This window comes from Aquimarina pacifica, assembly GCF_000520955.1.
In the GTDB taxonomy this organism is placed as follows: Bacteria; Bacteroidota; Bacteroidia; order Flavobacteriales; family Flavobacteriaceae; genus Aquimarina; species Aquimarina pacifica.
Map to the genome: position 1 here is coordinate 57,672 of NZ_JACC01000003.1, position 220,833 is coordinate 278,504.

Here is a 220,833-nt window from a genome sequence, read left to right on the forward strand (position 1 = left end):
TAGGTAGTGCAGCTTCGCATATTTTCTTGAATTCAAAAGAATTTTATATACGCGGAATCGAAATTTCGGCGAATCATGTAAAAAGTGTTCGAGATGGATATGTATATGCGAGAGCAGAAATTTTACATAAAGGACGTACTACCCAGCTTTGGGATATAAAAATACGAAATGAAGAACAACAACTAATTTCCATAGTAAAATTAACAACTATAGCATTGACAAAATCTATATAGATGAATAAAGAGAATGTTTATGTTTTACTTCAAAAACATTTAGAGAAGGAATTACCTTTTGTCATTTATAGAAAGCCATCTACGGATATATTACAGGTTTTTCTTCAACAAGATGATCAACTATATGAAGTCAAGGATTATTCTGATTCAGGGTTTATTTTTGCTCCTTTTGACCATGATAAAAAAGCAGTTATTATCCCCAGAGACAAAAGTGTATTTCACTCTATTTTAATTTCTAATTTAGACCAGGAATATAATAAAGAAGTTAAGAAAAGTACTAATGGTACATCCGATATAGCAAAGAAGCATCATATTAAGCTTATAAGAGAGGGCATAAATGCAGTAAATTCAGGTAATTTTGAGAAAGTAGTTTTGTCTCGCAGAGAAGAAGTCTCTGGTATAGAAACCTCTAATAAATTGACTCTTTTTCAGAGATTGGTAAGGATGTATAAGGATGCTTTTGTATACTGTTGGTACCACCCCAAAGTAGGGACATGGTTAGGAGCGACACCAGAAACATTATTAAGTAGTGCTAAAAATACATACAATACGATGGCTCTGGCAGGTACACAACCTTTTTATGGTACAGAGGACGTAGACTGGGGAGTCAAGGAAGTTGTTGAACAAAAAATGGTAACTGAGTTTATCGTTAAGCAATTATCATCTGTATCAAGCGAGGTAGAATCATCAAAACCATATACTCATAGGGCAGGATCCTTATTACATATACGAACCGATTTAATGGCAACATTAGACACTAAAAAATTTGGGCTGGGTGATGTAATTGGTATGTTGCATCCAACTCCTGCTGTATGTGGTCTACCCAAAATGAACGCCAAAATTTTTATTGATACTAATGAAGGGTATGATAGAGAATTTTACACGGGTTTTTTAGGAGAACTTAATATGCAACTTAGTAATGAGACTGTGTCTAATTTTTTTGTAAATCTTCGCTGTATGCAATTAGTATCTAATAATGCTATTCTTTATGTTGGTGGGGGTATAACCAAGGATTCTGACCCCGATAAGGAATGGGAAGAGACGGTTAGAAAAACTGAGACAATGAAAAGAATTTTGTTTTAAATTCTTTAAAAAATCATATAAAATTAGTTTGATATTGTAATTTAGCTTTTCGAATGAAGAAACGCTTATATTCAAATATTCCTCTAGCGCAGACTATTGTTGCTCTATGTGAGGCCAAGGAGATTAGTCAAATAGTAATTTCGCCAGGTTCGCGCAATGCCCCATTAACTATTGGTTTTAGCGAGCATCCTGATATGAATTGTTACAGTGTTGTAGATGAGCGATGTGCGGCTTTTTTTGCATTAGGTATTGCTCAACAAACTCAAAAGCCAGTAGCTCTTGTTTGCACCTCAGGGAGTGCATTGCTAAATTATTACCCTGCAATATCAGAGGCGTTTTATAGTGATATACCGTTAGTTGTTTTAAGTGCCGACCGTCCTATCGAAAGAATTGATATTGGTGACGGGCAGACAATCAGGCAAAAAAACATTTTCGAAAATCATATTTTATATTCTGCAAATTTGTATTCTGAAATTGTTTCCGAAACAAGAATTGATGATGCTAAGATATTACAAAAACAGCATGAGGCTCAGAAGCATAATGAGCGTGAAATTAATTTAGCACTTAATAGGGCAATAGAGCAAAAGGGTCCCGTTCATATTAATATACCCTTTTATGAACCTTTGTATGGTAAAGTTGATTATCCTGTTATTATCCCGAAAAATATTCCGCTAGAAAATTCATATAGTCAATTTCCTGAACAACTGAGATTACAAATGATTCAGGAATGGAGTCAGGCAAAACGTAAAATGGTACTTATAGGTGTTAATCCACCTAATACATTAGATCAACATTGGATAGATACGCTGGCAAAGGATCCATCGGTTTTGGTTCTAACAGAAACAACTTCTAATATTCATCATGCCTCACATATTAATTGTATTGATCAATTAATTTCTACGCTTTCAGAATCACAATTTGATCAGTTACAACCAGATATATTATTAACTATAGGAGGGATGGTCGTTTCTAAAAGGATTAAACAATTTTTACGACAGTACCAGCCTACATCTCATTGGCATATAGATTCGAAAAAAGCATTTGACACCTATTTCTGCTTAACAGAACACATAAAATTAAAACCTAATTTATTTTTTAAATCTTTTTTAGGCGATGTCATACCGGTGGTAAAAAGTAATTATAAAAGTTTCTGGATATCAATAAGAGATATTAGAAGGATAAAACATCGAGAATATTTAGACAAAATTTCATTTACAGATTTGAAGGTTTTCGAAATTCTGTTTGATTTAATTCCTGATGGACAGATGGTTCAGTTGAGTAATAGTTCAACAGTACGATATGCACAATTATTCTCTTTAAAAAATTCTTTTACAGTATATTGTAATAGAGGTACAAGTGGTATTGATGGGAGTACATCTACAGCAATAGGGGCATCATTAGTTTCTGATAAGCCTACCACTCTTATAACAGGGGATTTAAGCTTTTTATATGATAGTAATGGGTTATGGAATGCGTATATTCCCTCTAATTTTAAAATTATCATTATCAATAATGGAGGTGGAGGTATTTTTAGGATTTTACCAGGCAAGGAAGAAGGGATTAATTTTGAAACATATTTTGAAACGGTACATGATCTAAATGCAATTCATTTATGTAAAATGTTTGGTTTAGAGTATCGTGCTGCGAGTACTATTGAGGATGTTGTTAAAGGAGTTCGATATGTTTATGAAAATGATCATTCACCTCAAGTACTCGAAATTTTTACCCCAAGAGTAGAAAATGATAGTACTTTAATCGATTATTTTAAGCATTTCGGCTAAAATTTATATTTAAACACACTTTATAAGTGAATAATTCATTCTTAAGTGGTCTATATTTGATATATTAATAAAAATTAACTAAAAACCTAAAAATTCAAACATCTAATGAGTAAAAGAGACGAATTAATTACTAAGTATGCTGCCGATATTAAAGATAAAATTGGTCAAACACCAGATATGGATTTCTTGACTAAAGTAACAATCGGTTGCGGTCCTTCAATTTATAATGCCGATGCTGCTACAGTATCTGGTAGTGATAAAAGTGAGTTAGAGACAGTTAAGAAAAATTTTCTAATAAAGAAATTAGGATTATCTGATGGTCCAAAATTAGATGAGGCTATAGCGTCTGTTATGGAACAGTACGGAAAATCAAACCGTAATAAATACAGAGCAGTAGTGTATTACCTTCTTGCTAAGCATTTTGGTAAAGAATCTATATACAAATAGAATAAGCGTATTTTATTTCTATTTAATTAATAAAAAAAGGTGCATGTTATCATGCACCTTTTTTTATTGTTTTTATGTCTTGTCCTGAAATAGCGTTACAATTAAATGTTATTTTTTGTAGCCTCTCTATTTTTATTAAAAGTTTTGCTGATTTTTCTTCTCTACAACAGGTAATTAACTTCGTTACTGTTCCTTTTTTCTAACTCCAAAAATTACTAATAAGGGGGAGTTTGATTCTATTTTTTAGTCTAATATTCTACTATTATCAATAGTATTAAGAATGGTTTTTTTTTAATTTTTCTTCAATACCATATTCACCAAAGTTTTTAAGTATTGATTAATAATCTGGTTATAGGTTTATTTCTTTTTTTCAGTAATATCAATAATATCTTTTATATCTACCTCCATATAATCGGCTATTTTTTTTAGTCGTTCAAAGTCTTTTACAAGATTTTTTCTTTTTACCACGTAATCTCCTGCCTGAGGGCTAACTCCCAGAGCCTTAGATATTCCATAAACCGTTTTGCTCCCTTTACTTCGTTTAAGGAGCCTTTTTAATTTCTTATTAACCATAATTCAAACCTACAAACATTTTTTTAATATTCAAATAAATTTTTATTAAAAAAATGTTTGAATATTAAAAAAATGTTTGTATATTCGATTTGTAGAAATTAAAACCACAGAATTATGAAACTCTTATTTGCCGTTGCAGTGTTTTGCGTAACTTTAGGAAATGCTGCTACAATCACAACAGAAATAACAACTTCAAAAGAGAAGGGAAAAAAAGAAGCGAAAGCAGAGAAAAAGTCTGATGAAGAAAAAGCTTCTAAGAATAAGAATATGCATTCTATAAAAAAATGGAATATGATTATTGAATATAAAAATGGAGGAAAAATATCCAAAACCATTATAGTCAATAAAGATTCTGAACTAAGTGCTTTAGAAACAGCTTTTGAAGAAGCCGAGAAATACTTAAAGAAGGCTAAGAATATCAAAAATTATAATATATCTCCTGCTACTAATTCTTACGTAGTGTTGGCTGGAGAATAAAATTTAATCAATACCCTGAACTAACCTAGTTAATTTAAGAAAGGCCTTATGATTTTGGCCTTTCTTTTTTTTATAATATTTTGGTGTTATCCGTTAAAGTAAAATTAAAGGCTGCTTGTCAATACCCCATAGTATGGTCCTGATACTTGTAAGCATAAAAGGTGTGATTAATTTTGTGTATACACACTAGTTATTTTATAATAACTTTTACAAGGGGTTTATATCCCATTTTTATATAGGTATTTCCCTATAAAATAGTATTAAATTCTTATTGTGTATTGTGTTGTAATAACGACACGTTTTGATATAATACTCCTGCGCTATTTTTTTTATATTACTGTATATCAATTTTTTATGTTTATTTTATTCTGTTATTAATAAAATGTATTGTAGTAGAATCACTACATTAAATTTTAGAAATTGACAAATAAGTATTACTTTTAAAAAGATGGATACCATATACTACTCCCCAAATTTTTGATCCATTACCTAGTGATATTTTCTAATGTTACTAAGCATCTTTTAATTTTAATTTACGACATATGAAACTCTCTAGAAGACCTCATTTTCTGAGGAAATTGATAGTTGTAATAGTATTCTTTTTGTGCTCCTCTTGTTATTCTGTAAGATTGGTGAGCACTCATGGTGCTCCAATGACTTGTCAAAGCGGTATTGATGAAGAGTGTCCTGATACTATGGGGAATTACTATCGTGATAAGCGTGTTATCGTTTTGGATACTGTAATCAAATCTGGAATTATGATACAAGATATTGGTATGAGAACCCAGCGATTGGGTTGCGAATCAGGTAAATTATTTTCTGTAGAGTATAAAAATACTTTTGGAGGTGCATTACTTTACTTGGTTACTTTTGGAAATAAGCGCAAAGTGAAAATTAAATATATCTGCATGAAACCTGAAAACTAATATATTATGGCAAATACTACTTCTCATCTTGTGTCCAAATGGGATACATTACATAATAATGGTCCATTTGATTTAAAGTTATTACAAAAAACAAAGTTGCAAGGAAAGTCCAATATGCCATCAGAAATTGATCGGTATAATGATAGTGCGAACGAGATACGTCGTCTTTTACAAGAGGCATTAGATCATAATGATGGTTTTCGGGCATATGGAGCAAGATGGTCTATGTCTAGTATTGCTCATCAAAAAGATCGTATGCACTATAATGTTTTTATGAACTTAGATTTACAAATTTTATCAGATGATATACATAAAGAATCTGTATACAAAAGAGAAAACTTGTTCTTTTTTCAATGTGGAAATACAATCAAAGAAATTTCTCAAAAATTAGATTCACACGGTAAATCGTTAAAAACAAGTGGCGCTAGTAATGGTCAAACTATTGCTGGTTGTATTTCTACGGGGGTTCATGGAGCCGCTTTTGGGGTAGGAGCAATACAGGACTATATTGTAGGGCTTAATCTGATTATTGGGCCAAATCCAGAAGATATAGTATATATAGAAAGAAAAACCAAAGCAGCTCTGAATAGTGCTTTTGCTGCAAAGATTAAATCTAGAGTGATTAGGGATGATGATATGTTCAATGCCGCTTTGGTAAGTCTTGGCTCTTTTGGTTTTATTCATGGGGTTGTTCTTGAAGCTGAAGATCGTTTTTTGTTAAAGCGCTATGTTCGTAAGATTGATAAGAATATTGCGCTTACTTTGGCAAAAACATTAGATTTTAAGAATTCAGATTTTAAAATTAATGGAGAAACAGATGCAAACGGAAAAGGAAATACTCCTTATCATTATAAAGTGTTTATAAATCCTTATACCAATGAGAAAGAATATGTTATTGAGGTAATGTATAAAAAACCATTCATAGATAATTATCCAGATCCATTTCATACTATTGATAAATCTATATATAAAGATTTGATATATTTATTAATAAAGATAAGTGAACGGTTTCCTAAACGTATTCCTTGGTTTATTAAGCAGTTGCAAAAGCAAATTTTACCAGATGTAAATGAAGAATCTCTGGGGACGCTTTATGAAACCTTTTGGGACGCTCCGTATCAAGGGCCGGCATTTGCGTGCTCATTTGGTGTAGATAGTAGTGATTCAGAAAGAGCTCTGAATGCGCTAATGAATCTCACTAAAAAAGAAGGGCCTATTCCTGGGATTTATGCTATGAGATTTGTGAAGAAGTCAGAAGCAACGCTAGGATTTACTAAGTTTCCTGTTACTTGTGTGATAGAAATAGATGGTGTTATATGGAAGAAAAGTAGAAACTTAATGAGTTTACAGGAGTTTTCAAAAAGAATGATAGAGGTATTACAGCAACATAATATAGAATTTACTATTCATTGGGGAAAAAATGCGGATTGGGGGTTTTCTGGATTACTTGACGATATGTACGGTAGCAAAGCTTTAGAGTGGAAAAAATGTAGAAACCTCTTACTATCCGATAAAATGAAGGAGGTGTTTTCTAATGATTTTTTGCGAACAGTTGGATTGTCTGAAAATGTGGTACATTTTGATAATGAACCAGAAGATTTAATTGTATCTAATTAAAGGTGAAAGCCTTATATTTTACATATTTACAGCAGTGATGAGCTTGTTCCAATCAAAGGCTTCGCCAATATCCCATTTTCCTGAATTTCTGTAGTTTACGTGAGATAGTATGCCGTTAAAGTTTTCTACTTCATTTTTTGACAAGGTGTCATATCTCTTATCTTCAGGCATAAATTGCATAGGAATATTGTAGGTATGTGTTAAGTATTTTAATAATAAAGCTAGGCTATCATATTGTTTTTGTGTAAATGAGGCAAAATATTCTTCTCCTCTATAGGGTGTAGTTAGTTTTTCATACAACAAGGTTTCATTAAGGCCGCAATAAATATCAGTTTCTGAGTATGAAGACACAAGGTTACTACCTTTTTTTCTAAGATACCCGATATTAGATAATTCAATACCGATCGTTTGCTTGCTCATTGTGGTATTACCACCAATGGCCCCTCTACCTAAATGGTAGGACCAATACTGAGATGACCATAGTTTTATAACGGTTCCGTTACGAGCAATAACAAAAGGAACAGAAACATGGTTAGATGGGATCGTCAATTGTGCAAGATCACCTTTTAAATAGCCTGCAGTAAAATGTAATACGATTTTAGTTTTAGGTATTGTTTCTTTATAATAAAAAGAATCATCTTTATTTACTCTTTCACAATACATATAATCTAGCAATGTTCCGTCACCTATATTAATAGACTCTGGAATAATATTGAATTGTTTTCCTAAAGAGTCCTTGCCATTTTTAAAAAAAGACTTTTCATGAGATGGTATGCTCGATGCTTTCATAAAAGTTTTTCTAACTAAAGTTTATAAAGTAAAATGTATGGGTTAAAAATGATTCAGGGTATCTAAATATACTAAAAAATACAATGAAGTGATTTAAAATAATACTCTTTTCTAATCATCTTCATTTTCCATTATTTCTGTCCAGGCAGAATTTTCTTTACTCATTATGTTTTCGATTCTACTCACAAATTCTTCAAACTTTTTATTACCTTCTTTATAAAATCCAGAACCTGTTAGATACATAAATTTTTCATTTTTTAGTAAGGAAGAAGTAGCACGGTATTTTATCCATTTTTCTTGAAACTTTACTAGCGAAGAAACCCCTGTTAATAGAGCGACAAGCATACCTAGAACTCCTACTATGTAGCCAAGATAAACTGGGCCAGTTTCTAGAAATCCAGATAAAAAAGGTATAATAGCAGAAAAAATAATAACTAACCCCCGTGTCCAATAATGCAGATTTTTATTTGCAGAACTTTTCTTAGAATACCAATCTATTTGTCCCTCGACACGTTCATCTATATATTGTTCTTCGTTCATTTATGTATTAATTAATAGAATTTCAGTTAAATTTAGTAATCTTAATTGGTATAGTATATTTTCTGTATATATTTTTATATGTAGAATTTCGATATGAGAGCTATTTTTCGTTTATTTCATTAAGATTTAATTTATTTGAACTATTACAGCCACAATGGAAAGAAACGGAGTTTTTATTAGTTACAGTAAGAAAGATGCAAAGTGGTTAGATTATTTAAGAGTTCATTTGTCTTATCTTGAACGAGAATATAAGTTTACTATTTGGGAAGATTCTAAAATAGAAGTAGGGGCAGAGTGGCGAAAAGAAATACATAAAGCCTTAAGCTCAACAAAGGTTGCTATTTTATTAGTAAGTGCCAATTTTATCTCCTCTGATTTTATCAATAATGAAGAATTACCTGCTTTATTAAGTGCAGCAGAAGATGAAGGAGCATATATTTTTCCGATTATTGTTAGCTATTGTATGTTTCATGATATAAGTGCGTTATCAAAATTTCAAACGATTAACAGACCTTCAGAACCATTAACTATAATGAATGAAGGACAAAGAGATGCGCTCTTTACAAAGGTTACCAAAGAAATTAAACGTGTACTATCTTTAGATACTAGTATAGTAAACTCTGCTGATAGAGAACATTTACTTACCACAAAAGAACTCAGATTATCTTTTATACGTGTTGAGATAATGACTATTTTTCATTCTAATGGCAGTGTGTCTGATGTTGGTTTATCTATAAAGGATGTGTGTGATAAATCAATATTTAAGAAAAGAAAAGAGGTAGTTAGCATAATTCACGACCTAGAAGCTTTAAAATTTTTAGATAAAACCAAAGTAAACAAAGTAGGTTATTATTCGCTTACAAAATTAGGACACAAATTTATTAAAGAACATCATTACAATGTATAACATTAGTTTTTGTTTGTAAGTTGTTGGTTTACCTTATTACTCCTGTTTTACGTCTTGAGCGAGACGGTATAAAGCAAACCAGTACAGATATTACAAACTTGACTACCAATACCTCTTAAACTTTTTCCTGTAACATTTGATAACTGCGTATATTTTATGTCAAAAGAAATGGTATCCCTTGTGACATAACAAGCAGTATTTGTTAAAGGTTCAATCAAAGGTTGGTCTACCGCTAGTAATCCCAAATGGTTACCAAGTCGTAAATGTATATTTGGTTTGAACATGATTAAAATATTTATTAATTCATTACTATTAAACTTATTAAAAGAAATATCAAGTTTTGTACCAAAATGAATTTAATTAAATTATTTTTTTACTTGCAAAAAATATAGTGTAATTCTAAAAATACGCCATATAAAACATAAAAAATATTCTAATATATTTTTTACTAATTTCTATTAACAAAGAGTGCTTAACTTTTTCTATTCGTTCCCTGTTCAGGAACCTAATATTTAGAACCTGAGAAGAGAATCGAACAAACCAATATGCGAGATTATATGTATCATTCTTAGTTTATTATTTCTAATGCAAATTTACGAATAAGTATTGAGCTGTACAATGTGGTAAAACCGTAAATTTCAATTGATTAAACAAACAAAATAGTACAGTTATTTCATGTTATCAGCACTAGTATAAAATGTATTGATTTTTAATACACTTTATGTAATAGAAATCTATTACAACCTAAAACTACTTCAATCACTGGCGCTTCTGTATATTTTTATAATTACTATAACGGTGCTATGAAGAAAACAAGAAAATGTCAATGTGTATTGCAGTTTTAAATCTCTTTACTAAGTTCTATTGCATAAATCAGGTTTAATGAATACCTAGGTAAATGTTTTCAAATTTGTAACATACTCTCTGATTAATTGTATGTTATGTTATCAAATTTTCATACTTTTGTTTAATTATGAAGTTTTTTTTACATAAAATAGTAGCTGTTTTTATGTCATTGATAGTATTTCTGTCAGTGTTGCCTTTTTCTATTGGCATGCACTATTGTGGAGATACATTAGTAGATACTGCTATTTTTAGTAAAGTCAAAACTTGCGGTATTGAAAAAGCCGTTTCTAGTACTTCAGGGTGTTCTGTGACCAAAAAAAGTTGTTGTTCTGATAAAGAACTTATGTTTGAAGGTCAGGATGAATTAAACACTCCTTTTAATCAAATAACAATAGAACACCGATTTTTTATTGATTCTTTTTATTACGTATACATTAGATCCTTTGAGGATGTAAATAATAATGTAATTCCTACAGAAGAGTACCCACCACCTTTACTTTATAAGGAATATTATATCCTTAATCAAACCTTCTTGATTTGATTTATTAAATAATTTGTTACTACCAATTGAGACTTCTTCGAAGTTTTTTATTGCGTCTAAAATTAGACACGATAAGGTTTAAAAATTATTTAATACATATGATATATGCTAAATAGAAGCATTAAATTTATTTTAGAACATAAGATAATTGCTGTACTGATTTTACTTGTCTCAGTTGGGGTTGGTATTAGCACAGCACCTTTTGATTGGCGATCAGGTATCTTGCCTAGTGCTCCGGTGGCTGTAGATGCAATACCTGATATTGGCGAAAATCAACAAATTATTTTTACCAAGTGGCCAGGACATTCTCCACAAGATATTGAGGACCAAATTACCTATCCATTATCTACGGCTTTATCAGGAATTGCCGGTGTAAAAACAATCAGGAGTTCATCTATGTTTGGTTTTTCTAGTATTTATATCATTTTTGAGGATACCATAGAGTTTTATTGGAGTAGAAGTCGTATTCTAGAAAAACTGAACGCACTTCCTGATGAATTGCTGCCAAAAGGGATACGCCCATCTTTGGGACCCGATGCTACAGGACTTGGACAAATATTTTGGTATACCATTGAGGGACGTGATGAGAATGGTAATGTCACTGGTGGATGGGATTTACACGAATTACGTACCATACAAGAATATTATGTCAAAAAATCTTTGTCGTCTGCCTCGGGGGTTGCAGAAGTAGCATCTATTGGAGGATATGTAAAAGAATATCAGATTGATATTGATCCAGAATTAATACGACAATACGGTATTGATCTTAATCAAATAGTTGTAGCTGTTAAACAATCAAATAGAGATGTGGGGGCACAAACAATTGAGGTTAATCAAGTAGAATATATAGTTCGCGGATTAGGCTATATTAATTCTATTGAGGATATCGAAAATACAGTAATAACATCTCATGAATATACTTCAATACGTATTAAAGATATAGCCAAAGTTAGTATAGGGCCCGCAGCCAGAAGAGGAATATTAGATAAAGAAGGGGCAGAAGTTGTTGGAGGAGTTGCAGTGGCTCGCTATGGTGCTAACCCATTAGAAGTTATTGATAATGTCAAAAGTAAAATAAGAGAATTGAGTTTAGGGCTTCCTTCAAAAAAACTAAGAGACGGTAGGACTTCAAAATTAACAATTGTGCCCTTCTATGATAGATCAGAGCTTATAAAAGAAACTTTAGGAACACTTAATGAAGCGCTTACATTAGAAATTTTGATTACAATCCTTGTAATTATCTTAATGGTATTTAATTTGAGAGCGTCAATTCTTATTTCGGGGCTCCTACCAGTAGTTGTTTTAGTAGTTTTTATTTTTATGAAACTTTTGGATATCGATGCCAATATAGTTGCACTCTCGGGTATCGCCATCGCTATAGGTACAATCGTTGACGTAGGGATTATACTTTTAGAAAATATCATTTCTAACCTAAATAATAATAAGGAAAATATATCTACAGATGTTGTTGTTTATAATGCAACCACAGAAGTTTCGGGAGCAATTCTTACTGCAGTAGTAACAACAATTATTAGTTTTATACCTGTTTTTTTATTGATTGGTTCTGAAGGAAAATTATTTAGACCCTTAGCGTATACCAAAACAATTGCTTTAATAGCATCGTTAGTGGTAGGGTTATTTATTATCCCACCATTTTCAGCATTTTTATTTAAGAAGAAAAATATAAAAAAATGGATGCAATATGTTATTAATCTATTCATTTTTGTAGTTGGCTGTATTACCCTTTTAAAGGGAATGTGGTTAGGAATTGCGCTTCTAATATTTGCGATAACTTCCATTCTTTGGTTATTAAAGATTTGTTCTAAAAAAAGAGTAAATCAGGTATATATGATTGTCTCTGTAGGTGTGGTACTTGTTTTGCTTTCTGAGTATTGGCATCCTTTGGGAGTGCATAAACCTATACTATTTAATTTTACCTTCGTTACTGTTATTTTTTGTGGTATTCTAGGGATTTTTATTTTATTCAAAAGGTTTTACCAGCAAATCTTAGAGTGGGCATTAAAACATAAATTGACCTTTTTAAGTATTCCTTTTTGTTTTCTTCTTATTAGTTTTTTGATTTTTAAGAATACAGGAAGAGAATTTATGCCATCTCTAGATGAAGGGTCTTTTCTCTTAATGCCTACAAGTGTAGCTCATGCAGGCATTGCTGAAAATAAACGAATTTTACAACAATTAGATATGGCTGTGGCTCATATTCCAGAGATACGCACAGTTGTAGGTAAGGCAGGTAGGGTAGAATCTGCTCTTGACCCGGCACCACTATCAATGTACGAGAATGTAATTCATTATAAACCAGAATATATGTGTAATGATGATGGCGAACGAGAACGATACAAGGTTACTAAAGATGGATTATTTGTATGTCAAGATGGTAGTCTAGTTAATAACAAAAATATTCAGGTAGACTCTGATGTAAAAATAAAGAAACCTTTAAAGGAATTCTTTTTAATAGAAAGAAAAGATCTTATAGTAGATAAAAATGGAGAGTTTTATCGTAACTGGAGACCAGAAATACGTAACTCGAATGATATTTGGAATGAAATTATTAAAGTTACAAAACTACCAGGAATTACCTCTGCTCCAAAATTACAACCTATAGAGACCCGTTTATTGATGTTACAAACGGGTATGAGATCACCAATGGGAGTAAAGGTTAAGGGGCAAAATCTGGAAGAAATTGAGGCATTTAGTACACAACTAGAACAAATTATAAAGGAAGTGCCTGGTGTTAAATCTGAAGCAGTTTTTGCCGATAAGATGATAGGAAAACCCTATTTACATATTGATATTAATAGAGAGAAGCTGGTACGTTATGGTATTGCGATAGAAACGATACAGCAAATAATAGAAGTTGCCATAGGAGGAAAAACACTTACTCAGACTATCGAAGGAAGAGAACGTTATAATGTTCGAATACGGTACCCAAGAGATGCCAGAGATACACCAAATGACTTGTCCAAAATTTCTATTCCAATAGGAAATAAGAATAACGTTACATTAAGTGAATTAGCCACAATCAGATATCACAAGGGACCACAAGTAATTAAAAGTGAGGATGCATTTTTGGTTGGATATGTTTTGTTTGATAAAGAGTCAGATGCGTCTACATTAGATATTATTAAAATAAGTAAAGAAATCATTAAAAGTAGAATTGAAAATGGTCAGATTAGTATACCAGAAGGAGTGAGCTACCAATTCACAGGAACCTATGAAAATCAAGTACGTGCAGAAAAAACATTGTCCTTTGTTATCCCATTAGTTTTATTGACTATTTTTTTGATTCTATATTTTCAATTTCGTTCTATAACTACTTCTATAATTATTTTTATAGGAATTGCAGTTGCTTTTTCTGGTGGATTTCTGATGATCTGGTTATATGGTCAGGATTGGTTTATGAATGTGCATATAGGAAGTAATAATTTGCGTGAGCTTTTTCAAATACATCCTATTAATTTAAGTGTCGCTGTATGGGTAGGTTTTATAGCACTTTTTGGGATAGCAACTGATGATGGGGTCGTAATGGCAACGTACCTTAGCAATATTTTTGATAAGAATAATCCTAAATCTATTATCGAAATAAGAAAATCTATAATAGAAGCCGGAGTAAAGAGGATTCGCCCCTGTTTAATGACTACAGCAACTACTATTTTGGCATTACTACCAATACTTACATCGACAGGACGAGGAAGTGATATTATGATTCCGATGGCTATCCCAATTTTTGGAGGGATGACAATTGCTTTATTAACACTTTTTGTAGTGCCTGTGCTTTTTTGTCTAAAAGAAGAGATACAACTTAAAAATCTAAATAAAATAAACTTGTAATGGCTGATGTATATGATTATTAATGTTTTAAAATATAAAATACCGGACACAACAAATTACTTTATAGTATTTGATAAATCGATTTCTTTTTTGCCACGTATTTTAAAAATTTTGAGTGCGGTTCTATTTTTTATAGTTCCAAATATATATGCACAACAGCTGCAAATGTACATTCAAGAGGCTGAACAAAATAATCCAAAAATACAGGCCTTTGAGTTGCGTTATGAAGTAGCAAAGGAAAAAATAGAAGAAATAAGCTTGCCAAATACTCAGTTTGGTGTTGGATATTTTGTGAGTAAACCAGAAACCAGAACAGGTGCGCAAGAAGCAAGGTTTTCTGTTAAGCAAATGTTGCCTTGGTTCGGGACTATAAACGCAAGAGAAAAATATGCAGGTTCACTTGCCGAAACAGAGTATATAAACATAGAAATTGTAAAAAGAAAAGTAACTCTTGCCGTTTCAGAATCTTACTATAAACTTTTTGCAATTACATCTAAATTAAGTCTATTAGATGAAAATATTACTCTTTTAGAAATCCATGAGCAAATGTTGCTAAAATCGATAGAAGTTGGTAAATCATCTTTGGTTGATGTACTAAAACTACAGATATATAAAAATGATTTGCTCGAACGTAAAGAAATTCTTGAACAGAATTTTTTATCAGAACAGGGTATTTTTAATGCACATCTTAATCGTGTCTCAAGTAGTAAAATTATTGTGCCTGAGACTATGATTATACCAGTAGCAAATAACGTCATTGAGTTAGAGAGCGATAGCATACAGTTTAATCCTGAACTACTTAAATATGATGCATTGTATGAGAGCATTGTAAAATCAGATTTGGTTAATCAAAAAGAAGGATCTGCGCAAATTGGTTTTGGAGTCGATTATATTCCTGTATCAGAGCGAACAGATATGTTCATAGTAGACAATGGTAAGGATATAATCATGCCCATGGTATCTATTTCTATACCATTATTTGGTAAGAAATATGATTCTAAAATTCGTCAGAATCAATTTAGAAAAGAGGAAATTAAAGCACAGAAAAAAGAAAAAGAAAATGTAATGAAAGTACTTCTTGGCAAGGCTATTTCAGGAAGAAATTCTGCAATAATCAAAAATAATACTCAAAAGAATAATTTGAAACAATTAAAAAAAGTAGAAGGGATTTTATTAAAAAATTATGAAACGGGAATAATTGATATTGAAAATATTATCGATATTAATGCTGCCCAACTCAAGTCTAGAAATATTCAAATAGAAAGTATACAAAATTATTATATTCAAACATCAATTATTAATTATCTAACAAATTAAAACCTAAATTCATTTTAAAAACTATAAACAATGAAAAGAACAGATGTAATTCTTAAAACTGTAATAGCCTTATTTATGGTAGTTGCTTTTTTAAATTGTAAAAACCAAGATACTTCAAAAAATCAAAATGATGAGAGTCACCAGCACAATCAAGAACACAATCATGCAAATGATGGAGATCATGATCACAAACATCCTCATGACAATTCTGCTAGTGAAAAACAAATGGTACAAATCGAATTTAAAGATGAGGAAACGAAAAAATTATTTCAATCCTATATAGAAATAAAAGAAGCTTTGGTTGCAGGGGATAGCAAAAAAGTAACTTCGGGAGCTTTAATTTTGGGTGAACAAACTAAAAATGAGATACTAGTAGAGGCATTAGGAGCTATTATAAAGACGGATAATATTGAAACTCAAAGAAACTCTTTTGCCAAAGTAACTGAACAAGTTGAAGGCATGGTAAAAGGAGCGCTAGTATCAGGAGAAATTTATAAGCAATACTGTCCAATGGCCTTTAATAATGAAGGAGGATCTTGGTTATCGATAGAAAAAGAAATCAAAAACCCATATTTTGGAGATCGTATGTTAAAATGTGGAAAAGTCACAGAGACCATTAAATAGGATGAAAAACATATATGAAATATCAGGAATGACTTGTCAGGGATGTCGCAAAAGTGTTGAGGATACTTTGAGTAAAGTTACGGGGGTTGATAGTGTAAAAGTCGATTTAGAATCGAAGACAGCTCATATCGATATGCAGGCTCCATTGTCCTTAGAAGCACTGCAAGAAGTATTATCACCTAAATATATAATTTCATTTCAGAATCAAGATATTCCTGATGTTTTATATAGCGAGGACGATATAAAACCTGTAAAGAGTAAATTATTAGCACTAAAACCATTACTAATCATTTTTGCATATTTATTTACTTCTAGTATTTTATTGAATCATGACAATTGGCGAGTAGATCAGGCAATGTTTGACTTTATGGGATTATTTTATATCGTTTTTGGTTTTTTTAAGATTATTGATTTATCCGGTTTTTCAAATTCTTTTAGGATGTATGATCCATTCGCAAAATTAGTACCGGCCTATGGTTATATATACCCTTTTATAGAAACTGTTCTTGGTGTACTTTTTTTGATGAGGCTCCTACTACCTGCAGCACTGATAACTACACTGATAATACTAGGAGTTACGACATTGGGAGTAATGAAGGTTTTATTGAATAAGAATCCTATAAAATGCGCTTGCCTAGGATCAGTATTTAAGTTACCCATGACAGAGGCAACACTTATTGAGAATATAATTATGATTGGTATGGCAATTATCATGTTAATTAAAAGTTTTTAAGAATTTTAGAAAATGAAGAATAAGAACATTTTATATATAGGATTAGCACTGGTTCTCGGGTTGGTAATCGGATACTTTATTTTCTATCCAGATCCTTCTACCATAAATAACAAAGAAGCAGTAGACTTAGATAAACAAGAGTGGACTTGTTCGATGCATCCAGAAGTTATTCGTTCTAATTCAGGTGATTGCCCAATTTGTGGGATGGATTTGATACCCTTAGTAATCAATACAAATAATTTGTCTCCTGATCAATTTAGAATGACTGAAAATGCAATTGCATTAGCCAATATAGAAACTACCATTGTTAGTAATAAAGGAAAAACTGGTGGGGGCATAAAGGTTTCTGGAAAAATAAGAGAAAGAGAAGAAAATAATACCATACAAAGTAGTTATTTTACAGGAAGAATAGAGAAACTAAATGTCACTTATGCTGGACAAGAGGTTAAAAAGGGGCAAAGATTAGCAATGTTGTATTCTCCTGATTTAATAACTGCTCAAAAAGAATTCTTAACAGCTTCTGATCTCAAAGAATCTCAACCTGAATTATATAACGCGGTTTATAATAAATTAAAATTGCTGAAACTATCAGATAAACAAATTAAGGCTATAGAGTCTTTGGGATCAATTATTGAAAATTTTCCTATTTATGCTAATGTCAGTGGGGTTGTATCAGAAGTGCTGAGTACCGAAGGTGCTTATATAAAAGAGGGAGAGGCTATCCTAAGAGTTAGTAACCTTTCTAGTGTATGGGCAGAATTTGATGTTTATGAGAATCAAATTGGTGTTTTTAAAGAAGGACAACAAATTAAAATTGAAGTGCCTTCATCTCCAGAGAAAAATTTTGATGCTATTATTTCTTTTATAGATCCAATTCTCGATATGCAAAAGAGAACTTTTGTTATAAGAGCAACACTTGATAATCCTGATAAATTTTTTAAACCAGGAATGTTTGTTAATGGACAAGTTTTTGATGAATTTCAAAATGATCAAAAATATATTAGCGTACCTTCAAGTGCGGTATTATGGACAGGAAAACGTTCTATTATATACATCAAAACTGATGGTCCGGTGTTCGAAATGAGAGAAGTTGTATTAGGAGATAAGAACGACGAAACCTATAGGATTATTGAAGGGCTTAGTCTAGGAGAAGAAATTGTAACCAATGGCGCTTTTACAGTGGATGCAGCGGCACAATTACAAGGAAAAAAGTCTATGATGAAGAGATAGAATAATAAATTAAGCGCTTTTTAAGTGGTTGATTTTTAGTGTTTTTATTTCAGATTAAATCATTATTGTTTAGTTGCTTTTGGTTTGAATTTGTAGAGAATAATTTTTAGACTTTGTTTTAGTACTTTTAATTGAATAATTCTTGCTTAACTAATTCATAATAAGTTACACTAACTGGTATTTTGATAGTTGAAAGAGATAGATCCTTTCCTTTGAGTGCTGTAACCTTTTCTTTATTTATAATAAATGATCTATGTACACGCATAAATATCTCTTCAGGTAATGTTTTTTCTAGTGATTTTAAGGACTGATAGCTCATTATTTTTTTATTTTCGGTATGAAAAACTACATATTCACTATCGCTTTCTACATACAGGATATCACTATATTTTAGTTTGTGTAAGTCATAACCTGATTTTATTGTTATTGTACTTTCTTCGGGTTTAGGTACATTTTTAGAATCCTTTTTAACTTTATTTACAGCTGTTAGAAAGCGTTCAAAAGTAACAGGCTTAAGTAAGTAATCCAGCGCATTTAGTTCAAAACCATCTAGAGCATATTCAGAATACGCTGTTGTAAAAATAACATTGGTATTTGGACCTATCATTTTTGCAAAATCAGTACCTTTTAAATCAGGCATTTGAATATCTAAGAAAATAACGTCTACGGGAGTTTCTTTAATTTTTTGAAGCGCTTCTATTGGGTTTTCAAAATCACCAATTAACTCTAAAGAATCTACTTTGCTTATATATGTTTTAAGTAAAACTCTAGCTAATTCTTCATCATCAACGACTATACATTTAATATTCTGCATCGATTCTTAGGTTTAATTCAACATTGAAGATACCATTATTTTTTTGTATGTGTAGCAGATGTTTTTCGGGATAAACAATGGCTAGCCTTTTTTTTACATTTTCTAATCCTATACCACCAACCTCATCTTTACTAACTTCTTCTGTAGGAATGCTGTTTTGTATTTTGAAAACAACTTCTTCTGTGCTACTTTTTATTTCTAACTTTATGTAGGAACCATTTAACTTTTCAATATTGCTATGTTTTATGGCATTTTCTATAAAAGGAATAAAAATCATTGGAGCAATAAGTACGTTTGGGTTTTCTATATCGAATACTAATGAAATAGGGTATGGTGAGCTTTTTTTCATAGAAAATAAGCGAATGTAATTCTTTACATATGTAATTTCTTTTTCTAGGGGCACAAAGGGTCTTTCGCATTCATATAGTACGTACCTAAGCATATTAGACAAATAACTTATACTTTGTTGTGTTTTATCAGAGTTGATTACTGATAAAGCATAAATGTTATTAAGGCAGTTAAATAAAAAATGAGGGTTGATTTGTGATTTGAGTAGTTTAAGTTCTGTCTGCAAATTTTCACTTTTACGACGAATAGTCTCTTCTTCTTTTCTTTGAGCAAATAAGAAAATTTCTATACTGGTTGCCAACATAGAAGAAAACGATAAGAACAAAAGGTTTATTAAAAATTTAGAAGGAGGTTTTCTGTGTGGCGACTCTAATGGCATCCTCATACCAGGAGCATGATTAGGAGGTATCGGAGGTGTTGGAGAAAAAAAATAGGAAGATAAAAACGTACAGATACAAATGGTAGTAATACAAATTATAGCAAATAGAAAGTATTCTTTTTTAAATAAAAATGTCTCTGCCAGATAAAAAATAATGATAGAAATTAGAAAAATCTGACACAAAAATGGAATAGAATTTTCTTCAATAAATCCTCTTAGAGTACCAGTACTGATCCATAAAATAAACCACACGATTATCCATAGTAATATTTGAAAATAAAACCTTTTAGCTTTGCTCATACTGCAAATTAAATAAAAATTAAATCATTGACTCTTACAAAATCAAGCTTTAAATAAGCTAAAAATGTGGGCTCGCGGGTTAAAAAACAGTATTTACTTAAAAGTATTTGGTATTCGTAGAAAAGTGTTTAACTACCTCTCAAATTTTGCCTAATTTTAGCAGAAATACAAAAAATAAAATAAGTCTTATGAAAAAAAACGCATTAAAATTAGGGTCTATGTTAGCATTTGCTACCATTTTAATATCTTGTAAATCAAATGCTCAGTCTGATTCAGAGAGAAAAGGAGGTAAGGAACGTCCTAGTATCGAGGAACTTTTTACCAAAATGGATTCAAATGAAGACGGAAAATTAGCAAAGGACGAAGTAAAAGGTCCTATGAGTAAAGATTTCGCCAAGATAGATACTGATGAAGATGGTTTTATTACCATGGAAGAATTAGAAAAAGCACCAAAACCAGATAGACAAGGTCGACCACCACAAAGAAATTAATAAGGAATAGACTTTAGTTTTTTTAAATACCCCGAAATATGAAGAAAGAAAAAAAGAAAAAAAGTACAAAACATTTATTCTTAATATGTTTTTTACTTATTGTAGTAAGCGCATGTAGTAATGATGATAGCTCATCTTCTGATACTGTTGATGACTCATCCTCAGATACTGTCGATGATGATAGTGTTGATAATGATAATGGTTCTGTTACCACCGATGGATTACACGCTGCATTTGCAGAATTTGATACGGATGAGACAGATATTTATTTAGATGGAGATAATGTAGTTATAGAAACTACAGGATACCCAAATCATACCAGTTATTACTGGGGAGAAGATCATGAGCTATATTTAGACGAAGATATAGGGGCCAATGCAACACCTAGTACAATTCCTGGACGTGATGCATCGGCAACACTTACGGTATCCGCGAATCCCGAATTGGCTACATCAAGTACAAGTACTCAATTAGGAACCATTGGCATATCTGTAAGTGGTGCAGCCATTTTTAATGATCAAGAAGGTAATGGAGCATTAACAGATGGAGTAGCAAAAGGACTGGATTATTCTGGTGGTCATATTGGCCCATCAGTATACCATTATCATCTTGAGCCCAAAGCTTTTACCGATGATGATGAGAACCTAGTAGGTATTCTAGCAGATGGATTTTTTATCTATGGTAGAAAATGTAATTCTACAGGAACATATCCTACTGATCTAGACGATTCAGGAGGGCATACTCATACAACACAGCATTCAGATACCGAAGAGTATCATTATCATATTATTAATGAACTGTATTTAGATCAATATTACATTATTTTTGCCGGAGATTATAAAGGTAATCCAGGTAATATTAATTGATGATATGTATGTTTAAAAAACCTTTCAAAAATTACTACATATTAATAGTTCCTTTTTTGGTTTTTTGTGTGCTTGGTTGCACAAAAACTAAAAAAGCAAGTAATAGTGTTGTCAATGATGATAAGGAAATTATCATCATTGATGATATTATGGTGCCTAAAGATTTATTGGTTCTGAAACCAAACGAAGGTAAGTGGTATTATCAAGGTACTCCGTTTACAGGATTCGCTGTTTATTATCATGATAATAAACAGATTGCCCAGAAAATAGGATATTATAAGGGTAAGAAAGAGGGATTAGCTCAAAAATGGTTTCCAAATGGGGATATAAGTAAAACATCTTATTATAAACAAAATCGTTTGGATGGTATCGTAAGAGTTTGGTGGCCAAATAAGACAATAAGTTCAGAATCAAATTATATTAATGGAGTTAAAGACGGAGTTCAGAAAAAATGGTATTCTAATGGTCAATTAGGAAGGAAAACAACAATAAACAAAGGTAAAGAAGAGGGATTACAACAAGCATGGCTTCAAAATGGTAAATTATATGTAAATTACGAAGCCAGAAATGGTAGAGTATTTGGATTAAAGAGGGCTAACCTTTGTTATAAATTAAAGGAAGAGCAAGTAGTATTTAGTGAAAAATAAGATATTTTGAAATACAGCATAAGTATAGTAGCAGTAATAATTCTTTTAATTTTGGGTTGTGGTAAAAAAAATACCTCACCAGACTCCAAGAATATTGTAAAATCTGAAAAAGAAAGCAGGGTAGAATATTTACCTTTTTTTAAAGATCCTTCATTTACACCACATTGGTTAGTGCCTAAAAGTAAGGAGGTTGCAGAGTTTCATAAGATACCAGATTTTACTTTAATAAATCAAAATGGTGATACGTTAACTCAAAAATCATTTGATGGAAAAATATATATAACGGATTTCTTTTTTACCACTTGTCCAGGTATATGCCCTAAAATGACAGACAATATGTCTATTCTGCAAAAAGAGTTTATTGATGATCAGGATATTCTATTACTATCTCACTCCGTTACGCCCGGTATTGATTCTGTGTCTGTGCTAAAGGAATATGCATCTTACAGAGATATTCAAGATGATAAATGGCATTTGGTAACTGGTAAACGAGAAGAAATATATTCTCTCGGACGAAATTATTACTTTGTAGAAGAAGATCTTGGAGTAGAGAAGGATACGAATGATTTCTTACATACTGAGAATTTTTTGTTAATTGATAAGAATAAGCACATTAGAGGAATTTATAACGGACTTAATAAGACTTCTATTAATCAATTAATTGCAGACGTTAAAACGCTAAAAAAAGAGGGATAAAGTATAGATATACTTCATCAAAGAATTAGTTAATTGAGTCACGAATATTGTGTTCTTAAGTTTAACTATTTACTACTAGTATTTCTTCATTTATCCCCAATTCGTTTACCGAATATTCTTCACTATTCGTTTAAAACCTATTATCGTTTACTTAAACACTAAATTTTCAAATATTAATTTGACTTTATTGGAGTTATTTTTATATGGTAAATGTAAAAATTTAACATTTTACGTAATAAATCTTAAAACCTAATTAATTATGAAAAAAGTAACATTGTATTCGATTGCGTTAAAACATCGTATTCGAAATTTGAAAACAGAATTAATAGTATTGCTAGTACTATCATTTATTTTGACCAATTGCTCGAATGAAGATTTTGAAGAACAGGGTACTGCGAATCTAGATTCAAAGGCAACATATACACCAGAACGTCATGAAGATCTGGTAGGGCAAACGCTTAGAATAGAGAATGCAGGATCAGGCTTGTGGGCTAGAATAAGCGGGTCAAGTAATTATTCTGATTTACAAGTAGCAAATCAATCACATACATGGAGTTGGACTAAATGGATTATCGAAGAGGTTGAAGTCGATGGAGCGTATTACTATCGCTTCAAAAATGAATCAAACAGTAAAAGGTTTCGTCCTTATAGCGCTACAAACACTTCTGTCTATATGGCTCCTAGTGGATGGACAGGATCATGGACTCAATGGATGATTGTTAGTCAAGGAAACAATGAGTTCTTAATAGTTAATCGAGCTACCAATACAATATTAAGTGCAAGTACTAATACGGATTATACTTCTGCACAACACGTTTCTCAAACCGATGGAGAGGCTACCTTATGGTCTTTTAGAGATATGGATGGTAATTTATATGAAGAAGAAGAGGAGGAGCCGGGATTACATGCCGCATTTGCAGAATTTGATGAAGACGAAACTGATATTTATTTAGATGGAGATAATGTAGTTATAGAAACTACAGGATACCCAAATCATACTAGTTATTACTGGGGAGAGGGGCATGAATTATATTTAGACGAAGATATAGGAGCTAATGCAACACCTAGTACAATCCCTGGGCGTGATGCATCAGCAATACTTACAGTATCGGCGGATCCTCAATTAGCAACGTCAAGTACGAGTACTCAATTGGGAACCATTGGTATATCTGTAAGTGGTGCAGCCATTTTTAATGATCAAGAAGGTAATGGCCCCTTAAATACAGGAGTTGCCAGAGGGTTAGACTATTCTGGAGGACATATTGGTCCATCAGTGTATCACTATCATCTTGAACCCAAGGCTTTTACCGATGATGATGAGAACTTAGTAGGTGTTCTAGCAGATGGATTTTTTATCTATGGTAGAAAATGTAATTCAACAGGAACATATCCTACGGATCTTGATGTATCAGGAGGACACACTCATACAACACAACATAGTGATGGACCAGAATATCATTATCATATAAAAAATGAATTATACCTTGATCAGTACTACCTCATTTTTGCAGGAGATTATCAAGGGACTCCAAGCAATGTTATGTAAAGGTTATAATTTTTGTGATTTATAATTTACAAGCCCAAATTATTTATATAATTTGGGCTTTTTTGTTGATTAATAGATTCTTATGTTTTGTTATTGTCCAAAATGGAGTATTTATAGGATTATGGAGGTTTTAATAATTAATTTGGTACATTTAACTTCTGGCATTATATTTGAAACTAGTAAAGTAATTATTAAATTTTTATAACAATGAATAAAGGAACAGTAAAATTCTTCAATGACGCTAAAGGTTTTGGTTTTATAGTTGAAGAAGGTTCAAGTAAAGAGCATTTTGTACACATCTCAGGATTAATTGATGAAATTCGTGAAGGTGATGAGGTCGAATTTGATCTTAAAGAAGGTAAAAAAGGATTAAACGCAGTAAACGTAAAAGTTATCTAATATATATATTTAAAAATTTTATACCTGAGATCCCGCATAATGATAAATTATGCGGGATTTTTTTTGGAATTACCCTATAATTGTCCAGTTTTAAGCAAATTAATATATTATTTGGATGTTTATTTTTTTTAAAAAATGGTTTTATAATGAGTAATAACGAAGCAAAATGGTTCTTTTTGAAAAGATTTTTGTTTTTTAATGATAAAAATTTTCCAAAAACCCCTGAAAGGCAGTAATTTTACATCCCTTTAAAAAAGTAAAGATTATGTCGGAGATTACTATTCAATCAGAAGAAAAAACAGGAAAGGATTTATATAGCTATCAAAAAGGAGCTATAAACAAAATTTTTAAGAGCTTCGAGGATGCTCCTGCAGATTATCACTTACTATATCAATTACCAACAGGAGGTGGTAAGACAGTTATATTTTCTGAAATAGTTAGACAATACCTGAAACACCACAAGAAAAAAGTATTAGTACTTACACATCGTATTGAATTGTGTAAACAAACTTCTAAAATGCTCACTGGCTTTGGTGTTATTAATAAGGTTGTTGATAGCAAAGCCAATCTAGAGGATCAAAATGAATATAGCTGCTTCGTAGCTATGGTCGAAACATTAAACAATAGATTAAACGAAAATAAGTTAGATATTTCAGATATCGGTTTAGTGATTATTGATGAAGCACATTATAATTCTTTCACTAAATTATTTAAGTTTTTTGACAAGTCTTTCATTTTAGGTGTTACTGCAACTCCATTGAGTTCTAATATGAAATTGCCTATGAAGGATAATTATGATGACCTCATTGTAGGAGAGTCTATAGAATCCTTAATCCAAAATGAGTTTTTGGCAAGAGCAGAAGTGTTTGCCTATAATATGGGATTAACTTCATTAGAAGTAGGCTCTAATGGTGATTATACAGTAAAATCATCAGAAGACCTTTATACCAATAGTGATATGCTTAGTAAACTGCTAGAAGCATATAAGAAGCATTCTTTAGGAAAGAAAACCTTAATTTTTAATAATGGTATTAATACTTCTTTGCATGTGTATGAGTCGTTTAGAGCAGCGGGATATCAAATAGCTCACCTTGATAATACAGCTACTAAAAACCAAAGACGTCAAATATTAAAATGGTTTAAAGAAACCCCCAATGCTATTTTGACTTCTGTAAGTATATTAACTACCGGGTTTGATGAACCTACCGTAGATACCATTATCTTAAATAGGGCTACTAAGTCCTTAACATTATATTATCAGATGATTGGTCGTGGTTCTCGAATTCTTAAAAATAAATCTAAGTTTTCCGTAATAGATTTAGGAAATAATCATCATCGTTTTGGACCTTGGGGAGCAGACTTAGACTGGCAAAAAATATTTAATTCTCCTAATTATTATATGGATAAGCTCTTGAGCGATGAAGAGCTCGAAGGGAAGTTTAAACATGAAATGCCAGAAGAATTGAGAGCAGAGTTTGCGAATTCTGAAGAGGTGTATTTTGATATTAAAGAAACGTATATTGATTCTGTAAAAAAGGGAGAGTCTTCTAAGGTGGTTTTAGAAAGATCTATAATTCAACATGCAAAAATTTGTATCGAGAATAGCGAGGATATTTATGATGCTCTCGGTTTAGCAAAAATGCTAGGTGGAGATATTGATAATCGAATTCAAAGTTATGCGAAGTGTATAAGTAAAAGCACACATAACTTTTTGACTTGGCTAAAAGATGATTACAAGAAAAAATTGAATGCCTATCTCCGTGATAATTTTGATACAGTATTTGAAGAGATTCATGGAAGACCACCAGAGGAGTAGTAAACCAAGAGTATGATATTGACGTAGTAATTATTTTATAAGTGATTCAGGGTAATATCAATCATATATAATTTACAAAAGCTTTGCATTAATATGCAAGGCTTTTTAGTTACAAGCATCCCACACCGGATCCGAAGGTGTAGGGGCAGTGATGTATAATGGTTCTTTTTTTACAGGATGTACAAAGGTTAATTTTCTTGCATGAAGATGTATACTACCGTTTTTATTACCTCTGTCTGCGCCGTATTTTAGATCTCCTTTGATAACAGAGCCTATACTCGAAAGTTGAGAGCGTATCTGATGGTGTCGTCCTGTATGAAGGTCAATCTCTAGGAGAGAATATCTGTTGAGTTTCTTAATTAGTCTATATTCTAAAATAGCTTTTTTACTGTCAGGAACTTCATTTTTATTAGCATACGATTTATTTTGTTTGGGATTTCTTTTTAACCAATGAATAAGGGTATCTGTGTTTTTGGGAGGTTGGTTTTTTACGATTGCCCAATATGTCTTTTTTGCTTCTTTATTAGCAAACAATAAATTAAGCCGTGTTAATGCCTTACTGGTTCTTGCAAACACGACGATACCACTTGTGGGGCGATCTAGACGATGTACTACTCCTAGATATACCTTGCCAGGTTTATTGTATTTTTCTGCAATATATTCTTTAACAATCTCACTAAGAGGTTTATCTCCAGTTTTATCACCTTGTACAATATCACCTGGGCGTTTATTGATTATGATGATATGATTATCTTCATATAATACTTGTAAATTATTTTTGTTTGAAACTGTTTTGCACATTATTGCTGCGCTTTCGAATTTAGATTAGTAATCGATTTTTCATGTTGTTTATTCTCAATTTGTTCAATATAACAACAGAATTTTATAAACAATATTTTTATAAATTAATATTGCTCATTTTCATTCGGAAAATCAAGGGCTTTTACATCTTTTACATACTTTTCGAAAGCATTCGTCATATCAGTATATAGGTCCAAATAGCGACGTAAGAATCTAGGGTTAAATTCGTGAGTCATACCTAACATGTCATGAGTTACCAAAACCTGACCATCAACACCATTTCCGGCTCCTATACCAATAATAGGAATTGCAAGACTTTCTGCAACTTCTTGAGCAAGTTTTGCAGGAACTTTTTCTAACACAATGGCAAAACATCCTGCTTTTTGCAACATGAGAGCGTCTTCCTTTAATTTTTCTGCTTCTTCTTGTTCTTTAGCACGAACTGTATATGTTCCGAATTTATATATAGATTGAGGAGTTAGCCCTAGATGTCCCATAACAGGGATTCCTGCATTAAGAATTCTTTTAATTGATTCTTTTACTTCTTTTCCTCCTTCAAGCTTTACAGAATGACCACCAGATTCTTTCATTATACGAATTGCCGATCGTAATGCTTCTTTAGGATCACTTTGATAGCTTCCGAAAGGTAAATCAACCACAACCAATGCTCTTTCTATCGCTCTAATTACAGATGAGGCATGATAAATCATTTGGTCCAAAGTTATAGGAAGTGTAGTTTCATGACCAGCCATTACATTCGAAGCAGAATCACCTACAAGGATAACATCTACTCCTGCGCCATCTACGATTTTGGCCATAGTATAATCATAAGCAGTTAGCATAGAGATCTTTTCTTTGTTAGCTTTCATCTCAACTAGAGATTTTACGGTAACTCGCTTATAATCTTTTTTTGCAGTAGACATCTTAATGTTGTTTTTAAAGGTTTGTAAAAGTAATGATTTACAAATATGCTAACAAGCGTAATTGATTTTACTATGTATACTCTTTAGGATATTTACTTAATTTTAATTAAAAAATTAATTTCAGCCTTTTTTAAAAAAACATATTATTTTTTGAATCATAGTTTTTCTCTTCTTGATTAGACAGTATAAAGGACTAGGGTTAATCGATTCTCTAATTACTTCGTGTTCTTATAGAGAATGAAGAAAAGAATTTAATTTTGATCTATATATATCTTATTTTTATACATAAAAAATAGTATGTATAAGCTCTTATTATTTGTAATGCTACTTTTCTGTAGTAGTGTTTTCTCACAAAAGGAAACTTCTAAAAATGAAATAGATCGATATAAAAGAGAAGTAAAAGAAACTATTCTTGATTTTTTTGAGGGATTTCATTCTGGTGATACTTCGAAACTAAACAAAGTAATGAGTCCGCAACTAGTTTTACAGACCATTATAAGAGATAAAGATAGTTTGGTAAAAGTAAGAAGTACCAGTGCAGATAAACTTATAAAAGCTATTGCCAATAAGCCTTCTGATCAAAAATGGGAAGAAAAGCTATTGTCATTTACTATTTCTGCTAATAAAGATATAGCCAATGCATGGACACCCTATGAGTTTTATTTAAACAATAGTTTTAGTCATTGCGGGGTTAATATTTTTCAATTATACAATGATGGGAAAGGATGGAAAATTATAGCATTGGCAGATACACGACATAAACAAAATTGCGACTAATGTAATTGTGTACTTATTAGGAACCCTATGATTACAAATAAAGGAAAAGGACACTTTTGATTATTGATATGCAAAGGGTCTTTTACGACAAAAACACCTTGTTTTGATTCTGGTTGAGTAATCAAAAGAATAAATATATGGGCACAAGATTTTAGAGAAAAGGAGTTTCCTCTTAAGTTTTATCCAGCAGGATAGAACAGAAACCGGTGAGTTTAATCATTACACCAAAGACTGTGAAATATTAGATCAAATAAATGTTGAACCTGATGATGTCTTTCATTATTAAGTATGTAAAAGACATTTTTTATAATTCTTTATTACAATCCGAATACATAAATAGAGAAATAGATTCACTTGTTATTATAGGTTGTATCATTAACTTTTGTGTTGGTGCTTCGAGACAATTTGCTTTGTCAAAATATTATAATTGAGGGAGTATAAATATAATTACTGCCATAGGAATGATCGAGGGCGTTGTTTTTGACAGATTTTGTGAGAACTGGTTTGGGGCTGAAATTTATATATTATGATCTAATGACATCCTGTCATATTGATGCTAATGGCATAATGATTGACATAAGAGAACTAAAATTAGTTAAGAACACTTATATAATAATTAAATATAAAGATGAGTAAAATAATAGGAATAGACTTAGGGACCACCAACTCTTGTGTTTCTGTAATGGAAGGTAATGAGCCTGTAGTAATCCCTAATGCCGAAGGTAAAAGAACAACTCCTTCTGTGATTGCATTTGTAGAAGGAGGAGAAATTAAAGTTGGAGATCCTGCAAAACGTCAGGCTGTTACGAATCCGACAAAAACAATTTCGTCTATTAAAAGATTTATGGGAAATAAATTCTCAGAATCTGCGAAAGAAGCAAAGAGAGCTGCTTATAAAGTAGTAAAAGGAGATAATGATACACCACGTGTAGATATAGATGGACGTTTATATACACCGCAGGAATTATCTGCTATGACACTTCAAAAAATGAAGAAAACGGCAGAAGATTACTTAGGTCAGGATGTAAGTAGAGCCGTAATTACTGTACCAGCATATTTTAATGATGCGCAACGTCAAGCGACTAAAGAGGCAGGAGAAATTGCAGGTCTTAAAGTTGAGCGTATTATCAATGAGCCTACAGCTGCGGCATTGGCATATGGTCTTGATAAGAAAGGTACAGACCAAAAAATTGTAGTGTTTGATTTTGGAGGAGGTACTCATGATGTATCAATTCTAGAATTAGGAGATGGTGTATTTGAAGTATTATCTACAGACGGTGATACACACTTAGGAGGAGATGATGTAGATCAAAAAATTATAGATTGGTTGGCAGAAGAGTTTAAAGCCGATGAGAATATGGATCTTCGTGAAGACCCTATGGCATTACAACGTCTTAAAGAAGCTGCTGAAAAAGCTAAAATAGAATTATCATCTTCTGCTCAAACAGAAATTAATTTACCATATGTTACTGCTACTGCTAGCGGGCCTAAGCACTTGGTAAGAACTTTATCAAAAGCTAAGTTTGATCAATTGATAGACGATTTAGTAAAACGTACTGTTGAACCTTGTCGTACAGCGCTTAAAGCAGCAGGATTGTCAACAAGTGATATTGATGAAATTATATTAGTAGGTGGTTCTACACGTATTCCTGCAGTACAGGAAGCTGTAGAGAAGTTTTTTGGAAAAGCACCAAGTAAAGGAGTGAATCCTGATGAAGTTGTAGCTGTAGGAGCTGCTATACAAGGAGGCGTTCTAACAGGAGATGTAAAAGATGTATTGTTATTAGATGTTACTCCACTTTCTTTAGGTATTGAAACAATGGGTAATGTAATGACTAAGCTTATCGAGGCAAACACTACCATTCCTACCAAAAAATCACAAGTATTCTCAACAGCGGCAGATAATCAGCCATCAGTAGAGATCCATGTATTGCAAGGAGAGCGTCCTATGGCGGCAGATAATAAAACAATAGGTCGTTTTCATTTAGATGGTATTCCACCAGCACAAAGAGGAACTCCGCAAATCGAAGTTACTTTTGATATCGATGCTAATGGTATTATTAAGGTTTCTGCAACCGACAAAGCAACTAACAAATCTCAGGATATTCGTATCGAAGCTTCTTCAGGATTAACAGAAGAAGAAATAGAGAAAATGAAGCAAGAAGCTGAAGCAAATGCAGATGCTGATAAGGCAGCAAAAGAAACTGCAGATAAGCTAAATGAAGCTGATGGAATGATCTTTCAGACAGAAAAACAGCTTGCAGAATTCGGAGATAAAATATCTGAGGATAAGAAAAAGCCAGTAGAGGAAGCTTTAGAAGAATTAAAGAAAGCTTATGAAACCAAAGACCTTGCTGTAATTCAACCAGCTCTTGATAAGATCAATGAAGCATGGAAAGTCGCAAGTGAAGAAATGTATAAAGCACAAGCCGAAGCACAACAGAATGGACAACCTGATCCTACAGGTGGAGCAGGTCAGTCTTCTGGAGACGATGGAGCAGAAGGAAGTGATGTAGAAGATGTTGATTTTGAAGAAGTAAAATAAATTCTTTTACAACATAAATTATGGATAAAAATGCACGGCTTTTGCCGTGCATTTTTTTTAACTTTTATTAACAGGAATAAAAAGAATTTGTTTTAAATTTAACTCATATTTAAGATACCCAATTTGAAGTAATTAATTTTTACACCAAATCTATTACTTGTATGTAGTGATCAAATTGATCAGGGGAAACTACATCATAGTGATAGCAAGCACTAATGAGCCTATTGCAAATTTTAAGAAGAAGTATCTTTTGGATATTCGATACCCTTAAGGGAAGTGGTATTAGAAAAAATTTTAAAGATATAAGGGAAAGTATAGAGGATTATGGCTCGGTTTCTACCAAAGTCAAAAAAGAAAAATTGCTTACGCAACTACTTCAGTATGCCCAAAAAAACACTGAATTTTATAAAAAACATTCGCATTTAACTTCTTTAGATACATTTCCAGTTATAAATAAAAATCTTATCCGCGATAATTTTGAAGCTTTTAAATCCTCAAAATTTAGTAAAAATCAATATGAGTTGGTTTCGACAAGTGGATCTACAGGAGCACCATTTTCAGTAGTACATAATATGACTAAAAGGCTTAGAAATAGATCAGATAGTTTGTATTTTTCTAAGCGATCAGGGTATAGCGTAGGACAAAAATTAGTATACATAAAGATTTGGCCCGATACATTTGATTTTAAGACGTTGTTTACGATCTGGAAAAAGAATATTTTACCACAAAGTGTTTTTGAATTAACAGATTCTGATATAGAAAACCTACTTAAAAAACTTGTGAAAGACCCTTGCGAAAAGAGTTTCTTAGGGTATTCTTCGGCTTTCGAAAAAATATGTTTGTATCTTGATAAAATAGATTCTGGTCCTATAGATTGTAATGCTCGATCAATAATAGCAATGTCAGAATCACTAAATCAATATACCAGAGATTCTCTTAAAAAATACTTCGGTGTTACACCGGTTTCAAGATATTCAAATAACGAAAATGGAATCCTAGCCCAACAAGATCGTAACGATCCGGTAAAGTTTGTGATCAATTCTGCGAGTTATCATATAGAGATATTTAATCTTGAAAAAGATATTCCCGCATCACCAGGAGAATTAGGGAGAATTATAGTTACAGATTTATATAACTATGCCATGCCATTAATACGTTATGATACCGGTGATGTCGGTGTCATTGAATACAAAGACAATATGGAATTTCTTACGTCAATAGAAGGTAGAAAGCTCGATCTTATTTATAATACAAAAGGAGAAATTATACCTTCTCATATTTCTTATAGGCTATGCAAGTATGGTGATTACAAACAGTTTCAATTGATTCAATACGGAAAAAAGGAGTATCTAATAAAGCTTAATACTGATACCAAAGTAGATGAAGCTTCTATGCTTTTTGAATACAAAAACTATTTTGGTGAAGATGCTGATATTACTATAGAGTATGTTGATGAAATTCCTTTATTATCTTCTGGGAAAAGGAGAGAAGTGTATAATACATATTATCAGAATTTGTAATTTCATAAGCAACATTTCTTATACCTTTTATTTGTAACTAAGTCCAAAGTACAATTGGTTAACAAATCAATTGGGTCTATATTATAAGTTACTTTAAGTAAAAGAATTACTATTCATTACTGCGTTTTTTGTTATCTACATAACTAGGAGATTGTATGTAGAGCCTTTTGTTATTTTCTAGTTTATTTTATGGATAGAACAAAATTTAGGTTCAATTTTTAACGAATACTAGATTTATTAAGACGAATACTAAAATTTTGATTGTTCGTGTGTTAAGGTTTTTGTATTTTTTTTAATGAATTGGTCAACCAATTTTTTCATAATAAGCTTTTTAATAATATTATTAAAAAGCTTATTAAATTAAAACCTAAAAACCAAACTTCATGAGAACAATCACTACAAATTCATCAAATAAATTATCTCGTTATTTTTTGAAAATCAAAACAATAGTACCTTTATTTTTATTAATGTGTACGCTAGGTATTGCGCAGACAACAGTAAATTCTTTGACCGCATTATTACCTTATCTAGATGATAATAATGTGAATGTTAAATTGGCTCCCGGAACTTATTCAATCAACACTTCTGATATAGGCGATTTTAATGAAAGAGTTACTATATCAGGAAAAACAAGTGCATCTATTTTGCATTTTGCGGGTAATAATAGTACATATGATTTTACCGGAGTGACAATTAACTTTGATACTGCTATATTTCCTGCTTACGATGACTTAGAAGTTTTTGAAGTGCATACTACTGGAAATTACAATGTAATAAAAAACCTAACTATGGTAGATGTTGGTTCTGTGCATGATAACCCAGAAGAAGGAGCTAACAGTATTGTTATGGATGGTCAGGGTAATAGGATAGAAGGCTTTAATGTTACCACCAAAGGTTCTGTACCTTATGGATATGGAGATGCCTTTGGTAAAGGAGGTACAAATACAATTATTTTTCATTATAAGCATAGTGCATGTTTGGTGCGTGGAGAATCGAATCACGTAAAAGACTGTAATTTTACCCATAGGGCATATGGTCATTGTATTTATATGCAGGCAGCAAATAATCCTATTATTGAAGGTTGTTATATCGAAGGAGAAATGAGAAGTACAGATGATATGTTATTAGAAGAGGGTACAGGTAGCAAGGCTGATAATGTAGATTTTATGACAACTTGGGGATATAGATTGCCAGCAGGATATATGATGAGTTTAGCTGAAGAAGGAATTCGTGCATATAACGGTGGGAATACTGTAATTAATGGAGTTGAGTATAGTAGAGGTACATCAAATCCAACAATACTTAATTGTACTATAAAGAATATGAGAGCTGGTGTCACTCTTACGCATGCCACCGGAACCAAATATGTAGAAGGTTGTGTGGCCATTGGTTGCGAGAGAGGATTTGCTATTGGCTCTGGGGATATTGTAAACTGTAGTGCTGATGCTCAATATGGACCTGTTTTTGGTGTAGATTATGAGAGTAATCGCAACATTAATGCTGATATAACAGTATTACCTTATAGCGGTAACTCATACAATGGTAGTAACCATTTGGCAATTGTTATTGGTAGTGGGCATAATTTAACTTTTAGGAGTTCTATAGCAAATCCTGATCAATCTTTGAAGTTAAACATAGGTGGAGATAATACTACAATCGGACTACTTGCTAATGATGAGAATTATTCTGCTAGCAACATAGAGATTAACAACCTTACTAATTATCCTCTTGTTCTTGATGCTGATAGTTCAGGGATGACAGGTGAATCTTGTGGACCAATAATAAATAATGGGTCGGGTAATAGTGTTTCATCGTCTGATGATTGTGATAGTGGTACTTGTTCTAGTTACATTTCTAATGTAAATGTGCCTTCAAATTTAATTTCAGGAATTAACTATAGTTACTACGAAGGTTCTTGGGATGCATTACCCAACTTTAGTGCATTATCTCCGGTAGATTCAGGAACGACCTCTGGTATTAATCTTAATAATGCTATAGAGAGTGATTATTTTGGGTTGACTTTTGAAGGTTATATAAATGTAGCACAGAATGGATCTTATACTTTTTATACTACATCTGATGATGGTTCTAAATTAAGTATTGATGGAAATGTGGTAGTTAATAATGACGGTTTACACGGAACAAAAGAAGAGTCAGGTGCGGTTTGTTTAGAAGCAGGGTATCACGAAATTGAAGTTCAATATTTTGAAAAAACAGGAGGGACATCTTTATCTGTGGCTTATGCAGGGCCCGATTTTTCAAAAACAACATTGTCCACACTTTTTATTCAAGATGATACTGTTTCTGGATTTGTACCAGACCCTTCAAAAAAATATTATATAGATGCGCCAATTCATAATCTAAGATTAGCTGCTAGTGGCGAAAGTGAAGACCCTTATACAACGACTACAGGAGTTACAGGAGAAGATGTAGAATGGCAATTTGTAGCTAAAGGAAATGGCTCTTGGCATATTCAACGTGCTGCTGGTGGCACTTTACCTAGATTACGCACCGATAATACTGCAAACGCTGATATGCAACCTACAGGATGGAGCGGAACGTATACATATTATGATTTTGATGAAGGATTTATAGATGGAACTTATTTTATTACACTTGCCGATGGTCCTACTAATTACAAAAGACTTCAGGTTGATAATAGCGGATCAGTCAATATGGTATCAACAGATAGTAATAGGACTTGGGAGTCATTCACAATTACAGAGGTAGAAACAACAGCTGTTTTTTCGAGAATTGAAGCAGAGGATTTTAATGATATGTCAGGTATTCAGACCGAGATTAGTAGTGAGAGTGGCGAAAATGTAGGCTGGATTCATAATGGTGACTGGACCCGCTATAATGATATTAATTTAACAGGTGCTCAGAGCATAGAGGTTAGAGTTGCATGTAATTTTACAGGAGGAACTATAGAGGTAAGAATAGGTAGTCCTACAGGAACATTATTAGGTTCTATACCAGTAGTAAATACAGGAGGAAACCAATCTTGGGTGACGCATACTACCAATATCAATAATGCGAGTGGAATACATGATGTATACTTAGTTTTTACAGGAGGAAGCGGTTATTTGTATAATATCAATTGGTTAGAGTTTTCGGGTGTAGCAAAAAGTGCATCAGAATTAACAGATATAAGTATAGCAAACCCTATTGTTTTGTACCCGAATCCAGCTTCAGAAATTATGTATCTCAAAAATGCAGATGGAGCAACGATTGATATGTATGATAGTTTTGGTAAAAAAGTACTAAGAACTAAGGTACAAAGTGATTCAGAACCTTTAGAAATTAGTGGATTGCAAAATGGAATGTATTTTGTAAAAATCATTAAAGAAGAAAATACGAGCTACCGACAAATGATTAAAAAGTAAAAGACTAAAAAGCTAATTAAAAATGCCAGTAGATTTTTTACTGGCATTTTTAATTTTATATTAAATCTCTAATTTATAAAAGTTGTTTTCGGTACTTAAAAACCAATAGCAGTATCATCACCTCGTCGGTCTGCGCCACCCTCGAGTGAACCATTTGGTAACTTAAGAATACCATCAACTTTGCCAATAATTATAGATTTTTTTTCATTGACATTGTATCCTTTTTGTTGTAGTTTTGATAGTAAGACTGTATCGAATGACTTTGGTTCAAAAACAATAGTATCAGGTAGCCATTGATGATGAAAACGCGGTTCATTTACTGCCTCTTGCATAGACATTCCGAATTCTGATACATTAAGTATCGTTTGCATCACAGAGGTAATTATTTTGGACCCTCCGGGCGTACCTACTGACATCCAAAATTCATTATTTTTTTCAATTATTGTAGGAGTCATTGAGCTTAACATCCTTTTTTCAGGAGCTACAGCATTTGCTTCGGCACCAATGAGTCCAAACATATTAGGAACTCCTGGTTTAGCGCTAAAATCATCCATTTCATTGTTAAGAAATGTTCCTATTTCGGGAACATATAGTTTTGACCCATATGCACCATTAAGTGTAATGGTTACTGCAATTGCATTACCGAATTGATCAACAATAGAATAATGTGTAGTTTCATCACTCTCATAACCTTGAATCATACCACGATTAATTTCAGAAGAGGGAGTTGCTTTTTCAAATGTGAAATCAGACATTCTATCTGTTAGATAAGATTCGCTAATTAGTGTGTCTATCGGAATTTTAACAAAATCAGGATCACCTAAATAGTAGCTGCGGTCGGCATATGCTCTGCGTTCTGCTTCTGTTATAAGTTGTATTGTTTTGAGTTGATTATGTCCGTATTCTGATAAGGGATAAGGTTCAAGCATTTTCATGATCTGTGCAAGACACACCCCGCCACTAGAGGGTGGTGACATAGAAATAATAGAAAGATCTTTATAATCAAACCTAATGGGTTTTCGCCATACAGCTTTGTAACGGGCCAAATCTTCTAGAGTAATAATACCACCATAGGATTGTATGCGTGCTACCAGTTTTTTTGCAGTTTCCCCTTTGTAAAATTCATCAGGTCCATTTTTTATAATACGTTTTAATGTCTTGGCTAATGGGATGTTTTTAATAGTATCTTTTTCTTTATAATTGTGCGTAAAAAGAATGTTGTCTATATTGGTTTTTAGCATTAACGCTTTATGTTTTGTAAGACGTTCTTTTTGCTTTTTGGTCACGACGAATCCATTTTCTGCCAATGCAACTACAGGATTCAAAATTTCTTCAATAGAAAGGCTTCCAAATTTTTTATGAACTTCAAATAGCCCAGCAATTGTTCCTGGAACTCCCACTGCCAATGCACCTACTTGACTTTTTTCGGGGACCACATTTCCGACAGTATCCAAGAACATATCCTTAGTAGCTGCTAGAGGTGCTTTTTCTCTATAATCAAGAGCCCCTGTCTGTCCATCAAATGAGCGATATACCATAAAACCGCCACCTCCCAAACTTCCTGCATATGGATATGTAACAGCTAAGGCCATTTCTGTAGCAATCATGGCATCAAATGCATTACCACCTTTTTGCATAATACCGGCACCAATTTTTGAAGCTTCTTCTCTAGCAGAAACTACCATAGCCTTTTGAGTAATAAGTCCATGAGTAGCTATTGTTTTTTTTGAGGTACTATTTTTACAGGATGATGTATATAGCACCAAGAGTACAGCAAAGAATGTATATTTTAGTACTTTTGATAAGGTAAAATTCATTTTTACTTTTTTTAAAATCGTATCTGTTTATCGTTTCATTAAATTGGAAAGAATAAAGTTAAAGTTTTTCTATTTCATTTTGGATATAGTCTTCAAGCTCATTAAAAAAAATAGAGAATTCTGTACCGAATTCTGTGTAAAACTTTTCTAGTTCTACAACAGCCATATTCATTTTTGAACGATTTCGGGTTCTTCTGTTCATACCCTCAAGTGACCTCTTAATTCCATCAATATTAGAATAATTATAAAGCCAGTTTTCTTGCATCATATATGGTAAAAAATCCTGAATAGGTTTGGGTAGTATTTCATGATTTTCTTGCAATAATTCATAAAAATTACTGGTGTATTCATCTAATGGGATACTAGAATATTTGTGCCAGTTTGAAGCCAAAAAATGGTCATATAAAATATCAACGATAACAGTACTATAGTGTCTGTATATCGGAAACAATCTTGAGACACTTTTTTTTACTATAGGATGTGTATCAGTGTACGAATCTATTTTTCGGTGGATAAGTATACCTTCTTGGATTCTTTTTGGGTACAAAAGGTACTTTTTTCCTTTGACAGAGTCTGCTATAAAATTTCCAATTTTAAGTTCAGGGTCTTCATTAGAGAGATAGATATGGGCTAAGAAATTCATTATGGTAATTTACAGTTTTTTATAAAATTAGTATTGTTTTTATGTAAACTTTAATAGGAAAGTTGTGGTAGTCTACTAATGCTTGTACATTTGTACACAAATCATACAATCAAATTATAAACATGACATTAATAAAATCAATTTCAGGAATTAGAGGAACGATTGGAGGAGCTGTTGGAGAAAATCTTACACCAGTAGATGCTGTGAAATTTGCTTCGGCATATGGTAGCTGGTTAAAGAGTGAAACGAGTAATGATCACCCTACCGTTGTTGTCGGAAGGGATGCTCGAATTTCTGGTGCCATGATTCAGCAACTTGTAATGAATAGCCTAGTCGGATTAGGAATTCATGTAGTTGATTTGGGACTTTCTACTACACCTACAGTAGAGATTGCTGTGACATTAGAAAAAGCAGATGGTGGAATAATACTTACGGCCAGTCATAATCCTAAACAATGGAATGCATTAAAATTACTAAATAATAAAGGGGAGTTTCTAAATGCAGAAAATGGAAAGAAAATTCTTGAAATTGCAGAAAAAGATGCATATATCTTTGCAGAAGTAGATGATCTAGGGAGCATTACTACTAATGATACGTATATCGATAAACACATAGAGGAAGTATTAAATTTATCTCTTGTTGATGCAGAATTGGTTAAAAAAGCAGGATTCAAAGTTGTAGTTGATGCTGTGAATTCTACAGGAGGTATTGCTATTCCTAAGTTATTACGTAAAATGGGTGTAGAAACTGTAGAATTGTATTGTGACCCAACAGGTCATTTTCCGCATAACCCAGAACCTTTAAAAGAACATTTGACTGATTTATCGGCTTTAGTCGTTAAGGAAAAGGCTGATTTGGGATTGACTGTGGATCCCGATGTAGATCGTCTTGCATTTATGAGTGAAAATGGAGAAATGTTTGGAGAGGAATACACTTTGGTTGCTTGTGCTGATTTTGTATTAGGAAAAACACCAGGCAACACGGTGTCTAATTTATCATCGAGTAGAGCTCTTAGAGAAGTTACAAGAAAGCACAATGGAGTGTATGAAGCAAGTGCTGTAGGAGAAGTTAATGTTGTTGAAAAAATGAAGGCTAATAATGCTATTATTGGTGGTGAAGGTAATGGAGGAATCATTTATCCAGAATCTCATTATGGTCGTGACTCTTTGGTAGGAGTGGCCTTGTTTTTAACTCATTTAGCAGATAAAAAATGCAGTGTAAGTGAATTGAGAGATAGTTATCCTTCTTATTTCATGAGTAAGAATAAAATTCAATTGACTCCAGATCTTGACGTAGATGGTATACTTAAGGGATTTCATGATACGCATATGTCTGAGGAGGTTTCGACCATTGATGGTGTAAAAGTAGATTTTTCTGATTCATGGGTACACCTACGTAAAAGTAATACCGAACCTATTATTAGAATATATACCGAAGCTTTGAGTCAGCAAAAAGCTGATCAATTGGCAGAAGATACTATTGAAACTCTAAAACAAATAGCAGGGATTTAGATTTAAATAGTACTAGTGGTTAGACTTAGATCTGAACCACAATAAAAAAAGCAGTAAGATAAACAACTCTTACTGCTTTTTTTAGGTTTTAACTTAAAGGAGATTGTAACGTATTGGTCAGCTATTAGTCGACAACAGCACCTTCAGGTATTGGGATGTTTCTGTGTTTCCATCGTTTATGTGTCCATAAATAATACTCTGGTTTTTCGCGTATTTGATTTTCTAGTAATTCAAGGTATTTTTTTACTACAAAATACTTTTCTTCTTCTTTACTGTTTTCGGTAATAGGTATAAATCGCACCTCATAAAAACCACGTTTTACTTTTTCAACATGAAGGTATAGTACAATTGTATCAAGACGTTGTGCTAAAAATTCACCACCTAAAAAAATAGGAACTTTAATCCCCATAAAATCCGTCCAATATTTCGCATTGTTAATTTTTGGAGACTGATCAGAGATCATACCATAGCCACATACTTTATTTTCTTGTTTGTCTTTGATAATTTGCCTCGCAACTTTACTACTTTCTAGAAGTCTTGAATCAAATCTTCCACGAATACGATGAGCTAACTGATCAAAATATTTATTTGCTATTTTTTTGTAAATACCAACACACGGATTTAAGGAAACAAGGTCGACAGCATTAGACCATTCAAAACTTCCGTAATGCCCCATCATGGTAATGATGGTTTTATTTTTTCTTTCGAATTCATGAAACTCGTCAAGATTTACTACTTTGTATCGTTTAATTAATTCTTCTTTAGAGATAGAAAGAGACCTCGTCATTTCGAGAAACATATCGCACATATGTTTATAAAAACCTCTACGAATGCGTTTAATTTCTTCTTTTGATTTTTCAGGAAAAACAAGTGTTAAGTTATCGGTAACCACTTTTCGTCTATACCTTATGATATAATATGTCAAAATATATATACATGAGGAAAAGGCATAGAATAATCGCCAAGGAAGTTTAGAAATACCTAAAATTATTGGGTAGGCAAGTCTATAAATTAGTAATTGCATGAATAGGGTATTAAAAGTTGACAAATATAAACTTATTTGTTCGCTTACTATGTGAAGATATTCTTAATCTACAGTTGCTCCTTCAGGAATTGTTGCATTGCGATGTTTCCATCTTTTATGAGACCATAAGTAGTATTGTGGATTTTTTCGAATCTGGTTTTCGATTTGTTTGAGGTATTCTTTTACAATCCAATTGGGATCTTTATTTTGGGCCTCTTCTGTTATTGTTTCTAGAGTAGCTTCATAATATCCTCTTTTCACTTTTTCTACACGCAAATAATAGGTGCTTAACCCTAGTCTACTAGATAGTACTGCTGCACCAATAAAAGCAGGAACTTTAATTCCCATAAAATCTGTCCAATACATAGCCTTGTTTATTTTGGGTGATTGATCAGCAGCAATACCATAAAGAAAGAGTCCGTCTCGGGTTTGGTCTTTCGTTATTTCTTCCATTGTTTCTTTTGTTGTAATCACACGTGATCCAAAACGAGCACGTATTCTAAGCACCAATCTATCAAAATATTTATTACCAATTGGTTTATAGATACCCACAGCTTGAAAACCTGTTTGGATATCGATTACATTAGCCCATTCATAACTGGCATAATGAGCCATTAGAATCATTATATTTCCTCCTTTGTCTTCTAGTTTATGAAATTTATCAAGATTAGTAACGCGAAAACGCTTTTTCATTTCATCATTAGAAATTGAAATCGATTTAATCATTTCTAAAAACATATCGCACATATGCTTGTAAAAATACTTTCTGATCTTTTTTATTTCGCCAGAAGATTTTTCGGGAAACACCAAGGTTAGGTTTTCTAACACTGTTTTTTTTCTATAACCAATACAATAATAAAGAAGGAGATATATTCCGGTAGAAAAAGCATAGAATAAAGGCCACGGTAACTTAGAGATCGTCCATAATAATGGATAAACGAGTCGATAAACAATCAATTGCATAGAAAAACACACATTAATTTGCGAAAATACAGGTTATTTTATCAAAAAGCATTCTATTACCTAATAAAAAAGATATGCAGCTAATTATCATCTACAATAGGTGTTACCATATCGTTTTTGAGTACTGATTTTTTACACATTTGTTTCTAGTTGATCTATGAGGTGATTTTTATGATATATGGTATATTTGAGTCAAAATTTTAATTAGATGGGGAAACTGGATATTATTATCATCGTTCTGATTGGTGCCAATATTGTAATATCATTAAAAGGGTTTAAGGATTTTTCTTTTGTAGAGAAATACAAGTTTAATATAGGAGGTATTCGCAGAGGTGAACAGATACGTATGCTCAGTTCTGGCTTTTTACATGCAGATATGGGGCATTTATTCTTTAATATGCTGACATTATACTTTTTTGCACCCGTAGTTCTTGGTTTTTTTGGGCCGATAAAATTTTTGGTTGTTTATTTTGGAAGTTTATTAGTGGGAAGTTTATTTTCCTTATATTTTCATAAAGATGAATACCATTACAGTGCACTAGGGGCGAGTGGGGCTGTTTCGGGGATTATATATGCGGCTATCCTTTTTAGACCTGAGATGAGTTTATATTTAATGTTTATCCCCATTCCTATTCCTGCATATGTATTTGGTATTGGATATTTGTTATATTCTATTTTTGGCATGAAGAACCGTATGGGAAACATTGGACATGATGCACATTTTGGTGGTGCAGTGGGAGGGTACGTGATAACATTAATTTTGGCTCCATGGTTATTTCAGCAAAATCTATTAATGATTATATTGTTAGCTATTCCTATTATTATTCTTTTTGTAATGCAAAAATTAGGAAAGCTTTAATATCAAGTTGGCCGTTTTCAAATGGATAAAAAAATGCTCTAAAGGCAACCATTGTTTTTTTATTTAGATAGCCAATAAATTATTTCTTGTTGGGGTACCATTCTAGTTGCACCACCTCTATAGTAGGGTCTTTGGCTACAAGTTTCTTAAATTTAGAAACATCACTGAGTCCTTCGGTACCACGATAGTGATAAGGAAATACTTGTTTGGGTTTAAAATCTAGTACGGCATCGGCAGCACGTTCTACCGTCATTGTGTAAGGCAAATTCATACATACAAAAGCCATATCTATGTTCTTTAAGGCTCTCATTTCAGAAATATCCTCGGTATCTCCAGAAAAATAGACTCTTTTCTGACCTAAATTAAGCACATAGCCATTTCCTCTGCCTTTACTGTGGTATTTTAATGCTTCTTCTCTAAGATTATACATTGGTATAGCTTCGATAGGTATTCCTTGAACCTCTTTGGTTTCACCATTATTAAGTATAACCAGTTTGTCTGTATAGCTTGCGGGGAGTTTTTCTGCCACAGCTTGAGGAACAATAATTTCTGCTTTTGCTAAGTCTAGGCTGTCTAAGGTATCAATATTCATATGATCTCCATGAATATCTGTGATAAGTACTATGTTGGCTGGTTTTTTGCCTTTGAAAGCTTTCATCCCACCGTTCGGATCTATATATATTATTTTCCCTTTCCATTCTAAAATAGTAGTAGCATGCTCTATAGGATCAATACTAATGTCTGTTTCAACTATATTTTTTTCTATTTCAGTTTCTATTGTTGCATTATCATTATTTCCGGTTTCCTCTTTTTTTTGAGATTTACAATTGATAAAAACAAAACATAGCAGAAGCGTATATAAGAAATAGTTTTTCATGAGAAAATAGTTTTTGTGATTAACAAGATCATAAGGTACGCATAATGGAGGAGAAATTTTATAACGAAATTCTAAAGACTAGATATATTACACACATGATAAGGTAAAAATAATAGTATAGTTACTGAAATTAACGGTTACGCTGGGCATTTTGAGATTTTATTTGGTCTTAGTTCGCAATCCATAACTTAATCGCCATTGCAATAACCATAATAACAAGGAAAACCTTTACCAATCCATCTCCTTTTTTTACCGACCATCTACTTGCGATCCAGCCACCGGTTGCATTTCCTAAAGCGAGAACAAGACCATATACATAGTCAATTTGTTGGTTATAAGCAAAAATGGCCAGTGCACCGATAGTGTATATTAGCACGACTAATACTTTTATAGCATTTGACTTAACAAGGCTCAAATAATTAATAGATGTAAGCGCTAGAAGAATAAATATACCTACACCGGCTTGAATAAATCCACCATAAATACCAATGAAGAAAAAAGTAACTATTGATATCCAAAGGTGCTTCTTTTTTGTTCTTTCTACGAGATCGGCTATATTAACTTTGGGTTTGAAAACCATAAAAAACACAACCAGTACCATTACGATAGCAAGAATTTTATTAAAAGTCTCACCTTTTATATCAACGGCAATAGAAGCACCTATCAAGGAACCGACTAAGGCAGATATTCCTAGATAAACTCCAAATCGACTGGGTTTGATTCCTTTACTTTTAAAACCAGCAACAGAGGTTATGCACTGAATAAAGATACCGATTCGATTTGTTCCATTGGCAACGGCAGGAGGTAATCCTAAAAAAATAAGCATAGGCAATGTTAATAGAGAACCACCACCAGCAATGGTATTGATTACACCAGCAATAAAACCAATAATAGCCAAAACAGGTATAAATATGCTTTCGTTCATTTTTTTGGAATAAAATATAATAAGAAAGAATAAAAGTAATAAATCTATAGGTTAGTATATCACATATTGATCTAATTAATGGATTAAAGTGATTTTTTGCTAAAGTTATGTGGCTATTTTTTTGAAATCATCATTTTTTCGGAGATAAAAATTCAATAATGTTATTAATTTTCACTTTTATGACTGTTTTTGTCTTAATTAAATGTGTTTTATATCGATAAAATGAGCGTTTGGTCGAAAAGTTTATTTTTTTAAAAAAAATTAATTAACTATGGTTTTACCATAATTAAAGTATGTGTAAAACTTAGTAAATACAAGGGGTTAGAGAATGTTTTGTTTGAGTGTTTTTTTGGGATAATTGTTGTAATAATCTAATAAACAAGGGGTTTAGGTTTAGTTATTCGTATTTTTTTAACAAAATTTTTGTTAATTTAGCATTGTAACTAAAAAACCCCAAAATCATGAAAACTACTACTACTATATTAAAATCATTATTTTTTTCCTGTATTATTGTTGCGTTTGTTGGATGTTCTAAAGATGAAATTTCTGATATTGATTCTACAGAGGATTTAACCAGTAAAACTACTTCTGGAGGTAGTTGTTCGTCAGCTGTTAATTTCAGTGACCTTGTAGTTGAAACTTCTTGGGATTCGGGAGATAAAGATGATAGAGATACATACGGTGCCTGCGGTGTAGATGGAGAGCCTTGGATGGATAGGTATTCTGACAACAGAGTTATGATGAAATGCTTAGTAGGTGATGGACACCGTACAGAGTTAAAAGAAGAAACAGGTGATGAAGCGAACTTAACAAAGTATAAGAAAATGGTATTTACGGCAAAATATACTAGTCTCCCTAGTCATGGTGTAACTATTGCACAGATTCATAACAGAGCAAATAACATTAAAAGACCTTGGTTAAGACTTTATATTGATAGCGATAGAAAATTTAAAATTAAGGAAACTGAAACAAATCCAACAGGAAGCAGCTCTGATTATGAAACATATACCGGTATGAAATATGCCTCTAATGGGGAGGTAACTATTACAATTTGGACGGGTCTTAGTGGCCAAGAAAAGGCAAAAATTAGAGTTGATTATGATGGAGATAGATTCGAAGAGACTATATACCCAACTAGTGCGTGGAACAATTATGATGATGACTTTTACTTAAAAGCTGGAGTATATACTGAAGGTGATGATAAGACAGCAACCGTAAAGTATAGTGCTTTTAGTATTAAGCATTAATAATCTTAGTAATAATTCTTAAAAATATTATAGCCTATTAATAGAAAATACTTGGTAGTTGTTTAAGGTGTATTGTTTAAGCCGTTATGTTATTGTTTATCAGTTTTTACATCTTAGATAGAATTGTTAAGCTCATTGTATGTACTCAATGAGCTTTTCTTTTATCGAAAGTATTTTAACGTTTTAAAAGCTATATTTTTTGTAAATACATTAATTAAGAATTCTTTCTGGTGTAAGCTCATAAAGTGTTGTAAATTTACAGAGCAAATCAAAATTAAAGTTAACGTTAAAACAATCTACAAAATAATTCCGTTTCTTAAGGTTTTTAAAAATAAGGAGTATAACGCTTCTGTTTTTAGATCTGATAGTATAGCAGGTATTACTGTGGGTGTAGTGCTTATACCACAGGCCATTGCATATGCTCTTTTAATGGGGGTTCCTCCAATTTATGGGTTATATGCCTGCTTGGCTCCATTGCTTCTATATTCTTTTTTTGGCACATCTAGACAATTAAGTATAGGCCCTGTAGCTGTAACTGCTATTTTAGTAATGAGTGGTGTAAGTCAACTTGCTACTCCGTTTACAGAAGAATTTACACAATTGGTTTTGTTTATGGGGTTTTTGATAGGTCTTGTTCAGATCTTAATGAGTGTGCTAAGAATGGGGTTTCTAGTAAATCTTATTTCTCAGCCTGTTATTTCTGGTTTTATCTCAGCGGCTGCGATTATTATTATCGTTTCTCAATTAAAAGGAGCATTAGGCATTGATATTCCGATTTTTGAGCATTCATATCAAACAGTGTGGTATGCGATTACTAATTTTTCTGAAGTAAATTGGATTACTTTGGGCATTTGTGTTGGGTCTATTATCGTAATAAATATTTTAAAAAGGTGGAAGCGATCTTTTCCTGGAGCATTGACCGTATTAGTAATTACCACATTAGTATCTTATTTTTTTAATCTTACCTCTAAAGGAGTTTCGGTTATTAGGGATGTTCCTAGCGGACTGCCTAAATTTAGTATTCCAGAAATGAGTTATGATACAATGGTCATTCTTATCCCCTCTGTAGTAACTGTTACATTTATTGGGTTTGTAGGAAGTATTGGTATTGCTAAATCAATGGAAATGAAAAACAGGGATCATACCATTCGACCAAATCAAGAATTATTTGCGCTAGGAATAGCCAAAGTTATAGGTTCCTTTTTTCTTGCTGTTCCTTCATCGGGAAGTTATAGTCGAACTGCAATTAATGATGAGGCGGGCGGTAAGACTACGGTGTCATCATTGGTAGCCGTAGTAATGGTTGTACTATCACTTTTATTTCTAACAAAATTTTTCTACCATATACCTAAATCAACACTTGCGGCGATTATATTGGTTTCGGTGTTTGGTTTAATTAATTATAGTGAAGCCAAATATCTTTTTAGTGTGAGAAGAAGAGATTTTGTGGTAATGATTATTACTTTTTTTGGCACACTGGTATTTGGGGTCGAGAATGGTATTTTTATTGGGGTATTACTTTCTTTTGTTTTTCTTCAGTATTATAGTGCACGTCCGCATATTGCTGAGCTGGTCAATATACCCGAAACAGAATACTACAGAAATATAAATAGATTCCCTGATGCGGTACAGTCAGAATTATATCTTATTATTAGATTTGACAACCAATTGTATTTTGGTAATTCAGGCTATTTTAAAGATGCAATTTTGGGATTTGTGTCGAAACGAGATAAGGTTCCAAAATTTTTGATTCTCGATAATACTAATATGCATGATATAGATAGTACAGGTTTACATGTATTAGAAGATATTCAGCAATATCTCGAAGGTTTAAATGTTCAACTTCTGATGGTAGGAACTATTGGTCCTGTTAGAGACTTTATGAAAAGATCAGGTTTTACAGATAAATTAGGTGTTGACCATTATTTCTTAACAATTACAGATGCTGTTGATTATGCAGATAACAAAAAGGTGGTAAAAGAAAGTCATAGTGCTGCAGTACAGTTTAATAAAAAGAGAAGATCATTTCTAGATTAATCATCTTCGTAAATGAAGAGCTTTAATCCCATTCCGTAATTCGTATTGTTATTTTTTATAAGATTATTACTTTTGCTATACTCGTTATCAAATCGTTGCCAATTTCTGTTTTTGTAAAATATTCTTCGAGTAAAAGTTCTATAGTTGCTAATTTTATCAGTAAAAGGAAGCAGTGGTCTAAAAGTAGTAGATACTTTTACGATACCTTTTCTTGTCTCAATTTGACTATATTTTTTCGTTTGTTGTAACTTCCCATCAGGATCTGTATATCCTAATACTTGGATAGATATAAAAATTCCTTCTTGAGGGATAAATACTTTATACTCTGAAATATCTAATTCAAAATTAGATTTATCTTTTTCTGTTACTTCAAAAATAATATCATCATATGATAAACGTTTTCCTGGGACGCCATTACTATTACTATAAAATTGCATTTTAAATAATGTAGAAAAGGATTGTATTTTCTTAGCGTTTTGATTAGAAGATTCTACTTTTATGGGTAAATAGACAGATGCAATTTTAGTAGATTTTTGGCTTGTTTTCGAAAAAAAAACCGCTATTTCTGACTCTACGGTAGGTAACCAACTTTTGAAATAGTCATTATGTACTTCTGAAGCTATTTTTTTGGTTTTATACTTTCTTTTCTTTTCTGCTGTAATGATTACTTCTTTAAGTTCTGCTACATTCTGAACCAATATTATTTTTTTGGGTAAAGAGGATGTAGCTAAAGCGAGTTCCTTATGTCCAACAGATGATACATATAATGAGTCAATATCGGGGTACCATTTTTTTGAAAACCTAAAAGTACCTTCTGCATCAGCAAAAGTTCCGTTTCCATTTCCAAATGAAATTGTAGCATATGAGATAGGGGTGTTCTCTATAGAATCATATACGGTATAAGTTTGAGAATAGATAATATGTGTAAAAAAAAGGAGTAATTTGGGAAACAGCCTTTTCATAGTTTTGGTTGTAGATTAAGTAACTAAAGTAATAAAATATATTAATATCATACCATTATCATGCCAAATGAGAGGATTGAAGAGGCTTTACTTTCTGTTTTAAAATATTTTCTATTTAGTTAATTGTCTTATTAATAGTTGTTTATTTGTTTTTTTTGAAAATCACCTCTTTCTTTTGGTGTCATATATTAATTAAGCTTTTCTATTTTATTAGATAGTTAGTATTAACAAGTACCTCCAATTTTTATTGTTTATGAAATGCTTAAATAACTAAAGAATATTAACAATAAAAAGGGGTATTCCTTTCGTGCAAACACCTTAAAGTGTATTGTTTTGACTACTTTTGCGACCTTAAAAGTATTTTGCACAAGAAATCAATTATTGAGTCTTATCAAATACGTGTTTTTTTGTGTTAAATAAGCATTGCCCTTAGGTTAAAAAGCAAAATGGTACTCGTATATGGCCATATTGTTAAAGTGAAATTGGCTATCAAGTTTTCAAATGTTCTCAATAGTACAGGACCTTGATAAGAGGAAGTAATTTTGAAATACTAAATAGTCACAAATTATATCAAGAGAATGAAAAAGGCTATATATTATATGCTGCTTAGCGCAGTATGCTTTACTGTAATGAATTTATTCATTAAATACCTGTCACATTTTGGAGGGGGAGAGTTAGTTTTTTTTAGAGCCATAGGATCTTTATTTTTTACTATGACTTACTTGATTTGGCATAAAATTCCAATCCTAGGAAATCAAAAAAAACTATTAGTATTTAGAGGGTTAGCGGGGCTTACCTCGATGGGTTTATTTTTTATGTCAGTTACTTATTTACCTATAGGATCGGCAGTTTCTCTACGCTATTTATCACCTATTTTTGCTACTATTCTGGCCGTTTTTTTTCTTAAAGAACGTGTAAAACCATTACAATGGATTTTCTTCTTAATGGCTTTCATAGGCGTATTGATGATAAAAGGATTTGATCCTAATATTAATTCTTTTGGTTTTTTATTAATTATGGGCTCTGCACTTACTAGTGGAGTAGTGTATGTGCTTATAAATAAAATTGGTCACGGAGATCATCCAGTTGTTATCGTAAATTATTTTATGTGGATTTCTTTGATAATAGGAGGTGTAATTTCGATTTTTCAATGGACAACACCCGTTGGAGTAGAGTGGTTATTATTACTAAGTCTTGGGATATTTGGGTATTTTGGACAGCTCTTTATGACTAAAGCTTTTCAGTCACAAGCCACAAACAAAATTGTGTCTCTTAAGTATGTAGAAGTAATTTTTACTATGATAGCAGGGGTATTCTGGTTTTCTGATGCATATCCATTTTTTAGTATTATTGGGACGCTGCTTGTAATAACAGGATTGATTCTTAATATATGGTATAAGAGTAAGTCTGCCTAGGTAAGGCAAATAAATGAGTTTTTATTTAAGTTGTTGTTCGTAAAATTAAGAGAAGTCTTCTCTCATATAGAACATAAGTTTGGCCTTATCGGTAAAGCTCTTAATCATTAAGATATCACCATTAATATTGTTATAGACAACCTCTACAAATAGTAAGTCGACAAAGAAAATACAATATTGAAAGTCACGGTTTCTATCAACTACCGTAAAAAGATGAATTCCTCGATTCCAAATATTTTTATATTTTACATCTAGTTCCTGTTCATTGAATTTTTTTGCAAGCGTTGAGTTGTTCATTATGTATATCTTTTAAATTGGGTTTTATAAACTTACGGAAAAACCGTAAAATATGCAAGTGAATTATGCTGTTATGTAATAAATGTCATAAAATACATGTAGAAACCTCTATTGTTTTAATTGTTTAAACAATAGAGTATAAGATCTATTTTGACGGATTATAATAAAACAATCAGAGATAAAATGTACGTGATTTAGAAATATTCAAACATGAATTCTAAAAGAATACAATAAAAAATAATTGTAACTTGGTAGCATATAAATACATCAACCTATTACATTATCTATGAATAAGTCTATTGTTATAATTTTTATTGTATTGTTATTTCAGTCATTAAATGCTCAAGAATATGTAGATCTTATTAAGGTTAATTATGGGACCCTTTTTAATGCAGGTTTCGAAGGTTCTGAGGAGAAGACTACTATTTCTTTATTTGATGCAGGCATAACATACCCGATTCCTATTTCTGATAAAACAACAGTCATCACTGGTGTTGATTATAGTCAACAAACTTTAGAATTGGCTCCAAATTCAGACAATTTCTCGCTCAATACAATTATTCTCAAAGCTGGTCTCAACATAAAACATAATGACCGTTGGTCTGGGACTTATTTATTATTACCTAAGATTGCCAGTTCTGATTTACATACAGATGGTGATCATTTCTTTTTTGGAGGTGTGGCATTACTAAAGTATCAAAAAAGCGAACGCATACAGTATCGTTTGGGAGCATATGCCAGTACTGAAGGTTTTGGGATACTGATGACACCTATACTAGGACTTTATTATTTGAGCGAAGATAATAACTGGGAAATTACGGCTAATTTACCTATTAACGCTGATGTAAATCGTCGTTTTAGTACTGCTCTCTCAGTAGGATTAGGATTTCAGGCCCCAGTACGATCATATAGTTTACCAAGAGAAGAAGGGGTATTGGGTTCCTATGTTCAAGCATCAAATATAGAATTGGGACCATATATTCAATATGGAATATTAGACAATAGTATATTGTTGCGATTACAAGGAGGTTATTCTACTGCGCCTTATGAAGTGTTTGCAGAAGATGACACGCTCCCAATTCGACTTTCGGCTTTTGAGTTTGGGGATGACCGTAATTTGATCAACCCAGAAATGAATGGTAATTTATTTTTAAGAATAGGAGCAATCTATCGTTTTCATATAACAGACAAGAACAATTAAAAGTTAGAAGTTTTAAGGCCTGATTTTGAAACCGCTCTTAAGAAATACAATTTATTGTTTTTGATTAAGTTAAAAACTTATTTTTTTTTCTGGTAAAATTTAATTCCTTTGCCATCGGAAAAAAAAGAAACTATTGGATATTCAGGAAAAAGAACAAATTAAAGTTTATACGCGTTATAATTTTTTTAATAAAACGTATTGTGTTTTCAGAGGAGCAAGTTTAAGAGAAATATCAAGAAGAAAACCGAACTACAGGAGTGAATCTGGAAGTACTTATTATTACACAAAATTAGGAGTGTATAGATTGTCAAATCACTGGGGAAGAGCGGCAAAATGCCAATGGCGTTTGGTTTCTGATTTTGCTGCAGAAATAGATGATTTACGATTAGGATATGCTGATTGGACTGATTTTAGAGAAAACCTAGATCCCGATGTGGATGCATATTACATTTCTGTCGATTTTGAGACCAAAAAAGTAAGTTATATGCACAAAGATAACCCTGGGTACAATCAAATAGCAGTAATACGATCTGCGGATGCCACACGTAGGCTAATCAAACAAATAAAAAATTTACTAGATACTCATAAATGGGCAAAGTATTATGACTACGAAGATCTAGAAGAATTTCGCGAAGAAGTAGTAACGCGATTGATCAATAGCGATATATCATTAAATGACTTAAGAAAAGAGTTGGCTGAGTGATACCAGTAAATTTTTATTAATAAGCAGTATACTCATTTGTAGTTGTTCATTTTGAGTCGGTTAGTGTGTGTAGTGTTGATTTAGGTTATAATAAAGTCTAAGGTTGGTATGATGAATACTTTTATCTTTAAAATAATTTAGTATCTTTTCGATACTGTTATTAACCAATATAATTTCAATCTTAGACCTATTAAATGGAAATTTTTTCATCCTACAATGTTATCATCGGTATTTCGCTTACGATCATTTTATCTTTTATTTTTAATGGTATTGCAAAAAGAACCAATATACCAGCTGTTTTACTTTTAATAGTATTGGGTATTGTTCTTCAATACATTCTTAAAGCTTTTGCTGGTGACTCTATTGATTTTTTTCCGATGCTAGAAGTGCTTGGGATCGTAGGTTTGATAATGATAGTACTAGAGGCTGCACTAGAGTTAAAACTTAAAAGTGATAAACTCTTACCTATTATGAAAGCATTAGCAATTGCATTAATAGGGTTGGTAGCGTCTACATTTATCGCCGCAGTTATTCTGAAAGCTCTTGTTTCGGGAATGACTATGCAGACAGCCTGGCTATATGCAACACCTTTATCAATTTTATCTAGCGCAATTATAATTCCTAGTGTTTCTTCACTTTCGGATATTAAAAAGGAATTTCATATATACGAAAGTACCTTTTCTGATATCTTAGGAATTATGCTTTTCTATTTTCTTACAGGCAGATTAAATCCGGCAGAAGATGCAGGGGTAGGAGGTTTTTTTATTAATTTGATAATAACTGTAATAATATCATTAATAGCTAGTTATGCAATTATTTTGATTTTTCAGAAAATTAAAAGTCAAGTAAAACTGTTTTTACTTATTGCGGTACTTTTATTATTATATGCATTAGGGAAAAAAATGCATTTGTCTTCTCTTATTATTATATTAATTTTTGGATTAGTGATTGCTAATATGAAATTGTTTTTTCAAGGCAAGCTAAAAGGATACCTTGATTTTGACAAAGCAAAATCAATTTATCATGAGTTACATGTTATTACGGCAGAAACTGCATTTGTTGTTCGAACTTTGTTTTTTGTAATTTTCGGAATTACTATTGTCTTATCCTCTTTGTTAAGTCTAAAAGTTACATTAATAAGCCTTTTGATATTAATTTCTATATATGGTATTAGATATGGATTACTTAGGGTTTTTATGGGAAAAGATATCTCGCCACAAGTTTTTATAGCTCCTCGAGGGTTAATTACTGTATTATTGTTCTATGCAATTCCTGAAGAAGCAATAGTAGAAGGTTTTGAACCTGGAATACTTTTATTTGTGATTATAGGAACAAGTTTAATTATGACAGGAGGTATGATTCGTGATAAAAAACTAAATCCTATTAAAAAGATTGAAGAATCTCCCGAAGACTCTATGCACGAAGCAGAATACTTTATTAATAATACTACTGATTTAAGTGAGATAGATGACTCATTATCAAATGATGATTCCTTACAGTAAGATATATTAATAGATATAGCGTTTAAATTATATCCCAAAATTAATGATTTCACTGTGTTTGTACTTTTTTTGATTAGTTTAATCATAAAATATGGGCATTAAAATTATAAATTATTAGATTTAAATCTCAAAAATTAATAAGGTTGTAAGTATTGATTTTTTTTTGATCTTTTTGTAATAAAACAGCCTCTTTTTATTCTGTTTTTTATAGTTTTAAGTAAATTTTTGAAAACAATAATAACACTAAAAATAAGAGGTGGCTTTTAAATGAATATTCTTCACATAAGTTTCGAATGCTATCCCATTGCAAAGGTTGGTGGGCTTGCTGATGTTGTTAGTGCGTTACCCAAATATCAAAATACGCACACTACAGACACTAGCGTTATTATTCCGTTCTACAAAAATGAATTTACCAAAGGTGCAATATACGAGTCAGTACATAAAAGTACCGTGTTCATGAGGGATACTGATTATTCTTATTCTGTTGAGAAGGTTAACAGTCCTGATTTGGGATTTACAACATATTTGGTGTATGTCGAAGGTCTTTTGGATCGGCCTAATGTCTATAATTATGAAGATGATGCAGAAAGGTCTATTATTTTTCAATTGGTAGTATTAGATTGGTTGAATACGAAGGCTGGTATTCCAGATATTATTCATTGTCACGATCACCATACGGGTTTGATCCCTTTTTTAATGGCGCATGGCGATCCATATACACAACTTAGAGATATTCCGACAGTGTTGACAATTCATAATGCACAATACCAAGGAAAGCTTTCATATGATAAATTAGGTTGTTTACCATCTTTTGATAAAAATAAAATTGGGTTATTGGATTGGGACCAGCTTATAAATCCTCTTGCATCTGCAATTAAATGTGCATCTAGAGTTACCGCGGTTTCTAAAAGTTATATGTTAGAGCTTCAAGAACGGGCTAATGGACTAGAAGGTTTATTAAGACAAGAGAAAGATAAGTGTGTAGGGATACTTAATGGTATTGATTTGGATACCTGGAATACCGAAACTGACCCTATGGTAATACAAAATTATAAAATATCTAATGTCGTTTCTGGAAGAAAAGAAAATAAGAAGTGGTTATGCGATAATTTTGGTTTTGATATTAATAAGCCCCTCTTTGGGTTTATAGGAAGATTGGTAGGAGAGAAAGGAGCAGATTTATTACCCGAAATAGTTCAGGAAGCATATGATGTCAATCATATCGATGCCAGTCTTTTAATTTTAGGTTCTGGAAATAAGGATACCGAAGAACGATTAACTTTATTGAAAGAAAAATATTCTGGACTATATAATACCTTCATAGGATACGATGAAAAATTGTCTCATATCGTTTATGCGGGTGCAGATTTTTTATTAATGCCATCTCGTGTAGAACCATGTGGTCTTAATCAAATGTACGCCTTAAGATACGGTTCTATACCTATAGTAAGAAGAACAGGAGGGCTAAGAGATACTGTAATTGATATTGGTGATAATGGTTTTGGAATTTGTCATGATCAAGCTTCTGTATGGGATGTATGTTACTCTATGAAGAGGGCAGTATCGTTATACGAAGATCAAGGAAAATATAGGGAAATACAGAAACAAATAATGGAAATAGATCATTCATGGGAACGATCAGCAAAGGAATACAAACGTATATATGAACTTCTAATACCAAACTAAATGATCAACAAAAAAGTTCTTGCCATTATTTTGGGCGGTGGTCAAGGAACAAGGTTATCCCCACTTACGGATCGGCGATCCAAACCAGCAGTATCAATTGCAGGAAAATATCGATTAGTTGATATTCCTATCTCTAATTGTATTCACTGTGATATTAAACGTATGTTTGTTCTTACGCAATTTAATTCTGCATCCTTAAACAGGCATATAAAAAACACCTATAGATTTAGTTCCTTTAGTAATGCTTTTGTTGATATATTGGCAGCAGAACAAACTCCCGATAATAAAACATGGTATCAAGGTACTGCAGATGCTGTGAGACAATCAATGCATCATCTATTAAATCATGAATTCGAATATGCATTAATTCTCTCGGGGGATCAATTGTATCAAATGGATTTTAATGAAATGCTAGATGAGCATATCCAAAAAGGAGCAGATATATCTGTAGCAACCATTCCTGTTAAACCAAAAGAAGCAACACAGTTTGGTATTCTTAAAACAGATGAAAAAAGCTTTATCTCTTCTTTTACAGAAAAACCAAGCCTCGATCGATTACCAGGATGGGAATCTGAAGTGAGCGAAGAAATGAAAAAAGAAAATAGAGAGTATCTTGCCTCTATGGGGATTTATATATTTAATAAGCAGTTACTAATTGATATACTCTCAAATCCAGATACCATTGATTTTGGAAAAGAGATAATACCGCAATCAATTGAGCAGCATAATGTTCTTGCTTATCAATATGAAGGGTATTGGGAGGATATAGGAAATGTTGCAGCTTTTTTTGATGCAAATATTAGCTTAACAGATGATATTCCAAAATTTGACCTGTTTAATACCAGTAGTACGGTCCTAACGAGACCAAGGATTCTACCTCCTTCAAAAATATCAGGTACAGCTCTTGATAAATCTATGATAGCAGAAGGATGTATTATTAATGCTAAAGAGATATTTCGCTCCGTTATTGGTATACGTTCAAGAATTGGAACAGATACTGTAATAAAAAACACCTATATGATTGGTAGTAATTCATATCAGGATATAGATGAATTAGCAAATGATCAATCCAAGGGTATTCCATCTTTTGGTGTTGGAGATCGATGTTTTATAAATAATACGATCATTGACAAGGATGCCAGAATCGGAAATGATGTATATATTAATGGTGGTTCGGATCTTCAGGATTGTGACCATGATTCCTATGTTGTTAAAGAAGGAATTGTAGTAATCAAAAGAAATGCAATTATACCTGATGGTTTTAGATTAGATGCAGTTGCGTTAAATGTTGATTAAAATATTTAGTAAGAAGATAACATACTAGAGTTTTAAACTATATAGGGGATCAGACTGATTTTTTTGACTGTTATTAATGTAATATGGTCAACTCATTTCAGTCTGATTTTTTTGTTTTTAAAGATCTAATTTTAATGAATGAGCTTGTGATTTATTCGAACTTTGATATAATACATTCTAAATTTCCTTTGTGATGAGGATAAAAAAGTATCTTTGCACAAAAAACAGAATATGCTTAAGTTAGGTGTTTACAATACCTTAGAGGTTGTAAGAGAAAGAGAACAAGGTGTTTACCTTTGCGATGACGATGGAGATGAAGTATTACTGCCAAATAAATACGTTCCCGATGAATTTAAAATTAGGGATCTTATAAAGGTATTTGTTTATTTAGATAGTTCAGAACGTATTGTAGCAACCACCTTAGAACCTTATGCAGTCGTAAATTCTTTTGCCTATCTCAAGTGTACAAGTGTTTCGGGTATTGGGGCGTTTTTGGACTGGGGATTAGAAAAAGATCTTTTTGTTCCGTTCAAGGAGCAGGCATCAAAAATGAGAGTAGGTAGTTGGTATCTTGTCTATGTTTATCTAGATAAGGAGACTAATAGATTATTGGCATCAAGTAAGACCAATTCGTTTTTAGATAATTCATTAGTATTATTGTCATCTTATGATGAAGTAGATCTTATTGCATCGCATCCTTCACCTCAAGGGTGGAATATGATTGTGAATCAAAAACATTTGGGATTGGTATATGCAGATGAGATATTTCAAAAAATAAACCCAGGAGATCAGCTTAAAGGGTTTATTAAAAAAATTCGCCCTGATGGTAAAATTGATCTTACGTTACAGCGACATGGTTTTAGAGGGATAGAACCAAATGCTGATCAGGTTTTAAAAGAACTGGTTTCTAGCGGCGGTTTTATTAACCTTAATGATAAATCTGATCCAGAGGATATTAAGGAAGTTTTTCAACTTAGTAAAAAAAGTTTTAAAAAGGCAATAGGAGCTTTATATAAAGCAAGAAAAATAAGTATTGAAAGCGATGGTATTCGCCTTTTAGATTGATTTTTTTAAGTACATTTAAACGCAATATTCTTGAAATAGACGCATCAAAAAATAGATTTTTTTACAAATACTTTTCTAGAAGCGTCTTGTAGAATATCTGTTTCTGTTATTTTGATAGTATAAAAACTCTGTATACAAACTAGCATCTTTGTAGGCGGTGTTTTTTACAGAATAGTTACTTTTTCTATTTAAATTATAGTCATTCCCAGATATAGTAAAACCTGAAGCCTTCCTTGATTTTGATAAAGAAAGCGTATAGTTTTTTTGAATAGTGTGGTTGTTTGATGTTTCTATGTACATCGTATTCTTTTTTCTAAGAGAGGTTTGCCTAAGGTCAATGGCTAGATTCACTTCGAGTAGCTGATATTTTTCAGTGTCAAATTTTGTGCTTTTTGTCATTAAAGGCATATTCAATTCTTCAACATCAATAGCGAATATATGTAGCTCATTTTCTTGGCCGCATACCATGAAGCTAATACATACAAAACAGGCAAGTAAAACACGTTTCATCGCACAAATATATATGTATTGAACCGATAATTGTTGAATAGTAGTAAGAATGTCCAAACTTTTTGCTTTTCATCGATAAAAACAAGAACCATATAAATGTCATATGTAGCTTAATATGTATTAAAGTATTATTTTTGATTGTTCATAAAAAACTAAAAAATGAGTTCAATAGACTGGGTAACCGTAAAAGAATATCAAGATATAACTTACAAAAAATCAAACGGCATTGCTAGAATAGCATTTAATAGGCCTAATGTGCGTAACGCATTTAGACCGAATACGACGAGTGAGCTTTATGATGCTTTTTATGATGCTCAAGAAGATACTTCTATTGGCGTAGTTTTATTATCTGCAGAGGGACCATCAACAAAGGACGGTGTATTTAGTTTTTGTAGCGGCGGAGATCAAAAGGCGAGAGGACATCAAGGATATGTGGGTGATGATGGGAGACATAGATTAAATATCCTCGAGGTACAACGTCTTATTAGATTTATGCCAAAGGTAGTCATTGCAGTGGTTCCCGGATGGGCAGTAGGAGGAGGGCATAGTCTTCATGTTGTTTGTGATCTCACGTTGGCAAGTAAAGAACATGCTATTTTTAAACAAACAGATGCTGATGTAACTAGTTTTGATGGAGGATATGGATCAGCGTATCTGGCAAAAATGGTAGGACAAAAAAAAGCACGCGAAATTTTCTTTCTAGGAAGAAATTATTCTGCTCAAGAAGCATATGAAATGGGAATGGTTAATGCAGTAATTCCTCATAATGAATTAGAAGATACAGCGTACCAATGGGGACAAGAAATATTAGAAAAATCCCCCACTTCAATTAAGATGCTAAAGTTTGCAATGAACCTTACAGATGATGGTATGGTGGGTCAACAAGTATTTGCAGGAGAAGCAACAAGACTTGCATATATGACAGAAGAGGCAAAAGAAGGTAGGAACGCATTTCTTGAAAAACGAAAGCCAGATTTCAAAAATATTAAATGGATTCCATAATTTTTAGTATCTTAAAGCTAAGATAACAACGTATGAATAAAAAAGAAGAAGAACTTTTATCGATGCATTATCAGATGGAAAAGACTGATATAAAGCAGCAACGAATGGATGATCGCCTGATGTCAATGGCCGATGATTTGAGAAAAAGTAAAAGGATTCGTAATTTTTATTTCATTTTTATACTTATATTAATGTTGTTATTAACAGCAGGGACCTTGTATGTTACCCTAAACTGGCAAAAAGATTCTGGAGTAAGTAATCAGTCAGAACAACCGGATGATGTACAAAGGTTAATTCTTTTGAATGACTCATTACGTGCTCAAATTACTGAATTAAAAGGGTATGTATATGGTGGTATAGATACTTTAGGTCTGAAAAATGGTGATTCTACTCACTTTAACAATAGAATGGGACATCTTTTTTCTTCTGATTCTGTTGCTGATAATTCGAAGAAGAAAAAGTATGAAAAGACTTATTGCTATATTAATAAAGCCTACGAAAGTAATGATGTTATTTTTATAGAAGCAGATATTATTGAGTATTATGAAGGTAAAAAAGCGGTCAAAAAGGCTAGAGAATATGGTGAGGCAGAGTATGATGTAGACAAAAATGGTGATACATTGTATTTTCTGTATAATAATTATTATATTCATAACCAGAGTCCTAAGGGTGTAATACTTGAGCTTGATGATAGGGCTAGAGTGAAAACTGATAATATTAATCAGATTTCTAATAGTTTTTCTTTGAAAGCTTTTAAAAAGGTACTTATTGACAAACCCATCTTGGTTTTAGAAATCGATGACGGAATAGTATATAAAATTACAGAACAGAAACTGCCGTAATCACAAAGCCATTGTTTGGATGCGTTATATTTTTTAGAATAGAACACTTACCCCAAAAATAGCGAATAATGAAAGTCATTAAAGATGAGGACCTTCTATCATTGCATTATCAGATAGAAAAATCGGAAATCAAGCAGGTAAAACTTGAAAATCTTCTCAAGGATGAATCGAGTAAGCTTAAGACTGTTAAGAAGTCAAATAGACTTCTAGGGTCATTATTATTGTTTTTTTTCTTAATTACTGTTTTTTTAATCGCCAATGCTTTTTATTCTAGTAAATCTAGTGCTAATAAAGTAAATGATGGTATCATTGGTAAATTCAGCTTATTAGAAGATGAATTAGAGGATGTCAAAGAAAAATTTGAAACATTAAAAAATGAAAAGCAAGATATTCAGGAAATTAAAGATTTGTATCTCTACAGAAGTTTGATTAAAAAAGACACGGTATATTCTGTTCAACTAAGAACATTAGGGCAAAATGGTATATCGGCAATTTCAGAAAAATTCACTAATGCATTAATTTACAGTGATACAGCGTTTTATAAAATGAGTTTAGGGGTGTTTGAGACATTGCCAGAGGCCCAAGAGTTTAGAAAAGCATTAATCGCATCTGGTGGATTTAGTAAACGAATTTTTGTAATTTCATACCTTGACGGAAAACGTCTCAAGATTGAAAACTTTCAATAAAAGAATATAATTATCTTAATTTCGGATATTTTTCTGGATCTGATTCATGCATGATCTCATATGTCTTTTCAAAAATATCTTCTGCAGAAGGCTTACTAAAGTAATCTCCATCAGTTCCAAAAGCAGGTCTATGTGCTTGTGCTGATAATGTTTGCGGATTACTGTCTAAATATTGATATATATTCTGCTCATCAAGAACTTTGTGTAAAATATATCCAGTAGCACCACCTGGGACATCCTCATCAATTATTAGTAATCGATTGGTTTTTTTGACACTTTTTTTGATCTCATGATCAAGATCAAATGGGATTAATGATTGTATATCAATAACTTCTGCATGTATTCCTGAAGCTAATAATTCTTTCGCAGCTTGTTCTACTAATCGTAGGGTAGACCCATAGGATACTAGTGTTATATCTGATCCTTCTATAATAGTCTCTGCAATACCAATTGGTGTTCGAATCTCAGATAAATTAGAAGGCATTTTTTCCTTTAGTCTATAACCATTAAGACATTCGACGACAATTGCTGGTTCATCACTATCCATCAGACTATTATAAAACCCTGCGGCTTTGGTCATATTTCTTGGAACTAGTATATGAATACCTCTTAGTAAGTGAATAAGACCGCCCATTTGGGATCCTGAATGCCATATTCCTTCTAGTCGGTGTCCTCTCGTTCTTATAATTAGAGGAGCTTTTTGTCGCGCAAAGGTTCTATATCTTAAAGTGGCTAGGTCATCACTTAGACCTTGTATACAATATAATATATAGTCAAGATATTGAATTTCGGCAATAGGCCTAAGACCTCTTAAAGCCATACCAATCCCTTGTCCTATAATAGTTGCTTCACGAATACCCGTATCGCAAACTCTTATTTCTCCAAATTTTTCTTGTAATCCTTCGAGTCCTTGGTTAACGTCTCCGATTTTTCCGCTGTCCTCTCCAAATATTAGAGCTTCAGGAATCTTATCAAATAATTTTTCGAAATTATCTCTTAGAATCACTCGTGCATCAACCAATTCTGAATGCTCATCAAAAATAGGTTTCACTTCTTCAATATGAGTAACACCAGACTCGTACTCACTATATAAATGGTCACTATATTTAGGTTTGATAGATAAAGAGTATGTATTTACCCATTGCTGTAGTGCCAGTTTTTCTGGAAAATTCTCTTTAGTAATATATCTCAGTGCTTTTCTTGTGGATTCAAGAATATCCTTTCGGGTTGGTTCTTCTTTAGCTATTAGATTGGTAATTAAAGGAGCAATAAAATTCTTATTTTCACTTTTACGTTCAACTGCTCTTAATAAGGCGATTCCTTCTTTTTGTTCGGATATAATTTCTGATATAAAATCATTCCAAGCAATATTTTTACCTTTTCTTACTTCTTGTTTTGCATTTTTTTCGATAGCAAGAAGTTCTTCTGCTGTAGCTATATTATGATCTATAATCCATTCTTTGAATTTTTTATTACAATCATATTCACGCTCCCAGTTTAGCCGTTCTTCACTCTTATATCTTTCGTGAGATCCTGATGTCGAATGTCCTTGTGGTTGCGTTAATTCTTTAACATGAATAATTACAGGGATATGATTGATACGCGCAAGTTTTTCTGCAGTTTCATAGGCATCCATAAGGGCAGGATAATCCCATCCGTTTACTTTTATGAGTTCATATCCATCATGTTTCTCATCGCGGCGAAACCCTTCAAGAATTAGAGAAATATCTTCTTTTGTTGTTTGATGTTTTGCATGTACCGAGATACCATATTCATCATCCCATATGCTTATAACCATAGGTACTTGAAGAACACCGCCTGCATTTACAGTTTCCCAAAATAATCCTTCACTTGTACTTGCATTCCCTATAGTACCCCAAGCAACTTCGTTTCCTTTGATAGAAAAATTAGTGTTGTTTTGTACACTTTTTTCATTACGATATACTTTTGATGCTTGCGCCAGTCCTAATAGTCTAGCCATTTGACCCGCAGTAGGAGAAATATCTGAACTAGAATTTTTTTGTTGTGTTAGATTTTTCCAGGTGCCGTCCTCGTTTAAACTATGAGTAGAGAAGTGACCACCCATTTGTCTTCCTGCGGCATATGGTTCTTTATCGATATCTGTATGAGCATATAACCCTGCAAAAAATTGCTCGATAGAATACTCATCAATGGCCATCATAAATGTCTGATCACGATAATATCCAGATCTAAAGTCTCCATTACGAAAAACTCTAGCCATAGCTAGTTGTGGAAGCTCTTTTCCTCCTCCAAAAATTCCAAACTTCGACTTTCCTGTTAATACTTCACGTCTTCCTAATAGACTACATTCCCTACTTATTAATGCTATGGTATAGTCATTAAGTATTTGATCTCTATATTCTTCGAATGAAATATTAGATAAAGTGAGGGTATCAATCTGCATGTGAACTATGTTTATCGGTTTGCAAATTTAGTTAAAATACGTGTCATTTGCAAGTTAGAGTTTCTTGTTTTTTTTAAATATAATTCAGTTTTAAGGGCATTTTGTTATTAAATAACTTCTTTTGGAGATTTTTTTATGGATTGGTTAACAAATATTCAAAATTTTCACATTTAAAAAAAATAGATCATTTATTAATACCATTCTCGGGTAAAAAGACTAATTAATGTCTTGGGACTCAGCGTAATCATAAATCGTATTTGTTGCCCGTAATTTGGTTTACTCATCTCCCAACCATTATTAGAAACTACAGGAAAAAATAATTCAAAATAATCTGCAACAAGACTTAATCGTATTCCTGAATCATATACAAATTTGGCCGAAGTGCCTTTTGATTTTAATGCACCAATATCGCCATATACGTATACCCAATTCCAGATATTAGTATTTGCATTAAATGTGGTAATCCATTGATTTGCAAAAGGGTATTCGAGTTGAGACTTAAATCCTCCTTCTGCCAAAATGATCTGTTGACTTACTAAACCAGTATCTTCACTACGTCCTAGATAACTATAGTCAAATAGGTAATCTGTAGGTCTATCAAGAGCAAAACTGAAAAAATCACCGTCTTTTTGAGTGTTATTAAAAAGAAAAGTACCTGCAAATAGTCTAAGGTTTAGTTGACGATTATTAAGAAATAATTTTCGATAATTTATGGTAGTCGATATTTTACTAAAGTTTTGTGAGAGTTGATAATCCATACTATATCCGAGAAAATTAATCAAATTAAAATCTGAATATCTGTACCTGGCATTAAAGACATTATAATCTGGAGTCGCAAGAGGAATCTCGTCATCTTTGTCTCTAAAAACGTTAATGTTCCTAATAGTAAAATTTTGTCGTTGATTCGATCGCAGGTCACTGGGTCTAAAAAGAAAACTAACTGATGATGAAAAACGTCTAAATAATAATTCAGGAGCATAACTAAACATACTTCCATTGGTAATATATCGTATTTGATATAATCCATCATTAGCTACTTCATCTCTATAAATCAAGGAGTATGATCCTAATAATGTTTTAGATTTGAGTCCATAAGCTGGCGCAATTCGATACTCAAAATTCTTTTTTATAAAAGAGCTATTATAAAATTTTGACGCAATAGTAAAACCATCATAAACATTAAACTCAAACTCTGGAATAAAAAATATTTGATTTGATTTTGGATCTTCTACGTCCTGAAAAAACCTGAACTGAAAAGGCTTGTTAAAAATCCATTTTAGATTTTTATAATTATTTCGTCGATTTACTTCAGGGATATTTTGATCGTAGTCTAAAACTATTTTGGTAATGTCGTCATTCGAAATTTTTACTTTTTTGGTGCCATCAACTCCCATTACCCATGTCTTTGAGACGACATCTTTTTTTCTCAATCCATACAATGAAATAGGAACATTAGTATTGTTCTTATTTTTTATTTTTATTTCAAGTGAATCTTTTCGTTTCTTAACGGACTTAATTTTAAAATCTATATTCTTGTTGGTTTTGATATAGTCCTCAAAAAACCATGATACGTCTTTCTTTGATAGATTTGTGAGTATTTGTCGAAATTCTTCGGATCCTGTGTGTTGTAATACGTTTTGGCTATAAAATTCTTGAATACTTTGATTGACTATATTGTCGTCCCCCAAATAGTCTTCTAAATATTTAAGTCCAACACCGGCTTTGTATGCATTTGCAATATTTTGATTAAATTTTACTAATTCATCTTGTGGAGTATCTAATGATTGATCAAGAAATAATCTCATCATATTTTTATAAGCAAGATAGTACTGATCATTAAAATCTAATTTTGCCAAATGAAACCAACGTATACCTATAACTTTACTCAACTTACCGATAATTTTCATATCGGGATAATGTTGTTGGGTATAATCCATTATCAAATGAATGTGTATGGCATCTTTTATCCAAGCGTCATACCTTGGGTTAACCAATAGCGTCCTTCTTAGATACTTTTCTGTTATGGATTTTAATTGTTTTATTTCATATTGAAACCCATCAGGAAAAGGCCTTACAATATCGGGCAATTGATTTAGACCATATACAGGATTGTTTTTATAATCATTCTCAGAAACAACAATTTTATCAAAAGGATAAGGGCCTAAACGTTTCTGTAAAAAACTTAAAATTCGATCTATAGTCACAGATTTCATTTTAGGCATTAATTCATCATCATCAACGCTACTTACAAACTGAATCCCGTTAGACGGAAAATCATAAAAACTTGATTCTTTTTCTATATACAGCTTGACTTCATTTCTTTTATTGCCATATAATTGAATTGTTTTAGTAAGGTCATTTTCTGATAAGAGGAGTGATTCCTGTTGTAATTCACTCGTTACTTCATAATCTGTAGGTAGCGTTAGGTTTATTTGATAATTGCCTAAAGGAGCATAAAAATCATCAAGGTTTTTATGACTATATATGTTCCATGTGGTATCATATACCGCAGGGACTATATACCAATGTTTTAGGCTAAAATTTTTGTTATTATGATACCCGTATCGTGTAAATTTGGCATTTGGGATTTTTACTTTGTATGTTAATATAAAAGTCTGTTGTTGCCCGGGATAAATAGGAGAGGGACTATCTACCCATAAGATATCTTGTATACCCTCATGTCTTCCCCATGTTAGTGGCGCCGAATTTTGATCCGATATATTTTGTATGGTAGTGCTCCCACGATCAATTTCCTTTGCAAAATAAAATTTCTTTAAAAAGTCTTCAGAAAATCGTTTACCTAGTGGAGTCGTTTTGTCAGAAAAACCATTTGCCCAATCATGAAAAAATATTTTATTAAGTATATCATTTGATGAGTTTTTGAATACTATTTCTTGCTTTATGGTCAGTGTTTTTTGTTCACTATCCAAAACCGCATTAATAGTAATATCATGTTGAGCCGAAGTTTTTGTAAGTATAAAAAAAACAATTACAAAATGATATAGTTTTAAAGTCCTCAATTTTTATACAATGTTAAAATCACTTTTCAAATGGTTAAATATTTTATATATCCTTTCCAAACTAAGTAACTGATTTAATAATAAGATGTTTCAGAAATTAGGGCTTAAATTATATTCTCCATAGAATTTGTCCAAAATTTGAATCACTTCTTGCGGAGTGTCTACAACATGAATAAGATCTAAATCTTGAGGGCTTATATTTTCGAATTTTTCTAATAATATTGTTTTTACCCAGTCCATTAGTCCTCCCCAAAATTCAGTACTTACTAATATTATAGGAAATTTTGCTATTTTTTTTGTTTGTATGAGAGTCATTGCTTCAAACAACTCATCTAGAGTACCAAATCCACCAGGCATTACAACAAATCCTTGTGAGTATTTTACAAACATTACTTTGCGAACAAAGAAATAATCAAAATCCAGACTTTTATCACTATCTATATAAGGATTGTCATGTTGTTCAAACGGAAGGTCAATGTTTAATCCTACAGAAGTACCTCCGCCTAGATGTGCTCCTTTATTACCTGCTTCCATAATTCCTGGACCACCACCGGTAATAACTCCATAGCCATTGTTTACAATTTCATGAGCGATTTCTGTAGCTAATTTGTAATATTTATTATCTGTTTTGGTTCGTGCAGATCCGAATATCGATACACACGGTCCAATTTTACTCATTTTTTCAAATCCATTGACAAATTCTCCCATTATCTTGAAGATTGCCCATGAGTCGTTTGTTTTTATTTCATTCCAGCCTTTATGGTGTTGTTCTTTTCTCATAATAAATGACTAATTCTTTTTAATTATATGCTTAGTTCCTTTTTTAGAAACTTTGCTGTGTAACTTTTTTTATTTTTTATAATCTCTTCGGGGGTACCTTTGGCAACGATTTTACCACCATTTTTTCCCCCTTCATATCCAATATCAACAATATAATCTGCCATTTTTATGACATCCATATTGTGTTCGATAATTAATACAGTATTCCCTTTGTTAACAAGTGTGTTTAGTACGTCCATAAGAACACGAATATCCTCAAAATGTAATCCTGTTGTAGGTTCGTCTAATATATAAAATGTATTACCAGTATCTCTTTTTGACAATTCTGTTGCTAATTTGATGCGCTGTGCCTCTCCTCCTGATAATGTAGTTGATTGTTGACCTAGGGTAATATATCCCAAACCAACATTCTGAATGGTTTTGAGTTTTCTGAAAATTTTAGGTACGTGCTCAAAGAACATACAGGATTCATTTATTGTCATTTCTAAGACGTCTGCAATAGACTTTCCTTTGTATCTAATTTCTAGTGTTTCTCTGTTAAAACGTTTTCCTTGGCAGGTTTCACATTCTACGTATACGTCTGGTAAGAAATTCATTTCTATAACACGCAATCCACCACCTTTACATGTTTCACATCTACCACCCTGGACATTAAAACTAAAACGCCCCGGTTTATAGCCTCGTATCATTGCCTCTGGGGTTTTTGCAAATAGACTCCGAATTTCAGAAAAAACGCCTGTGTATGTAGCAGGGTTAGATCTAGGAGTACGCCCAATAGGAGACTGGTTGATATCAATTACTTTATCTAAATGTTCGAGCCCTTTGATACTTTTGTAGGGCATGGGTTTTTTTACACCATTAAAATAATATGCATTTAGAATTGGATATAAGGTTTCGTTAATAAGAGTTGATTTTCCACTGCCAGAGACACCCGTTATGGCTACCATTTTTCCTAAAGGAATGTCTATAGATACATTTTTTAAATTATTTCCAGTGGCTCCTTTTAATGAAATGGTTTTTCCGTTGCCTTCTCTTCTTTGTTCAGGAATCGCAATTTTCTTTTTTCCGCTCAAATAATCTGCGGTAAGTGTATTGTGCTTTTGTAATTCTTCAGGAGTTCCTTCGCTAATAATTTCTCCTCCATGTTTTCCTGCTAATGGACCAATATCAATAACATGATCAGCACGTTCTATCATGTCTTTATCATGTTCTACTACGATCACAGAGTTGCCAATATCTCGTAATTGTACTAGTGAGTTTATAAGTTTTTCATTATCTCTTTGATGTAATCCAATACTTGGTTCATCAAGAATATAAAGTACTCCTACTAATTGCGACCCAATCTGCGTTGCTAATCGGATTCTTTGTGCTTCTCCTCCCGATAAGGATTTACTACTTCTATTTAGTGATAAATAGGTGAGGCCTACATCAATCAAAAATTGCAGTCGCGTATTAATTTCTTTTATTACTTCGCTAGAAATTTTATTCTGACGCTCGGTTAATTGTTCTGGTAATATTTTACACCATTCGGATAGCTCGATAATATCCATTGCCGCTAATTCGGCTATATTTTTTTTATTAACCTTGAAGTATAATGACTCTTTTCGCAATCTTGATCCCTGACATTCTGTACATTGAATGTTATCCATGAATTCTAAAGCCCATCTTTTTAATGATGTAGAATCATTATTTTTGTATGTGCTATCTATGAATGTAGCAATTCCTTCAAAATCAATTTTGTACTCTCTAGTTACACCCAGTGTTTTACTGTTGATTTGAAATTTTTCTTTTCCTCCGTAAAGGATAATTTGCATTGCTTCTTGAGGGATGTTTTCAATGGGGTCACTAAGTTTAAAATCAAATCGTTGTGCAATGAGTTCTAATTGCTTAAAAATCCAATTATTCTTTTGTGGCCCTTGTGGCGCTAAACCACCATTTTTTATAGATTTAGAGGTGTCAGGAATTATTTTCTTTTCATTTACTTCATAAAGTGTTCCTATACCATTACAATTAGGGCATGCTCCCTTTGGCGAATTAAATGAAAAATTATTCGGTTCGGGGTTGGGATATGAAATTCCGCTTGACGGGCACATCAAATTTCGACTAAAAAAGCGCGCCTCTTTTGATCCCTGCTCAATAACCATTAATACATCATCACCATGATACATAGCTGTATTAATCGTTTCCATTAAACGCTTTGAATTAATTTGATCTTGCGTTACTAATAATCTATCGATAACGATCTCAATATCATGAGTTTTATATCGATCAAGCTTCATACCCTTGGTAATATCTTTAATTTCTCCATTGGTACGAACTTTTACAAATCCTTGCTTAGCAATTTGCTCAAAAAGTTCTCTGTAATGTCCTTTTCGGGACCGTATTACAGGGGCTAGAATGTTTATTTTTTTTCCTTCGAAATCTTTTAGGATGAGATTTTGTATTTGCTCATCACTATAGCTTACCATTTTTTCTCCGGTATTATAGCTGTAGGCATCGCTACCTCTAGAATATAATAGTCTTAAAAAATCGTAAATCTCTGTTATTGTGCCTACTGTACTACGAGGGCTTTTACTGGTTGTTTTTTGCTCTATGGCAATCACAGGAGACAATCCATCAATTTTGTCAACATCGGGTCGTTCTAACCCTCCTAAGAACTGACGCGCATAGGCAGAAAATGTTTCTATATATCGTCTTTGCCCTTCGGCATAGATGGTGTCAAAAGCTAATGAAGATTTTCCCGAACCTGATAGTCCGGTTATAACTACGAGTTTTTCTCGGGGTATAGTTACATCAATATCTTTTAGATTGTGAACACGTGCTCCTAAAACTTCTATGTGGTCTTGTGATCCAGTCATATTTTTTTTGCCAAGATTGCAAATGTAGTTAATTGACCTCGTTTTGAGAAATAGAAGAGTTTCAGTTTTGTTAAGTGCATACTAATTTTGTAATATGTTTTCAAATAATAGGTATTGTTATTACATTAGATAAAAAAATTAAAGATATGATTTTAGGCATAGGTTCAAGAATAAAACATTCAGAATTTGGATTGGGTGTGGTAACCAATGTAACTTCAAAAATGTATTGGGTAACTTTTATTGATAATGGATTAGAGACTATTGATATTGAAGATGACTTTGAGGTTATTGATGGTGTAGAAGATGAAGTAGATACCGTTAGTTTTTATGAGGTAGAGAAGACGTTTAGAGAGCTTTTAAAGCGATATAGTGATGTCTCAGAAATTGTTCCTATAGCAGATAAATGGAAAGGAGGTGTACTTAGTATGCAACCAGCAGATCAGAACTTGACTTCAAAAGAAGTGCCTATCGATACTTTTTTTCATAAAATTGTAATGGTACGTGATCGTATTCGCGTAATGGAGCAAAAAATAAATAGTTCCTCTCTGGATGATCAAGATAAAATTGATTTGCAGCAATATATTACTCGCATTTATGGTAGTTTAACCACATTTAATGTCCTGTTTAAAAATAAGTCACAACAATTTACAGGAAGTAGTAGTAAAAAATAAAGATCATACTTATTTTATACACTAATATCTACTTTATCGTATAAACTACAAAAATATTAATTAGACCAGGTTTTTAAATTAGAAATTGGAATTCCGAAACCAAGAAGTTTGTGTTGCTGAGATATATAGGCGCCACTTTGTGTTGTTGTCCAATTTTCCCAAGTGGCTTCGATACCTCCGATAGGAATAATTGAGACCCACATTTTATAGGTTAAAGGAAGGTGATTTTTATTCACTTTCCAGAGATAACTATCACCTGGTGTAGTGCCACCAGAAGCATATTTTACTAACAGAGCTTTGGTGTTATCTTCTAGTGTTACTATTTCGCGAGTAACTCCTTTATCAAATAATTTATGTGGGGCAACTACCCAAAAAGAATCATTATTAAAAAAGGCTAATGCCTTGGTAAGAAGTTTTTCTTTTTTACTTTTACTGATGGTGTTATTTTTTAGCCTGCTTTTAGAACTATCAATTAGGTTAAGATATGCAGTATGTTCATCCCATTGTACCGTAACGAGTCCTTGTTTTTTATCCCAGATATAGTGATGTTTGTTTCTAAAAGTCCATTGTATATAATCGGTTTGTATGAATGCTTCATGGCGCACTGCTTTTTGTATTTTTAGGGCAAAATTATCAGCTTCTTGCCCTGATTTTCCTTTAGGAAGTTTCTCATTCAAAGAAAAATACAGTGTTGCTATCGTGATGGAAGCTAGCACAATTATACTTATTACAAGTATTTTGAGTAATTTTAAGAGCTTTTTTTTCAATAGATTATGGATTAATGATGCCTTTTTACTTTTAAAAAGCTTTTTTGAAAAAAATTAACGTAGGATTTTTTAGTACATTGTCAAAATCAAATTTATTAAAAACAATTTTGAAAACTACTTTTATACCCAAAATATTTAATCTTTTCATCCTATTCTGTTTGTTGTATTGCTCTGCATATAGTCAAAACAAGAGTTTGGTTGATAGTCTTACTACTCGATTAAAAGTAGCAGAAGAGAGTGAGCATACTGCTATTTTAATTAATCTAGCAAAAGCTCATATTAATAATGATTACAAAAAGGCAATAAAGTATGCTAAGCAATCTATTAAATTGAGTGAGAATTATAAGGATTCTATTCAAATAGGAGTTGCAAATATTATTATTGGAGAGGCTTATATGACTTCTGGTGAGTTTACTTTCTCTAAAGAGCATTTTACTATAGCGAATGAATTGTTTTCTACCATAAAAAGTGATGAAAATGAGGCATGGTTATATGGGAGTATGGGAGACTTATATCTAAAGTGTCAAGAGAATGGCAAGGCTAAAGAGTGTTTTCTTAAAAGTCTTGAGATAGGTAAAAAAATAGGGAATCTTACTACCGTTACCTGGGCAATGAATAATTTGGTTTCTATCTATGCGTATAATGGAGAAAAGAAATTAGCAAAAAAAACAGCTTTGAAAGCCTTAGAGGTAGCATACGAATTAGGGGATGATAATTTGAAAATTAATCTTCATGTAAAAATAGGTAATCTATTAAAGAATCAGAGGAATATAGATGAAGCTAACATGCACTTTGATAAAGCCTTGGCCTTATCCAAAAAAAAACGTAATAATAGGGCTATTACACATATTTTGGTTGAGAGAGGAGTACTGTTTAATATGCATGATATGCATGAGGAAGCTATAAAGCAATATTTAGAGGCGCTGAGAATATGTCAAGAGCAAGGGTATTTGTTTACAAGCACCTATGTGTATGTTAATTTGGGTTTAAGTCATTTTGAGAAAGGGGATTATGATGTTGCCTTACGTTATTTTGATAAAGGTATTAAAGTTGCTGAAGAAATAGAAAATAACGACCGAGTAGCATCTATAAACATCTATGTAGCTGGTGTTCATGTAGAAAGAGGAGACTATAAAAAAGGGATTGAATTGTTATATAATAGTTTAATGTATTATGAACAAAAAGATGATAAGTCCTCATTAGTAGATCTATACATAAGTATTGGTGATGCCTTTTATCAATTTAATGAACTGGTGGCTGCAGAAGACAATTTTCAAAATGCATTGAAATTATCAAAAGAAATAGATGATACATGGAGCATTTCGACAGTTCATCTTGGATTAGGAAAGATTGATAGTAAACAAAAAAAATATGATGAAGCTCTAGTACATTTGAATATTTCTTTTAGAGGCTTTACAGAAATTGAAAACTCTAAGGGCCTTTTTGATTACTACAATGAAATGGCCGAAATTATGATTCAACAAGGAGAAACAGGAAAGGCACTGTATTGGATGGAAAAGGTAATAGAGGATGAAGAAGAATTAACCGAATTTAATGAAATAGCTATAAAATCTTATACCAGACTTGGTAATATTTATATTGCCTTAGAGAATTATGAAAAAGCCATCGTATTTTTTCAGAAAAGTCTGACTTTATCACTTAAAACAAAATCGAGAAAAAAAACAAAAGATAATTATCACGGATTATCGCAATGTTATGAAAAATTAAATAAAAATAAGGAAGGGCTTGAATATTATAAAAAGTATTCTAGGATTAAGGATAGTCTTTTTAGTTTGGATAAAATTAAGGAGATCTCCAACATTCACATAAAGTATAATACTGAAAAAAAAGAACAAGCAATTGGTTTTTTACAAAAAGAGAAAAAATACCAAAGTATTCTATTACAAAATCAAAATGAGCAGTTAAATAGGATGCAACTTGAAAAAGATCTTGAAGCAGGACAGCGCAAGCTGGATATCATAAAACTGCAGATGATACGCAGAAAAAACAAAATTAGTCAATTGAACATGCAGGATAGTTTGCAAACTGCAGAAAAAGAGATTCAGAAAAATCAGATCAAAATTCAGAAATCATTATTAGCAAGAGAAGCGTTAGTGCGTAATATTGCAATAACGGGTAGTATTTTGGCATTGCTAATTTCGTTTTTTATATTCATGTATTATCGTCAGCGATTAAAAACTCAAAAGCTGATTACCAAAAAAGAAATTGAAGCAATTAATGCAGCTAACCAAGGGCGTGATAAAGAAAGAGAACGAATTGCAAAAGAATTGCATGACGGAATAGGAGGGAACCTCGCTGCTATCAAGTTGGATTTAAATAGAATAACAAATACATCAGATTCAGATTTACAGAATATTATACGAAATATTGATGGTACCTATAATGAGGTACGTGCACTTTCTCATCATCTAATACCTTCTAATATTTTAAAAAACACTTTTGAAAAGTTGATTACTGATTACCTTTTAGATTTGTCAAAAACATGTGATTTTGAGATTTATTATGACTTTTATCCTCCTTCGGGTTTTAATCAATTAAATGACCGAATCAAGATTGAACTGTATCGAATAACACAAGAATTAATAAGTAATATTATAAAACATGCACAGGCCGATAGGATCGATTTACAGTTTACAATTCTCGATGGTGATGTTAAACTTATTATCGAAGATAATGGTATTGGTTTTGATAAGGAAAAAACAAGTAAAGGTATTGGACTCAGAAATATAGTTTCTCGAGCAGAATCAATGGGAGGCACTATGTTTATTGATACAATGCTCAATAGAGGTACTATTATAGAAATTGCGGTACCTTTACTAGAAAAGAAAACATCCATTCGTAAAAGAAAACGGTTTAGAAAAGTGTTGACAAGTTTATTTGCGTATAATTAATAGAGGAGCTGTTATACTAGATATTATCAAAAACTTCAATATCTAAGGATAACTGGATTAATGATCAATCGATATATCTTTCCAAGTTTCTAAATTACATACGGGTAAAAGGATACCCCTTTACTTGATATCAAGTCATTTTTAGACACGAACAATGTTAGCTCATGATAGAGTTAAAGTCCTGCATAATAACTGAAGGACTTATGTATTAACGCATCAGGGACAATACAGTTAAAAGTAGCATCGCCAATAGAATTAAGTAGTACAAAGTATATATTTCCTTTTTCATTTTTCTTATCATGAATAAGCAAATCCATAATATCTTGATGATCTTTTGGGTCTATATCTATTTTCGGAAATGTTGCCAAAATTACCTCACTAATGTTTTGTAACTCATCAGAAGTAAGTGATAATAATTCTACAGAAATAAACGCTTCCATAATCATTCCTATAGCAATGGCCTCGCCATGAAGTAATACAGGTTTTTCAGGATTTGTAAGATAAAAAGATTCAATAGCATGGCCTAGTGTATGTCCAAAATTCAGATATTTTCTAATATTTTGCTCAGTTGGATCTTCAAAAACGATTTTGTTTTTTATAACGACAGAGTCATAAATCATTTCACTCAGATCATCAAATTTTAATTTGGATAGATCGCTTAATTTTTTCCAATATGATTGGTCCTGTATCAAACCATGTTTCAACATTTCTGCAAAACCACTACACATTTGGTTAACTGGCAATGTCTCTAAGTACTCTGTATCAACAAGTACCATTTCTGATTCACTGATTACACCTACCATGTTTTTCAAATTACCCAGGTCTACTCCAGTTTTTCCTCCTACAGATGCATCTACCATTGCAAGTAATGAAGTAGGAACATTGATATAACTAATTCCTCTTTTGTAAGTACATGCAATAAAACCTCCTAAATCCGTTACAACACCACCACCAAGATTGATTAGTAACCCTTTTCTATCAAAACCTAATTCAGAAAGGGCGTTCCATACACCAGTACAGGTCTCTATATTTTTATGAATTTCGCCAGGTTCAATTTCTATAACTTCTATATTATATTCTTTTTCAATCTTACTCATTAGTAAGGATAGGCAGTGTTCATGGGTATTGCTATCAACAAGAATACATATTTTTGAGTGATTTGCTTTTTCTAAATAGGTATTAAGGGCAGTATAACATTCCTGATCAAAATATACTACAGAATCTTTAGAAACTATTGGCGTCATATGGTGTGAATTATTGGCACGAAATTAAGTAGAATTTGTAATAAAATAAACCTACAAATTCTATATTTGCTGATATCGTAAAATATACGTGTCGATTTGATTAAAAACGAGATTGTTTGTAGTGTTATGTCTTAAATACTAAAGATTCTTTAATAAATTTTATAATGAACTTAAAAAAACTGTTTGATAATACAACCACCGCATTTGCTCTAAAGAGTGACTCTGAGCTAGAAAGAGCTTATTTTCTATTTAAAATGATTTCGAATGAACCCTTGGTGAGGATAGGTACCGCGGTTACAAATTTTGCTATTAAGGCGCATCTTCCTGTTCAGGGACTTATTCGTGCTACTGTTTTTGATCATTTCTGTGGTGGCGTAAATGAAGAAGATTGTATGCCTGTTGTTGATAAGATGTTTGCCAAAGGTGTATGCTCAGTATTAGATTACTCTGTTGAAGGAAAAGAGGAGGAGGAGCAGTTTGATGCCGTTTTGAATAAAACTATTGAATTGCTTGAGTTTGCAGATCAAAAAGATGCAATGCCCTTTGTAGTTTTTAAGCCATCTGGATTAGGACGATTTTTAATCTGGGAAAAGAAAACGGCAAATATTGAGTTGAACAAAGAAGAAGAAAAAGAGTGGACGCGCATTGAAAAACGTTTTGATATTGTTTGTAAAAAAGCACATGAGTGTGATGTTGCGGTGTTGATTGATGGAGAAGAAAGTTGGATGCAAGATGCTGCAGATGAATTGGTAACCAAAATGATGCGTCGATATAATAAAGAAAAGGCAATTGTATATAATACATTACAATTGTATAGACATGATAGGTTAGAATATTTATATCAGTTACATGAAGAAGCAAGAGTTCATAATTTTAAAATAGGAGTAAAGATTGTGCGCGGAGCCTATATGGAAAAGGAAAATGAACGTGCCAAAGAAAAAGGGTATCCTACTCCTATCTGTAAGGATAAAAAACAAACTGATCAAAATTTTAATGAAACCATGCATTATATTTTGAAGAATCTTGCAGATATTTCTGTGTTTATAGGAACACACAATGAAGAAAGTAGTTATTTGGCAATGAGTCTAATGCGAGAGTTGACTATTGCAAAAAATGATTTTAGGGTTTGGTTTGGTCAGTTGTATGGGATGAGTGATCATATTAGCTTTAATTTATCAGAAGAAGGGTATAATGTTGCTAAATATGTTCCTTTTGGCCCAGTAAGAGATGTAATGCCTTATCTGATTAGACGAGCAGAGGAAAATACATCTGTAGCGGGTCAAACAAGTAGAGAATTGAACTTATTATCTCAAGAAAAGGAGAGAAGGAAATTATAATAACCGCTTTATGAATCTTAATCAAATTACAGTTCCTTCGGTAAATGTAGCACAATCTATTGAATTTTATAAAAAGCTTGGTTTACGCCTTATTGTAGAAGCATTACCGAAGTATGCTCGTTTCGAATGTATTGAGGGAGATGCTACTTTTTCAATTCATCAAACAAATAACACACCTACAGGTGAAGGGATTTATATTTATTTCGAAGTTGATAAAATAGATGATGAAGTCGCACGTCTAATTCGGGAAGGAATTACGTTTGATCAATTGCCGATCGATCAACCTTGGTTATGGCGAGAGGCACGTCTTAAAGATCCAGATAATAATCAAATCATTTTATATTATGCCGGAGACAATAGAAAAAACCCTCCCTGGAGGTTAGATTAACCCGAAGTAATTTTAAAGGATGTTTTTTCTTAGGAGACTAATTACAAATAGTTAATCTTATAATTAAGAGGCCTGCGCTAGTGCAATTTCTGATGCTATTGGTAATAGTATTGAGAAGGTGCTACCAACGCCCAAAATACTCTGAACTCTTATTTTTCCTTTATTAAGGTTAATAAGTTCACTACAAATCCTCAGTCCTAAACCGGTACCAGTTTCTTGCTGTGTACCATTTGTGGTAAAGGTATCTTCGGCAAATAGTTTATCTATGTTAGCAGGATCAATACCAACACCTGTATCCTGAAAACTAATTTCATAATAGCCATTTTTCTCCCTAGAAGATAACGTAATAGAATCTCCGGGGTTACAAAACTTAATGGCATTGGCAATTAGGTTTTGCGTTACTATCGAAAACATATCTTTATCTGCGAAAACTTTCGTAGGGTTTAGTTTATTAATAAGTCTAATTTTCTTTTGTTGGGCTTTAGGCTCAAAGAAACTGAATTTGTTATGAATGATATCAGTAATGTCAAAAGGAACAGGTTTTGCATTTAATTCTTTCATTTGAGACTTAGACCAATTCAATAAATTATTTAATAATATAGAAGTTTGGTGTGTTCTGTTGGCAAGTAAGGGCACAATAGTTTTAAATTCTTCTTCTGTTATTGTGTTGTTTTTAAGTAAATTAAGACTTCCGTCAAGACCATGAATTTCATTTTTGAGATCATGAGAGATGATCGAAAACAGTTTATTTTTAACTTGATTCGATTCGGCTAATTGCTCAATATACCTTTTTCTTTCCCTTCTGGATTTAATAAAAAAGGTAAGAAAACATAGCACCAAAATAACTACTCCCAAACTTATAAAAGCAAATATTCTGTATTGAATTAATTGTTGAGCAGTTTTTTGTTCTCTTTTTTCTTGTTCGTCGATACGTTTTAGTTGTTCCATTTCCGCTTTAAAGCGATTTTCTGCCAGTTGTATTTTAAGTGCGGAGTCATCTAGTAAGCTTTGATCTGAAAGCTTTTGATATTTTTTTTGCCATACATAGGCGTTAGAAAAATTCCCTCTGGCAGAATCCAACATGGCACTATAGTGATAGTTTTTGAGGAGTAATCGAGACATAGGTGTTTTTTCCAAGTCATTTCTCGCGTCTACCAGATTTCTTTCTGCTTCTTGATAATTTTTGGTGTTTATGGCTATGAGCGCTAATTGTTGTTTGGCCGTAGTCACGACTCTATAGTATTTTGTTTTTTGAGCATCAATGAGAGCTGAGTCACTATATTTCTTCGATATTTGAAACTCTTTGGTCGTAAAGGTTAACTCCCCAAGAATACTGTAAGAGTTTGCAAGACTTCTATAATTTTTGTTCTTTTTACAGGTTTCAAGAGCTTCAAGAAGAATTGTCCTTGCTGTATCTAATTTTTTTTCTTTGATATATGCTAGTGCAAGGTTATTGAGGCTAGTACCCAACTTAGGAAGGTTCTTTTTTCGTTTAATAATAATGGTTTTGGAGAAGTATTTTTTTGCCGATTCAAAATCTCCAAGCCTACCATATACATTCCCTAGATTATTATAAACCTGTGACAGTCTAAAACTATCTTTTAATCGTTCATTATATAATTTAGCATCTAATAAATGGTTTGCACTTTTCTCAAGGTTCCCTCGTTCCTGTTCTATAATGGAGATATTATTATTAATAATGGCCAAACCTCTTAGGCAATTAACTTTTTTAAAGTAAATAATTGCTTTGTTATAATATTTGATTGCTTCTGAATGCTTCTCTGTTATATTATAAATGTTGCCTATCAAATTGTAAGCATATCCAATGCCTCGGTCATATTCATTGCGTTTTGCGATCTCCAAAAATAAGCGGGCATATACCATTGAGTTATCATATTCTTTTTTGGGTTCAATATTAACTCTGTATTTTTCTTTTGCTAATTCAAAACTAACAGAATCGGTTGCACTTTTTATTTGTTCTATAAGATTAGTATCCAGCTTCGTATTCTGGGAATATATTGCCGCATTTACTACTAAGAGTAATATAGTATATAGGTAGTATTTTTTCATGTATTCTATTTTTGGGGATAATAGATTAAATGCTTTTTATTTCTGCAAAATACATATTTTTAATCAATTAAAGGTTATTTTGTAGTCTAAATATTACAAAATATGTCAATATTTTATGGTTTTACCGTATTTTAAGTATGTTTTTTTGGTTGTAGTGACTATTGGTTTATCCTTTTAATGACGAAGTCAGTGCGTTATAATGAATATGTTCTGGTATAAAAACTAAAATCCATTCCTGTTATTACATATTGTAGGATGCTTCATATATTTGTTTTAATAATTCATATCAAATGAAAAGATATCTTACTGTATTATTTTTATTTATTTATCTGACTGGGTTTTCAAATGCAAAAGTTGCTAAAGACACTTTATCGTTTTGGAAAGTTTATGTTGCTGGTACGCTTATAAAGGAAGGTAATGTTTTTAGCGAAAATTCGAAGATCATTTTAAAGAAAGGAAAAATTAGAGCAAAGGATATATTAAATGTAAAATACTTTGATGATACACCTTGTATTGATTGTAACGGAAGCATACTAATCAAGACTAAAAATGAAGAGGAAATAAAAAAAATTGGAAATCTAAAAAGTAATTATGATTTTGATGTAAAAACCACTGATTTACAAGTTTTAGCATTTAAGAACAAAAGTTCTATTTTGAAATTTTATTATCGAGAGGACGATTCTCAAAAGGAAATTTTATTATTTCAAATACAAATAAAGTAGAACTATATCATATGCTTACATTCAAAAAAAAGTATTTTATTCTCTGTATTCTCCTATTTATTATTGAAGTTATCATAGCGCTATTTATAGATGATCATATCATACGTCCTTATATAGGAGATACTTTGGTTGTAATTCTTATATATTGCTTTATTAAAAGCTTTTTTGTTATAGATAGTTTATATGCCGCATTTGGTGTGCTGTTATTTTCTTTTGCAATAGAAATATTACAGTATTTTAATTTTGTTGAAGTAATAGGATTACAACATTCAAGACTTGCTTTGGTTATATTTGGAAACTCTTTCGCTTGGTTAGATTTAGCCGCTTATATATTGGGTTTTATTGTTATCCTGTGGATAGAAAGAATTCCATTATTTAATAGAATAAGATCTATGTTTTAACTGTTTTTATCAATACTATAAAAGACTTCTACTAGTTTTTCAATGACATTTTGTATTTCTTCTTCGTTCATTGTCGCGAATCCTATTCTTATGCCATTATGGCCAGAATTATCATTATCATACCTTTTCCAGTTAGGCGTAATTTCTAGGCTTTGTTCCAGGGCTATTTTGCTAATAGTATCCCAATCATATGGTTTTTTTAGTTTTACCCATACAGCCATACCACCTTTGGGAATCTCAAAATCAAAATAATCACCAAGCTTATTCTTCATAAGGGCACAAAACAAGTCCCTTCTTTGTTTATATATTTTTAGTACTTTATTACAATGACGTTGCACATCACCTGTTTTTATCATTTGTGCAAGTGTTTGTTCTAGTAACTGATCTCCCTGTCGATCGATTATTCGTCTTAAATCTGCGGCTTCATCAACAAAATCTTTTGGTCCTATAAGATATCCAATCCGCATGGCTGGAGCTATGATTTTTGTAAACCCTCCGATATAGATCACATTTCCGTTAATATCATTACTAGCCAAAGGAAGAATAGGTGAATTATTATAATGAAAATCATAATCATAATCATCCTCAATAACTGCAAAGTTGTATTTCTTGGCAAGTTGTAACAGATGCATACGTCTTTTTGCAGAGAGTGTTACCGTAGTAGGGTGGTGGTGGTGTGATGTAACATATACGGCATTAATTTCTTTAATTTTACACAGCTCTTCTAGTACTATTGTGTTTATACCATTTTGATCTACAGGAACTTGTTCTATAATACCTCCCGCATCAGTAAATGTATTATCAGCAGTCATATAATTCGTCGATCCTACAACGATTCTCTTTCTATTACGTAGTAATAATTGACTAGCTAGATAGATGCCCATTTGACTTCCTCGTGTTATCAAAATTTGGTCTATTGTAATACGTAAACCTCTAGTTTGATTAAGATAGGTTACCAAAGCCATTCTTAAGTCATAATTGCCATAGACAGAACCATAGGTTAGTAATTGTCTATGGTGATGCTTTTTTGTAATATTTCTATATACCTTCGCTATTTCATCAATAGGAGCCAATCGATGGTCGGGAACCCCATCTTCAATTCTTACATTTTTTTTTGACGTATTCTTATTTAATTCTCGTTTTAGGTGAGGACGAATGTCATATGAAAAACTACTTTTATTTTTAGTATTACGTATGGAGGTTTTTTTATCAAAATCTTTAGGGTTTATTATAGGTAATGTACTTGTTACAAAGGTGCCTTTGGCAGGTATCGTTTCTATCCATCCTTGAGAAATAAGCTCATCATATGCGGCTATAACCGTTTTACGATGAATCATAAGATCCTCTGCTAGTTTTCTGGATCCAGGTAATTTAGTAGCAGGAGGTAATTTACCAGATTTAATATACCTTATCAGCTGATCAGATAATTGAAGATATAGGGTACGATTAGCAGTTCGCGTTAGAATTATATTATTTTTAAAAGGAAACATTACTGGACTATTGTTTATTAGTAAACTGGATCATTAGGGTGTACCACAATATTAGTAGTTTTACATCATAAATCAGTAATCTAATGAAAGAATATTCAACATCTAAGCTTAATAAGGTTATACGTGGTTCTAAGAGAGCGTCTTATGATATTGCAACTATAAATCAAATACTAGATGATACTTTTTTGTGTCATATTGGATATGCATTCGAGGGGCATGCAGTTGTAATCCCAATGGCCTACGCTAGAAAGGAAAACAAAATTTTTCTTCATGGATCATTAAAGAATCGAATGTTTATGAATATTCTAAAAGCCGGTAAAGCCAGTGTTACTGTGACCCATTTAGACGGTTTAGTATTAGCCAGATCTGCTTTTCATCATTCTGCTAATTATAGATCAGTTACTGTGTTTGGTAGTGTGAAAATCGTAGATGAAATCGAACAAAAAAAGGAAGCGCTGGCTTATATGGTTAATCATATGATATCAGGACATTGGGAGCATATACGACAACCAAATGAAAAAGAATTAAATGCTACGTTAGTTATTGAATTGACAATAGAAACAGCATCTGCGAAAATAAGAGCCCAAGGTGCTGTAGATGAATCCAAAGACTATGAGTTACCTATATGGGCAGGTGTAATTCCTATAAAACAAGTTGCTGGTGAAGCAATTTCTGATGATAGGCTTCTTCCCGAAGTTGAGCTTCCTCATACAGTTAGTCGATATGTTACAGAAAATGGGTAGTTACTAAGTGCCTTTAAGAGAGCTTATTTCCTTTTTAGGATTAAAAAACTGGTAACTAGGACTGGTAATTTTTAGATATCAGTGGTAGTAAAAATGGTAAACAATAAGTATTAGTATATGTTAGAAATAAGACCGACATGCGAAAATTGTAACAAAAAATTACCTAATCATAGTGATGAAGCCATGATTTGTTCTTTTGAATGTACATTTTGCAATACCTGTGTAGAAGAAATACTAGAGAATGTATGTCCCAATTGTGGAGGAGGTTTCGAAAAAAGGCCTATACGCCCATTAAATGCCATTCATGGCAATTCTATAAAAAAATTTCCTCAAAGTAAAACGGTTGTTTATAAGCCTATTGATATAAGGTTTTTACAGGAGATTTTAGTACAATATAAAAACATTAAACCATCAAAAAGATAAATCATGATAGTGATACGTAATGCTAACTTAGGGGATATTGATCAGTTATCAATAATATTTAATAACTATAGAGTTTTTTATAAAAAAGAATCAGATCCAGTGGGTAGTAAAGAGTTTTTAATAGCTAGAATTAAAAATAATGAATCAACAATTTATGTCGCAGAAAAAAATCAAGATCTATTGGTTGGGTTTGTACAATTGTATCCAATTTTTTCGTCTACTAGAATGAAAAAACTTTGGTTGTTAAATGATTTGTTTGTGAATCCTGAGTTTAGAGGAAATAACATTTCAATCTCATTAATTGATAAAGCAAAGGAATTAGCAGTTTCTTCTAATTCTTGTGGGTTACTATTAGAAACAGAGAAGACCAATCTAATTGGTAATACATTATATCCAAGAACTGGTTTTGTTTGCAACCAAGAAAGTAACTTCTATTCTTGGGATATATAATTTCATTATATTATTATAAACTAGCGGGATATAAAGTCGAGCTATTTTTAATATACTTTCAAATAGAAAAAATAGGCTTTGATAGTTCTTTTTTCTGTAAAAGAAGATGTAAGGTGATAAGATTACTTTTTATAGCTATTTTGACAAAGTTATAGAGTCAATTTTTGCGATCGAATCACAATTTCTAACGATAATTGTTACCGGTTTCTGGTTCGCTAATCCTTCTAGATGATATACTTTGCAAGAATCAAGTTTGGTGTTACTTTTAGAAAAATCAACATCACCTTTTAGTAATAGCTCAGTAATATGCGATGTGTCAATTTTAAATTTTTGCATTAGGGTTAGTGCTTGCGAAGAGTATTCTTTCTTCTTTATTCGTATATTTTTAAGCACTCTTGCAGAAGGAGTATAATCACAAGACGCCTTTTTTCCTCCCAAAAAGAAAAATAAAAGAATTAGGCCAATAGCAAATCCACTTAAGTAATAAAAAAAACGTTGTCCTAAATTCATAATTTTTTTCGGAAAAGTAAATTAAGGCCCAAAAGTAAGTATTACCAAATAAATTATATAATTATGCTAAGAGAATTTGAATTAGTTTTTCTACTTATAAGATCAACAAATTAATATCTCTATAAGAAAGATCAAACCAATCAGCTATTGGTTTACTAGTAAGAATACCATGATAAAAGTACAGTCCGTTTTTTAAACCTCTGTCAAAACGTACGGCATTTTCGATTCCTCCTTCATCTCCTATTTGTAAAAGGTAGGGGGTGAAGATATTACTAATTGATAGGGACGACGTTCTTGCATATCTTGAAGGGATATTAGGTACACAATAATGTACCACACCATGTTTTTTAAAAGTTGGATGATCATGAGTTGTCACTTCACTTGTTTCTATACATCCTCCTGTGTCTATACTTACATCGATAATAACTGCTCCGGTTTTCATGCGTTCTACCATGCTTTCTGTAACAATTATTGGAGCTCTATTTTTTCCCCTTTTGGCACCAATGACTACATCACAGCGACGCAATGCTTTCAGAAGATTTTTTGGTTGAATCGTAGATGTGTATAAAGGACGCCCTACATTGGTTTGTATTCGACGTAACTTAGTAATCGAATTATCGAATACTTTTACTCCAGCTCCTAAACCTATGGCAGAACGAACTGCAAATTCACCAACGGTACCTGCTCCTATAATAACGACTTCTACAGGAGGAACACCACTGATATTTCCCATCATTAAACCTGATCCAAAAGGAGTCGCGCTGCTCATTAATTCTGATGCTATCAGTACTGATGCTGTACCAGCTATTTCACTTAATGCACGAACGGCAGGGTATGCTCCATCAGAATCTCTTATAAATTCAAAACCTAATGCTGTGATTCTCTTTTTTGCTAATTCCTGAAAATATTCTTTAGATTGTGTCTTAAGTTGTAATGCTGATATTAATACTGTTTGAGGATTTATTAGCCCCAATTCTTCAATAGAAGGTGGTTCTACTTTAAGAATTATCGGGCAACTAAAGACTTTTGATTTATCATTGGTAATTTCTGCACCTGCTTCACTATAATCACGATCTGTAAAACTAGCGCCGATACCCGCATTAGTTTCTAGCAATACCCTATGACCATGTGCAGTTAATGCAGCAACGGCATCAGGGGTAAGACAAATTCGTTTTTCTTGATAATGTGTTTCTTTAGGGATTCCTATAAAGAGTTTTCCTTTTTTACGCGCTACTTCTATCATTTCTTCCTGTGGTAGCAGCTGCTCTTTGGTAAAAGGATATGTCGGTTTACTCATTTGTGTGAAATTGTGTAACTCAAATTACGAATAAAAAAGCTAACAAAACAAATTAGATCATTGATTTGATATTATATTATTGGTAATCAGTGTTTAGGTGTAATGTGTTTAGACGTTTTGATTTTTATGAAATCTACCTCATTGAAGATGCCTTATGACAACTTTAATTTGAGTTTTTGATCTATGGGTACTAGATTTTTTGCATCTTTAAATAGATAGGACCCGTTTATCAGTATCTAATATATTGATCTTGATTTTTATACTATTATTAGGAAGTAAATTTTGTACTTTATCAGGCCATTCTATAAATACCCATTCTCCAGAATCGAGATATTCTTCGAAGCCGATGTGGTATGCTTCTTCTTCGTCCTCAATTCTATAAAAATCAAAATGATAAATGGTTGCTGTATCACCTTTGTACTCATTAACTAAAGAAAATGTAGGGCTAGAAATGACATCCTGAACGCCCAACTGTTTGCATATTTCTTTTATTAAAGTTGTTTTTCCTACCCCCATATCACCATCAAACAACACAATTTTATGTGATATTTTTGATAATAATTGCTTTGCTACATCAGGTAATTCCTGCAAATTATATTCAATAGTCATTTTAACGTAATAAATTTAATCCAAAAAAAAACTATAAATAGCGCTTTATTTTTGGATGTATTAAAGTTGAAAACAAATATAAAAAGTATTCAACTTTAATACATCCAAAAGGGTATCGATTTGTTAATATCAAATCTTTTTATTTAATGCTTATCTGGGGTTTAATACGACAAAAGGGATTACCATTTCTTCGAGTGAAACTCCACCATGTTGATAGGTGTTTCTGTAATATCCTACGTAATGATTGTAATTATTGGGATAAGCAAAAAAGTAATCACCTTTGGCAAAAATAAAAGAACTACTCATGTTAATTGATGGTAGGTGAATTTTTTTAGGATCAGTAGCTTCTAGGACTTCTTTTCTTTCATATGTCAGGCTTTTACCTGTTTTATATCTCAAGTTTAAGCTGGTGTTTTTGTCGCCAATAACTTTTGAAGGATTATTTACATTAATTGTCCCATGATCCGTAGTTATTAAAAGTTTGAAACCTAATTGTTGAGCTTGCTGAATCATTTCTAAAAGAGGAGAGTTTTTAAACCAACTTTGGGTTAATGATCTATAAGATTTATCATTAGATGCTAATTCTTTAATTACCTCCATTTCAGTTTTGCTATGCGAAAGCATATCTACAAAATTGTATACTACAACAGTTAAGTCATTGTCTTTTAATCCTTTAAAATTTGCTGCTAGCGTCTTTCCAGATCTTTCATTTGTAATTTTATAATACTCGTGTTTAATGTCTAGTCCGAGTCTTTGCAGTTGCGCAGTAAGAAATTCATTTTCATTCATGTTTTTTCCTCCCTCATCAGTGTCATCCAACCATAAGTCCGGATGTTTCTTTTTCATTTCAGAAGGCATTAGTCCAGAAAAGATTGCATTTCGTGCATATTGCGTTGCAGTAGGTAAAATGCTACAGTAAGAAGATTCTTGTTCTTTTTTGTAATAATTATTGACGATAGGCTCAAAAGCTTTCCATTGATCGTAACGTAAATTATCAATTACAACAAGGAGGGTAGGTTGGTTTTTGCTAATTTCGGGAACAATTTTTTCTTTAAAAAGAGTGTGGGACATTATAGGAGATTCTGCATGCCCATTAAACCAATCTGGATAATTATTATCAATGAATTTACAAAATTGCGAATTGGCTTCAACTTTCTGAGATTCTAAAATCTCAAACATACCCGTGTCTTCGATACCCTCAAGTTCTAACTCCCAGTAGATTAAACGTTGATACAACTCCGACCATTCTTCATACGAATTAACCATCGCCATATCCATAGCGATTTTTCTAAACTCTTGTTGGTAATTAGAGGTTGTTTTTTCTGATACTAAACGAGAATTGTCGAGATTCTTTTTGAGGCTTAATAGTATTTGATTAGGGTTAACTGGTTTAATTAGGTAATCCGCAATTTTACTCCCGATAGCCTCTTCCATAATGTATTCTTCCTCACTTTTGGTAATCATAACAACAGGAACACTATCTTTTTTCTCTTTAATTTCTGCTAATGTCTCAATACCAGAAAGGCCAGGCATATTTTCATCAAGAAAAATAATGTCATAGTTGTTTTCTTCTAATATTTCTAGAGCCTCGGTACCACTTTGACATTTAGTAACCTCATAATTTTTCTTTTCTAAAAATAATATATGTGGTTTAAGTAAATCAATCTCATCATCTACCCATAATATCTTTATTTTACTCATTATAATTTTAATTTTAATTACGTATTTACCTAAAATAATACTTAAGTCTTATTTAAATGTAAAAAGTTCATCAATTTTAATTCATTTTGAAATATCCATATATGTATATTTGCTCATGTAAAGGTAAAGTGAACTTGAAAAAGAGAAATAAGCTTAAAATATTAAACGACCCAATTTACGGTTTTATTACGATACCGAATGAACAAATTTTTGATCTTATAGAACATAAATATTTTCAAAGATTGCGTCGTATTTCACAGATGGGACTGTCATATTTGGTCTATCCGGGAGCACATCATACACGTTTTCATCATGCATTGGGGTGTATGCATCTAATGCAAAAATCAGTGAGAGTCCTTCGTTTTAAAGGAGTTAATATTTCTGAAGAAGAAGAAAACGCTTTGTATGTAGCTATTCTATTGCATGATATTGGGCATGGTCCATTTTCTCATGCTATGGAGCATAGTATCGTAAATGAAGTGAATCATGAGTCCATTTCATTGATGTTTATGGAACAAATTAATGAAGAATTTAACGGGAGTTTAACGTTGGCTATTCAAATTTTTAAAGGAGAGTATCATCGTAATTTTCTTCATCAATTGATTTCTAGTCAGCTTGATATGGATCGTTTGGACTATCTTAAGCGGGATAGCTTTTATACAGGTGTGGCAGAAGGAAACATCAATAGTGAACGATTAATTACAATGTTAACCGTTGTTAATGATGAATTAGTTATCGAAGATAAAGGAATTTATTCGGTAGAGAAGTTTCTATTATCAAGACGTTTGATGTATTGGCAGGTGTATCTACATAAAACGAGTTTAGTTGCAGAAAATATACTCATTAGAGTTTTACAAAGAGCAAAAGAACTTTCTAATCAAGGAGTATCCTTAAAAGCGAGTCAAGCTCTTACATTTTTTCTTCAAAATAAGATAATTGCCGAAAACTTTACACCAGAAGTATTGTCTATGTTTTCTAAGTTGGATGATTATGATATCATCTGGGCAATGAAGGAATGGACTAATTCTGATGATTTTATTTTAAGAAAATTATCTAAAATGATCATTGAGAGAGATTTACTAAAGGTGAAAATAAAAAACAAGCCATTTGGTTTAGATAAAAAAGAAAATCACATTAAAAAAATAAAAGAAAAATATAAAATTTCTGATCAGGAAGCTCATTATTTCGTTTTTGAAGGTTCTATCTCTAATCAGGCCTATCATCAGAATAAGCAGAATATCAATATTCTATACAAATCAGGTAAAATAGTAGATATTGTTAAGGCGACAGACCAATTTAATTTAGAAGCATTATCAAAACCTGTAACCAAATATTTTATGTGCCATCCCAAGTACAAACATTAATACATTTTTTATACTTTTGCTAGAATGATTTTTACAGCCACACAAATTGCGGGTATTTTAAACGGAGAAGTCGAGGGAGATGAAACCGTTGAAGTATCTAAACTTGCGAAAATAGAGGAAGGTACGGAAGGAACATTGACTTTTTTGTCGAATCCAAAATACACTCCGTATATTTATTCTACGAATGCTTCAATTACTATTGTTGATAAGAACTTTGAGGCAGAATCTCAAATTAAAACAACACTAATACGTGTTGATGATGCTTATAAAGCTTTTTCTAAGCTATTAGAATATTATAATATGGTTAAGCTCAATAAAACAGGAATTGAACAACCTTGTTTTATTGCGAAAACAGCAGCGTATAATGAGGATATTTATTTAGGAGCTTTCTCATATATTTCTGAAAATGTAAAAATTGGTAAAAATGTAAAGGTTTTTCCAAATGTATATATTGGAGACAATGTAATTATCGGTGACAATGTAGTAGTGTTTTCTGGAGCCAAAATATATTCAGAAACAATTATTGGTAATGATTGTGTCATTCATAGCGGCGTTATAATAGGAGCAGATGGTTTTGGTTTTACACCTAATGAAACTGGAGAATATAGTAAGGTGCCCCAGACAGGAAATGTGGTTATAGAAGATCATGTAGATGTAGGTGCAGGAACAACTATAGATAGAGCGACATTAGGGTCCACAGTAATTAGAAAAGGAGTCAAATTAGACAATCAAATACAAATAGCTCACAATGTTGAGATAGGTGAGCATACAGCAATTGCAGCACAAACAGGTATTGCAGGATCGACAAAAATAGGCAAATACTGCCTAATAGGAGGTCAGGTAGGTATCGCGGGACATTTGATCATTGGTGATAGAGTAAAAATCCAAGCACAGTCTGGGATAGGAAGAAATATCAAAGATGAAGAAGTGATTCAAGGATCACCTGCACTGGGATATTCTGATTATAATAAATCATATGTGCATTTCAAAAACCTTCCCAAAATAGTGGATAGATTATACAAACTAGAGAAAAAGATAAACAATAATGAGTGATGTTGTCCTAAGCAAACAAAGAACCATTAAAAAAGAGGTCAAACTTACGGGTGTTGGTTTGCACACGGGAAGAGAAGTAACCTTAATTTTTAAGCCAGCTCCAGAAAATCATGGATATGCATTTTGCCGAGTTGATTTAGAAGGAAACCCTATCATAGAAGCAGATGCGAATTATGTAGTTAATACACAGAGGGGGACAAATTTAGAGAAAAATGGTGTTAATATTCAGACGTCAGAGCATGTCCTTGCGGCATGTGTCGGGTTAGAAATTGATAACTTGTTGATAGAATTAGATGCTGCCGAACCTCCAATCATGGATGGCTCCAGTAAATTTTTTATTGAGGCATTAGAAAAAGCCGGGATACAAGAACAAGAAGCTGAAAGGCATGAGTATATTGTCAAAGATGTGATTTCTTATGTAGATGAAGAATCAGGGAGTGAGATCATTGTGATGCCATCAGATGAGTATCAGGTCACTACAATGGTGGACTTTGGGACAAAAGTTTTAGGTACTCAAAATGCATCATTAAAACACCTTTCTAATTTCAAAAAAGACATAGCAAATGCAAGAACTTTTAGCTTTTTGCATGAATTAGAAATGTTATTAGAGCATGGATTAATAAAAGGAGGAGATCTTAATAATGCAATCGTTTATGTAGACAAAGAGCTTAATGAGAGTACTATGGAACGATTAAAGGTTGCCTTTGGGAAAGAATCTATAGCTATAAAACCAAATGGAATACTGGACAACCTAACGCTGCACTATCCCAATGAGGCAGCCCGACACAAATTACTTGATGTAATCGGTGATTTAGCGTTGATAGGTACGAGAATACGAGGAAAAGTTATTGCAAACAAACCTGGACATTTCGTAAATACTCAGTTTGCTAAGAAGTTGGCAAAAATAATTAAAATAGAAAAGCGAAATAAGGTTCCTCAATTTGATCTTTTTGCACCTCCATTGATGGATATTAATAAGATCATGCAAATGTTACCACATAGAGCCCCATTTCTTCTGATAGATAGAATTTTGGAAATGTCTGATAAGCATGTGGTGGGTCTTAAAAATGTAACGATGAATGAACCGTTTTTTACTGGGCATTTTCCAGGAGCTCCAGTAATGCCAGGGGTACTACAGGTAGAAGCGATGGCACAGACAGGTGGGATATTAGCATTAAGCACAGTTCCCGACCCAGAAAACTATCTCACATATTTTATGAAGATAGATAAAGTTAAATTTAAACAACAAGTTTTACCAGGAGATACCCTTATATTTAAGCTAGAACTTATTACACCAATACGAAGAGGTATATGTCATATGCAAGCATTTGCTTATGCCAATGGAAAATTAGTAACAGAGGCTGAGCTTATGGCGCAAATTGTAAAAACAAAATAAAAAACAGATGAATCAACCTTTAGCATACGTTCATCCAGGAGCAAAAATAGCAAAGAATGTAGTAATTGAACCTTTTACTACAATCCATAATAATGTAGTAATAGGAGAAGGAACTTGGATAGGTTCTAACGTAACCATTATGGAAGGTGCTCGTATTGGAAAAAATTGTAGTATTTTCCCAGGAGCAGTTATTTCTGCAACCCCACAAGACAAAAAGTTTAATGATGAAGACACGATTACCGAAATAGGTGATAACACAACGATAAGAGAGTGTGTTACAATCAATAGAGGTACCACCGATAGAATGAAAACTAAAATAGGTAAGAATTGTTGGATTATGGCATATTGCCATATTGCTCATGACTGTATTGTTGGTGATAATTGTATTTTTTCTAATAATAGTACGTTAGCCGGGCATATTAATGTAGGTGATTATGTGGTACTAGCAGGTATGGCAGCTGTGCAACAATTTTGTAGTATTGGTAATCATGCATTTGTTACTGGTGGGTCTTTAGTACGAAAAGATGTACCACCTTATGTAAAAGCAGCAAGAGAACCATTATCTTATGTCGGAATTAACTCTATCGGATTAAGAAGAAGAGGGTTTACCACAGAAAAAATTAGAGAAGTACAGAATATATATAGAATTTTATATCAAAAAAATTACAATAATTCTCAAGCAGTAGCGATCATTGAAGCAGAAATGGAAGCAACACCAGAAAGAGATGAAGTTTTAGAATTCATAAAAAACTCTCAAAGAGGTATTATGAAAGGATATTTCTCTAATTAATATATTAGATTAAATAATTAATAAGAAATTAAAGAATCGTAGTAATGGCAAGTACAAGTGATATTAGAAATGGATTGTGTATTAAGTACAATCATGATATATATAAAATTATTGAATTTTTACATGTAAAACCAGGTAAAGGACCTGCTTTTGTACGTACAAAATTGAAAAGTGTAACTACAGGAAAAGTGATTGATAATACATTTTCTGCCGGACATAAAATCGATGATGTAAGAGTTGAGACGCATAAATTTCAATTTTTATATCCAGAAGGAGATACTTATCACTTTATGAACACCGAGGACTATAACCAGATTACTTTAGAAAAAACAAGTCTCGATGCTCCGGGATTATTAAAGGAAGGAGAGGTAGTTACCATAATTATTAACTCAGAAGATCAAATGCCACTCTCTGTAGAAATGCCTGCAAGTGTGATATTAGAGGTTACGGCGACAGAACCAGGAGTAAAAGGAAATACTGCTACCAACGCCACAAAGCCCGCTACAGTAGAGACCGGAGCAGAAGTAATGGTGCCACTTTTTATAAACGAAGGTGATAAAATAAAAGTTGAGACAGAAAAAGGTACGTACAAAGAAAGAATCAAAGAATAAATCCTTTTCTCAATTTTTATAATGAAGTTTCCACAAGCATATACATTACAACAAATAGCTACTATAATTTCTTCAGAATTTGTAGGAGATCCGGATTTTCAGGTTTTAGGAATGAATGAAATTCATGTGGTCCAGAATGGAGATATTGTTTTTGTTGATCATCCTAAATATTATGATAAGGCATTGCAAAGTGCGGCAACCGTTATTCTTATAAATAAAGAAGTAGAGTGTCCTAAAGGAAAGGCATTACTTATTTCTGATGATCCTTTTAGAGATTTTAATACACTTACTACATTTTTTAGACCTTTTGAGAAATCAACGTCTTTAATTTCTGATACAGCAAAAATTGGGAATGACACGGTAATTCAGCCTGGTGGTTTTATAGGTAATAATGTTACCATTGGTAATCATTGTAAAATACATGCCAACGTCAGTATTTATGATAACACTGTACTAGGAAATAATGTAACTATACATGCAGGAACTGTGTTAGGAGGAGATGCTTTTTATTATAAGAAAAGACCCGAAGGATTTGATAAATTAATTTCTGGAGGCAGGGTTGTTATCGAAGATAATGTTGACATTGGTGCAGCCTGTACAATAGATAAAGGAGTAACAGGAGATACTACTATTAAAGAAGGAGCCAAAATTGATAATCAAGTACATATAGGACATGATACCGTTATCGGAAGGCGATGTTTAATAGCTTCGCAGGTGGGGATCGCAGGCTGTGTAATTGTAGAAGATGAAGTTACAATTTGGGGACAAGTAGGTATTACAAGCGGCATCACTATTGGTACTAAAGCTATTATTTCGGCGCAATCAGGAGTTAGTAAATCATTGATCGGAAATAAAAGCTATTTTGGTACTCCGGCAGATGAATTTAGAAAAAAATATAAGGAAATAGCAGCATTCAGGCAAATTCCTGATTTAATAGAAAAAATGAAAAAGAATGAGTAAGACAGTAAAAGATATTGTAAGATCTTTTTATGAAACAGATTTTGTAAATAATATAGACGCTCTTTCTGAATATTTGCATCCTGATATTGAGTTACAATGGGTTAGTAGTTTTGGTTTTAGTAAAAAGAAATTTGATGAGATTCGCACTATATTTTCTGATATAGCGCAATCTTTTGAAACCCTTACGTGTGAAATTACACAACTTATATCAGAAAATAATAAGGTCTCTGTTCAGTATACCTATTACGGAAACCCGATAGAAGTCCCTAATAAAGAATTAACCATTGCCCATTTTATGGCCATTTGGGAAGTTAAAGATGAAAAATTATATAAAGGATATCAGATCAGTCAGCATGGAGATAATGCTCCTCAAAATGTATAGCTTTTATTTCAAAAAAAGTAAATTTTCATTTCAGATATAGTTTTCAAAAGCTTATTTTTGAGAATTAAAAATAAATTAATAAAGTCGCAACGTAATGAGTGTTTTAGTTAATAAGAATTCAAAAATAATTGTACAAGGTTTTACAGGTAGTGAAGGTACTTTTCATGCTAGTCAAATGATTGAGTATGGTACTAATGTAGTAGGTGGTGTAACTCCTGGTAAAGGAGGTCAAACTCACTTAGATAAACCAGTTTTTAATACGGTTGAAGATGCAGTTAAAGAAGTAGGTGCAGATACAACAATTATTTTTGTTCCGCCAGCTTTTGCAGCAGATGCGATTATGGAAGCAGCAGATGCGGGAATAAAAGTTATTATTACTATTACTGAAGGAATACCAGTAGCAGATATGATTAAAGCTTCAAACTATATCAGTGATAAGGGATCGAGACTTATAGGACCTAATTGCCCAGGTGTTATTACACCAGGAGAAGCAAAAGTAGGTATTATGCCAGGTTTTGTATTTAAAAAAGGAAACGTTGGTATTGTTTCAAAATCAGGAACACTTACTTATGAAGCTGCAGATCAGGTTGTAAAACAAGGATTAGGTATAACAACTGCGATAGGTATTGGAGGAGATCCAATCATAGGAACTACTACCAAAGAGGCTGTTGAGTTATTAATCAATGATCCAGAAACAGAATGTGTTGTGATGATTGGTGAGATAGGTGGACAATTAGAAGCAGATGCTGCTAAATGGATTCAAGAAAGTGGTACTAAAAAACCAGTTGTTGGATTTATTGCAGGTGAAACTGCACCAGCAGGTCGTACTATGGGACATGCAGGAGCAATTGTAGGAGGTAGTGAAGATACCGCGGCAGCAAAGAAAGCTATAATGAGAGAATGTGGTATACATGTTGTTGATTCGCCTGCCGAAATTGGTAAAAAAGTAGCAGAAGTATTAAAGGTACTAGCCTAATAGAAAAGCATAAAGCATAATTTTTTATAAAAGAACCTCTTGGATGTATTCAAGAGGTTTTTTGTTTGTTACGGAGAAATAATGTGTTAAATAAAACTTAAAAAACGTAACTATACTGGTAACAACGCGTATAATAGTAAGATTAACTAGAATTAGACTTTATTATTAGATAAATAAAATAAGTAATATTAGCTGCAATATAGTGTCAGTATATTATCCATTTTTATAAGTACAGTCGGTATTTTTATTTGATAAGAATCTGGTTCATCAAACGTGTGTTTAAAATAAAAAGTAATATGAAATTCGTTAAATTAATTCTTCTACTGATTGGTGTTAGTAGTCTTAGTAATTGTAAAAAAGCAATATCCAATGAAAATATATCTCAAGAGATAACTGTAGAAAAGCATACAGATAAATCAGGCTTTAGTTACGAAACGGTGAATAATGACCCAACAGGATTACGTCTTTATACCCTAGAAAATGGATTGAAAGTCTATTTAGCAAAAAATGAAGAAGAACCAAAAATTCAGACATTAATAGCAGTAAAGGCTGGTTCTACGTATGATCCTGCTGATAATACAGGGTTGGCTCATTATTTAGAACATATGGTATTTAAAGGAACGGATTCTATAGGTACTCTAGATTATGAAAAAGAAAAGGTATTGTTGCAAAAGATATCTGATTTGTATGAGGAGCATAAAGCAGAAAAAGATGAAGATAAAAAGAAAGATATCTATAACAAAATAGATGAAGTTTCTCTTGAAGCTTCTAAATTATCTATTGCTAACGAATATGATAAATTGGTTAATTCTCTTGGAGCAGAAGGAACAAATGCTTTTACATCAAATGAACAAACTGTTTATGTAAATAAAATCCCAACAAATGAATTAGAAAAATGGCTAGATATTGAGAGTGAACGATTTAGTAAATTAGTATTGCGATTATTTCATACAGAATTAGAAGCCGTTTATGAAGAGTTTAACCGATCACAAGATAGTGATAGAAGTAAGCAGTATCAAGCTACTTTAGAACTACTATATCCTAATCATCCTTATGGTAAACAAACGACCATTGGGGAGTCAGAGCATTTAAAAAACCCTTCTATGAGGGCTATTCAAGCGTATTATGATACATATTATGTTCCTAATAATATGGCTATCATTTTGGTAGGAGATATCGAATTCGAAGATACTATCAAAAAAGTAAACGATGCCTTTGGGTCTTATGAGTACAAAGAAGTGAACCATCCGGATTTTTCTGAAGAAGCAGAGATACAAACCCCCAGAAAAAAGGAAGTTTATGGCCCAACTGCAGAATCTATATATGTGGCATTTAGAACACCGGGATTTGGTACAAAAGAACACAATATGTTTTTTCTAATAGATTATTTATTAGCAAATTCTCAAGCGGGTCTAATTGATCTCAATCTTAATCAAAAACAAAAAGTGCAGTATGCGTCCTCTTTTACAAACTTTGATAATGATTATGGATTTCATCTATTATATGGTATGCCAAAAGAAAATCAAACTCTTGATGAAGTAAAAGAACTGTTGTTAAATGAAATCGAAAAGATAAAAAAAGGAGAATTTGATGATTGGCTAATTGGCGCAGTAATCAATGATCTTAAATTAACCCAAATAAGAAAATTTGAAAATGCTACCCCGATCGCTTACGAATATTTAAGTGCTTTTATACATTCAACAGAATGGAAAGATCGTTTAGCTATGTTGGATGATATGAATAAAATAACGAAGCAAGATGTAATAGATTTTGCAAATAAAAATTATAGTACTAATTATATAGAAGTCCATAAAATAAAAGGAGAAGATAAAAACATAGTAAAGGTAGAAAATCCGAAAATTACACCGATTGATCTTAATAGGGATAAAGAATCTCATTTTCTGCAAAACTTGATGAAGAAAGATTCTAAACCACTAGAACCAAAATTTGTAGATTATAAAAGTGCTATAAAAACAACCAAAACAAAAAGTGGTTTAGAAGTTTCGTATGTAGAAAATGAGACGAATGATTTATTTAATCTAAATCTGATTTTTGATTTAGGGATTGATAATGATAAAATGTTATCTATTGCCTCTGGGTATTTTGATTTTTTAGGAACTGATAAATATTCTCCAGAAGATCTCAAAAAAGAGTTTTATAAATTAGGAATCAATTACTCTATTAATTCTTCAGAGGATAAAACTCTTGTCGGTATCTCGGGGCTTAAAGAAAATCTGGATCAAGGCTTATTATTGTTAGAAGATTTATGGAAAAATGCGGTTCCTAACCAAGAAGCATATGATAAATATATTGATAGAATAGCAAAGGGGCGACAAGACGGGAAAACCCAAAAAGGAAATATTCTATGGGGAGGTCTTATGAGTTATGGTAAGTATGGAGAACACTCAGGATTACGTAATATCTATACTATAAAGGAAATGAAGACTATGAACCCTCAAGAATTAGTAGATAAAATTAAAGGGTTGTCTGAACTAAAACATCGCATATTTTATTACGGAAATGATATAAACGGAGCTATCTCATCACTAGATAAAACCCATGCTATAACTGAAGATTTAAAGGAGTATCCTGAAGCACTGACGTATGTAGAAAAAGAAACAGGAGGAAATGTCTATTTTGTGGATTATGATATGGTTCAAAGCGAAATGGTATTTCTAGCTAAAGGATCAGAATTAGATCCTAAAAAAATGGCCGCAGCAAGTGTATTTAACACCTATTTTGGAAGCGGGTTGTCTTCCATTGTTTTTCAGGAGATAAGAGAATCTAAATCTCTTGCTTATTCTGCATTTTCTAAATACGATATTGCAAGTAAAAAAGGGCAATCAGATTATGTATATGCCTACATAGGAACCCAAACCAATAAGATGTCCCAGGCAGTAGACGCAATGATGGATTTGATGACCAATATGCCTGAATCAGAACAACAATTTAAGCAGGCAAAAGAAGCTACCCTTAAAAAAATAGCGGCAAAGAGAATTACAAAAGATAATATCTTTTGGACATATGAACGATTAAAGAATAGGGGTATTGAAGTAGATCATCGAGAAGAAATTTATCATGCAATAAAGAACATGACAATGTCTGATCTTAAAGAATTTTTTGAGAAAAATATTAAAGGAGAAACCTATAATATTCTTGTTATTGGTAATAAAAAAGAAATAGATATGAAGGCGCTGTCAAAATTAGGAGTTGTTAAAGAATTTGACATTGATTATCTCTTTAATTATGAAAAGAAAAAAGAAGATATAAAACTATAAATTAGCTAAACCTAGTTATACAGTAATTTGTTTATAAACCCTGCGAGAAATCGTAGGGTTTATTGTTGATGAGCTATTTGTTATTCTTATATTTGAAACTACATTGAATCATAAAGGGCACTATTGTGTCGAAAAAATAGAATTAAAACTAATGAATCTTTTAGAAGGTAAAACAGCCATTATCACAGGTGCTACTCGTGGTATAGGTAAAGGAATAGCGCAGGTTTTTGCGCAACAAGGAGCAAATGTTGCTTTTACTTATAGTTCTTCAGTCGATGCAGCAACAGCATTAGAAAAAGAATTAAATGAATTAGGTGTTAAAGCAAAGGGATATCAAAGTAATGCAGCTAGTTATGAACAAGCGCAAGAACTTATTGCCAATGTTTTAGAAACTTTTGGCGGTATAGATATTTTGGTAAATAACGCAGGTATTACAAAAGATAACCTCTTAATGCGTATGAGTGAAGAGGATTTTGATGCTGTAATAGAAGTAAACTTAAAAAGTGTTTTTAATATGACCAAAGCTGTTCAAAGAACAATGCTTAAGCAGCGTAAAGGAAGTATTATTAATATGAGCTCTGTAGTAGGAGTAAAAGGAAATGCTGGTCAAGCAAATTATGCGGCATCTAAAGCAGGTATTATTGGTTTTTCGAAATCAGTAGCATTAGAACTAGGATCCAGAAATATTAGAAGTAATGTTGTCGCACCCGGTTTTATCGAAACAGAAATGACCGAAAAACTTGATGAAAAAGTAGTAGACGGATGGCGTAATGCTATTCCACTTAAAAGAGGAGGGACGCCAAAAGATATTGCAAACACATGTCTTTTTCTTGCTAGTGACTTAAGTGAATATACCACAGGACAAGTATTTAATGTAGATGGAGGAATGCTAACATAAGATATGAAAGACAATGGATATAGGTCGATAAATATATCATAGTATTTAATCGGCCTATTTCTATTGATCTCTTTCTAAGTTCAAAATATGCAAGCAGAAACAGTTTTATTGATTATTGCAGCGTTCATAATCGCACTAATAGTAGCGATATTTCAATATGGATATAAGGCAAAGACCACAACGAAAAAAAAGTTTTTCTTTTCTTTTATACGTTTCCTTAGTGTGTTCGCATTACTTTTGCTATTAATCAATCCTACTTTCAAACAGCATACCTATTATACCAAAAAACCTACATTGGTAATTGCTGTCGATAACTCTTCTTCGATAAAACACCTCGAAAAGGATCAAGAGGTAGTTCAGTTTGTTAGTCAAATACAAGATAATAAAGAGCTTGGTGAAAGGTTTGATTTAAAGTATTATTCATTTTCTGATGTTTTAAATGATTCTATATATACTTCGTTTGATCAGAAACAAACGAATATATCAAAAACCTTAGAAGAATTAGACCAAGTTTATAAAAATACTACCGCTCCGATACTTCTTATTACTGATGGTAATCAAACCTATGGTAAGGATTACCAGTTCAGTACCACCCGCTATAAACAAGCAGTATACCCTATAATTTCGGGAGATACAATGACTGTAGTTGATACTAAGATTCAACAACTTAATGTAAACCGATATGCATACCTGAAAAATAAATTTCCTATAGAGGCTATTTTGACATATTCGGGCTATAAAAATATAACAAGTACCTTTCAGATTACTTCTGGATCTGCAGTTATATATTCTGAACCTGTTTCATTTTCAGAAGAAAATAATTCAAGCGTTATTAATATTACATTACCCGCAAACAGTGCAGGTGTGCAAAAATACACTGCTAGACTTATTCCGCAGGATAATGAAAAAAATATAATAAATAATAAAAAGAACTTTGCGGTAGAAGTTATTGATCAAAAAACAAACATATTACTTGTAAGTGATATGGTACATCCGGATTTAGGAGCAATAAAAAAGAGTGTAGAAAGTAATGAACGCCGAAGCATTACTATCAATAGACCAAATGAAGTCAAAAATTTGGATGATTACCAATTGATTATTTTATATCAACCTAATACGAGGTTTAAAAAAGTATTTGAAAATCTATCAACCAACAAAAAAAATTATTTAACAATTACGGGGGCAAAAACAGATTGGGTTTTTCTAAACCGTATTCAAAATAAATATAGACAAGAAATAACGAGGCAAACCGAATACTACGAATCAAGATTTAACTCCAATTATAATACCTATCTTATTGATGATATAGGTTTCACGAATTATCCACCTTTATTGGGTACCTTTGGCGATATTACATTGAATACAAATCATGATATTGTTTTGTATCGCACAATTAGTAATATAGAAACCGAAGATCCATTATTAATTACGCTAGAGGATACAAATAAAGAAGCTCTGTTATTAGGAGAAGGAATATGGAGATGGAGAGCACAAAACTATTTAGATACTAAAAAATTTGAAGGTTTTGATGATTTTTTTGGAAAGTTGATTCAATATTTAGCATCTAATAAAAAGAAGAAAAGACTTTCAACTTCATCAGAATCATTTTATTACGGAAACTCAAATATTAAGATTACTGCGGAGTATTTTACAAAGAATTACGAGTTTGATAGTCGAGGAAATTTAAAAATTAATATTACCAATAAAGACACTAATACCAGTCAAACAATACCCATGTTACTAAAGAATACTTCTTACGAAGTCGATTTAAGTAACCTCGAAGCTGGGAATTATGAATATACGGTAGAAGTGTTGGGTGAAAATATAAAAAGTTCTGGTAGTTTTGCCATTCTCGAATATAATATAGAGCAACAATTTCTTACAGCAGATGTAACAAAACTAACCCAATTAGCTACTAATACTAAAGGAACAGCATATTATCTAGATCAACAAGAAGAATTGATAAATAATATATTGAAAGATCAAAGGTATCAAGCTATTCAGAAAAGCAAAGAAAATACAATGTCTCTAATTGATTGGAAATATCTTTTGATTATTGTGATTATCCTACTTTCTATAGAATGGTTTGCACGAAAATATAATGGACTAATTTAAAATTAAAAACTCAAGATTTATTATTATGGAAAAATTACCAAAAATAGGATTACCTATTCTTATTGCAATTGTATTAATGATTGTATTTATTTCTAAATCATCAGTTAATATAGGTTATGGTGAAGCAGGTGTTTTGTTCAAAACTTTCGGTGGAGGAGTTGTAACAGATGAACCAGCATTAGGAGAAGGGTTTCATATTATTGCTCCTTGGAACAAAGTATATGTTTATAATACCAAGCAGCAGGAAGTATTCGAAAAGAAAATGCAAGTATTATCATCGAATGGATTAGAAATATCATTAGATGTATCTGTTTTATATCAGCCTAAAATAGAAAAACTAGGTATGCTTCATCAAACCAAAGGAGAGGATTATCTTAATATTGTTATCGTGCCAGAGATTAGAGCTGTTGCGAGAAGTGTTGTAGGGCGTTACACACCAGAACAATTATACTCTACAAAGAGAGATGCAATTCAAAACGAAATTTTTGAAGAAACTAAAAAGAAAGTAGATGGGCAGCATGTTCAATTAAATGCGGTGCTCGTTAGAGATGTAACATTACCGATTGCTATAAAAGAAGCGATTGAACGTAAGCTAAAGCAAGAGCAAGAATCATTAGAATATGAATTTAGAATCGAAAAAGCAAAGAAAGAGGCAGAAAGACAGAGAATTGATGCAGAAGGTAAAGCAGCTGCTAATACAATTTTAAGCGCTTCTTTAACTGATAAAATTCTAAAAGAAAAAGGAATAGAAGCAACGTTAGAATTATCGAAATCTCCTAATGCAAAAGTAGTTGTGGTAGGATCAGGAAAAGATGGTATGCCATTAATTTTGGGTGATCAATAATAAATTTAATTGCTTTTTAAAAAACTGTCTATGATTTTTTCATAGACAGTTTTTTTTTATTTTTTTACCAAACTCTACTGTTGCCGCTATCAGTATTAAAATTCTGTAATTCTTCCCAGATAATATTTAGTGTACTTGTATAGTTTTCATGAACCAAAGCGTGTACTGTCTCAGGAATAGTAAAGTTCGCAGGTGGTTGCACTCCATACATCGCAGAATAGGTAATTAAGCTCGCCAAAAAATATAGTGTAGCTCTCCCATGAGGAGCACCGTCTTCATATAAATCAGTTACAGGTATCCCGCTCAGAGGTGTATCAGTAAATAACTTACTCATTATAGGGCCAACAGGAATCATTTTGACATTAATCTCAGGTCGGTTAGATATGATGGCATCATGATAATCCAACCACCAGTCATGAAATTCTCCCATCGTATGCTGGTTGTAAAAATCGAATTCTGAGTCAGTAGGAGGAAACGAATTAATGAGTCCATCCATATCAGGCCAATTTTCATAAATATATACGGTTACCTCAGGCTCTTCTTGTACCACCCAATCAACAATATCCAAAGTGGCTGAGATAGGAGTTACATTGTCTACATTGTTTTCGAAATCGTAAGGTACATCACTCCCTTGATATTGAACAAAATTCCCTGCTGTCAGTAAAATAGTATTAAAGTCAGCATTAGAAAAAGGTGTTCCCGCTTCAGAGTTCCATAGTCCTTGTACACCATCAACACCCCATTGTGCAGTTGGTGGAAGATTAGCGTGACCCGGTAAAAAACCATATTGTCCATCTCCAGCATAATTATATCCTGCCGATGTAGATAAAGCACCTAACCAATAGGGTACTGTTGTCTCATCAGAATCTGTCGCATGAAGAATTAAGCTATGTCCAAAAATATAGTTTCTTACATTGGTAAGCAACGGAGTTGTTCCGTCTACAGTATGTTCATTTCCTTGATTATCTTCTCCATCTTCATTTCCTTCTGAATCCTCATTTTCTTCTTCCTCTTCTTCAGAATTATTATTTTCTTCTTCACTTTCCTCAGGATCATTATTTTCTTCTAGTTGTTCTTCATCAATAATTTCTAGTTCTTCATCTAAATCGAAATTGTCCGTATTGGTGCAATTCACAAATATAATTGAAAATAAAAACGTTAGTAAAGCCAGAGATTGTCTTGTCATCATCTTTTTTGAGTATTAGTTATTATTTCTTTTGATCGACATTAAGTGAACGCGCATAGGACAAAGTACCCTACCCATTAATTTTTTTATTTGTCTTTTTTCGATACTTTCCTATGTAATTAGTAGATCAAAAAGTCTTATAAATGTCAAAATCTATATTTTTTTGATTAGTATTGCGAAGACTTTCTTTGTATCGATTTTATAAGAAAACATCAATAATCTTTAAGAATTTAATTGTTTATGATTAATAAGGAAATAGTAGCGCTAAATGATAAACTCGAAGGAGAAGTGTTTATTGATGAGTTAACAAAAGCGCTCTATGCAACAGACGCCTCAGTGTATCGAAGGATTCCATTGGCAGTTGTTTTTCCGAAGTCTGTTAATGATATACTACGAATAGTTGATTTTGCTTCAAAATATAAGATAGGTCTGATTCCGAGAACAGCAGGTACTTCGTTGGCGGGTCAATGTGTGGGAGATGGTATTGTGATTGACCTCTCTAAATATTTTACTCAAATAATATGTGTCGATAAAGAGAAAAAAACAGTAACTGTTCAACCAGGGGTTATACGAGATGATCTTAATCGTTTTCTAAAGGAGTATGGACTTTTTTTTGGACCCAATACTTCGACATCAAATCGATGTATGATCGGAGGAATGGTAGGAAACAATAGTAGTGGTACTACCTCAATACAATATGGAGTCACTAGAGATAAAGTTATTGAATTGCACGCTGTTTTATCCGATACTACTGAGGCGGTATTCTCAGAAATTTCTTTGACTGAATTTAATACAAAAAAGCAGTTAGATACATTAGAAGGAAAGATATATAATAAAATATATGAAGAATTATCTCCTTCGTCTGTCAAGGAGCAGATTCGATCCAATTTTCCTAAACCCGAAATTCATCGTCGTAATACTGGCTATGCAATTGATGAATTAATTAATACCGAAATTTTTTCGGATATAGATTCTCGTTTTAATATGTGTAAGTTGTTATCAGGTAGTGAAGGTACGCTTGCTATTACAACCCAAGTCACATTACAATTAGATAGTTTGCCTCCGAACAAATCGCTAATGATTGCTGCGCATTTCGCTAGTATCAATGATTGTATGAAAGCAGTAGCTCCTATTATGAGCCATTCATTGTTTACTTGTGAAATGATGGATAGAACTATTCTTGATTGTACCAAGAATAATAAAGAACAGCTTAAAAATCGCTTTTTTATTGAGGGAAACCCTGAAGCAATTCTTATGTTAGAATTAAAAGCTGATACTACAGAAGAATTAGAAAAACAGCAATCACAATTACTTAAGACACTTGAGGATTCGGGACTAAGTTATGCAAATCCCATACTATATGGTTCAGAAATTGACCAGGCCTTAGAGCTTAGAAAAGCTGGGCTTGGGCTTCTAGGAAATATTGTTGGTGATAAAAAAGCGGTTGCATGTATAGAGGATACTGCAGTCGCTATTCCTGATTTGGCAAAATATATAGCCGAGTTTACAGATTTAATGAGATCGTATAATCAAGATGCAGTTTATTATGCACATGCAGGAGCAGGAGAGATTCACCTTCGCCCTATTTTGGATCTTAAAAAGAAAACAGACGTTACCTTATTTAAAAAAATTACTGATGATGTAGCTGTACTTGTTAAAAAATATAAAGGGTCTATGAGTGGTGAACATGGTGATGGTATTGTTCGTGCTGGTTACATCCCGTTTATGATAGGTGATAAAAATTATCAGATTTTAAAAAGAATTAAAGGAGTTTTTGATCCTGATAACATCTTTAATCCAGGAAAAATAATTGATTCCTATCCCATGGATCAAAAGCTACGATATGAAATAGATCGAGAAGAGCCTCTAGTAGAGACACTACTTGATTTTAGTGATTCCTTAGGAATACTAAGGGCTACCGAAAAATGTAATGGTAGCGGAGATTGTAGAAAATCGGTAGAAGCAGGAGGTACCATGTGTCCTAGCTATAGGGTTACAAAAAATGAAAAAGACACAACACGAGGAAGAGCGAATGCACTGCGAGAATTTTTGACAAACAGTGAACAGGTTAATAGGCTTAATACCAAAGAGTTAAAAAATGTGTTTGATCTATGCCTTAGTTGTAAAGGTTGTGCTAGTGAATGTCCTTCGAATGTAGATGTGGCTGCATTAAAAGCAGAATTTGAATATCAGTACCAAAAGGAAAATGGAGTTTCGCTGAGAACAAAACTTTTTGCCTATAATAATCAATTAAATGCCTTCGGAAGTTTGAGCCCGATGATTACAAATTTTATTTTTAGAAATAAATTTACTTCTCATATCCTAAAAACTTCTTTTGGGATTGCCTCAAAAAGAAATTTACCCGAATTGAGTAATCAATCTTTACGTAGTTGGTGCAAACAAAATTTGTATAAAATACAACCTAATCAACCTATTAAAACAGTATGCTTTTTTATAGATGAGTTTACGAATTATCTAGATACATCTATAGGAATTGATGCTATTGTATTATTAACTAAGTTAAATTATAAGGTTGAAGTAGTAGATCATAAAGAAAGTGGAAGATCTTTTATCTCTAAAGGTTTATTAAAACAAGCAAAAAAACTGGCAGATTATAATATCGTAACTTTTAAGAATGTTTTGAACTCTGAAATACCATTAATAGGACTAGAGCCTTCGGCTATATTAACCATAAGAGATGAATATTTGAGATTGGCATCAGATAAAAATACCGCCGAAACTATAGCAAAACAAACCTTTCTTATTGATGAGTTTTTGGCTTCAGAAGTAGAAAATGGTTGGATAACAACAGATCAATTTAGTGAGGAACATAAAGTCATCAAATTGCACGGACATTGTCATCAAAAAGCCTTGTCAGGTATCCATAAAACTTTTACAATACTTAATACACCCAAAAACTTTACGGTTACAATAATACCTTCGGGATGCTGCGGTATGGCTGGGTCTTTTGGGTATGAAAAAGAACACTATGATATTAGTATGCAGATAGGAGAGCAAACCTTGTTTCCCGCTATTAGAAAATCAGAAAAAGAAATAATCATTGCTGCTGTTGGCACAAGTTGTAGGCATCAGATAAAAGATGGAACAGATCGGGTAGCGTTGCACCCTGTTACAATTCTTAGAAAAACATTGATTTAAAAATTAAAAGTTTCGCATAAAATAGTAATAATAAGAAAACGCATCGGTCTGTTTGTGAAAATGATCCAAAATGGTCATATTTTTGGTTCGTCTTTAAAAATGGGATTGCTTCTAAAATGTAGTGCATTGTAAAATGATGTAGAGGTATAATTGATATATTACATTTCTTGTCGCATACACCGTGCAGTATTAAGAGATTAAAATCCTGAATATTAATTTTTAAGAATCATATGGATAAATTTGCAAAGAGGTTACTAAAAAGAGAAACAGGGATTAGGGATTGGCTGAAAAGTAATAAATTGGAGTGGTTATTAGAAAAAGTTGACGAAGTAATTTATAATTTGCCTGCAGAAGATATTAAAAATAAATTTCAGAAAGAGATTAAACGTGGTTTACAACATTGTGTCAAGAAAAATGAAATCCGAGCTCTAGATTTTCAATGGTATTATGGAAGAGGAGAGATTGGTGGAGCATTAGCATATGGGTTTGATAGTTGTTTAACAAAAGGGAGTTTATCTAAGACCGATCTCGGTCCTCGCGATTTATCAGGGATTGAACTAAAACTGGAACACGGAAACATTATTGACCAATATTTTGCAGAAATTCCGGTTTCGATCGCAATCAATGAAATGATAAAAAAAATAAATCCTATAGTAGAACAATCTAAAGAAATAGGTAATTTACTTGGAGATGTAGAAGATGTGATAACTGATTACTTTCAAATTTGGAATTATAAAATTGGTGCAGAAGCTTGTGAACAGTTAAGAGGAACTCATTTAGAATTAGCATTAAAAAGTAAAGCTCCATTTTGGGTTACTATGACTAGGCATGAGAGGTGGTCTATTCCTATTATGTTAATAAGCTGATTAATAAATAAAGCATATTAATTACCCATGAATACTTTCTGAAGTACCGTAATTCTGAATAAGTTTTCCTTCAAACTCCAAGAGTTCTTCCCAACGTTTATCTACGTCAATATCCTGACCATATTTACGAGCAAAGCCAAGAAAGGTAGTGTAATGCCCCGCCTCACTAATCATCAGAACATGATAAAACTTTGATAATTCTGGATCTTTTATTTTTTTTGAAAGAAGTTTAAAACGTTCACAGCTTCTAGCCTCGATCATTGCAGAAAACAAAAGCCTATCGACCAAACTTTCTCTGCGACTTCCTCCTCGCATTCTAAATTTAAACAACTCATTAACATAACTATCCTTACGTTCTCGACCTAAAGTATATCCTCTTTTTTTAATAATATCATGTACCATTTGAAAATGCTGTAACTCCTCTTGCGCCAAAACTAGCAAATCTGTGACCAAATCAGTATGCTCAGAGTTGAGAGTAATAATGGTTATCGCATTTGTAGCCGCCTTTTGCTCACACCAAGCATGGTCAGTTAAGATTTCTTCAATATTTGATTCAGCAAGCTTTGCCCAACGAGGGTCGGTTGCCAATTTTAAACCTAACATAGTTATATGTTTATTAAATAAGTAAGTACAAAGATACGGTTAATACATACAGAATAATTTAAAAAATAAAAGTGTTTAAGTGTTTTGCTTTCAGTTATTTGTAAATAAAATATTTTTTTTTGAAAGAAAAGTGGGTAATGAATTTTCGTATTGATCTCTTAAGAGTAAAGACCTTCAGAGGCGGAAACCGAAAAGCCTAAATAGAGTAGGTGTATTAAAATTTAACACAATGAAAACGATAGTAACCAAATTCACAATTTTATTGGCAGTAGCAATTACTGTATTTTCTTGTTCTAAAGATGAACTTACCGAAAGTTCGATGGAGCACGAAGAAGCATCAGCAAAAATAGAAACATTTGCTAATAAAGGTAGCTTAGAATATTCTAAATTGGGATCAGAATACTCAAAAACAGAAGCAAGGGACATTCTGTCAAAAACTTTAGCACTTGCTATTTCTGGTAATGACGAAATTAAAGAGATTATTGTTAAAGAAGCCAGTAGAAAACCAAATGGTGATACCGAAGCTTTATACCTGTCAATTAAAGACACGAAAACCAGTGTTGGTACCTTGGCAGATCTTTTACAAAAAACGTATTATGAAAATTTCAGGGAAGACATCCCAAATGATTTTTTCTCTAATGAAATTGTAAAAGCAGATCCTTACGGTACAATCTATGTTAATGATCTCTATTTTGAATATCCAGAATTATTAGAGAACCCTGTTACCGTAGCATATGAAACTGCAGAAAAGGGTGATTCTGAAATAGAATTTTATACAGGATATAATGCTAGAGGAGAACAAGTAAAAGTGACCGAGTATACTAAGGAAGAAACTATTTTCGGAATTAAAGAGAACGAAAGAATAGTTTTGGTCGATGCAAAAAGTTTTATCTCTGTGAATGGTAATAAATTAGAAAAGTTTATTTATTTCCCAGTGGCAGATCCATGTGATTCTCTTTATGATGCTATTATGGCATTGTTTGCACAAGCGGTAATCAGTGGTAATGATTATCTAATTATACAGGTAATGCAACTTAACGAACTGTATCAGTGTATTTGTTTAGGAGATTGTGACCAACCAGAACCTGATACAGACGGAGATGGTATCCCTGATGCTGATGACGATTGTCCAGATGAAGCAGGACCAGCATCTAATAATGGATGCCCAGAAGAGCCTGATTGTGTTGCTCCCTCAGGATGTGATCGCACGAATTATACCGCAAAGGATAAAATAAAGCAATTTAAGTTTACAAGCTGTTCTGCGTTTTCATCTACAAGTAATTTATTTGAAGGAGATCGAGAAATGAGAGCCTCAGTTACATATGCATACCTTAATTCGATAACTGGTAATGCAGAAACCACAACTATTCTAAAAGCAGGTAGTTTCTCTAAAAGCTCGCTGAGAAATTCTAATTTCTGGGGAACCTGTACATCAACAAAATGGGTGACCTCTAATTGGGAAACTTTTACATGGGATTATTGTACACATGGTGAGCAAATACATGTACAATGGTATGAAGAAGATAGTCCTGATAATACAGGTTCTTTATCTATAGGTTTTACATTTACATTAGGACCAGTTAGTATTCCTATTTCTACAACGATTCCTTTTGCTAATGCTAATGATAACCTAGGAGGATCAGTTGTTCAGTATTGTGATGGAGCTTTAGGTTCAGGATCTTTGTATAATACAGGAAATATTTATTTCTATTACGGAATGTAATACCGGTTTAAAGTTATTTCATTTAAGAAATAAGGAAAAGTAAATTATAATCCATTTACTGGTTGCTTTGGGATGGGGGGAAATCTCTCAAAGTAACTAGTAAATGGGTTTTTTATTTTTTTTTGAATTATTTATGCGCCAAAAAAATAAACATATTATACATACCGCCAGAATACTATAAAACACCCAAAATAAATAGGTGTTAGATGTATTTGATGTTTCAATATTTCCATGAAGAATTAGTGGAGCCCAAAAATGAGGGGATTGTTCTGAGAGTTGATGTTCATTTAGGTATTTCAGTTTTGCTTTACGCAAAGCAGATGACTTGGATTCTCCATTTTTTAGAAAGGTATAAAAATCAAGTACAATCTTACTGCTAGATTTCTCATTTGTACTCCATAAGGATGAAATCACATTTTTTGCTCCTGCATGAAAAAAACCTCTGGATAAACTCATCATACCCTCTCCTGATTGTAGATATCCTGTTCCCGTTTTACAGGCATCTAAAAACACTAAATCTGCTTGATTTTTGATAAAGTATAGTTCGTTCAAAGTGAGTATACTATCATGAAAAGCTATCCAAGGTTCATCAACACTAATAGCATTTGCATGTGTAGATAAATGGATGATATTATACTCTTCAGCCATGGTGATAAAGTTAGACTTGGTTGCACTATGTTCTTCTAAGATAGTACTATGCCACATACTTTTTAGAGCTTCCATTTTACTTTTGCTTCTTAATAGACTCGGAAGTTTATTTGTAAAGTGGGTCGGCGCAAAAGCGAGTACTTGAGACCTCGGTGAACGTTCTTTTTGTTCAATTTTTTCTAATAATGATACAGAATAGGCATACGTCGTTTCGAGATTCTTTATTAGATACGATATTTCATTTTTAGTAGTATCAGGTTGAGTAACTAGTGCTTCAAATGGAAAAGAATTTAATATGAAATCAGGAACTATTAATAAGTTTTCTATAGAAGAGGTATCAATTTCTGTATAAAAAGGAAACAATTGTTGATAGAGAGAAAATGCTAAGTTATTATATGTATCTAATTCATTTTTAGAAATAAAAGGCGTATTGATTAAAGTATTAATTCTTCTTATTTCTCTATTTAGTTTTTTAGGATCTTTTATTTTAAAAAAATGAGTCTTGGTTGTTGTTACCAAAATTCCATATCCTTCATTTTCTTTAAGAATATATTGAATTAAACCAGTTGAGGGTGAAATAATTTTTGATTTGCAAGTCTCTAAAGAAGAAATAGTAATCTTCTTTTTGTAATGATAATAACCGGGGTATCTTTCTTCTAAAGAATTAATAAATCGTTCATATTTGTTTTTATGCTCAAAAATTATAGATTCTTTTTCAAGTCGAGTAAGAGTTGTGTCTTTGAGAAGTCTTTCTCTTTCTTTATGTATTGTATATTTTAAGCTATATTCTCGTTCTTTTATATTTTCGGGTAAATTGGCTTCATTTTTGGCTTCTTCATGAGTAATATCCTCTAATAGAGATAATGACTTGCTTTTTTCCATGAAGAAAAAAGCACGACTTATATCATTTAACTCATAACATATAGCTGTTCCTAACATATATAAATCTACTCCTTTTCTTCTCCAAAAATATTTTGATTGTTGCTCGACATTTTCTGAGCGAATTATATCAATACCTCGATCGGCCAAAATAATTGTAGATAATGCTTTTTTTAGTAATAATTTGTCCTTTGTGTTTTGATAAAAAATATACCAGGCATTTGCTTTATCTTTTAAGTCATTAACAAGTTGCGTTTTGTTATTTGATTGCGCAAGTTCTTCATAACTAAGTAGGCTATTGTAGTCGACATCTGTATATTGCCCAATAGTATATGAAATGGCTTTCTGATAATGTTGTAAAGCAGCGGTATATTCTTTTTTGTATAAAAAATAGTCTCCCAAATTGTCATACGTAGATGTTTTTAAAGGGTCATATTGTAATGCTTCTTGATAATATTGATATGCCAGTGGATATTGGTTTGTTTTTGCATAAATATATCCTAACGCATCATATGCTGTTGCTATATCCTTATTATTAGTAGGAAAATCATTAAGACCTATTTCTAAGGCTTTACTGTAATGATATATGGCATCCTCATATTCTTCTAATTCTTCATATATCCAACCATATCGAGCATATAGGATCATGCTTGTTTTTTGTCTTATTTTTTTTGGAAGGTGGACAATTGACTCTTCTACTTTTTTTAGATATAGAATTGCTTTTTTATAGTCTTCGGCCTTCATTGTTTTAGAATATACCCGCGAAAAACTTAAGTACACACGATATAATTCCTTTTTATGTTTGGGATCTTCTGATTTTATAATTTTATTCTCAATCTCTTGTAAATAATGGATTACTTTGTAATAATCTCCGCGACTTATGTATAAATCTGTAAGTCTTTTTGTATAGGCATGAATAGTATATTTGTCTACATATGGCTGACTAATTAGTTCATTAAATGTTTGTATAGCCATTGGTTCATTACCAGAAAACAGATGAAATAAAGCAATGTTATTATAACTTTTATTGATTATCGATGGTATAGAATCTGCATATAGTTTCTGTATATTCAATGCTTTTGTTGTATTAATAACCGCATTTTCGATATCATTATTTCTATAGTTTAATTTTCCAAAATCGTTATATAAATAGCTTAATTCAATACTATTGTTTGAGTTGAGAGTAAGTAGCCGATTCAATTCTTCATTTTTACATGAATACTCAAGGTTTGAATTTTTTATTTCATGATACCTAACATCTAAGTGCTGCATATAATCCTGCCCTTGGCTAATATTAGTAGAAAATAAACATGAAGTTAGTATAAAACTATAAATAATAGCAAATCGCATATAGGGGTGAAATCATACATTAGAAGTACTAAAATTATGGAATTTTTGTATGAAATGTTAAAAAAAACTGTTTGATAATTGCAAAAATTATCAAACAGCATAATGGTGTGTATATATTGCAAAAACTCATCTAGACCTTTTCTTTTGAGAGAAATAGTTTAGACGAGTTTGAAACGTATGTTATTTATTCAATAATAATATCAGAATATTTAACAGGAAGGAGAGTAGTACTTAATATAGTTCCATTGATTTCTAGCCTTTCTTCTACCTGTTCTGATTTACTATACCCTTCGGTAATGTATAGTGCGCTCTTACCCGTTACTATAGGTGTAGCAAAAGATGTTCCCGAAATTAATTCATTAACCCCATCTGTATTTTGGGTAGGTACTTGATCACCTAATGATAAAAAGTCAACACTAGTAGATCCATGATTAGAAAAAGATGCGATATGTATCTTTTTCTTATTAATACTGCCAATAGAGAACAAATTTTTGTGCGTGTATGATGACGGGTAATGTGGTAAGAAATCATTATTGTTAAACGTATTTCCAGATGAGGAAATATTTAATATTTTAGGATTTTCGGCAATCAATTGAGATAATATGACACTTTGATGACCATACCAACCAAAACTCATATTTATTATGGATATACCAGGTTTACTTACTGCATATGCGTATCCACAGAGTGTGGTGAAAGTAGTTCCTTTTCCTTCATCATCAAAAATTTTAACAGGTAAGATACTATAATTCTGTACCCCTTCATTGTGTAATTTATTTGCAAGGATTCCAGTAACAGCAGTACCATGACCATTATCATCGTAGGTATTAGAATCACTATTCATAAAATCCCATCCAGATATTTCTATATCTCCATTGTTTACACATAGATTAGATTCGTCATTCGTTTTGTATAATGTAGGACTATAACCTATTAATTTTCTTAGGTCAATTCCTGTATCCAGTATTGCGATGCTAACATCTGGCTCTTCGATACCAATAAATTCTTTAATCAAATACCTATTTTCTTCTTCTGATTGTATAGAAGGGTCATGAAAAGGAACCATATTTTGGTTAGGATAATTAAATTGAAAATCAACTCCTTCAATACCAACACCATCTTGTGTTATTTCATCTTTTCTTCCCTCAATATCCGTACCTACACTAAATTCCCATTGCTCAATATAAGTATTTGTGCAGTTACATTTTTTTGTGCCAATAACTTTAAATTGGTCTCTCAAGGCTTTTTTGTCACTTTCTTTTACCCCAATTCTATATCTAATTATGAGTGATGTTTCTATTAATGTGGGCATAGTAATCCCAATTTTGCTCGTTGTAGAATTGCTTGTTAATTTCGTTTGTTCTATTTCAAATTCATCTAATTCATTATAAGAACAACTTATAGTAAAAATGTAAATAGAAATAATATATAGTAAAGATGTAGAACTTTTCATTTGGTTATAATTTTAAATATTACTTTTATACTAAAGTGCATAGATGATTAAATCATTACCCATTTTTTTAAGATAAATAAAAAGAAATTGATTTTATGGAAGAAACAACAGTAGTAAAATTAGATGATAAGTATCTTAATGCATTATTAAAAAATGACAGTGCTGTGATTTCTGAAATTTATGAACAGTTTTTTCCTAAAACAATGCATTTTATTTTGAAAAATAGAGGAACGTTGGCACAGGCAAAAGATATTTTTCAAGAATCACTGCTTTATATTATCATTGGTGTTAAGGAGAGAAAGCTTACAATTTCTTGTTTTGAGGCTTATTTGTTTACTATTACTAAGAATATGTGGCGCCGCGAAATAGAAAAACAAAAAAAACGGGTAATAAAAGACAACTTACATACACTTGTAAGTAAAGAGACAGAATTTGCCAGGTTTATGATAGAACAAGAGCACTTAGAATTATATCAAAAAAAGTTTGATCTATTATCAGACAATTGCAAAGACATACTAACACTTTTTTTTAATGAGGTATCGTATGAGGATATAACAGAAGAGTTGTCGTATGCCAGTATTAATACGGTAAGACAGCGCGTGTTTAAGTGTAAAAGTAAATTAATTAAACTTATAAAATTTGATACCAGATTTAATTAAATAGTAACTACAATAATGGAATTTGATCAAGCAACATACGAAAAAATAGATGCTTATATTTTTGGTCGTCTAACGGGTAAAGAAAAAGAGCTTTTTGAAAAAGAGATAGAAGGTAATATAGAATTAAAGAAAGAAGTAATACTCAATAAAGCTGTAAAAGCTTCTATTGCTAACGAAGATTGGACTTTATTAGATCATGATTTAGAAAGTGACCAAGTTAAGCATATTGCAAGTTTGCGTAGAAGTGATGTATACACTAAGAAAGCTTTTGATTTAAAAAACATAGGAGATACATATTTTGAAACTCTTGATCAAAAACCTAAAAGAAGTAAACGACTCTTGTATATTGCCGTTACTGCAGCCGCGGCAGTATTGCTTATATTTTTTATTGGAAACTATAGTTCTAACCCATCTACAGAGGCACTATATGCCGAATATAACAATTGGGATGATTTACCCTCGCTAACACTTCAAGGAGATACCACTGCAAATTTAGCAAAAGGGGAGGAGTTATTTAATAAAGGAGCATATCAAGAGGTAATAGCTCTTTTTACGCAAAATATAGAAGAATCTCAAGTAGCGCATAAAGAAATAAATCCATATGTATTGTCTTATTTGGGAGCATCATATCTAGAGTCTGGCGCATATAATAAAGCATTAGAAACTTTCAATATTTTACTAAAAAATAATACTCTGGATAGTTCAAAAGGATATTGGTATAAGGCAATGGTTTATCTGAAACAAGGAAATCGCGAAAAAGCAATTGAAGAGTTAAAATTGCTTACAAATAATAAACAACACTTTAATTTTGACGTAGCGAAACGATTATTAAGAAAGCTTGAGTAAGTCTCGCATATTTGTGTTATTATATCTCTACCATGCATTCATAATTTGATTATAGCATTAGCTACGCTAAAATTAATAAAGCTCGAGTATTTTATATTTTAAAACGAAGTCGTAAAGTATAGTAAAGGGCAGAACTCATCCTCCATATGATTAAAAATATAGTTATAAGAATGATAATGATATTCGTTGTAAGTGTGTTTACATCGGTATTAAGTTTCGGACAAAAAACTAGTAAGTATGAAAAAACAGAATACAATATCGGATTCAATTATGAACAAGATGAGTTTTCTATTTTAAGTAAAGATATGATCGTATTAACCTTTAATTATTCTTTTTTGACAACGATAGAAGAGGCTAATATTCCCTTTATACATAATAAATTTGGACCTTATTATAAAAAGTATTGTCAATCACTGGTTCGTTCGTTAATAAGAGAAAATTTTGGTCAATATACGGTGGAAGAGATAGTGTACTCAAAAAGAGATTTAATAATAACTGATATATCTAATAAATTGAGTACTTCATTAGAAGAATACAAGATTATTTTTGAAAAGTTACTCATTGAATCTATTGAAATACCACCAGAACTTAAAGCCTCTATGGAAGAGGTTGTGATAGCCCAGCAGGAAGTTATTGCGAAAAGATATGAATTAGAGAAAGTGAAAATTGAACTAGAAATACAAGCAGCCAAAAATAAAAATTGAATTAAAATAAAACCACAAAACGTTTTGTTCTCTTGTGATATAGTATTTACACCAGACATTCAGGGTTTTCCTAAAATATGATTTATCATAAAAGTAGCTTGTAATCCTTCTGGAGTAATTGGTAGATTCTCGTTTTCTTCAATAGTCTCTTCAAATACATTCATTTTATCTTTTTCATAATGAACTAAATTCCATTTTTGTTCATGATATTCTAATGAGGTTAAGTTTTCGATCCAATCTCCAGAATTAAAATATATACAAGAACCATTTTTATCTGTATACTTTCTCATTTGAGGTTGATGAATATGGCCACAAACAACATAATGATACCCATTTTTTACTGCTAGTTCTGCAGCGACATTCTCAAAATCAGTTATATATTTTACAGCTTTTTTTACACTATTCTTTATTTTCTTTGATAAAGAGAATTTTTCTTTCCCCATTCGTATCAAAAACCAATTTATTAATTGATTCAATAAAATAAGGAGATCATATCCCCAACCACCTAACTTTGCTAACCATTTCGCATTTTGAATGGAAGCATCAAAAATATCTCCATGAAAAAACCAGGCCTTTTTTCCATCTAACTCTAGTACAAGTTTATCAACAAGCTTAAAGTTTCCCATTTCAGTATCACTAAACTTGCGTAACATCTCATCATGATTACCTGTAATATATATTACCTCTGTTCCTTTAGAGGCAAGAGAAATTATTTTTTTTAGTACTTTAAGATGTGCCTTAGGAAAGTATCGTTTTCTAAATTGCCAGATATCTATGATATCTCCGTTAAGAATCAATGTCTTTGGTTTAATACTATTGAGATAATTAAGAAATTCTTGCGCTTGACACCCATATGTACCCAAGTGAACATCAGATACTACAACAAGTTCTACAGTACGTTTTTTCATAAAAAAATATCGTTATACAAATTAAGCATACCTCTTTGATATTAGAATTACCTAATTATAAGTTTATCGTTATTAGAATGCTACGATTTTTTTTTGATATTAAAAAAAGGTTAAAGAACGATACACTGAATAAAAATAGTAAGTTCCATTTTTATGTATCTATTGATCTTTAATCAATGTGAATTGCAATAGTTTTTATAGCCCTTTATTCGTTAAAATGTACTAAATGTTATGTGAAGTAGTCTATATAGGTCATTTATAATACTCTGTAGTATAAGTAAACAGTAAGTACAGTACCATGCTTTTTTCGTATACCGCATAGTACATAATGCAATTACATTAAAATATGAAAAACTACTCATTATTATTTGTTATTATTTATTGCCTGATATCAGGTTGTAACCCTAAAGAATCCACAAATACTGCTATTAACGAAACGGAAGATGCTTTAGAATCTAGGATTGATAGTATTCTTTCGAAAATGACCTTAGAAGAAAAAATAGGTCAAACTGCTCAAAGAGGAAAATCGAGTAGGGTAAAGGAGCTGCCAGAAGAACTGAAGGATGCGGTAAGAAAGGGAGAGATCGGTTCATTTCTTAATATCATGAATAAAGAAGATGCCAAAGAACTTCAACGTATTGCGATAGAAGAAAGTCCCAATAATATTCCATTGATTTTTGCTCGAGATGTAATTCATGGATTCAAAACTATTTTTCCGATTCCTTTGGGGCAAGCCGGTACTTTTGATCCAGAACTTGTAGAGCTCGGTGCTAGAATATCAGCAATAGAAGCTTCTACTTACGGAATCCGTTGGACTTTTGCTCCTATGCTTGATATCTCAAGAGACCCTAGATGGGGCCGTATTGCTGAATCTGGTGGAGAAGATCCTTATCTCACAGCAGTAATGGGTACAGCTTATGTAAAAGGATTTCAAGGTGAAGACCTGTCATTGCCCACAAGTATGGCCGCCTGCGCTAAGCATTTTGTAGGATATGGGGCAGCCGAAGGAGGACGAGATTATAATACGGCAAATATTAATAATGTTTCATTACATAACACGTATTTAAAACCCTTCAAAAAAGCTGTTGAAACCAATGTAGCGACCTTTATGACAGGTTTTAATGATCTTAATGGGATACCTGCTTCTGGAAACACCTATTTACTAAAAGAGGTATTAAGAGATCAGTGGGGCTTTGATGGATTTGTTGTCAGTGATTGGAACTCGATTATAGAAATGATTCCTCATGGATTTGCAAAAAATGAATATCAGGCTGCAGAGAAATCAGCAAAGGCAATGCTTGATATGGAAATGACGAGTACAGCATATCAGAATAATCTAAAAACACTTATTGAAGAAGGAACTATTTCTGAAAATCAATTGAATAGTATGGTTCGTAATATACTCAGGATAAAATTAAGACTGGGGTTATTTGAGAACCCATATTTTGACCCTAATTCTGATATTTTATATGATCAAAAACATTTAGAAGCAGCAAAAGAAACGGCATTAAAAAGTATCGTGCTTTTAAAGAATGATAATAATATATTGCCATTAAAAAGAGAACAGCGTTTAGCAATAATAGGACCTCTAGCTGATGCACCACATGAACAATTAGGAACATGGACTTTTGATGGAGAAAAAGAACATACAATAACACCATTATTATCTTTTAAGAAGGATTCTATATACAATTTTAAATATAGTCAAGGATTATCATTTAGCCGGGATAAAAAAAATGCAGGTTTTGCAGAAGCGATACAAACCGCAAAAAATTCAGATATAATTCTATTTTTCGGAGGAGAAGAATCTATTCTGTCCGGAGAAGCTCATAGTAGAGCAAACTTAGACCTTCCGGGAGCACAAGAGCAGCTTATTACCGAACTTCACAAAATAGGCAAACCTATCGTATTAATACTAATGGCAGGAAGACCCATAACATTGACTAATATTCTAGACAAAGTTGATGCTGTCATATGCGCATGGCATCCAGGAACCATGGGAGGAGATGCAATTAAAGAAATTCTCTCCGGAAAAGTTTCTCCATCGGGACGGTTACCGGTTACATGGCCAAAAGAAGTAGGACAAATACCTATATATTATAATCATAAAAACACTGGACGTCCAGTGGTACCAGATGAATATGTTCATATGGATTCTATTCCTATCGGAGCATGGCAAAGCTCTCTTGGGAATACATCACATTATTTAGACCTTGGGTATTTACCACAATATCCTTTTGGATATGGACTTACCTATAGTAATTTTGAGTATTCTGATGTAAGCATATCTTCTAAAAGCATAAAAAAAGGAGATACTATTGTGGTCAAAGCTACTGTTACAAACACAGGAACTGTAAAAGCTTCAGAAGTTGTTCAACTTTATTTTAGAGACATGGTCGGAAGCATTACCAGACCTATAAAAGAGCTACTACGTTTTAAAAGAGTAGCACTTGATGCTGGAGCTTCTAAAGAAATAGAATTTACTTTTAATACAGATGACCTATCTTTTTATGGTGTAGATAAAAAATGGATAGTAGAGTCAGGGGATTTTATGTTGTGGGTTGGCAAAGATGCTCAGGATACAACACATGAGCTTACATTTGTTATAGAATAATTTATGGTTCCATCAATAATACACATCATTTTTGGAGTTGCCGGAAGTGGAAAAACAACCATAGGAAAATTACTGGCAAAAGAATTAAATATTCCATTTTATGATGCAGATGATTTTCATCCTGAAGCAAATATTCTAAAGATGTCTAATAGTATTCCTTTGGAAGATATTGATAGGATGCCATGGCTAGAAAAATTAGCAGAAAACATTACTAATTGGCAAAAAGGAAAAGGGGCAGTATTAGCATGTTCTGCTTTAAAACAAAAATATAGAGACATATTACAATCAGGAAGTATATCAAAAATTAATTGGATTTTTTTGGATACGGATGAAAGGATAATACAAAAACGTCTAGAAACCAGAGAAGGGCATTTTTTTAGAAAAGAGCTAATTTCCACTCAATTTGAGACTCTTGAAAAGCCTAAAAGTGGAATTTTTATTGATGCAACACAAGAGTTAGAACAAGTCATGTCACAAATAAAATCACAACTTATCACAAAAAAATCTCAATTGGGTCTTATTGGATTGGGAGTAATGGGTAAAAGTTTATCTAAAAATATAGTATCAAAGGGATTTGGTTTATCAGTATATAATAGACATGTAGAAAATCAGGAAGTAGATGTCGCAAAAACATTCGTAGAAGAGTTTGAAGAAAATACAAATGTTATTGGTTTTGATGACTTGTCTTCTTTTATGAATTCTCTAGAACAGCCTCGAACCATTGTGATCATGGTACATGCAGGAAAGGCAATTGATGAAGTTATCGAATCCATACTTCCGTTACTAGCAAAGGGAGATTGTGTGATTGATGGAGGCAATTCTCATTTTAAAAAGACAATAGAAAGAGAACAATTATTACTAAAACAAGGAGTAGGTTTTCTTGGTGTAGGGATTTCTGGGGGGGAAGAAGGAGCACTTAAAGGACCTTCTATTATGCCAGGTGGTACTAAAGAAGCGTACTTAAGGGCAGGTGTTTTTTTAGAAGCAATAGCGGCAAAGGATAAAAAAGATAAGCCCTGCTGTGCATATATAGGACCACAAGGTGCGGGTCATTTTGTAAAAATGATTCATAACGGAATTGAATATGCAGAAATGCAAACATTAGCAGAAATATATCATCTATTGCGATATCATTGTAATCAAGACCCCATTCAAATTAGTACTATTTTTGATTCATGGCGTAGAAATAAAAAAGATAGTTTCCTTTTAGAGATTACCATAGATATACTTCGTAAAAAAGAAGGGGATGTTTTTTTGATAGACAAGGTTTTAGATAAGGCTGGACAAAAAGGAACAGGAGGATGGTCAACAATTGCAGCATTAGAATTAGGAGTTCCGCTTAATACAATCTCAGAAGCAGTAATGGCTAGAAACCTGTCTGGGTTAAAATCAAGACGGGTCGAAACATCACTGTTATATAATATAGAAAAAACACCTGTAAAAGAGGAGATAAATACTTTTATTGACATTTTAGAAGATGCTTTTCTTGTAACAAATATTATTAATCATGCCATTGGTTTTGATGTTATAGCGAAAGCCTCAGATGAGTATAAATGGGATTTGAGAATGTCAGAAATTGCTCGTATATGGACCAATGGTTGCATTATTCGTAGTAATCTAATGGAAGAGATTTCAGAATTATTTATTGAGAATAATAATACACCATTGTTACTATTTCCTCAAATAGTCAAGTCGTTAAGTAGAGGGGTACCTGCCTTAAAAAAAGTAATATCCTCTGCTGTCATAGCAAATTGCGCCATGCCTGTTATGTCAAGTGCAATAAACTATTTTTTAACACACTCCTCTGCACAATCCTCTGCAAATATTATTCAAGCACAGCGTGATTATTTTGGAGCACATACTTATCAACGCGTAGATAGAGAAATAACAGAATTTTTTCATACCAACTGGAAAACTCAATAAAAGTCAAGTAACATGGATTATCAATTGCTAGTAGCTGTAGGCGTAGGTATTATAGCTTTATTATTTATGATTCTAAAGCTAAGAATGCAAGCATTTATTGCCCTATTAATAGTTTGTATACTTGTAGGTGTTATTGCTGGGTTATCACCCGATGTAATACTTAATAGTATCAAAAATGGGATGGGTGGGACCTTAGGTTTTGTAGCTACAGTAGTTGGTTTGGGAGCACTTTTCGGAGGGCTCCTAGAACATTCAGGAGGTGCCCAAGCTCTTGCAGGTTATGTGCTAAAATTAGCTGGAGAAAAAAATGCCTCTTGGGCAATGGTTATAACGGGTTTTATTATTGCGATCCCAGTATTTTTTGATGTAGCTTTTATTATTCTTGTTCCGGTACTATATGCAATCGCCCAAAAAACGAAAAAATCACTTTTGCTATATGCTATTCCTTTGCTTGCCGGTTTAGCAATTACGCATAGTTTTATTCCTCCGACCCCAGGACCAGTAGCCGTTGCCGATATACTTGGTGCAAACCTAGGTTGGGTTATTATGTTGGGTTTCATTGTTGGGATTCCCGCAGCAATAATTAGTGGACCATTATTTGCAAAATATATAGCTTCTAAGATTAATATAACTATACCCCAAACTCAAAAGATAGAAGAATCAAATACAGCAAAATTTCCGAATCCAATAACAATAATTGCAATTATAACAATCCCTATTTTACTAATTGTACTAAAAACAATTTTATTGGGAGATTGGATAAGTCAAAATAAATTACCAGATATACTAAAGTATAGCATTTCATTAGTAGGACACCCGTTTACAGCACTAATTATTGCAAATTTAATCGCATGGTATGTTCTAGGCATTAAAAGAGGAACGACTAATGATGCACTTTTAAAATTGTCTATGAAATCATTTCAACCTGCTGGTGCCATTATACTATTGACAGGAGCAGGAGGAGCTTTTAAACAAATTTTGGTTGACACAAAAGCAGGAGAAATGTTAGCAAATTCATTACATGATACTTCAATTCATCCATTATTATTTGCTTTTGTAGTAGCAGGTTTAATAAGAGTCTTACAAGGCTCGGCTACAACTGCAATGATTGCCGCAGCCGGAATTACATCACCTATTATTTTAGCGGGAGATTTCGGAAGTGAGCAAATAGCTCTATTTGTTCTTGCTATAGCCTCTGGAGCAACAATCGTATCTCATGTTAATGATAGTGGTTTTTGGTTAGTTGGGCAATACTTGGGACTTACAGAAAAAGAAACATTTCAATCTTGGACTATTATGACTACCCTAATCGGGTTCATCGGATTAATCATGTCTTTGCTATTGTGGTATGCCTTTTAACCAATTTCATCCATTGTTTTTTCAAAACAAAATCAGAAACCCTCTGAAATAGTATTCAAAAGATTTCTGATTTATTTTTGTTACTAGAAATCAAGTTGCTTCTAGCCTTATATCAATTTATTCTTATTCAGCATCAGCACAATGTGCAATTCCTGAAAATTCACTACAACCTGGATATCCTCCTCCGACAATGTTTGGCTGTTGTTGTTTATCTAAAACCTTAACGCCCTTTAATTTTACTAAGTTTTCTAACATTATTTATGAGTTTATGATTAATACTTCATTAAAAGTAAGACTATTGATACTACTAAAATTACCTGTTTTCAGTGAAAAATGGAGGTAATGAGTTATAGTTACCTATTTTTTGCTTTGATGTTTTAATAAAAAATAGTGCCAAACTAGTGTCTAATTTAATTTTTGTAATCAAAAACATATTTTTTCTATCATATTGTTATTTTAAAAGTAAATAGCTGCTACTAATCTATACAAATGCTACCTATTGTCACTAAATGGTATATACAGCTTTCGTATGTAAAGATTAAAAATTACTTTTGTGCAAAATTGTTTTTAATGGCAGGAAATACTTTTGGAAACCTATTTAAGGTAACCACTTTTGGAGAATCACATGGGATTGCAATTGGTGGAATCATTGACGGATGTCCTTCTGGGATCAAACTAGACATGGATGCAATACAGGCAGAGTTAGACAGGCGGAAACCAGGTCAATCAGCTATTGTTACGCAGCGTAAAGAACCCGATACAGTTGAGTTTTTCTCCGGTATTTTTGAAGGAGTTACCACAGGGACTCCTATCGGATTTGCAATTAGAAATGCAAATCAAAAGTCTAAAGACTATTCTCATATAAAAGATTCTTTTAGACCCTCTCATGCAGACTATACCTATACGCAAAAATATGGGGTACGAGATTATCGTGGAGGCGGTCGATCTTCTGCACGAGAAACTGCAAGCAGAGTAGTTGCTGGTGCAATTGCAAAACAAGTGTTAGGTGACCTAAAAATCAATGCCTACGTAAGTGGTGTAGGTCATATAAAATTAGAAAAGGGGCATACAGAATTAGACTTTTCTTTAACAGAATCGAATATTGTGAGGTGTCCTGATCCAACAATGGCTTCTGAAATGGAAACATATATCAAGCAAATTAGAAAAGAAGGTGATACCGTAGGGGGAATTGTAAGTTGTGCTATTTCTGGAGTGCCTATAGGTCTAGGAGAACCCGTATTTGATAAATTACATGCAGAATTAGGGAAAGCAATGCTTTCTATTAATGCTGTAAAAGGTTTTGAATACGGAAGTGGTTTTGCAGGTGCAGAATTAAAAGGAAGTCAGCATAATGATCTTTTTAATACCGATGGTACTACAAAAACAAATCTTTCTGGTGGTATTCAAGGAGGTATTTCTAATGGGATGGATATCTATTTTAATGTTGCGTTCAAACCTGTAGCAACGATTATGCAAGATCAGGAGACTATAGATAAAGATGGAAATTTAGTGAATATGCAAGGTAAAGGTAGACATGATCCTTGTGTTGTGCCAAGAGCAGTGCCAATTGTAGAAGCGATGGCAGCATTAGTGCTTGTGGATTATTGGTTGATGAATAGAACTATCAAAAAATAAACTCAAAAATAAAAGTTAATAAATAAGGGTAATCCAAAAGGGGTACCCTTTTTTTTGTTTTTAATTTATATCTTCGAAACTTTTGGGCTAATACACTAAACTATTTACATGAAGAAAATTGCATTGCACTGGCAAATCATGATCGGGATGCTTCTTGGTATCGTTTTCGGTTTTATAATGACCACGATCTCATGGGGTAAAGGATTTACCGGAGATTGGATCGCTCCTTTGGGAACTATTTTTGTAAACTTATTAAAGTTAATAGCGGTTCCCTTAATCTTAGCTTCATTGATTAAAGGAATTTCTGACCTTAAGGATATTTCAAAATTCAAAACTATAGGAGGAAGAACAATTGTTATTTATATTTTGACAACCGTAATTGCAATTACAATAGGATTGTTATTGGTGAATGCAATAAAGCCGGGAGATGGTATTACCGCTGAGACAATAACAAAGCTTACCGAAGAATATTCTGGTAATTCAAAAATTTCAGAACGAATTGCAGAGGCCGGAAGACAGAAAGAGAGTGGACCTTTACAATTTTTGATTGATATGGTTCCTCAAAATGCAGTCAAGGCAATGAGCGATAATAAAATGATGCTTCAGGTGATCTTTTTTGCAATCTTTCTAGGGATTAGTATGTTGTTGATAAAACCTTCGGAATCAGAGCCGTTAAAAAAATTCTTTGATAGTTTGAACGAGGTTGTACTCAAAATGGTAGATCTTATTATGCTTACGGCTCCATTCGCAGTTTTTGCATTATTAGCTAATGTAGTCGTTACTTCTGATGATCCTGATATTTTATTAGCATTATTGAGGTATGCAGGTGTTGTGGTTTTTGGATTAGTATTAATGATTGTATTCTATTGTATTCTAGTAACAATTTTGACCAAGAAATCTCCTTTATGGTTTCTCAAACAAATTAGCCCTGCACAATTATTAGCTTTTTCTACGAGTTCTAGTGCAGCGACTTTACCCGTCACTATGGAAAGGGTAGAGGAACATATAGGAGTAGATAAAGAAGTGTCAAGCTTTGTATTACCTGTAGGAGCAACAATTAATATGGATGGTACAAGCCTATATCAAGCAGTTGCATCAGTTTTTATTATGCAAGTATTGTGGCCAGAAGGATTAACATTTAGTAATCAAATAACTATTGTATTAACAGCACTATTGGCCTCGATAGGATCAGCCGCAGTACCTGGAGCAGGTATGGTAATGTTGGTTATTGTTCTTGAAGCAATAGGCTTCCCTTCGGATAAATTACCAATAGGTTTGGCATTAATATTTGCTGTAGATCGCCCTCTTGATATGTTACGAACAACAATTAATGTAACAGGAGATGCGACGGTAGCTATGATAGTTGCAAAATCTGTGGGTAAATTAGGAGATCCGAAGGTGAAAAACTGGGATGATAATTATGAGGAGTAATGACCGAAAATGGTTCTCAACATAGTATTATTTAAGTTTGACGCCTTTTTGATCGTATAGCTGACTCATACTGAATGATGTTGATGAAGGACCTAAATTATTAAGTAAATCTAGCTTTTCTTTTCCTTGAATTACAGAAGGATTTTCTCCAGCTGGGATCCACCATAATACAGCCTGATGTCCTTGCATTTTAGTACCCCATTTATTTCTGTTTTTGAGGAAATAACTATGAACGGTGTTATAACTGTAGGACTTCAAGGATTCATAATCAGTCCATGTAGATAAATTAACAAAAATCAGTTTATCTTCATATGGTGTGTCAACATGTGTTGCATTTTCTCCTTCATCATCTTTTAACCTCCATACAAATCCAGGGCTTTCTTCTGCCAATTGATTTACTGGAGCCAGAAAATCTCTAAATTCTTTTATAATTGGAGAATTAAGATCGTCTTTTAGTTTAATAATGTTGAATTGTGCTAGATGAAATATAGTTGTATTCATTACTAATTCGCTTTTATATTTTTTAATGTTATAAGTTATATTTTTTTTGAGGCTTCAAATGTTAGTTCTACCAATACGTCTGCTGATTCTACACCTAATATCTTGTCATATTTTTCTTTGAGGTCATACCAGCATTTTTCTAAATCAGGAAGTAGCATGGTTAAATCTTCTGTTGGTAGAAAGTGCATCATTTTTCCTTTTTTTTCTTTTGTGATCAAAGAACGTAAAATCATTTTATCAGCAAGTCGTGTAATAGTAGAGGGATCGAGATCTAATTGTTTACTTAATCCAGAGGGAGTTATTTTTGGGTTTTCATGGATTAGTAACAATAAGAAAGCATAAGAAGGGGATAACCCAATAGGAGTAAATGCTTGTTCCGCTAGTTTTGTCAATTTTCTGGCCAATGCATTAGATGTAAAATAAAGGCACTTAGACAAATATTTATCTGATTTTTTCAACAGTGTAATTTTTTAGTAAAAATATTATTATATGCTTGTACATGCAAGTATTAATGTTTGGTTTAACAATACATTAACGCAACCAAAAGAGGCATGCTTTCATCTATAGATACATCTACAAGTAATTTCCATGAAAAAGTATATTGCATTAGCGTTATGTATTTCACTAATATTAAGTTGCTCTAATGATGATGATCAATGTGATTGTCTCCCAATAGATGGTATTGGCCTTGATGGGCAATGGCATCTTACACATGTGTCAGGAGGTTTCTTAGGTATTGACGAAAGCATAGATAAAGGCATTATTATATGGGATTTTAATGAAGAAAATATGGATATTACAATTACTAATATGAATACAGATAATTCATTGCCCGATATTTTGGCTTCTGGTATTTATGACTATTCAATTATTACATTAGAAGATGACTACCAAGAATTGCGTATAAATGGAAGTAGTTTTGGTAATTTTGAACTAATCGACACCAAGTTCACTCTTAATGAACTATTTAAGGATGGGTATCTCTATACTTTTCAGCGCTAATACCCGTATTATTTTATAAATTAATGTGTTTTCCTTTTGTATATTTTACTTGGTATGAAAACTCCTTTTCATCCTTGCCTTGAGGTAAGATGTTTGCGGTCCACTTCATTATTCCGGTTTTGTTATTGTATTCGGTATTCCCTGTGTCTATATGATCTATTTTGATTTCTTTATTTTGTGAAACAGGAATACGATCATTCATAATTACCTTTACCGCACTTTGCTTGTTATTTTTGATACTAATTTTGTATTTATAATTTAAGATTTGGTTGTTTCCGATAAGAGACTTGCTTTTAAAACTATTTAACTGTTCTCTTTTTATAATTAGATTAGGATCAACACCTAATGAAATATCCAAACCATCGACGGCAATTATCGTAGGGTTTATAATAGTTTTTCCTGTAAAGTTTCCTTCAAAGTATATATATGCTTCACCGGCAAGTAAATTATATTTTTCCCAGTTATTTAATTTTGCTGTTAGAAATACATTTTCATTAAGTTCGGGTGCTGCAAAATATTGATAATCGGTTTTTACATTAAAATTGTCTATTTCAATGACCGTTGTGTCTGAATTTGAGTTAATTGTATATTTATTTTTTATTTGAAACTTAGTATTCGTAATCCCTTGCTTTTTGGATTATACTACCGTATTATAGTCTTCTTTTTGTTTAATTTCTTCAGCCTTTACCCTTGATTTTTTTACATTTTTTTTGGTACCATATCCTATTATTACAACCTCCTCTAATTCTGAGTCGTCTTGCATTAATGTTTCATTAATTTGAGTTGCATAAATAGGAGTTGTCTTATTTTTTAATCCAGCAAAAGAAAATTCAAGTTCTTTACCACCTTTTATATCAAGGAAATATAACCCGTCAAAATCTGTAACTGTTCCATTAGTGGTTCCTTTTTCTATTATACTTACTCCGGGTAGAGGATTTCCGTATTGATCAACAACCATCCCATTTACTTTTTTGACTGTAGGATTGAATTTGTATATAGATCGTTTGATCACGTTATTAGTTATATTTTGTTTATTAGAAAAGTAAAGATATTTTGTGTTTACCTCTGGTTTACTATTATTTGTATCCGGATCTCCTGTGGATAAGATGATATTTACATTTTTCCAATCAGTTCCAGTTTTTTGATATACGTTTGCCTTATACGATATGTTTAAGGGAGTTTCGATACTTTCTGTTTTTATGTCATACATAGGAAACCACCCAGCTTGAGTAACATTATATCGTATTTTTAATAGTAAGTTTGCTGCAACCTGTGCATCTATTTTTAATCTAATTTCTCCTCTTTCTGTTTTTACAAAGTCATCTATTTTATTTATTTCATGCTGAATATTGTCAATTTCCTGACTTATAATATGTTGTTTTTGAGTAAGTAAGTAGATTTCATTTTTTATTGCTATTGATCTTTTTCTATAATATGTAGAAATTTTTTGAATAGATTCTAACGAAAGCTCTTTGTCATAACCAATAGTTTGATTGCTATCAAATATTTTTTGTTCTTGTGATAATCCTGAAATCTCATTTACAATTTCATTTTTTGAAAGAAGTGCTTTTTTGAGTTTTATTTTTAGAGATTCTGATGCTTCAGAGTACTGTTTCTCTAAAAGATAATCCATCGTAAAATTTATAGAAAGGACAGATGTATTTTTTAATCCGGATATCTGAATGCTGTTTTCATCTATATTAGGAGATAAATCATATAAAATGATCTCATTAATACCTGATTTGACATCAACAGAGGCATTTCTTTTTATTTCTGCTCCTGTAAGATAAACAGTTACTTGGCTAATTGTTGATTCTGTTTTATTCTCTATTGTATTTATTGCAAATAATGATGATGAAAAGAATAATAGTAGTAGTGTATATGTCTTCATAGGATATTTTTTGATTAAAGATCAAATATATATTTGCGGTTCTATTCTAGAAACCCATATTGAGTGAAGTATAGTTTTTATTGAGGTAAGACGTTGTTTTATATGGTTTTGTGGTAATTCCGTATAACAAATAGGGGGAAAAGCCCCCTAGTAAATTTAGGTAAACTCCCCTTACATAGGATTGGTATATGACCTACTTTTGAAATGTACAATCAAACACACGATCTTATGAAGCCATTTTTACTACCTATTACACTTATCACGTTTGCGATTTTATGTCTTAGTATAGTGCACATAGATAATGTTAATAAGCTAGACGAAAAATCAGAAGAATTAAGAAAAAAACACCAAATTGAAAATGTTCTAGATGATCAAAAAGAAAATAGATCAGATTTGGTTTCAAGAATTAAATGAAGAATAGAAAACGATTCAATTATTATTGATCGAGAAATAACGCCTTAAGCTCAGGAGTAGGAATCATACAGCTATCTTTTTTGCCAAACCATTTGTATCTATTTTTGGCAATAATATCGTAAATCCAATCTCTAAAGAACTTAGGTAATAAGAGATTAACAGAGAGAAAGGGATAAATACCAGACAGCTGCCTTGCAATTTTTAGGGCGGCTGTTGATTTATAAGAATACACACCTTCACCTTCTATTAGTAATATAGAGTCTAGTTTAGACGTATCAATATTTCTTTCAGCTATTAATCGCATTCCGATATCACTCTGCAATGAGGCATAACGAAAAACACTATTTTTATCCCTTTTAATAATAAAATTAATAGAACTATTACACAGGTTACAAACACCGTCAAAAAGTATTATTTTTTTATCTCCTTCTAGCATAACACAAAGATACTATGAATTATTATATCTTCAATAAGATAGTGTTGTACGTTAAGAATCATTTAGCAATTACAGAATCAATAACCTGTCTTGTGGTTATTTGAAGGTTTTTTGGGAGTGTATTATCTTTTGGTAAAACAGCTAAATATCTATCGTTATTAGAGTCATAAACCTGTCTAAATATAGGTTCTTCTAATTGCAAAGCATCGCAAATTTCTTTGATAAGATCCAAATGATAAATTAAATCCGTACTGCCTAAATGAAAAATACCTTTTTTATTCCTGTTTATTATATAATGTATCTGGAGTGTTAATTTAGATATGGTGGTTGCATTAATAATTACGTTAGGAAATACCTCTATTGGGGCTTTAAGATCATAAAGTGTTTTTAATTCTTGAACTCTAGGCGTACTTGATCCAAAAACCATTGGGACACGTGCAATTAAATATTTACTCGTAGGTAATCGCATTAAAGCATTTTCGATTTTAATTTTGAACCTTCCAAAAACACTTTCGCTCAATGTTTTGTCATATTCGTAAGAAGGGTAATTACTAAATGAATCAAATACATTGGCACTAGACATGAATATCATTCTACATTTATGTTGTTTGACCCATGATATAATGCGCTGATGGGCATCTAACTGAGAATTAAAATTCCCTCTTAATGCAGTAATAATAACAGTAGGTTTTAGATTATTAAGTAAAATGGTTACATCTTCGGCATCCATATCATATTGAAAAAATTTTTGATTCTTTTCAAAAAATGAATTATCGGTATAATATGTACCATAGGTGTCAAAATAGGAATTAAGCTCTTTATACAAAGCATTACCTATAAAACCACTTGCTCCTATGATCAAAATTTTTTTCAAATTCTTCTTATAAAAAATTAAGTTTCAACTATTGATATAATATCGCAATAGTTGAAACTTAGTTATACTATTTTTATTATGCAACTATCCTTTATAAAAAGGTAGTTTAATTACAGTAGCCGGAATTGTTTTTTTACGTACCTGAATGTTAATTTTACTACCAGGTTTTGTGAAGATAATAGGAACATATCCTAATCCTATTCCTTTTCCCAAAGAAGGAGACATGGTACCAGAAGTAACTGTTCCGATTTTATTACCATTATTGTCTACAATATCATAACCATTACGCGGGATTCCTCGTTCATCAAGTTCAAAACCAATTAATTTCTGTTCTACGCCTTTTTCTTTTTCTTTGGCTAATGCTTCAGAATTAATAAATTCTTTCGTGAATTTGGTAACCCATCCTAAACCCGCTTCTATAGGAGAAGTAGTATCATTTATATCATTGCCATATAGACAATATCCCATTTCTAATCTTAATGTGTCTCTCGCAGCTAAGCCTATTGGTTTTATATCAAAATTAGCTCCAGCTTTTAGTACCTGATCCCAAATTTGTTGTACCTCAGAATTCTTACAGTAGATTTCAAAACCTCCACTGCCAGTATATCCCGTAGCAGAAATAATCACATTATCAATACCAGCAAAATCACCTATCTCAAACGTATAAAACTTCATCGATTGCAAATCAATGGTCGTTAATGATTGTATTGCTAATGCTGCTTTAGGCCCTTGTATAGCTAATAGAGCGTATTCTTCAGACAGATCGCGCATAGTTGCGTTCATCGTATTATGACGTGATATCCAGTCCCAATCCTTTTGTATATTCGAAGCATTAACTACCAGAAGATATTTCTGATCTTCTATTTTGTATACAATTAAATCATCAACAACACCTCCTGTATCATTGGGCAGGTAGCTATATTGTGCTTTTCCATCAGTCAATTTGGCAACATCATTAGAAGTAACTTTTTGTATTAAATCAAAGGCAAATGGACCTGTAATCAAAAATTCTCCCATATGTGATACATCAAAAACACCAACACCATTACGAACAGTTTCGTGTTCTATATTTACGCCCTCATAGGATACGGGCATATTAAATCCTGCAAATGGAACAATTTTGGCTCCCAAAGCCATATGTGTTTCAGTTAAAGCTGTATTTTGCATAGTGTAATAATTAGGTATAATTAGATCGAGGTCGAAAGTAAAAAACTTTATGTTTGTAAACAATGAAGTAGTTTAAACTTTTTTAAGTATTAATATTATATATCATTTAATTTAGACTGTAGATGAAAAAGGAAATAAATGTAGGGAAACCATCAAGTATGAACTATTCGATTCTTGAAGAAGAAATTGTGTACAAAGGTTTTTTTACAATTAAGAAGGCAAAAATTAGTCATGATAGTTTTGGTGAAGATACTACTGTTATATGTTCTCGCGAAGTATTAGACAAAGGAGATTGCGTTGCGATTTTATTATATGAGAAAGATACAGAACGCCTAATATTTATTAATCAGTTTAGGTATCCTACACGAAGAAATGGAAATGGTTGGCTAGAAGAAATCCCAGCAGGTGCCGTTGATGATGGAGAGGAACCCAAAATGTCGGTGGCAAGAGAAGTAAGAGAGGAAACGGGATATATAATTTCTGACCCAGAACATATAATTACATTTTATGCCACTCCCGGTTCTTCTTCCGAACGAACAATTTTATATTTCAGTGAAGTCTCAAGTCATGATAAAATTTTTGATGGGGGAGGACTATCACAAGAAGGAGAAGATATCCAACTATGTAAATACCCTATTTCTAAGATAGATACTTTACTTCAATCTTCTAATGATGCAAAATCAATAATTGCATTACAATGGTTTAAACTAAATAAAATGTAAATACAACATTCACTTATTCACACTCTGAGTCAATACTAACTTTTTTTAGTTTTTTCCATATTTGATGTTCTAGATCTTGTGGGGATACTTTGAAAAATAAAAGGTGATTATTCTGCTTACTACAAAAACTATAATCTAAAATAATATTTAGACTTAATGGTTTTTTTGCATGTATGGCATCAAATGTTAATACTTTTCCAACATACTTAGAATCATTTATTTTTTCAAAAAAAGCTTTTGATTTAGTTATTTTTGAAGGTAGACTATTACCTTTTTCTAGAGCATTTTCTAATAGTCCATCAAAATATGTTTCTAATTCTAATTCTATTTTTTTGGTAGATAAAGCTGGATTTTGATTAATTTCCCATAAAAAAACATAGGAAAAGTAGCTCGGAGTCCCTTGTTTATCATAATTTGGTAAAAAACTAGTAAATTCTCTACCTGAATATTGTATTGAAGGTGCGAATTCTAAAGGAAATTCAATAACTTTACTATTCCATTCCTTTGGGGATAATAAAATGTTTTTGCTTGTTTTATTGGTGCTACATTGGATAAAAAATAGTGCTGATAAAAAAAAAGGAATGGTTTTTGTTATTTTCATGTTAAAAATATTATTTATGGATAATAAAATTACAAAATTGTTTAATAATATATTTTTCTTAAATTAGTGTTAAGGAATAATATAAAAACCTACAAAGTAAATGGATTGTTATAAAAAGATTTTACTAATATTTATTTTAATAGCTCAAGTAGCCCCAGCCCAAACAGAAGCAGAGCGATTAGAAGCCGAGATTATTAATATTCAGAGAGGCATTGTTTCTAAATTAACAGGTCATGAGCCGATCAAAGGTAAAAAAATCTTAACTAGTAGGGCTAGTAATGGTGAAAGAAAAGCAGCAGCTGATTTTCTATTTAATTCTTTAAAAGAAGCTGGACTTAAAGCAGAAAGACAAACGTACAATGTAACGAATAAGAGTAAGCAAGAATTTAATGGAGCCAATATTTTTGCAGAAATTCCTTCTACAAATGGTAGTGATGAATATGTTGTAATATGTGCACATTACGATACCGTAGAAAATAGCCCAGGAGCAGTACACAATGCAACAGGGGTTGCAATTGCATTTTTTGTTGCCAAAAAAATCGCTCAATTAGAAGAACGAAATCGAAATTTTATTATTGTTTTCTTTGATCATTGGAAAAATAATATGATTGGTACTCGTTGGTTTAATAAAAAATTGAACGAAGAACGCAAAAAAATACATTCGATGCATAGATCTGATTATATGGGATGGGACAATGATGAAGATAGAGCAATTGAGCTTTTAGCATCTAATATAAGTTTAGAATCATTGTATAGGATAGAATCACCTGTTCCTATTTATAAAAGAACGGTTGCAACACCAGAAAGTAGATTTTTCTCTAATTTTGGATATGAAACTGTGACGCTTACTGCAGAACTTAAGAATGCTGACAATTCTCCATTCGTTCGTCAAAGTGAAGATAAGTTTTCTACAGTTAATTTTAAATACTTAGCATCAACAACGGATATAGTATATAAAGTAATGAAAGCCCTAGCAAAAGGAGACTAAGGCATAATATTTTATCCAAAAAATAAATAAAAATTAAAGGAGTATCTTATTTTAATAAGTACTCCTTTAATTTTTTATATGTATCGATCTTAATACTGTATTGTTTTTTGTTCATTACTTTTTCTATCTGAGCAGGAATTTTTATTGAAGTTTTTAAAGTCTCCTCGACCACAGGTAAAAACTTAACAGGATGTGCAGTTTCTAGAAATACACCATATTCATTAGAAGAAAGCGTATGTTCTTTAAGTCCTAAATATCCTACTGCGCCATGAGGGTCTGCAATATATCCAGTGGTATCAAATATTTCCATCATCGCTTTTTTAGTTTGATTATCATCAAAACTATAAGCAGAAAAGTAATTCTTTAACGATGCAAAGTTATTATCAAAAAGCTGTTGTATTCTAATGAAATTACTGGGATTACCAACATCCATTGCATTAGAAATTGTTGCTTTTGATGGTTTAGGGTTATAATTTTCAGTCTCTAAATACCTTACAACTGTATCATTAACGTTGGTAGATGCGACAAAATGTTTTACCGGTAATCCTAATTTGTACGCTACAATACCTGCGCAAATATTACCAAAGTTACCACTAGGTACAGAAAATACAATTTCCTTATTTTTCTTTTTTAATTGTTTGTAAGCAAAAATGAAATAAAATAACTGTGGTAACCATCGTGCAACATTAATAGAGTTCGCTGAAGTCAATTGTTTATGATCCGTGATACTCGTATCTAGAAATGCAGTTTTCACCATTTCTTGACAATCATCAAAAACACCGTCTACCTCTAAGGCAGTAATGTTTTGTCCCAATGTTGTTAGTTGCTTTTCTTGTATATCGCTTACTTTTCCGCTTGGATATAAGATAACAACATCTACACCCTTTACACCTAGAAAACCATTTGCTACTGCTCCTCCCGTATCTCCAGAGGTTGCTACCAGAACAGTAACATTGTTGTCGTTATCTTTGTTAAAATAACCTAAGCATCTTGCCATAAAACGAGCTCCAACATCTTTAAAAGCCATTGTAGGACCATGAAAAAGTTCTAATGTCCCAATAGTATCATTAATTTCGACAACTGGGAAATCAAAACTTAATACATCACTAAGAATATCTCGTAATTCATTTTCAGGGATTTCATCACCTACAAATTGCTGAATGGCTTGATACGCAATTTCTACATTATCTAAATCCTCAATATTTTCAAAAAACGAATCTGGTAATGGTGTTATGTTTTCTGGAAAATATAATCCTCGATCAGGAGCTAAACCTTTAATTACAGCTTCAGAAAAAGTAACATTTGGTGCTTCGTTGTGTAAACTATAGTATTGCATTATCCTATTCTTAACTTTTATTATACTACTGCCGAAAATTCTATTTCTACTAAAATTTCTGGAGCAATTAATTTTGAAACTTCTACCATGGCTGTTGCCGGTTTAATTGTCCCGAAAAATTCTCCATGAGCTTTTCCGATTTCTTCCCAATTTGCAATATTAGTACAGTATATTCTTGTTCTTATAATATTGCTTAAATCTGCATTAAATTCTTTAAGTACATTTTCTGCAGTTTTAATAATTGCTTTTGTTTGCTCATATTCATTAGCTCCTTCACCCGTAGTTCCAGAAATTTCTATTGTATCACCAATTTTAACGGCTCTAGAATAACCAACAATATCTTCCCAGGGAGAGCCCGTTGCTACCTTTTTTACTTCTTTCATCTTTATATTTATATATTTTCTAATATTCTAATTCCCTGTTCATTGATTTTGGACACATGGATATCAAAATCAAGTCCGGTATTGTTATAAACCTCTCTAATTGCATCTGCTACTTTGTTGGCTGTTTCTAATCCTTTACTCAATGCAAATATAGAAGGTCCAGATCCAGAAATTCCACACCCTAAGGCACCTTGATTTAAGGCTGCATTTTTTACATTGTTGAATTCTGGAATCAATATAGATCTTAATGGCTCAATAATTACATCCTCGAGACTGCGACCAATGAGATCATAATCTTCAGTAAATAATCCGGCTACCAAACCACCAACATTGCCCCATTGATGAATTGCCTGTTTTAAGTCTATTTTATGTTTAATAACAGATCTTGAATCTGATGTTTTTACTTCTATTTGAGGATGAATAACGGTCATTACCAAATCTTTTGGTGAATGAAGTCTAATTACATCTAATGGAGTATAGCTTCGAACCAATGTAAAACCACCGAGTAGGGCAGGAGCCACATTATCAGCATGTGCATTGCCACTAGCAAGTTTTTCGCCAGCCATAGCATATTTTACAAGATCTTTTCCGGTGAATGGACTACCCAAAAGATGATTAACAGCCCAAACAGCACCTGCACTGCTCGCCGCACTACTGCCGATACCACTTCCTGCTTTGATTTTCTTATATATTTCAATTTGAATTCCAACTTCTTTTTTGTAATCTTCTAAAAGAGCATTTACCGCTACACTGGCTACATTTTTATCAGAATCCATAGGGAGTTTTGCTCCTTCTATTTTGGTAATTTTTACTCCGGGTTCGTTAACTAAAGATATAACCATTTCGTCACCCACTGTATCCAAACAACATCCCAACACATCAAATCCACATGAAAGATTGGCAACAGTAGCTGGTGCAAATATTCTAATACTTTTCATATAAAAATTTCCATTTATTTTTTACCAATTCGTATAATATCTGCAAAAATTCCAGAAGCGGTAACATCAGCACCTGCACCTGCACCTTTTACTATCAATGGTTGCTGAGGATATCTATCTGTATAAAATAACACAATATTATCACTCCCTTCGAGATTATAAAAAGGATGGTCTACAGGAATAAATTGCAACCCAACTTTGGCCTTACCTTCTTCATACTGTGCAACATATTTTAATCGACACCCTTTGCTATTTGCTTCTGCAAGAATGCCTTTAAAATGATCCTCATTTTCTTTAAGAGATTCAAAGAAGTCATCTACTGTCTTTGTGTTCAAACTTGTTTGAGGAAGAAATGCTTCATTTTCAATATCCTCTAGTTCCATTACCTTTCCACTTTCTCTAGCTAAAATTAAAATTTTACGAGCTACATCAACTCCGCTAAGATCAATTTTGGGATCTGGTTCTGTATATCCTTCTTGTTGGGCTTGTTTTACAATATCATAAAAAGTAACCCCTTCCTTATAATTATTAAATACAAAATTAAGACTGCCTGATAATACGGCTTGTATTTTATGTACACTATCTCCCGATGCAATAAGATTATTAAGAGTATCTATGATAGGTAATCCTGCGCCGACATTAGTTTCATATAAAAAAGATGCATTGAACTTTCTAGATAATTCTTGTAACTCTTCATAATTAACGTACTCGTCTGCACAAGCAATTTTATTACAAGTAACAACTGCCATACTCTCAGCGAGATAATGCTTATAAACTTTTGAAATATCTGGATTTGCCGTATTGTCGACAAAAATAGAATTACGTAGGTTCATTTCTTTTGCTTGCTTAAAGAAAGCAACTGCATCAGCTGTTTCTCCTGTATCAAGCCTATCTTTCCATGAATCTAATTGTATGCCATGCTCATCAAACACCATTTTTCTAGAATTAGAGAGGGCAACTACTCGTATTTTTAAACGCAGCTTATCTTTAAGGTATTCCTTTTGTTTATCTAATTGTTCTAGCAATTTACTACCTACATTACCGACTCCTGTAATAAATAGATTGAGCTGTTTAGTTTTTACTTCAAAAAATTCTTCGTGAAGAATATTTAGTGCTTTTTTGATGTCTTTTTTCTCTATAACAACAGAAATATTTTTTTCTGAAGCTCCTTGAGCAATAGCTCGTATGTTTACATTGTTTTTACCCAATGTACTAAACATTTTTCCACTTAACCCTTGATGGTGATACATATTATCTCCAACTAAGGCGATAATAGCAACATCATTTTCAATTTTTACGGGCTCTAATTTATGTTTCGATATTTCGAATTCGAATGTTGCATCTAATACAGCCTTTGCTCTCTCTGCCTCTGTGGCTTCTACAGCAAGACAGATAGAATGCTCAGATGAGGCTTGTGTAATTAAAATGACATTAATGTTTTCTAAGAACAAGGTTTCAAAAAGACGCTTAGAAAAACCTGGGATTCCTACCATACCACTTCCTTCCAAAGAAATAACAGAAATACTATCGATATGACTAATACCTGTAACAGGTTTCTTCCTATGGTTATCGACACTTCGAGTTATAAGTGTTCCCTGATTATCTGGAGAAAACGTATTTTTTATTATTATCGGGATATTTTTTTCGAGGACTGGATGTATTGTAGGAGGATAGATCACTTTAGCTCCAAAATGAGAAAGCTCCATAGCCTCTAGGTATGAAATATGTTGAACAGGCTTGGCTTGTTTAACCAATTTTGGGTTTGCAGTATACATACCACTTACGTCTGTCCAAATCTGTAATTCTTTTGCATTAATTGCTGCTGCTAAAATTGCTGCGGTAAAATCTGATCCTCCACGACCCAAAGTAGTCGGTTCTCCGTCTTGTGTTTTTGCCACAAAACCAGGAAAAAGATATACACTGTGAGTTGCAGTCTTTACAAAATCTTCAATCCTACGATTTGTCTCCTTATAATCAATAGTAACCTTAGAATTGTTAGTTTTAATTATTAAATCACGAGAATCTTTTAATTCGATACTAAGTCCTTTTACTTTGGCCGCTTCTACTATAATATAAGAAGAAAGCATTTCTCCAAAACTTGCTATTACAGAAGCCGTTTTTTCAGATAATTCACTTAATAGATAAACTCCTTCAAGTAATGATTCTAAGGTATTCAGTTCAGATTTAACCTTACTTATTATTGCACTTTGAGAAACAACGGGTATTAAGGTTTTTACAGCCTCTAGATGTCTTTTCTCAATTTCGACTAACGTATTTTTGTACGTTTCTTTATTAGCAGAGGCTTCTTCACCTGCTTTTAAAAGTAAATCGGTAATACCACCCATTGCCGAAACAACTACAAATAAAGATTGATTTGCTGATTGTTGTTTTATGATATCAATTACGTTTTCAATAGTAGTTGAATTCGCAACAGAAGAACCTCCAAATTTTAGAACGTTCATATTATTTTTTGTTAAATTGAAATTATTAATAAAGCTAAATTTTATAGTTCTTTATTTCTATGAACTACATACGTTTCTGGCTGCGATACTTTATGACAATTAACCCCTAAGGGTAATCGTTAAAGTACGCGTATTAGAAGAAGTCCTAGAAACAATACTTGCTACCAAGAGAATTAATAAAGCCGAAATAGAAACGGTACTAAACATGTTAGATTGCTTTACTTTATTTATAACGTCAAATGTATTGCTTTTAGATTTTAAAGAAAATTAAATTAGTAACATCTATCAACTTTTATTAATTTAACAAAGAATAACTTATTTAATTATAGAATTAATAATAAATAAAGTAAAACCAATAGGATTAGGATCATATTAGTTCTATTTGAGATATTTGAAGCAATCTTATGAAGATTGGCCAATGGCTTGATATAATTTTATACCTAAAAAAGTAAAAGAATGAAAATACTATCTGCGCAACAAATGCGCATGGCAGATGAGGCTACTATTAAAAAGCAGCAAATCACATCATTAGATTTAATGGAACGTGCTGCAACACAAATTTTTAACTTAATTCACAGTCGACTACAAGGATCCCAAACCTTAATTCACGTTTTTTGCGGTATTGGTAATAATGGCGGTGATGGATTGGTTATTTCACGATTGTTGGTAGAGCATGGATATAATATAAAAACGTATATAGTTAATTTTAGCGATAAGAGGTCTAAAGATTTTCTTGTGAACTATGATCGGTTAAAAGAGGTGTCCAAAGAATGGCCAACACAGCTAAAGTCTAAAGAAGATGTGCCAAATATAAAAGGAGAGGACATGGTTATTGATGCCATATTCGGTATTGGTCTTAATCGGCCAATAATGCCATGGGTTGTCTTACTAATTAAACATATTAATTCTTCTAGAGGTTTTGTATTATCTGTAGATATCCCATCAGGATTATATGCTGATAGAGCACCAGATGATCCAGAAGGAGTAATTTTTTCGAATGTTACAGTCACTTTTCAATTTCCAAAATTAGCCTTCTTTTTGCCAGAAACTGGTATATACACACAGGATTTAGAAGTCATTGACATTGGACTTGATCATGAGTTCTTGACCACAACAAGAGGGATTGCATCTTTGATAGGAAAACGAGATGTACTTCCGCTATACAGATCAAGACATAAGTACAGTCATAAAGGCGATTATGGTCATAGCGTAGTAATTGGTGGAAGTTATGGGAAAATTGGAAGTGTAACTTTGGCTACAAAATCAGCACTCAAAACAGGAGCAGGTTTAGTAACTGCTTATGTTCCAGAATGTGGGTATGCCATTCTTCAGACTAATGTTCCTGAAGCTATGGTAATTACTGATGATGACGATGAATTAGCAGAAATTGATTTAGACTTTAAGCCTGACGCAATTGGTATCGGTATTGGATTGGGAACAAGTGAAAAAACAATAAAAGCTTTCGGAGAATTTTTAAAGAAAAATACCATTCCCTTGGTTATTGATGCAGATGCTATTAATATTTTGGGAAAACATCCTGACTTTCTGAGTCATTTGCCTGAAAAATCAGTTCTGACACCGCACCCCAAAGAATTACAAAGGTTAATTGGTGAGTGGGAGAATGATTATGATAAAATAGAGAAGACAAAAGTATTCTCGAAGCAATATAAATGTATTGTTGTTATCAAAGGTGCTAACTCAAAAATTATTGATGAGGAACAGGTTTATGTAAATACTTCTGGTAACCCAGGCATGGCAACTGCAGGAAGTGGTGATGTACTTACGGGTATGATCACAGGTTTAATGTCTCAGAAATACCCACCTTTGCATGCAGCTGTTTTTGGTGTTTATTTGCATGGAAGTGCAGGGGATCTTGCAGTTCAAAAAACGGGGTTTGAAGCGGTACTTGCAGGTGATATATGCTCACACATAGGGGCTGCTTTTTTAGAATTATTTAAAACACCAAATGTGGAGCAACAAGGACAATAGATTATAAATTCTGAATACAATATTTATAATAATTTAAAGTTTTTTTGATATACTATAAGTACATTTGAAATATAACTTAAAAGCAATATGATGAAAAATAATTTTTTAATAATAGTGTCTATTTTTATGGGGATACTTTTAGGTTCATGTTCTAGTGATGATGGGCCTGCTACTGCACCTGTAGAAATAAATATATTAAACCTAGAAGCCTTAGAGGGGTCATTACAATATAAAGCCTGGTTAAAGGTAGACGGTAATGATATTGCTATAGGTACTTTTCAAGATGTAAATTTCCCTAAAAGTTTTACAGCATTATCAGATGATCTTACTTCTGCTACTGAATTTTTTATAACTATTGAAGGTGTTGGTAGTAGTGATAATCCGTCTGATTCTAAAATTGCAAGTGCAACATTTAGCGGTACTAGTAATACAGCCCAAATAAGTTCTTCGCAGACTTTGGGAGATTTTACGGGTATTACGGGTAGTTTCGTGCTGCGTACTTTTACCGGAGATACACCAACAGAGGATGCTAATGGAGTTTGGTTTACCTCTAGTCTAAGTGGATCGGCTACTAATGCAGTAGCGGGCTTATCGCTTCCGATACCAGGTTCTGGATGGGAATACGAAGGTTGGGTAGTTTTAGAAGATAGAGATGGGAGTGATGTAGAGGTTTCAATTGGTAAATTCTCAGATATAAATGAAGGTGATAGTAGTGATATTTTTAGTGGTAATGGGACTGCACCCAGCTTACCTGGTGAAGATTTTCTAAATGAAGCAGCAGGGAATCTAATTAATGTTGAGATACCTGCAAATCTTGTGGGTAAGGAAGTGTATATAACGCTACAACCAACATCAAGTAGTATTACAAGCGAACCATTTTATATTACATTATTATCCGTAAGCAGTGCAATAGAAAATGGAGAAAATACTATGAATTCTAATAACTTCTTTATTACAGGAACAGTAGAACGATAGTTCGACTAATTTTTATAAGTTAAAAAAGATCATCATAAAGATGGTCTTTTTTTATTTATCTTCTAGGATGAAATGAATCCATAACCTCTCTCAAATGGCTACGATCTATATGCATATAAATCTCTGTCGTAGTAATGCTTTCATGACCAAGCATCATTTGAATAGCCCTTAAATCAGCCCCGTTTTCTAATAAATGAGTGGCAAATGAGTGTCTAAATGTATGCGGACTCACTTGTTTTTGAATATCTGTTTCTGCTACAAGACGCTTTACTATCGTGAAAATCATAGCTCTAGTAAGTTGTCTACCTCTTCTATTTAAAAACAAGGTGTCTTCGTATCCTTTTTTAATGTCTAAATGACTACGAATTTGGTCTTTATAAAAAGTAATGTATTTTTTAGTAGCCTCTCCAATAGGTACAAACCGTTCTTTATTGCCTTTACCTAAAACGAGTAGATATCCTTGATCAAAAAAAAGACTCGATATTTTTAAAGTTATAAGCTCACTAACGCGCAGACCGCACCCATATAGAGTTTCTATAATAGCACGATTACGTTCTCCTTCTGGTTTGCTAAGATCAATTTTGGATATTATAAGATCAATTTCTTCTACAGACAATGTATCAGGTAATTTTCTGCCAATTTTTGGAGATTCAATAAGATCCATAGGATTGTCCTCTCTATATCCTTCAAACACTAAATAATTAAAAAAACTTTTGAGACCAGAAATTAATCTGGATTGCGATCTTGGATTTACAATTTTAGCCGTTTCAAAAACAAACAGATGTAGATGTTCTTTCTCGATGTTGGTAGGAGAGTCTGTTATATGCTTTTCTTCTAGAAATTTTAATAAACGCTCTATATCTAAGGCATAACTTACAATTGAATTTTCAGATAATCCCCTTTCAATCCTAAGAAAATGTTTAAAATCTTTTAATGCATGGCTCCATTTCATATTACGAATATACTAAAGAATAATATCCTAAGTGTGAAGTTTATATTTATAAGTAGGTTGCGTTTTTTAACGGAATTTCATAAATAAACTGAATATAATATTATTTTTTTATTAAAATATTGACAAATGCATAATCAATGAATTATTGTTAATTTATACATGTGTTTTTTATTAAAAAATAAATAAAATCGAATAAAATTGATTTTTTTGATAAAAATACTAAATTAGCAGTACAATCAATAAACAATTATAATTATGAAAAAACTTTTATTATTTGTAGTCGTACTTTCTTTAAGCTTTGTGACAACCGCTCAAGAAGAGAGTATTAGATTTGGGGCAAAAGCCGGATTAAATTTATCTAATTTTACCGGAGATGATGCTGATGACCTTGATATGAGAACAAGCTTTCATATAGGTGCACTTGTAGAGATTCCGATCTCTGAAACTTTTGCTTTTCAGCCGGAATTATTATATTCTTCTCAAGGAGCACAATTTGAAGAAGAAGGAGTTGATTTTAAAAGTATTGTAAATTATATTAACATTCCATTAATACTAAAATACTATGTATCAGAAGGATTTAGTTTACAAGCAGGTCCACAAATTGGTATCTTAGCTTCGGCAAAAGCAAAAGCCGAAGGTAATGGTGCAGAAGTAGATGTAGATGCTAAGGATTTATATAAAGGGATTGATTTTGGTCTTAATCTTGGTTTAGGATATCAATTAGAGGCCGGAATTTTCTTTGATGCACGTTATAATATTGGTTTAGCAAATATTATTGATGAGGATGATGCAGATGCTAAAAATTCAGTAATACAAATCTCTGTTGGCTATAAATTCTAATTGAAAAAGCTTTAGAAAAAAACAGAAAAACCTCAAAAGACAATAGTTTTTTGAGGTTTTTCTGTTTTTTTTTAATTATTGTTTAATCTCTGCCACTCCTTATAAAGCCTAATTTTTTTAACATGTATTTTAGCTAATTTGTAGGAAATCATAATTTTTTACGATGTAAGTTATTAGTATTTGATAATAATTTTAGATATTTGCTGCGCAAACACTAAAATTTTAACACTAAAATTATTAATAACAAATCTAAATCACTACACAAATGAATACATTTAAGTTTAAATTACCCTATTGGGGAAATAGGGTGGTAAGACCTCTTTTCTCAACTTTAATTTTTATTCTAATTTCTTTATTAACAACAAACTGCTCTGATGAACAATTTTCTGAAGATGAATTGGGAGAAAGCAATGAAGTCATTACTTCAAAAGTAACTCCTACCGCTGGAAATACATATTTTATTAAAAGTGTAATGAGTGGTAAATATCTTGATGTTGCGGCTTTTAGTCATCAAAATGGAGGTAATATTCATCAATGGACTTATACAGGAGCAATAAACCAACAGTGGCAACTAATTTCCTTAGGGAATGACATTTATAGACTTAAAAGTGTCGAAAGTGGTAAATCTCTGGATGTAGAGGGAAAAAGTACATCTAATGGAGGTAATATTCAACAATGGGCATATGCTGGTGGAGATAATCAAGAATGGACACTTACTAACGTAGGAAATGATGAGTACATCATTAGAAGTGTTAGAAGTTCTAAGGTCATAGATGTTGAAGCTTTTAGTATGGTTAATGGTGGTAATATTCATCAATGGGATTACAAAGGAACAGATAACCAGAAATGGGTTTTTACACAAGTTGGCGATGATCCAGAACCTCCAACAGGAGGTAACCCATCAAGTGTTTTATCCCACTTAAATGAGTTTAAAATAACTTTCCCATTAGATGAAGATGGTCAAGATAGTACAAATGATAGTACCTCAGGAAGCGATTGTGATGATAGAAATAATGATGCTTATGAAATGAGAAGTATTACAGGAAGTATTCCTTCTCCATATTCAGATTATTTCTTTGTCAGTGGTGATGAAGTAGTATTCAAAGCACATTGCGGGGGAGCAACAACTGAAGGATCTTTTTATCCAAGAAGTGAATTAAGACAAACACCAGGAGGTGGAGATAATTATTGGAGTATGGAGGATCGCCAATATCTAGATGTACGTGTAAGAGCAACTAGCCTACCAGACATAAAACGTGAGGTATCTATGGTCCAGATTCATGGTCCGGATGATGAGCCATTGCGTGTAGAGTATAGAGAAGGGAGTCAAGGTTTGCATGTGGTGCAAAATGAAGACAACACGGCAGAATATGTGTTAGATTATTCTTTGGGACAGCAGTTACGTGTTACTGTAACAGTTGATAATGGTGACATTACATGTGTAATTAGGAACGAGGATACTGGTGACTCTTGGGAAGATACTTGGGAATCTGAAGATAGCACAGGATATTTCAAGGTTGGATGTTACACGCAGTCTACAATGTTCTTAGATGATTGTAAAGGAGATGAATTTGATGATGATGAGTCGCCTGGTGCTTATGGAGAGGTTAGAGTAAAAGATTTAACACTCGAAGTAAATTATTAATCGACGATAATCTTAATAGTTTAATTACTAAAAAGAAAAAGCATTCTGTATAACAGAATGCTTTTTCTTTTTTTTGCCTTAATGACGTTTCTTGAAAAAATAAAAGTATTTTTGATTGATATTATAATATTAGTAGTAAGCTTTATGAAAAATAATATATTAATACTTTTAGGCTTGTTGTTTATTTCTGGTACTTTTTATAGTCAAGATGAAAGTGAGCAATTGTATACCAGAGCTGGCTTTAAGACAGGGATAAACTATGCCACCATCACGGGTGATATTACTGATGTTGACCCAAGAGTAAGAATGCATTTGGGGGCCGTCATAGAGTTTCCTGTTACCTCACGGTTTTTTATACAAGCAGAACCTATGTATTCTGCTCAAGGCTACACAATCACAGAAGAAGGAGTAGAAAATAAAATTAGTCTTAATTACTTAGTCCTTCCGGTTATAGGTAAATATTATATGACAAATACCTTAAGTCTAGAAACAGGTATACAAGTTGGTACTCTTGCAAATGCATCACAATCACAAGAAGAAACCTCTGATGAGTTTTATAATTCTTTTTCTAATACTGACTATAGCTGGGTTTTTGGTACTGGTTACAAATTCGAAAGCGGCTTATTTTTTCAAGCACGCTATATTTTGGGGTTGACCAATATCAATGATTTAGACGCACTAGATATAGATTTTAAACATTCTATAATGCAAGTATCCATAGGGTATTTGTTTAAAACTAAAAACAATCGCAGACTGGATAACAAAATATGAAATTATTAATTATTAATGGTCCCAATCTTAATCTTCTGGGAAAAAGAGAACCAGGTATATATGGTAGTCAAACATTCGAAGAATTTTTTGCTCAGCTACAAAAAGATTTCTCTAGTATAACGCTTTCGTATTATCAATCAAATATTGAAGGTGAGTTGATTACAAAAATTCAAGAGGCAGATGAATTATTTGATGGAGTAATACTTAATGCCGGAGCCTATACGCATACTTCTATAGGAATTGGAGATGCTATTAAAGCCATTAAAACTCCGGTTATAGAAGTGCACATATCTAATACATTCGGTAGAGAAGAGTTTAGGCATCAATCGTATATATCACCTAATGCTAAAGGAGTAATTCTTGGATTTGGTCTACAGAGTTATATTTTGGCAATACAAAGTTTTCTGTTAAAATAATGTACAAAACATATTTTAATTGGAGTAGTGGAAAAGATTCATCTTTGGCTTTGCATAAGCTTTTAATAGAAAAAGAGTATAATATTTCAAAATTAGTTACTACCATAAATCAAGATTTTGGTCGTGTTTCTATGCATGGTTTGCGTGAGAGTTTATTAGACATGCAAGCGCATAGTATTGGTTTACCTTTATATAAAATACAATTACCAGCGCAGGTTTCTATGGATTTATACACGGAAACGATGAAAAAATCTATTATGGATTTAAAATCTGATGGATATACGCATTGTGTTTTTGGAGATATTTTTCTAGAGGACCTGAGATTATATCGAGAAAATCAGTTGGATCAAGTAAAAATAAAGGGAATTTTTCCTCTTTGGAAAAAAAACACAAAAGCGTTGTTATTAGAATTTATATCTCTAGGGTTTAAGGCAATTACTGTGTGTGTAAATGCTAAGGTTTTAGATAAGTCATTTTGCGGAAGAGTTTTGGATCATAATTTTATTAATGATTTACCACCAAATGTTGATCCATGTGGCGAAAATGGTGAGTTTCATACATTTGTATATGATGGTCCTATATACAAAAATCCAATAAACTTTAAATTAGGAGAGAAGGTTCTAAGGAGTTATGCTCCTTCTGGAGATAGTGTTGATAATGACTGTTTTATAAAAAGTGAAGACAACGTTAATAACTGGGATACATCATTTTGGTATTGCGACCTGATTCCAACATGATTTTATAACTCTAGATAAAAGTATAATAGATTTAATTTAGGACTAATCATTTTCAAAAAAACACCTTACTTAATCAAAAGTAAGGTGTTTTCTATATTAAGTATATAATTAATTTGCTTTCTATAAGTGAATTACTTCATCATAAGCATCCGCAACAGCTTCCATTACAGCCTCACTCATTGTAGGGTGCGGGTGAATTGCTTTAAGCACTTCGTGTCCCGTTGTTTCTAGTTTTCTACCTAGAACAGCTTCAGCAATCATATCAGTAACACCAGCACCAATCATATGACAACCTAACCACTCTCCGTATTTAGCATCAAATATTACTTTGACGAACCCATCTTTGGTTCCTGCGGCACTTGCTTTACCAGATGCAGAAAAAGGGAATTTACCTATTTTTAATTCATATCCGGCTTCTATAGCTTGTTTTTCGGTCATACCAACACTTGCTATTTCTGGAGAAGCGTAAGTACATCCTGGGATATTACCATAATCAATAGATTCTACATGCATTCCTGCAATTTTTTCTACACATGTAATTCCTTCTGCAGATGCAACATGGGCGAGGGCTGGTCCTGGTACTACATCGCCGATAGCGTAGATTCCAGGAATATTCGTTTGGTACCAATCATTTACTACAATTTTATCTCTATCAGTAGCAATACCTAATTCTTCTAGACCAATATTTTCTATGTTTGTTTTAATTCCGACAGCAGAAAGAACAATATCAGCTTCAAGGATTTCTTCTCCTTTTTTGGTCTTTACAGTTGCCTTTACTCCATCTCCACTTGTATCTACACTTTCTACAGACGAATTAGTCATTACTTTAATTCCCGCTTTTTTAAAGCTTCGTTCGAATTGTTTTGCTACTTCTTGATCTTCTAGAGGAACAAGGTTAGGAAGATATTCGACTATAGTTACTTCTGTTCCCATTGCATTATAAAAATGCGCGAACTCAACACCTATTGCACCAGATCCTACAACAATCATCTTTTTGGGTTGTGACTCTAATGTCATTGCTTGTCTGTATCCAATTACTTTTTTACCATCCTGTGGTAAATTAGGCAATTCTCTAGATCGAGCACCGGTAGCAACAATAATATGTTTTCCTTCGTAATCAGTAACTTTTCCTTCAGCATCTGTAACAGATACTTTTTTACCAGCTTTTAATTTACCAAATCCATTAATTACGTCGATCTTGTTCTTCTTCATTAAGAATTGAACTCCTTTGCTCATTCCATCAGCTACATTACGGCTACGTTTTACTACTGCATCAAAATCTTTATCATAACTATCGACTTTAAGTCCATAATCAGCTGCATGTTTAAGGTAATCAAATACCTGAGCACTTTTTAATAATGCTTTTGTGGGAATACATCCCCAGTTAAGGCATACTCCTCCTAAACTTTCTTTTTCTACTACTGCTGTTTTAAAACCTAATTGTGAAGCTCTAATTGCGGTTACATATCCCCCTGGACCGCTACCTAAAACAATGATATCATATGTCATAAATGTCAATTTTTTGAAGTGACGAATTTAAGGATAATTCGGCTAACGAAAAAGAGTTTTATACATTCACTAGCATATACGTATGATTTTTTTGATCTCTTAAAATAAAAACAGCACTAGGTATAAAATAGTGCTGTTTTTGTTATTTTTTCACATACTTACGTATGATCTTTCAATATAAATTTAAAATTGTAGTTGAAGTGATTCTTGTACTGCTTCAAAATTTGATAAATCTATAGAAGTCGTCTCGGCAAAAGTAGATGGTACAACCACTACTCTAAAAATTTGATCTTCTGTAAAAGTAGCATCTAAGGCAGCAAAATCATCTGATTCAAGAACGATTTGTATATCAAATATTCCTGAAGGATCATCGAATATAAAGTTATATCTGAATTGTGCAAAACCACCGTCGTCAAACAAAAAGGTTCTTGGTAATGGCTCCCATACATCTACTCCTTCATCAGCCGATAATTCTGGGTCAAGAATATATACTAATGCTACATCAGCTTCAAATACTTCAATAGAATTAGGAATAGGAAAGTCTATTGCTGCACTAAACCCATCAGAGGAAATGAAATCAATGTTATCCATTTCAAAAGTTTGTGCAAGAAAAACACCTCCATCTTCTCCGTCCAGACCATCAAACCCGTCAAGACCAGCTGGTCCTCTCTCTCCTTCACAAGAAGTAAATAATGCGGCAAATATGATTAGTAAAAAAAATGCTTTTTTCATAAATTTTAGAATTAATTATTATTTGTTTTTAGATTATTTTTTATTGAAGTTAATACTTACAGAATTGACACAATATCGTTGCCCTGATTCTGTAGGGCCGTCATCAAAAACATGACCAATATGACTTCCGCAACTGGCACAAAGTATCTCTGTTCGTATCATTCCGTGTGAGGTATCTCTAATATATTCTATACGCCCTTCTATTGATTCATCAAAACTTGGCCAACCACATCCCGAGTCAAACTTATTGTCACTCAAAAATAGAGGTGTACTGCATGCCATACACGTATACTGCCCATCATCTACATGAAGATTATACTTTCCGGTAAAGGGGCGTTCTGTTCCTTTTTGTCTTAAAACACGATATTCTTCTTCGGTAAGCTGTTCTTTCCATTCAGCTTCAGATTTTTGGATCGGGTATTTATTCATTGATTCTATTTTTTTGGAATAAAAATTAGTGCGTCTCCATTTATACAATGTCTCATTCCGGTTGTTTCTCTTGGTCCATCATTAAACACATGTCCTAAATGTCCTCCGCAGGTTGCACATACTAATTCTGTTCGTGCATATCCTAAGTTATAATCTACATCTTTTTCTACATTTCCTTCTACAGCTCGATCAAAACTGGGCCAACCAGTACCACTGTCAAATTTATGGTCACTTTCATACAGTGCCGAATTACATCCTGCGCAATGAAAAGCTCCCTCTGCATATACTTTATTTAAAGGACTGGAGAAAGGTCGCTCAGTTCCTGCTTGTCTAAGAATATAAAACTGTTTTGATGTTAATGCCTTTTTCCATTCAGCATTTGTTTTTGATATTGGATATACCTTATTATTAGTTTCTTGTGCTTTGCCCGTACAACCTAATGCTATAACGGAAATAAGTAGTAAAATAATACGTTTCATATTTTTTATTTAGTAATGTTATAACTTACTAGTCGTATAAATTGGCTTAAAATAACTTATCAATAACTATTCCAAAATAAAGCTCAGTATTTTTGAAATGACATTTTTATCTCCTAAAATTTTTCGGTGACCAAGTCCTTTTGTTATCAATAATTCACTAAACTCTAGATTATCAGAGATTTCGTATGCCGAATCGTAATGTACATCAACATCATTCTTATCATGTATTACCAAGGTTCGGGTTTTAACCCCTTTAGCAGAAACAGCCCCAGAGTAATTATCAAGGTTTTCTCCAAATTTTTTATCGAAATACGATTTGAGCAGGACTCCAAATTTGTTCTCAAATTGCATGTTTTGAGCAAAATCTTTGATAATCTGTGTGATACTATTGGCTGTACCTATAATGACTAATGATTTAAGCCGTAAACCATAATTTGAAGCCCTTAATAATGCCATGCCTCCTAGAGAATGTCCTATAGCAGTTTCAAAAGGACCATATTTTTGTTCTATTTCGTGTATGGTTTCTACAAAATGAGGGAGCATGGTTCTTTTTCCTGGTGATTTTCCATGTGCGGGTGCATCAAAGCTAACGGTGCTGTATCCATTGTTAATCAATGTTTCTGCAATTTTTGATAATTGAGTTCCGCTTCCCGACCAACCATGAACTAAAAGTACTTTTTTATTATTATCTGGGACACCATACGTATATACTATAATCTCACGATTGATTTTTGATATAAGCATTCGTTCCTTTTTACTTTTATCATACATGTCTTTCTCTCTCTTTGGCATTTTATAACCAAACGGAGTAAGAAATAGACCAGCAGCAAATCTCAAAGCAAGAGTAGGGGATATTTTACTAAGAATCTTTCCTATGTATATAATAGGTTTGGGAATTAATAATGATTGTACAGGGATTAAATCCTTATTTTTTTTATTCATTCAAATGAAATTATTATTTATAAATGCGATCCTTTGGTTTTTAATTCTAAATGAAAATACTCTTTTTGAATGTCTTTTTTATTAATCTACAGGTTTACTTTACGGTAATAAAAAGTACGATTTTTACCAGTAATCAAAAAAGTTAAAATCTGTTTTCAACTTAAAATTAAAATAACAAGAACTTTTGGATGAAACAATTATGATTAATTAACATTCATTCAAATATCAACCCCAAAAATATATAGGACTAATTCTTTTGTATAACTTAGAAAGTACTTAATTTAGTAGCTTATTTTTAATTAGAACTCAATGGGATTAAGGCCCACAGAAATATCAAAAAAACGACAAAAAGTATTATATGACTACCAAAAACGCGATATAGATAAAATCTTTTGCCGTCTAGAGGAGTTTCCAAAAAAATATAATTTGTTGTACCAATTACCTACGGGTGGTGGTAAAACTGTGATTTTTTCGGAAATTGTAAGACGGTATATTGCATCTACAAAGAAAAAAGTTGTAGTACTTACACATCGTATAGAACTTTGTGCACAAACTTCGCGAATGTTGACAGAGTTCGAAGTTAAAAATAAGATTATAAATAGTGCTGTAAAAGATCTGGATGATCAAAATGAGTATAGCTGCTTTGTGGCTATGGTAGAAACTCTAAATAATCGACTTAATGAAGATCATCTAGAACTGTATGATATAGGTTTAGTAATTATTGATGAGGCACACTATAACTCATTCAGGAAACTGTTTCGGTTTTTTAACAATTGCTTTATTTTAGGGGTTACTGCAACCCCTCTTAGTTCTAATATGAAACTTCCTATGAAGGATAATTATCATGAACTCATTGTAGGTGACACTATAAATTCATTAATCAAGAGTGGTTTTTTATCTAAACCAGTAACGTATACGTATGATGTAGGACTCGGTTCGCTTAAAATTGGTATGAATGGTGATTATACCGTAAAATCTTCTGAAGATTTATATACCAATATGCTTATGCAGGATAAGTTACTGCATGCATACGAGGAGCGATCTAAAGGGAAGAAAACCTTGATTTTTAATAATGGGATTAATACTTCTGTTTATGTCTATGAGACATTTAAGAAAGCAGGGTATCCTATTCGTCATTTAGATAATACTAATAGTAAACAAGAAAGAGAATCTATTTTACTATGGTTTAAAAATACTAAGGATGCAATTCTTACTTCGGTAAGTATTCTCACGACAGGATTTGATGAACCAACGGTAGAAACTATTATTTTGAACAGAGCTACGAAATCTTTGACATTATATTTTCAGATGATTGGTAGAGGTTCTAGAATCCTGCCGACAAAACCTGAATTTTTGATTTTAGATTTGGGGAATAACACCGCAAGGTTTGGGTTGTGGAATTCTAATGTAGATTGGCAATCAATATTTAGATCACCAGATTTTTATTATGACAATTTGGTAGGTGATGAAGAGATTGAACGAAATTTTAAATATGTATTACCAAAAGACTTACGTAAAGAGTTCTCTAAATCTGAGGATATTGAATTTGATATAGAAGCAGAGTACGCAAAAACAAAACGTTCGGGAATACGAAGTTTATCAGTATTAGAGAGTTCTATAGAGCAGCATGCACGTATGTGTGTACAGAATAGTGAGGATGTTTTTGATGCAAGAATACTCAGCAAATTGTTGGATCAGGATATAGAATATCGAGTACGTAGATATTCTTATTGTATTAGTAAAAGCACTAAAAATTATAGAGATTGGCTTGAAGAAGATTATAAAAGAAAACTAAGAACTAAAATTAATCAACTATTTATGGATTGAATGTTAAGTAATCCGTAAACAGTTGATTAATAGCAAAAAGCAGTTATTCTAACGCATAAATAACTGCACTTTCTGCATGTATTCTGGCTGTATCAAATAAGTGAATATCAACATCACTGGGTGTTATAAGTAATGGGATTTCTGTACATCCTAAAATAATACCTTGAGCTCCTTTTGATTCTAAATCTTTTATAATTCGTATAAGTTCTTTTCTTGAATCATTCTTGATAATACCAAGGACCAATTCATTAAATATGATATCATTGACAATCTTACGATCATCACTATTAGGAACTATTGTTTCTAAACCAAATTCTTTTAAATTTTTTATATAGAAATCTTTTTCCATGGTAAATTTGGTTCCTAACAACCCTATTTTTTTTAGTCCTACGGATTTAATTCTCTCTGCAGTAGCATTTGCAATGTGTAAAAATGGGATTGAGGTGTTTTTGACTATTTCTTTACTGCATAAATGCATAGTGTTTGTACATAGAATAATAAAATCTGCTCCGGCGTTTTCTAATTGTTTGGCTGATTGCACCATTAACTGGTTTAATGATTTCCAATCATTTATATTTTGTAGTCTGGCAATTTCAGAAAAATCTACCGAAGTCATAATACTTTTGGAAGAATGAAACCCGCCTAATTTTTTTTTTACCTCTTGATTAATTATTTCATAATACATAGCAGATGATTCCCAGCTCATACCACCAATGAGTCCAATAGTTTTCATAGTTAACTTATTTATAATGAAAGGTTTATTTATATTAGAATTTCTCCAATAAGATATGGGACAGCATATCCGCTTAGGAATACTCGATCTCCCTCTAGCTTACATGACAATTCTCCTTTACGCGCAGATAATTGTTTTGCTTGCAACTGAGTTTTTTTTAGTTGTTCTGCCCAAAAAGGAACTAAAGAAGTATGTGCTGAACCTGTTACAGGGTCCTCTAACGGAATTTCTGGATTCGCATCAAACACTCTAGAGACAAAATCTACTGATGTTCCTTTTGCTGTAATGATTGTGCATAAGTAGGGGAGTCCCTTTAATAAATTAAGGTTTGGGGTTTCATTTAGTATATCTTCTTCTGATTGAAATACAATTGTTAAATCTCTACCTGCCATTGCAGATATTGGCGTTCCTTTGAATGCTTTATATACTTGTTCAGGAATAGCTATTGGTTTTGGTGGATTAGAGGGAAAGTCTAATGTAATTGCTCCGTCATCTTCTAGAATAGCCTTTAATTCACCACTTTTTGAATAAAATGATATTTCCTTGATTTTAGGATCAATGTAATTGAATATTACATACGCAGAGGCTAAGGTTGCGTGACCACATAAATCTATCTCGGCATAAGGCATGAACCACCTAATTTCATAACCGTCATCTTTTTTAACAAAATATCCAGTTTCTGCAAGGTTATTCTCAATAGCAATGTTTTGTAAGGTTTGATCATCTAACCAATGTGGAAGGTGACAGATAGCTGCCGGATTGCCTCCAAATAAGGTTTTGGTAAAAGCATCAATTTGGTACATTTTAATTTTCATAACTAGAATATTTATATATTGGTATATCTAATTTTTTAGATATGTTTAATCAAATTTTTATAATCGTTTTGTTAGTGTTCTGATATATTCTTGAATTACCTCTTCGTTTCGTTTAAAATAGGTCCATTTCCCATGTCGTGTCGCGATTAATAGTCCAACTTTTTGCATACTATTAAGGTAATGAGATATTGTCGATTGTGATAAACCTGCCTTTTCCTGTATTAGCTGTCCACAAACTCCATCATTAAAATGACCTAGCTCTTTATGAGGAGGAAAATTAGACGCAGGGTTCTTTAACCAATCTAGTACTTCTAAACGAGTCACATTAGACAACGCTTTATTAATATCGAGTATTTGATCATTATCCATCGAACAAATATACATATTTAATTTTATAAATATGTATAGCGTTACTTTCTTTCTTTTTTATTGGTTATATTTTTTATTACTATAAATTATTAATCCTATTATATAATTTATTAGGTATAATTACTAATCTTTGCAGCAAATGAATATTATCAAACCAATACAAACGAAAACAGTTGCTGTAAAGCTTAGGCCATCTGCAGAAAAAATGGTTAAGAGGGGGCATCCTTGGGTTTTTGAAGACAGTATTATTAAACAAAATACACCAGGAAAAGCGGGTGATTTAGTAATCATTTATGATACTAAAAAAAACAATTTTCTAGCCTGTGGATTATATGATCCTTATTCACCTATTAGAATCAAACTTATTCAATTTAGAAAAACTGCTAAGATCAACGAAGATTGGTTTGTTTTAAAAATAGATCAGGCATACAAATTAAGACAAGAATTACTTCAAACAGACACGAATAGTTATAGACTCTTGTTTGGTGAAAATGATGGTCTTCCGGGGTTTATTGCTGATGTTTATGATAACGTATTGGTTATTAAGTTGTACTCTCAAATATGGTATCCTTACCTTAACTGGATTGTTAAACATCTCGTTTCTGTAACGGGGTGTATGACTATTGTATTGCGACTTAGTAGGTTGTTGCAGTCAAAAGGAGAAAGTTTTGATCTTAAAGATGGGCAAATTCTTTATGGGAAACTTAAGAATGATGTGGTTATTTTTCGGGAGCATGGCGTTTTATTTTCTGCCAATGTAATCAAAGGTCATAAGACCGGATATTTTTTGGATCACCGTCATAATAGAAAAAGAGTAGGGGAGTTAGCAAGAGGAAAAACTGTTTTGGATGTATTTTCTTATGCTGGTGGGTTTTCTGTACATGCACTTACGGGTGGAGCAAAAGAAGTGACTAGTCTTGATATTAGCAAGCAAGCACTTGATATGGCCAAAGAAAATGGTATTCTTAATAGTCATCATGGGATACACAAGATTATGGTTTCTGATGCTTTTGATGGATTACAAAAACTTATAGATCAACAAAAAACGTTTGATATTGTTGTCATAGATCCTCCTTCGTTTGCAAAACGTGAAAATGAAATCGGTAAAGCCATGAATAGTTATGCAAGATTAGCCATTTTAGGATCTCAATTGGTTACAAAAAAGGGAATCTTAGTACTAGCTTCTTGTTCTTCAAGAATATCTGCTCAAGATTTCTTTGACATTTCTGAAAAGAATATCCTCTCAACAAAAAGAACTTTTACATGTATAGAAAAAACATTGCATGATATTGATCACCCTATTAGTTTTCCTGAGGGAGCATATCTTAAATGTGGATATTATATATTAAATTGAAAGAGTTAAAAATAAGGAGCAAACGGTATATGTTGTTAGAATTAAAAACCTTAAAAACTACCTCAAAGACAGACAAATAAAAAAAGGGTGAATCAACAAGATTCACCCTTTTTCCTTTTCAATACTATATTGACACTTTCCTTAATACGCTCTCTAATTAATTAGCAGATAGCATTGCAAAGAATTTATCCATATTAGGTAATAATACGATTCTTGTACGTCTATTAATGGCCATATTTTCTTTAGTATCATTTTCTACAAGTGGCTTATAGCTACTTCTACCAGAGGCGATTAATTTTGCAGGATCTACATCGTATGATGATTGTAGTTTTCTAATAATCGAAGTAGCTCTTTTTACACTAAGGTCCCAGTTATCTTCTATTACTGGAGTGCTGATAGTTCTAGGATCTGTATGTCCTTCTACCATAACCTCTAAGCTAGGTTCTGAATTAATAACTTCTGCTAATTTCTTTAATACATCATCTGCTTTATTACTTACTCTGTAACTACCGCTGTTAAAAAGCATTTTGTCTGATATAGATATCATTACTACTGTATTATCAATATCAATAGAAATATCTTCATCTTCCTTTAAATTATCAGATAAAGAACTCTTTAGGTTATGAGAAACGGCTAAGTTCATAGAATCTTTTAAAGATGTAGCACCTTGTAGTTTTTGTTGATCTACATTTGCTAACGTTTGCTTCATCTTCTCTTTTGTATTGTTAGAGATTGCAGCAAAATCTTCTACCATTACCATTTTTTCGTCATTTGATGTTCTTAACGAGTTAATTTTGGCATTGTAGTCAGCCACTCTAGATTCGATTTTAGCAAATTTCTCCTCTAATTCCTCTTTCTCTACAGCTGTTCTTTGTAAGTTACTTTGTGTATCAGTAAGTTCTTGCTCTAAGGCTACATACTTTTTCTTAGACACACATGACGTCATAACTAATACTCCTGACAGTGCAATTAATGTGATTGATCTTTTCATGGTTATTTGATTAAATATTCGTTCTACTAAAACTATTAGTCCTTTCATTTATTGTTTTTCTTAATCTTAATATTTTCACATGAATTTCTTAAAAAATGTTAATTTTTTAAGATTTGAGCAATTAACCGTAATTATTTTGTGGAAGTTCAATATCCGTTAAAAAAATTAATACACTGATTTACAAAACGTTGTGTTTTAAAGTTTTTTGTATTCATATATTTTTTTAAAAAAAGTAAAAATTCAATATAATAAGGAGTTATTTTTTAAAGTTATATTGCAATCAAATTGAATGTAAGCCCCATATCTTTATTTAATTTAGTAAAATATATTAATAGTAATTGATGTTTTTAAATAGAAATAGGCTTTTATCTTATTTCTTGATTTGTATTTCATTTTCAATAATGTCAGCTCAGGAAGTATTAGATCAAAAAGTAAAAGTAATAGGATATAAAAAAATTGTAGTACAGGGTAACATTTTAGATCTACCGATATATCCTGATAATAATAACTTCTTTACTGATAAAAATGATGATATACATCATATAATACCAGAAGATTCTGAAGATTTTCTGGCATCATGGGACACCAAAAGATTCAATCCATATTCAAAAGGTTCTGTTGATTTTCCTATTAAATTAGTTTTTTCTGATAAGGAGTATTCATCTCCTGTTTCAAGAAAAATGGTAGTTACCTCAAGGTTTGGTTGGAGAAGAGGTAGGCCACATCAAGGGATTGATATAGATTTACAAATTGGTGATAGTGTGAAAACACTATTGGATGGAAAAGTAAGATTTGCACGTTATTATAGTAGTTATGGTAATGTAGTTGTTGTTAGGCATCATAATGGTTTAGAAACAGTATATGCACATTTATCAAAATTACTAGTTAAAGAGAATGATGTTGTTAGTAAAGGCGATATTCTAGGAAAAGGTGGTGTTACTGGTAATGCAAGAGGTAGTCATTTACATTTAGAGGTACGATATAGAGGTAAGAGTATAAATCCAGAATATTTGTTTGAGTTTGATAGCGATACAAAAATTAGATCAGAAGCTCTTTTTGTAACAAGAAAATGGGCTTCACCAAGAAGTCATAAATCCACAAGGCAGAGTAAGATAGTGGTTCATAAAACGATTGATCATATAAACGTTTCTGAAGAACTAAAGAAAAAAACATATGTAGTTCGAAAAGGCGATACTTTGCACAGAATAGCAAATGAACATGGATTAGCGGTATCAGAAATCTGTAAGAATAATTCTATCAACTATAACTCAGTTCTTAAAATAGGGCAGGAGATAATTATTAATTAATTCTGTAATAATTAGTTGTGAATTTTATATAGCCGAAGCTATATTAAGGTATTTATTAATCATTTCTAACAATGTGATTTTATTATAAGGTTTTAATAAATAATCGTTTAATCCGGCTTGTACAATTTGTCTGTTTAATTGAGTAATATCTACTCCTGTTAAAGCTATGATGGGAGTTTTAGTATCAAATTCACGAATTCTTTTTGTGGTACCTATACCATTTAGTTTTGGCATATTAATATCCATAAGAATAATATCATAGTCATTATCCTTGGCTAAATCTATTGCATCAAAACCATTATCTATTGTAGTACAATCAAAGTTTTCTTGAGACAACATTTTGTCAGCTACCAAAAGATTTAATTTGTTATCATCTACAATCAAGGCTTTCAAACGCGAAGTGCTAGAAGAGGGTACTTTATCAGATAAATTTGGATTGCCTTCTTTTACATCAGTTATTTCTTCGGCAGATTCTAAATCAACCAAAATAGTATATTGTGATCCTACTCGAGAATTATTTTCTACAATTATTTCTGCATTAATAGCTCTTGCTAAACGATTCACAATTTTAGAATTAATTCCTTTTCCTAAATATGACTTTTTAGCTTTTTCAATATTTATAAACTCTCTGTAGATAGATGACTCTGCTTCGTCAGAAATTTCGTCTCCGTCGTGGCTTATTTTAAAAGATATATTAGATATACCGTTTTGTTTTTTAACGAGCCCAACAGAAAAATAGATATTTCCATTTTTTGTAAAACGTAACGCATTATTAACCAAATTCATTAGAATTTGAGATAGTATTGCTGGATCTCCCTTAATATTATTTTCTATTTCTGGATCAAACTCAAAATGTAATTTGTTATCACTGCTTTCTGTAGCGTAGCTAAAAGAATTGAGAAGATTTTGTACAACTTCCTTTAGATCAAAAACTACACTTTTTGCAATAACTTCCTTATTATCAATAATATTAACATTTAGTACATTATTAATTAGTGTTAAGAGATAATCTCCAGAGAATTTTAAAGATTTTAATCGCTTATTATCTTTTAATTCAGGTTGTTCTTCTGCCAAAAGATTTGTGAGTCCCATAATACCATATAATGGTGTTCTTAGTTCCTGACTAAGCATGGTAATAAAATTTTGTTGTAATCGAAATTGCTTTTCTGTTTTTTGTTGTAGAAGTTCTAATTCTTCACTTTTTTGAGCAAGACTTTTTTTCACTTTTGAATAGCGAAACAACAAAAAAACTACTAAAGCTAGTAGTACCCCTCCGATACTATAATAGATCATAAAAAAATTTTTGACAAAGTAATAAATATATGGTCGATACTACAAATTTAGTTCAGTTTTTTATAGTATTCTATTTTTTAACGAAAAACTGAAATAGAGAATTCTGTAATTATAATAAAAATAGGGCGTCTATTAATATACATGAATGTTTTAAAAGGAATCGCTAGATATAAATTAAATAATTTAAGAACTGTATCTTTACACATAAATTAATAGGTAGTACATACTATATGAAAACTAAATTAATCCTTCTTTTTTTGTTAGCAATGGGATTAGTAGCGAGCGCCCAAATAGAAAATTCTTCTTCTATACGTATTGATTTGGAGAGTGACCAAAGTACGGATCAATATAGTTTATCAAAAGGCAAACTTTCTACTGATACTAATTTAAATAGTAATACAAGCCATGATTTAAGTAAATACGGTCGCCCTCAACAAAGTTTTGATATGACCGGAAATGATGGTTTTTATAAACCCAAAGCTCCAGAAATTAAACCTAAATGGTTTGAGGAAGAAAATAAAATAAAAGATGAATACAACAATGATCAATATTTTGGAAATTTTAAAAACAATGGAGAGGTTGTAAAATTAATCTATCGAGATCACAAAACAGTAGATGGTGATATCGTAAGAATTTTAGTAAATGATAAAGTTATTATTTCTAAGGTTTTTCTTTTTGGTCAGTTTAAAGGAATTGAAATTGACTTGATAAAAGGCTTTAATAAAATAGATATTCTTGCTCTTAATCAAGGTGATGCTGGTCCAAATACAGCTGAGTTTCATTTGTATGATGAGCAAGGAGTTTTAATAACGAATAATGAATGGAATCTTACAACGGGTAAAAAGGCGACTATGATTATTGTAAAAAATTAAATTTTATTATTAATAACGTTGTCACCATATAAAAAAATAAAAAGGACCGTACTAAACGGTCCTTTTTTTCTAATTACAATAAATCTCTGTTTTATGAGCTGCAACGCCCATTATTTGTCCATCTACCATTAGATTGAAGTGTATATAAATATCCATTATATGTTACTTGATCTCCTACAGAGTAGCTATTATATCTACTATAAGCAGATACACCAGCGCAAATATCAGAACTATCAGTAGTTTCTGTACATTCTGCAATTCGGTTCCATCGTGTATAATCTCTTTCATATAAGTAACCTCTATATGTAACTAGGTCTCCTACAGAATATCGTTGTCCATACACCCATTCTGCAATACCATCACAGGGGTTCGAAGGTTCTTCCTCTTCCTCTTCCTCTTCTTCCTCTTCCTCTTCCTCTTCTTCTTCTTCCTCATCCGAAGAAGGGTATACTATATTAGTTCCTTCTATATCTAAAGCAGAAAGAGCAGCCTGACGACTAGGCAATGTATTACCATTAAGATCTGTTATCGTAGGCTGTCCATTTTTACTAAATGTATAGCTACCATACATCATTGTAGAATTAATATCAAAATCTCGTGTTACCAAAACAGAAGAACTACTTGCATAAAACTGATCTTCGGCTCCATCTTGTATGTTTTCAAAATTAATAATGATATGATCATCTCTATCTGATCGGTTTTGCTCATGAATATACCCTAGAGTATGTCCGATCTCATGTATTATTACCACAGCCGTAGTACGTGTACCAAGCTGCATGTATCCTCTAGATCCATTCATTCCTAAAGTAGCGACACCACAATTACAAGCATTACCATTGCTACTAATAGTTACGTAATTGGATTCATTTGTTCTCTCCTTAAATCTTACATTAGTTTTGCTGCTCCATTCATCCATGGATACTTGAAGTTCACTTAATACAGAACTACTTAGCCCTTGGGTTACATAAACTACTGTGTTATCAGTCCATTTATTTACACTTCCCCATAGTCCTAATTTTGCTTCAATTTCATCACCAGGAGGTGTAGTATCATCAGCAACAGGAATAGCTGTGTCACTTAATTGTTCAGGAAAAACACGAACATCTGACCCCTGTAGACTATAAGTGCCATCATCTTCTAATTTTACAAGAACCTTTTCTCCTAAGAAATACTTTTCGATAAGTTCTTCTTGTACTTCGGTAATAGTATCAGAGACTTCCTCAAGTGGTTCATTTTGATTACATGAATAGAATGATAGTGTTACAGCCAAAAATCCCACCTTTAGCTGGTTAAATACATTTTTTGTTTTCATTAATATGGTTTTAAGAAATTACTTTTTTACAAGTATGTAACTATAAAATCAGGTATATTATTATTTTAATTATTGTTAAATAAAATGTTAACATTTGTTAAACCATTATATAACTTAGTGTATTACGTATAAAAAAATATGAAAACAAGAATTTTTTTGAGTAAAACGAAGAATAAAATAACAAGTTAAAAGAAGTATCTTGAAAAAAAGAAAAGGCAACAATTCTGGATTGCTGCCAAATTAATTTGAAATATACTTAGTAGAATGATTTACAATTTAGACTAAGAATTTTTGTCTAAATAATCACCCAAATTACTAAGAGAATTGTTCCAGAACTGCTCATAACCTTGCAGCCACTGATTTACTTCTTTTAAAGGGGTAGCGTTTGCATTACAAAAACGTTCTCTACCTTTGGTATCAATGACTACCAAACCAGCTTCCTCTAAGGTTTTAAGGTGTTTTGTGATTCCTTGTCTGCTGATATCAAATTGATTAGCAATCTGAGTAATGGGTAATGCAGTACTTGCAATCAACAGAACATGAAAAATTTCACGTCTTGTCGGATCTGCGATTGCTTTTAATACGGCAGTAATCTTATCCTGCATAAATAATTTCTTTAAGATACGTACCTAAACCTGAGATACAATTGTCCCAACCACCATCAAAGCTCGAAAACATTTTGACAGCAGTTTCTCCTTCGTAGTTTGAAATCCCAGAATGTTCTAAATAAAGTTTAGTGCCTTCGGTTGTTTCTTCTAATTTCCATTTTACGGTAGTTTCTACAGGTACTTCTGTTACAATCCATGTATAAACTAGGGTATAAGGATTTGCTTCTAAAACTTTACCTTTAATCGGGGAACAATCTTCGCCAGAGGAATTAAATGTGTATTCGTATCCTTTTTCGGCTTTAAAATCGGCTTGTAAAAACCAAGTAGAAATTTCTTTAGAATTTGTAATAGCATTCCATACTTTGTCTATCGAATGATTAAAAACGTGCTCTTTAACTATAACATCTTTCATTATTCTATAATTTTATGATTAATAATGCAACTATATGGTTGCAAATATAAGAAATAATCTCAAATACGCAACCATAAAGTTGCGTATTTGAGATTTCATTATATTGAGCATAAAACGAATAAGGGGAGTTAAGTAACGTTATTTCCAAAATATATAGGATGTAAATCTGCTAATTCTTTTGTCGTATACATTCTTGATTTAATAACAAATCTAATTCCCATGGGGATTTCAAGAGAAAAACTAGCCCCTCGTCCCTGAGTAATATCGAGAGTTAATTGAGTATGTCGCCAATATTCGAATTGGTCTGCCGACATATAAAAATTACAGCCATGAATGGTACCCAAACAAACATCAGTTTCATTAATAAATAGCTCTCCCTTAGGAAAACACATAGGGGATGATCCATCACAGCATCCTCCACTCTGATGGAACATCAATTCCCCATGCTCATTTCTAAGGGTATCGATTGTGACTTTTGCTGTCTCGGTTATCTTGATTCTTGATACCATGATATACTATTAAAAAAATCCTGCAGCTTTTTTGTCATACGATATTAACATGTTTTTGGTTTGGCGATAATGATTCAACATCATTTTATGGTTTTCTCTACCAATACCTGACTTTTTGTATCCACCGAATGGTGCATGAGCAGGGTAGGTATGGTAACAATTTACCCAAACACGTCCAGCTTTTACTGCCCTTGATATTTGATATGCCTGGTGCATATCTCGTGTCCAAACTCCTGCACCAAGTCCGTATAAAGTATCATTTGCAATTTCTATTGCTTCTTCCTCATTTTTGAAAGTAGTTACGCACGCAACGGGTCCAAAAATCTCTTCTTGAAATACGCGCATTTTATTATTTCCTTTAAGTAATGTAGGTTGTATATAATACCCTTTTTCGAGTCCTTCGATATATGCTTCGCCACCACCGGTTAAGACTTCACAACCTTCATCTTTTCCTATAGATAAATAATTAAGGATTTTTTCGAATTGATCGTTTGATGCTTGTGCTCCCATCATAGTTTCTGGATCTAATGGGTGGCCTAATTTAATTGCTTCTGTGCGTTCTATCACACGTTCTATAAATGCATCATAAATATTCTCTTGTATTAAAATTCTAGAAGGACAAGTGCATACTTCTCCTTGATTGAGAGCAAACATAACAGCACCTTCTATTGCTTTGTCAAAAAAAGCATCATCAGCTTCCATAATACTTTCAAAAAAGATATTTGGTGATTTACCTCCTAATTCAAGTGTCACAGGGGTGATATTTTTTGAAGCATATTGCATGATGAGTTGTCCTGTAGTAGTTTCGCCTGTAAAAGCAACTTTACTTATACGAGGGCTTGATGCTAATGGTTTTCCGGCTTCTACCCCAAAACCATTAATAACATTAAGAACACCTGCAGGTAGAATACCTTCGATAAGTTCCATCAGAATCATAATTCCGACAGGGGTTTGTTCTGCGGGTTTTAATACAATACAATTTCCTGCAGCCAATGCTGGTGCTATTTTCCAGGTTGCCATCAATAATGGAAAATTCCATGGGATAATTTGTCCTACAACTCCCAATGGTTCTTGAATACTTAAAGAAACTGTTTGAGAATCAAGTTCACTTGCGGATCCTTCTTCTGCCCGAATTACTCCGGCAAAATATCTAAAATGATCGATAGCAAGAGGGAGGTCGGCTGCCATAGTTTCTCGTAAGGCTTTTCCGTTATCCCAAGTCTCGGCACGCGCTAACATTTCTAGGTTTTCTTCTAGAACGGTTGCAATTTTCAATAAACAATTACTTCGATATGTCACCGAAGTATTGTTCCATTCTGGAGCGGCAGCCCAGGCTGCATCAATTGCTAATTCTACATCGGCACTTGTAGAACGTGCTATTTTTGTAAAACTGGTTCCATCTACAGGAGAAATATTATCAAAATATTCATTCTTAGATGGTTTTACCCATTTTCCGCCGATATAGTTGTCATATTTATCCTTAAAACTTGGTTTTTCGAATTTGCTTTTGGGGGATGCTTTTGAAATACTCATAATAATAATAGAATTAATGTTGTTAAGTAATGAAGTGTGTGTAATTGTCGTATGATGTAATGTGTTGACAAGAAGAGGTCTATGCTTCTAAATATACCAAATTTTAATTGTTTATATTTTATAAATGATGTTAATTTTTTGATGATATTGAGATAAATAATCTTCTGAAATCACATTTTGTTAGCGCTTCATTTTAAATACATATTTGATACTATGACTATACCCGTCATTTAACTCAAAAAGTGCAGGGGTAAACCTGCTGGGTTTTTAGTTATTTACCTCTTTCATTGATATGTTCACAACAGTAATTTTATAGAAGTACTAATCAAGGCCAGTTTAAACAAGATAACTGGTATAATACACATAACAACAATGGAAATTAATCAAACAAGGGGAGCGATTAAATTATCTATCCCAGCAAAAGTGGCGTACAATGCCGACGCCTTTAAAAAAAGCATTTTTGAATTATTAGATGAATTGGGATGTCCTAAATGTTTTTCTGGGGTAGACTGCTATTTCGAAACAATAAGGGATTATGTATTAGACCCAAGTGAAAACGTAGTTACAAGATCTGTACCTTCTAGTGAGCGGTTTTCGGCTATTCAGGGAAAACCATTAGCGACCAGAACACTTAATGTAGGAGTCTCGGCAGCAGTATCTTATGATATTGATAAAATAGACAAAGCAATAGCAACTATTTTTGAGGAGATAGGGTGCTTAGCTTGTTGTTCAGGAAATGATATTTTTTTCCAAAATCAATTTGATTTTAATTTTTAAAAACAAATTTTATGAGTGTACTGCAAAATACTCAAGAATTACAATGCCTACCATCACTAGGGGTAGGCATTATTTATTCGCCAACAATTGAGAAAATTAATTTCCCTGATGGCCTTATTGATACCTTAGAAATAGAACCACAAACCCTATGCATTAGGGATCAAAATGATTGTCTTAAGATCCCTGTTGATGTCTTTAATTCGATAAATACTTTACCTTTTAATAAACTTGTGCACAGTATTGGTGCTCCTGTAGGAGGAAGTACTTTGCCTCAAGAAGATCAATTAGAATTGATTGCATATTCTGCTCAATTGTTTGATAGCCCTTGGGTAACAGAACACCTTAGTTTTAATGCTACTACCGAATTTAATACTGGTTTTTTTCTTCCACCATGTCAAACATCAAAAGGGTTAGAATTGGCAATCCGAAACATAAAATATCTTCAAGAAAAAATACAGAAACCTATCGCAATAGAAACTGGTGTTAATTATTTAAAACCTAATAATTACGAAATGAGCGATGGTGCCTTCGTTGCGCAATTGTGTAAAGAGACTGGGTGTGGTATTTTGCTTGATATTCATAACTTATTTGCTAATCAGCTCAATGGTAGAGAGAGTATTACGGATTTTCTGAAAGAAATCCCTTTAAATAATGTGGTAGAAATGCACATTGCAGGGGGGACAGAATTAAATAGTTTATGGATGGATTCTCATTCGGGCCCAATTGATAAGAGGCTACTAGCAATTACAAGAGAAATTTTGCCAGATCTTAATAATCTAAAAGCAATCACTTACGAAATATTTGATTCTTATATTCCTGTAGTAGGAGATAACCTAATTATTTCAGAAATGGAAAATGTAAGAGAACTATGGGAACGTCGTAGGGAACCTTATTCTATAAAAGATAGTGAAAAACTACCCGAAACAGTACATGCAATTCAAAAACTTAATCAAGAATATGAGCCTATAGCTTGGGAGCATATTTTAGGAAATCAAGTTATCGGAAAAATTGCACTAGATGATAATTCTGAAAATAATGATAGAATAGAAATCTATCAAAAGCTTATCAAAGAGTTTAGAGCCTCTATGATTGCGCGAATTTTTAAGCTCACCACTCGATATATGATGTTGGTGTTAGGTAAAAAGGTTTTTGCAGTGATCTTAAACGATTTTTGGAAATTAAACCCTCCTGAGCAATTGAGTTATAAAGAGGCTCAGAATTTTGCAAAATATTTAAAACACAAAAACTACAAGTTACCTTGGCTCGATAGATTACTAAACTATGAATGCGCTATTTTGGATACCCTAATGGATGAGACACTTAGAGTCGTATCTTTTGATGCCGATCCGATGCCGATGTTTAATGCTTTATCACAGGGTAAACTACCAGAAAAAATAGGAGATTTGGGAGCATATCAAATAGAGATAACTCCAGAGAATACTAGTATCGAGTGGAGGGTGATACACTAAAAATTAGCGTCAATTTATAATAGAACAAAAGTTAATTCTAAAACTTAAATATTGATTTCATCTACGTGGTATACACTTTTATGATTCTATAGAAAAATAGTATTTTTTTGATCCATAAAGTGCTTTGTTGCACTTTATAATAACAGTACGAAGTAAGATTTCAATAATTAGAACTTCTAATTATGAAATAAAATGCCTTAAAAAATAGAATAAAGAATTCTTTGAGAGTATCTTAATTGATAATCGTTATAAGTTAAGGTTACAGTTGAATTTTGATGGTTTTTATAGTACCTTGTAAGGATAACAATATTAAAACATTATACTAACTCTACACTAATCACTCTTAAAACCATGAAAAAAAACCTTTTTGTAATGTTAATGATGTCTTGCATCATTAACCTTTCTGTTTTTGCTCAAAAAAGTAATACAGCACTTGCTAATGAATATCTAACCACAAAAGGAGAAGTTATTTTTAATTTTATAATTGAAAACACTTCCGAATTAAGCGAAATTACCAAGGAATTAGCCATTGTACATTATAATAATGATACAAAGACCGTTAAAGTAATGGCCAATGAGAATCAATTTGCTTTGTTTCTTCAGAAAAAAACTCCTTTTACTGTTTTTCCTGAAGATAATGTTATTGGTTACAAAACAATGACTACAGATCTAGCAGTAAAAGCTACAACATTTCCGCTTACTGCATATCCGACTTATGATGATTATGAAACAATCATGAATGAGTTTGTAACAAATCACCCATCAATATGTTCTTTAGAAAATATTGGAACTACAACCGAAGGTGATAAATCATTACTTTTTATAAAACTATCAGATAATGTTGCTAGTAACGAACAAGAACCTCGTATCATGTATACATCGTCAATGCATGGTGATGAGATTGCCGGGTATCCTATGATGTTAAACTTAATTAACTTCTTAGTAGAAGCATACACAGATACTGCTAACTCAAGACACGCTGAAATAAAAGACTTACTCGATAACAATGAAGTTTGGATCAATCCATTGGCGAATCCTGATGGTACATTTAACAATAGTCCAGATAATAGTTCTGTAGCCAATGCAACACGAGGGAATGCGAATAATGTAGATCTAAATAGAAATTACCCAGATCCTGATGATGGTGCTAATCCTGATGGCAATCCTTATCAAACAGAAACTATTGCATTTATGGACTTTACAGCGTCTAAACACTTTGTGTTATCCGCTAATTTTCATGGTGGGATAGAACTTATTAATTATCCTTGGGATACCTATGCAGGAGCACATCCTGATGAGGATTATTTTATTCAGGTGTGCGAAGAATATCGGGATCTCTGTCAAGCAAATAGTCCGAGCGGATATTTTGATGCATTGAATAACGGAATTACAAATGGTTATGACTGGTATGAGGTACAAGGTGGTAGACAAGATTATCAAATATATTTTGAAAAAGGACGTGAAGTAACAGTTGAGCTTTCAGATAATAAAACACCTAATTCTAGCTTGTTAGATGATTATTGGAATTATAATCAGGAAGCTCTTTTGGCTTTTCTAAAACAAATCAATTATGGTATTAGAGGCGTTGTTACCGATGCAGTAACCAATCAGGGAATAGCGGCCAAAATAACTATTGTTGGGCGAGAAAACTATGAATCTTGGACGCCAACAGAGTTACCAGAAGGAGATTATTACAGACCTATAGAAGCCGGAACTTATGATATTTTGTATGAGGCAGAATGTTATGAATCTGTAGTGGTAACTGATGTAAGTATTGCTAATTATAGTGCGGTTATACAAAATGTACAATTAACACCAATTACTGATTTACCTCCTACAGGTCTTGTTGCATCAAATATTCAAACTACAACAGCAACTCTTAATTGGGATAATGACAGTGATACTGATTATGATATCAGATATAGAATTGTTGATACCACCGATTGGACTGAAATAAGCATTGATACAGCAACCCTTAATCTGACCGGATTACTTTTTGACACACAGTACGAAGCTCAGGTTCGTAGTAATTGTATTGGTGGTGTGAGTTCTCCATATAGTGACTCAGTTATATTTACCACTTTAGAAAATGGTGTTTGCGCAGTTATTGGTAGTTTTCCGTATTATGAAAGTTTTGAATCTGATTTTGGTGTATGGACGAATGTAACATCAGATATTGATTGGACCCGTAATTCTGGAGGAACACCGTCTTCTGCTACCGGACCATCAAATGCGCAAGATGGTAGTTTTTATATTTATACAGAGGCATCCAGTAATGTAAGCCCACCAGGAAACCCCAACATGACTGCCATTTTAGAAAGTCCGTGTATTGATTTAAGTATCTCTAATCCTGCCATAACTTTTGGATACCACATGTATGGTAGCTCAATGGGAAGTTTAGAGCTTCTTGTAAGCACAGATGCATTTAATTATACAAGTATATGGTCTATTAGTGGAAACCTCGGTGATGAGTGGAATCAGAATACTGTAGATCTCTCCTCATATAGTGGTCAAGTTATATTTTTGCAATTTAGAGGAACTACAGGCACCAGTTGGCAGAGTGACATGGCAATCGATGATATTCGAATAGAATCATCGAATCCAGATACAGAAGCCCCATCAATACCAACAGGCTTGGCAATAACCTCAGTAACGGCTAATAGTATAGGCGTTTCTTGGGATGAATCAATAGATAATATTGGTGTTTCTGAATATGAAATATACCAGGATAATAATTTAATAGGAAGTGCTACAAGTACAAATTATAGTGCTATTGGATTAGAACCAAATACGAGCTATTCTTTTTCTATAATAGCAAAGGATACGAGTGGTAATAGCTCAGGATTTAGTAATACTATTAGTGCCACAACTTTAGAAAATACAATCTCATATTGTACGTCTCAAGGAAATAATGTGTCGTATGAATATATTGATTATGTAGAGTTAGGTGGGATATCCAATGAATCTGGAGCAAACTCAGGATATACGGATTTCACAAACTTGGTGGGCGCTATTAATTTTGGAGCCAATAATATAATCTTGCGTGTTGGATTTGCTAATGCAGCATATAATGAATATTGGGGTGTTTGGATTGATTATGATCAAAATGGAGTTTTTGATGCTTCAGAACAAATAGTATCAGCACTCACAAATACAAGTACTAATGAATCTTATAGTTTTGTGGTTCCAGAAACAGCCTTAAGTGGTATAACCAGAATGCGTGTGTCAATGAAATATAATACTGCACCAGATGCCTGTGAAACATTTACATACGGAGAAGTAGAAGATTATACCATCCAAATAGGAACGTCTTCTCTAGCTAAAACTAAAAATATAGTAGATACTGATGTAACTGATATCTTGTTGTATCCTAACCCTAATAAAGATGGAGTCTTATTTATAGAAGGGTTTTACTCAAAAAAAATGTCATTTACTATCATTAATGCTATGGGACAGAACATAACTAGTGATACTGTTACTAATAATCAAATTGACGTATCAGGATTACCAAATGGAGTGTATATGCTAAAAATAAATGCACAAAAGAGTATAACCAAGATGTTCGTTATTGATAAATAAAAGTAATCATTGTATTTTAGAATTGTTAAATACCATTTTTAAAAAGCCTTTGTGATTAGATATTTCTTTTTACAAAGGCCTTTTAAAATCATAATTATATTACCAATAAGATCAAAAAAAGAGTGATATTTTTAATATGTGAAAATTCTTCAGAAAACTTCTAAAGAAGTCTCTTACCTTTCAGAAATAAGTAATACCTTGGTATAGGTTCTATCCTAATAGAAACTTTTAAAATTAATCATTATAAATCAACGGAATAAAGAAAATCGTTCGTTTGATCTATAAGAAATTCATGTTAGCATTGGTGGTGTCGCAAAAAAGAATTTCGATAATTGTAACTAGCTAAAGCTAAAATATGAGTGACGTTATTGTACACAGTTTATTTTCAGAATTCGATATTAATCTTTTCAAGAGTGGTAAGCATTATCGCTTATATGAAAAGTTTGGGTCGCATATAACAACCGTTGATGGTATAAAAGGAACTTATTTTGCTGTTTGGGCGCCATCTGCAAAATCTGTTTCTGTGGTCGGAGATTTTAATTTTTGGACAGAAGGCGAATATGAACTCAATGTGCGCTGGGACGAATCAGGTATATGGGAAGGTTTTATTCCTGAAGTAGGAAAAGGAAATCTATACAAGTACAAAATCCATTCACACCATAATAACATTGTTACCGAAAAAGCAGACCCATACGCTAGACGATCAGAACATCCTCCTCAGACAGCTTCTGTTGTGTGGGATAGTACATATCAATGGAATGATAAAGAGTGGATGACAAATCGCAAAAAGAACAATGCTCTAGATGCGCCATATTCTGTCTACGAAGTACATTTGGGATCCTGGAAAAAAAGAGTAGATGAAAATAGGTCTTTATCTTATACAGAACTATCCGAGGAATTGGTTTCTTATGTTAAAGAAATGGAATTTACGCATGTAGAGCTAATGCCAATAATGGATTACCCATATGATCCATCATGGGGATATCAATTAACTGGTTATTTTGCACCAACAGCACGATTTGGTTATCCAGAAGAATTTCAGTTGTTAGTAGATACTCTACACCAAAATGATATAGGAATTATTCTAGACTGGGTACCTTCACATTTTCCTGAGGATGCGCATGGCTTAGGGCTTTTTGACGGAACCTCATTATATGAACATCCAGACAAAAGAAAAGGATATCATCCAGATTGGAAAAGCTTGATTTTTAATTATGGACGTAATGAAGTTAAAAGTTTTCTTATAAGCAATGCCATTTTCTGGTTAGATCAATATCATATTGATGGATTGCGAGTAGATGCCGTAGCATCAATGCTTTTTCTTGATTACTCTAGAGAAGAAGGGGAGTGGGAACCAAATATATATGGGGGACGAGAAAACCTTGAGGCAATTACCTTTTTAAAAGAATTAAATCATGAGGTCTATCAAAGCTTTCCTGATGTGCAGACTATAGCAGAAGAGTCGACATCATTTCCTATGGTCTCTAAACCTACGTATCTCGGTGGCTTAGGATTTGGTATGAAATGGATGATGGGTTGGATGCACGATACACTAGAATACTTCAAAAAAGAATCTATTTATCGTAAGCATCATCAAAATGATCTCACCTTTAGCATGACTTATGCTTTTACAGAAAATTTTATGTTACCACTATCACATGATGAAGTAGTGTATGGTAAGTCTAGTATTCTAGGAAGAATGCCTGGTGATGAATGGCAAAAATTTGCTAACCTTAGGCTATTATATAGCTATATGTTCACTCATCCGGGTGGAAATCTATTGTTTATGGGATCTGAGTTTGGACAACACGATGAATGGGATTTTCAAAAGAGTTTAGATTGGCACTTATTACAGTATGATTATCATAAAGGAATAAAGAACCTAATTACAGATTTAAATATTCTGTACAAAAAGAATACAGCGCTCTACGAACAGCAATTTAGTGCATCTGGTTTTGAATGGATTACACATGATGACCATGAGAATTCAGTTGTTTCTTACATCAGAAAAGGAAATAATAAAGAAGACGTCTTGATCATAGTATGCAATTTTACACCCATACCAAGAACTGACTATCAGATAGGTGTACCAAAAGAAGGAAAGCTGGTCGAAATATTTAATAGTGATGCCCAAAAGTACGGAGGTAGTAATATTACAAACCCTGATGCAATTGCTATAGAAAAAGTAGATTGGAATTATCGCCAACAATCAACAAAAATTACGATACCACCACTAGGAACCGTCGTATTTAAAATAACACCATAGATCTTTGACCTTTATTTTTCATAAATATCAAAATAAAAAAAATACAATGTCAAACAATTGTTAATAGATTTAACTTCAATCGTTTTCGTTGACTTTTATCTGTAAATAGTTGGACAAATGATTTAATAATTGATTTAGAAATCGTTTTTTTATATAACAAAACATAACGAAAAAGAAAGCTATATGATAACCAATACAGAATTAGAACATAAAGGGAATATGTTTCCCGGTAAAATTGTTTCTTTCTCACAAAATGTTGATAAGATAAATTTTACTACCGAAAATGGTGTCATACTTCAGGTTACTATTCTAAGAGGAAGCGTTATTCGTTTTAGATATGCAACTGATAGTAATTTCGAAAATGATTTTTCTTATGCCATAAGTGAAAATGGTGTTCGGGGATATAGTATGTTAGAAGTAGAAGAACATGATGATGAATATATTATAATTACTGCAAAAATCCGCATAATAATCTCTAAGGCCAATATTCATGTTAGTATTAGTGATAAGAAAGGAAATATAATCTGTAAAGATGATTGGGGGTTTCATTGGGAACAAAGCTATGAATTTGGAGGTAATATTGTAAAAATGAGTAAAGCTGCTCCCCAAGGTGAGTGTTACTATGGTCTTGGTGATAAGCCTATGCACCTTAACCTAAAAGGGAAAAGAGTAGAGAACTGGGCTACAGATCAATATGCTTTTGGAAAAGATCAGGATCCTTTATATAAAAGTGTTCCTTTCTATATCGCGATGTACGAAGAAAAATCTTATGGTATCTTTTTCGACAATACATTTAGAACATTTTTTGACTTTTGTCACGAACGTAGAAATGTAACTAGTTTTTGGGCACAGGGAGGAGAAATGAACTACTACTTCATTTATGGTCCTGATATGCAAGATGTTGTTGTTAGATACACAGACCTTACAGGAAAACCAGAGCTCCCGCCATTATGGGCATTAGGATATCATCAATGTAAATGGAGTTACTATCCAGAAAACAAGGTGAAAGAGGTTACGAGTAAATTTAGAGAACTTCAGATTCCTTGTGACGCAATTTACCTTGATATTGATTATATGGAAGGCTTCAGATGCTTTACATGGAATAAAGAATACTTTCCAGATCCTAAGCGTATGGTTCAAGAACTTGCGGATGATGGTTTTAAAACGATTGTTATTATTGATCCAGGAATCAAAATTGATGAAGAATATTTTGTTTATCAGGAAGCTATCAAAAATGATTATTTCTGTAAACGTGCTGATGGTCCTTACATGAGAGGAAAAGTTTGGCCTGGAGAATGTTTTTTTCCTGATTTTACAAATCCAGATGTTCGAGAGTGGTGGGCTGGATTATTCAAAGAGATTATTGATGAAATAGGAGTAAAGGGAGTTTGGAATGATATGAATGAACCTGCCGTTATGGAGGTGCCAGGTAAAACATTTCCGAACGATGTTAGACATAGTTATGATGGCAATTACTGTAGTCATAGAAAAGCACATAATATATACGGTACTCAGATGGCACGTGCAACCTATGAGGGTGTAAAGAGATTTGCATATCCAAAACGTCCGTTTATCATTACAAGATCGGCTTATTCTGGGGCTCAAAGATTTACATCTTCTTGGACCGGTGATAACATTGCTACTTGGGAGCATCTGTGGATAGCAAATATACAAGCCCAAAGAATGAGTATGAGTGGTATGTCATTTACGGGGAGCGATATCGGTGGTTTTGCAGAGCATCCAACAGGAGAACTCTATGCGAGGTGGATTCAATTAGGAGTATTTCATCCATTCTGCCGTACACACTCTTCTGGTGATCATGGTAATCAAGAACCATGGACATTTGGTGAAGAAGTAATTGATGTGACAAGAAAATATGTAGAATTGAGATATCAATTGCTTCCTTATTTATATACAATGTTCTGGGAGTATGCAACTGCGGGAATACCTATGCTAAAGTCTTTAGTATTGTATGATCAAGAAGATTTACAAACACATTACAGAACTGATGAGTTTATTTTTGGAAATCAAATATTAGTATGTCCTGTGCAAGAACCCAATGCAAAAGGTAGAAGAATGTATATCCCAAAAGGATCCTGGTATAACTATTGGACTCGCGAATATGTAAAAGGAGGATTAGAAAAATGGGTAGATGCTGATCTTGATACCATACCTTTATTTGTAAAAGAAGGAGCGATAATCCCAAAATATCCAGTTCAACAATATGTAGGCGAAAAGAAAATTGAAGTACTCACTTTAGAGGTTTATTATAAGCTTGGAGAAAAAGAAGTGTCCAAGGTATATGAAGATGCACAGGATGGATATGATTATACAAAAGGAAGGTTTAGTCTAAGGAGTTTATCTTTTACAGGGAAAGAAAAAGAGATTATTATTCAGCAACATAAGGATGGAAGCTTCGAGAATGAGTATGAAACCATACAATTAGAATTAATTGGGTTGCCATTCAAAATTAGTAAAATCGAAATTGATAATGTTGTTGTATCATCTGACAGTGTTAAATTAGACCCGAAAAAAAATATAGTAACGGTTCCCAAAAATTTTGCAGAGCTTCATATTGTTGCCTGATTTTGGTCCCATACTAACAGATACTTTTTCAAAATAAAAATTTCCCTTTATTCATTATTGAATAAAGGGAAATTTTGTTTTTAGAATATATGAATGACCACCATCTTGGCAATTGTATATTATTAAAAGGTTGTATTTCCTGGGGTCCCAAAAAATCCATTTCCATTAATGTAGGGATCATTACTCGTAATGTGATAGTGATAAATGCCGTTAGGAAAATCTGCCGTTACTGATATATGACCATGGTATTCATCTAAATCTTCATTGGTAATTTCTTCTCCATTTTCTACTGGCCCATATACAGGAAAACCATCAGATAATAACCCTAAGAATGCATCTGTTCCATATTGTTGAGTCAAATAGGTCGGCTCAATATGATAGTGATATATATCAGTGCCTGTTGGGTGCCCTAACCATTGATCAAAACTATCAATCTCATTGGTCAAGGGTTGATCTGGCCCTGCATATTGATTAAAAAATACAATTCCATTTCTGGCAATTCCCATAGCTCCTAGTGGTGTGGCTTCATGATTAGTGGCCTCAGCGGGGTACAACGGTATAGTTAAAACAATATTTTGTTCTGCAATCTCATTAGGATTCATTCTCCAATTTGGATTTGTTCCTGTATAATCGCTATGTAACGGATTACTACTAGGCCAGTATGGACTTGTGTGATTTGGTAAATCTGAAGAAGTAAATATTACATTATCGCCACTTATTTCATACGAAAGCCCTGTTCCATCAAATTTAGATAGAATAGTCCTGATGTCATATCCTTCTTCAGGTTCTTCAATTTCATCGTCATCATCAACCAAAGAAAAGATCCATTTTTGATTATTAGTGCCGGCATAGGACCATTGCTGAATATTACCACCATCTATAGTATTCCAGTCTTCTACATCTAGTGCCTTATTACTTCTTACATTAATAATATTATATTGATCAGAGCTAACTTGATACAATTGCCATTTTTGGTGCGTACTGTTTCTATGATCTTGTTGTTGAATATTACCGCCATTTAAAATGCTTCTTCTTTGCACACTTAGATATTTTTCGCTCAAAACATTTCTTAATTCATATTGTTCATTGTCTGCAGAAATTAACTCCCATTGTTGGTCTGGTGTACCAGAATATGATGATTGAATAATATTTACTCCGTTATTTAAACCATTTTCGGCGATATCTAGGTATTTGTTACTATGTACACTTTTTATTGTATAAATATGACCACTCACCAGAGATGCTTTTATAGATATACCATTACTGTTTTCGGATATACTACTCTGATTAAAATCTTCATTAGAGCAACTTAACATCATTACTATAGTTCCCAATACTGTGGCTGACTTAATAGTTTTTCTTATTTTTTTTAATGTTGGTACATTGGTTTTTGAGATAATCATGATTGTTAGGTGTTAAGAGTTTGTTGTTTTTCTATGCGCAGTTCTATAAATTTTAATTTTGGATAGTTGAAAGTTCAGTAGTTAGTTCCTCAAGCATTGTAGCATCTAGATCACTTATAGGTATTTGATCCATAAGATTTAACTCTTCAAAGGGATCTTCTGATAAATTATATAATGCTTCAGTATCATCGTCAAACAAAATGTATTTATGTGTCGTATTTCTTATTGCATAATCAGCTCCTCCGTCATCGTTTCCTATCTCTGTAAATACAAATTCCCTTTTTATAGTATCATCTGTTGTACTTAGTAGATTTTTGAAACTTTTACTATCATTAATTTCTACACTATTTATTCCTACTATATCTGCAATAGTTGCGAATAAATCGGTGGTATTAATTAATGCTTCTTCAGTAGATCCTTTTCGTAAAACATTCTTTCCAGAAATAATCATAGGCACATTAATACCACCTTGATAAACGGTTCCTTTTCCTTTACTACCTATATATTCTTGAACTACTTTTCTGGGAGTACCATTATCTCCTACAAAAATGAAAACAGTATTTTCTTTTTCAGTGTCACTCATAGTATCTAATAACCTTCCGAATTCAGAATCCATGGCTTCTAGCATTGCCATATAGTAGGGAATTGGATTGGCATCGATACTGGCATCGTCGTTTGATAAAGTTCCTTGTGAATGCAACTCATCAGGAGGTAAATGAAAAGGTGTATGTGCAGCATTGTAGGACAACCATAAAAACCAGGGAGTAGATTGATTATTAACCCAATCAATGGCCAAATCTGTAAGTTGTGTTGTGTTATATTCTGTAGATGTCTCTGTAGCTCCATTAATGGTTATATTCCAGTCATAATATGAAGATAGGCTACCTGTCAATAGCCCTGCATAATAATCAACTCCCATTGTATTGGGGTGGGTAGGCTCATTTGAGATATGCCATTTACCAATTACCGCGTGATTATAAGGCGATGCCACATTGTTATCAATATATTGTTGTAAGGAGGTTTCTGTGGTCGAAAGCTGATCACCCACTTTGGTTACACCGGTTCTAAACCCGTATTTGCCAGTAATAATACCGGCCCTTGTGGGCGTACATGTTGGGTTAGACCATACATTATTAAATATAACACCAGAATTAATCATGTTTTGAAGATTAGGCATGTTAGGTTTTATATTTCCTATACCATATCCCGGGCTGGCATCAAGTCCCATATCGTCAGCAATAATCAGCATTACATTCGGTGAAGCATTTATATCTGGATCAGGTTCGGGATCTGTTTCTGTCTCTGTGTCATTATCTGTATTTATTTCTTGATCCGATGAGCTACATGCGTGTATTAACAAAAACATGAAAACACACACCGTACACTGCATTAATAATTTAGACATGATTTCTTTTTTTTAATTTGATTAAATGCCTCAGTTTTGTATTGAAGGTTCTTAAAAATTTGGTTAAGTTTCTTTTCTAAGTATTTCTATATGACGCTTTAAACGCTTAACATCTATTTCTATAGTTCCATTATATACTCCTCTGATGTATCCTTTTTTATCAACAAGAACAAAATTTTCAGTATGGATAAAATCACTTTCTTCTTTGGTTTTGATAAAATCTTCGTCTGCAAAATATCCGTTTCTAGCAATTGCATATAGTTCTTTTTGATCTCCGGTTACAAGATTCCATTTACTACTTAAGACTCCATTTCTTTTTGCATAATCATTTAAAACCTTTACAGTATCAAACCAAGGCATTACAGAATGAGATAACATCATAATTTCTGGATCATTTTTATAAGTCTCCTGTATGCTTATCATACTTTTAGTCAATTTAGGACAAATCCCAGGGCAGCTTGTAAAAAAGAAATCAGCAACATAAATTTTCCCATTATACGTATCATTTGTAACGACTTTCCCTTTCTGATTTATAAATGAAAAATCAGGAATTTTATGTACTGGATTTCCCCATTCGGGGGTAAAATCAGAAGAATTAAAATAGGGTAGTTCAAGAATTTCTTTGCTTTTAGTGCTCTTTACAACATCAGTTTCCTCATTAGTTTTGTTATTCTCTTTACAAGAGGATAGAAATACTAAGAATATGGTTATAATAGATATTTTTATTTTAATTAATTTCATTGCTATTTGTAGTTACGGTATAACATTTTTTTAAACCTATTAAACCAAATCGTTCACCATTTCGAACTTCATAATTCGCTTTTATCCTTCCGTCTTTTTTCCATAATTTTTGAGGCCCAGCTTCATTTCCATTACTATAGTTAAATACACGGTAAGGTTGGCCATTACTATACCATTCACTTAGTTTGCCATCATAGGCACCTTCAGAGTTGAATGGGTATACAAATTTTGGGTTAGAATTTTTCCACCACCCTTTATGAATACCCGTTTTTATTCCTTTCGTATAAAACCTTTCAATTGCTAATGAGCCATCGGTGTACCACTGTTTTTCATATCCATTTTTCCTTCCTTGCGTATATTCAATATCTGATCGCAAGGCTCCTGTATCAAATTTTCTAATTATGTTTCCTTCAAAAGGCTTGGTTTTGTACATAAGTACGCCATTTTCTAACTTCAGATCTGGATTCGAAAAATCTATTCTTTGTTTTTGAACCTCATTTGTACAAGATCCGAAAACGAAGAATAAAATAATCCAATTATAAAAAGATAAGAAGCGCATTAGAATGTTGTGTTTCCTGGGGTTCCGAAATATCCATTACCATTAATATAGGGATCATTACTTGTTATGTGGTAGTGGTAAATGCCATTGGGAAAATCAGCAGTCGCTGATACGTGTCCATGATATTCATCTAGATCATCATTTGTGATCTCTTCTCCATTTTCTACGGGACCATATACCGGAAATCCATCGGATAGTAATCCTAAAAATGCGTCTTCACCATATTCTTGAGTCAAATATGTAGGTTCTATATGATAGTGGTATATACTCGTTCCTGTAGGATGACCTAACCATTGATCAAAGCTATTAATCTCATCTGTTAATGGTTGATCGGGTCCTGCATATTGATTAAAAAATGGGATTCCGTTTCTGGCAATTCCCATTGCTCCTAATGGAGTTGATTCATGATCAGTGGCTTCGGCAGGAGATAACGGTATGGTAAAAACTATATTTTGTTCTGCGATCTCATTAGGGTTTTGTCTCCAATCTGGGTTTACACCAGTATAATCACTATGTAAATCATTATCTTCTGGCCAATATGGGCTTGTGTGATTAGGTAAATCAGAAGAAGTAAATATTACATTATCTCCACTAATCTCATAAGAAAGGCCTGTTCCGTCAAATTTTGAAAGAATAGAAGTGATGTTAATTTCTGTATCTCCAGTATCTCCTGTACTTCCTGTATCTCCGTCATCAGATCCACTATCTTCATCTATTTCAATATCATCAGAACTACTATCTGAGGAACAGGAGTATGCACTCGACAAAATTAGAAATGAAAATAAAGAAATGCTTAAACTTTTTATAAATAGATTTCTAGGTTTGGGGTTACAATTTTTCATGTTTTTTGGCATCAGTTTTTAGGGTTAACATAGTTTTTCACTAGACTTTAAGCATTTTTTAGTGATGACTCATAATGAATAAGGTGCTTAAAATCATACATTCACCACTTATTGAGTGTAGCAAATATTACCTAGCACATGCGTGCTACATGATTTTAGACTTGTAAGAATAGAAAAGGTTTAAAAATCTTACATTAAGTTTAGGGAAATATCAGGAATTGTGGATTTTTTTATGATAAAATACAATTAAAGAGGCTCAAAATAATGTAATAAAACCAAAGTACTAGTTCTCAATTTTGAGGTGAATCGTTCTTCTTTCTATTTCATTATCAAAATTTCTAAAATTCCATTCTTTCAAATTTCCTTCGCTATCTATAGAGGTAATATAGTCACTAGTGGGAGAGAAGGTTGCAGATTTGAGTCCATAATCATGCCTGATTAGGCTGGGAACAATACTAAAATGATCTTCAATTCTTCTATATATCTGAACGGTATGATCACTACTTGCGGTAAGTACAAGACTATCACCAAAAAATTCGACATCTTGAACATCACTTGTATGTGAAGTTAGCGCCTGCATAAACTCATAACAATTTGATTTTTGATTGCGTCTAGATATTATAGCAGTATTATCTAAACTACCGGTTATCATAAATTCTCCTTTTGTAGAGAAATCTATATCTTTAATAGAATCAGTATGTCTTTTAAGAACATCTTTACTACAAAGGGTATATCTCTGAACTCTTTTATTCTTATTGTAAGGATACACTACTAATTTTTCAATGGTGTCTAGCTTTTCATATTGTATCTTATTTTTTGGTCTTCTTATGGTATCAATACCGTAGGAAACTTCTACGGGGGTAATGTTCCATAATTTTATGGTTTGGTCCTCACTACTAGTTATAATAAAATTTGGGTTTCCTTTTACAAAAGAAACGTTTTTGATAGGCTTGGTATGGCCAATAAATTGTTTTAGAAGCATATTTTGGGGACTATATAAGTTTGCTCCGTTATCACTACTGCCAATGAGCATTTTTCCTTGGCTTATATCAATTGTGTTGATTTTTTCATCATGCACGAGATTATCTTGTGCTTTCTCTGGATTTTTAAGTGGTAACACCCGGATTCTTCCTTTGAGTCCGAGTAAAACAGTATCCTTATTCTTTATTTTGAATGTATGTATTGAGTCCTGCATATCAATTTGATTTTCTAGAATACTGCGATGTATAATAGAAGTATGTGCATACAGTTTGTTTTTTCCATATAATACAAGAAAACGTTCTTTGTCATGAAGAAATGTTTTTATTTTTCTAACTTTTCCTGTCAATTTTTTAATTGTTTTTATGGTATGTGTTTGGTTGTTCAAATTTAAATGCACCTTATACAATAGTGAATTGAACCCTATAATAAAGGAATGTTCTTGCTGATGTTCGATATAAATATTAGGGATTCTATTGTTAGTATTGGTTGCTTGATTTCCTTTTAATAAAATATGATTTTGTTGATTATTGATTTGTATTGATTTTCCTTTCATATCAAGAAGACTCAATCTAATATCAGTACTACCAGGAACACTTTCTGCAACTAATGTTCTAAGTTTATTATTTATAGTAAAAGGCTCAAAATCGACAACATTGTTTTTTGTGAAAATATTTACACTTTTGGCATCTTTTTCTTTGTATGGTAATGATTTTAAAGTCAGTTTTTTGTTTTTTAAAAGTACAAATACATACAAAACATCATCTGATCGGCGCGTTTTTGTTGATTCTATTATCGCGTCATCACCCAAATAAACACTACTATGATAAAATGGAGTCTTACGATATTCTTTATAGAGATCATTTTTAAAGTTTGAAATTATATTGAATACAGAATCTGGTAACAGCGTATTCTCCTGCAAAATCTTTTCGCATTGTAAAATGTAATTAATAGAACTTGTTTTATCAACGTTATAATCTCGTAAGGCATAGCTCATGTTTTTATGTATTTTTATAGCTAAACCATCTTCTTTTGCCTTGTTTTCTAGCTTTATTTTTGATTTTTTTAGATCATCATTAGATTTATATAAAAACCCTGATAGAACTAATAATATGGTTATTATAATGGGATAATAAACAAATCGTTTAAACATCCTTTGTTGCTTTTTCTTTTCTTTTTCTTCTTTAAAGCTTTCTTCGAGACTAGCTTCAAAAAAAAGATTTTTGCGATCAAAAGTCTCTTTATCGTCATCATGCAGAATGTAGCTCCGATATTGGTTCATTCTATCAATTTGTTGTTTGGATAAAAAATCTCCTGTATCCTGAGTATCTTCATAAATATCAAAAGAAGACTCAAAATCTCTTTTTATTAGAGACTTAAAATCATCTTCGGTTCTCATTCTATTGATAACTTTGGCAATAATATCATGACTGAGTTCGACATAATCTATCACTAAATTATGATCTGTACTAACGGTGAGTATCCCTTTGTTTTTTAATGCTTCGATTATTTCAGAAATTGTAGTATTGTATGAGTCGTCTGTATTTCCCCATAGATCAATTTGAATTTTATTTGCTATTGTTTGATCATTGATTACATAATTTGCATCATTTTCTGTTCGTATCGATATTCTTTTTTTTAAATCATCTTTGGTTTTAAAATGCCTCAAAAACTTAATTACACTGTCTTTATGTTGTATTCGATTATTAAGTTTATTTCGGGTATTTCGTATGATTTTGTTATTTACCTCTCTAATATAATTTTCGAGTACATTTTCTATCGATCCGAATTCTTTGATTTCCTCTTCTCCAAATTCTAATGGAAGATATTCAATATCATTTTGATTATTTCCTCTATATGTTCTTTGATAATCAATTTTATACAGTCTATCTAAGTATACCTGTAAAAAAGGCAAATGATAACTAGATGCCCCAGAATCACTTATTTTAATTTGATCAATAATTAGTGCTATTCTTTTTTGTTTTTCTTCTTTTGATATGGGTTCTTGTGTATTGTCAATAAACTGATTGATATTAAATTCTTGAAAAGATTTTTCTATGATATTCTTTACAGTTTCTTTATTTGGGTGTGCCAAACGTAGTTTCTTATAGAAAATCTGTGGCACATATGACTGTAATTGATCGAGATGACCAAAATACTCCTCTCGAAGAGATATGATAATATTGAATGGTATTTTGTATTCAAAAATGAGTTTTAAGAATAATCCAAAATTGTTTATTTCTTTCTTTGTGCCGTATACAAAAAGCTCTTCGAATTGATCAAAAATAATTAAAGGATTAAAAAGTGTTGAAGAATTAGTTTCTCTATTAGCCAGAAAAAGAGCATTCATTTTTTCTGACTGATTACGAATAGCTTCATTTTCTTGTTTTATTTTTTTTAGCAACTCTTTTCTTTCCTCTATAAACTGTTTTAAACGTTCCTTGTATTTAGTAATAATCGATTCATTATTTTCGTTCTGTTCTGATGTATTTCTTCGCTTTCTTTTAAGTCTTATTATTTCTTCTTCAACATCAAGCATCATTTGTTCTGTATGGCTTATAGAGGTTAGAAGTTTGTTTAGGTTTGAGTGTGAAGAGAAGAAACTATCTAACAGTTGAGAGGGGGAGACATCGGATAAGGTTTGATCATCTAAATCATCAAAAATTTCTTTTTTTATTGAATCAATAAGATTATTATTTCTTCGAATACTAATTACTTTTTTATCACGCTTTATTTTATTTAGCAATCCACAAAAAATAAGACTGGTCTTTCCGGATCCCGAAGGACCGTGTAATATCATTATAGAGGAGTCTTTATATAGTTCAAAAAGATCACAACTTTCCTTATCTCTTCCGAAATAACTATCAATGTCGTTTTTTCTATACGAATTAAGGAATTTAAAAGGGGATCCTATTTTTGTATCGATATCAATCATGCATTAGAAATTAACTCCTTTATATAACCAAAATGGTCACGTATTTTTTTCTTTTCCTCTATTTCTATGATATCATTTTTGCCATCTTTATATAGCGCCAAAATCATATCATCATCTAATGGAACTTCTATTTCTTCTGCAAATTTTCTTCTTTTTGTAGTGCTATTTTTATCTTCTTTTGCATTAATTACCTCTCTATAAATTAATTTGTCTGTCGCTTCAGAATATCGGTCTAGGTAGTATAATTTTATTTTATCCTTAGCCACTGATGCAGAATTAACATCGAGATAAAAAGGGGATAGATTTAAGGCTCGCGTAGGAGTCCCATTGGTGTTTTCGGTACTGCAAATATATACAGAGTGTATATCAATGTCTATTGAAGATCCACCATCTTGTACCTCAAATATTTCACTTTTTTTATCATCTAATGCAGTAGGTCTTTTATTAACAGGATAATAAGATCTATTGATTATATAGGATCTTTGATTGTCATAACGAAATTGATTATAGAAAACGTCATAAATAGATTCTATACCAAGGGATCGTAAGAATTTTAAGTTTTTAAGAAACATCTTAAGATACAATTCTGCCTTTATAAAATCATGTTTACCATTATTATTCTCTATATAATTTGAAAAGAAATTCGAAACTTCTGTAAATAACGTATGATTTTTCATCACACAATTTTTTAATTCTAACCAAAGTGGATGATGCGCTAGATATTTATCAGGGATGTTAGAGTACATAAAGGCAAGATCCTCTGATATTTTATACTGTACATTTGATTCCCAACCAATTTCTAGATTATCCCTTAGTGTTTCTTTTAGCTTTTCACTTAGTTGTCCTTTAAAATCATCATTATTTTTGGCTATTGACCAAATAATAGAATAGGCCGAAAACTTAAGAAAGTTGAGAAATTCTTTGAACATACTTCTGATTACCCAATAGCGTTCTTCACTTAATTCTTGATAAATACTATTATTAATATCATTAAAATCTGATAAAATCTCTAAATGAATACATAAAAAATACGGGTAGTATTTATATATTTTCTCGGTTAAGTTTTCTTCTTTAGCGATCTCATCGAGTGTTGCCTTAAAATGTTTTTTTAATGGGAAATTATCTGGATCAGCATTATAGGTAACTCGTTGTTCAAAATCTTTTGCTTCTAAATTAATTTTTATTTGGTAATTGTTCACCTTCTTATCGATATCATCAAGTGCCATTGCACCCCTTTGGTTATCATCAGGAGTTTTATGGTATCCCTGTAAAAAGCCTTTAGCTTGATTAAAAATATCTTCTATTTTTGAGCTGCTGGTAAGGTTTTCCTTATTATTAAGTAATAGTTGATAGAATTGTTGAGATAATACCTGAGCAGAATAATCATATACCGGAGTAGTGGTACCAATTACAATAGGCACGTTGTCTAGAGCGTCAATAATTTGTTGTGTAGAGCACCCATTAATAAACACCATTTTTAATTTAGGAGCATTATTAAGAATATTGATAAGACCTTTGTTATTAAAAATTTCGTCGTTTAATTTTATTGCCTTTGTTACATCATTGTGATGACCACTAAAATGAAATATTGTCATATCATTGGTCAATAATTGTAACTTACTTACAAACCCTTGAATACCTTCGTTAGGAATAATTTCTTTTGTAAATATTTCTTTATGCTCTAATAATAAAACATCAATAGCTTTTCGCTCATCGTCTAGATAACTTAGTGGTGATTGCTCATCATTTTCGAATATGCCGACAAAATATTCCTTCATAGTATTCTGATTATTAAAACTCTATTAGTAAGGGGTTTGCATAGTTTTCATCAAGTATATATTTAGGTATGTCAATTACGGTAGATGAACCGTTAATAGACCTTGCAGAACGAATATTATCTAACCATTGTCCTCTTGAGAATTTTCCTGTTTCTGGATCAATATTAATTTCGACACATGTAAAAGCATAGGTTAGGGGAGTGCTACCTTTGAATTTGACCTCATTTTCTGAAATTCTTTCTATACTAAGATGTGTTTCTATATTCGCCAAATATTTTTCTATAAGCGGCACGTTAATTTCTGCATTACCATTATTCTCGTTGTATGTAGAAAGTGAGAAGTCTGTACTCGTTAGAACATCGGTGATTAATGCAAGTTTTACTTCTTTATTTGAAATTATTTCCTGAATAAAAATATTATCCGGATCCCCAACAATATCATCAGATAGTAAAATCTGTCCCAATTCTAAAGGATCTATATATTTACGAATAACGTTTCCGAAGGAAAAGGACATTTTTTTTGTTCCTTTTACAGAAGCTCCTATTACCGCTGGGTCTAAACCGAGTGCTTTTATAAAATTACCTAGAATATCGAATCCAATTTTGAAATCAATTTTCTTGGTTTTTGTATTTGAAATTTGTGATACCGGAGATGTATTTATTGTTATCGAATGCTTTAGACCATCTTTTACTAGAAATTTAAAATCCCCCAAATACTTTGGCTTTTTGTTATGGATCTCTAGCATACATAAAGGCTGTATTCTTGCTTCGGGAACCCTTAGGGGGTTGGCATCAAATAAGTCCCTAATTTGATCGGTAATATCATTTTTGCATATTCTCATGACCTATATATTCTAATTGATTAATTGCTTCCAAAAATTTGGCGCCAACCTTTGCAAACCCATTATCATCAGGATGAATCTCATCATACCATTCCTCTTTTGTTACTAAAGATCTCAAATCAAGGTATGTTGCATTTTTATGTTGACTCGTTAATGCTTCTAGTAGTGCATTGAATTGGTCTATTAAATATTTGATTATTCTGGCTCTATCTTCAATTTTTTCTACCCCTTTTTGAATAAGGTATTTATTTACCCACCCATTTTTTATAACACGTTTCGTATGATCTACACGCACATAATCGTATCCGTGCACAAATACCTGATGTACAGAATCAAACGATGATATTCTATTAAAAAAGTAGTTATACGTAGCTTTTATGTCTTCCATTTTTTTTGAAAAAGTACTATTGAGATATGCCATAGGTTCTAAACCAGAAGGCATATCCTTTTTTAGTATGTCAACAATTGCAGGACCTATAATATCATTGCCACCACCGCTTATGAGTACATATTTGGGTTTTTCTTTTTTTATCGTTTCAATAAGTTGTCCACTGGCCCTATAGTTTTGTAATTCATCTCCCGCCGCAGCAATACTTCGTAAAGGATATTTCTCCATTACATAATCCAGTGTATCTTTTACCAAAAAAGGAAATAGAAACCATGAATCTCCTTCTGCTACAATTACAGGCAATTCTGGAAACAATTTTTTAGATTTTTTAAACCTTCGGTATCTTCGTTTATCATCAAGATGATTCCCAAATATTATTTTTAGATTCGTCAAATTCTTTGCATAAGTAGTAGGGTCTTCACTTACATTAAGAGTGTTTGTAATTGTTTCTAGAGTAAAACCTTTTGTTTGTTGGTTGGCATATAATTTATTTATAAAAGGAGCCACAATCTCATTAGTACTGTAATACTCCCAATGATTTTGCATTTTTTTTCCTATCGTATTATATGCCGGATTTGTGAGTAAAAGAGTAGATGAATAGATACCCCATTGAGCTTTGCTAGGCAAAAAATCTGTAATAGCACCATGCCCCATTTGATTGCCTAGGTGCGTTATAGGGCCTTGTAAAGATCCCTGATTCATATCTGGTATAGAAGTTGTAATATCCTCTTTGGTCGTTACTATAAATTTATAATGTAACCAATCATTTTTCCAATTATATATTTCTTTATAGGTATCCAAAGACCAACCAACAAATGGAGTGTTTCTATGTTCGTAAAAAACTACTGACTCATTGTTTTTTAGCAACTTACTTAGATTATCTAATGAATCAGATGAAATAGAAAAATCAGAACTGAGAACGAGTGCCGTAACAAAAAGGGCACTATTAGAAACATTAGAAACTCGTATTTGGTATTTCTGAAAATATTCATTCGTATTGGTTAACTGCTTCTGTAGTGTAGTAATTTTACAGGACGTTTCTGTGATATCCAGCCATTCTAGAGAACTGTCTATTTTTATTTCTACTTTAATAGGGCAATTAGAAAAGCTAGTTTCGGGATTTTCGAGTGTATTATAAAAATTCCACTTGATTAAGGAGTTCATTTGAAGTAGTAACTGCTTACCGACATAATCTTCTTTTGTATTTAAAATATCGATCTGCGCAGTCAAGGGACGATACATATCATCAGGCAAACTGATATAAACAGTTTGATTAAAAAGAGTAACAAAAAAAGAAGCTTCATTCTTATTACAAAGTACTACATTGTCTTGACCAGTTAGTATTTTTTTTATGTAATTGTAGCCATAAATATCCGTATCCAAATCATTAATATAAATCTTAAGCGTTTGATAAACAGTATTTGTAGTGACTGTATATTTTTTGTCAAAATCTAATAGAACCCCTAGCTCAATAGGATCTTGTATACGTGAATTTTCGAGTTGTACCTCGAGTACCTTGGTCGTAATCCTTTTGTTATTAGGTACATCAATTAGGATATCAATCTCGGTTCCTTCTTGTATACCAAATAATTTCCCTCTGTTATAATACCAACCATTTTTAGAATTAAAATAAATATATCCACTATTTCTGTTTTTCTTTTCGGGATATAAATTAAGCCAAGTACTATACTGATTTAACATACCATTTCCTTGTACACTTATAGTGGGAGTTTGTCGTTTATGTGTAACATCTCTTAGACTTATTTTTGCCCATTTTGTAATATCTAGATAAGACAGGTGATTACTATTAGCATGTAAAATTTGCAATAAATATCGCGTAAAAACTCCACCATTAGCATCTTCCCATGAGGATTCTGATGCCAAACAAGCAGCAATATGAATAGTGTTTTTATAAGGCAGTAATGAGACTACTTTTTGTGATTTGAGTTGAGACTCCTTAATATCATTAGAAAATATAAAATCAGTATATCTTCTTGCATCAAAAATTTCACTCAACTTTCTTTGTCGCTCATCTTCGGTAGTATTAATTTTATCAAATGATCTCACCATATCTCCAGAATGACAGCAATCAAAAACCGTGACTATGTGCGGTGAACTCTCAAATTTCGAAAATAAATAGCGTATCTCTTTATCTGCCAACAAATAATTAGTGTCCGGCCCCTGATGATGACATACGATACACTCTATAGTTCCCGAATGTGCATCACTAAATCTACCAGAGGAATTCTCTAAAGCACCATGACCACTATAATATAGTAATACCACATCATCATCAGTAGCTTGAGTCAAAAATGTATTTATAGTGTGCGTAATGGTAGTTTTTGTAGCCTTTTGATCCAATAGTTTTTGGATATGTATAGCACCATAATAATTATGAAGTGTCAATAAATATGTATCAAATGCAGAAACATCCTTTACACATTGTTGTAGTGGTCTAGATTCATATTCATTTATCCCTATAAGTAATGCATAAAGATTCATAATTAGATGCTTTTATTTATGAAGTTATGTAACAATAATTATGGTGTAACTATATTCATTTTCTAGAGCAATACATCTGCACAGAATCAGTACATAAAATTTCGAAAGTTTCGAACCATTTGGGGATACTATAAATATAATTAATAATGTGCTGGTATCCAAAACAATACTAAACCTCTACACCTCTAGAGTTTAATTAAAATTACTACTTATTATGAAGTACTCTGAATAAAAACACCCCTAAAACCTGGGGGTAAAAGCCCCTTTTTGAAGCCTACAATTAGGATACAAAATGTCAGATATCGATAAAACTATATTTTCATCGAAATAAAGCAGGTATAAAAAGAAGAAATGAAGTATATATCCAAAGATTTTTGATTATTTTTATACTAAGAAAAAACATCTTTATACTATTATGAATATTAGAAAATCTATAGTTGCTTTGGGCACAGTTATATTATTTATGTCTTGTGCTACCAATCCTTTTACAGGTAAAAAAACATTGGCCATTGTACCGAACTCTCAAATACTACCGATGGCTTTCCAGCAATACAATCAATTTTTGGGAGAAAATAAAGTGGTAAAAGGAACTTCGGATGCACAGAAGATACAAGTCATTGGACAAAAAATAGCCAAAGCATCAGAGCGTTGGTTAACCGCTAATGGGCATGCAGACTATCTTAAAGATTATAAATGGGAGTACAATTTGGTTGATGATCCTACTGTAAATGCTTGGTGTATGCCAGGAGGAAAAATTGTATTTTATACAGGTATTTTACCAATAGCAAAAAATGACGCTGGTATTGCTGCTATTATGGGCCATGAAGTAGCACATGCATTAGCGAATCATGGGCAACAACGTATGAGTGCAAGTCAAATACAGCAAGTAGCTGGTACTGCGACTACCATTGCCGTAAGCGGAAAAAGTGCACAAACACAACAAATAGTAGGTACTGCTTTTGGTTTAGGGAGTCAATTTGGAGTGATGTTACCATTTAGTAGAAGTCATGAGACCGAAGCAGATAAAATAGGATTACAGTTAATGGCTATAGCAGGATATAACCCAGACGAAGCTGCAGAGCTTTGGAGACGTATGAAAGCAAATAGTGGAGGGCAGTCGCAGCCAGAATTTATGAGTACACACCCATCAAACGATACACGTATTAATCATCTTACAGCATGGGCACCAGCTGCAAAAGCAGAAGCAAGAAAATTCGGAGTTACCTCCTTTAAATAATCGTAAAGTTTATTTTCTTAAAAAGATTATACTTACTTTAGAAGCTGTTCTGAAAAAATCAGAACAGCTTTTTTATTTGGTTTAATCTAAAATCTCATGTATGGCTACATATTGGGGTTTATTTAATTTTAATATTCGATGCGCGCAACATTACCTAAAGGAGACAAAAAGCTACTAAATGCCTGGGCGTTTTATGATTGGGCTAATTCGGTTTATAGCCTCACCATTGTTTCAGCAGTGTTTCCTATATTTTATGGGGCTCTTTTTGAAAAAGATGAGACTATCACTGTATTTGGAGCAGATATCCGTAGTACTCCTCTTATAAGTTATGCTACTGCAATAGGGTTTATTATTGTTGCCATCACTTCTCCGATACTCTCTGGTATTGCAGATTATATTGGTAATAAGAAAATTTTCATGAAATTTTTTAATTATATAGGAGCCTTGGCGTGTATCGGACTATTTTGGTTTAGTAAAGAAGCTATTTACTTTAGCCTTTTCTGCTATATAATTGCTTTGGTAGGCTTCTGGGGGAGTATTGTTTTTTATAATTCGTATTTGCCAGATATTGCATACCCAGAACAACAAGATAAAATTAGTGCCAAAGGGTATTCTTTGGGGTATATAGGAAGTGTTATCCTGTTAATTCTTAATCTGGTTATGGTCATGTATCCAAATCTTTTTGGTTTTGGTGATGATGGAGGTGGCGCTATGAAAGGAATGAAATACTCTTTTATACTAGTGGGTATATGGTGGATATTTTTTAGTCAGTTTTCGTATTACTACCTTCCGACTGGTAGAACAGGTAAAAAAGTTACCAAAGACGTATTTTTTAAAGGATTCAATGAGCTAAAATCTGTAGCAAAAGGTTTGGGTAATACGATTCGGTTAAAAAGATACCTAATCGCATTTTTCGTTTATAGTATGGCTGTACAAACGGTTATGCTAGTTGCTACCTATTTTGGAGAACAAGAAGTGAATTGGGGCGGTGATGATAAAAAGACAATGGGTTTGATTGTAAGTATATTAATCATTCAACTGGTTGCAGTTGGTGGTGCTATAATTACCTCTAGGTTATCGAACAAATATGGCAATATACCTACATTAATAGGGATAAACTTTATTTGGGTGTTGATCTGTATTTATGCATTTTTTATTACAGAACCCATTCATTTTTATTGCACAGCTGGTGTCGTTGGTATGGTTATGGGTGGGATACAAGCCCTATCCCGATCTACCTACTCAAAACTCTTACCGGATACCGAAGATACAACCTCGTTTTTTAGTTTTTATGATGTATCCGAAAAAGTTGGAATTGTTATCGGTATGGCAATATACGCCACTGTAGATTTGGTTACCGGAAGTATGCGTAATGCGACATTATTCTTGGTGCTATTTTTCGCTTTAGGAATTGTCTTATTACTAAGAGTCCCCAAGAATAACCAAGAATAACCAAGATAAGTAGAAGTTATATCAGTAAATACACACCACCTTATAAATGGCCTAAATAAATTAGTTTCATCTATTTTTTGTGTAGTTCACCTATTTTCAAACACTTATTTACCCAGAAATCTACAAGTATCATTTTGAAATATAATACTATTGGAAACGTTAATGATTATAGGTACATTTATCATATAAAAACACACGAAATGAAAAAACTTATTCTAGCACTTTTGGTTGTGCTATTGGCTTCATGCAATGCAACGCAACAAACAGTAATAGCAGCAAAAAAAACATTAAAAGGTGAATGGTCTCTTGATAACATCACTTATGACCGCTCAGGTATTTTTGAAGTAAACTTATATAACGATGCGTCTGCAGAATGTTTTACAGGCAGTACTTGGAAATTTATTCCGAATAATAACACAGGAATGTATCAAGTAAATCAAAGTAGCTGTGTTTCTACAGGAGCACGAAATTTTAGATTTACGATTCCAAAACCAGAATCTGATGGTGTCTATTACTTTATGTTTAAACCTATTGACGAAAAGAAAAAAAGCACGAATAACAATGCTGGTTATAGAATGGCACTACAGCACTTGGATGACACTACAATGACTTGGGCAATGACCGTGAGTTTAGAAGGATCTCCTTTTGTTATCACGATGAATTTTAATAAACTACAATAAATCAAATCTTTATACAATGAAAATTAATCTTAAGAAAATAGCAGTTGCCGTTATGGCTACCACAATGCTAGTAAGTTGTGATGCTATCAATAATGCTAATAACACTCAAAAAGGAGCTGTAATCGGTACAACCGCTGGTGCAGTACTTGGTGGGATTATTGGTAATAATGTTAAGAAAAAGAACTCTGCACTAGGTGCCGTAATTGGTGGTGTTGTAGGAGGTGTTGCCGGTGGTGTTATCGGTAAACAAATGGATAAACAAGCACAGAAAATTGAATCAGAAATTCCAGGAGCAGAAGTAACAAGAGTAGGTGAGGGGATTGACGTAGTTTTTGATGAAAATAGTGGTGTGTATTTCGATACAAACAAATCTAATATCAACTCAAAATCTCAAGCCAGTCTTGCTAAACTAGCAAGTATCTTTAAGGAATATCCTGATACAAATATTATTGTAGAAGGGCATACAGATAGTACAGGAGATGACACATATAACATGACCTTATCTCAGAAAAGAGCTAATTCAGTAGCAGATTATCTAGTTTCTCAGGGAATTACAAGAGATCGATTAACTGTATATGCACACGGAGAGACTTTACCAAAATACGATAATGCAACGCCAGAAGGAAGAGCAAAAAACAGGAGAGTTGAACTTGGTATCGTAGCAAATGAAAAGATGAAGCAAGATGCACAAAATCAAGTAAAGCAATAATAGTATTCCATAAAATTATTGATTGATAAAAAAATCAAATAATGATGATCCCAACGTCTTACGTTGGGATTTTTTTATGAATCTTTTTATGTATCTTCACGAGACTTGAAGACACATTCACATATACTTATTATAGGTGGCGGATTAGCAGGCTTGACCAGTGCCATTCATTTAGGACGTGCAGGGATTAAAGTAACCTTACTAGAAAAAGATACGTATCCAAAGCATAAGGTATGCGGTGAATATATATCTAATGAGGTACTACCATACCTAAAAACTCTGGATATTAATCCTTCAAAAAAAGGTGCCGTATCTATTTCAGAACTTTTAATAACCACACAAAAAGGGCATCATATACAAAGTGAACTGCCCTTAGGAGGATTTGGTATTAGTAGGTATACACTAGATCATTTTCTTTGGGAAAAAGCACTTGCAGTAGGAGTCGAAGTAATCAATACACAAGTAATTGATATACAGTATAAAAATGAGTATTTCCTTGTCAAAACATCAGATAATCTTACCATTAGAGGTACCTATGTAATTGGTGCATATGGGAAACGTTCTATTATAGAGAAGGCCCTGAACCCAAAGAAAATATCAAAAAAACACCCTTGGCTAGCCGTAAAAGCTCATTATACCACAAATTTTAACGAAAATAGGGTAGCGCTACACAATTTTAAAGGAGGATATTGTGGCTTGTCTATGGTAGAAAACCAAAAGGTTAATGCATGTTATATGGTTTCTTATCAAAGCTTTAAGAAATATAAGAGTATCGCTGATTTTCAGAAAGAAGTAATGTATAGAAATCCTTATTTAGAAGCGTTTTTTAAAGAAGCTCAACCCGAATTTGATAAACCCCTTACGATAAGTCAGATTAATTTTGATAAAAAAAATAGTGTCGAAAATCATATATTTATGACAGGAGATGCAGCAGGACTTATTCATCCATTATGTGGTAATGGGATGGCTATGGCAATACAAAGTGCACAAATTCTGTGTGAATTGTTGATTAAAGATTATAAAAACCCAGCATTATTTTCGAGAGAAGAAATAGAAAAGCAATATTGTAAACAATGGAGTGAAACCTTCTCAAAAAGATTGTATGCAGGTAGAGTATTACAACGTATTCTTCTTAATCCAACATTACAAGAAGTATCCTATACAGTCGCTAATGTAGTACCCGCAGTAGTACCAAGAATTATAAAACAAACTCACGGAAATCCATTAGTATGCTAATAAATCTTGATTATAGAAGTAATGAAGCCGAGTTGATGGATGATCCGGCTATTGAAGAAGAAGCGCTCAAAACAGCATTGTCTGATATTTCTAGAGTAAATCGTTTGTTAGGAGGGAACAGGATTACAATTCGTACAGTGGTCAATATGATTCATAGAATCCCAGAATCAAAAAAAATTGTACTCCTAGATCTCGGTTGTGGTGATGGAGAAATGATTAGAGCCATTGCAGAAACATGTAGAAAAAACAAAAAAAATATAGAACTAATAGGAGTTGATCTTAATAACAAGAGCTTACAGTATGCAAAAAAATTAAGTAAAGGATATCCCGAAATATCTTACCAACAACAAGATATTTTAGAAATGAATGCTGCTACATTTTCTTGTGATATTATTATTTGTACCTTGACATTACATCATCTTACAGATACAGGAATAGAAAAAGTAATGAAGAAATGTACAGATCTTGCCACTTTAGGAGTTATTATTAATGATCTGCATCGAAGTAAGCTTGCATACTATTTGTTCAAAATATTTAGTTTCTTTTTTATTAAAGGAGCAATTGCAAAAAACGATGGATTGATATCCATAAAAAGGGGGTTTAAGAAACAAGAGTTAATAAAATATGCCAAAAATATTGGTGTACAAGAGTATAAAATTAATTGGAAATGGGCATTTAGATATCGATGGGTTATAAACACTCAAGGTAAAACAGTTTAAGTGCCTAAATATTGAAACAAAAAAAGTATTAAAAAATTGGATGTAAAAATCACTACCGTCGCCAAACAACTACCACCTTATACAAGAGATACAAAGGAAATATTACCCTTTGTAGCGCAATGGCTCTCTAATGAAGAAGAGCGTTTTAGACGTAAGGTTCTTAAAATTTTTGAAAATGCCGCCGTAAGTAGACGTTATGGTATTATGAGCATAGAAGAAGTTTTCTCGGCCACATCTTTTGAGGATAAAAATGATATTTATATAAGAGAAGTTAAGAAACTTGGGGTATCAGTTCTAAAAAAAGCACTAGAAAAAGCAAATTGGGACCCTCAATCTCTTGATTATATTATTACTGTAAGTTGTACTGGGATAATGATCCCTTCAATCGATGCTTTTTTGATTAATGAGCTTAATCTAAGACAGGATGTTATACGTTTACCTGTAACAGAAATGGGGTGTGCAGCAGGAGTTTCAGGAATTATTTATGCCCGTAATTTTCTAAAAGCAAACCCAGAAAAAAGAGCAGCTGTTATTGCGATAGAAGCACCTACGGCTACATTTCAACTTACAGATTATAGCATGACAAACATGGTGAGTGCCGCTATTTTTGGAGACGGAGCTGCATGTACATTATTGTCATCAGAAACAAAGGCTACAGGTCCAAAAATTATAGCAGATGAGATGTATCATTTTTATAATGCAACCGAAATGATGGGATTTAAACTTACTAACAACGGGTTACAGATGATTTTAGACCCTAAAGTACCCGAAACTATTGCATCACATTTTCCTAAAGTAATTCACCCATTTCTAGAGAAACACAATAAAACAATAGCAAATATAGATCACCTTATTTTTCATCCAGGAGGAAAAAAAATAGTTCAAACCGTTGAAGAACTTTTTGGAGATCTTGGTAAAAATATAGAAGATACCAAAGCAGTACTTATGGAGTATGGTAATATGAGCAGTGCAACCGTATTGTATGTTTTAGAACGATTCATGGATAGAAATCCATCTCCGGGAGAAACAGGACTTATGCTTAGTTTTGGTCCCGGTTTTTCTGCCCAAAGAATACTACTAGAATGGTAAATAACAACAGAAAGAAGACGATTATTGACATATGACTAAAGAGTTTTTACATAAAAATGAATGGGCACTAATACTTGGCGGAAGTAGCGGTCTTGGTTTGGCTACTGCTCAAAAACTTGCCCAGCATGGGATGCATATTTTTATTGTACATCGCAATAGAAAAAGCGAAATGAAACAAATACAAGCTGATTTTGAAGAAATTAAAAAAGAAGGAGTGCAGCTAGTGTCGTTTAATGTAGATGTACAAAAACCAGAGAAACGAATAGAAACAGTGGATGCAATCAAAAGTAAAATCGGTAATGGGTATATAAAAACTATCATCCATAGTGTTGCCAAAGGAAATCTAAAACCTATGACCAATGCAGCGCATACCCTCAAAAATGATGATTTTCATCTAACTATAGATGCCATGGCTATTAGTCTTTATGATTGGGTAATTGCCATTTTTGAAGCTAAATTATTTGCAAAAGACAGTCGAGTTATTTCTTTTACTAGTGAAGGAAATACAAAAGCTTGGAAAAATTATGGTGCCGTTTCTGCTGCAAAAGTAGCATTAGAAGCTATTACTAGGAGTATTGCTCTAGAATTTGCACCTTTTGGTATTCGTGCAAATTGTTTGCAACCCGGTGCTGTCGACACGCAATCCTTACGAATGATCCCTGGATACGAACAAATTATATCCCATAGCGAATCTAGGAACCCTTTTAACAGAATCACAACACCAGAAGATGTTGCCAATGCTGTATATTTACTTTGTAAAGATGAAGCCTCATGGATTAATGGCTGCATAATACCCGTTAATGGTGGAGAACATTTGAATTAAACACAAGATTTTAATCTTAGATACCTTTATTTTTTTAAAAAGTAAAATGAAATATATACTTGTTTTTTTAACACCTCTTTTTCTCTACATTTTATCATGTAAAGAGGAGGACAGCATTTCAGAAAATATAAATTCTGACAACAACATTGCCACGAGTGCAGAAATCACCAGTGTTTCGGTTTCGGGAAATAAAAACAACTATACCTTTGCTATAGGTATTAAAAGTCCAGATACCGGATGCCAACAATACGCTGATTGGTGGGAGATTATCTCAGAAACAGGCGAAGAATTACTGTATAGAAGAATTTTGGCTCATAGCCATGTTAGCGAACAGCCATTTATAAGATCGGGAGGTCCTGTATCAATTACAGAACAGCAAACAATATATATCAGAGCACATATGAATACAAGTGGGTATGGTGCGATTGCTTATAAGGGAAATATACGTGATGGTTTTGTCAAAGTAACCTTAGAAACTGGTTTTGCAAATCAATTAGCAGAAATAGCGCCCTTGCCCAGTGGCTGTGCTTTTTAAAAAAATAGACAAGTGTATAAAGACCAAATTATTGAGAAATTACCGTACAGTACACCTTTTTTATTCGTAGACAAGGTGGTAGATGTCGATGAAGAGCATATTACGGGAGAGTATACTTTTACAGAAGATGAATTTTTTTATAAAGGACATTTTGTGGATAACCCAATAACACCTGGCGTCATTCTAACCGAATGTATGGCACAGATAGGATTGGCTTGTTTCGGAATCTACCTTCTAAAGGATGCATGGGATCAAAAAAACTGGAGTATCGCTATGACGAGTAATGAAATGAACTTTTACAAGCCCGTTTTCCCGAAAGAAAAAGTAATTGTCGTAGCTACTAAAATTTATTTTAGATTTAATAAACTAAAATGTCAGGTTACAATGTATACAAAAGATCAAACCGTCATAGCAAAAGGCAATATTTCTGGAATGGCTTTTAAAAAATAAGTAATAAATGAGTGTAGGCTATTTATTAGTAAAGTTAGTACTTAAATTAAAAGGAGAAAAAAGATCTTGGCAACAAGATCCCACAGACTATATAAAAAAAAGAAAACAAGATATACATAAGCCATCCTCTTGGTTACTAAAAGGTAATTCATTTATTACAAAAGAAATAGGAGGAAGTTTAGTAACAAAAATAACTCCAAAAAATAGAAGTACATCAACACATGTCCTATTGTACTGTCATGGTGGAGCCTTTGTATATGGTCCAACGAGAGAAAATTGGGTTGCGGTATCGAAAATAGTCAAACATGCCAGAATTAATGTTTGGATGATTGATTATCCAAAAGCTCCAGAAAACACAATTGAAGCCATAACAAAAAGTGTATATGCTGTGTATAATGAAGCTATTAAAACGTATACACCCGCTAATACTATTTTAATGGGGGATTCTGCAGGAGGAAACCTCATAGTAACATTAGCTCAGAGATTATCTCAAGAAAAGAAACTTTTGCCGAATCGTTTAATAGTAATAACACCCATTGTTGATGCGAGTGTTTCAAATCCTAAAATAAAAGAAGTCGACTTGATTGATCCTATTCTAAGTCATAGGGGAGTACTGTCTACCAATAAGATGTGTGCAGGTCAAATGTCATTGACAGACCCACTAATATCCCCTTTATATGGCAATGTAGAAAACATGCCGCCAATACACCTTTTTATGGCCACAAACGATATACTAACTCCTGATCAGGAATTATTTGCAGAAAAATTAAAACATGTACACAATGACTTAGAGGTGATAATAGGAGAAGATATGCCACATGTATGGCCAATTCTTCCGATAATGTCTGAAGCCAAAAAAGGGATGCAAAAGATTATTTCTATTATAAAATCAGTAACCAATTATGAGTAAAAGAAGAGTTGTAATCACTGGATTAGGTGTCGTTTCTCCAAATGGAATGAACGTTTCAAATTTTACTACTGCGATAAAGAATGGTACTAGTGGTATTCGGTTTATAGAATCCCTAAACAAGCTTAATTTTTCTTGCCAAGTTGCTGGTTATCCAATATATAACAAAGAATATCTAAATAATTACTTTACAGATATAGAGTTGCGAGGATTAAACGCTTCTGGTATGGAGTACGGTGTTATAGCAGGAGTAGATGCTTGGCAACATGCAGGATTATCCCGCAATACTTCGAACACACCACTCTGGGATGTAGGTGTAATTTTTGGTACAGGAATTCTAGGGGTCGATAAATTTAGAGAAGCAATTTATAAAGTTGATGACGGAAAAGTACGACGATTGGGCAGTACTACAGTCACACAAACTATGGCAAGTGGTATTAGCGCTTTTTTAGGAGGTATGTTGGGGTGTGGCAATATTGTAACTACGAATTCTTCTGCCTGTAGTACTGGTACAGAAGCAATTTTGATGGCATACAATCATATTACGAATAATCAAGCCGAAATTATTCTGGCGGGTAGTACAAGTGATAGTGGCCCTTATGTTTGGGGAGGTTTTGATGCCATGCGTATCCTGCCTTATAAATACAATCATTCTCCGACTGCAGCCTCGAGACCCATGAGCGCTTCTGCAAGTGGTTTTGTACCAGGGAGTGGAGCAGGAGCTTTGGTGATCGAAAGCTTGGATAGTGCACAAAAAAGAGGTGCTACGATATACGCAGAAATATTAGGAGGGCATGTTAATAGTGGCGGACAGCGTAATGGGGGTAGTATGACAGCTCCTAACAGTGAAGCTGTACAACGATGTATACAAAAGGCAATAGAAAGCGCAGGAATTCATGCAGATGATATTGATGCTATAAATGGTCATCTTACTGCAACTGCTATGGATCCTGTAGAAATATATAATTGGAGTACCGCATTGGGAAGAAAACATGAGGATTTTCCGTATATAAATTCCCTAAAAGGGATGATCGGTCATTGTCTTGCAGCTTCGGGCAGTATCGAAAGTGTAGCGAGCGTAATACAATTAAAAAATGACTTTGTTTTCGGAAATAGTAACTGTGATGATCTACACCCAAAAATAGCCTCTCTGATTAATTCGGAGCGAGTACCCACAAAAACTATTAATTTTTCTGCAAAAATTATGGCAAAAGCTAGTTTCGGATTTGGAGATGTAAACACTTGTATTATCTTTAAAAAATATTAATACCTCAAAATTACTATAACTAATACACCTATGACTCAAAACGAATTACTCTCAAAATTAAAAACGATAATAACTCCTTACGTACAAAACAAAGAAGCCCTTGAGAATTTAACAAACGAAACTGATTTTATAAAAGATCTAGAAATAAACTCTGCTAATCTGGTAGATGTAGTGTTAGATGTAGAAGATGCCTTTGATATTGAGATTGATAATGAATCTATGGAAGAAATGCTTACTGTGGCTGCATCAATAAAAGTAATTGAAGAAAAATTGGCTTCAAAATAATACCATATCATGATTGGTAATGATATTGTTGACCTACAGCTAGCCAAGCATCAAAGTAATTGGCAACGAAAAGGATGGCTACAAAAAGTCTTTACAGCATCAGAAATACAAGAGATTGTATCTTCAGAGGTTCCTGAAATTACCGTCTGGAAATTTTGGAGTATGAAAGAGGCGGTTTATAAAGCGCACCAAAGAAGATTTAATCTTTCTCCCAAATTTAATCCAAAAAGTTTTGAATGTAGTACTGCAAAAGAAAAAAATGAAACGGTACAAATCAAATCATATGTATACAGTACCAATACACAAATTACAAAACAGTACGTATATACAACAACGGCTTTTGCATCACCCCAAAAAACAGTTTCCAAAATATTCGAAAACCATGTTGACCTACAAGTCTATGTAAAGCAAGAAATAGGAAACCGATTAAATATTGATCCTCAACGCATTGCTTTTGACAAAAATGCCCATAGAATTCCTTTGGTGTATATTGATCAAAAAGAAGTAACTATTTCTGTTTCAATTACGCATCATGGCACATTTTTTGGTGCATTATTTTCCTTTTGAGCTATGACTAAATTTCTTGAGTTTAGTTGGGCCTCTTTTAACAATAAACCCTAATTAACATCATTATTTTTAAACTATGAATATGAAACATTGGTTACTCGTCTTAAGTCTTATAACATTGTGTAACATATCCAATGCGCAGGATAATCAGAATACCAAAAAGGATCGTAAAGAAAAACTATTTGAAGAAGCTAAAAGAGACTTTATAAATGGCAAGTATGAAAATGTAATTCGGTACTGTGACTCTATATCCGAAGGCGTGTATCAAAATAGTTTTGCACTTCAAAAAATGAAAAGCCAAAGTTATACTGAGCTGGCAAAAATGAATAAAGAAGATAGTATCCAATATATGAATGCATCTAATGAGATCCTAGAGAATGTAACTAGCATATATGGAAAGATGAGAGTTGCTACAGAATGGGACTCTTTAAAAATTGATATGTCTAGTCCACAATATAGTTATATAAATGATATTGATCAAAAACCTCAGTTTCCTGGTGGAGAAAAAGAAATTTATAAATTCATTAAAAAAGAATTTAAGTATCCTAAAGAAGCAAAAAAGCAAAATGCTCATGGAAAAATATATCTTGGATTTGTTGTAAACAAAGATGGAAGTGTGGATGCCGTGAATATTCTAAGAGGTGGTGGCAAAAAAACTTTTGGTTGTGATAAAGAAGCTATACGAGTAATTAGTAGTCTCCCCAATTTTATACCGGGTATGCATCAGGGAAAACCAGTATATTGTCGATATGCTGTACCAATTGTATATTAAACTTCAAAACATCTATTAGTAAACACTGTTAGTCTATGTAACGTCTTACTTGATAATAGGGAAATTAAACTGTACATCTAGTTTATTTCGTTCTCTTTCGTCATGAATATTGACTCCAAAGTCACTTGTATGTATCGATGTTTTACCTGTTAAGCTTTTATCGCTAAGGGTAAACGTAATAATTACTTCTTTGGTGGTTCCTTTAATCGTTAGGTTTCCGATTACTTTATAAATATTAGTACCAAAAGAAACTACTTGTTTACTGGCAAATGTAATTTTAGGATATTTTTTCTTGTGGAAGAACTTTGCCCACATGAGATGACCATCTCGAATAAAATTATCGGTGTCTAAGGTTTCTACTAATGCCGAACCACTAAAAGAAGCATTTTCTGGATCGGCAGGATTAAAATCTATTTTAAAATCTAATCCGCTGATTGTACCCGGAGTTTCTTCATCTATAAAATCAAATGAGATAGTAGCATTGTCTTTATCGAATCGAAGACTACTTGCATAATCATTTATTAATGAATAATCAGGCGAAGGAGGTGTTGCGATCTCAAAACCTAGATTTTGTGGGTATGCGTAGGTTACAACAACTAAAATCAAACTATGAATTAAAAATTTCATTGATTATATGGGGTTTAATGAATGATAAAATTAGTAATAATCAACAATCATTCCTAGAGCTATCGACTCTTTAACGTTAAAAAACGTCAAATACAGCATATCATGACAATAAACTTAGGATTTGTAAGTCTTCGGATTACATTTCATAAAATAAACCTAAATTGAAAGAAACCTTTTCAGTAAAATAAAAAATAATTATTAAATTAGAAGTAATAAGCTTGTTATTAAACTCTTATATAAACTGTAGACGTTATGGAGGCAAAAAATAAGACACCAAAGAAAAGACAATTTGCCGATTTCCAGAATAAGTATCGCAGATCTTCAAATTTTGGCTACGGCTCAAAAAGAGATCGATTTGCAATACTTGGAAATGGGGAATTATCAGTTTCTAAAAAACAATCAGACAATACTCCCAAAAGTATCTAAATGATTAGAATGTTACACGCTTCACTACTTTGTTCCCCTTATTCTTAGGGGTTTCAGTTTCTGCTGCTATTTTATTTGGTCACATAGGTTACTACTTTTCTTCATTTTTTAGACTCATTTTTTTTACAAAATTTGTAAAGAATAGGAAACTCACTTAAAATAAACCCCTGTATACTTAAATTAACAAGTGAGCACTCATCTTTTACCGAAATTCGTACATAAATAGGGAAGTGGTCAGAGTCATTTTAGAATAGCGTACTTCTTTGTAATACGATGTACTATAATGTTACTATAATGTATAATGGCATACAAAAAGAGCTATAAAAACCTATGCATCAGTACATATGCTAATCCCTATATCGAGTACAAATGAAAATGAGATTCATGCATATGCATATATAACCAAATACAGTAGCAAAAAAATGATGAAATATTTATTAATTATCCTATTTATAAGTGGGTTTATGGCAATTACGGTATTTTTTCTTTGGGACATTTCTGATACGGGGTTTAAGAATGATATCGCAGAAGTAAGTTCGGCATTACATCCGGCATTTAGTGCCTTTGACACGAACAATACTGATATTTATCTAGAAGGCACCAATGTTGTAATAGAAACCAATGGTGAGCCGAATCATGAAACTGTGTGGTGGGGCAAGGGGCATAAGCTTTATAAAGAAGAGCCTTATGTCGATATGAATCGTGGTGGTACCTTAATTACAGATGAGGACAATTCATTTACCCTTACCGTATCATCACATCCGCAGTTGGCCGAAGAACCTACTGCCACAAATATGGGCCCCATTGGCATCTCGGTATCTGGTGCTAATATTTTTAATGATCAAGAAGGAAACGGAGCATTAGACGGAGCCCTGAGTAGTATTGATTGGACAGGCGGACATAAAGGCCCCACAGAATATCATTACCACTTAGAACCCGTAGCTTGGTCAAAAGATGATGAGGCATTGATTGGTATTTTGGCAGATGGTTTTTTTATTTACGGAAGAAAGTGCCATGCTACAGGAGAGCATCCTACAGATTTAGATGCATCAGGAGGACATATTAGTACTACACAATATACCAAAACACCAGAATATCATTACCATATTATAAATGAAGAATATATCAACGGAAATTATATCATTTTTGGAGGAGATTATCGCGGAACCCCAACCATAAAGAGAAAGGAAAGAAAAAATAGACCCCCAAGACCATCAATCGCCGAAATTTTTAGTTTTATGGATGATGATGGTGATAATCTACTTTCTGTCAATGAAGTAAAAGGGCCTATAAAAAATGACTTTTCTATAATTGATAAAAATACAGATGGGTTTATTTCTAAAGAAGAATTAGAAAAAGCACCAAAACCAGCACAAGGAAAACGAAGATAAAAACATAGCTATGTAGATAGTAAGATGTCTAAAAAATGATTTCTACTACATAAAACAGATTTAATCCGCAAAATTAGAGCACCGTATTAGCACGGCGCTTTTTTTATAAACACCTAGCAATCTTACTTTTATACTATTAATTTGATGTTAATTTGTAGCATAATTTCTGTTTAAAAACTTATATTGCAACTATGCGATTATCTTATATATATACAGTCGTACTGGTCGTTACCATAAGTATGGGATGCAGCAGTACTAAGGAGCGTGTAATACCTACCATGTCAACAGAAGTTACGCAATTACTTTTAGACAAAAATTTTGTTATTGCGTCCGATATGGCTTATCCTTTGGGAACTATAGGATTACAATCCATAGCCAATTCGGGCTTAGTTCCCATAGGCAGCAGTGTTAATCAATTTAGTTTGATAGGAAACGTTAATCATTTCAAAGTATTGGGAGATAGTTTATCTGTTGATTTACCATATTTTGGAGAACAACAAATGGGAGGTACTGGATACAACAATCGAGATATAGGAATTCAATTTGATGGCATCCCGACCGAATATAATACAGATGGTGTTGGTAAAAAAGGTTCTCGAATCCTAAAATTTACCTTTAAAGATAATGGCGAAACTTATCGGGCAATTATAGAAATATTTGCAAACGGCAATTCTAGTATGATTATTAACTCTAGCCATAGAACCTCTATACGCTACAAAGGAATTATTGAAAAAGAGCCGAAAATAGAATCTGAATCTCAAAAAGTCTAGCACAAGACTTAGATCTCTTGCTGAAAACATTTGGCCAATAACGCATATAGTTCAGGGTGTTTTCTTTTTAATAAATCCGGACGTTCAAAAAAATATTCTGACGCTACGGCAAAAAACTCGGCTTTATTTGTCCCACCATAAGCGCGAATATCAGAGGAATCGGTATCAATTTCAATCATTTTTGTATGCATTAATTCTAACCAGGGGATGGCATACGTATGCTGTAGTAGGTTCTTAGGAATACCATCAATGACGCCATCGCTTTTATCCATTAAGTGTACAAATTCATGAATTGCGGTGTTATTTTTATCTGTTTTATTTTCGAAACCATGGTATAAGGCTTTTTTAGACAAAATCATTTGTTTATCAAATCTACCAGAACCAACCATCCCTGCAATTCTACGATTTTCTGACGGAACCCCAGTAAATTGAAGATCCTCATCAAAATAATCAGGATAGAGTAATACGGTAGATAGATTTGTGTACTGCCATTGATCAAAACCAAAAATAGGAATAACAGCACTTGCCGCAATAAGAATGGTATCTGTTTCTACAATAGTAAGGTGAACACCTTCGATAATAACCTCATTAAGGAAATGCATCATTTTCTTTTGAAAGCGTAATTGCTCGTCTGGTGATAGTTTTTTGTAATACAACACATGATTGTCAAGTATAGCGTGCCAATGTTTCGGAAAATCGGCAACAGGTTTTGGCTGAGTAGTTTTTATAACATATCCCAAAAAAGCTAACAAACCTAAAAAAATCAGTATATAAATCATAGGCAGGCAAAATAATACATTTGTGTATAGTTGACAACAGGGATAATAGAAGTTTTTGATATTAGGATATTCAAGGGAGAGAGAGGTTTCTAAATATTCTATTTTACATAATATAAATTATCGTACAAATGTATTTATTGAAGCAAATTGGCGAATACGTAGTATTTTACATAAATGCAGATATAGCGACACCGCCAGGTGTTCTATATCGTCAGCAATTATGTAAAAGCCAATTTGCGAAACGTTAAGCTCATTCGTAGCTATAATGTAATACTATGTAAAATATCCCAGGATAATTCTATTTCATAGCAATATTAGCTACTGGGGTCATTAAAATTATTTTATAGCGTTTATGATTAAACCTTACGTTCACATTTGTAGCTATAATTTGCCGTTATGTAAAATTGCCGCGCCCAACCGCTTTATTGTTTTTAAAAAATTAAATGCTTTATGGCATTTATTTTTAAACTCAATTTGCCAACGCTTGGCCACACCAAAAAAAGCAAACACTTTTAGGTCGCTTATAAATCACGTATTTGATAAAATATACGTGCAAAAAGTTTTTACGCGATTTTTCGCGAGGTTACTATTGTTTTAGATGAGCTCAAGATTGCTATCACAGTTCTCGTGAAGGTTCCCATAAGCATTTTTAGCGTTTATGATTTATATCTCTGCAAATATTATCCAGCCGCATCATCTCGCAGCTTTACAAAATTGATTCACAGGATCAATTTTGTAAACTCGTCTATGCACATGCTATCTGCAGAACACAGATTAAACATTTTAAGGGTTTGCATTATCTTTTTTCTTGATACAAAAAGAAATCGAAGATTGAGATTCGGCGGTGGCCAGATCTCAATAGAGATTCACGAACACTTAAACAATAACAAACTTGTGAGCTAAACAAAAAAATCAAGGCTGCATAAAACTTTGGAAACAGGGACGAGCGTTAAGAAAATGTCCCTGAGGACATTTTTAGTAAGTAGCGAGCTTGTGGCGTTGGAGCGCAGTCGCTATATTTTAGACGGCATAAAATTGAAAGTCTAGTAGACTTTTGATTTTGTGAGCGAGCTGGCGTGTTGGCGATTTATAACGTTTTGTTTAATCAATAGTACTATCATTATCCAGCCGCTTCATCTCACAGCTATACTAATTCCTCCACTGGAGCAATCATTGTATCTCGTGTTTTCTCCAAAGTTTTCTGAGGCCGTTTTTAAACTCTTAGGTTCTATTTTACATAATATTTAGACAATTAGACGAATAATGAAAAATCTATGGTAATATTATATTTATCTAACAGGTCTAAAAACTTCTTATCTTGTAAATATGGTTTATAAATGGACTCTTTAATAATAATTTCTTGAAAAAGATCATTATCTAATCCAAACGTAAATGCCAATTCTAAATTTTTATAAAACTCTCTATTATTATTCAAATGAGCATGAACTTCAGCCAATGTTACTGTAAGATAAATATTATGAGGATTAATTGCTAAACCTTGGTAGATATAATCTAGAGCTTTTTCGTAATTTCCTATATTTCTCAAAGCATTCGCAACTGAATTATATCCATATTCAAAATCTGGTCTAATTTCAACTGCTCTCATATGATATTCTAAAGCCTTTTCATTTTCTCCTTTGTCATTATATATGTGCCCCAATCCAATCATAGCACCCAAGAATCTATCATTCTTTTTGAGAATGTCAAGATATATTTTTTCTGCTTCATTTTTTTTATTTAATTTACTAAGAGTCAACCCTTTAATATATAATGACTTAATTGAATTTGAGTTAATACTTAAAGCTAATTCAATAAATTTTTTAGCATTTTTGTAATCTCCAATTTCATAACTTAATACAGCTAAATCATGATATATCTCATTTGATTCTGGGTTTAAATTCAATGCAGACTCTAATAGCTTAATTTTATTTGACTTATCATTAGATTTTTTTGCTTGTTCAATAAGTAATTTCGCTCTTCTTAGTGCATTAAATCTTTCTCTTTCATTTTTAGTAAGTTCATTTTTAGTAAGTTCTTGAAACAATTCCAAATAATCAATTGATGTTGGAGGTTTTTGATCATCCAAATTATTCCTATCATATTCATATCCAATTTTGAATTTTTCTTCCAACTCTAATTCTGGATCCGAATGTATTAAAAATATTTTCTCAAGTTGATAATCGTTATCATTATTATTATCTAAGTATTTATTAATTGTCTCAAAGATTGAACTTTTTGCATACTGCACCTTATATTTTTCTTTTGGATCAGAAAAGAATGGTATTCTAGACAGAACAAAATTAATTTTAGGTATACCTTCTTTAAAAGAGTTTTCTGGAATGGTCAATGTATTTATAACCTGTTTAATACCCTCTATATTTTCCCAGTTTCTTGCAGCCATTAAGACTATTTCATCTGCCAATATTGACATTGTGATACCTGATACATCAGTAATCCCTGTTCGAGAATCAACAATTAAAAAGTCTGGATTTAATTCTTTTTTTAATTTCTCTTTTAAATCAACAAATAAGGCTATTCCTTGGCTATTCTCTTGATAGAATAATTCATTCCAATTAATCATTGATAGCTTTCTCCAATATTCTTTTGAATTAGTATCCCCCGCAGCAATTAAATCTATATCTTCTAGATATTTACTTTGAAAACTTACTTTTGTTACATAATCAGATATATTAGATGGAAGAGTTTTATTTTGTGAAAACTCATAAATATAATCAACAATTCCATTATTTATTTTTTCTTGAGCAATATTTTTCCTGAACTTATGATGTAGTCCTGGAGCCTCTAAATCAAAATCTAGTAGACAAACTTTTTTACCAAATTCTGACAATCTTTTGGCAATGTTTGACAAAGCAAGTGTTCTACCTACTCCACCTTTGTAAGAATAAAAAGTTATGGTTTTCATTTTAACTTAATTATACATTTAATAACATACCATTCTTGCGTACTCGATTTGAGTATGAATTAATACATTTTGAAACTTGTTTATCAAAATTAAAAGGATTAAAAACTGAAGTGTCTTCTATGGTTGTAGCTATAGTTTTTGTTTTTTTATCTTTTATCAAATCATATGGTGTATTTAGGATTTCTTGATTTAATCCTAGGTGCTTTGATAAATTTCTTATCATTACTTTAGATAGTCCTCTTTTTTTATTCATTACCTCAGAAACTATCCCTTTACTTCCATTCCCTATAATTGGTATTAAATCTTTTTGTTTCCAATTCATATAATTCATCTTTAATTTGATGATTTCAATCGGATCACCTTTTTCAATTGGAAATTTTTCATTCTCATAATCCGTCACCAGCTTTTCTAATAATTCAAATTCATCAATTAACTTTGGATTATTCTCAAAGTTAGGGTCATCACCGATCTCTTCTAACAATGTGATAGCTTCTTGGTAGTCTTGTTCAGTTTTTAATACTTTAATTTTCATTTAGGTAGATTTAGTTGAACATGTCAATGTCGTATTGAGATTTTGTTTTTTTTAGTTTATCGTACTCTGCGTGAGTACCAATCCACTTTAAATATAATTTTGATTTCTTAATTGTTGGATGAAATTGATACTTTGCAATAACTCTGATATGATTCCCTTTTATATCAATTACTACTCTTTCACTAGATTTGGTTGAAGGTTTTGTATCTTTTTTTCCTAATAGATCTACAGCTTTGAATCCAAAAGTATTAACGATATCTTGGGGCTTTTTCCACGTGCTGGATTCAACAATAGACAACCAAGCTTTTAATCCTTCACGATAATTTGAATGATTATTCATGAAATTAATAATATGCTTTCTTGCAACTACACGGGCCATTATTTATGATACGTTTAAAACAAATATACAAAAAGTTCGCAAAAAGAGAACTTTTTGTAAATAATTAACATTTAAGAACTATTCCCATTCCACACACATTCCCCTACTCTCCTACTGTCGTTTCAGGCAATAAGTGTTTCTTCACCTTTTTTTAGAGGCCCTTTGGCCGGCCAAAACATCATCCAGATAAAAACTAACTTAAGCAGAATAAATAATTAAAATGGAAGTTCATCTGATTCTATACCATCTAAGTCCTTAAAAAAATCGATGTCATCATTTATATCATTAGGATTCGATTTTTTGTTGTTATTTATTCCATTAAACATTTCAGAAATCAAATCATCTAAAGACATATTTTGATTCTCAAATAAATAATCACTAGAATATTCATCCTCTGCATAATAAAAGGATATCTGATCGGCATACAAATCATAATCAGATGAGTCTTTCATATTTTTACTTGTAGCATCAGTTAGATTTATTGATGCTTTATAATTCCAACCTTGAGTTCTAAAAATCTCTAGATTAATTTTAAATGAGCTGAATATTGAATTTAAAATAAATTCTTTATTCTTCTCTAGTTTGGAAGCAATCTCTAAATTAATGTCTTCCTCGGTATTTATTGTATTTAAGAAATTATATTGATCTTCAACTTCTTGGTCAAATAAAAATTTCAAATGATTAAATAGAATAATGCTGTATTTAGAAGTTTTAATTAGGTTATCTTTAATTTGGAATTCATAATGTCTAGAAAATAATTGGAATAACTCCAAAAAACTATCTAAGGTTTCTTCATTGATTAATGAAAAAAAGAAAAAATCTGAATGAAAATTTGATATTGTTCTATTCAATTTTGAATTACTCTTGACATCATTCAAGAATTTCTCTGAATAAAAACTTGTGTTATTATTTTCATTTAAAAAACTCCAATTTTCAATCTTCAGTAAAGAGTCTATTGTTGAGTGAGTGTTTTTAGTGCCATTAAAATAGTACTCAAAAATTGATATTAGATAGAGGTTATTAAAATTATCACCTTTTAAAGCCAATTTGTAACTGTTTTTAGTGAAAAAAATCAATAATAATTTACTAATATCTTTTTTACTGGAAACATATGGGGTATAGAAAAAATACCATTGTTTAATAAATTTAGAACTTAATAATACTCTTTCTATTTCAGGTTTATTATTGTGTATATAATATTTCAGAAAATCCTCAAGTGATGGATTGATAAAGCCTATTATCGTTAGTGTTTCTGTAGTTTCGAATTCATGATCTATGAAAATAGAACGGTCATTTATAACAATAAAACCGTTATTTAATCTTCGTAAACTATCATTAAATGAATTTAATGGTTTTGAGTAATTATTGTGCTCTACTTCATAATTAAGTCTGCCATTATATGCCACCTCTAAATCCTTTTTAGTCACCTCACTTTTAAGAGAGTATAAAGTATTTAATAAAAATCGCTCATAATCATTTATTTGAAAAGAATACGCGTGGTTCCATATTTCTTTTGGATTTTTTAGATTATTTAAAATGAAAACTTTATAATCTTTGGTATTTAATTCAAGAACTCTTTCTCCGGTAAAAAACTCTATAATTCTAGGTGTAAAATTGTCATGCTGACATAATTCTGGAGCCAACTTTTTTATTACATCAATCTGTTCAATACTAAGTTCAGATTCTAATATATGATTATCAAGCATTCTTCTTTTAACACCATATGAGTATGATTGTAATTCAATCTTTGCTTCTGATCTCAATGGATTAAATTTTCGAAACCTTTCCGATTCATCAAGAAATGATATTAAAATAAATTTTCTAGTATTTAGAATTAAAAATTTATTATCCAAATTCTCAATTCTACTAATGATTCGTATCAAAGCATTTTCAGCTGATTTTGACTTAAGTATTTCAGCCTGAGTATGCCCTAAAAAATCATCAAAATAGAATACTTGCTTTGAGTCATCATCTAACAGATTAATCTCAACTTCCTTTATATCATCATAAATAAGATTAAGTTGATAATCATCTTTAATAAAATCATAAATCATCATATCGGAAAGTGTGCTCTTTCCAACACCAGGTTCTCCTGTTATAATAATAAATTTATTCTGGTTTAAAATATATTTTGCCTTGTGAAAATTTTGTGTTTCAACAAATAATCTAAATCTTCTTTTTAAAACTATATCTGTAAATTCTTTCTGTCTACCTTGAAATTTATAATTCAATATTTTATTTAAAACTATAGAACTAGAAAACCATAGTTTATAATGATTTTCTTCAATATTTCTATTCGATCTAAGTAATATATTTAAATCTTGACGTCCATAAATATCATCTAATGAAACTATATAAGGATCAAAAGTTTCTTTTATTGTGAGCTTATTCTGTGGACTTAGCTCTAGAGAAGTAACAACAATATATCGATTAGGTTTTAAATGAAATACTTTATCTCTTTCGGTATTTTTTAAATCATATAGTAATTTTGAAAAAGTCGATTTTATATAATGTTTAACTTGGCCAATAGCTTCATAGTTATTGGTGGATGTTGATAATAATAAATCTATTCCTTTGTCTCTGCCAGGTCCAAAAGTTCTAAAAGAACCTTCCAAACCTCTTTTCTCGTAATTAGTATTTACCAGATCGCAAGCGAGCTGCTCAAAATCTAATGGGCCTAATGTTGAAAAATCATAGTTGGGCATAATCAAAAATATTCATTTAAAAAAGTATAGGTTAAAGTTATTTAGTTCGAATGGAGCTTTAAAAATACAAATTGTTAATAGTATAATTATTACAAAATTTAAACTAAATACCTATTCCACACACATTCCCACTTCACTCCTATCGTCGCTTCTAGCAAAGAGTATTCCATTACATTTTTAAAGAAACTTTTGAGAATAAATTTTTTAACGAAAACTGTAGTAACAATTTTCGCTTTTAACCAAAGCAAAGTGACATAACGCAAGTACATTATGATACAAAATAGTAAATCATAATTCCAGCCACATCATCTCACAGCTTTACAAAATTGATTCACAGGATCAATTTTGTAAACTCGTATAAAATTGTTAAATAAACATTACATTTTCTAGTTATATTGTACAAAACCATATTTATGAAAAAAGATTTAGATTTGCTTTCTTGATATCCAATTATGACATTTTATCATTATCTTCTATTTATCGCTACACTTGCAGTTTTAAGACCTTTCACTATATTTTTACACGAAATGGGACATGCAATCCCAACATTATTATATACGAAAGAAGGTGTTACTATCTATATTGGTTCTTATGGAGATCCAAAGAAAAGTTTACATTTTAGAATAGGAAGATTAGAGATTTTTTTTAAATACAATCCTTTACTTTGGGATTATGGTTTGTGTGTTCGTGAGCAAGTAGATATTTCAATTAATAAAGGAATTTTAATTATACTTATGGGGCCATTATTTTCTTTGATTATTGGTTCTTTTTGTCTTTATATTGGTTTATTTGGAAGTGATTCTGATAGTATCACATTCATTTCAATGATGATTGCTATATCTTCGTTATTAGATTTCTACCATAATATCGTTCCAGATTCTGAGCCAATTACATTATATAGTGGTAAACAAGTCCATAATGATGGTCAACAAATAAAAACACTACTTAAGTATCGTAATCTACCAGAAGAATATGATAAATGTGTTGAATATTATAACAACCAAGAGTTTGTTAAATCAGGAGAGCTTTTTGAAAAAATTATAAAATCAGGAATTAAAAGAGACTTCGTATATAGATTGGCTATTTCTTCATATTTACAAATTAAAGAATACGATAAGGCAGATAAAATAAATAAAGATTTCTTAAAAAAGTACAAAAAAAGACTTACTTCTATTGATCTATATAACAATGGGTTAATCAAATCACATAAAGGAAACTTAGAAGGATCAATAATTGATTATACTGAATCACTAAGACTTGATCCGAATAATGTCTATTCATTAAACAATCGAGGATATGCTTATAATCTATCTGGTAGATATGAAGAAGCCATAAAAGATTTTAATAAAGCAATAGAACTTGAAGAAAACTTTGCATATGCCTTAAACAATAGAGGTTTATCTAAAATCAAACTTGGAGATTTTGATAATGGTTTTATAGATATTAAAAAATCTTTAAAAGTAGATAACAAGAATTCTTATTGTTATATGAATTTTGGTATTTATTATTTTGATATCGGTGAATATCATAAGGCTTTAGAAAACTTCAATATAGCTTTCGAGATGGATAAAGATACTTATTTGCTTAGCGAGCATATTGAAAAAACAAAACTGAAATTAAATATTTAGATAATAATATCATTCCATCGTTTTACGACACGTCATCTTATTATTAGTGGCTATAATTGTTCCCAGCCACATCAACCCTCAGATTTTTACAATCGATTTTATAATCAATTTTTCTTTTGAATACTAATTTTGTTTTTTTTGTTTTCACCATCCAAATAAGGATGCTTTAAACGTTCGTACATGATTTGTCTAAAAGGTAAGGTCTTCTTAGTTGGATAACAGTTGAAATGATTATAAATGGCAATAGCCCAACACTTCATAAAGCGATTCCATTTTTTGATTGGAATGAAGTATACTCCATTTAACTTTTCAAAGTCAAAAATAATCCCTTGTAATGATAAATGATTGTTTTTGAACTTATAGGCATAATGGAAACTATCACCTGATAAATCAGATTCTTCAATATATTTATAATTCTTAAGAATATTATCTATATCGAAATCCTCTCTAATTTTCAAGTATTTTCCGTTCTTCTTTTTGTGAATTAGCCTATCTTCAGCTTCATCAGAATGTATAAAAGTATTAATAATAAACTTGTGCTTCTTTAATTTACCTAAATTAGTTTTAGATGTAAATACAAGATTTAGAAAGCTTTGATTAAAAAATAACTCGAAACGTTTTAAGAAAAGAAAAAAACGAAATGCTGAAATGACAAAAATAAAGTTTCTTCGATTCCTTGATAGTATCATCGGTAAAATGAACATTGAACTCTTTTCGTTTATTATCAAAACATATAGATAAATGCTCCCCCTTTTTTAAAGTTGGTACATTAATTATAAAACCATTTTCATCTGTGTAATTAAAACGTAGATAAAACTTTTTTAATTCATTAAAATATGCATGCTCCACTCTCCTATTTGACATAACATTATAAAACTAAAATTTTAGTTTACCAATCATATTATTTAAAACATACTTTTCAATAGCTTCAATGGATTTAACTGGATATTTTAATTTCCCAATATGTAATTATAACCAATTAATTCGATACCATATTCATACATTTTGGCAAGATCGATCTCTGACTTTCTTGATACTTTATAAACGCACATCTGCCCGCATACGCTCTTCGACTTCTTTCATAATATCTGGCACAGTTTTATCACTAATACCACTATCCATGCCTTCAGTTATGGGAGCTTTAAGTGCAGAAAACTTTGCTTTTTTAGCTTGGTCACGTCTTACTAAATCACGAAGATATTCACTTTCATTTGTAAACTCTCCTGACGTAATTTGAGATTTTATCCACTTATCTTGTTTCTCTGTAAATGTGATCGTTTTTCTAATTGTTGACATAATTAAATGTATAAATAATCATACTATTGATGTATTATACAATATTCATTAAACATTCCAAAATTAAGAAACCCTAATTAATGTAATTGTAATAATTCTCATTTCAAGCGACCTTATCGATATCATCAACAAAGGTTTGAGAATAAGAACAAAACGAAAAAATTATAACTACAAGAAAAAGAAGTCTCTTCATATCATTAGTTTCCGGCTAAAGTACTTTTTCTTTTTCCTTGATGAAAAAGAAATCGAAGATTGAGATTAGGTGGTAGCCAGATCTCAATAGAGATCCACGAAGTCCAATAAAACATTATAGCGTGAGCTAAACAAAAAAATCAAGACTGCATACGGGCGAAACGTTAAGAAAATGCACCCAAAGTACATTTTTAGTGAAGCAGCGTGCCTGCGCGCCTTCGTATAATTGTTATTGAATGAAATAGGAGAAAAACTAAGTAATTTATCAAAATTCTTTTCTATATGTCTACGATCCTGTTTTAATTTTAGAGTATCCAAAAGTGTTAATGCATAATTCTCGTACGCCTTAATTTTGGTTATATCTAATACAATTCTCTTTTCTTTATTTAGTTTTTGAATCAGGGTATTAAATTCATTATCATTTACATTCTTTTGACCTATGTTATTTACAATAGTTGCTACTGGGTAAATTGATAATACTTGATATTGACCATTTATTGAATCCTTTTCTTGTTGAGACAGTGAATATGACTTTCCTGGAGGCGGAGGTGGAAGATCTGGTTTTGCATATCTATTCACCAAAAAGGATAAAACATCATATTGATTTTCTAGTGCCTTTTTTTCTCTTGATTTACAAGAGAGTATCAAAAAAAACAATACTATTAAGGTGATATGCATTTTCATAATTAATTACAACTTTACTGGTGGCAAAATTTTAGAATGAAGTAAGAAAAACAATCAAATTCCTACCCCAATTATAGAGGGTAGAAATTGATTATTTTAATTCATTAATGAAAGTGTATTTTTCATTATATCAATTCATACTTTAGAATCTAATAGCTTTCAATTACTCTTTTTTTATCTGTTAAAGACCATTTATTTTCTAAATTAGTAAAAATGTAAGCTATTCCCTTACCAACGGTCTTACCTTCTTTAGACTTAGTACTGCGTATAGCAGTAGAAAGGAAGATACATTTTTTGGAATCTGACAGATCAAATAAATCAGAAAACTTGTACATATAATAAGTACCATTCTCATTAATTTTATTCTCACTTATTATTAATTGAATATTATCTTTCAGATTAGTACAGTCTGAATAATTTATGTGTTTAGTTTGATTATTAAATTGCTTTAGTTCTGCATCATTAAAAATATCCATTTTATTTATAGAATTCATTATCGTCTTATCTGGGGTATAACCAACTTCAACTTTTGCAGCTTTCTTCTCATATAACTTCATTTTTTCAAAAAGGATATGATATAATTCTGTATCATCACAAGTCCCTACTTGTCCATAGGAAATGATAGACCCAAATAATGTAAATAATAAAAATGTAACACCTTTTTTCATCAGTTTATAGTTTATGTTTTTAGATTCTACTTTATAGAACATGGACTGATTATTACTAAGAAATTGAAAATGTATCGACACTCTTTATTTCCCATTTCCCTTTCTTTTTTTCTAGAAAAACTAGGGAAGCATAGCCATTCAATACAGCTTCATGAACACCTACAATTAGTACAGCTTTGGTGTAAGACGTATTATATGATATTCTAGAGAAATTAATCAGTTTATCAAAGTTTTTTTCAACATATCGTCGATCTTCTTTTAATTTTAAAGTATCTACAATAGATAATTCATAAGGTCTATTAATTTTGATCTTGGATAAATCTAAGGTTTTTGAATACTTAAAATTAGACAAACCTTCTATTAATAAGTTGATTTCAGAATCATATTCAGCCCTCTCAGAAAATTCATGATCTGTTATCTTTAATTTGGGATGCAAACATATTTTTTCTTTTTGATCTAGAATAGAATCTATTTGCGATTTTGAGAATGGTTCTAACCCATACATTTCTCTGGGGGGAACTGTCGGTTTACCAAACTCATCTATCAAAACAGACATAATTTCATGGGTGTGTTTCTCTTCAACAACATTTTTATTTTTACATGAAAAAAGTAAAATAAAAAGAACCATTATCTGAACAAATACTTTCATTTTTAATTACAATTATTAGGATTAAAATCTCTATGATCCAATCGAAACTCAGTTACTTGTCGTCCGTCTAAAT

193 protein-coding genes (1 of these 193 cut by a window edge) are annotated in these 220,833 nt (G+C 32.3%); 110 read left to right on the plus strand and 83 right to left on the minus strand.

From position 1 onward, the window contains the following. From DZ60_RS0102560 to DZ60_RS0102575, 4 genes are all read left to right on the plus strand, one after another. Positions 1 to 233 carry the 3' portion of a PaaI family thioesterase gene (locus DZ60_RS0102560; protein ID WP_025740227.1) on the plus strand. Its footprint begins 196 nt before the window's first position, so the window shows 233 of its 429 coding nt (coding positions 197–429); the start codon falls outside the window, past its left edge; its stop codon occupies positions 231 to 233. Further along, positions 234 to 1,316, plus strand: coding sequence for an isochorismate synthase (locus tag DZ60_RS0102565; protein ID WP_025740230.1), 1,083 nt, complete (start codon positions 234 to 236; stop codon positions 1,314 to 1,316). Between the two features lie 53 nt (positions 1,317 to 1,369). Further along, entirely contained in the window at positions 1,370 to 3,097 is a 1,728-nt protein-coding gene (gene menD, locus DZ60_RS0102570) for a 2-succinyl-5-enolpyruvyl-6-hydroxy-3-cyclohexene-1-carboxylic-acid synthase (protein WP_025740232.1), read from the plus strand. Positions 3,098 to 3,202: 105 nt separating this feature from the next. After that, entirely contained in the window at positions 3,203 to 3,544 is a 342-nt protein-coding gene (locus DZ60_RS0102575; RefSeq protein ID WP_025740234.1) for a DUF2853 family protein, read from the plus strand. A gap of 357 nt (positions 3,545 to 3,901) precedes the next feature. Here the strand turns inward: DZ60_RS0102575 and DZ60_RS0102580 are convergent, their stop codons facing one another. Next, positions 3,902 to 4,117, minus strand: a complete 216-nt coding sequence (locus tag DZ60_RS0102580; RefSeq protein ID WP_025740236.1) for a hypothetical protein — start codon at positions 4,115 to 4,117, stop codon at positions 3,902 to 3,904. A 114-nt stretch (positions 4,118 to 4,231) separates the two neighbouring features. On the opposite strand from DZ60_RS0102580, the gene DZ60_RS0102585 reads away from it, so the two are divergent. The 3 genes from DZ60_RS0102585 (at position 4,232) to DZ60_RS0102595 (ending at position 7,137) form a co-directional block, all read left to right on the plus strand. Next, on the plus strand, positions 4,232 to 4,594 hold the full coding sequence (locus DZ60_RS0102585; RefSeq protein WP_025740237.1) for a hypothetical protein: 363 nt from the start codon (positions 4,232 to 4,234) through the stop codon (positions 4,592 to 4,594). A gap of 542 nt (positions 4,595 to 5,136) precedes the next feature. After that, positions 5,137 to 5,520 (plus strand): hypothetical protein, encoded by a 384-nt coding sequence (locus DZ60_RS0102590; RefSeq protein WP_152537348.1) that lies wholly within the window; start codon positions 5,137 to 5,139, stop codon positions 5,518 to 5,520. Positions 5,521 to 5,526: 6 nt separating this feature from the next. Continuing rightward, complete coding sequence (locus tag DZ60_RS0102595; protein ID WP_025740239.1) at positions 5,527 to 7,137, plus strand: FAD-binding protein; 1,611 nt, start codon at positions 5,527 to 5,529, stop codon at positions 7,135 to 7,137. Between the two features lie 18 nt (positions 7,138 to 7,155). Here the strand turns inward: DZ60_RS0102595 and DZ60_RS0102600 are convergent, their stop codons facing one another. Together DZ60_RS0102600 and DZ60_RS0102605 are read right to left on the minus strand one after the other, a co-directional pair. Continuing rightward, complete coding sequence (locus DZ60_RS0102600) at positions 7,156 to 7,926, minus strand: N-acetylmuramoyl-L-alanine amidase (protein ID WP_025740241.1); 771 nt, start codon at positions 7,924 to 7,926, stop codon at positions 7,156 to 7,158. Between the two features lie 111 nt (positions 7,927 to 8,037). Further along, entirely contained in the window at positions 8,038 to 8,466 is a 429-nt protein-coding gene (locus tag DZ60_RS0102605; RefSeq protein WP_025740243.1) for a DUF4231 domain-containing protein, read from the minus strand. A gap of 154 nt (positions 8,467 to 8,620) precedes the next feature. Here DZ60_RS0102605 and DZ60_RS0102610 point away from each other — a divergent pair, with 154 nt between their 5' ends. After that, positions 8,621 to 9,373 carry a toll/interleukin-1 receptor domain-containing protein gene (locus DZ60_RS0102610; protein WP_025740244.1) on the plus strand — a complete coding sequence of 251 codons (753 nt, stop codon included), beginning with the start codon at positions 8,621 to 8,623 and terminating at the stop codon, positions 9,371 to 9,373. Positions 9,374 to 9,420: 47 nt separating this feature from the next. On the opposite strand, the gene DZ60_RS24805 is transcribed toward DZ60_RS0102610, so the two are convergent. Next, entirely contained in the window at positions 9,421 to 9,657 is a 237-nt protein-coding gene (locus tag DZ60_RS24805; protein ID WP_152537349.1) for a hypothetical protein, read from the minus strand. A 689-nt stretch (positions 9,658 to 10,346) separates the two neighbouring features. Here DZ60_RS24805 and DZ60_RS0102615 point away from each other — a divergent pair. The 6 genes from DZ60_RS0102615 (at position 10,347) to DZ60_RS22320 (ending at position 18,513) form a co-directional block, all read left to right on the plus strand. Beyond that, positions 10,347 to 10,760: an HYC_CC_PP family protein gene (locus DZ60_RS0102615; RefSeq protein WP_025740247.1), complete on the plus strand. Its 414-nt coding sequence runs from the start codon at positions 10,347 to 10,349 to the stop codon at positions 10,758 to 10,760. A 105-nt stretch (positions 10,761 to 10,865) separates the two neighbouring features. After that, the gene (locus DZ60_RS0102620; protein ID WP_025740248.1) at positions 10,866 to 14,609 is read left to right on the plus strand and encodes an efflux RND transporter permease subunit; all 3,744 of its coding nucleotides are present in this window, start codon (positions 10,866 to 10,868) and stop codon (positions 14,607 to 14,609) included. 12 nt (positions 14,610 to 14,621) lie between these two features. After that, the gene (locus DZ60_RS0102625; protein WP_081740364.1) at positions 14,622 to 15,926 is read left to right on the plus strand and encodes a TolC family protein; all 1,305 of its coding nucleotides are present in this window, start codon (positions 14,622 to 14,624) and stop codon (positions 15,924 to 15,926) included. A 30-nt stretch (positions 15,927 to 15,956) separates the two neighbouring features. Continuing rightward, a complete protein-coding gene (locus tag DZ60_RS22315; protein WP_025740253.1) occupies positions 15,957 to 16,550 on the plus strand; it encodes a DUF3347 domain-containing protein in 594 nt (197 codons plus the stop codon). Between the two features lies 1 nt (position 16,551). Then, positions 16,552 to 17,283, plus strand: a complete 732-nt coding sequence (locus tag DZ60_RS0102635) for a heavy-metal-associated domain-containing protein (RefSeq protein WP_025740255.1) — start codon at positions 16,552 to 16,554, stop codon at positions 17,281 to 17,283. Positions 17,284 to 17,295: 12 nt separating this feature from the next. Next, positions 17,296 to 18,513, plus strand: a complete 1,218-nt coding sequence (locus DZ60_RS22320; RefSeq protein ID WP_051477537.1) for an efflux RND transporter periplasmic adaptor subunit — start codon at positions 17,296 to 17,298, stop codon at positions 18,511 to 18,513. Positions 18,514 to 18,640: 127 nt separating this feature from the next. On the opposite strand, the gene DZ60_RS0102645 is transcribed toward DZ60_RS22320, so the two are convergent. Further along, positions 18,641 to 19,327, minus strand: a complete 687-nt coding sequence (locus DZ60_RS0102645; protein WP_025740256.1) for a LytR/AlgR family response regulator transcription factor — start codon at positions 19,325 to 19,327, stop codon at positions 18,641 to 18,643. Beyond that, entirely contained in the window at positions 19,314 to 20,354 is a 1,041-nt protein-coding gene (locus DZ60_RS0102650) for a sensor histidine kinase (protein WP_025740257.1), read from the minus strand. The genes DZ60_RS0102645 and DZ60_RS0102650 overlap by 14 nt, the downstream gene beginning before the upstream one ends. A gap of 188 nt (positions 20,355 to 20,542) precedes the next feature. Here DZ60_RS0102650 and DZ60_RS0102655 point away from each other — a divergent pair, with 188 nt between their 5' ends. From DZ60_RS0102655 to DZ60_RS0102685, 7 genes are all read left to right on the plus strand, one after another. Further along, on the plus strand, positions 20,543 to 20,845 hold the full coding sequence (locus DZ60_RS0102655) for an EF-hand domain-containing protein (protein WP_025740259.1): 303 nt from the start codon (positions 20,543 to 20,545) through the stop codon (positions 20,843 to 20,845). A 38-nt stretch (positions 20,846 to 20,883) separates the two neighbouring features. Then, positions 20,884 to 21,711 carry a YHYH protein gene (locus tag DZ60_RS0102660; RefSeq protein WP_025740261.1) on the plus strand — a complete coding sequence of 276 codons (828 nt, stop codon included), beginning with the start codon at positions 20,884 to 20,886 and terminating at the stop codon, positions 21,709 to 21,711. Positions 21,712 to 21,719: 8 nt separating this feature from the next. Continuing rightward, positions 21,720 to 22,358, plus strand: a complete 639-nt coding sequence (locus DZ60_RS0102665) for a toxin-antitoxin system YwqK family antitoxin (RefSeq protein ID WP_034228537.1) — start codon at positions 21,720 to 21,722, stop codon at positions 22,356 to 22,358. A gap of 6 nt (positions 22,359 to 22,364) precedes the next feature. Continuing rightward, on the plus strand, positions 22,365 to 23,054 hold the full coding sequence (locus DZ60_RS0102670; RefSeq protein WP_025740266.1) for an SCO family protein: 690 nt from the start codon (positions 22,365 to 22,367) through the stop codon (positions 23,052 to 23,054). 259 nt (positions 23,055 to 23,313) lie between these two features. Continuing rightward, positions 23,314 to 24,600 carry a YHYH protein gene (locus DZ60_RS25530; protein ID WP_025740267.1) on the plus strand — a complete coding sequence of 429 codons (1,287 nt, stop codon included), beginning with the start codon at positions 23,314 to 23,316 and terminating at the stop codon, positions 24,598 to 24,600. A gap of 207 nt (positions 24,601 to 24,807) precedes the next feature. Then, complete coding sequence (locus tag DZ60_RS0102680; RefSeq protein ID WP_025740268.1) at positions 24,808 to 24,999, plus strand: cold-shock protein; 192 nt, start codon at positions 24,808 to 24,810, stop codon at positions 24,997 to 24,999. A 265-nt stretch (positions 25,000 to 25,264) separates the two neighbouring features. Continuing rightward, the gene (locus DZ60_RS0102685) at positions 25,265 to 26,815 is read left to right on the plus strand and encodes a DEAD/DEAH box helicase (RefSeq protein WP_025740270.1); all 1,551 of its coding nucleotides are present in this window, start codon (positions 25,265 to 25,267) and stop codon (positions 26,813 to 26,815) included. A gap of 105 nt (positions 26,816 to 26,920) precedes the next feature. On the opposite strand, the gene DZ60_RS0102690 is transcribed toward DZ60_RS0102685, so the two are convergent. Next, a complete protein-coding gene (locus tag DZ60_RS0102690; RefSeq protein ID WP_025740271.1) occupies positions 26,921 to 27,616 on the minus strand; it encodes an RluA family pseudouridine synthase in 696 nt (231 codons plus the stop codon). A gap of 104 nt (positions 27,617 to 27,720) precedes the next feature. Further along, entirely contained in the window at positions 27,721 to 28,539 is an 819-nt protein-coding gene (gene panB, locus DZ60_RS0102695) for a 3-methyl-2-oxobutanoate hydroxymethyltransferase (protein WP_025740273.1), read from the minus strand. Between the two features lie 297 nt (positions 28,540 to 28,836). Between panB and DZ60_RS0102700 the strand changes: the two genes are divergently transcribed. The 4 genes from DZ60_RS0102700 (at position 28,837) to DZ60_RS0102715 (ending at position 36,767) form a co-directional block, all read left to right on the plus strand. Then, positions 28,837 to 29,316, plus strand: a complete 480-nt coding sequence (locus DZ60_RS0102700) for a nuclear transport factor 2 family protein (protein ID WP_025740274.1) — start codon at positions 28,837 to 28,839, stop codon at positions 29,314 to 29,316. Positions 29,317 to 29,944: 628 nt separating this feature from the next. Beyond that, positions 29,945 to 31,861, plus strand: coding sequence for a molecular chaperone DnaK (dnaK, locus tag DZ60_RS0102705; RefSeq protein WP_025740276.1), 1,917 nt, complete (start codon positions 29,945 to 29,947; stop codon positions 31,859 to 31,861). 215 nt (positions 31,862 to 32,076) lie between these two features. Further along, positions 32,077 to 33,381, plus strand: a complete 1,305-nt coding sequence (locus DZ60_RS0102710; protein WP_025740278.1) for a hypothetical protein — start codon at positions 32,077 to 32,079, stop codon at positions 33,379 to 33,381. 383 nt (positions 33,382 to 33,764) lie between these two features. Then, positions 33,765 to 36,767, plus strand: a complete 3,003-nt coding sequence (locus DZ60_RS0102715; RefSeq protein WP_025740279.1) for a carbohydrate-binding protein — start codon at positions 33,765 to 33,767, stop codon at positions 36,765 to 36,767. A 95-nt stretch (positions 36,768 to 36,862) separates the two neighbouring features. Here the strand turns inward: DZ60_RS0102715 and ggt are convergent, their stop codons facing one another. Next, complete coding sequence (gene ggt / locus DZ60_RS0102720; protein WP_025740281.1) at positions 36,863 to 38,584, minus strand: gamma-glutamyltransferase; 1,722 nt, start codon at positions 38,582 to 38,584, stop codon at positions 36,863 to 36,865. A 58-nt stretch (positions 38,585 to 38,642) separates the two neighbouring features. Beyond that, a complete protein-coding gene (locus tag DZ60_RS0102725; RefSeq protein WP_025740283.1) occupies positions 38,643 to 39,227 on the minus strand; it encodes an acyl carrier protein phosphodiesterase in 585 nt (194 codons plus the stop codon). A 122-nt stretch (positions 39,228 to 39,349) separates the two neighbouring features. Between DZ60_RS0102725 and glmM the strand changes: the two genes are divergently transcribed. After that, positions 39,350 to 40,738 carry a phosphoglucosamine mutase gene (glmM, locus tag DZ60_RS0102730; RefSeq protein WP_025740285.1) on the plus strand — a complete coding sequence of 463 codons (1,389 nt, stop codon included), beginning with the start codon at positions 39,350 to 39,352 and terminating at the stop codon, positions 40,736 to 40,738. 124 nt (positions 40,739 to 40,862) lie between these two features. Here glmM and DZ60_RS0102735 read toward each other — a convergent pair whose 3' ends face one another. Continuing rightward, positions 40,863 to 41,762, minus strand: coding sequence for a lysophospholipid acyltransferase family protein (locus DZ60_RS0102735; RefSeq protein ID WP_025740286.1), 900 nt, complete (start codon positions 41,760 to 41,762; stop codon positions 40,863 to 40,865). A 63-nt stretch (positions 41,763 to 41,825) separates the two neighbouring features. After that, positions 41,826 to 42,725 carry a lysophospholipid acyltransferase family protein gene (locus DZ60_RS0102740; protein ID WP_025740288.1) on the minus strand — a complete coding sequence of 300 codons (900 nt, stop codon included), beginning with the start codon at positions 42,723 to 42,725 and terminating at the stop codon, positions 41,826 to 41,828. 208 nt (positions 42,726 to 42,933) lie between these two features. On the opposite strand from DZ60_RS0102740, the gene DZ60_RS0102745 reads away from it, so the two are divergent. Then, positions 42,934 to 43,584, plus strand: a complete 651-nt coding sequence (locus DZ60_RS0102745; RefSeq protein ID WP_025740289.1) for a rhomboid family intramembrane serine protease — start codon at positions 42,934 to 42,936, stop codon at positions 43,582 to 43,584. Between the two features lie 79 nt (positions 43,585 to 43,663). On the opposite strand, the gene DZ60_RS0102750 is transcribed toward DZ60_RS0102745, so the two are convergent. After that, the gene (locus DZ60_RS0102750) at positions 43,664 to 44,461 is read right to left on the minus strand and encodes an MBL fold metallo-hydrolase (protein WP_025740290.1); all 798 of its coding nucleotides are present in this window, start codon (positions 44,459 to 44,461) and stop codon (positions 43,664 to 43,666) included. Positions 44,462 to 44,630: 169 nt separating this feature from the next. After that, positions 44,631 to 45,386: a sulfite exporter TauE/SafE family protein gene (locus tag DZ60_RS0102755; RefSeq protein WP_025740292.1), complete on the minus strand. Its 756-nt coding sequence runs from the start codon at positions 45,384 to 45,386 to the stop codon at positions 44,631 to 44,633. A 461-nt stretch (positions 45,387 to 45,847) separates the two neighbouring features. On the opposite strand from DZ60_RS0102755, the gene DZ60_RS0102760 reads away from it, so the two are divergent. Both DZ60_RS0102760 and DZ60_RS0102765 read left to right on the plus strand, forming a co-directional pair. Beyond that, a complete protein-coding gene (locus tag DZ60_RS0102760) occupies positions 45,848 to 46,633 on the plus strand; it encodes a polysaccharide lyase family 7 protein (protein ID WP_025740293.1) in 786 nt (261 codons plus the stop codon). 123 nt (positions 46,634 to 46,756) lie between these two features. Next, positions 46,757 to 48,670, plus strand: a complete 1,914-nt coding sequence (locus DZ60_RS0102765; protein ID WP_241448703.1) for a SulP family inorganic anion transporter — start codon at positions 46,757 to 46,759, stop codon at positions 48,668 to 48,670. Here DZ60_RS0102765 and DZ60_RS0102770 read toward each other — a convergent pair. Continuing rightward, positions 48,667 to 49,632 carry a peptidase associated/transthyretin-like domain-containing protein gene (locus DZ60_RS0102770; protein ID WP_025740297.1) on the minus strand — a complete coding sequence of 322 codons (966 nt, stop codon included), beginning with the start codon at positions 49,630 to 49,632 and terminating at the stop codon, positions 48,667 to 48,669. The two genes, DZ60_RS0102765 and DZ60_RS0102770, sit on opposite strands and share 4 nt — an antisense overlap. Before the next feature lie 578 nt (positions 49,633 to 50,210). On the opposite strand from DZ60_RS0102770, the gene DZ60_RS0102775 reads away from it, so the two are divergent. Beyond that, complete coding sequence (locus DZ60_RS0102775) at positions 50,211 to 51,047, plus strand: DMT family transporter (RefSeq protein WP_025740299.1); 837 nt, start codon at positions 50,211 to 50,213, stop codon at positions 51,045 to 51,047. A gap of 45 nt (positions 51,048 to 51,092) precedes the next feature. Here the strand turns inward: DZ60_RS0102775 and DZ60_RS0102780 are convergent, their stop codons facing one another. Next, positions 51,093 to 51,344 (minus strand): hypothetical protein, encoded by a 252-nt coding sequence (locus tag DZ60_RS0102780; RefSeq protein WP_025740301.1) that lies wholly within the window; start codon positions 51,342 to 51,344, stop codon positions 51,093 to 51,095. Between the two features lie 286 nt (positions 51,345 to 51,630). Here DZ60_RS0102780 and DZ60_RS0102785 point away from each other — a divergent pair, with 286 nt between their 5' ends. From DZ60_RS0102785 to DZ60_RS0102810, 6 genes are all read left to right on the plus strand, one after another. Next, the gene (locus DZ60_RS0102785) at positions 51,631 to 52,545 is read left to right on the plus strand and encodes a DUF6268 family outer membrane beta-barrel protein (protein ID WP_025740303.1); all 915 of its coding nucleotides are present in this window, start codon (positions 51,631 to 51,633) and stop codon (positions 52,543 to 52,545) included. Positions 52,546 to 52,678: 133 nt separating this feature from the next. After that, entirely contained in the window at positions 52,679 to 53,248 is a 570-nt protein-coding gene (locus DZ60_RS0102790) for a hypothetical protein (RefSeq protein ID WP_025740305.1), read from the plus strand. A gap of 194 nt (positions 53,249 to 53,442) precedes the next feature. Continuing rightward, positions 53,443 to 54,750 carry a cation:proton antiporter domain-containing protein gene (locus DZ60_RS0102795; protein WP_025740306.1) on the plus strand — a complete coding sequence of 436 codons (1,308 nt, stop codon included), beginning with the start codon at positions 53,443 to 53,445 and terminating at the stop codon, positions 54,748 to 54,750. Between the two features lie 267 nt (positions 54,751 to 55,017). Beyond that, the gene (locus tag DZ60_RS0102800; protein ID WP_025740307.1) at positions 55,018 to 56,436 is read left to right on the plus strand and encodes a glycogen synthase; all 1,419 of its coding nucleotides are present in this window, start codon (positions 55,018 to 55,020) and stop codon (positions 56,434 to 56,436) included. Next, complete coding sequence (locus tag DZ60_RS0102805) at positions 56,437 to 57,732, plus strand: glucose-1-phosphate adenylyltransferase (RefSeq protein WP_025740309.1); 1,296 nt, start codon at positions 56,437 to 56,439, stop codon at positions 57,730 to 57,732. Positions 57,733 to 57,963: 231 nt separating this feature from the next. After that, on the plus strand, positions 57,964 to 58,797 hold the full coding sequence (locus DZ60_RS0102810) for a CvfB family protein (RefSeq protein ID WP_025740311.1): 834 nt from the start codon (positions 57,964 to 57,966) through the stop codon (positions 58,795 to 58,797). A gap of 75 nt (positions 58,798 to 58,872) precedes the next feature. Here DZ60_RS0102810 and DZ60_RS0102815 read toward each other — a convergent pair whose 3' ends face one another. Continuing rightward, the gene (locus DZ60_RS0102815) at positions 58,873 to 59,307 is read right to left on the minus strand and encodes a hypothetical protein (protein ID WP_025740313.1); all 435 of its coding nucleotides are present in this window, start codon (positions 59,305 to 59,307) and stop codon (positions 58,873 to 58,875) included. A gap of 159 nt (positions 59,308 to 59,466) precedes the next feature. Between DZ60_RS0102815 and DZ60_RS0102820 the strand changes: the two genes are divergently transcribed. From DZ60_RS0102820 to DZ60_RS0102830, 3 genes are all read left to right on the plus strand, one after another. Next, a complete protein-coding gene (locus DZ60_RS0102820; RefSeq protein WP_206538649.1) occupies positions 59,467 to 60,309 on the plus strand; it encodes a 1,4-dihydroxy-2-naphthoyl-CoA synthase in 843 nt (280 codons plus the stop codon). Positions 60,310 to 60,341: 32 nt separating this feature from the next. Continuing rightward, positions 60,342 to 61,151 (plus strand): hypothetical protein, encoded by an 810-nt coding sequence (locus DZ60_RS0102825; RefSeq protein ID WP_025740316.1) that lies wholly within the window; start codon positions 60,342 to 60,344, stop codon positions 61,149 to 61,151. 68 nt (positions 61,152 to 61,219) lie between these two features. Continuing rightward, positions 61,220 to 61,837, plus strand: a complete 618-nt coding sequence (locus DZ60_RS0102830) for a hypothetical protein (protein ID WP_025740318.1) — start codon at positions 61,220 to 61,222, stop codon at positions 61,835 to 61,837. Between the two features lie 10 nt (positions 61,838 to 61,847). Here the strand turns inward: DZ60_RS0102830 and DZ60_RS0102835 are convergent, their stop codons facing one another. The 4 genes from DZ60_RS0102835 to uvrA all read right to left on the minus strand — a co-directional run bounded on the left by DZ60_RS0102835 (position 61,848) and on the right by uvrA (position 70,920). Further along, positions 61,848 to 64,262 carry an alpha-ketoacid dehydrogenase subunit alpha/beta gene (locus DZ60_RS0102835; RefSeq protein WP_025740319.1) on the minus strand — a complete coding sequence of 805 codons (2,415 nt, stop codon included), beginning with the start codon at positions 64,260 to 64,262 and terminating at the stop codon, positions 61,848 to 61,850. 191 nt (positions 64,263 to 64,453) lie between these two features. Continuing rightward, on the minus strand, positions 64,454 to 67,282 hold the full coding sequence (locus DZ60_RS0102840) for a metalloprotease (protein ID WP_025740321.1): 2,829 nt from the start codon (positions 67,280 to 67,282) through the stop codon (positions 64,454 to 64,456). Positions 67,283 to 67,372: 90 nt separating this feature from the next. Continuing rightward, entirely contained in the window at positions 67,373 to 68,062 is a 690-nt protein-coding gene (locus tag DZ60_RS0102845) for an LOG family protein (protein ID WP_025740323.1), read from the minus strand. Between the two features lie 23 nt (positions 68,063 to 68,085). Further along, the gene (gene uvrA, locus DZ60_RS0102850) at positions 68,086 to 70,920 is read right to left on the minus strand and encodes an excinuclease ABC subunit UvrA (RefSeq protein ID WP_025740325.1); all 2,835 of its coding nucleotides are present in this window, start codon (positions 70,918 to 70,920) and stop codon (positions 68,086 to 68,088) included. 146 nt (positions 70,921 to 71,066) lie between these two features. Here uvrA and DZ60_RS0102855 point away from each other — a divergent pair, with 146 nt between their 5' ends. Continuing rightward, positions 71,067 to 71,591 (plus strand): hypothetical protein, encoded by a 525-nt coding sequence (locus DZ60_RS0102855; RefSeq protein ID WP_025740327.1) that lies wholly within the window; start codon positions 71,067 to 71,069, stop codon positions 71,589 to 71,591. 56 nt (positions 71,592 to 71,647) lie between these two features. On the opposite strand, the gene DZ60_RS0102860 is transcribed toward DZ60_RS0102855, so the two are convergent. Continuing rightward, a complete protein-coding gene (locus tag DZ60_RS0102860) occupies positions 71,648 to 72,307 on the minus strand; it encodes a hypothetical protein (protein WP_152537350.1) in 660 nt (219 codons plus the stop codon). A gap of 95 nt (positions 72,308 to 72,402) precedes the next feature. On the opposite strand from DZ60_RS0102860, the gene DZ60_RS23960 reads away from it, so the two are divergent. Continuing rightward, positions 72,403 to 75,270, plus strand: coding sequence for a tetratricopeptide repeat protein (locus DZ60_RS23960; RefSeq protein ID WP_025740330.1), 2,868 nt, complete (start codon positions 72,403 to 72,405; stop codon positions 75,268 to 75,270). A gap of 173 nt (positions 75,271 to 75,443) precedes the next feature. Here the strand turns inward: DZ60_RS23960 and aroB are convergent, their stop codons facing one another. Further along, positions 75,444 to 76,514: a 3-dehydroquinate synthase gene (aroB, locus tag DZ60_RS0102870; RefSeq protein WP_025740332.1), complete on the minus strand. Its 1,071-nt coding sequence runs from the start codon at positions 76,512 to 76,514 to the stop codon at positions 75,444 to 75,446. A gap of 164 nt (positions 76,515 to 76,678) precedes the next feature. On the opposite strand from aroB, the gene DZ60_RS0102875 reads away from it, so the two are divergent. After that, complete coding sequence (locus DZ60_RS0102875; RefSeq protein ID WP_025740333.1) at positions 76,679 to 77,851, plus strand: proline dehydrogenase family protein; 1,173 nt, start codon at positions 76,679 to 76,681, stop codon at positions 77,849 to 77,851. A gap of 10 nt (positions 77,852 to 77,861) precedes the next feature. Continuing rightward, on the plus strand, positions 77,862 to 78,239 hold the full coding sequence (locus tag DZ60_RS0102880; RefSeq protein ID WP_025740334.1) for a VOC family protein: 378 nt from the start codon (positions 77,862 to 77,864) through the stop codon (positions 78,237 to 78,239). Positions 78,240 to 78,302: 63 nt separating this feature from the next. Here DZ60_RS0102880 and DZ60_RS0102885 read toward each other — a convergent pair whose 3' ends face one another. Further along, positions 78,303 to 80,309: a tetratricopeptide repeat-containing sensor histidine kinase gene (locus DZ60_RS0102885; RefSeq protein WP_025740336.1), complete on the minus strand. Its 2,007-nt coding sequence runs from the start codon at positions 80,307 to 80,309 to the stop codon at positions 78,303 to 78,305. Between the two features lie 290 nt (positions 80,310 to 80,599). Between DZ60_RS0102885 and DZ60_RS0102890 the strand changes: the two genes are divergently transcribed. Then, positions 80,600 to 81,031: a hypothetical protein gene (locus DZ60_RS0102890; RefSeq protein ID WP_025740337.1), complete on the plus strand. Its 432-nt coding sequence runs from the start codon at positions 80,600 to 80,602 to the stop codon at positions 81,029 to 81,031. An 11-nt stretch (positions 81,032 to 81,042) separates the two neighbouring features. After that, entirely contained in the window at positions 81,043 to 81,432 is a 390-nt protein-coding gene (locus DZ60_RS0102895; protein ID WP_025740339.1) for a ribosomal maturation YjgA family protein, read from the plus strand. On the opposite strand, the gene pdxR is transcribed toward DZ60_RS0102895, so the two are convergent. Next, positions 81,429 to 82,922: a MocR-like pyridoxine biosynthesis transcription factor PdxR gene (gene pdxR / locus DZ60_RS0102900; RefSeq protein ID WP_025740340.1), complete on the minus strand. Its 1,494-nt coding sequence runs from the start codon at positions 82,920 to 82,922 to the stop codon at positions 81,429 to 81,431. The two genes, DZ60_RS0102895 and pdxR, sit on opposite strands and share 4 nt — an antisense overlap. Positions 82,923 to 83,005: 83 nt before the next feature. On the opposite strand from pdxR, the gene DZ60_RS0102905 reads away from it, so the two are divergent. The 3 genes from DZ60_RS0102905 to DZ60_RS0102915 all read left to right on the plus strand — a co-directional run bounded on the left by DZ60_RS0102905 (position 83,006) and on the right by DZ60_RS0102915 (position 84,538). Beyond that, positions 83,006 to 83,665 carry a pyridoxamine 5'-phosphate oxidase family protein gene (locus tag DZ60_RS0102905; RefSeq protein ID WP_025740342.1) on the plus strand — a complete coding sequence of 220 codons (660 nt, stop codon included), beginning with the start codon at positions 83,006 to 83,008 and terminating at the stop codon, positions 83,663 to 83,665. 117 nt (positions 83,666 to 83,782) lie between these two features. Continuing rightward, positions 83,783 to 84,088, plus strand: coding sequence for a DUF1272 domain-containing protein (locus DZ60_RS0102910; RefSeq protein ID WP_025740343.1), 306 nt, complete (start codon positions 83,783 to 83,785; stop codon positions 84,086 to 84,088). A gap of 3 nt (positions 84,089 to 84,091) precedes the next feature. After that, entirely contained in the window at positions 84,092 to 84,538 is a 447-nt protein-coding gene (locus DZ60_RS0102915; protein WP_081740365.1) for a GNAT family N-acetyltransferase, read from the plus strand. Positions 84,539 to 84,673: 135 nt separating this feature from the next. Here the strand turns inward: DZ60_RS0102915 and DZ60_RS0102920 are convergent, their stop codons facing one another. The 4 genes from DZ60_RS0102920 to porX form a co-directional block, all read right to left on the minus strand. After that, positions 84,674 to 85,048, minus strand: coding sequence for a DUF4258 domain-containing protein (locus tag DZ60_RS0102920; protein WP_025740347.1), 375 nt, complete (start codon positions 85,046 to 85,048; stop codon positions 84,674 to 84,676). A gap of 94 nt (positions 85,049 to 85,142) precedes the next feature. Continuing rightward, complete coding sequence (locus DZ60_RS0102925; RefSeq protein WP_025740349.1) at positions 85,143 to 86,345, minus strand: alanine dehydrogenase; 1,203 nt, start codon at positions 86,343 to 86,345, stop codon at positions 85,143 to 85,145. A 207-nt stretch (positions 86,346 to 86,552) separates the two neighbouring features. After that, the gene (gene tsaE, locus DZ60_RS0102930; protein WP_025740351.1) at positions 86,553 to 86,954 is read right to left on the minus strand and encodes a tRNA (adenosine(37)-N6)-threonylcarbamoyltransferase complex ATPase subunit type 1 TsaE; all 402 of its coding nucleotides are present in this window, start codon (positions 86,952 to 86,954) and stop codon (positions 86,553 to 86,555) included. A 150-nt stretch (positions 86,955 to 87,104) separates the two neighbouring features. Next, positions 87,105 to 88,655 (minus strand): T9SS response regulator signal transducer PorX, encoded by a 1,551-nt coding sequence (gene porX / locus DZ60_RS0102935; RefSeq protein ID WP_025740353.1) that lies wholly within the window; start codon positions 88,653 to 88,655, stop codon positions 87,105 to 87,107. A 134-nt stretch (positions 88,656 to 88,789) separates the two neighbouring features. Between porX and DZ60_RS0102940 the strand changes: the two genes are divergently transcribed. The 12 genes from DZ60_RS0102940 (at position 88,790) to DZ60_RS0102995 (ending at position 103,322) form a co-directional block, all read left to right on the plus strand. Then, positions 88,790 to 90,019, plus strand: a complete 1,230-nt coding sequence (locus tag DZ60_RS0102940; RefSeq protein ID WP_025740355.1) for an HD domain-containing protein — start codon at positions 88,790 to 88,792, stop codon at positions 90,017 to 90,019. Positions 90,020 to 90,043: 24 nt separating this feature from the next. After that, positions 90,044 to 91,072, plus strand: a complete 1,029-nt coding sequence (gene lpxD, locus DZ60_RS0102945) for a UDP-3-O-(3-hydroxymyristoyl)glucosamine N-acyltransferase (protein WP_025740356.1) — start codon at positions 90,044 to 90,046, stop codon at positions 91,070 to 91,072. Continuing rightward, the gene (locus tag DZ60_RS0102950) at positions 91,065 to 92,468 is read left to right on the plus strand and encodes a bifunctional UDP-3-O-[3-hydroxymyristoyl] N-acetylglucosamine deacetylase/3-hydroxyacyl-ACP dehydratase (protein WP_025740357.1); all 1,404 of its coding nucleotides are present in this window, start codon (positions 91,065 to 91,067) and stop codon (positions 92,466 to 92,468) included. Before lpxD ends, DZ60_RS0102950 begins: the two co-directional genes overlap by 8 nt. Positions 92,469 to 92,475: 7 nt before the next feature. Further along, on the plus strand, positions 92,476 to 93,258 hold the full coding sequence (lpxA, locus tag DZ60_RS0102955; protein ID WP_025740359.1) for an acyl-ACP--UDP-N-acetylglucosamine O-acyltransferase: 783 nt from the start codon (positions 92,476 to 92,478) through the stop codon (positions 93,256 to 93,258). A 44-nt stretch (positions 93,259 to 93,302) separates the two neighbouring features. Continuing rightward, positions 93,303 to 93,869, plus strand: coding sequence for an elongation factor P (gene efp / locus DZ60_RS0102960; protein ID WP_025740361.1), 567 nt, complete (start codon positions 93,303 to 93,305; stop codon positions 93,867 to 93,869). Positions 93,870 to 93,890: 21 nt separating this feature from the next. Then, positions 93,891 to 94,829 (plus strand): UDP-3-O-(3-hydroxymyristoyl)glucosamine N-acyltransferase, encoded by a 939-nt coding sequence (locus tag DZ60_RS0102965; protein ID WP_025740363.1) that lies wholly within the window; start codon positions 93,891 to 93,893, stop codon positions 94,827 to 94,829. Then, positions 94,822 to 95,211, plus strand: coding sequence for a nuclear transport factor 2 family protein (locus tag DZ60_RS0102970; protein ID WP_025740364.1), 390 nt, complete (start codon positions 94,822 to 94,824; stop codon positions 95,209 to 95,211). The genes DZ60_RS0102965 and DZ60_RS0102970 overlap by 8 nt, the downstream gene beginning before the upstream one ends. A gap of 94 nt (positions 95,212 to 95,305) precedes the next feature. Further along, positions 95,306 to 96,187, plus strand: coding sequence for a succinate--CoA ligase subunit alpha (gene sucD / locus DZ60_RS0102975; protein ID WP_025740366.1), 882 nt, complete (start codon positions 95,306 to 95,308; stop codon positions 96,185 to 96,187). Positions 96,188 to 96,483: 296 nt separating this feature from the next. Then, a complete protein-coding gene (locus DZ60_RS0102980; RefSeq protein ID WP_025740368.1) occupies positions 96,484 to 99,465 on the plus strand; it encodes a M16 family metallopeptidase in 2,982 nt (993 codons plus the stop codon). 151 nt (positions 99,466 to 99,616) lie between these two features. Next, entirely contained in the window at positions 99,617 to 100,363 is a 747-nt protein-coding gene (fabG, locus tag DZ60_RS0102985) for a 3-oxoacyl-[acyl-carrier-protein] reductase (RefSeq protein ID WP_025740370.1), read from the plus strand. An 87-nt stretch (positions 100,364 to 100,450) separates the two neighbouring features. Further along, positions 100,451 to 102,478, plus strand: a complete 2,028-nt coding sequence (locus DZ60_RS0102990; RefSeq protein ID WP_025740372.1) for a hypothetical protein — start codon at positions 100,451 to 100,453, stop codon at positions 102,476 to 102,478. 25 nt (positions 102,479 to 102,503) lie between these two features. Next, positions 102,504 to 103,322: a prohibitin family protein gene (locus tag DZ60_RS0102995; protein WP_025740374.1), complete on the plus strand. Its 819-nt coding sequence runs from the start codon at positions 102,504 to 102,506 to the stop codon at positions 103,320 to 103,322. Between the two features lie 64 nt (positions 103,323 to 103,386). On the opposite strand, the gene DZ60_RS0103000 is transcribed toward DZ60_RS0102995, so the two are convergent. Next, complete coding sequence (locus tag DZ60_RS0103000; protein ID WP_152537351.1) at positions 103,387 to 104,511, minus strand: T9SS C-terminal target domain-containing protein; 1,125 nt, start codon at positions 104,509 to 104,511, stop codon at positions 103,387 to 103,389. A 237-nt stretch (positions 104,512 to 104,748) separates the two neighbouring features. Here DZ60_RS0103000 and DZ60_RS0103005 point away from each other — a divergent pair, with 237 nt between their 5' ends. Beyond that, positions 104,749 to 107,667, plus strand: coding sequence for an FAD-binding and (Fe-S)-binding domain-containing protein (locus tag DZ60_RS0103005; protein WP_034228481.1), 2,919 nt, complete (start codon positions 104,749 to 104,751; stop codon positions 107,665 to 107,667). Positions 107,668 to 107,897: 230 nt separating this feature from the next. Next, positions 107,898 to 108,533: an LIC13197/LIC10919/LIC10469 family protein gene (locus DZ60_RS22335; RefSeq protein WP_034228485.1), complete on the plus strand. Its 636-nt coding sequence runs from the start codon at positions 107,898 to 107,900 to the stop codon at positions 108,531 to 108,533. 21 nt (positions 108,534 to 108,554) lie between these two features. Here DZ60_RS22335 and miaE read toward each other — a convergent pair whose 3' ends face one another. Further along, positions 108,555 to 109,136, minus strand: a complete 582-nt coding sequence (miaE, locus tag DZ60_RS0103015) for a tRNA-(ms[2]io[6]A)-hydroxylase (RefSeq protein WP_025740378.1) — start codon at positions 109,134 to 109,136, stop codon at positions 108,555 to 108,557. A gap of 229 nt (positions 109,137 to 109,365) precedes the next feature. On the opposite strand from miaE, the gene DZ60_RS25405 reads away from it, so the two are divergent. Then, positions 109,366 to 110,859: a hypothetical protein gene (locus tag DZ60_RS25405; RefSeq protein WP_025740380.1), complete on the plus strand. Its 1,494-nt coding sequence runs from the start codon at positions 109,366 to 109,368 to the stop codon at positions 110,857 to 110,859. A gap of 96 nt (positions 110,860 to 110,955) precedes the next feature. Here the strand turns inward: DZ60_RS25405 and DZ60_RS0103025 are convergent, their stop codons facing one another. Both DZ60_RS0103025 and DZ60_RS0103030 read right to left on the minus strand, forming a co-directional pair. Then, entirely contained in the window at positions 110,956 to 113,658 is a 2,703-nt protein-coding gene (locus DZ60_RS0103025; protein WP_025740382.1) for a CHAT domain-containing protein, read from the minus strand. Between the two features lie 262 nt (positions 113,659 to 113,920). Then, complete coding sequence (locus DZ60_RS0103030; RefSeq protein ID WP_025740383.1) at positions 113,921 to 115,189, minus strand: S8 family serine peptidase; 1,269 nt, start codon at positions 115,187 to 115,189, stop codon at positions 113,921 to 113,923. Positions 115,190 to 115,284: 95 nt separating this feature from the next. Between DZ60_RS0103030 and DZ60_RS22340 the strand changes: the two genes are divergently transcribed. The 3 genes from DZ60_RS22340 to DZ60_RS0103040 all read left to right on the plus strand — a co-directional run bounded on the left by DZ60_RS22340 (position 115,285) and on the right by DZ60_RS0103040 (position 117,398). After that, on the plus strand, positions 115,285 to 115,848 hold the full coding sequence (locus tag DZ60_RS22340; RefSeq protein ID WP_034228491.1) for an RNA polymerase sigma factor: 564 nt from the start codon (positions 115,285 to 115,287) through the stop codon (positions 115,846 to 115,848). A 15-nt stretch (positions 115,849 to 115,863) separates the two neighbouring features. Next, entirely contained in the window at positions 115,864 to 116,694 is an 831-nt protein-coding gene (locus DZ60_RS22345; protein ID WP_034228494.1) for a tetratricopeptide repeat protein, read from the plus strand. 146 nt (positions 116,695 to 116,840) lie between these two features. Then, the gene (locus tag DZ60_RS0103040; protein ID WP_081740367.1) at positions 116,841 to 117,398 is read left to right on the plus strand and encodes an SPFH domain-containing protein; all 558 of its coding nucleotides are present in this window, start codon (positions 116,841 to 116,843) and stop codon (positions 117,396 to 117,398) included. 59 nt (positions 117,399 to 117,457) lie between these two features. Here DZ60_RS0103040 and DZ60_RS0103045 read toward each other — a convergent pair whose 3' ends face one another. Beyond that, positions 117,458 to 118,306, minus strand: coding sequence for a UDP-2,3-diacylglucosamine diphosphatase (locus DZ60_RS0103045; RefSeq protein WP_025740386.1), 849 nt, complete (start codon positions 118,304 to 118,306; stop codon positions 117,458 to 117,460). A 346-nt stretch (positions 118,307 to 118,652) separates the two neighbouring features. Between DZ60_RS0103045 and DZ60_RS22350 the strand changes: the two genes are divergently transcribed. From DZ60_RS22350 to DZ60_RS0103060, 3 genes are read left to right on the plus strand one after another with little or no spacing between them, the layout of a single operon-like run. Continuing rightward, positions 118,653 to 120,920, plus strand: coding sequence for a glycoside hydrolase family 3 N-terminal domain-containing protein (locus DZ60_RS22350; RefSeq protein ID WP_081740368.1), 2,268 nt, complete (start codon positions 118,653 to 118,655; stop codon positions 120,918 to 120,920). Positions 120,921 to 120,923: 3 nt separating this feature from the next. Then, positions 120,924 to 122,843: an NADP-dependent phosphogluconate dehydrogenase gene (gene gndA, locus DZ60_RS0103055; protein ID WP_034228497.1), complete on the plus strand. Its 1,920-nt coding sequence runs from the start codon at positions 120,924 to 120,926 to the stop codon at positions 122,841 to 122,843. A gap of 12 nt (positions 122,844 to 122,855) precedes the next feature. Then, positions 122,856 to 124,202, plus strand: a complete 1,347-nt coding sequence (locus DZ60_RS0103060) for a GntP family permease (protein WP_025740389.1) — start codon at positions 122,856 to 122,858, stop codon at positions 124,200 to 124,202. Positions 124,203 to 124,325: 123 nt separating this feature from the next. Here DZ60_RS0103060 and DZ60_RS25655 read toward each other — a convergent pair whose 3' ends face one another. Next, positions 124,326 to 124,457: a hypothetical protein gene (locus DZ60_RS25655; RefSeq protein WP_262482368.1), complete on the minus strand. Its 132-nt coding sequence runs from the start codon at positions 124,455 to 124,457 to the stop codon at positions 124,326 to 124,328. A 315-nt stretch (positions 124,458 to 124,772) separates the two neighbouring features. Here DZ60_RS25655 and aroC point away from each other — a divergent pair, with 315 nt between their 5' ends. Together aroC and DZ60_RS0103075 are read left to right on the plus strand one after the other, a co-directional pair. Continuing rightward, positions 124,773 to 125,837, plus strand: coding sequence for a chorismate synthase (gene aroC / locus DZ60_RS0103070; RefSeq protein WP_025740391.1), 1,065 nt, complete (start codon positions 124,773 to 124,775; stop codon positions 125,835 to 125,837). Positions 125,838 to 125,945: 108 nt separating this feature from the next. Then, positions 125,946 to 127,268, plus strand: coding sequence for a dicarboxylate/amino acid:cation symporter (locus tag DZ60_RS0103075; RefSeq protein WP_025740393.1), 1,323 nt, complete (start codon positions 125,946 to 125,948; stop codon positions 127,266 to 127,268). Positions 127,269 to 127,295: 27 nt separating this feature from the next. On the opposite strand, the gene DZ60_RS0103080 is transcribed toward DZ60_RS0103075, so the two are convergent. Beyond that, complete coding sequence (locus DZ60_RS0103080) at positions 127,296 to 127,769, minus strand: DUF3291 domain-containing protein (RefSeq protein ID WP_025740394.1); 474 nt, start codon at positions 127,767 to 127,769, stop codon at positions 127,296 to 127,298. A gap of 35 nt (positions 127,770 to 127,804) precedes the next feature. Next, positions 127,805 to 128,227 (minus strand): MarR family winged helix-turn-helix transcriptional regulator, encoded by a 423-nt coding sequence (locus tag DZ60_RS0103085; RefSeq protein ID WP_025740396.1) that lies wholly within the window; start codon positions 128,225 to 128,227, stop codon positions 127,805 to 127,807. 130 nt (positions 128,228 to 128,357) lie between these two features. On the opposite strand from DZ60_RS0103085, the gene DZ60_RS0103090 reads away from it, so the two are divergent. Further along, the gene (locus DZ60_RS0103090) at positions 128,358 to 128,771 is read left to right on the plus strand and encodes a hypothetical protein (RefSeq protein WP_025740398.1); all 414 of its coding nucleotides are present in this window, start codon (positions 128,358 to 128,360) and stop codon (positions 128,769 to 128,771) included. A 13-nt stretch (positions 128,772 to 128,784) separates the two neighbouring features. On the opposite strand, the gene DZ60_RS24625 is transcribed toward DZ60_RS0103090, so the two are convergent. Next, entirely contained in the window at positions 128,785 to 129,393 is a 609-nt protein-coding gene (locus DZ60_RS24625) for a DUF4139 domain-containing protein (protein ID WP_081740371.1), read from the minus strand. A gap of 15 nt (positions 129,394 to 129,408) precedes the next feature. Then, on the minus strand, positions 129,409 to 130,662 hold the full coding sequence (locus tag DZ60_RS22355) for a mucoidy inhibitor MuiA family protein (protein WP_051477541.1): 1,254 nt from the start codon (positions 130,660 to 130,662) through the stop codon (positions 129,409 to 129,411). 228 nt (positions 130,663 to 130,890) lie between these two features. On the opposite strand from DZ60_RS22355, the gene DZ60_RS0103100 reads away from it, so the two are divergent. Next, positions 130,891 to 131,076 carry a hypothetical protein gene (locus DZ60_RS0103100; RefSeq protein ID WP_025740400.1) on the plus strand — a complete coding sequence of 62 codons (186 nt, stop codon included), beginning with the start codon at positions 130,891 to 130,893 and terminating at the stop codon, positions 131,074 to 131,076. A gap of 22 nt (positions 131,077 to 131,098) precedes the next feature. Here the strand turns inward: DZ60_RS0103100 and DZ60_RS0103105 are convergent, their stop codons facing one another. The 3 genes from DZ60_RS0103105 to gcvT form a co-directional block, all read right to left on the minus strand. Further along, positions 131,099 to 131,512 (minus strand): thiol-disulfide oxidoreductase DCC family protein, encoded by a 414-nt coding sequence (locus tag DZ60_RS0103105; RefSeq protein WP_025740402.1) that lies wholly within the window; start codon positions 131,510 to 131,512, stop codon positions 131,099 to 131,101. Between the two features lie 58 nt (positions 131,513 to 131,570). Then, positions 131,571 to 132,386, minus strand: coding sequence for a sugar nucleotide-binding protein (locus tag DZ60_RS0103110; protein WP_025740404.1), 816 nt, complete (start codon positions 132,384 to 132,386; stop codon positions 131,571 to 131,573). Between the two features lie 84 nt (positions 132,387 to 132,470). Beyond that, positions 132,471 to 133,553: a glycine cleavage system aminomethyltransferase GcvT gene (gene gcvT, locus DZ60_RS0103115; protein WP_025740406.1), complete on the minus strand. Its 1,083-nt coding sequence runs from the start codon at positions 133,551 to 133,553 to the stop codon at positions 132,471 to 132,473. A 122-nt stretch (positions 133,554 to 133,675) separates the two neighbouring features. On the opposite strand from gcvT, the gene DZ60_RS0103120 reads away from it, so the two are divergent. Beyond that, positions 133,676 to 134,275, plus strand: coding sequence for an NUDIX domain-containing protein (locus tag DZ60_RS0103120; RefSeq protein ID WP_051477542.1), 600 nt, complete (start codon positions 133,676 to 133,678; stop codon positions 134,273 to 134,275). Positions 134,276 to 134,288: 13 nt separating this feature from the next. On the opposite strand, the gene DZ60_RS0103125 is transcribed toward DZ60_RS0103120, so the two are convergent. Continuing rightward, positions 134,289 to 134,876: a hypothetical protein gene (locus DZ60_RS0103125; protein WP_025740409.1), complete on the minus strand. Its 588-nt coding sequence runs from the start codon at positions 134,874 to 134,876 to the stop codon at positions 134,289 to 134,291. Between the two features lie 100 nt (positions 134,877 to 134,976). Here DZ60_RS0103125 and DZ60_RS0103130 point away from each other — a divergent pair, with 100 nt between their 5' ends. Continuing rightward, positions 134,977 to 135,864, plus strand: coding sequence for a M28 family metallopeptidase (locus tag DZ60_RS0103130; RefSeq protein WP_025740411.1), 888 nt, complete (start codon positions 134,977 to 134,979; stop codon positions 135,862 to 135,864). A gap of 46 nt (positions 135,865 to 135,910) precedes the next feature. Here the strand turns inward: DZ60_RS0103130 and thrC are convergent, their stop codons facing one another. The 4 genes from thrC to thrA are packed head-to-tail and all read right to left on the minus strand — an operon-like array spanning position 135,911 to position 140,983. Next, positions 135,911 to 137,200, minus strand: coding sequence for a threonine synthase (gene thrC, locus DZ60_RS0103135; protein ID WP_025740413.1), 1,290 nt, complete (start codon positions 137,198 to 137,200; stop codon positions 135,911 to 135,913). A 20-nt stretch (positions 137,201 to 137,220) separates the two neighbouring features. Further along, positions 137,221 to 137,583 (minus strand): RidA family protein, encoded by a 363-nt coding sequence (locus DZ60_RS0103140; RefSeq protein ID WP_025740415.1) that lies wholly within the window; start codon positions 137,581 to 137,583, stop codon positions 137,221 to 137,223. Between the two features lie 8 nt (positions 137,584 to 137,591). After that, positions 137,592 to 138,521 carry a homoserine kinase gene (locus DZ60_RS0103145; protein WP_025740417.1) on the minus strand — a complete coding sequence of 310 codons (930 nt, stop codon included), beginning with the start codon at positions 138,519 to 138,521 and terminating at the stop codon, positions 137,592 to 137,594. A gap of 14 nt (positions 138,522 to 138,535) precedes the next feature. Next, positions 138,536 to 140,983 (minus strand): bifunctional aspartate kinase/homoserine dehydrogenase I, encoded by a 2,448-nt coding sequence (gene thrA / locus DZ60_RS0103150; protein WP_025740419.1) that lies wholly within the window; start codon positions 140,981 to 140,983, stop codon positions 138,536 to 138,538. A gap of 456 nt (positions 140,984 to 141,439) precedes the next feature. Here thrA and DZ60_RS0103155 point away from each other — a divergent pair, with 456 nt between their 5' ends. Continuing rightward, complete coding sequence (locus DZ60_RS0103155) at positions 141,440 to 142,972, plus strand: bifunctional ADP-dependent NAD(P)H-hydrate dehydratase/NAD(P)H-hydrate epimerase (RefSeq protein WP_025740421.1); 1,533 nt, start codon at positions 141,440 to 141,442, stop codon at positions 142,970 to 142,972. A 90-nt stretch (positions 142,973 to 143,062) separates the two neighbouring features. Beyond that, positions 143,063 to 143,947, plus strand: a complete 885-nt coding sequence (locus DZ60_RS0103160; RefSeq protein ID WP_025740422.1) for an anti-sigma factor — start codon at positions 143,063 to 143,065, stop codon at positions 143,945 to 143,947. Between the two features lie 55 nt (positions 143,948 to 144,002). Here DZ60_RS0103160 and xerD read toward each other — a convergent pair whose 3' ends face one another. Continuing rightward, positions 144,003 to 144,899 (minus strand): site-specific tyrosine recombinase XerD, encoded by an 897-nt coding sequence (gene xerD, locus DZ60_RS0103165; protein WP_025740424.1) that lies wholly within the window; start codon positions 144,897 to 144,899, stop codon positions 144,003 to 144,005. A 255-nt stretch (positions 144,900 to 145,154) separates the two neighbouring features. On the opposite strand from xerD, the gene DZ60_RS0103170 reads away from it, so the two are divergent. The 5 genes from DZ60_RS0103170 (at position 145,155) to DZ60_RS0103190 (ending at position 149,308) form a co-directional block, all read left to right on the plus strand. Then, a complete protein-coding gene (locus tag DZ60_RS0103170; RefSeq protein ID WP_025740426.1) occupies positions 145,155 to 145,739 on the plus strand; it encodes a porin family protein in 585 nt (194 codons plus the stop codon). 265 nt (positions 145,740 to 146,004) lie between these two features. Next, positions 146,005 to 147,384 (plus strand): RICIN domain-containing protein, encoded by a 1,380-nt coding sequence (locus DZ60_RS0103175; RefSeq protein ID WP_025740428.1) that lies wholly within the window; start codon positions 146,005 to 146,007, stop codon positions 147,382 to 147,384. A 144-nt stretch (positions 147,385 to 147,528) separates the two neighbouring features. Continuing rightward, on the plus strand, positions 147,529 to 148,155 hold the full coding sequence (locus DZ60_RS0103180) for a porin family protein (protein WP_161634361.1): 627 nt from the start codon (positions 147,529 to 147,531) through the stop codon (positions 148,153 to 148,155). After that, complete coding sequence (aroQ, locus tag DZ60_RS0103185; protein ID WP_025740431.1) at positions 148,152 to 148,571, plus strand: type II 3-dehydroquinate dehydratase; 420 nt, start codon at positions 148,152 to 148,154, stop codon at positions 148,569 to 148,571. Before DZ60_RS0103180 ends, aroQ begins: the two co-directional genes overlap by 4 nt. Beyond that, the gene (locus DZ60_RS0103190) at positions 148,571 to 149,308 is read left to right on the plus strand and encodes a Dph6-related ATP pyrophosphatase (protein WP_025740432.1); all 738 of its coding nucleotides are present in this window, start codon (positions 148,571 to 148,573) and stop codon (positions 149,306 to 149,308) included. Before aroQ ends, DZ60_RS0103190 begins: the two co-directional genes overlap by 1 nt. Positions 149,309 to 149,428: 120 nt before the next feature. Here DZ60_RS0103190 and lpdA read toward each other — a convergent pair whose 3' ends face one another. From lpdA to DZ60_RS0103215, 5 genes are all read right to left on the minus strand, one after another. Then, the gene (lpdA, locus tag DZ60_RS0103195; RefSeq protein ID WP_025740433.1) at positions 149,429 to 150,817 is read right to left on the minus strand and encodes a dihydrolipoyl dehydrogenase; all 1,389 of its coding nucleotides are present in this window, start codon (positions 150,815 to 150,817) and stop codon (positions 149,429 to 149,431) included. A 183-nt stretch (positions 150,818 to 151,000) separates the two neighbouring features. Further along, positions 151,001 to 151,549 carry a hypothetical protein gene (locus DZ60_RS0103200; RefSeq protein ID WP_025740435.1) on the minus strand — a complete coding sequence of 183 codons (549 nt, stop codon included), beginning with the start codon at positions 151,547 to 151,549 and terminating at the stop codon, positions 151,001 to 151,003. 33 nt (positions 151,550 to 151,582) lie between these two features. Further along, positions 151,583 to 151,978: a peptide-methionine (R)-S-oxide reductase MsrB gene (gene msrB / locus DZ60_RS0103205; RefSeq protein ID WP_025740436.1), complete on the minus strand. Its 396-nt coding sequence runs from the start codon at positions 151,976 to 151,978 to the stop codon at positions 151,583 to 151,585. A gap of 5 nt (positions 151,979 to 151,983) precedes the next feature. Beyond that, positions 151,984 to 152,457: a peptide-methionine (R)-S-oxide reductase MsrB gene (msrB, locus tag DZ60_RS0103210; protein WP_025740438.1), complete on the minus strand. Its 474-nt coding sequence runs from the start codon at positions 152,455 to 152,457 to the stop codon at positions 151,984 to 151,986. A 66-nt stretch (positions 152,458 to 152,523) separates the two neighbouring features. Next, positions 152,524 to 153,399 carry an alpha/beta hydrolase gene (locus tag DZ60_RS0103215; protein ID WP_025740440.1) on the minus strand — a complete coding sequence of 292 codons (876 nt, stop codon included), beginning with the start codon at positions 153,397 to 153,399 and terminating at the stop codon, positions 152,524 to 152,526. Between the two features lie 309 nt (positions 153,400 to 153,708). Here DZ60_RS0103215 and DZ60_RS0103220 point away from each other — a divergent pair, with 309 nt between their 5' ends. After that, the gene (locus tag DZ60_RS0103220) at positions 153,709 to 155,226 is read left to right on the plus strand and encodes a DEAD/DEAH box helicase (protein WP_025740442.1); all 1,518 of its coding nucleotides are present in this window, start codon (positions 153,709 to 153,711) and stop codon (positions 155,224 to 155,226) included. Positions 155,227 to 155,269: 43 nt separating this feature from the next. On the opposite strand, the gene DZ60_RS0103225 is transcribed toward DZ60_RS0103220, so the two are convergent. The 3 genes from DZ60_RS0103225 to DZ60_RS0103235 are packed head-to-tail and all read right to left on the minus strand — an operon-like array spanning position 155,270 to position 157,143. Next, positions 155,270 to 155,959, minus strand: a complete 690-nt coding sequence (locus tag DZ60_RS0103225; RefSeq protein WP_025740443.1) for an aspartate/glutamate racemase family protein — start codon at positions 155,957 to 155,959, stop codon at positions 155,270 to 155,272. Between the two features lie 29 nt (positions 155,960 to 155,988). Beyond that, complete coding sequence (locus DZ60_RS0103230) at positions 155,989 to 156,774, minus strand: PhzF family phenazine biosynthesis protein (protein ID WP_025740446.1); 786 nt, start codon at positions 156,772 to 156,774, stop codon at positions 155,989 to 155,991. Positions 156,775 to 156,831: 57 nt separating this feature from the next. After that, the gene (locus tag DZ60_RS0103235; protein ID WP_025740447.1) at positions 156,832 to 157,143 is read right to left on the minus strand and encodes an ArsR/SmtB family transcription factor; all 312 of its coding nucleotides are present in this window, start codon (positions 157,141 to 157,143) and stop codon (positions 156,832 to 156,834) included. A 139-nt stretch (positions 157,144 to 157,282) separates the two neighbouring features. On the opposite strand from DZ60_RS0103235, the gene DZ60_RS0103240 reads away from it, so the two are divergent. After that, positions 157,283 to 158,497, plus strand: a complete 1,215-nt coding sequence (locus DZ60_RS0103240; protein WP_025740449.1) for a class I SAM-dependent rRNA methyltransferase — start codon at positions 157,283 to 157,285, stop codon at positions 158,495 to 158,497. Positions 158,498 to 158,654: 157 nt separating this feature from the next. Here DZ60_RS0103240 and DZ60_RS0103245 read toward each other — a convergent pair whose 3' ends face one another. Beyond that, on the minus strand, positions 158,655 to 159,488 hold the full coding sequence (locus DZ60_RS0103245) for an OmpA/MotB family protein (protein ID WP_025740450.1): 834 nt from the start codon (positions 159,486 to 159,488) through the stop codon (positions 158,655 to 158,657). Between the two features lie 401 nt (positions 159,489 to 159,889). Between DZ60_RS0103245 and DZ60_RS22360 the strand changes: the two genes are divergently transcribed. Beyond that, positions 159,890 to 160,795, plus strand: a complete 906-nt coding sequence (locus DZ60_RS22360) for a M23 family metallopeptidase (RefSeq protein WP_241448704.1) — start codon at positions 159,890 to 159,892, stop codon at positions 160,793 to 160,795. 24 nt (positions 160,796 to 160,819) lie between these two features. Here DZ60_RS22360 and DZ60_RS0103255 read toward each other — a convergent pair whose 3' ends face one another. Continuing rightward, complete coding sequence (locus DZ60_RS0103255; RefSeq protein WP_161634362.1) at positions 160,820 to 162,019, minus strand: response regulator; 1,200 nt, start codon at positions 162,017 to 162,019, stop codon at positions 160,820 to 160,822. A 299-nt stretch (positions 162,020 to 162,318) separates the two neighbouring features. Between DZ60_RS0103255 and DZ60_RS23970 the strand changes: the two genes are divergently transcribed. Further along, a complete protein-coding gene (locus DZ60_RS23970; protein ID WP_025740455.1) occupies positions 162,319 to 162,960 on the plus strand; it encodes a hypothetical protein in 642 nt (213 codons plus the stop codon). A 91-nt stretch (positions 162,961 to 163,051) separates the two neighbouring features. Here DZ60_RS23970 and DZ60_RS0103265 read toward each other — a convergent pair whose 3' ends face one another. The 5 genes from DZ60_RS0103265 to DZ60_RS0103285 all read right to left on the minus strand — a co-directional run bounded on the left by DZ60_RS0103265 (position 163,052) and on the right by DZ60_RS0103285 (position 167,334). Further along, positions 163,052 to 164,272, minus strand: a complete 1,221-nt coding sequence (locus tag DZ60_RS0103265; protein WP_025740457.1) for a M12 family metallopeptidase — start codon at positions 164,270 to 164,272, stop codon at positions 163,052 to 163,054. A gap of 281 nt (positions 164,273 to 164,553) precedes the next feature. Beyond that, positions 164,554 to 164,877, minus strand: a complete 324-nt coding sequence (locus DZ60_RS0103270) for an ArsR/SmtB family transcription factor (RefSeq protein WP_025740458.1) — start codon at positions 164,875 to 164,877, stop codon at positions 164,554 to 164,556. Next, the gene (locus tag DZ60_RS0103275; RefSeq protein WP_025740459.1) at positions 164,867 to 165,292 is read right to left on the minus strand and encodes an SRPBCC family protein; all 426 of its coding nucleotides are present in this window, start codon (positions 165,290 to 165,292) and stop codon (positions 164,867 to 164,869) included. Before DZ60_RS0103275 ends, DZ60_RS0103270 begins: the two co-directional genes overlap by 11 nt. Positions 165,293 to 165,420: 128 nt before the next feature. Next, positions 165,421 to 165,801: a DUF779 domain-containing protein gene (locus DZ60_RS0103280; protein ID WP_025740461.1), complete on the minus strand. Its 381-nt coding sequence runs from the start codon at positions 165,799 to 165,801 to the stop codon at positions 165,421 to 165,423. Positions 165,802 to 165,810: 9 nt separating this feature from the next. Then, positions 165,811 to 167,334: an aldehyde dehydrogenase family protein gene (locus tag DZ60_RS0103285; protein WP_025740462.1), complete on the minus strand. Its 1,524-nt coding sequence runs from the start codon at positions 167,332 to 167,334 to the stop codon at positions 165,811 to 165,813. Between the two features lie 372 nt (positions 167,335 to 167,706). Between DZ60_RS0103285 and DZ60_RS0103290 the strand changes: the two genes are divergently transcribed. From DZ60_RS0103290 to DZ60_RS0103310, 5 genes are all read left to right on the plus strand, one after another. Next, positions 167,707 to 168,111 (plus strand): hypothetical protein, encoded by a 405-nt coding sequence (locus DZ60_RS0103290; protein WP_025740464.1) that lies wholly within the window; start codon positions 167,707 to 167,709, stop codon positions 168,109 to 168,111. A gap of 11 nt (positions 168,112 to 168,122) precedes the next feature. Next, on the plus strand, positions 168,123 to 169,580 hold the full coding sequence (locus DZ60_RS0103295; RefSeq protein ID WP_025740465.1) for a DUF692 domain-containing protein: 1,458 nt from the start codon (positions 168,123 to 168,125) through the stop codon (positions 169,578 to 169,580). A 351-nt stretch (positions 169,581 to 169,931) separates the two neighbouring features. Beyond that, positions 169,932 to 173,159: a M14 family zinc carboxypeptidase gene (locus DZ60_RS23975; RefSeq protein ID WP_025740467.1), complete on the plus strand. Its 3,228-nt coding sequence runs from the start codon at positions 169,932 to 169,934 to the stop codon at positions 173,157 to 173,159. A gap of 355 nt (positions 173,160 to 173,514) precedes the next feature. Continuing rightward, positions 173,515 to 175,425 carry a 1,4-alpha-glucan branching protein GlgB gene (gene glgB / locus DZ60_RS0103305; protein ID WP_025740469.1) on the plus strand — a complete coding sequence of 637 codons (1,911 nt, stop codon included), beginning with the start codon at positions 173,515 to 173,517 and terminating at the stop codon, positions 175,423 to 175,425. A 183-nt stretch (positions 175,426 to 175,608) separates the two neighbouring features. Continuing rightward, positions 175,609 to 178,011, plus strand: coding sequence for a glycoside hydrolase family 31 protein (locus tag DZ60_RS0103310; protein ID WP_025740470.1), 2,403 nt, complete (start codon positions 175,609 to 175,611; stop codon positions 178,009 to 178,011). A gap of 122 nt (positions 178,012 to 178,133) precedes the next feature. On the opposite strand, the gene DZ60_RS25535 is transcribed toward DZ60_RS0103310, so the two are convergent. From DZ60_RS25535 to DZ60_RS0103355, 9 genes are all read right to left on the minus strand, one after another. Beyond that, a complete protein-coding gene (locus DZ60_RS25535; protein ID WP_025740472.1) occupies positions 178,134 to 179,414 on the minus strand; it encodes an RICIN domain-containing protein in 1,281 nt (426 codons plus the stop codon). A 52-nt stretch (positions 179,415 to 179,466) separates the two neighbouring features. Next, complete coding sequence (locus DZ60_RS0103320; protein WP_025740474.1) at positions 179,467 to 180,819, minus strand: sulfatase-like hydrolase/transferase; 1,353 nt, start codon at positions 180,817 to 180,819, stop codon at positions 179,467 to 179,469. A gap of 63 nt (positions 180,820 to 180,882) precedes the next feature. Continuing rightward, entirely contained in the window at positions 180,883 to 181,560 is a 678-nt protein-coding gene (locus tag DZ60_RS0103325) for an SCO family protein (RefSeq protein ID WP_034228507.1), read from the minus strand. Further along, positions 181,547 to 182,119 carry a toxin-antitoxin system YwqK family antitoxin gene (locus DZ60_RS0103330; protein ID WP_025740476.1) on the minus strand — a complete coding sequence of 191 codons (573 nt, stop codon included), beginning with the start codon at positions 182,117 to 182,119 and terminating at the stop codon, positions 181,547 to 181,549. Before DZ60_RS0103330 ends, DZ60_RS0103325 begins: the two co-directional genes overlap by 14 nt. After that, positions 182,119 to 182,961 (minus strand): YHYH protein, encoded by an 843-nt coding sequence (locus DZ60_RS0103335; RefSeq protein WP_051477557.1) that lies wholly within the window; start codon positions 182,959 to 182,961, stop codon positions 182,119 to 182,121. The genes DZ60_RS0103330 and DZ60_RS0103335 overlap by 1 nt, the downstream gene beginning before the upstream one ends. 283 nt (positions 182,962 to 183,244) lie before the next feature. Further along, positions 183,245 to 186,874: an nSTAND1 domain-containing NTPase gene (locus DZ60_RS0103340; protein ID WP_025740479.1), complete on the minus strand. Its 3,630-nt coding sequence runs from the start codon at positions 186,872 to 186,874 to the stop codon at positions 183,245 to 183,247. After that, positions 186,871 to 188,652, minus strand: a complete 1,782-nt coding sequence (locus DZ60_RS0103345) for a hypothetical protein (RefSeq protein WP_025740480.1) — start codon at positions 188,650 to 188,652, stop codon at positions 186,871 to 186,873. Before DZ60_RS0103345 ends, DZ60_RS0103340 begins: the two co-directional genes overlap by 4 nt. Positions 188,653 to 188,665: 13 nt before the next feature. Next, positions 188,666 to 189,493 (minus strand): gasdermin, encoded by an 828-nt coding sequence (locus DZ60_RS0103350; RefSeq protein WP_025740482.1) that lies wholly within the window; start codon positions 189,491 to 189,493, stop codon positions 188,666 to 188,668. After that, positions 189,474 to 192,383, minus strand: a complete 2,910-nt coding sequence (locus DZ60_RS0103355; protein WP_025740485.1) for a caspase family protein — start codon at positions 192,381 to 192,383, stop codon at positions 189,474 to 189,476. Before DZ60_RS0103355 ends, DZ60_RS0103350 begins: the two co-directional genes overlap by 20 nt. A 415-nt stretch (positions 192,384 to 192,798) precedes the next feature. Between DZ60_RS0103355 and DZ60_RS0103360 the strand changes: the two genes are divergently transcribed. The 15 genes from DZ60_RS0103360 to DZ60_RS23980 all read left to right on the plus strand — a co-directional run bounded on the left by DZ60_RS0103360 (position 192,799) and on the right by DZ60_RS23980 (position 205,111). Continuing rightward, positions 192,799 to 193,620, plus strand: coding sequence for a M48 family metallopeptidase (locus tag DZ60_RS0103360; protein ID WP_025740486.1), 822 nt, complete (start codon positions 192,799 to 192,801; stop codon positions 193,618 to 193,620). A 138-nt stretch (positions 193,621 to 193,758) separates the two neighbouring features. Continuing rightward, positions 193,759 to 195,072: an MFS transporter gene (locus tag DZ60_RS0103365; protein WP_025740487.1), complete on the plus strand. Its 1,314-nt coding sequence runs from the start codon at positions 193,759 to 193,761 to the stop codon at positions 195,070 to 195,072. Positions 195,073 to 195,272: 200 nt separating this feature from the next. After that, positions 195,273 to 195,752 carry a lipocalin family protein gene (locus tag DZ60_RS0103370; RefSeq protein WP_025740488.1) on the plus strand — a complete coding sequence of 160 codons (480 nt, stop codon included), beginning with the start codon at positions 195,273 to 195,275 and terminating at the stop codon, positions 195,750 to 195,752. Positions 195,753 to 195,768: 16 nt separating this feature from the next. Further along, positions 195,769 to 196,461 (plus strand): OmpA family protein, encoded by a 693-nt coding sequence (locus tag DZ60_RS0103375; protein WP_025740490.1) that lies wholly within the window; start codon positions 195,769 to 195,771, stop codon positions 196,459 to 196,461. A gap of 105 nt (positions 196,462 to 196,566) precedes the next feature. Then, positions 196,567 to 197,697 carry an NAD(P)/FAD-dependent oxidoreductase gene (locus tag DZ60_RS0103380; RefSeq protein WP_025740491.1) on the plus strand — a complete coding sequence of 377 codons (1,131 nt, stop codon included), beginning with the start codon at positions 196,567 to 196,569 and terminating at the stop codon, positions 197,695 to 197,697. Next, on the plus strand, positions 197,691 to 198,416 hold the full coding sequence (locus DZ60_RS0103385; protein WP_025740492.1) for a methyltransferase domain-containing protein: 726 nt from the start codon (positions 197,691 to 197,693) through the stop codon (positions 198,414 to 198,416). Before DZ60_RS0103380 ends, DZ60_RS0103385 begins: the two co-directional genes overlap by 7 nt. Before the next feature lie 36 nt (positions 198,417 to 198,452). Continuing rightward, positions 198,453 to 199,505: a type III polyketide synthase gene (locus DZ60_RS0103390; RefSeq protein WP_025740493.1), complete on the plus strand. Its 1,053-nt coding sequence runs from the start codon at positions 198,453 to 198,455 to the stop codon at positions 199,503 to 199,505. 31 nt (positions 199,506 to 199,536) lie between these two features. Continuing rightward, positions 199,537 to 200,328 carry an enoyl-ACP reductase FabI gene (locus DZ60_RS0103395; RefSeq protein WP_025740494.1) on the plus strand — a complete coding sequence of 264 codons (792 nt, stop codon included), beginning with the start codon at positions 199,537 to 199,539 and terminating at the stop codon, positions 200,326 to 200,328. A gap of 46 nt (positions 200,329 to 200,374) precedes the next feature. Beyond that, complete coding sequence (locus DZ60_RS0103400; protein WP_025740495.1) at positions 200,375 to 200,863, plus strand: hypothetical protein; 489 nt, start codon at positions 200,375 to 200,377, stop codon at positions 200,861 to 200,863. Between the two features lie 12 nt (positions 200,864 to 200,875). Then, positions 200,876 to 201,313, plus strand: a complete 438-nt coding sequence (locus tag DZ60_RS0103405; protein ID WP_025740497.1) for a 3-hydroxyacyl-ACP dehydratase FabZ family protein — start codon at positions 200,876 to 200,878, stop codon at positions 201,311 to 201,313. Between the two features lie 7 nt (positions 201,314 to 201,320). Beyond that, positions 201,321 to 202,223, plus strand: coding sequence for an alpha/beta hydrolase (locus DZ60_RS0103410; protein ID WP_025740499.1), 903 nt, complete (start codon positions 201,321 to 201,323; stop codon positions 202,221 to 202,223). Then, positions 202,216 to 203,487, plus strand: coding sequence for a beta-ketoacyl-[acyl-carrier-protein] synthase family protein (locus DZ60_RS0103415; RefSeq protein ID WP_025740500.1), 1,272 nt, complete (start codon positions 202,216 to 202,218; stop codon positions 203,485 to 203,487). Before DZ60_RS0103410 ends, DZ60_RS0103415 begins: the two co-directional genes overlap by 8 nt. A 30-nt stretch (positions 203,488 to 203,517) precedes the next feature. After that, the gene (locus DZ60_RS0103420) at positions 203,518 to 203,772 is read left to right on the plus strand and encodes an acyl carrier protein (protein WP_025740501.1); all 255 of its coding nucleotides are present in this window, start codon (positions 203,518 to 203,520) and stop codon (positions 203,770 to 203,772) included. A 9-nt stretch (positions 203,773 to 203,781) separates the two neighbouring features. Then, complete coding sequence (locus DZ60_RS0103425) at positions 203,782 to 204,339, plus strand: 4'-phosphopantetheinyl transferase family protein (RefSeq protein ID WP_025740503.1); 558 nt, start codon at positions 203,782 to 203,784, stop codon at positions 204,337 to 204,339. Between the two features lie 82 nt (positions 204,340 to 204,421). Continuing rightward, entirely contained in the window at positions 204,422 to 205,111 is a 690-nt protein-coding gene (locus DZ60_RS23980; RefSeq protein ID WP_161634363.1) for an energy transducer TonB, read from the plus strand. Positions 205,112 to 205,156: 45 nt separating this feature from the next. On the opposite strand, the gene DZ60_RS23985 is transcribed toward DZ60_RS23980, so the two are convergent. Continuing rightward, positions 205,157 to 205,738 (minus strand): YceI family protein, encoded by a 582-nt coding sequence (locus DZ60_RS23985; protein ID WP_025740505.1) that lies wholly within the window; start codon positions 205,736 to 205,738, stop codon positions 205,157 to 205,159. Between the two features lie 252 nt (positions 205,739 to 205,990). Between DZ60_RS23985 and DZ60_RS25055 the strand changes: the two genes are divergently transcribed. The 3 genes from DZ60_RS25055 (at position 205,991) to DZ60_RS0103450 (ending at position 208,325) form a co-directional block, all read left to right on the plus strand. After that, entirely contained in the window at positions 205,991 to 206,164 is a 174-nt protein-coding gene (locus tag DZ60_RS25055) for a hypothetical protein (RefSeq protein ID WP_161634364.1), read from the plus strand. A 422-nt stretch (positions 206,165 to 206,586) separates the two neighbouring features. Next, complete coding sequence (locus DZ60_RS22395; RefSeq protein ID WP_206538650.1) at positions 206,587 to 207,555, plus strand: YHYH protein; 969 nt, start codon at positions 206,587 to 206,589, stop codon at positions 207,553 to 207,555. 191 nt (positions 207,556 to 207,746) lie between these two features. Then, on the plus strand, positions 207,747 to 208,325 hold the full coding sequence (locus DZ60_RS0103450) for a DUF4251 domain-containing protein (RefSeq protein ID WP_081740373.1): 579 nt from the start codon (positions 207,747 to 207,749) through the stop codon (positions 208,323 to 208,325). Positions 208,326 to 208,333: 8 nt separating this feature from the next. On the opposite strand, the gene DZ60_RS0103455 is transcribed toward DZ60_RS0103450, so the two are convergent. From DZ60_RS0103455 to DZ60_RS0103475, 5 genes are all read right to left on the minus strand, one after another. After that, positions 208,334 to 209,104, minus strand: a complete 771-nt coding sequence (locus DZ60_RS0103455) for a M90 family metallopeptidase (RefSeq protein ID WP_025740511.1) — start codon at positions 209,102 to 209,104, stop codon at positions 208,334 to 208,336. A 1,252-nt stretch (positions 209,105 to 210,356) separates the two neighbouring features. After that, positions 210,357 to 212,027: a KGGVGR-motif variant AAA ATPase gene (locus tag DZ60_RS23990; RefSeq protein WP_025740512.1), complete on the minus strand. Its 1,671-nt coding sequence runs from the start codon at positions 212,025 to 212,027 to the stop codon at positions 210,357 to 210,359. 10 nt (positions 212,028 to 212,037) lie between these two features. After that, positions 212,038 to 212,559 carry a helix-turn-helix domain-containing protein gene (locus DZ60_RS22405; RefSeq protein WP_025740514.1) on the minus strand — a complete coding sequence of 174 codons (522 nt, stop codon included), beginning with the start codon at positions 212,557 to 212,559 and terminating at the stop codon, positions 212,038 to 212,040. A gap of 10 nt (positions 212,560 to 212,569) precedes the next feature. Beyond that, entirely contained in the window at positions 212,570 to 212,938 is a 369-nt protein-coding gene (locus DZ60_RS0103470; RefSeq protein WP_025740516.1) for a type II toxin-antitoxin system HigB family toxin, read from the minus strand. 215 nt (positions 212,939 to 213,153) lie between these two features. After that, positions 213,154 to 215,643: an nSTAND3 domain-containing NTPase gene (locus DZ60_RS0103475; RefSeq protein WP_025740518.1), complete on the minus strand. Its 2,490-nt coding sequence runs from the start codon at positions 215,641 to 215,643 to the stop codon at positions 213,154 to 213,156. 452 nt (positions 215,644 to 216,095) lie between these two features. Here DZ60_RS0103475 and DZ60_RS0103480 point away from each other — a divergent pair, with 452 nt between their 5' ends. Then, positions 216,096 to 217,271, plus strand: coding sequence for a tetratricopeptide repeat protein (locus DZ60_RS0103480; protein ID WP_025740520.1), 1,176 nt, complete (start codon positions 216,096 to 216,098; stop codon positions 217,269 to 217,271). A gap of 104 nt (positions 217,272 to 217,375) precedes the next feature. Here the strand turns inward: DZ60_RS0103480 and DZ60_RS24810 are convergent, their stop codons facing one another. The 5 genes from DZ60_RS24810 to DZ60_RS0103505 form a co-directional block, all read right to left on the minus strand. Further along, the gene (locus DZ60_RS24810) at positions 217,376 to 217,729 is read right to left on the minus strand and encodes a hypothetical protein (protein ID WP_152537352.1); all 354 of its coding nucleotides are present in this window, start codon (positions 217,727 to 217,729) and stop codon (positions 217,376 to 217,378) included. A gap of 580 nt (positions 217,730 to 218,309) precedes the next feature. Continuing rightward, entirely contained in the window at positions 218,310 to 218,567 is a 258-nt protein-coding gene (locus tag DZ60_RS0103490) for a type II toxin-antitoxin system ParD family antitoxin (RefSeq protein ID WP_025740522.1), read from the minus strand. A 276-nt stretch (positions 218,568 to 218,843) separates the two neighbouring features. Beyond that, entirely contained in the window at positions 218,844 to 219,443 is a 600-nt protein-coding gene (locus DZ60_RS0103495) for a hypothetical protein (protein WP_025740524.1), read from the minus strand. Between the two features lie 149 nt (positions 219,444 to 219,592). Beyond that, positions 219,593 to 220,111 (minus strand): hypothetical protein, encoded by a 519-nt coding sequence (locus tag DZ60_RS0103500; RefSeq protein ID WP_025740525.1) that lies wholly within the window; start codon positions 220,109 to 220,111, stop codon positions 219,593 to 219,595. 55 nt (positions 220,112 to 220,166) lie between these two features. Further along, positions 220,167 to 220,760, minus strand: coding sequence for a hypothetical protein (locus DZ60_RS0103505; protein ID WP_025740527.1), 594 nt, complete (start codon positions 220,758 to 220,760; stop codon positions 220,167 to 220,169). Positions 220,761 to 220,833 lie beyond the last annotated feature (73 nt).

Bases quoted from the DNA above. Each gene is read 5' to 3' on its own strand.
- DZ60_RS0102565 (WP_025740230.1), top strand. From the start codon at position 234: ATGAATAAAGAGAATGTTTATGTTTTACTTCAAAAACATTTAGAGAAG.
- menD (WP_025740232.1), top strand. From the start codon at position 1,370: ATGAAGAAACGCTTATATTCAAATATTCCTCTAGCGCAGACTATTGTT.
- DZ60_RS0102575 (WP_025740234.1), top strand. From the start codon at position 3,203: ATGAGTAAAAGAGACGAATTAATTACTAAGTATGCTGCCGATATTAAA.
- DZ60_RS0102580 (WP_025740236.1), bottom strand. From the start codon at position 4,117: ATGGTTAATAAGAAATTAAAAAGGCTCCTTAAACGAAGTAAAGGGAGC.
- DZ60_RS0102585 (WP_025740237.1), top strand. From the start codon at position 4,232: ATGAAACTCTTATTTGCCGTTGCAGTGTTTTGCGTAACTTTAGGAAAT.
- DZ60_RS0102590 (WP_152537348.1), top strand. From the start codon at position 5,137: ATGAAACTCTCTAGAAGACCTCATTTTCTGAGGAAATTGATAGTTGTA.
- DZ60_RS0102595 (WP_025740239.1), top strand. From the start codon at position 5,527: ATGGCAAATACTACTTCTCATCTTGTGTCCAAATGGGATACATTACAT.
- DZ60_RS0102600 (WP_025740241.1), bottom strand. From the start codon at position 7,926: ATGAAAGCATCGAGCATACCATCTCATGAAAAGTCTTTTTTTAAAAAT.
- DZ60_RS0102605 (WP_025740243.1), bottom strand. From the start codon at position 8,466: ATGAACGAAGAACAATATATAGATGAACGTGTCGAGGGACAAATAGAT.
- DZ60_RS0102610 (WP_025740244.1), top strand. From the start codon at position 8,621: ATGGAAAGAAACGGAGTTTTTATTAGTTACAGTAAGAAAGATGCAAAG.
- DZ60_RS24805 (WP_152537349.1), bottom strand. From the start codon at position 9,657: ATGTTCAAACCAAATATACATTTACGACTTGGTAACCATTTGGGATTA.
- DZ60_RS0102615 (WP_025740247.1), top strand. From the start codon at position 10,347: ATGAAGTTTTTTTTACATAAAATAGTAGCTGTTTTTATGTCATTGATA.
- DZ60_RS0102620 (WP_025740248.1), top strand. From the start codon at position 10,866: ATGCTAAATAGAAGCATTAAATTTATTTTAGAACATAAGATAATTGCT.
- DZ60_RS0102625 (WP_081740364.1), top strand. From the start codon at position 14,622: ATGATTATTAATGTTTTAAAATATAAAATACCGGACACAACAAATTAC.
- DZ60_RS22315 (WP_025740253.1), top strand. From the start codon at position 15,957: ATGAAAAGAACAGATGTAATTCTTAAAACTGTAATAGCCTTATTTATG.
- DZ60_RS0102635 (WP_025740255.1), top strand. From the start codon at position 16,552: ATGAAAAACATATATGAAATATCAGGAATGACTTGTCAGGGATGTCGC.
- DZ60_RS22320 (WP_051477537.1), top strand. From the start codon at position 17,296: ATGAAGAATAAGAACATTTTATATATAGGATTAGCACTGGTTCTCGGG.
- DZ60_RS0102645 (WP_025740256.1), bottom strand. From the start codon at position 19,327: ATGCAGAATATTAAATGTATAGTCGTTGATGATGAAGAATTAGCTAGA.
- DZ60_RS0102650 (WP_025740257.1), bottom strand. From the start codon at position 20,354: ATGAGCAAAGCTAAAAGGTTTTATTTTCAAATATTACTATGGATAATC.
- DZ60_RS0102655 (WP_025740259.1), top strand. From the start codon at position 20,543: ATGAAAAAAAACGCATTAAAATTAGGGTCTATGTTAGCATTTGCTACC.
- DZ60_RS0102660 (WP_025740261.1), top strand. From the start codon at position 20,884: ATGAAGAAAGAAAAAAAGAAAAAAAGTACAAAACATTTATTCTTAATA.
- DZ60_RS0102665 (WP_034228537.1), top strand. From the start codon at position 21,720: ATGTTTAAAAAACCTTTCAAAAATTACTACATATTAATAGTTCCTTTT.
- DZ60_RS25530 (WP_025740267.1), top strand. From the start codon at position 23,314: ATGAAAAAAGTAACATTGTATTCGATTGCGTTAAAACATCGTATTCGA.
- DZ60_RS0102680 (WP_025740268.1), top strand. From the start codon at position 24,808: ATGAATAAAGGAACAGTAAAATTCTTCAATGACGCTAAAGGTTTTGGT.
- DZ60_RS0102685 (WP_025740270.1), top strand. From the start codon at position 25,265: ATGTCGGAGATTACTATTCAATCAGAAGAAAAAACAGGAAAGGATTTA.
- DZ60_RS0102690 (WP_025740271.1), bottom strand. From the start codon at position 27,616: ATGTGCAAAACAGTTTCAAACAAAAATAATTTACAAGTATTATATGAA.
- panB (WP_025740273.1), bottom strand. From the start codon at position 28,539: ATGTCTACTGCAAAAAAAGATTATAAGCGAGTTACCGTAAAATCTCTA.
- DZ60_RS0102700 (WP_025740274.1), top strand. From the start codon at position 28,837: ATGTATAAGCTCTTATTATTTGTAATGCTACTTTTCTGTAGTAGTGTT.
- dnaK (WP_025740276.1), top strand. From the start codon at position 29,945: ATGAGTAAAATAATAGGAATAGACTTAGGGACCACCAACTCTTGTGTT.
- DZ60_RS0102710 (WP_025740278.1), top strand. From the start codon at position 32,077: ATGAGCCTATTGCAAATTTTAAGAAGAAGTATCTTTTGGATATTCGAT.
- DZ60_RS0102715 (WP_025740279.1), top strand. From the start codon at position 33,765: ATGAGAACAATCACTACAAATTCATCAAATAAATTATCTCGTTATTTT.
- ggt (WP_025740281.1), bottom strand. From the start codon at position 38,584: ATGAATTTTACCTTATCAAAAGTACTAAAATATACATTCTTTGCTGTA.
- DZ60_RS0102725 (WP_025740283.1), bottom strand. From the start codon at position 39,227: ATGAATTTCTTAGCCCATATCTATCTCTCTAATGAAGACCCTGAACTT.
- glmM (WP_025740285.1), top strand. From the start codon at position 39,350: ATGACATTAATAAAATCAATTTCAGGAATTAGAGGAACGATTGGAGGA.
- DZ60_RS0102735 (WP_025740286.1), bottom strand. From the start codon at position 41,762: ATGCAATTACTAATTTATAGACTTGCCTACCCAATAATTTTAGGTATT.
- DZ60_RS0102740 (WP_025740288.1), bottom strand. From the start codon at position 42,725: ATGCAATTGATTGTTTATCGACTCGTTTATCCATTATTATGGACGATC.
- DZ60_RS0102745 (WP_025740289.1), top strand. From the start codon at position 42,934: ATGGGGAAACTGGATATTATTATCATCGTTCTGATTGGTGCCAATATT.
- DZ60_RS0102750 (WP_025740290.1), bottom strand. From the start codon at position 44,461: ATGAAAAACTATTTCTTATATACGCTTCTGCTATGTTTTGTTTTTATC.
- DZ60_RS0102755 (WP_025740292.1), bottom strand. From the start codon at position 45,386: ATGAACGAAAGCATATTTATACCTGTTTTGGCTATTATTGGTTTTATT.
- DZ60_RS0102760 (WP_025740293.1), top strand. From the start codon at position 45,848: ATGAAAACTACTACTACTATATTAAAATCATTATTTTTTTCCTGTATT.
- DZ60_RS0102770 (WP_025740297.1), bottom strand. From the start codon at position 49,632: ATGAAAAGGCTGTTTCCCAAATTACTCCTTTTTTTTACACATATTATC.
- DZ60_RS0102775 (WP_025740299.1), top strand. From the start codon at position 50,211: ATGAAAAAGGCTATATATTATATGCTGCTTAGCGCAGTATGCTTTACT.
- DZ60_RS0102780 (WP_025740301.1), bottom strand. From the start codon at position 51,344: ATGAACAACTCAACGCTTGCAAAAAAATTCAATGAACAGGAACTAGAT.
- DZ60_RS0102785 (WP_025740303.1), top strand. From the start codon at position 51,631: ATGAATAAGTCTATTGTTATAATTTTTATTGTATTGTTATTTCAGTCA.
- DZ60_RS0102795 (WP_025740306.1), top strand. From the start codon at position 53,443: ATGGAAATTTTTTCATCCTACAATGTTATCATCGGTATTTCGCTTACG.
- DZ60_RS0102800 (WP_025740307.1), top strand. From the start codon at position 55,018: ATGAATATTCTTCACATAAGTTTCGAATGCTATCCCATTGCAAAGGTT.
- DZ60_RS0102805 (WP_025740309.1), top strand. From the start codon at position 56,437: ATGATCAACAAAAAAGTTCTTGCCATTATTTTGGGCGGTGGTCAAGGA.
- DZ60_RS0102810 (WP_025740311.1), top strand. From the start codon at position 57,964: ATGCTTAAGTTAGGTGTTTACAATACCTTAGAGGTTGTAAGAGAAAGA.
- DZ60_RS0102815 (WP_025740313.1), bottom strand. From the start codon at position 59,307: ATGAAACGTGTTTTACTTGCCTGTTTTGTATGTATTAGCTTCATGGTA.
- DZ60_RS0102820 (WP_206538649.1), top strand. From the start codon at position 59,467: ATGAGTTCAATAGACTGGGTAACCGTAAAAGAATATCAAGATATAACT.
- DZ60_RS0102825 (WP_025740316.1), top strand. From the start codon at position 60,342: ATGAATAAAAAAGAAGAAGAACTTTTATCGATGCATTATCAGATGGAA.
- DZ60_RS0102830 (WP_025740318.1), top strand. From the start codon at position 61,220: ATGAAAGTCATTAAAGATGAGGACCTTCTATCATTGCATTATCAGATA.
- DZ60_RS0102835 (WP_025740319.1), bottom strand. From the start codon at position 64,262: ATGCAGATTGATACCCTCACTTTATCTAATATTTCATTCGAAGAATAT.
- DZ60_RS0102845 (WP_025740323.1), bottom strand. From the start codon at position 68,062: ATGAGAAAAGAACAACACCATAAAGGCTGGAATGAAATAAAAACAAAC.
- uvrA (WP_025740325.1), bottom strand. From the start codon at position 70,920: ATGACTGGATCACAAGACCACATAGAAGTTTTAGGAGCACGTGTTCAC.
- DZ60_RS0102855 (WP_025740327.1), top strand. From the start codon at position 71,067: ATGATTTTAGGCATAGGTTCAAGAATAAAACATTCAGAATTTGGATTG.
- aroB (WP_025740332.1), bottom strand. From the start codon at position 76,514: ATGACGCCAATAGTTTCTAAAGATTCTGTAGTATATTTTGATCAGGAA.
- DZ60_RS0102875 (WP_025740333.1), top strand. From the start codon at position 76,679: ATGAACTTAAAAAAACTGTTTGATAATACAACCACCGCATTTGCTCTA.
- DZ60_RS0102880 (WP_025740334.1), top strand. From the start codon at position 77,862: ATGAATCTTAATCAAATTACAGTTCCTTCGGTAAATGTAGCACAATCT.
- DZ60_RS0102885 (WP_025740336.1), bottom strand. From the start codon at position 80,309: ATGAAAAAATACTACCTATATACTATATTACTCTTAGTAGTAAATGCG.
- DZ60_RS0102890 (WP_025740337.1), top strand. From the start codon at position 80,600: ATGAAAAGATATCTTACTGTATTATTTTTATTTATTTATCTGACTGGG.
- DZ60_RS0102895 (WP_025740339.1), top strand. From the start codon at position 81,043: ATGCTTACATTCAAAAAAAAGTATTTTATTCTCTGTATTCTCCTATTT.
- pdxR (WP_025740340.1), bottom strand. From the start codon at position 82,922: ATGTTTCCTTTTAAAAATAATATAATTCTAACGCGAACTGCTAATCGT.
- DZ60_RS0102905 (WP_025740342.1), top strand. From the start codon at position 83,006: ATGAAAGAATATTCAACATCTAAGCTTAATAAGGTTATACGTGGTTCT.
- DZ60_RS0102910 (WP_025740343.1), top strand. From the start codon at position 83,783: ATGTTAGAAATAAGACCGACATGCGAAAATTGTAACAAAAAATTACCT.
- DZ60_RS0102915 (WP_081740365.1), top strand. From the start codon at position 84,092: ATGATAGTGATACGTAATGCTAACTTAGGGGATATTGATCAGTTATCA.
- DZ60_RS0102920 (WP_025740347.1), bottom strand. From the start codon at position 85,048: ATGAATTTAGGACAACGTTTTTTTTATTACTTAAGTGGATTTGCTATT.
- DZ60_RS0102925 (WP_025740349.1), bottom strand. From the start codon at position 86,345: ATGAGTAAACCGACATATCCTTTTACCAAAGAGCAGCTGCTACCACAG.
- tsaE (WP_025740351.1), bottom strand. From the start codon at position 86,954: ATGACTATTGAATATAATTTGCAGGAATTACCTGATGTAGCAAAGCAA.
- porX (WP_025740353.1), bottom strand. From the start codon at position 88,655: ATGAGTAAAATAAAGATATTATGGGTAGATGATGAGATTGATTTACTT.
- lpxD (WP_025740356.1), top strand. From the start codon at position 90,044: ATGATTTTTACAGCCACACAAATTGCGGGTATTTTAAACGGAGAAGTC.
- DZ60_RS0102950 (WP_025740357.1), top strand. From the start codon at position 91,065: ATGAGTGATGTTGTCCTAAGCAAACAAAGAACCATTAAAAAAGAGGTC.
- lpxA (WP_025740359.1), top strand. From the start codon at position 92,476: ATGAATCAACCTTTAGCATACGTTCATCCAGGAGCAAAAATAGCAAAG.
- efp (WP_025740361.1), top strand. From the start codon at position 93,303: ATGGCAAGTACAAGTGATATTAGAAATGGATTGTGTATTAAGTACAAT.
- DZ60_RS0102965 (WP_025740363.1), top strand. From the start codon at position 93,891: ATGAAGTTTCCACAAGCATATACATTACAACAAATAGCTACTATAATT.
- DZ60_RS0102970 (WP_025740364.1), top strand. From the start codon at position 94,822: ATGAGTAAGACAGTAAAAGATATTGTAAGATCTTTTTATGAAACAGAT.
- sucD (WP_025740366.1), top strand. From the start codon at position 95,306: ATGAGTGTTTTAGTTAATAAGAATTCAAAAATAATTGTACAAGGTTTT.
- DZ60_RS0102980 (WP_025740368.1), top strand. From the start codon at position 96,484: ATGAAATTCGTTAAATTAATTCTTCTACTGATTGGTGTTAGTAGTCTT.
- fabG (WP_025740370.1), top strand. From the start codon at position 99,617: ATGAATCTTTTAGAAGGTAAAACAGCCATTATCACAGGTGCTACTCGT.
- DZ60_RS0102990 (WP_025740372.1), top strand. From the start codon at position 100,451: ATGCAAGCAGAAACAGTTTTATTGATTATTGCAGCGTTCATAATCGCA.
- DZ60_RS0102995 (WP_025740374.1), top strand. From the start codon at position 102,504: ATGGAAAAATTACCAAAAATAGGATTACCTATTCTTATTGCAATTGTA.
- DZ60_RS0103000 (WP_152537351.1), bottom strand. From the start codon at position 104,511: ATGATGACAAGACAATCTCTGGCTTTACTAACGTTTTTATTTTCAATT.
- DZ60_RS0103005 (WP_034228481.1), top strand. From the start codon at position 104,749: ATGATTAATAAGGAAATAGTAGCGCTAAATGATAAACTCGAAGGAGAA.
- DZ60_RS22335 (WP_034228485.1), top strand. From the start codon at position 107,898: ATGGATAAATTTGCAAAGAGGTTACTAAAAAGAGAAACAGGGATTAGG.
- miaE (WP_025740378.1), bottom strand. From the start codon at position 109,136: ATGTTAGGTTTAAAATTGGCAACCGACCCTCGTTGGGCAAAGCTTGCT.
- DZ60_RS25405 (WP_025740380.1), top strand. From the start codon at position 109,366: ATGAAAACGATAGTAACCAAATTCACAATTTTATTGGCAGTAGCAATT.
- DZ60_RS0103025 (WP_025740382.1), bottom strand. From the start codon at position 113,658: ATGCAGCACTTAGATGTTAGGTATCATGAAATAAAAAATTCAAACCTT.
- DZ60_RS0103030 (WP_025740383.1), bottom strand. From the start codon at position 115,189: ATGAAAAGTTCTACATCTTTACTATATATTATTTCTATTTACATTTTT.
- DZ60_RS22340 (WP_034228491.1), top strand. From the start codon at position 115,285: ATGGAAGAAACAACAGTAGTAAAATTAGATGATAAGTATCTTAATGCA.
- DZ60_RS22345 (WP_034228494.1), top strand. From the start codon at position 115,864: ATGGAATTTGATCAAGCAACATACGAAAAAATAGATGCTTATATTTTT.
- DZ60_RS0103040 (WP_081740367.1), top strand. From the start codon at position 116,841: ATGATTAAAAATATAGTTATAAGAATGATAATGATATTCGTTGTAAGT.
- DZ60_RS0103045 (WP_025740386.1), bottom strand. From the start codon at position 118,306: ATGAAAAAACGTACTGTAGAACTTGTTGTAGTATCTGATGTTCACTTG.
- DZ60_RS22350 (WP_081740368.1), top strand. From the start codon at position 118,653: ATGAAAAACTACTCATTATTATTTGTTATTATTTATTGCCTGATATCA.
- gndA (WP_034228497.1), top strand. From the start codon at position 120,924: ATGGTTCCATCAATAATACACATCATTTTTGGAGTTGCCGGAAGTGGA.
- DZ60_RS0103060 (WP_025740389.1), top strand. From the start codon at position 122,856: ATGGATTATCAATTGCTAGTAGCTGTAGGCGTAGGTATTATAGCTTTA.
- DZ60_RS25655 (WP_262482368.1), bottom strand. From the start codon at position 124,457: ATGTTAGAAAACTTAGTAAAATTAAAGGGCGTTAAGGTTTTAGATAAA.
- aroC (WP_025740391.1), top strand. From the start codon at position 124,773: ATGGCAGGAAATACTTTTGGAAACCTATTTAAGGTAACCACTTTTGGA.
- DZ60_RS0103075 (WP_025740393.1), top strand. From the start codon at position 125,946: ATGAAGAAAATTGCATTGCACTGGCAAATCATGATCGGGATGCTTCTT.
- DZ60_RS0103080 (WP_025740394.1), bottom strand. From the start codon at position 127,769: ATGAATACAACTATATTTCATCTAGCACAATTCAACATTATTAAACTA.
- DZ60_RS0103090 (WP_025740398.1), top strand. From the start codon at position 128,358: ATGAAAAAGTATATTGCATTAGCGTTATGTATTTCACTAATATTAAGT.
- DZ60_RS22355 (WP_051477541.1), bottom strand. From the start codon at position 130,662: ATGAAGACATATACACTACTACTATTATTCTTTTCATCATCATTATTT.
- DZ60_RS0103100 (WP_025740400.1), top strand. From the start codon at position 130,891: ATGAAGCCATTTTTACTACCTATTACACTTATCACGTTTGCGATTTTA.
- DZ60_RS0103105 (WP_025740402.1), bottom strand. From the start codon at position 131,512: ATGCTAGAAGGAGATAAAAAAATAATACTTTTTGACGGTGTTTGTAAC.
- gcvT (WP_025740406.1), bottom strand. From the start codon at position 133,553: ATGCAAAATACAGCTTTAACTGAAACACATATGGCTTTGGGAGCCAAA.
- DZ60_RS0103120 (WP_051477542.1), top strand. From the start codon at position 133,676: ATGAAAAAGGAAATAAATGTAGGGAAACCATCAAGTATGAACTATTCG.
- DZ60_RS0103125 (WP_025740409.1), bottom strand. From the start codon at position 134,876: ATGAAAATAACAAAAACCATTCCTTTTTTTTTATCAGCACTATTTTTT.
- DZ60_RS0103130 (WP_025740411.1), top strand. From the start codon at position 134,977: ATGGATTGTTATAAAAAGATTTTACTAATATTTATTTTAATAGCTCAA.
- thrC (WP_025740413.1), bottom strand. From the start codon at position 137,200: ATGCAATACTATAGTTTACACAACGAAGCACCAAATGTTACTTTTTCT.
- DZ60_RS0103140 (WP_025740415.1), bottom strand. From the start codon at position 137,583: ATGAAAGAAGTAAAAAAGGTAGCAACGGGCTCTCCCTGGGAAGATATT.
- DZ60_RS0103145 (WP_025740417.1), bottom strand. From the start codon at position 138,521: ATGAAAAGTATTAGAATATTTGCACCAGCTACTGTTGCCAATCTTTCA.
- thrA (WP_025740419.1), bottom strand. From the start codon at position 140,983: ATGAACGTTCTAAAATTTGGAGGTTCTTCTGTTGCGAATTCAACTACT.
- DZ60_RS0103155 (WP_025740421.1), top strand. From the start codon at position 141,440: ATGAAAATACTATCTGCGCAACAAATGCGCATGGCAGATGAGGCTACT.
- DZ60_RS0103160 (WP_025740422.1), top strand. From the start codon at position 143,063: ATGAAAAATAATTTTTTAATAATAGTGTCTATTTTTATGGGGATACTT.
- xerD (WP_025740424.1), bottom strand. From the start codon at position 144,899: ATGAAATGGAGCCATGCATTAAAAGATTTTAAACATTTTCTTAGGATT.
- DZ60_RS0103170 (WP_025740426.1), top strand. From the start codon at position 145,155: ATGAAAAAACTTTTATTATTTGTAGTCGTACTTTCTTTAAGCTTTGTG.
- DZ60_RS0103175 (WP_025740428.1), top strand. From the start codon at position 146,005: ATGAATACATTTAAGTTTAAATTACCCTATTGGGGAAATAGGGTGGTA.
- DZ60_RS0103180 (WP_161634361.1), top strand. From the start codon at position 147,529: ATGAAAAATAATATATTAATACTTTTAGGCTTGTTGTTTATTTCTGGT.
- aroQ (WP_025740431.1), top strand. From the start codon at position 148,152: ATGAAATTATTAATTATTAATGGTCCCAATCTTAATCTTCTGGGAAAA.
- DZ60_RS0103190 (WP_025740432.1), top strand. From the start codon at position 148,571: ATGTACAAAACATATTTTAATTGGAGTAGTGGAAAAGATTCATCTTTG.
- lpdA (WP_025740433.1), bottom strand. From the start codon at position 150,817: ATGACATATGATATCATTGTTTTAGGTAGCGGTCCAGGGGGATATGTA.
- DZ60_RS0103200 (WP_025740435.1), bottom strand. From the start codon at position 151,549: ATGAAAAAAGCATTTTTTTTACTAATCATATTTGCCGCATTATTTACT.
- msrB (WP_025740436.1), bottom strand. From the start codon at position 151,978: ATGAATAAATACCCGATCCAAAAATCTGAAGCTGAATGGAAAGAACAG.
- msrB (WP_025740438.1), bottom strand. From the start codon at position 152,457: ATGAAACGTATTATTTTACTACTTATTTCCGTTATAGCATTAGGTTGT.
- DZ60_RS0103215 (WP_025740440.1), bottom strand. From the start codon at position 153,399: ATGAATAAAAAAAATAAGGATTTAATCCCTGTACAATCATTATTAATT.
- DZ60_RS0103220 (WP_025740442.1), top strand. From the start codon at position 153,709: ATGGGATTAAGGCCCACAGAAATATCAAAAAAACGACAAAAAGTATTA.
- DZ60_RS0103225 (WP_025740443.1), bottom strand. From the start codon at position 155,959: ATGAAAACTATTGGACTCATTGGTGGTATGAGCTGGGAATCATCTGCT.
- DZ60_RS0103230 (WP_025740446.1), bottom strand. From the start codon at position 156,774: ATGAAAATTAAAATGTACCAAATTGATGCTTTTACCAAAACCTTATTT.
- DZ60_RS0103235 (WP_025740447.1), bottom strand. From the start codon at position 157,143: ATGGATAATGATCAAATACTCGATATTAATAAAGCGTTGTCTAATGTG.
- DZ60_RS0103240 (WP_025740449.1), top strand. From the start codon at position 157,283: ATGAATATTATCAAACCAATACAAACGAAAACAGTTGCTGTAAAGCTT.
- DZ60_RS0103245 (WP_025740450.1), bottom strand. From the start codon at position 159,488: ATGAAAAGATCAATCACATTAATTGCACTGTCAGGAGTATTAGTTATG.
- DZ60_RS22360 (WP_241448704.1), top strand. From the start codon at position 159,890: ATGTCAGCTCAGGAAGTATTAGATCAAAAAGTAAAAGTAATAGGATAT.
- DZ60_RS23970 (WP_025740455.1), top strand. From the start codon at position 162,319: ATGAAAACTAAATTAATCCTTCTTTTTTTGTTAGCAATGGGATTAGTA.
- DZ60_RS0103265 (WP_025740457.1), bottom strand. From the start codon at position 164,272: ATGAAAACAAAAAATGTATTTAACCAGCTAAAGGTGGGATTTTTGGCT.
- DZ60_RS0103270 (WP_025740458.1), bottom strand. From the start codon at position 164,877: ATGCAGGATAAGATTACTGCCGTATTAAAAGCAATCGCAGATCCGACA.
- DZ60_RS0103275 (WP_025740459.1), bottom strand. From the start codon at position 165,292: ATGAAAGATGTTATAGTTAAAGAGCACGTTTTTAATCATTCGATAGAC.
- DZ60_RS0103280 (WP_025740461.1), bottom strand. From the start codon at position 165,801: ATGGTATCAAGAATCAAGATAACCGAGACAGCAAAAGTCACAATCGAT.
- DZ60_RS0103285 (WP_025740462.1), bottom strand. From the start codon at position 167,334: ATGAGTATTTCAAAAGCATCCCCCAAAAGCAAATTCGAAAAACCAAGT.
- DZ60_RS0103290 (WP_025740464.1), top strand. From the start codon at position 167,707: ATGGAAATTAATCAAACAAGGGGAGCGATTAAATTATCTATCCCAGCA.
- DZ60_RS0103295 (WP_025740465.1), top strand. From the start codon at position 168,123: ATGAGTGTACTGCAAAATACTCAAGAATTACAATGCCTACCATCACTA.
- DZ60_RS23975 (WP_025740467.1), top strand. From the start codon at position 169,932: ATGAAAAAAAACCTTTTTGTAATGTTAATGATGTCTTGCATCATTAAC.
- glgB (WP_025740469.1), top strand. From the start codon at position 173,515: ATGAGTGACGTTATTGTACACAGTTTATTTTCAGAATTCGATATTAAT.
- DZ60_RS0103310 (WP_025740470.1), top strand. From the start codon at position 175,609: ATGATAACCAATACAGAATTAGAACATAAAGGGAATATGTTTCCCGGT.
- DZ60_RS25535 (WP_025740472.1), bottom strand. From the start codon at position 179,414: ATGATTATCTCAAAAACCAATGTACCAACATTAAAAAAAATAAGAAAA.
- DZ60_RS0103320 (WP_025740474.1), bottom strand. From the start codon at position 180,819: ATGTCTAAATTATTAATGCAGTGTACGGTGTGTGTTTTCATGTTTTTG.
- DZ60_RS0103325 (WP_034228507.1), bottom strand. From the start codon at position 181,560: ATGAAATTAATTAAAATAAAAATATCTATTATAACCATATTCTTAGTA.
- DZ60_RS0103330 (WP_025740476.1), bottom strand. From the start codon at position 182,119: ATGCGCTTCTTATCTTTTTATAATTGGATTATTTTATTCTTCGTTTTC.
- DZ60_RS0103335 (WP_051477557.1), bottom strand. From the start codon at position 182,961: ATGAAAAATTGTAACCCCAAACCTAGAAATCTATTTATAAAAAGTTTA.
- DZ60_RS0103340 (WP_025740479.1), bottom strand. From the start codon at position 186,874: ATGATTGATATCGATACAAAAATAGGATCCCCTTTTAAATTCCTTAAT.
- DZ60_RS0103345 (WP_025740480.1), bottom strand. From the start codon at position 188,652: ATGAAGGAATATTTTGTCGGCATATTCGAAAATGATGAGCAATCACCA.
- DZ60_RS0103350 (WP_025740482.1), bottom strand. From the start codon at position 189,493: ATGAGAATATGCAAAAATGATATTACCGATCAAATTAGGGACTTATTT.
- DZ60_RS0103355 (WP_025740485.1), bottom strand. From the start codon at position 192,383: ATGAATCTTTATGCATTACTTATAGGGATAAATGAATATGAATCTAGA.
- DZ60_RS0103360 (WP_025740486.1), top strand. From the start codon at position 192,799: ATGAATATTAGAAAATCTATAGTTGCTTTGGGCACAGTTATATTATTT.
- DZ60_RS0103365 (WP_025740487.1), top strand. From the start codon at position 193,759: ATGCGCGCAACATTACCTAAAGGAGACAAAAAGCTACTAAATGCCTGG.
- DZ60_RS0103370 (WP_025740488.1), top strand. From the start codon at position 195,273: ATGAAAAAACTTATTCTAGCACTTTTGGTTGTGCTATTGGCTTCATGC.
- DZ60_RS0103375 (WP_025740490.1), top strand. From the start codon at position 195,769: ATGAAAATTAATCTTAAGAAAATAGCAGTTGCCGTTATGGCTACCACA.
- DZ60_RS0103385 (WP_025740492.1), top strand. From the start codon at position 197,691: ATGCTAATAAATCTTGATTATAGAAGTAATGAAGCCGAGTTGATGGAT.
- DZ60_RS0103395 (WP_025740494.1), top strand. From the start codon at position 199,537: ATGACTAAAGAGTTTTTACATAAAAATGAATGGGCACTAATACTTGGC.
- DZ60_RS0103400 (WP_025740495.1), top strand. From the start codon at position 200,375: ATGAAATATATACTTGTTTTTTTAACACCTCTTTTTCTCTACATTTTA.
- DZ60_RS0103410 (WP_025740499.1), top strand. From the start codon at position 201,321: ATGAGTGTAGGCTATTTATTAGTAAAGTTAGTACTTAAATTAAAAGGA.
- DZ60_RS0103415 (WP_025740500.1), top strand. From the start codon at position 202,216: ATGAGTAAAAGAAGAGTTGTAATCACTGGATTAGGTGTCGTTTCTCCA.
- DZ60_RS0103420 (WP_025740501.1), top strand. From the start codon at position 203,518: ATGACTCAAAACGAATTACTCTCAAAATTAAAAACGATAATAACTCCT.
- DZ60_RS0103425 (WP_025740503.1), top strand. From the start codon at position 203,782: ATGATTGGTAATGATATTGTTGACCTACAGCTAGCCAAGCATCAAAGT.
- DZ60_RS23980 (WP_161634363.1), top strand. From the start codon at position 204,422: ATGAAACATTGGTTACTCGTCTTAAGTCTTATAACATTGTGTAACATA.
- DZ60_RS23985 (WP_025740505.1), bottom strand. From the start codon at position 205,738: ATGAAATTTTTAATTCATAGTTTGATTTTAGTTGTTGTAACCTACGCA.
- DZ60_RS25055 (WP_161634364.1), top strand. From the start codon at position 205,991: ATGGAGGCAAAAAATAAGACACCAAAGAAAAGACAATTTGCCGATTTC.
- DZ60_RS22395 (WP_206538650.1), top strand. From the start codon at position 206,587: ATGATGAAATATTTATTAATTATCCTATTTATAAGTGGGTTTATGGCA.
- DZ60_RS0103450 (WP_081740373.1), top strand. From the start codon at position 207,747: ATGCGATTATCTTATATATATACAGTCGTACTGGTCGTTACCATAAGT.
- DZ60_RS0103455 (WP_025740511.1), bottom strand. From the start codon at position 209,104: ATGATTTATATACTGATTTTTTTAGGTTTGTTAGCTTTTTTGGGATAT.
- DZ60_RS23990 (WP_025740512.1), bottom strand. From the start codon at position 212,027: ATGAAAACCATAACTTTTTATTCTTACAAAGGTGGAGTAGGTAGAACA.
- DZ60_RS22405 (WP_025740514.1), bottom strand. From the start codon at position 212,559: ATGAAAATTAAAGTATTAAAAACTGAACAAGACTACCAAGAAGCTATC.
- DZ60_RS0103470 (WP_025740516.1), bottom strand. From the start codon at position 212,938: ATGGCCCGTGTAGTTGCAAGAAAGCATATTATTAATTTCATGAATAAT.
- DZ60_RS0103475 (WP_025740518.1), bottom strand. From the start codon at position 215,643: ATGCCCAACTATGATTTTTCAACATTAGGCCCATTAGATTTTGAGCAG.
- DZ60_RS0103480 (WP_025740520.1), top strand. From the start codon at position 216,096: ATGACATTTTATCATTATCTTCTATTTATCGCTACACTTGCAGTTTTA.
- DZ60_RS0103490 (WP_025740522.1), bottom strand. From the start codon at position 218,567: ATGTCAACAATTAGAAAAACGATCACATTTACAGAGAAACAAGATAAG.
- DZ60_RS0103495 (WP_025740524.1), bottom strand. From the start codon at position 219,443: ATGAAAATGCATATCACCTTAATAGTATTGTTTTTTTTGATACTCTCT.
- DZ60_RS0103500 (WP_025740525.1), bottom strand. From the start codon at position 220,111: ATGAAAAAAGGTGTTACATTTTTATTATTTACATTATTTGGGTCTATC.
- DZ60_RS0103505 (WP_025740527.1), bottom strand. From the start codon at position 220,760: ATGAAAGTATTTGTTCAGATAATGGTTCTTTTTATTTTACTTTTTTCA.